This window comes from Paenibacillus sp. FSL H7-0737 (assembly GCF_000758545.1).
Taxonomy (GTDB): Bacteria; Bacillota; Bacilli; order Paenibacillales; family Paenibacillaceae; genus Paenibacillus_AQ.
In genome coordinates, this window is record NZ_CP009279.1 from 4959749 (window position 1) to 5190434 (window position 230686).

Below are 230686 nucleotides of genomic sequence, written 5' to 3' on the forward strand. Positions count from 1 at the left end.
AGCAGGGTGTTCACGGCGAATGAGGGGATTTCTCCGCGGGCGTATCGCAAGTTGTCTCGGATTCTCTAGATACGGAAACCCCAGAACATCTCAATCCAAGTAAGAAGAACTCGCCAAAAACATTGCGGTTGATGGATTCATGCTTATGATTAAAAAGCAAAAGCCCCCTTCCCTGAAAAATCGAAGAAGGGGGCGGCTCTAAAACTAATTAGGGAAAAACTCCCTGAAAATAATCAAAATTCGCTCTAAACGAACGCAATCAGGGAATTCCTCCCTAATAATAAGGGGGATTCCTTTAATTGCTATCGAATCAGCAAAACTTTAGGGAGGTTTTCCCTGATTATTAATCTAATGACCAAAAATCCCGGAATTTCAGGGAGAAATTCCCCAATTACTCTATCGAAGCGGTACAATTCAGGAAAGTTTGAGACAACAGCGGCCGCAAGTCCAAATGTTCTCCGTAGTTACGACTGACTCCTTAAATGTATGTCTTAAAGTGAAGTTACATATTCATATCCAGCCACACACTTTCCATTCCGTTCAATTCCAGCTCTATTCTCAAATCGTTCTCCATCAGGATTGTCGTCTTTTGGGTCTCCGCTGTGTTATTTACAGCACAATAGCGGCCAGTCTCAGGGTAAGCATGACACTCTACATTCGGATTCAATGAGAACCAAGAATACAATTGTTCCTCTTGATGTGCAGCCCAAAAGATCGCCCGGCTCAGTAATCTAGTATTCTGGATACTATACGGCAGCCCTGCAATATAAACGCCTCGACCCTGCCCAAATGAATTCACGGCAAGATTGCAGCTATTGTCGTGCACATCCAAGACTTGTGCTCCAATCTCCGCTTGATAAATCATGGTCATCCCTTCACCATAATCAATGTCGCCTTCCAGATCTTCCGTAATGAAATGCTCCTTTACTGGCGTTACCTTAGGCTTATTAACGCTTGCTGTAAAACCCATTTCCTTTTGAACACCTAAAATATCTGCTAGTTGAAAGAGAACCCCTTGATGCTCATATGCCGTTGGATCACCAATTCCAATAAAGCCGCCGCCTTGATGCACCCATTCACGAATGCTAGATACCACTTTCGGATCGCTCCAATGATCTCCGCCACTCCAAGAAGTATGGACATCACCCGCGTTAATGATCACACCGATACTAGGATCAATCCCGTGTTGTCCAATATCATCAAAGCTTATAAATTCAATGTCGAAAGGCAAGCCTGCGAGTGACTCCAGTGCCCCTATGTAGGAATAACATCTTTGATTCCATAAAGAGTGAGCCACTTGGTGCGTCTGCCAGCTGCGAATGTAGCCCCAAGTATTAAGAATCGCCACTTTAAACGATGCTTTATACGGCTGAGTCCCTTCAGCATTTGCATGAATTCCTTTAAACTGAGTCGCAATCTCCGTCACATGATCAATAAAATTAGGGAATTGGTACGCCAGACTTAGATATCCGCCATACCCCATTCTTCCAACCGATTTACGCATAAGTGCCCGGCGACATTTTATCCAGATCGGCATGGACTCTCCAACAGGATCTCCACCTTCAAAGAATACATCTGGGAAGAAGTAAGGGTAGAACCGGGCTTCGGTATCCTTAATAGGAATATCCGCGATCATACGGGTCGTAACCCCATCTCCGGCAGCCCCGACCACTGCATCTAGCCCAATCTCGGAAAAATATTTACCATAAGGCTCTGTCCCTGCCCAGTGATCCCCAAAGAACATAATGGCTTTCTTACCGAAATCATGCACCATATCAACACATTGTTTGGCATAACCTGCAATGAATTTCTGATTAAATTCCATCCAGTCCAAATACCTTGGCGTCGGATTCATAAACGGTGTATTATATCGTCCTTGATCCACAAAATCTTCCGCAGTCAGACGATATCCATAAGCTTGTTCAAACTGATCTAATGCTAATGGACTTACGCAGCTTAGATAGCCAAACCAATTAACTTGCTTCTCCTTACCTTCCTTATTAAAAATCAAGTCGAAATTATAAAAGAAGGTAGTAAAACGAACGATATCAGTCTTCGGATGCTTTGCTAGCCAATCTTTCAGCACCTTCAATACATGCTCTTGCGCCTCGGGATAACGAACATCCAGTGGTAAGCGATGCTCTTCCGTCCAGTTATTCGTGATGTGATTGTACATAGAGACCGGTTCCCAAATCTGATAGGCCAAGAAACTGACGGTATATTTGTGAAACTGTTCCGCCTGCTCAAGCGTGACGATCCCCTCTGCATAACTCCAATGTGCCGAAGGTACTATTTCTCCTGTGGTCCGGTTTACAACCTGCCAATACTTTTTAATATCCACATCTGTATTAGGAACAAATTGATCTGCAAAAAAATCTGCCATAATATCAATGGTCTTCACCTTCGATGTCGCAATCAATGGTGCAGACATCAGATAAATCTGCTGTCTATACTGTGGATGCTGCTTTGCCCACTCGTTGTCCTCACGTACCAGACAAAGCGTTGAATAGATTTGCAGACCCATATCAAGAATGTCCTGCGATAGACTCGTGCCATCACTGTCACGTACAGCATCTACGCCCCATCTCTCTACAAGATCGGCTATGACCTCTTCCATTCCTGTTTCACCAGGTAGTGTAAATCTTCCTTTGTCCACACAAATTCCCTCCATGACTTTGTAGTTCAGCCCTTAATTCCACCAGCGCTTATTCCTTGGAGCAATTGTTTTTGTCCTACCACATATAGGAGAATCGTTGGAATGAGTACCAAGATCAATGCGGCAAATAGTGCGCTCCAATCTGTAGCATACCTTTGAACCTCAAACAGATTGGCTAAACCCACCGGTAATGTTTTTTTGCTATCCGTTTGAATTAGAACTAATGCCAGTGGATACTCATTCCAAAAGCCCATCGCTGCCAGCATACAGACCGTTACAATTCCCGGCTTAGCTAGTGGCGCAATGATTCTGACGAGTACCCCTGTATTCCCGCAACCGTCAATCTTGGCGGCCTCTTCATAATCTCTAGGGACAGATCGCAGAAATCCGCTTAACACAAAGATCGCAAAAGGAAACTGAAGGACAGCATAGATCAAACCGAGCATCCCGCGATTGTCCAGCATCCCGAAAGAATTCACCTGAATAAATAAAGGAACCATGATATAAGAAGCTTGGAGAAAGATACAGGCCATATAAATATTAAGAATCATTTTGGAACCCCAAAACTTAAATCTCGTTAATACATAAGCTATAGGGACCACAAAAATAACTAGAATCGCAGTGGAAAGTACCACTAGAAAGATAGAATTCAGGAAATAACTTCCCATCTTAGATTTCTGAAAAGCACGTACATAGTTATCCAAGTGTAAGGCTTGTGGAAAGGAGAAAGGATCGGTTAGAAATTCCGTGTTGCTCTTAAATGAGGCTAAAAGATTCCATACAAACGGATATAACAAAACAATAGTAGCCACAATCAGAAACAGCCGAGTGATCCAATTGATAATGTTTATTTTTATAAGACTCTGTTGATTACTATTCACCCTTCTCCCCTACCCTTCTGCTCGATTTGTAAGTAGTCTAGACAGAAAAGAAAGGACAAAGGCAAACGCAAGCGTAAAAATCGCGATAGCCATGGCATAACCAAAGTTCGCATTTTGGAACCCTTGAGTGTACATGTAATGGAGTAATACAGTAGTACCACCTGCCGGTCCACCGCCGGTCATGATTGTTACGACGATAAAGCTTAAATTGATCGTACCCGCCAGGGACAGCACGAAGGTTATTCCAATGATTTCTTTTAACAGTGGGATCGTAATGCTGACAAGCTTCCGGAAATACCCTGCACCATCAATGGTCGCCGACTCGAACACATCCGCAGAAATCCCATCTATTGCAGCGATATACATCACCATATAGTAACCAACCGCCTGCCAGATCAGAGTGACCGCAACGCACCATAATGCAGTTCGGCTATCCCCAAGCCAAGTCATAGTCAGTTGATCCAGCCCAATACTTGAGAGAATATTGTTCAAGATCCCCATGTTCGGATGAAACACAAAGGACCATATGATCCCGACTACCGTCAAAGAGATAATGCTTGGGAAAAAGAATACCGTCCGGTAAAAGCCTCTCTCTTTCAGCTTCGTCTGCGTCAATAGAAAAGCAAGCACTAAGCCAAAGGCTAAGGTAACCACCGGCACGACCAGCATCAGCTTGAACGTATTACTAAGCGCTTTGAGGAACATCTCATCTTGGAACATATATTTATAGTTATCCAGAAAGATAAACTTGTTCTCATCACTCATCCCGGTTGCATCCGTAAAAGACATAACGAATGCCCGAAAGGTTGGAATGATCATAAATACGAGAGTCAACAGGAGCGCAGGAATGGTACATACGGCTATGAATAGCTTCGGATTTTTAGTTTTCGTTGACTTAGTCTTTAATTTTCTGTTTCTAGGAGCTACTTCCGTTAGTTGCATCTCAGACATCTTTCTCACTCCTCTTCATGCAAAATGCATCCTGTTCATAGATGTCTGTATCCATTCTTAACAGGATGCATTGGCATGAGATGCTATAAATTATTTACTAGCTGCTTTCTCTTTACGAATCTGTGCAAAAGCTTTTTCAACATTATCCATCCATTGGTCAGTGGTCATTTGACCTGTCATGACTGGCGTCATCGTATTCTTGAACATTTCAGTGACTACACTAACTTTGGAGCCCTTCGGTAAGGATTGCCAGCCTTGCAGAATTGAAATGGAACCATTGTAAGCCTCAAACATGTCATATACACCTTTGGTCAAGTATGGCTTCGACAGCTCCTTCGCACCATTAAGTGCGTACGCACCATTAGCTTTTTCCGCGAATAATTTAACGGACTCATCCGTATACAGGAACTTTAAGAATTCTTTAGCCAGCTCTGGATTTTTAGCTTTTGCAGGAATGGAGAATTGCTCATAGCTGGAAAGTACGTACTTCTGATCTCCTTTATTAAATACAGGGACGGTTGTCATCCCAAATTCAAAGCCATTCTCCCTTGGTGAATCCTTCATTTCATTTTCCATCCAGTTGCCGTTTACAATAAACAACGCTTTCCCCATCATCATATCAGTCTGCGATTGGGTATGGTTCAAGGCAACTGTGCCATCCATCAGATATCCGTCTTTAGATATTTTGTAGAATATATCCAATACTTTTTTGATCGTATCGTTCTTAAATGAACCTTCCTCATAAGCAAAGACTTTATCTAACGTTTCTTTACCGCCCGCACTAGCAATCGCAGGATACAGAATTTCTTCCAAATAGTCCGGATAGATACCTTGGTAAGTGAACAACGCTCTTTTCGTTTTCGTTCCATCTGCATTGACCAAGAAGTTCTCTTCTTTTTTCAGCTCATCGCCTAATGCAAAGAACTCGTCCCAAGTCTCAGGAACACTCCAGCCTTTTTCCGCGAACAAAGTTTTGTTGTAAATCAAGCCCATCGGTCCAGCGTTAAAAGGTGCCAGATAGATCTTCCCGTCTTGATACGGCTGAAATCTTGTGCTGTCCAGCATTCCTGGAAGAATCATATCCTTTAGCGTCTCATCTTTATCTAAGGCCTTGCTTTCGAATACATCAGTGATGTCTAGAAGTCCTTTTTCTTTAATCAGGGAAAGCATAATCCCACTTTGCTCTGTATCCGTAACAGATAGGAAGTCAGGAGGATTACCGGCAACAATCTGTGGTCTGATCACTTCACCAACCTTAGGGTTGATCGTCATATTCACTTTTACCCCTGGATAAGTACTCTCGAATTTACTGACAATTTCATTCCAATAATCGGCGCCATATCCACCTTGGAATACAGCAATACTCAGTTCCTTGTTATCAAAATCCTTCTTAGCATCCTCTTTAGAAGTATTCTCGGCGTTCGTTGTACTTGTCGCTTCCGCTGTACTCGTAGCTTTTGTAGAATTCGAATCCTTTGAGGCAGCTGGTGTATTCGTGCTATTCCCACAACCAATCAACCCCACACCCAGCAGCGTAACTGCTAATAACGTACTCATTGTCTTTCTCATAAACGCCCTCCTTAAGATGTTCTTGCTAATGACCCAACCACAGATTAAATATTGAAAACGCTTTATCTGATAAATTAAGTATAGAAGTGTTTACGTTTTATTTACATTTACAATACAAACTTACCTATGTATTATTTTATCCATCTATCATTCAGGTTTCAGATATGCTTATTCATCAGGATCACATGTCTTGTAAACTTAGCGGTTAAAGGAATGGATAATACTAACGATTCCATAGATTATTCTTGCTTTTCGCCCATGCATATATATTCCATTCTTCTTTTTATGTTAACTTGTAAGTAAAGGATATCGAATGGGAGGTCATCCACCTGAGTCATAACAAAGGGAAGCGGTATTTTCCTAGTCCCCCACAAATCATAAGAAAAATTAAAATTCAAAATCGCTTAACCGTTATCTTCTTAATCGTTTCCGTGATTCCAATCATCTTTATAGGTTTCTATTCCTATACTATCTACTCCAAATCCATTAACAATAAATTAAGCAAATCTACCTTTCAGGCTTTGACACTGCTCAATCGAACGATGTTAAGCGAGCTTAATAACTATCAATATCTTGCCGGATCTGTTTCTACCAATCCTATTATTCAGGAGCGTTTAACGGCAGCACCTAATGAACCCGCTCCTAGCAATGCTACCATTAACCACGCTATGGATAATGTGTACAGAACCATTTATCCGGGATATGTTCAGAACGTTCGGATCATAGATTCCAAGAACGAACCTATTTATGAATTAGGCTATGATGGCATTCCCAATCCAAAGTATGGGGAAATCATGAAACAGGTAGATCTGAATGCCCCTTATGACAGTCTTAATTATGTAAAAAGCTATCGTGCTTCCCATACGATTGTCCTGGGGCGTAAAATTTTTGATCAAGAAGACATTGGCGTTCCATTAGGTTATGTGTTTGTTTTTATCGGCGGGGAGTTATTCTCAAAAGTCATTCTTTCCAGTGTGGACTTAGGAACAGGTTCTAATCTGCTTATCATGAATAGAGAAGGAATAGTGATGTCCTCCAACCTAAAGGGTACAACACTTGGAGAAGCGTATGATAAAGGTCAACTGTTTAAGCAAATCAAGGAACAAGAGGCACAGAAGAACCATTCCTTTCAAGGCTTAGTCAATGGCAAAATGCATCAGATCTCCTATATCAATAATAATCAATTAGGCTGGTACATGATTTCTACGGTTCCTTTCTCTTATATTAATTCTGAGACAAGTAAAATCACCACTGGACTCCTTATCGTCGTCAGCATCATTGTAATCCTTTGTATCCTAATTATCATCGTTTTGTATAAAAGCATCCTAAAGCCTATCAAACAAATTATTGTCTTCTGTAATCAAATTTTTTATGGCAATTTATCCAATCGTATAGAAGATCACAGCAACGATGAGATGGGTGTTCTTGCTAATAGGATTAATAGCATGGTCAGCCGGATTGAGCAACTGATAGAGGATCAGCAGAAAGATCAAAAGAGGCAGCGTTCGCTTGAATTACAAATGCTACAATCACAGATTAACCCTCATTTTTTATTCAACACTCTAAATTCCTTGCGATGGCTCGCAATGATTAACCAGGTTCCGGTGTTAAGTGATGGTATCTCCTCTCTCGCAGAATTACTGCGCAGTACCATCATCGATCAAGATGAGGAAATAACCATCAAACAAGAGCTTAATAATCTGGACAATTACTTTGCTATTCAAAAAATACGTTATGCTGATCGATTTGACGTTGAATATGATCTAGATGAATCGGTATTACATAGTCTGATCCCTAAACTTATTCTGCAGCCGATCGCTGAGAACGCTATCATCCATGGGGTTACGGATATTGGAGGAAAAGTTCTTATCCGCATTAAGGCTTACGCAAAAAATGAATACACACTTGTTATAGAAATCATTGATAACGGAAAAGGCTTTGATACGAAAAAATCGGAAAAGGCTGATACGCTGTCCGGTATCGGAATTTCTAATGTAGCCGATCGCATTAAGCTTCAATATGGTGAGAGCTACGGACTATTCATCACAAGCTTGGTGGGTCAAGGAACCTGTTGCCGCCTGATTATCCCCAAACAAACCTACGAAGAAGATAAGGGGTGATACTAGTGTATCCAATGTATAATGTAATGCTGGTGGATGATGAACCCATTGTAAAAGTCGCGCTCAGAACCATGATTCCATGGGAAGAGCTTGGATATATGATCTGTGCTACAGCCTCTGACGGAGTTGAAGCTTTAACCCTTGTTGAGAAGTTTAATCCCCATATCATCATTACAGATCTCAAAATGCCTAATATGGATGGTTTGCAGCTGATAAAAGAACTCAATAACAGAGGGTTTGCCGGGAAAATCCTGGTGGCAAGTAACCACGGGGAGTATGAATTGGTTCGTGAAGCATTAGTACTTGGCGCTGTAGATTATATGCTTAAGATTAGTATGAAGACTGCGGACCTCATCCAGTTGCTGGAGAAATCCACGCAGCTAATCCAAGAACAGCTTCATTCCAAGCAGCAGCTAGAGACACAATCTCAGCTATTGCAACACAATTTAAAGAGTGTGAAGAATGCGATTTTAAAAGATTATTTTACCGACCCATATTATGATATGAATCAGCTTGAGCAGCAAAATTCTATAACACTCGCTTTTAGTGACAATAGCTGCTACTTGTTCTACATCACCTTTGAGCAAAATAGCGCCAGCCCTAGCGCACGTAAAAACCAGCTATCGGTATCCTTCATTGAAAACATCATCTTAGATATCCTGGAAACCGTAGATCAATTCGAAATTATTCAGCTTGAATCGAATGCATTGTTGCTGCTAATCTCCACTGATACCTTGGACAATCAGCAAATTATCCGTACCGACTTTATCCATAGAGTCATTCAGTTGATCAAAATGTATATTTCCATTACCCCTACCATTGTTTATTCCCAGCCCATTAGAGGATACGCTGAGGCGAAAGTAATGCTAGAGCGATGTAAAGAATCCTTGGAAATCCAATTTTACAACGAAATAACGATTATTGATCCCGAGATTGTCCATTTAAATGATACGCTCGATTTCGAAAACGTTCATGAGTTCTCTACGAATTTAATACAGGCCTGGAAACGTTCGGGCGTTGAAGCCGTTAATCAAGCCACTCAAAATTTCCTTGAAACCTGCAGATCGAAACAAATAAAGCCGGCTGAAGCCAAAACATTCATCGTCAATTGTCTGCACTATCTTCCATTATGCGATGCTCACATTATCGTTGAAGATCCAAAGCTTTTGAAAACAACTATTGAGAATATTGCAAACAGTAAACGAAGTGCTGAGATTCTAACGCAGATGGAGCTTTTATTTCAATTATTCTCACATCAAAAACAACAGATTGTGACTACCCATAATAGGGATGTTAAACAAACGATTGATTATATCAATGCAAATTATCAGAAAAAGCTGACCTTATCTCTGATTGCCAAGCAGGTCAACTTAAGTGAGAACTATCTATCCAGAATCTTTAAAGAAGAAGTCGGCCAAAGTATCATTCATTACATTAACACCGTAAAAATGGAGAAAGCCGCAGAGTTAATTCTAAAGGGCAACCCTTATGTCAAAGAGATTTCTACGCAAATCGGTATACATGATCAATTTTATTTCACCAGACTTTTCAAGAAGCATTTTGGAGTTAATCCGAGTGAATATAAAGATTATGTTCAAGCAACGCTTAGCTCAGGAAATTAAGATCCTTTCTTTTACGACGAAAGGCCGTTGCTGTAGATCAGCAACGGTCTCTTTTTTTGGTATTACATCACTTTCCGAAACAATTCTTTGTTTAATCGCTCCAGCTGCAGAAGATGATGACGATAGTGCATCTCAATAAGCAGGAACCATTCCTCCGCGGATAGTCCACCAAATCGCGGGTGAGATACGGTATTTTGTTTGGACGCTTTTTCAAGAGACGGTTCGATCTCTCTCATTCTTTGGATGACTGAATGTAACCCTTGACTTAATTGTTCCTTGCTCTCCGGCTGCTCCGGCGTATATTGGGCGGAAGGCGGAACCTGAATACGAATGGGCGGAAAACTGCCTTGTGCAAATATAGCCGCACCATCCTCGGTTTTCCCCACATGAGATACCGAGGGATCTTGGTTGAGCACCAGACATTGATCAATATTACGAAGCTGCATATACAGTGCCGAGTTAATGAGATGTTGAACCATCTGTCCGATGGACCACTCGTTTTCACTCGGCTTTTGCATCAGCTGCTCCAGATTGAATCGCTCTACTTCTTGAATATAGTATGTCGTAGTTTCTTCAAAACGTTGTAAGGCTTCTTTTGTTGTAATCATTATATATCAGCTCCTGTAGTCATTGATTATCCAAGTATATAAAAACGCTACTGACAGCGTTATGTCAGTAGCGTTTTAACATTATTTCTAGTTCGTTTCTAACTTGCTGGCGAAAAGATTCCGGCTCTAGCACAACCATGCCACCTCCCCAGCCCAGCACCCATTGCAGCAATTCCGCTGGCTCTCGAACCCGAAAAGTAACCCGTAAGCCTTCCGCATGATCCTCTATAGTTTCCATATAAAAATTGTTCGATTCCCTTACCTTATCAGCTATGTCAGAATGGACTAAGATAACCACATGAACGTTGCGATCATCAGGAGGTTGGTATACCTCCAATTGAAAATCCGCTGGCCGTATAAATTTATCTTCCAGTCCAATAAGCTCCCTCATTCGGGATAACCGGAAATGACGGATGTCTTGACGCAATTCACACCAGGCGACGAGTACCCATGATCCTTGATGAAGCACAAGTCCGTAAGGAGCAACCGTACGAATACTTTGACGGTTCCCATCGGCTTCGGCGATTCTTTTGGAATAACGAAATCTTATTTTCCTTTCCTCCAATATCGCTCGACGAATGGCTTCCAGACATGCCTTTTCTTGTATTGGTGCTATATCTGCTGCGGATGCAAATAAACGAAAACTTTTGCGGATCTGTGATGCTTCACTGCGGATGGCTTCTGGCAGGATAGCTTCTATTTTTGCTTTAGAACTTCTAGCCTTATTGCCATAATGGGCATCAAACCACTGCTCGATAAAGTCAGTCCCGATAAGCAATGTCACTGCTTCGTCCAGCGTGAAACTAACGGGTGGCAGGAAATACCCCTCAATCAAGGAGTAGCCCTGCCCTGGCGCTCCTATTATGGATACGCCTGCTTCACTCAGTGCCTGAATATCCCGATAGATAGTTCTCACGCTCGTTTCAAACGTAGCCGCCAAATCTTCCGCCCGTAACATTTTGTTACGCTGCAGTTCAAGCACTATAGCTAACAAACGGTCCATTTTGTTCATACGGCTCTCCCTCCCCGATAAATTGTTTTAATATCTCAAACGGCAATGTAAAAAACCTCTAAAAACTTCTATATCTATAAACCATTTTTATATTAGATATTATAAACATTAATTTTACTTATATCGCTCTAAAAGGGTATAGTAATATAGGGATTATAACCATTACTTATATAGAGAGTATACCCTTATAAGAGGAGAGATCATATTGGAAAGAGTAGTTGGAACAGTGATACGTGGACTCCGCGGGCCCATCATTAACAATGGGGATAACATTGAAGAAATCGTAGTTCAGACGGTATTGAATGCAGCAACAGTCGAAGGTTTCTCGATCGAGGATCGTGATATTGTAACCGTAACGGAATCCATTGTGGCTCGGGCACAAGGAAACTATGCGACAATTGATAATATTGCTGCTGATATAAAGGCAAAATTCGGTGAAGAAACTGTGGGTGTTATTTTCCCTATCCTTAGCCGTAACCGATTTGCTAACTGCTTGCGTGGAATTGCCAAAGGAGCAAAAAAAGTAGTCTTAATGCTAAGCTATCCATCTGATGAAGTGGGCAACCATCTTGTAGACATCGACGAATTAGATGCTAAGGGCGTTAATCCATGGACGGATGTGTTAACAGAGGCTCAATTCCGTGAGTTTTTCGGCTATATTAAGCACCCATTCACAGGTGTTGACTATATCGAATATTATAAAGGTTTAATTGAAGCTGAAGGTGTGGCTTGTGAAGTCATCTTCTCCAACAACCCAAAAACCATTTTAAACTATACAAAAAATGTATTAACTTGCGATATTCACACTCGCTTCAGAACCAAGCGTATTCTCACAAACAACGGTGCTGAAAAAGTATTTGGCTTGGATGATATTCTTACACAATCAATCGATGGCAGCGGCTTTAACGAAGCCTATGGTCTGCTAGGATCAAACAAAGCTACAGAAGAAAGTGTAAAGCTATTTCCAAACAACTGCCAACCTATCGTAGATGGTATCCAAGCAAAAATCAAAGAAATTACAGGTAAAACTGTAGAAGTTATGGTTTATGGCGATGGAGCATTCAAAGATCCAGTCGGTAAAATATGGGAACTGGCAGATCCAGTTGTATCCCCTGCTTACACTGCCGGACTTGATGGAACACCAAATGAAGTGAAATTGAAATATTTGGCCGATAACAACTTCTCTCATCTTCGTGGTGAAGAGCTGAAACAAGCCATTTCTAAATACATCCAGAATAAAAATGATGACCTGGTTGGTGCGATGGAAGCACAAGGGACTACTCCTCGTAGATTAACGGACTTGATTGGTTCATTATCTGATTTGACTTCTGGTAGTGGCGATAAAGGAACACCGATGATTTATATTCAAGGTTACTTCGATAACTATACAAAATAAGATGAGTACAAAAAGGGAGTCTCCTCTACGAGACTTCCCTTTTTTTACTTTGCGGTGCCCTCTTTCATATCAAGGCATTGATAGATTAGGGAATTCCTCCCTGAAATTCGACTGATTTGACGGTAAATCTTGATTTCACTCTGTTTTTTAGGGAGGAATTCCCTGATTGCATTCATTTAAAGCAATTATCGGCTTTTATTAGGGAGCTTTTCCCTAATTACTCACAATCCACTGGTATAGTGACAGCACGCCAAGTAAATCCATGTACCCACTCTATATCAAAATACACCTTTAACCGTACGGATGAACATCCGAATGGTTAAAGGTGTATTGTCTCTGTCTACTTTTTAATTAGAGTTAATTCCAGATCTCTTCAGCAATCTCTTTAATATAAGCAAGCTTGCGCCATTGCTGCTCTTCTGTAAGGTGGTTACCTTCTTCAGTGGAAGCAAAGCCACATTGCGGGCTCAGGCAAATCCGGTTTAGATCGACATATTGCTTCGCTTCCTCAATACGCTTCAGAATATCTTCCTTGCTTTCAAGCTCACCAAATTTGGAAGAGAACAGGCCAAGCACGACCTGCTGATTGTCTTTTAGGAAGCGTAATGGTTTGAAGTCACCAGCACGTTCAGTATCAAACTCCAGATAGTAACCTGAGTAGTTATTGATGTTCAGAAGTGTTTGCGCGATAGGTTCATAACCTCCGCCTACTCCAGCATAAGTAGAAACATAATTGCCTCGGCATACATGTGTCGTTACAACGAGATCTTCCGGCAGTCCGGATACCACTTCTTCGTTCAACTTCGCAAGCTCGTTCGCATATTCAGCTACATTCACACCAACCTGATTCATAAATGCTATAAACTGTTCGTCGCACAGCGCTCCCCACGTGCAATCGTCGATTTGAATGCTGCGGCAGCCCGCTGCATAAAAGGCAAGAATTGACGCTTTGTATGCTTTGGCAATATCCGAAATTAGCTCTTCACGATTCGGGTATAATTCATTCGTGCTTTCCTTATTTTCTACCCGATCCAGCTCAAACAGGAATTGCGCTGCTGCAGGAATCGATTGGCGCGCAACAACATCCTCACCAGCAGCGCCTTTTAAGAATTCATAATGCGCTACAAAAGGGTGGCTGCTGTAGCTTATTTTTCCGGTCAGTCGTGCGGTTTCTGGTCTGGATTCTGCACCATTAAATTGGTAGCCTTGATCAATAATGGTCCGCTCTACACCATCAAAACCCCAGAAGAAGTCGAGATGCCACCAAGAGCGGCGGAATTCGCCGTCGGTTACAGCTTGAAGACCAACCTCTTTTTGTTTTTGCACGAGCTTCACAATCTCGTCGTTCTCTACTTCCTTCAACTGCTCGGCAGTAATTTCGCTGTTTTTGAATTTCAATCTAGCCTCTTTCAACGCCTGAGGGCGCAGGAAGCTGCCAACAATATCATATCGAAATGGAGTAACGGTTCGCTTTTTAGGTTCGGTTTGAGTGCTCATATATTAATCTCCTCGTGAACAAATTATTAAAATTAATATAGCATATCCGATTGCCTATACCGTTACACCAATGAGTTATGGCAGGTTATAAGTATTAGTTATACCTAATAAATAAACGATTGTGTACGCTAGTATTGCCCCAGAAGACCTTTCTTCATGGCTATTTTCTCACAGCGATCAAACACAACGAGCCCTAGAATCAAATAAACCAGCGAATTTAATATTAATACGCCATAGTCAGATAAAGATAGATCCGTTAACGTTAGATTCTCAAGCATCACCGTTCTTACCATATTCACGCCTTTAACGAATGGGGCAAAAGCTAAAAACGGAGCTACAGTGATCGGAACAAATACAAGTCCCATCAAGACAAATTGAAAAATCTGTAGAAATGCTTGAATTTGTTTCACAATAATAGCCAAACCAGCAATCATAAAACTAACGCCTACCATACTTATCATAGTAACTATAATGATTGGGATCGTTGTCATGGGATTAAGACTCAACCATTGTCCCGAGGTTAGCATCGCTCCAAACAGCAAGAGAATCATAATGACGGACTGTAAGCCCAATTGACTGACGATCCGCGTGAGCATAATTTTCCACACACCCATGGGAGACATATATAACTGCTCTAACGTTCCACGCGTCGCTTCTGTGATTACCGAATAACCAATAAAGTTCATCGTCATCATCGTTAAGCTCCAAAAGACCACACTTACAATTGAATATTGAACATTCGTATTAAAACTGGCTGGATCTCCTATGAACATAATTCCAAAAAATGCAGCCAGAAATATAATATAAAAAGTGACTACTAATGCAATCGTGTTCGGTAAATATCGTTTCAACTCAATATATTCCTTACGAAAATTAGCATTAAATAAATGGAGCCATTTCATGAGTCTTACCTCCCTTCACAATCTGAATAAACACTTGTTCAAAATCAATGGTTATTCGATCAATACTTTCCACCATCGTTCCTTCCTCTTTCAGAAGATCGAACAACTCGTAGATATCCTGACCATGCTCTAAATTCACTTCCACGATCGTTTCATGAGAGCTTGCTTTATAAGTACTTAAAGGGAATATACTCAACAGTTTATTCTCCTGTTCAGGGCTTAATTGCTCACCTAATTTAATGGAATATGCCCTTGTTTCAAATAACTTAAGTAAATTCTCCACCCTGTCGTCAATCACAACTTCACCTTTGTTAATGATAATGGCACGGTCACACAGCTCCTGAACGACGGGCATATCATGTGAGCTAATAATGATCGTACGTTTCTCTTCCCTCACTATCGTTTTTAGAATATTTCGTAATTCATAACTAACCTCAACATCCAAACCGAGCGTTGGCTCATCCAGCAAGATGACATCCGTATTAGCTAATAACGCCACAGCGATTGCCAGCTTTTGCTGCATCCCACGAGATAATCCATTAACCAGCTCATTCTCCTTTTCTTTAAGGTTGAATTGCTCTAATAATTTATCTGTCTGATCGGCAATTTGCTTCCGAGAGTACCCCCGGTTACCTGCAAAATATTCTAAATTTTCCCGAACCGTAAGACGCCAATATAAATTCCGGTTCCCTTCTAATACAGCACTAATATGCTCTAGCGCTTTGAGTCTCTTCTTACAAATATCTAAGCCATTAATGGATATAGAACCCCCATCCGATTCTAACAAACCACAGAGCATCTTTATTGTTGATGTTTTCCCAGCACCGTTGGGGCCTAGTAAACCGAGAACCTCTCCACGATTTACATGAAAAGAAACATCACGAACGGCATGGATCTTCTCTTTCGTCTTTCTTTTCTCGTATACCTTGCTAATCCCTCGTACTTCTATAATTTTCTCCACCTTATAACCATCCTCTCCCGTACGATTTAAAAGAGTGATTCCATTGTTAAATTTATTTTATTTGAGTATCTAAATTTAGATAACTGGCTCCAGATGGATACTTTCTCCGTCTGAGGAATGAGATTTGTATAGACGACAACTATGATATGTCTATAGGAAATATCGCATTTTTTAAGAATGATTGGGTGAATGTCCGGCATGGAGCAAATGTAGGTTATTTCATCATAGAGAAAACGAGGAGGACATCATGAATCAAAAAAAAATCCATTTTGCGTGGTGGGTATTAGTAGTACTTGTTTAAATGGTTGGCGTTGCAAAAAGTGGCGTTATGACCGCAGGCGGGCTATTTTTGGCACTAACAATGATCTTATCGTTATTGCCGCAGACATTAATGAGATAGCGCTAGAGAAAGTAAGCCAGAAACAGAATGTTTATGGAATGAAATTTAATCTTGTCTCAGATGAGGATTGGCAGAAAATTAATTCCATCGATGGAGGATACTCAGCTCAATAACGATAATGACAGCCCTCAAGTTAAATGAGGGCTGTCATTTTTTCATTACAAGGCCATTAGAAGATCCATATGAGTAAGAAAATAACTGCAATTATTGCCACCACGATGAACAGATTGGTTACCTCGCTCCAAAATCCAGGAACACCTTGTGTATGATATTTTTGCGCATTGACATCATGGTTTGCTTTATGACCGCCAGGGTCCGTCACATTTGGATTAGGTCCTGGATCAAAAAAGTCAGACATAGAAATCAACACCTTTCTCGATTATAAACCATATTATACCAGTTAATTCCCTTTTTAAAAATAATCTCCTTTGCTCAATTCATTTGAGAATGAAAATAAGGTAAGTGTTTCTTTGATAGAGCTTTTTCGATTAGTTCATGATCGTAGCCATATTTTTGCAATGCAGTAATAATCGCTTGTGTCCTGTCTGATCGTTGTCTTCTTAAATTTGATTCTAGCTGTATTTCTAGAGGAACCGTAGGAATAGTGTACCGTCCGATTGTCACATTCCTAAAATGATTCCAAATGAATTGTCCACCTTCCCATACCCCATCGCCATCCATAGAATCAGGAATTCCCGCTGAGTTGGAGATATGAACGACTTCCACTTTAAACCCATCGATGATCCAACTCCCTTTTGTCCATGAAAAGCCTGAAGAAAAGGTCTGAGTGTATGTAGGTTCTTCTAAAGAGGATAACCAGTTCTCTCCATGAGGGAATTCACATTTACCCAGCAAGGAATATTCCTTCAGAAGTTCTGCAAATTGTGCAATCCCTTCTTTATTTTTTGTATAAATATCAACGTCTCCCGGAGTCATTTCACAGCCCTGTAAAACCGAACCCACCGAACCAAGCAAGATCCATTCTAATTTCGAATTCACTTCCGATGAACAATAAAGCTCACATACCTTTGACAAAGCTATTTCCCAGCTATTCATAATTCCACCCCAAATTGACTAGTAAGTTCGAGTACATGAAACCTTAATAACCTCAGATGCGTTAAAGAACTATACAAATTCACAGGAGGTTTTTAAAATGAGATACAGTGCTGCAGGCGCGCGAATAACCTGTCCTTGTTGTCAAAACGATACCTTTCATCTGGATTATAAACTGCTTAACACAAGCGGAGCATCCTTTCTAGGATTTGACTGGGCGAATAAAAACGCTGCTATACTTATTTGTAAGAGATGCACCCATATCTCATGGTTTATGGAAGAACCAACATCAGATAACTAAACACTACCAGATTTTTCTACATCCTCATTATAAAATATTTCTATAGACTATGCGTCCTTGAGCTGGATGCAATTGTTCTTTTGCATCCAGTTAAATACCTCTAGATAACCATCCCCGATTGTCTTAAGCCTCTTTGGATAACGATCCGAAATATTCTACAACTACCTTACGAAATTCCAGAGCAGCTCGCGAAATATACCGACTCTTGTGCCATATTAAAGCAATTTCCCGTACCAATTCGTGATTCTTTATTTGGAGATATTTGATGTCTTCCCGTGAATTTCTTGCTGTACTTGGTATGAAGGCAAGACCAATCTCAGCTTCCACAAGAGTGATTAACCTTGCAGGTTCATCCCCCTCATACACATATTTAGGCGTAAATCCAACCGATTGGCACACAGAGTCTATTAAATCCCGAGTTCCATAACCACTCTTAACCCCGACGAACCATTCATCTCTCAGCTCTATCAAAGATACGCTGCTTCGATCTGCCAACCGATGCCCCTTAGGAACGGCTACAAGGATTGGGTCGATAAATACGACTTGGCATTCGATGTCGTCCCCTTCTAAAGGGGGTGAGGACAAGCAGAAATCCACCTCTCCTCTATCCAAAAGTGTAACCATTTCCTTCGTAGTCAGCATCTGCACATGAAATTGAATATCAGGTCGCTTTTTTCGAAACTCGCGAAGGATATTGGGTAATGTACTGGCGGTGGTCACTGCTAATTCAAGCGTGTTATGTTCCGGGTGAGATAAATCGCTAAGCTCCTGCTTCCCCTGCTCCAATTCAAACAAAGCTCTTTCTGCACGGCGAAGGAATCTGCTTCCGAACTCATTCAGACGAAGGTTTCGCCCTACTCGATCGAATAAAGGGACCCCTAGATCCTCCTCCAAGCGCTGTATTGTTTTGCTAAGTGATGATTGAGTAACGTGCAGATTTCGCGCAGCTTCGGTCACATGTTCCAACCGAGCTACCGCGAGAAAATATTGCAGCTGTAGAAGTTCCATTTCGCACCCCATTCATTCCTTTAAGTCAATGAGAATATAACATAAAATGCGTTGGAATGAATAATTAAAATCAAGTAGGATGACATTAATACGCTTTAGGGGGACACAAAATGAGTGCTCGGAATTGGTGGTTAATGATTTCAGTGGGGCTAGGGATACTATTGAACCCATTAAACTCTTCAATGGTTTCTGTTGCTATTCCAAGATTGCAAAATGTATTCCAACTTGACTATACAGGTGTTTCCTGGATTATTTTTTCTTTCTACATCGCTAGTAGCATCGCTCAACCCGTCATGGGAAAGGCCAGCGATTTATTTGGTAGGAGGAAGATATTTCTTACCGGGCTTGTAGTAGCCTTCATTGCCTCATTATTAGCTCCATTCGCACCAAGCTTCGCATGGCTCCTCGTGTTCCGCATTGTGCAAGCCATTGGAACAAGCATGATGGTTGCCGTCGGTATGGCTATAGTGCGAATTCATGTAACGGAAAAACAAGCGACAGCGCTGTCTGTTTTATCCATCTTCCTATCTGGTGCGGCAGCCATTGGACCCTTTATTGGAGGGGTTATAATACACTGGTGGGGCTGGCCCGCTATCTTTTTCGTCAATATTCCATTTGTGGTAGTGAGCTTTCTATTGTCTTGGAGAAATATCCCTAAGGAAAACTCGTCATTAACCGTTGCACCGGGCATGTCTCTTCGCAAATGGTTCGTTTGGATAGATGGATCAGGGATTCTGCTCTTCACAATGGGTCTGGTTGCCCTGCTCATTGGATTGCTCTCAGCAAAATCATCCGGGCACATCGCTGTAGGAAATGTCATTGTTTCACTGATAGGACTCGCTCTGCTAGGGGTGTTCGTACGACATGAGTTAAAAGCGACTTCGCCTTTTATCCCTTTACGCACATTTGCTAAATATCCTGCAATGACATGGGTTAATGTGGAATTCATGCTCGTCAATGTACTCTTTTACTCACTCTTTTTCGGAGTTCCGTCCTACTTGCAAATGGTTCGCCATGTCAGCGAGTATCAAACAGGGATACTTATGCTAACCTTAGGCCTGTGCTCTCTAGTTACTTCTCCAATAGCAGGACGATGGATCGATAAATCCGGACCAGGACCGGCACTACTAGTGTCTGCAATATTGATGACTGCGGGATCGGTATGGCTCGTGACATTGAATCAATCTTCACCGGTTATTAGCGTGTGCCTGGCTTTGGCTGCATTCGGGATTAGCAATGGGTTGAATAATGTAGGTATGCAAGCAGCTTTGTTCCAAAGTTCACCCAAGGAAATGATCGGCGTAGCATCCGGTTTATTTAATACTTCAAGATATTTGGGAACCATTCTCTCTTCCTTGTTGATAGGCATCGTAATGAGAGGCAAGTTCAGCTTTGAGGGATTTCAAGTACTTGGGATTATTCTCACGATCATTGCATTGTCTTTGGTATTCATGAGTCGGCGGCGCCGGAAGTCAGGGGAGTTGCAGGAGAGGATAAATTGATGTGAAAAAAACTTTAATAAAGAAAGTCCCTATGACTAATCACATCATAGAGACTTTATAATTGCAGTATTTTTAGTTGTTCCACACTAACTTAATTACGATGTTCGTGTTCATGATCCTCTTTCAATTGCTGCACTTGTTTACCCGTCAAGTCAATAGACTCTGTTGTAGTGGTATTAAATGCGGAGAGTTGAACATCCAAACTAGCAGCCAACGTATGGGAGGTTCCTTGCGCATCCTTACCCACAAACGTAAGATCTAACTGCTGGTGCTGAAGCTCATTCGCTGGAGTGATATCAGCATTCAAACGGATGCTTTGAATCTGTACACCGTTCGTCAGAGCAATTGCTTGGAAATCAAACAGGTTACGCTGAATTAGATCTTCTGGATCGTTCGAATCTACAGTGGTTTCCTTACTGGACTCATGATCCTTCTCTTCAGAAAGACTCTTGAACAAAACCGGGGCTAACGCCTGCACCACTGCCGGGATTTGCGCATTGTCAAGCTGCAGCGAGATATGCTTGGCACCGTCTTTATCGGTGGTAGATGTGATTTCGTTCTTCAAATTCCCAATCAGCGCATCCATTATTTTCTCTTCTTGGCTGCTTAGCCAAGCTGTTTCCGTTGACTCTTTCTCGGCTTCCTGATCCTTCTTATCCTGTAAATCCTGCTTTACGTAATAAGTATCGGAAGCATCACTCTTCCAGACTTGTCCGTCAGACTGACTGTAGAGGCTAAGTACCTGAGAACCTTGTGACCCGGTAATCTTCACATCGCCGCTGACCGCTTCATTTTGTAGGTTTGCTTTTATGCTTCCTTGTGCCTGACTCAGAATACTTCCGTTATCTTTAAACAACGCATTGGCTTGTACGGTAACACTCTGCGTATTCCCTGCCGTATTCTTAAGCGCAGCTTTGTAATCCTCATACCCAGAGGTTCCCGCAAACGCCGTCAACCCGCTAACTAACATAATAGCCCCGCTAATTCCTGCTGCACCTCCGGTGATTAGCCATTTCTTCTTCATCCTTTTCCCTTCCCTTCATAACTTTTTTGGTCTTTCATATTAAGTTTAGGCGCAATTCCTAAATTCATCGTGAAGAGTCTATTAAATAAATCTTAACTACGATACATTTTGGAGTTCCTCGGTCACATTTTTTCTGTGAATAAATAATCGGGCAGGTGAGAGCAAGTAAACTACACTAATCAATCCAAATAAACCGGCACTAACTTGAAAAGGTAGCAATTCATCTCCTGAGCTTCCCAACCATCCCCCTATCAAGGGGCCAATAACCACACCTAAGCCTTCTATAGAGAACAGTAATCCCCAGCTTATACCCACAGAATCTTCAGGAATATAACTGGCCATTAAGGCATTCCAAGAGGGTAGCAAAGCAGCATAAGCACACCCCAGCAGAAGTGAGAGGCCAATGGCGGCGGAAAAGGAGCTAATAGAAGTTAAGCCGAACAAGGCAACTGCAAACACGCCGAACCCAACAACGAGGAACCATTTACCCCCGACATGATCAAACCATTTTCCCATAGGCACGAGAAATAGAACTACCCCAGCTCCTCCCATAAATAGCACGATGGACAGCTGAGAATGCGACAGGCCTAAATGCGAAATGGCAAAGCTTGTTAGAAACGGAACCAGTATCCCGCCCGCTGTAGTTTGCAGTAGCATACCAGGAACCAGAAAACCGCCCTTCTTCACTTTGTTCCACAAAGAAACAAATTGTTGCCCTACAGATATATTCACGTTCCGCACCGATACCTTATTCATCTTCACAAGACCTACCATGATCCAACCAGCTACAAAAAATAATCCAATCACACCAAGGGACAACGACATCCCACCGCCAATTAACAGATTCATAGTCACGGGTCCCAGACCTAAACCAGCCATCCAGTATACATATAAGGTTCCCATCTGCTCTGCTCGTTTCTCCTCTGATACCTGGCTCATACAAATGATCCAGATCGGTGAGAATCCAGCTCCCAAGCAAGCAGAAGCTACAATAAGTATCCACGGACTATGCGTTGTAACCATCAACAATAGTCCAATAAACCCGAGGAAGAACCCTCCATGTAGTACGGTTCGCCCATGAAATCTGTCTAAGAGATAGCCGATGAAGCTTTTGATCAAACTGTCCGTCAAATAGTGAGCGGAGACCGCAATGCCAACTACTGAGGTTGTAAGTCCCCAGCTAGTCAATACATAGGTTGGTAAGAAAGTAATCAGAACAGCTCCTCTTATCCACTCTATAAAGAAAAGGAGCATTGCAAGACGGGTGAACGTCTGCTGTCGTTTTTCTACCTTGCTAATAGTATCCATGAATCGTCTTCGCCTGCCCTTCAACTATCATAGATTTCGCTGATGGAACTGACGGCTGTCTTAGCTTAATTGCATCTAAAGCTTCGGAGACGATACAATCTGAAGTGTATTTTCGTGAAAAAGCCTTCATACGCTGCTCCCTTTCTTCTCTGTACGCCATATGCTCCAATCGCTGAAGCTGCTCTACTAACTGCTCCTCATTTCGTGCGATCTCTATCAGATGGTGCCCAGATAACCATTCTGCATTGCCTGCTTCCTGGCCGGGGAGTGGTCGATAGACGATAACCGGAAGTGTTTGAGCCATCGCCTCAGTCAAGGTAATCGCGCCCGCTTTGGTCAATAGACAGGAAGATATACACATCAGCTCCTGCATTTCTTCCGTATATCCCAAAATGTGAACTCGAGGATTCTCTTGAAACAGCTCTTTCGTAGCTGATCGAAGCTTATGATTATTTCCGCATAATACGATGACATCGAAGTTTGATTTAAGCAGTACTCTTTTTATTAAACTGCTAATGTCACCTAATACGCCGTAAGCTCCTGCCGCAAGTAATAGATGACGACGATTTCTGTCTAACTTATGCTTGCGCAAAAGTCCTTCTCGATCCAGCGTTTGCTCAAAAGCCTCTCGTATTGGAATCCCGCTAACCACAAGCTTCTCTTCAGCAATCCCTGCCGATATCAGCGTTGCCTTCATGCTTTCCGTAGCGATAAAATATTTCGTAGTTTGAGGATGGAGCCACCTGCCATGAACCACATAATCCGTCATCACCGTGAACATGGGAATTCGACTTCCTGTTGTTGATGCAAGCTCAGCAGCGGCCAAATAAGGGAAGGTGTGAATAATAATATCCGGCTGTATATCGTCGATGATTCTTTGCACTTTTCGCTTGCCCATAGAATGGATGAGTCTACCCATGAACTGCTCTGGTCTCATCTTGCTAGTCACTGTGTACAGTAATCCATAAAGTTCTTGTGTAAAGCCCGTACTGTTCAAATAGAATCTTCGGGACAGTTCATTCAGGTAAGGATGGACTACAGCGAATAGATCCATGGTGGTAATCCGACTGATACCTCTTCGTCTAAATGAATGTTCGATGGCCTCAGCCACTTTCATATGCCCGTCTCCAAATGCCGAAGTAACAATAAGTACTTTAGGATCTGTGTTCATGACAAAGCTCCTTTTTCTCATGGCCTCCTCTAACTCTAACTCTGAATCGTAAAGGGATAGTAAAGGGATTCTTAACTGAATATTAACTTCAATATTTTCTAAAGAGAGACCTCGTCTGTCTTTGTCTTGGTTAAATAGATAACTAACCCTAGAATAATAACAATAAAAATAATACTTGTTCCCGTTGTGCCCAGTTCTAGCCCACCTTCACTTCGGTCCTGTGAAAGATAGTCACCTAGTGATGCTCCTAATGGGCGAGTCAGAATATAAGCAAACCAGAAGGCAGTTACTGCATTTAGCTTAAAGCGATAAGCGAGTGTTATCGCGCCAATCAGAGCGGCAAAAATAATAGCTGAAAGTAGGTATCCCCAGTTCAGACTTTCTGCAACTAAATCACCTGCGGCTGTCCCTAAGGCAAAGGTAAATAGAATCGTTAGCCAATAGAACATCTCGCGCTTTTTGGTAGTAATCGAATGGATGGATAACGTCTTCTGACTGGCATACCAGACTCCAAAGGTCAGGATTAAGAGTACAGAAAAAACAATAGTGGTCGTCTCCAGCGATACGCCCAGATTGTCCACCAGATTGTCAGTGATGAGCGTACCGACCACACTGATTAATACAACTGCAAGCCAATATAGAGCAGGTACGTATTTTGTAGCAGTCATCTGGAAGTATAGTGCTGCAATCAGTAGTCCACCCATCACCAAGGTTGTGTTGGTCAAGCCCCAGTAGAGGTTAAAATTGAGAAAATCCGCTGCCGTCTCCCCCACGGTGGTAGCCATAATCTTTATGATCCAGAAAAAAATCGTAACCTGTGGCACCTTGTTCCATAATTTCTGATCTTCTTTTAATAATGAACTGGTTTCCTTCACCAATCATCTCCCCTTCCTTTAGCGAAACAAATGTTACAAGAATCAAGAATAGCTCTAAGGCTAAACTTCCTTCCGATCAAAGAAGATGTAACCCATCGATAGAAATAACATTAATCCTGAGAGTAAGAACAAGGAAGTTGTGGCAAGTCTGCCTGCGGAAATCGTATGACTTAACCATAGAGAGTACCAATCTGTATAAGAAACTATAGAAAAGGATGAGAATCCACTTATAAAGTAAGGCACAGCTTTGGCTCCGCTGAAGACAAAGATTGAGAACACTAGAAACCCACCTGCGCTGCGAAAAAATTGAGCGATGAACACAAACAAGGCAGCCAGTGACCACATGGAGAGAAACGCCGCTGTATAAGCTTTTATCAAGCCAATAATGCCTACGCTCCCTATATTCAAAGTTCCAAACAAGAAGCTACATAAAGTGCTCACTATCCCTAATAGAAGAAGCAGTCCTCCGATCGCTATCCCAAGCGTGAGGAACTTAGCGGCGTACGCTCCCAATCGCGTAATCGGTTTGAGTAACGTCAGCTTCAAGGTACGAGAGGAAACCTCTTGTGGAAAAAGCTCAGAGATCTCTACGAACATAAACAATGGAATTAGGAATGTTGTGTAAATCCCCAGCATCTGGACTGGATAGGAGGAGCCAACAGCGACAAGGCCCAAAATAGGGTGAAGCGCTTGAAATAAAAACACTAGCAATAGTGGAATAAAGGCAGAAATAATGAAGAACATTAGGGTCTTTTTGCGGTAAAACATCAGTAGCAGCTCATTTTTAATACCCGCTCTTAAGCCGTCCATTCTCAAGCACCTCCTTTCCTCTTTTCAGCTCTGTAATGTAAAACTCCTCAAGCGATAGGCTGTCGGTAAGCAGCTCCTGCACTTCACCCTCACGAATCAGAACGCCTTGATTCAGAATCCCTACTCTATTACATAGCTGTTCCAATTCATGAATCATATGGCTGGAGATGAGAAAGGTGATACCCTGATTAACAGAAAGCTCTTTAACTAATGCACGGAAATGAACAACCCCCTCGATGTCCAGTCCGTTCGTCGGCTCATCCCAAATCACCAGCGCTGGGCTATGGATGATGGAAGCAGACATGGCGAGCTTTTGCTTCATTCCTGTAGAGAAATGTCTGATTTTTTCTTTGGCGAACGAGGCAAGACCCACCGTTTCCAATACCTCGGCGATCCGTTCTGGACGAATATTCGGATAAAAGCTGGCTGTCAGTTTCAAATATTGTACAGGTGTAAGATAGTCGTAGAAATCAGCCGATTCGATCATGCAGCCTACTTTCCTCATACTAGAGGAATAGGATAACTCCAGATCGTGCCCGAATAATGAGATACTGCCGAAGCTTGGTGAAATCAGACCCGTTATTACTTTTAAGAGTGTTGTTTTCCCTGCACCGTTAGGTCCAAGCAATCCATAGACATCACCCTTTTGAAGCTCCAAGGAAATCCCGCTAATCCCACTGCCATTACGAAATTCTTTGGTCACACCTGTTAGCTTGACTACGCTCTCCATCTTAGTTCCCCCTTTTCTTCAATTCTTGTCCTCCAATTTAGCAACTCCATTTTCCTGCAATATTAGACTAAATCGTAAATCTAAAGTGCCCGTGAACAGACCCTTAAATAATTCTTAACTCCTTGTATTTTTTAAAAAAAGAGGTGCCTCAGAAGCCATGAAAAATGGCTAACTGAGACACCTCTTGTGGTTGGGTCAGGATTAATGTGATCGCTTGGAGTAACTCTAAACATGAAAGCGATAGCCGGCACCCCATAGGGTTTCGATATAAAGTGGATTTGCAGAGTCCTCCTCAATTTTCTCGCGGAGCTTACGGATATGGACTGTCACCGTCTGGGTATCACCCAAAGAATCAATTCCCCACAATCGCTCAAAGAGCTGATCTTTACTGAATACCCGATTGGGATGCAGCGCCAAGAAATACAGCAGATCAAATTCCTTGGTCGTTAAGGTGACCTCCTCATCCCTTACAAAGGCACGTCTAGAATCAGGGTTTAACCGCACCCCCTTAATTTCCAGTTCATTCGTTGAGGAACCTCGTCCCTTCAGCCGATCATAACGCGAAAGATGTGCTTTCACTCTGGCAACAAGCTCGGCTGGCTTAAATGGTTTTGTGATATAATCATCTGCACCAAGGCCCAGCCCACGAATAATATCTATATCCTCTAGTCTGGCGGTGACCATAAGAACCGGAATATCCAGCTCAACACGAATTTTCTTGCAGACCTCAAATCCATTCAGCTTGGGTAACATCACATCCAGTACGATCAGATCATATTTCCCCGTTAAGCCCATCTCCAAGCCTTTTTCTCCATCCTTGGCAATTTCCGTCTGATACCCGCTCATCTCCAAATAATCACGCTGTAGCTCAGCAATAACAGACTCGTCTTCAACAATCAATATGGTTCGGTTCATCTCCGATGTCTCCTTTCACGATCGGTAAGGCAATATAAATAATAGTCCCTATTCCTTCCGTGCTATTCGCATAAATCATTCCCCCATGCCCAGCGATGATCTGTTTAGCAATAGCCAGACCTAATCCACTTCCACCAGTATGCGTGTTTCTGGACTGCTCCCCACGGTAAAAACGTTCAAAAATATGCTCCGTTGCTTCTGGAGGAATTCCAGGCCCATTGTCTTCAATAGCGAGAATAAACTGCGCTGCTTCCTGCCAGCTGTGAACTGTAATTTTCTTTTCAAGCTTATCCATGTATTTGAGACTGTTCTGAATTATGTTGCCAAGTACGCGCTTAAAGGAATCACGATCTACAGTGACCCATACTTCCTCGCCACCTGTCATTTCGATGTTTAGGGCGACCTCTTGCTTCTCCAGCTCTACCTTTAGTTCCTCTGCCCAATCATTTAAGAAGGGTATAATTCTTACGGATTCAAAAGAAAACGGCAGTTTTTGCATATCCAGCTTGGAGTATAGAAACAATTCATTAATTAGATGATCCATTTCTCCAGCTTTGGCCGCAATCGTACGCATGTATTTTTCATTTTTTTCTGGAGAATCCGCTATACCTTCCAAAATTCCATCCACATACCCTTTAATAGCAGTGATGGGTGTCTTTAAATCATGTGAAATGTTGGTGATTAGCTCTTTCCGGTTCGTCTCATATTGCTGCTGTATAAGAATAGACTGTTGAAGCCTATGTCTCATTTCTTCAAAAGCCATCCCTAGCTGTCCTAGCTCATCTTTACCATTAATCTCCACCTGAAAATCCAAATCCCCCTCGGTGACTCGTTTTGTCGCTTTACGAAGTTCCAGCAAGGGACGGATAATCCGTCTGGACATATATTTAGTCAACAATGTATGTGTCAGTACCAGAATGACCAATGTAATCAAAAATAGTGTCGGAAAGAACGTTCGCACAAACTGGACAAGAGGATCGATCGGAGTCAGAAAAAATATACTTACTGGCTTGGCGTCCTTGGATAACAGATCAAACTGGCCTACTTGATACCATTCATTATTAAATTGCTGTCTAATAGGTTCTATATGCGATCTGTCTCCTTTGTATCCAGGCAAATGATCGATTAATCCTTGCTTAAGCTTCAGATCCTCTGAAGCAAACAATGTCTGGTCCTCAGAACGGATATAGACAGACGTATTTTTTTTGAGCATGTCTGCCGATAATTCATTCAGGAAAGCAGTATCTGTCAGTAAATCTGTATTTTGCAAAAAAGTATGTTTAATAAGATTGCGGGTATCGTTCTCTTCCATTCCTTCAAATTTACTTTCATACGTGCTCTTTAAGCTCTGCACATCACCGTGATAGACAATGCTCATTAACATAGCCGTAATGATAAGGAGAAGAAGAGGAACTACAAGCATTGCCGCATAGGATAGCAGAAATTTCCAACGTATAGACATAATGGAATACTCACCCTACCTCTTCTTGTTTCTTGATGAGCTTATCATACGATATCTCCGTACTAACCACCATAAGAGCAGGAGGAGCACAATCCCGCAAACGGTATAACTAATCGGACGTATATATTGTTCCACAATACTCCAATTATCTCCTAATCGGTAACCTAGATAGACTAACGCTAGATTCCATGGGATACAGCCCAGCGCTGTAAATACAATGAATTTCCATGCCTTCATTCCAGCAATCCCTGCGGGTAGTGAAATAAATGTTCGGATAAAGGGTAACATACGTGTAAAAAACACAGTACTCTCACCATAACGCTTGAACCATCGCTCGGATTGCTCCAGATGATGCTCATTCATGAGGATATATTTACCGTATTTCTCTAATAACCGTCTACCTCCGGCTTTCCCAATATAGTAAGCAATGACGGAACCTAATAGATTCCCAAATATCCCAGCGATAGCAACTTCCAAAAAAGTAAGTGAGCCTTGCGCAACCAGCCAGCCGCCGCTGAGCATTATAACTTCACTGGGAATGGGGATACAGGCACTCTCCAGGATCATCCCTAACCATATGCCCCAAATTCCCATCGTATTGACAAGTTGGAGCGCAGTTTCAGATATCCAAGTTAATAATTGATGCATGAGTGTTCACTCCGCTTCATAAATTTTACTGTTCCTTAAGAATATAACGCTATAATTAAACAAAAAGCCGGGGGAAGTACCATAATGAAAAAATTACAAGCACCTAAGTTTTTATATGGTCTATTCGTAATAGCTATTATTCTGCTGATGATTCCCAAATTCTCTTATAACGATCCTGATACCTTCTGGCATATTGAGCTGGGACAATATATGATCGATCATGGACAAATCCTGCATCATGCCATACATACTTTTTACGGAGATGAGCTTCCCTATGTCCCTCATGAATTTGGATTTCAGCTGCTCGTCGCTCCGCTTTATGCTGCATTTGGATGGCCAGGGGTGTATATTTTGACCGCTGTGTGTTTGTTCTTTTTAGTACTCGGTTTGCTTCGGCTAGGTAAGGTTTCCCGCAAAGAGCTGGGACTTCAACAAGACCATGTGCTGATGCTCCCTTTTGTACTGCTAATCACCTGCTGGATTTACTACAATTATTTCAAGGGTCGTCCGCAGATGATCTCCTCGTTTATGATTGTCTGGTTCTTCGTTTATTTACGGGAATACCAGATGGTAGCTCATAAGAAATACGCCGCTGCAATGGTTGCTCTTTCTATAGCTATTGCCAACTTTCATGCAGGTGTATGGCTTGTAATTGCTGTATTTACAGGGATGGCTCTGCTAGAATCCTTGATTAACAAAACGCTCAATTGGCGTAAAATCACAGTCTTTGTTCTAGTTTGGTTAGCTGGCCTTTTAAATCCCGGTGGTGCAACAAGCCTCTTATTTATTTTGACGGTTACGAAAAAGAACTTTAACCTGCTGATCAACGAATGGCAGCCTATTCAGTTCAATAGTTTGGAGAATTTACCCATTCTACTCTTGCTTCTGTTCTTTGCCTGTACGCTTCCTTTCGCACTTCAACGTAAACCATTCCGCTTCTTTCTTATGCTTGGGATTCTGTATCTTGGTGTATCGAACTTCAAGCAGAACCTATTTATGTGGCTGTTTATTCCTTATTTTGCAGCCGTATTCTTTGACGCCATTCCATACTTCCGTAAACCCGGTGTTCTAGTTCGGCAAAGCACTTTACGACTGTGGCTTACAATTGGGCTACTCCTAAATATTGCGTATATATTCACTGTACCGCCAGTTATTGATGCTAAGAATTATCCCGTTGATGAAATGAATTATATTATGCAGCATACACCTGAAGGCACTCGTCCCAAAGTGCTCGCCCGATACGGTTCATCCGGTTATGTCATGTTCCGAGGTGGAGATATACTGTGTGACGGCAGACAGGATCCCTTCGTTACGAAGGATTCACTTGGAGTGCTCGGCTGGACTGCTTTTGAGCGTTCCATGTACGGATTCTCAGAATATCTCCCTGAAATTGTAGAATATGACCATCCCGATTATGTAATTACCGGCAATGGCGTCTCACATAAGCTATTCAATGAATGGGCACAAAAATTCGGACAACCCGTTTATTCAGGAACCTATGGCAGTGTCTTCTCACTCCTCAAAGCGACGGAGTAACTTATTTTCGAATCACATATCCTAGGCCGCGCATCGTCTGTACAATACTTGGCTGTCCCACCTCATCAATTTTACTCCTAAGGTAGCTGATATACACGTCAACTACCTTAACATCCACCTCGGAATCATATCCCCATATGGTTTCTAGCAGCATCTCCCGAGTCATTACTCTGCCTCTATTCTCCAATAGCACTAATAGTATTTCGAATTCCCGTTTCGTTAAATTAACAAATATCTTCTTCTTTCTAAGCGCCCGTCCGTCAATGTCCATCTCTAAATCGCGAAATATTAGCATCCGTCCTGTGTTAAAAGTGCCTGCCCTTCTTAACAGAGATCTCATTCGTGCCAGCAGCTCTTCCATAGCAAATGGCTTTAGAATGTAATCATCCGCACCGCTATCCAGACCTCTAATTTTATCCGCGAGCCCCGCTTCCTCCGCAATGATTATGATTGGCGTTTGTTTAGTCTCACGTATTCTGCTACACAACTCCGTTCCACTTAGCCCAGGGATCATTAAATCCAGCAATATGAGGTCCCATTCCTCTTCTAGTGCTAACTGTAATCCCTTAAATCCTTCGTGAGTAACGGTAATAGAATACGATTCATGACGCAATTCCAATTCCATAACCCTAGCTAGACGCTTCTCTTCTACTATTAATAATATTTTATTCATAGGCTTCCTCTCCATGTTCGACCTATATTAAAACTTAATTTTCGAGGCTGTATTGCCAGTCTACTCGCTATCTATTAAATATTTATTAACTCCTTCTAAAGGAGAATGGTTTAAAGCGCACAAGCACAAACGCCTTCGGCGTCCCTTTAAGGACGGTAAGCTTTTAAGCGAGAAATATAAGGATGATTTATTACGTAGAACATATAAATTCTTATATTTTAAAAAAGCGATGACCCCTGGCGAAATAGCCAGTAGTCACCGCTTCTATAAACTTAAAATTAAATACTACCTCTCGTGCACAATAATCCCTTTAGAAACACGCAGTTTCGGATATTCGCCCATGATTTCCGGTATATCTTTTAGCGAAAACTGATGGCTAATCAACGACTCAATCTGAACGATCCCCTTCTCAATTAACGCAATCGATTCCTCATGTGTATATGGATTAATGAAAGAGCCCATGATGTTCAACTCTTTTGTAAAAATTTCGAATGGTGAGACTTGAATCAACGTGTCCGGGGAAGCAACTCCAAACATTAAGACTTGTCCACCCTTACGCGATGCCTTAACCGCCAGCTCCATGGAATCCGCCCGGCCTACACATTCGATCACAATATCAAATTGATGATGGAGAGCTTCCATCACACCTTCTGCTGCAGGAGATACGGCTTCATCCGCACCTAATTCGACTAATCGGTCATGCTTGAACACTTCAGGCTCACTGACAATGATCCCTTTAACACCCGCAGCCTTGACGAGCTGCAAGAACAATTGACCAATAAAACCACCGCCGATAATCAAGACTTGGTGTGTCGGACGGATATCCAGCTTCTTGTAACCATGCAGCACACAACCTAGAGGTTCAATCATTGCCCCTTCGATCCAGCTCATTTCATCAGGTAGCAAGTAACAGTTCGCTACAGGAACAACACAATACTCACCCATGCCACCGTCACGAGTCACCCCAACAGCCTGCAAGTTATCGCACAAATGCACTTTTCCATTCCGGCAAAAATAACAGTTTCCACAATAGATGTTCGGATCAACCGATACACGGTCCCCCACTTGTAAGGTCGTAACCTCATCACCCACAGCCACTATTTCGCCCGCAAGCTCATGTCCTAACACAATCGGAGCTTTCACCTCCGCAGATCCAGGGTATCCATGATAAATATGCTGATCCGTACCGCAGATCCCGCAGCATTTCACACGAAGTTTAACTTCTTTGGAGCCAATATCCGGAGCTTCCCAATCCATAAATTCAATGTGCTTAGTTCCTTTAAATACAGCCGCCTTCATCTTAGCTCATCTCCTTAATTCCTAGTTTTTGTAAACCCGCATCATTCATTGCCGTTACACGCAAGGTTTCCCAAGGCAGTGCCCCGGCATCCACATGATGCACACGAACCATCTTCTCCTCACCCGGAATCAGATCAAAGAAATTATCGTCCATGATCACCCAGGGTGCATCTAGTTCGATCATCACCATCCGCGCCACACGATCCGAGATCAAGCGGATATGTCCTTTCGCTTCATCCACAGAGATCTGAATATGGGCAGGTTGAAAATTCATGTCCTTATAGTCTCTTAAATAGAGTACGTAATCTTCTGTCGCCATCTTCTTCGAACGAAGTACAGCCACAACCTCGCGCGGGCTATGCTGTTGCAGTACCTCAGCTTCAGTTAACTTGGCAAAATTAACTTTACTATTCGCTTCAACGGTCACATCGAATGCACGCTGATATACAATTGTACCATCCATCCGATAAATCGTTAATTCCGCCTCATCCTGATAAACTTCGCGGCGATCATTGATAGCCCATAGCTGCAGCGGTCCATTCGGATCATGATCCACACATAAGAGTACTGGTGCAAAGAATTTACGCGCATAGTGGTAGCTCGCCTTTGGTAAACCATAGTAGTCGATGACAGACCAGCTCGTTCCCGGCCAGCAATCATTGAACTGCCAGAATAAAGCCCCGCTTGTATCCGGCTTATTACGGCGGTAATGCTCAATGCCATACCTCAATCCCTCTGCCTGGGTCAGCATCGAGAATTGAATATATTCATAGATATCCTTCGGAATTCCTGTATAACCTTCCATGAGCATAATGCCCTTTGGATAATGGACATCTTTATTACGGTACTTCATTTCATCGCTATCCCAATAGAACTGATTGTCCGGCATATTCTTCGCTAGGGTGTAACGATTGGAAGCGGCATGCAGCCCGAATTCACTGGCGAATTTCGTGAAATCTGACTTGAATCGTTTGAACGATATCCCTTCAACACTATAATCCTGTGTCTGCGGTTCACCAAACTGACGTGGCTCATTATTCCCATGCCAGACTTGCCAGTTATGGGTATCGCCCACCTCACGTGAATTGTGATCATTGCCGCCAAAAGGCGAGCTAGGCCAAAACGTTCGTGTGGGATCGAGTTGCTCTAGTACTGCAGGCATGAGCTCATGATAAATTTTTTCTCCATAAAAGGGATGTGTGATCTCGCCGTTAGAGGACAGTGCCTCATACAACCAATCATTCTCGTTATTCCCACACCATAGAGCAAGGCTCGTACGACTGCGAAGACGTTTTACGACCTGCTCAATTTCGCGGTGAACATTATTCATGAAATTACGATTGTAATCTGGATACAGTGCACAAGCGAACATGAAGTCCTGCCAGATTAAAATTCCTAACCGATCACATTCGTCAAAGAAAATATCCCGCTCATAAATGCCTCCACCCCAAGCACGAATCATATTCATATTGGCATCCTTGGCCATCTGAAGCAGATGTGCATAGCGGCTATCTGGCACGGTCGCAATAAAGCTATCAATAGGGATCCAATTAGCACCTTTAGCAAAAACTTTTACGCCGTTCAATACAAAAGTGAAAGCATGGCGCCCTTCTTCATCCAGCTGCATCAATTCGATCTTTCGAATCCCAAATGACTGCTCATAGGTATCTATTAGCTCCCCATCAGCAAATAACGTAACGCGTAGATGATATAAGAAAGGCGTTCCTAGATCATGGGTCCACCATAACTTTGGATCCATCACCTGCAAGGTAACTGAATGATGAAGCGTACGCGCTGTAATTGCCCCGTCAACTGCAATCCCTGAAGCTCTGTCCAAAGCGACATTCGCTTCCGCAACGCGCTCCGTCCCGTCTAATAGTTCCACACGCGCCGTATACGAACATCCGCGATCAAAGGCATGTGCGCATAAATCCACATCAACAACACCTACTTGACCCTCTATCGAAGTTGTACGGGCAAACACATGATCTAAATGTGCATGACGCCGTTTGATCAACTGTACCTCTTTCCAAATCCCTGCACAGACCAGACGTGGACCCCAGTCCCAGCCAAAATGACTCTGCGCTTTACGTGTCCAGATCCGCTTCTTGCTAAAGCCTGACCAATAATATTGGACCTTATCTCCTGCGTTCACATGAATAGGATCAAATTTTACGGCAAGCGTATTCTTCCCTTGATTTAATTCACGGGTTACATCAAATGAATGGCTAATGAACATATTATCTGTTGATCCAAGCTCCACGCCGTTGAGATATACGGTTGCATAGGTATCTAACCCTTCGAATAATAGCTCCATCTTCTCACCAGGTTTAAGATCAGAATCGTATGAAAAGACCGTACGATACCACCATACCTTTTCTTCAATCCAACGGCATTTCTGATCTTGGTGGCCAAAGAAAGGATCATCAATAATGCCTTTCTCCCGAAGCGTCGTATGGATGTCACCGGGCACTGAGGTGGTCATCCAGAAATAATCAATAAACTCTGGCGATGCAACTTCAAGATCCCGGGCTTCCCCCACATGAAAATCACGAAGTTTCCAGTTTTCAGTTAATTTAATGTTCATTTTCTTCATCCTCTCTCCCAAATTAAAACGCCAAAACCACTTCGGTTTTGACGTTTTATTGTTATACGTATATCAAGCTATCTAAAATTTCTTGTACACTAAGTTCTGCGCAAGCCATTGATGTATCCGCGACTCCGTAATACATTTTAACAACATCGCCTTCCACGAGTGCACCGCAAGAGAATACAACATCGCCGAAGAATCCGTTCTTCTCATAATCCGCTTCCGGCTCCATGATAGGAGCATTGGAGCGCGCAATCACCTTCGAGGGGTCATTTAGATCTAACAAAACTGCTCCCATGCAATAACGATGTTCCAGCGTGGCTCCATGATACAGCTCCAGCCAGCCTTTCTCGGTCTTGAATGGAACCGCACCGCCGCCAATCCGGCCGCTATCCCACATCCCCTCACGCAAACCGATCAGATGCTTATGGTTACCCCAATATAATAAGTTGTCCGATTCTGCGATCCATATTTCCGGATCTCCCGTACTTTTCGTTGTTGGACGGTGCAATGCATAATATTTGCCGTTAATTTTCTCTGGGAAAATCAATACGTCTTTATTATCCGGCCCAAAGATCATGCCGTGGTGAGTTACATTCACGAAATCTTTAGTTGATACCAGCGATTCTCCAACGCCCACAGGGGAGACTGCCGAGAAATAAATATAGTAGGTATCCCCAATTTGGGTTACCCGAGGATCTTCTACCCCGAAGGTCTCCAGTGAATTGGAAGGGTACACAAATGGCTTCTCATCCACCGTAAAATGATGTCCATCCTTACTTCGAGCGATTCGGATATAAGATAATGAAGTCAAGTACTGAAATGTAGCACTAGCGGATTTATTCTTAATCACACGCGGATCAGAGAAGTCGAAGCGCTCATCATCTGTATTCAGATCCAAAATATCCAATTCATTGGTCTCCGGATTATAAATCGGAGCTTTCACAATTTTTGGATCCTTGCTAATTGGGCGTTCTGCTACACGGAGAAACATTAATATTTCACCATTATAGCTAGCAATACCGGCATTAAATGCACCAATCACTTCAAAGTCATCGTGATACGGCTTAACGTCCGCCGGTGTAATAAGTGGATTTTGTTCATAACGATAGATTTTCATGTTGTAATAACTCCCTTAACCAAATGGATTTCATACTTATAAAATTTCAAATTGAGCAAAAGGATCAGGGATTGTTGCTCGTTGTGCTTCCGCATCGCTGATTCCTGCATATATATTAGCTGTACCGTCCTCATGACGTACGAGCCCGCCGCTGAACACAACATCCTCCAAATCAGGACGTTTGGCAACGCCTGGCAAGAACTGATTGCGTACAGCGATTAATTGAATATCCGAGTACTCACCTGTTGCCGGATCGATAGCGAATACCATCGGGTAATAGTGACGATCGCCCGAATCATCAAAAGATGCGATATGCCCAAGAACACCGAGCAGTCCGTTCTTTAGCAAGTGTGCTTCATTCGCACCGCCCCACTCTTCATCAACAAACTGTCCATCCAATAACGGTGTTTCTTCGATCAATGGAATGGATAACGCTTCTAACGATGCAATGCGGGTAAAGCCGATTTTACCGCGTCCTCCTTTATCTCCTTGAGGGCGGGTCAGTACTCCGATGCTATCTTTCAGATCCACTAGGCGCAGATCTTTCATGCCATCCGGTCCTTTAAAGAAGGGTTCTAAGCTCGCGATGTTCTTCCCGCGGTAGAATACTGTACGCCACATTAAGGCATCAGCCTTTACCGGATGCGGATAAATTTGAACGCCTCCAACTATCAATTCGCCATTAATTTTCGTGAAAAAAGGATCTTGAAGTTCAAGGGTAGGCGCTCCTTCACGGGGTACCCATTGTCCATCACGTTCGACAAAAAAAACGACATCGGAATGCTCGCTGTCACGGGATTCAACCCGACCCGCAATCACCCACTCACCCTCATCTTGGAATGGAGCTGTAATATTGTAGACATCTTTATGATCTACACCTGTGAATGTTAATTTCTGTATATTGGTTACGGATACGTCTTTCATCGCGTATTCCATGAGCAGTTGTTCACATGTCTTCACAGCATTCTTGAGCAGTTTCATAATAATAAAATTCCTCTCTAGTCAAATAATAGCGGCGCACGCATCCATATTGCGGCTTCATTCGGCAACAGAGTTACCAAGTCTGTACCGCTCACTATGTCTCGGCGGCTTGATAATATATTAGTTGCTTGCCCATCCAGCAGCTCACTAGGATCAATCTGTATGCTCTGATTATCGTAATTCAAGGCTACGAGCGCTCTGGTATTGGTTTCTTTCAATGTTCTTACATATAAAATAAGATTGCCTCTGCGTTCCAGCACGTCATAATCCCCGAATTGAAATACATCCTGTGTATTGCGCAAGTGGAGAAGCTTTTTATAATAATGTAATAATGAATTCGGTTGATTGCATTCGGACTCCACGTTTAATTGCTGATAATTTGGGCCCATGCCAATCCATGGTGTTCCTGACGTAAACCCGCCATGTGGACTTGCGTTCCATTGCATTGGTGAGCGAGACGCATCTCTTCCCTTTGCATTCGCAATTTTCAGGGCTTCCGCCCGGGTTATCCCCCGCTGTAGTGCGATTTCATATGCCTTCAATCCTTGGATGTCCCGCATATCTTCCAGCTTATGGGCTACGAAATTCCGCATCCCAATCTCCTCACCGAAATATAGGAAAGGTACCCCTTTTGCGGTCAAGGCCAGCGTTGCCATAAGGCGGGCCCGTTCTTCCTCAATCTCCGCGTCCCCTTCGCCAAAACGCGAAATCACGCGATCCATATCATGACTGCCGAAGAATAACGTTGGAATCTGATCCTCACGGTGTACCTGCTCCATCATCTTAAGCTCGGCGAACAAATTCTCTGGACTAAATTCCTTCTGGCTTCCCAGATTAAAGTTAAAGACCACATCAAACTTACCCGTTCCGCTGTAACGCTTCAGCATATCCATATCTTCAGAGCCGACTTCACCTACCATGAACATTCCGCTATGCGCATGAACAAACCTGCTAATCTCCTCGATGGCATCCATAATTCCATCTTGATTCTGATCATGTACATGCTTCTGCTCACCCGTTACTTCATCCATCGGGTTATCCGGGAATTGATCGGACACCGATAAGAAGTTGATAACATCTAACCGGAAGCCACTTACGCCTTTGCCCAGCCAATAAGCCATAACATCCTTCATCGCTTCTTTAACTTCGGGATTCGCCCAGTTCAAATCGACCTGTTCTTTCGCAAACCCATGATAGTAATACTGTTCTGTTGCAGCATCCCATTCCCACGCGGTTCCACCAAAAAACGATTCCCAGTTATTAGGTACGCCGCCGTTCACCGCGTCCTTCCAAATGTACCAATCCCGCTTCGGGTTCGTCCTTGAGGATCGGGATTCCTTGAACCATGCATGCTCTGAAGACGTATGATTCAGGACAAGATCGGCAATCACTCTGATCCCTCGAGCCCTCGCTTCCTGAATAAACCGTTCAAAATCTTCCATCGTTCCAAAGTCTGGATCAATCTGACAATAATCTGCAATGTCATACCCGTTATCTACTTTTGGAGACTTATAGAACGGCGTTAGCCAAATCCCTCCGATGCCAAGTTCCCGCAAATAATCCAGCTTGGAAGTAAGACCGCCGAAATCACCAATCCCATCCCCGTTACTATCACAGAAGCTTGGCATATACACTTCATAGAAAACCGTCCCTTTCCACCACGGCTGTTCCAACCGATAACCCCTCCTGTGCAGACCTATTTCAAGTTAAATTGCATGCCTTCCTGGAACTTCTTGCCGAAAATAATGAACAAAATAATGATTGGCAAGGTAAGCATCACTGCACCGGCATACATCGGACCCGGATACGATTGATACGGACCGAACATCTGAGATAATAAAACGTTCAATGTTAACATGCCGTCACTTCGGACGACGATCATATCCCATAGGAGCTCTGTCCAGCGTTCCATTAGCAGGAATAGGAATACAACGGTCGTAATGGACTTCGACATCGGCATCATAATCTTATACAGGATTTTGAAATCGGAGGCCCCATCCAGCTTGGCGGCTTCTATGAAAGCGTCGGGTACCGCCTTAAAGAAGTTGGTGTACATGAAGATCCCCCATAAACTCATCGCCTTGGGAATAATGAGCGCCCAATACGTATCGAACAGTCCTACTTTTTGAATAATCAAAAAGTTAGGGATGATCAGAATGATTGCCGGAAAGAACATATGAAACAACACAAAGTTGTTGATAGAGTCTCTTCCGCGGAATTTCAGCTTCGCCAACGCATAAGCGACCATAATCGCGAACATCATCATTAAGGCTGTAGATACCAGGGAAACGAACACACTGTTAAAGAAGGCATGAATCCATGGTCTTGTAATCCCGGTCTCACCACCTGTAAAGAGCCATTGATACGAGCGCAGCGTAAATTGCGTCGGTATCAGCTTCCGGTCTACCTGTGACCAATCTGCAAGTGAGTTCAATACCATATATAAATAGGGGAATACCATAATCACGAGCAGTACGATCGCAATCAGATAGCGGATCGACAGCCGGAGCTTGATGTTTGAATTAGACCCAACCATTGCGCTTACCCCACATTTCCAGAATTTTTCGGATTACGAATATAGATATAAATGTCGCAACCGCAGCCATAATCGCGATAGCTGATGCGTAACCTGCCTGCAGGTTCTTAAATGCTTGACTGTATATTTCCATTTGCCATGTATTCGTTGCATAGTTCGGTCCGCCGCCTGTTAATTGGTAGACCTCAGTAAAGATACCGAATGTTGCACCAAAGGATAAAATTAAGGTTGTATAAATCGCAGGGTAAAGCAAAGGCAACGTAATTCTCCAGAACCTTTGGCTGTCCTTCACGCCATCAATTGCCGCTGCTTCATATACTTCCTGATCAATGCTCTCTAAACCTGAAGTAAGAATTAACGCATAGTAACCTGTAAATTTCCAAGCCATAATCATCGCAACGACGAACAATGCCGAGAAAGATCCGCCGAGCCAGTCAATATCAAGACCTAACCGATCCCTTAGAAACGTCTGAACAGGACTTGTATGTGACAAAAAACCTTTAACAATAAGGGATGCAACAACCCCTGAGGATAGGTAAGGCAAGAAGAATCCAATAAGAAATACGGTTTTTAATTTAGGTAAGCCTTTTACAATTACCGCTACAAAAAGCGACATGGCTGTGACAATCGGTACAAATACGATCATAAATTTGTACGTTACCCAAAATGCCGATCTTACCCCTGGTGTGCCTAATGCTTTGGTAAAATTCTTGAATCCTACAAAATCATAAGTCGGTGAAATCAAGTCCCAGTTAGTAAAAGACAAATATAGAGACCAAATAAGCGGGCCCAAGAAAAACACAGTCGAAAAAATAAGGTAAGGGCTGGCAAAAAGCCAGCCTAACCGATTATTATTTTTTTCAATCATTATTGAAGTTCCCCTTCAATCGCCTTCTTCATATTGTCCCAACCCGTTTTTGGATCAATCTCACCACGAACGATTTTGTTAAAGGCCTCTTGACCAATAAAGGTTTGCAATTCGTTGAATTTCGGATTGTCCATGGATGGAACAGCATTCGGGATTGCTTTTGCATACTCTTGCAATACAGGCGTTTTTTCAAATACTGGTTTAAACACTTCATTTGTACCTACATCATCACGTGCTGGAGGCAAGTTTGTTTCTTGGAAAAAGGCAACATCGTTTTTGTCATCCGAATATACCCACTTGATGAATTCTATTGCAGCAGCTTGTTGCTCTGGACTTGCCGATGCATAGATAACAATTCCTTTAGCATCCGCAAATGTTTTTGCATTCGCTGGATCCATACCGTCAGGAACAGGAGGCAATGTTACTTCAAAGTTCTCCTTGTACTGTAGCTCTGGATATTTCTCAGCCCATGTGCTGAATGTCCAAGGTCCTACATCCGTAAATACGCCCACTCCATTTTCAAAAGGTTCTGTTACATTCTGAGACAACAGCCCTTTCTCCTTACGAAGATTGTCCACGAAAGTAAGAACGTCTACACCAGCTTTTTCATCGCCAACAAATTGGCTGCCTTCAATGAATTTGTTGCCATCTGAAGCTGCATTGTACAGCATAAAGAAGTCGAACCATCTTTTCCAAGAGGTAGGGTCTGCTAAGTCAGGTTTCGCCCAAAGATATTTATCCGGGTATTTTGCTTTTAATTTTTTCGTTGCCTCAATCACTTCACTGTATGTTCTTGGAACTTCGTTCACACCAGCTTCTCTCAAAATATCCGTTCTCCATCCGAACAACATTGCATTGGAGTAGATTGGAAGAACATATTGATGGCCATCGGCAAATTCCCAAGGCTCAATCGTTTTGGTCATATTACGTTTTGTCACAATATCATTGAAGCCAGCAATCGTATCCAATGGAACTAACGCTTTACTGTTTGCAAGTTGTGCTGCAAAACCACGGCTAATGTTCTCAGTCATCGTCGGAGCGCTTCCACCCGCGATTGCGGCTTGAATACTTGCCTCAGAAGTAGGGGACTCCTTGATCGCACTTACGTTAATTTTCACCTTAGGGTTAACAGTCTCATATTCTTTGGCGATTTTCTGCCAATATGCTTGTTGAGTCGGGTTAGGTGCAGCCCAGAACTCAATAGTTGTTACTCCATCTGCTGAAGTGCCTGAATTACTGCTCTTTGATCCACAACCGGCAATAATCGTGAATACAAGCGTAAGTGCAAGCATTACTGAAAGCTTCTTCTTCATAAAATAAACCCTCCCTGAGTATCGATGCACATCAGTGCAGCATTTTGTAATTCCTAGATATAATTTTGTAACGTTACAAAATTATATAAATATATACCTGTAAGCGGCTTTGTAAGCGTTACAATTGCTATTATTATAGTTTTTAGCGAAAATGTCAACCTGTTATTCGAGTATTAATGAAAAAGACACAATTAATCACATTACAAATTAACTTTACTTAAATGCTTTGTAATGTTAAAATAATTTATAGTTGTAATGTAGTTTTACAGCATAATCTTTAGTATTATGAGAGACAGTATGGAAGAATATTCATTACACTTCTAATTAGAAAGGACGTATCTTCGCATGAAGGTGAAGGTAACAATGCAAGATATCGCCGATCGATTGAATATATCGAAGAACTCTGTTTCTCAGGCTCTGTCCGGTAAAGACGGTGTGAGTGAGGAAACGAGACAGTTAATTATCGATACTGCGAATGAAATGGGTTACACCTATTCGCGAGGGCGCAAAAGCACAGAAGAAGAAGCTGGAACCTTTGTCATTTTGGCATCAGAATTTGCATTTTCCAAACGTAACTTTTTTGGAGAAATTTATTTGAGTATTGAGAAGGAAGCAGCGAAGCGAAATAAGCGTATGGTTATTCAATCTATTGATCATCACGCTTCCGAACAATTGATTCTGCCTCCTATATTATTTGATCCTTCCGTAGAAGGAATCTTGATTCTGTCCCATATTACGACCCCATATATTCAAGCAGTGACGGGCACAGGGATTCCCACCGTATTAATTGATCACCATCACCCTGATCTTAAGGCCGATAGTATTCTCACCAATAATCGTTATGCCGCTTATACAGCGGTGCAGTATTTAATTGAATTGGGACATACCCGTATTGGCTTTATCGGCAATATTCAATTCTCACCAAGCTATTACGAGCGTTTAGAAGGTTATCGCCTGGCTCTATACCAATCTGCCATTGAATACAACCCAAAATGGGTGTTCGATCGTGCCATTGAAGAAATGGATGATGTGTTCAACGCTGTACAAAAGTTGGATAAGCAGCCTACGGCTTGGTTCTGTGTCAATGACGGCTTTGGGTTCTTGATCAATTCCGTGATGTACAAGCTTGGGTATCAGATCCCCCAAGATGTATCTATTGTGAGCTTTGATAATGGACAGTTATCGCGGATAACAACTCCTTTGACTACAACGATGGATGTAGATTTGTCTTACTTTGGACGAAAAGCTATAGAACAACTCTTCTGGCGCATTGATCATCCCGAGGAGCCTTTTATAGAAGTTCTCCTTCCTACCCATCTGATCATTCGGGAATCCACACAACATCCAAATACATAATCAGTTCATATAGACAGGAATGTTGTATGGAGAATAAATACACGCGCATCACAAAAAGGGAGGGTCCCACGAGCCATGAAATGGCTGTGGAACTCTCCCTTTACTTTCAGATTAGGATGTATGTTGACGCTCGTTGTGGTCACTACGTGAATGGACCGTTGTTCCATTCACCCTACTACCAATATCCTCGGATTCCGGTCTGCATGCGGATCAGCGCTTCCAAATAATAATAGTCTCCCCAAATCATATGGCCATCAGGCACACGTCCACCTCTGACATGATAGGAACCATGCTTTAGAAGCCCCTCCGCCTCCGGATTTCCGGATGTCGCATAATGTTCCGCTAAGGATTTCATGCTGCGGAGTAAGGCTGCTTCATAAATAGCACGATCCGGGTCATCTGCGTCCAGAAGATCCAGCAGCTCCAAAAGACCGGAAGCCGCAATGGCTGAAGCCGAGCTGTCGCGAGGGGTACTCGCTTCCACCGGCACATCAAAATCCCAATACGCCACATTATCCTCTGGAAGATGGCTGATAAAGTAATGAGCCAGACTTTTAGAAGTATTAAGAAAGTCTTCCTCTCGTGTATAACGATAAGCCAGGGCAAATCCGTATATTCCCCACGCTTGACCACGTGTCCAGGTCGATCCATCCTCATAGCCTTGATGTGTTCCTCCACGAATTGCACTTCCTGTAGCTGGATCAAAGTAAAAAGTATGATAAGAGGAAGCATCCCCACGCACAAGAAATTTCCGGCTCTTTAACGCATGTTCGAGTGCTATATCATAATAGCGATTGTCCCCCGTTTCCTCCGCAGCCCAGAACAGCAGAGGCAAATTCATCAAACAGTCAATAATGATACGTCCCGCATTCTCGGGGTCACTCTCTAAACCCCAGGCCTGGAGGATTCCAGCGTTTTCACGCCAGCGCTTGCATAGTGTATCCGCAGCCTGTAGACCGACAGCTCGGGCTTCTTCGCTGCCTGTTATTTTCCACTCTGCTACTGCAGTCAGTGAGTACAAAAAGCCAATATCATGATGGTCCAGGGCGATGTGATGATCCAGACGATGCTTAAAGTCTCCTAACCAAGAAGCTGCCGCCTCCTTATAGAATGAATCTTTGCTATATTCATAAGCAAGCCACATCATGCCAACATAGAACCCCTCTATCCAATCATCATTGTCTCCCCATTCGTATTGTTGCCCCTCAGCGATATGAGGCAGTTTGCCCGGATGGCCCGCGATATTACTCTCGATCTTGCGAATAGCATCCTCAATTGCCGTTGTCCACATCTTTGTCTCTCCTTTCCGATAAATCAACCGTATGAAGTACTGCTTGGTTACGAGGATCGTAGATAACAATCCTTCCTTCCGACTGCCGCTGAATAATCGGCGGTGATGACAGACTCTCCTGGTTCTCTGGGATATTCGTAGCTCCGAAGACTGCAGATATTAATACATGATCTCCCGGCTCCAATCTGGAGATCAAGCTCGGAAGAAACGTCCGAGGCTTCAGCAGATTAGTATTCGGTTCGGGTAGCACGCATTCTCCCCGGTCAAAACCGCTTAGCATATGTATGGCACTGATTCCCCAAGGCAATTGCACCGAGACAGCAGTGTTAGATACATGAATGGTTTCCCGATCACTGCGTGAGAAGCCAGCAGACTGGCCAATGGCAAATCCACCCTCCGCTACGTCTAGACACCGGGCGCTGTGAATGCTGTGAATGCGGACATGCCACAGACCCGCTGGAATAATCCATGTCTTCACATGTACATCGCTCCAGGGATGCCAGCGTGAATATACATAATTCTCTCCAATTTCCCACATCTCGCAGAATCTGCGTACCCGGTAATGTTCATCGCATTCACACAATGCTAATGTAGAGTCGTAAGCGCCTTGAACTAAGCCATAACCCGCCTTCGGCACACTGAATCCGAACAGCGTGGAGTAAGCAAACTTGGAATATTTAGCTGCGCTATGGGCCATATCAAAGTTAGCCATCTGACCAGAGGTATAGGCAATAACATGCTTATTTCCTTCTGGACGACTCACCAGCATACGCGCCTCTTGAAGCGGCAGTTGATCTTTCAATACAGGCAGTGGTTCTTCTTCCGCTTGCCAAAAAGGATGATCGTCCGGCAAGGCAAGAATAAGCATAGCTTTAAAGGCCCAATACGGTGATCCAGGGGCATTGTAGTTCTCCGTCATTACCAGATTCGGGTACGCATATCCGATACTTAGTAATCCGTCTATTCCCATAATAGGCTTCTCAAACCACCAACGAAAATGACGCATTATAATTCCTTTGAGAACGCCATATGAAAAAGGAAGGACCTCGGCATACACCAGCGCACTCCAGAAAGAGACCTGCGCAAAACGATAGGTCAGACTACGTCCGAAAGGAATCGCACTTCCGTCCTCAGCAAACCAATACATAAAATCTTTGGCAAATTGTGCGGATCTTTCCCGGTAAACTGCAGCCCTCTGAGGATCATCATCCGCCATCAATTTAGCATATATCAGCGTATAATAATGCATAGCAAAAGCAATATAATAGTCTCTCTGATCGGTCAGCCCATCGGAATACCAGCCATCACTCAAGTAGTAGGTATCTATCTTCTCCAAATAATGATTCATTATCTCTTGATCGTAGGGCAATCCGACTTTCTTAAAGCCCACATTCACAAGAACCGTGAACATCAGCCAGTTATTCGGGTTCGAACGATCCACATGATTGATCTGGTTCAACCAGTTATATACCTGCATTTTCTGAACATCACTCAGCGGCTCCCACAGCTTATGCGGCGCAAGAGCAAGCCCCAGTCCCAGCACAGCCTGTTCCACCATACGCTGGTCTTTGGTTGAGAATTCACCCCAGTATTCTTCATGTTCAGGGTCAGTCCCATTGACGATCCCCTCGAGGAACTTCGGCCAAAGCGCACTCTCCCCTCCCCCGCTGGCATGGGGAACAAGCCCCCATAACGGACGAGCGAAGGCTTCCATAAGCGCGGTAGCTTCATTGTATATTGATCCTGTAGCTCCCATATCGATTCCTGCACATCCAGAAGTAAATCGACTCTCCAGCGGAGCATATAGGTCATTTAAGAACATTTGTAATTCATTTTTAGTACCCTTCAGTTCCACAGTAATGGTTCCTCCAATCCAAACTTAATGCCAAGCCGCATATTCACTGGGCCTCATGCCCATTTCCCGTTTAAACAGCTTGATAAAATAACTTTTGTTGGCATATCCCAGATACTCGGAGATCTCTTCCACAGTCTTTCCAGACTGATTAAGCAGCTCTTTTGCCTTCTGGAGCTTTAGCATGTTTACGTATTCGATGAAATTCTGGTTTGTTTCCCGTTTGAACAAGCGGCTGAAATAGCTGGCATTCAAGTTCAGGCGTCCAGCCATGTCCTCCAGCGTTATTTTCTCCGTTACATGACTGATCACGAACTGCTGGGCTTTAATAACCTCGCTCCGTTTGGACTTAATAGAGAATATACTTATTTTCCGCGCTAATTCTTCCAAGTACTGAACTAACCACTCTTCCAAATGCTCGAGGGTATCAATGTCACTCACCACGCTAAACAGCTTTTCTTCCGCCATAGGCAATGGAGACTGCAGCAGCTGTTTCGTCTTCAATTGCAAGTCCATCAGCAACCGGAGAACACATTCCTTAACTTCATTTGGATGAAACTTTTGCGTTGCCACCCATTCTCGCCATTCCTTTACATGAACACGAAGCTCTGTTTCCCTATTCAGGGCAATATCATCATTAATAACAGCGTACAGACTTCCATATTCGGCATAAATATCATCCCGCGAAAAGCTAATCTCTTCAAAACGATGGATGCCCGCTGCTGGAAAATAAAACCGCTGGATCTTCTCCTTTAACATCCGCTGCAGTGTTCCGCGAATTTCCTCAGGACTGCGTGCCTCAGCACCAAATATGCAGGAGACAGACAGCTTGAGATATTTCTGTACCGCAGAGGCTGCATTTTGAATGGAATGATAGATCGCTTGGTGGTCTCTGGAAGACTGGTCGCTGCAGAAAAGAATAACAATCTCCTTATGGCTGTATCTCGAAATAAATAAACTGTGATCAGCCTCAAGCACTTCCTGCATAATATTCTCGACGGCAAAAGAAATCGTATATTCACTCATACGGCGCACCCGTGAGGCTTCCTCTGGACGGTCAATCACTATAAGCATTGGAATGTAGGTCTTGGCATGGATCATAATTCCGTTTGACCGGGCTTGCTCGATCCAAGCTACCTTGTCCCAAGATTGGTATAACGTATCTTTTAGAAACTTTTCTTTTAGCGCAGCACGGTTTTGTGATTGCTTTTGCTTATATACCTGCATCTCGGTATGCTGCTGCCTGTTCAGACCCACTTCCTTCACAAGTGTTCTGAGTGCATGTTCCAGCTGCTCGATATTCAGTGATTCTTTTAAAATATATTCTCCTACGTTTAATTTCAGCGCCTGCTGAGCGTATTTGAACTCGTTGTGGCAGGACAGAATAATCGCACGAATTCCGGGCTTCATCGCTCTGAATTTCTCAAGCATCTCCAGTCCGTTCATCTTAGGCATGCCAATATCGGTGATAATCAGATCCGGTGGATTCTGCCGTGCTTTTTCCCAAGCCTCAAGACCGCTATAATAACATCCGGTGAGTTCAATCCCGAGCTCACTCCATGACACGGCCTGCGACAAATAACGGATAACCGGATAGTCATCATCCACCAAAATTGCCGTCAGCATTCTCTATACCCACCTTTCCGTAGTTCAGTGGAAACTCCAAACAAATCTCCGTACCCACATCAGGTTCGCTTGATATATTCAACTTAAATGAAGCACCATAAATCATACTGAGGCGTTGGGCCACATTACGTAAGCCTATGCCGGAGAATCCTTTTCTGTCCTCTTCTGCAATTTGCTCACTACTGTATGCGGTTTCACGAAGTCTTTTTAAATTCTCCTGTGACATTCCGATACCATTATCCTTAATGGTGATAACCAAGGTTCCTGTAGTTGCAATAATACGAGCTTCAATAAAGATCTCACCACCAAACTGCTCAAAACCATGGATGATGGCATTTTCGATCATAGGCTGAATCATAAACCGAGGCACCAGTGCTTCAGCAGTTCCGTCTGCTAAATTCATTTCCAGCCTGACCTGATTGGCATGACGAAAATTCATCAAAGTCACATAATGAGATATCGTATCTGTCTCCTCACGAAGCGGGATAAACTCATTGTCTCTGTTAAAGGTCATACGGAGCAAAGACGACAACGAACCAATCAACTCGGCGTTCTCCTTGTCTCCTTGCATCAGAATATTTAACCGGATCGAATTCAACAGATTAAACATAAAGTGCGGATTGATCTGTGCCTGCAGCATTTCCAGTTCAGCTTTTCTCTTTCCTGTTTGCTCATAGGTGATTTGTTCAATCATGGACTCGATTCGATCTAGCATTTGGTCGATGGTACGGGCCAGTTGAGCCGCCTCATTATTCCCACGGATTAACGAACGTTCATCCAGTTGACCACGACCTATTCGCTTTACAAAAGCACTTAATTTCACGATGGGCTGAGTCAGCTTAGAGATTAGAACGGTTAAGAGAACGGAAAAGAAGGTAAAGAATAGAATTTGCACGGCTAAGCTGATAAATAAAATCTGTTTATTCTTTGACAATGCCGCCTTCATAGGGATAATGCTCACCATCTGCCATCTGTTGCTGCTCAGCTCCTGGTCAACATACAAAAATTTCTCCCCACTGATCTCGACAGTATCAAGCCGACCTTCCTTTTTCCACCACGTCATTGTTTCACCAATTCGGGCTGGATCAGAATGTGAGACTACAGTTCCCTTGTCATCCAAAAGCATCATCTCTTTGCCATTGTCATTGTTCAGATAAGGGCGGAGTTTACGCTCATTGATGTTGATAATCATATATCCGATCGTGCTGCTGGAGGTCGATTGTATAGGTCTCGCAATAGTTACCCAATTGGCTGAGCCCTTATCAGAATAGTTGTAGTAGGTGTCGTGCTCCGCTCTCCAGAAAGTCGAAATCGGCTGAGTTTGTTTCAATAGTGACATCCAACGCTCGCTATAAAAGGTTTTCGGATTAAAGTCGCTATAAGGATAACTCGTATAAATAAATCCATTCTTACCGATCAGCGTCACTTTCAAATACTCTGAAAGAACGAACATATCATCCAGCATCCGCGACATACGGTTATACTGGATGATCTCTTTCGCTGAATGGAGCGACTCTGGAACAGCAGACATCATCTGCCTGATTTCGCTGTTCTGAAGCACAAAATTGGACTGCTCGAGCGTTTGTTCAAAAATGGCATTCATATTGGCACTGGACGCATTGAGAGATTCTCTTGCGCTGCCAACGGCCTTCTCCAGAATCAGATCCCGGGTTAAATAATCTGTAACCATGTAAATGCAGACTAGCGGGATAAGTACGCAAATCATTGAAGACCAGACAAGTTTCATTCGAAGTGATTGATGCTTTCTAAACACGGATGACAGGCCCCATATCTGTTTTAAATTTGGAGCAGGAGGCAGAAATGCTTTCCTGCCCCCACATTATAAGCCCCCTTGGGGAAGCGTACAATCAGTCTCCGCCTACTTTCCGCTGTTGTTCTGAACGACTTCCGAAATTTTCTTATCGATATTGGCAACTGTGACATCCAGATCCTGTTGGCCAAGGAGATACATTTCCGCTTCTGGAATAACGTTGTTCTTAGCTTCATCCGCATATTTAGCCGGAACTTGCGTCGCACCAGGTGCCGAATTCTCCATCGTATATTTCAGGGAATCAACATCAATCATAGATGGATCCTTAGAACCACTCACAATCGTATCCACCAATTTGTTCGTATCCGATTTCGCCCAGCCAGAGAAGACACGTCCGCCAATTTCCAGTCCTTCTGAGGTATACCAGCGTACAAAGGTGTAAGCAGCTTCCTTATGCTTGGATTTAGCAGCGATCCCCATATAGGTTGGCTGAACAGGTGAGTAATGTTTGCTCTCACTATCCAGTCGAGGGATCGGCGCAAACGCGGTAACGAAGGTTGCTGGAATGGCATCCGTACCACCCGATTCCGCAACCATCCAGTCACCCATCGGAAGCATCGCTGCTAAACCATTAAAATACTGATTCCGGTAGGCAAGCTTCTGCGAAATAATATCCTCGTAAGGAGTAGCACTCTTATCTTCGTACATCATTTTCTTCATCATCTGCAGATTAGCCTTAAATTGCGGGTCCAGAGCATTGGAGGTTCCGTCAGATTTTAGAAAAGTATTATCCTTAGGTTTACTCATCAGCTGGAGTTGGAAATAATCTGGCCAATTGTGCAGATATGCGCCAAAACGCTTCGTTGCGCCCTCACCCTTGGTCAATTTCTTGGCATACTCTTCGAAATCCGCCCAAGTCCAGTCGGTCGGTACCGGCAGACCAGCCTCATCTAGCATTTCTTTGTTAAGAAGCACGAACCAGCGCTGCATAGATGACGGTAACGCATAGACTTTGCCATTGACCGTAGTGTCCACTAGATATTCATCGGAGAGCTTATACCCTTCTTTCTGAATATATTCGTCCATCGGTGCTAACACACCGATATCTGCTCGCTGCGAATAGTTGGTATACGGCAGTTCGACAATATCCAGCGGGTCACTTGCAGCGGCCATCAAATCCAGTTTCTGCATAGAGGCTACTGAATCGCCTTTTTCATTCAGTAGATCCACTTCTACATGAATGTCGGGATGCGCCTTCTCAAACTCTGCGATAATCGTACTCCACTTCGCTTTGGCTTCCGTCTGCCAGGTACTCAGCTTCAACGTAACCTTCTCTGCTGCAGGCTCCTTATTTCCACCAGCATCAGGCGCATCTGTTGCTCCTGCATTATTTGTTTTCGCATTTCCACCGCAAGCGGCCAATGACAACGCCATAGATGTGATCATAAGCACGGATAATAATTTCTTTTTCATATAGACCCTCCTATAAATGTGTTGGGTATACCTCGCTTTACAGCCAAAGCTATGTAACTGCTTACAAGAACATCCTAACATGCAGGATAGACGAGGAAAGTTCTCATATTCTACCGAAGAGAAACTATTTTGACTTTTATTATCCTTTCACGCCTCCGAGGGCAATTCCCTCAATAACCTGCTTCTGACCGAGAGCAAAAATAATCAGCAGTGGCAGAATTGCAGATACCGCACCAGCCATCATGAGGGAATAAACATCCCCGTATTGGTCCCCAAACAACCGAATACCTAACTGAATAGTAAACAGCTCTTTAGATTTCAAAAAAATGAGTGGATACTGATAGTCGTTCCAGGTCCAGATAAAACGCAGAATAGCATAAGTAGCTACAGCGGGACGGATCAGCGGAAATGCAATTTGTAGAAAAGAACGAAAATGACCTGCTCCATCCATCCGCGCCGATTCAAGATACTCGTTGTTTACCCCCATAAAAAATTGCTTGAGCATAAACGCACCGATAATACTAAAGCTGTTAATTAAGATCAATCCTAAATGCGTATCAATCAGATTCAGCCAGTTAAATAGTAGAAACTGTGGAACCAGCGAAGCCTGCGGAGGAACCATGTAAAGGGCCAATACAACTACAAACATCGCATCTCTACCCGGAAAACGCAGCTTGGAGAACCCATAAGCAGCCAGTGCGCATATCAGCACATTAATTATAGTCGTTGCCAGCGTAATATAAATGGAATTTCCGTAATAACGAGCGAAATCACCTGACCAAACCTGTTTATAATTCTCAATGAGGTTCCACTGCTGCGGCAGCCATTGTATCGGAAAATCAAACACATCTTTCTCCAGTTTAAAGGAAGTGGATAACATCCATAGAAACGGTAAAAGAAATGCGATACCTAGCAGTCCCATTGCGATTGTCCAGAAGGTTCTGGATAGAAGCTCTTTTCTCACTGTAATTTCTCCTTTCTGCCTTTAATAATTGACCCATTTTTTTTGCGCTAACATCTGCAGGGCTGTAATGATCAGGCAGATGAGGAACAGGACAAGTGCCATGCTAGAGGCATAACCAGTCTTCAATTGATTGAAGGCGGTGTCATATAGCTCATAGACGATGACGGTCGTGGAGTTGGCCGGTCCACCCTGTGTCAGCACTTGGATCAGATCGAAGATTTTAAATGAACCAATGACCCCTGTAACCAACAGGAAAAAGGTAGTTGGCGAAATGCAGGGAACCGTGATATTGCGGAATTTCCGCCAGCTATTGGCCCCATCAATATCAGCCGCTTCATAAAGGTCCTTCGGAATACTCTGTAACCCAGCGATAAAAATAATAATGTTGTACCCGAGCTGAATCCAAATCTGGATCAACATAAGCGACGGCAAAGCATAATGGATATCAGCTAACCATTTTGGCGGATTACTCCACCCCAGTGACATCAGGAATTGATTGACAGGTCCTAGTGAGGGATGAAACATTACCTGCCAAACCATAGCGATGGCAACTACACTGGAGATGTAGGGAAGGAAGTAAATCACTTTAAACAAGTCCTTCAGGAACACCTGTTTATCAATCAGGATCGCTAACAGCAGAGCAACGATGATCGTAACCGGTACTGTGATAATAAAGAGCAGATTGTTCAGCAAGCTTTTCATAAAAGCATCATCATGAAACAGCCTTATGAAATTATCCACGCCCGCGAACTTAATCCCCCCTAACCCAGCTACAAAGTTCCAGTTCGTGAAGCTTAACAGCAGTGAGCCCAGCACTGGGATCAAGGTCAAGATGATCAGCCCCAACATCAGTGGAGCGACGAATAAATACCCAGCGATTGCTTCGCGCGTATCCATTTTAAGATGAAATTTTCGTATCATAGTTCTCCTCCTTTACTTATCCATAATTGTAGAAAAAGTAAGCCGTAATCATAAGAACTAGAATTGTTCATTTTGGAACTAATTTTACCGATCCTTTAGTTGCGAAGTTTTCTAGACAACCAAGTATAAACGCCTTTGGCGTCCTTATAAGGACGCCAAAGGCGTTTATGCGAGAAATATAAGACATAAAGTATATTGTAAAACTTATACTTTCTTATATTTGCAAAAAAAGCGCGAGCCAAGCTCCCGCCATCCACTACATTTCTATTTTTCCACGTAAAGTAAAGATCGTTTTACACGGACGCAACCTCTACAACACCTTTTCCATCCCCACCCGTGCTTTTCAGCTTCTTACTAAAAATCATAAACAAGATGACGCCCATTAAGCTCGTTATAACTTCTGTTATGGTCATTGACCAGATCACGCCATGAAGTCCAAAAACAGAGTGTAACACGATAATCATAGGGATAAACAATACGCCTTGTGTGATGGCCATAATGTTAGTTGGTATCCCCTGTCCGGTCGCTTGAAAAATACTCATAAACAAACCTGTAAATCCATTAAATAAAGCGGAAATCAGCATGGCTACCAAAATATAAGTTCCCATACTTAACACTGAAGGGTCATTCGAGAAGAAGTGCAGGATCGTTCCTCTAAACAGAAACACTAGACCTACAAAGACAAAAGCAATACCTCCGATATAGGCAAAAGCATGTTTAATCGTTGATTTAAGTCTCGCCATATTTTGACTAGCAAAGTTAAACGCAAATAGCGGAATCAAACCTAAGAATAAGCCCATTGATAAGAACTCCGGAACTTGCACAATTCTTAAGGCCACACCAAATCCGGCAACCACATTTTCTCCATATTGAATCGCGAAGTTATTTAACAAAAGCGTGCTCACAATCACAAAACTGAATTGTAATAACTCCGATACACCTATTTTGTATACTTCTAATTGATCTCGAACAGATATCTTGAAATGCTTCAAAAATCCCCTTAAATGCTCACTTTTCGTTTCTAAAAAATAGACATAATAAATCGCGGAACCCACATTCGCTAAAACCATCGCCAACGCAGCACCTGCCACATGCCATTTCAGCACAAGAATAAAGAGTGGATCAAAAATTAAACTTAAAGCCGTACTAATAAAGATACCGTACATCGATTCTTTGGAGGCACCTTCGGAACGGACTAGCTGTTCCAAGGCAAAATTAAGCACAATGGCAAATCCACCGACAAAAAGGGTCAAAGCATAAGCCTTAGTAAAGTCTAGAGTAGCAGCATCTGCGCCTAGTAATCGCGTAATTGGATCAATCGCTAACATCGCTATTAGAGCAATAAGAATACCCACTATAATGCTTCCATAAAAAGTGTATCCGGCAACCTTCTTTCCCTTCTCCGTATCCTTTTGCCCCGCGAGCCTTGTAATAAATGTTCCGCCACCTACGCCAAGCATATTCCCAAAGGCCATAAGGACTGTGAAGATGGGTAGACCCAGCGTAATGGCAGTCAGCATACTAGTATTGTGGAGTAAGCCAATGAAATAAGCATTGATTACATTATAGATGGTACCAACAGACATCCCGATCATCATAGGAATGGATAAATGAGCAATTGCCTTCTTGATCGGCGCCGATTCTAAATAATATTGATTGGAGACTTCTGTTTCCATGATTAACCCTCCGAACGTTTATAGACTTGAATTAACTTTTTGCAGTAAAGACTTTAAGTTTGCTGTTTCTTCCGGACTGAGTGCTTTTGTAATGCTTGCTTCTACCCCTGAGAAAATCTCATTGAACTCCTCGACCAAAAGAGCGCCCTTTTCCAAAACAAAAATGCTCTTCTGCCGTTCATCATTTTCAGGTGTGACACGCTTGATATAGCCTTTCTTTTCTAACCCTTGAAGCATGCTGGTGATACTCGCCCCTTTTCTATTAAAGACTTCCGCCAAATCCTTTTGAATTACACCTTTTTCTTGATGCTCAAAAATATAACCGATCATGCGTCCTTGCTGTGAATTCAGCCCTAGCTCATTCAGCCTGGCGTCAGCTGTACTTTTTAGTTTCATCCCGATCTCTCGAATCAAATTAGAAAATGGTGTATTTTCAACGGGTTTGCTCATTATTATTTCCTCCGCATTCGTATTAGTTAGAACTCTAAGTAACATCATTATCATAATAGTTAGAACTCTAACTGTCAATATTCTAACTAAATAAACTGGTTTTATTCTTCCTTTAAGGTAAGTACATGACGGCGGTGAATGTTTGGACTTCCGGTCACTGTTCCCTTGTAGAATGTTTTTTTAGTTCACCTTATTAAAAAACGCCCCTCTCCAGCACATGCCCGTAGACATGTACTGTAAAGGAGCGATTAGAGAAACTTACTTCACAAGTTCTTCCAGCTTCCCGAATAAAGCGGTTTTCGATTTCAGCTTTGAAGCATTGCCGACCACCGTGAAATAATTTTGTTCCGTCACAGCCTTAAGTAAATCAGTGTACTGTCTGATATCTTCCGGTGTTGTCGACAAGATTTCATCCCGCTCTCGCTGCAGCTCGGCCTCCGTCACCTGTTCAAAATAATGCCGGTCCGCCCGCCGTCCCTGTGCGCTGGGACTAAGAGGCTGATCCAGCATAGATAAGGTGCCAATGATCGCTTTGGTCATCTCATCGGGATCTGCTTCATACCCCTCAACAAATCGATAAGCCTGATCATAAACCTCCAGCGTCTCCTGCAAATTTGGATCACGGTAGGAGGTGAACATCATCATCCCATCTCTGCGCAGAACCAGGTTCCCGCCATACGCACCGCCCTTCACACGTACAGCATTCCACAGATAGGTAAGGCTCATGATTTTCTTGAGCACCTGCATTTTGCCTGAATATGTGAATCCTAGCTTAGTGAAGTCGTATCCCTTAACCACATATTGCACCTGGCTGGAAGACATGAATCCTTCATTGTCCGCATGTCCCTGTGCCGTAATCTTAGGCCTATTTACTACTGGCCGATCCTGGATACCCAGCTTCGCTGCATTAGCTATGAATTCTTCATACAAATCAGGCGTACCAGTCACGCTGATGATCAAATTGTTTTTATTGAACAAATCCCCACAGATGCCCTTTAGTGTGTCTGCCACCTGAGCTCCCTGTTGGTCGAACGTCTCCGCAAGCTGGCGGATAAAGCGGTAATAAGTAACACCGCCCTGTTGTTCCTGATAAGCTCCCATATCCGAGAAATAGGACATCAGGCGGCTGGCCGCAATCTCATTCCCTCTTTGATTCAGAATCGATTCCATCTGCGAGGCTTCCCGGCGGACGATTTCCTGCAGTTTAGTCAGATTGTCGAGCGTACTTGTGTAGAGTATCTCTCGCAGTAGGTCCAGTGATTCACCAATATGCCCCGCCATCACCTTCACCAGCGCAGAGAATTTAGGCTGATAACTCGCCCCCGTAGCTTTTGCAGCGCCATAGAGCTCATTCCTGAAATATATGCCCCCGGTTTTGATCCCGATTTCACTGGTGAGCTCTTTAATAGCGTAAGAGGCAGTCTCCATTTGGCCCAATACCTCTGCCAATAGCACCAAATAAGGAATTCGTTCAGGAGCTATAACACCCGTATCCCAATAAAGCTTGCAGTAGGCAATCTTATGGGTAGCTACCTCATGGTGGATCACCTTTATGCCCTCATGGATTTGTTCATGGGTCGGCACCTGAGGTTCTACGCTGCGGTTAATATCCTGTAAAGACAAGCTCGGTAGCTTCTGTAAATCTTCGGCTGCATCCGCACGACTCTGCCGCGCCAGAAGATGCTGTGTACTCTGAACAAGCTGCTCCAACTGATCTGGTTGCAGTGACGCTTTGTATTCACTCAATTGATGCTGAGTGGATGCTTCCTTTTCCGCTGCGATCGTCTTGGACGGGTTCAGTACCACTACACTGCAATGATCACTGTTCAGCAAATAGTCCTCAATCAGCTTCTCAAAATAACGGTCCGCAAGCTTTTCCCGAATGGCCGTGAGCACCTCTTCATAGCGCATGTGAGTAGTCGGCTGACCGTCATAGAGCCAGGACTTCATCACTTCGATATTGTAAGTAAGACCCTTCGGATACTGATTAAAGTCCGCTTCCCGCAGTTCAAATTCCTTACTGTTGACCGCTGCCAGCACCAGCTTCTCATCTAGTCCGTCCTGGACCAAACGCTTTAATGTAGTCTTCACCAGCTCCACAAAGGCATCTTTAGAGGAGGCATTGGAATGCGTCAGCGTAATACCAAGCAGCGGTTGAACCATACTGTCGGAATAAAAAGCAAACGCGTCTTTGCCAAGTCCGCTTTCGAGCAAGGCTTGCTTGAGCGGAGCTGCGTTGCTGTCCATCAGCATGCTTTTTAAAATATCAAAAGCGAGGTTCAGTTCCCGATCAGTAGAAGTTCCAATCACATAATTCAGACTCAAATAAGTCTTATCAGTGGCTGTTTCTGCTTCCAGAATCGGATAATCCCCTACCAGCTCCGTCATTCCAATGGGCTGTTGTAGGGCAATGGAAGTATCGAAGCTATTTCGTTCATAAGACCCAAGATATTCCTGGTCTATGAATTGCAGCTTCTCTTCAATATTAACGTCTCCGTAGAGATAAAAATAACTATTGGACGGATGATAATAGTTGCTGTGCGCCTTGAGAAACTGCTCATAGGTTAGCGCAGGAATTTCCTGTGGATCTCCACCTGAAGAATGACGGTAAATCGTGTCCGGATACAATGACTTTTTGATTCTATCCATCAATACCGTAGTCGGCGAGGAATATGAACCTTTCATCTCGTTGTAAACCACGCCTTTATAGATTAACTCATCTTCGGGATGCTGAAGCTCGTAATGCCAGCCCTCTTGCTCAAAAATTTCTTGTTGCTTATAAATATTCGGTTGAAAAACACTATCCAGATAAACCTCCACCAAATTAGAGAAGTCCTGATCGTTCCGGCTCGCTACTGGATACATCGTCTTATCCCCAAACGTAAATGCGTTCAGGAACGTCTGCATCGAGCCTTTCAGTAATTCTACAAAAGGTTCCTTGACCGGATATTTCTCTGAACCACATAATACGGAATGCTCCAAAATATGAAAGACCCCCGTACTATCTTCAGGCGGGGTCCTGAAGCTTACACTAAATACCTTGTTGTCATCCTGATTCTGCACGAACAGCAGCCTGGCGCCGCTCTTCAGATGTTCCAGCGTGAATACGTTGGATTCGTTCTCCGGGATAAATTCCTCATTAACAACCTGAAATCCATAATAAGTGTTCCCTGTGATCAAACGGCTCATAGATTTCCCTCCTCTGTTTAGGGATATGATAACTCTACATGAGCTTATCATATCCCTGGGCGATTATTCCATCAGTAGAAGGTCTCCGGGATTAATTTCTGGTTCACATAAAACAAGACCACGCCAGTATAATTACTGACAAAGCCTTGTTTTATTTCAAATGATCTTTTAATATTGCTCCGAGTTCAGCTGTGTATTTAGTCAACCTTAAGCTTATCTCTGTACGCATAACATCTCGAGTTAAACCAAAGCGTTCCTGATATCCTCGGCAAAAGATTTTGTAATACACCAAGAATTCCTCCTGTTCATCTGCCAGCACCCTGATATTCCGCTGTTTCAGCTCTTTTTGCAGCCGATAAGTATCCTGCATGATCCGGCGTTGAATGGCTTGACCAGCCATCAAATAGGCACGTTTAAGAATATTGCTGGAGGGCTCGATCTCCTTCAGACTCTTGCTAACCATAGTATCTATATAAGGAAGCAAAATGAGGTCTCGAACCATCGTACGTTCCTCCATAGTTATCATTTTATCTGGGTTCTCACGCTGCTGTTCCTCATACTGCTCAACATGCTCGGTCATGATCATTTTCGTTTTCCAGCGTTCATTACCCTCAAGTTTACTCATTTATAGTGACCTCCAATCTGTTCAGCTCTTTCTAAGGCAACACCGGATTCAAGCATAGATGAAGCTCTGATTAGAGCTTTACTGCCATAACGAGCTTTTATTTGATCGATTGCACGTTCTTTGTTGTAAGCCCGAACCCTGTCATCAAAGAGTGTAAGTTGGATGACGCTATCATCTGATAGGTTAGTCAAGGAAATCGCTAATCGACCTATGGGAAGGCCCGACCAGTTGTCTGCAAATAATTTTTGCGCAGCAGCAGCTACTTCGTGTGTTAGTGATGTAGGTTCGGGCATTGTCATCTGACGCTCGTAAGCATTTGAACGCTCTCCGTCCGTCTCTAAAACTGAAATAGATACTACCGATCCCATATAACCATACCGCCGCGCTCGCTGGCATACTTCAATGACGAGCTCAAGCAGCACAACCTCAATATCCGTATGCCTGGTGTATAAATTCCAGCGCAAAGCCTTACCATGTCCCACTGATTTGATTTGATGACGCATTCCTGTGACCACTGGACTAGGATCTAGCCCGCGCGCAGTTTGCCAATAATATTCCGCTTGAATATCACTTTGCTTACCCATGGTAGTTCGCATTCGTCGCTTAAATTCTGACAGTTCCATTCGTGCAATATCTCCAATTGTGGATATACCCATACGCCAAAAATTCTTGGTCATTCTAGCCGCTACCATAAACATATCCTGCACGGGAAGTTTCCAAAGGGTCGTCTCTAATTGATCAAAAGTCAGTTCGTAAATTCCATCCTTCATCTTTTTGGCGTAGTTATCTGTCGCCATCTTTGCCATAACCTTAGTAGATCCAATACCTACCCGAGTCCAGACTCCCGTCGAAAGTAAAACATGGTGCTGAATTTTATGAATCATATCCTGCAGCGATCCTCCGAAATATGCAAGAGATCCTGTGACATCCAGAAACTGCTCATCGATACTGTAGGGTTCTACCAGGTCGGTGTATGTTCGATAAATCTCTGATATCAAGAGAGATACTTTAATGTAAGTCCCCATACGGGGACGTATTACGATTAGTTCTGGGCATTTTGCTAAAGCTTCACCTACACGCGAAGCCGTTGTTACACCCTTTGCTTTTGCAAGCGGGCAGGCCGCCAACACAATACCGTTCATTCTTGTTGGATCCCCCACTGCAACAGGTTTATCTCGATATTCAGGGTGGGCAGCTTTCTCGACAGAGGCGTAAAATGCCTGGCAATCAGACAGTAGAATGACGCGATTCTTAGGCATGACGTTGTTCCTGCACGGGCTGCCATGAAAGAATATTTGCTGCCAAGAACATGCGAGGCGTTCCTGTAGTCAGACAACTTGCTCGTATGCGTCCGTCACGGATACTGTGTATTTCAATTTTCCGCTGGCTGATATTTCTCGCCTTATCCTGATATATAATTTCAATTATTTGGCCGATGCTGATTTGCATGCGATCGCCTCCATAAAAATAAGAACATTTGTTTGTATTATATGCGTAATCGGGAATTTTAAGCAACAAAAAAGGTGAGGTAATTTCCCCCACCATACTGGATCTGATTTTTTTAAAGCTGAGAATAATCTAATCCAGACCGAACGAGATCACAGTTCATTAGAGTGCATCCATGTGCTATAAAAAATGAGTATCTAAACCTGCATATTCAACAGAGATTGAACAGACAACGAAAAAAGTTTACACTTTGATAGAGTAAACAACAGTAGTAAATTATTGATCTGTACTCAAAAGCTTTTTCTAGAAAGGAATTTTGCTAATGTTCCGTTCCTCCTACACCTTTCGCTCGGAAGAAGAAGCTTCCATGCTTCTGTTTGATTCTATCGGTTGGGAACAACTCGATTCACCTGCCTACTCCTTCAACGGCCAGAACCGGACGGAGAGAAGTTGTGTTATTTTTCAGTACACATTATCGGGAGAGGGTAGAATTGAAATAGATGGGGTTGTTCATCGGTTAACGAAGGGCAAAGCTTTTCTAGTGACTGTCCCCAGCATACACAGGTATTATTATCCGGAAGAAGGCACCGAGCCTTGGGAAGTTTTATGGCTCAATCTACGGGGGCCTTTAGCGATTTCACTTTGGAACCAACTCGCTGCTCATTGCGGTCCAATTGTAGAACTCCCCCAAGAATCGGTTTCGATAGATTTATTGTGGAGTACATTCAAGGACATTCAGGTTCATGAAGAAAGAGATTTGCATCTTTTAACGGGAAAAGTCTTTCAGTGGATCTTGTCCATGGAGAAATACCTCAAGAAACCAAATTTGTTAACCACCTATATAAAAAATGACAAGCTTCACGCCGCTATTCAATTCATGAAGGATGATCTGCATAATAATAATCTAAGCTTAGACGATGTTGCCGCTCATGTTGGTGTTTCCAAACATCATCTTTGCAGACTGTTTCAAAAAAACATCAATCTTTCACCCTTTGAGTATTTAAAAAGACGGCGGATCGAGTTGGCAGCTTCCAAGCTTAAAACAACAGATTTGAGTATCAACCAGATTGCGACGGAAAGCGGATTTGATAATGCCAGCTACTTCGGAAAGGTTTTCCGGTCCTATTTTGGGGTCAATCCTTCGACTTACCGCGAACAGGATCTAGCGTTCCAAACCAAACATGTATTTTTCGAAAATTGATCCATATAACAAAGGAGCAAGCCAGTGGCTTACTCCTTTTCTTATTAAACCTCTTTGAGTACAAATAATAAGCTTTTGAAATCGCCCTCAAGCTGTGGAAGTGAGAGTCCGAAGTGCATCAGCTCATCCCCTCTGTACACTTCACCGTTAAGCTCAAGTTTGTAGTTCTTAGCTGGGTCGAGTCCTTTCAACCGCAATCTACGGAGAGGTGCATTAGGCTCGGCCAGAACTCTGAAGTACGTGGCAAAAGCTTCTTTTTTATCATCCGAAACAAACATCCACGCAGTCTGATTCCCCTCAAATGGACTAAGCAGTCGATAGAAATCACCGAACTGAATCAGCATTCTCAGTTCCTTGTACTCAGAAACCTGTTTCCGGATATCCTCCCGCTCATCATCAGTTAGCTTGGTCATATCTAGTTCGTAGCCAAAGTTACCAGACATCGCAACATGACCGCGTGTTTCGAGTGGTGTGATACGGTGCACCTGATGGTTAGGAACAGCCGATACGTGAGCACACATAGAGCTTGCAGGATACACCATGCTTGTTCCGTATTGGATCTTCAATCTTTCAATCGCGTCCGAATCATCACTGGTCCAGGTCTGTGGCATATAGTACAGCATTCCCGGATCATATCGTCCGCCGCCGCCGGAGCAGCTTTCGAATAAAATATGAGGGAAACGGGTGACGATACGCTCCAGCACATCATAAAGTCCAAGAATATAGCGGTGAGCCGTTTCGCGTTGACGTTCCGCTGGCAGAAGAGCAGATCCAATCTCCGTCATATTCCGGTTCATATCCCATTTCACATAAGTAATCGGAGCCGATGACAGCACGGAGCTAACCGAATCTACGATATAATCACATACATCCTTACGGGATAAATCCAGAACAAGCTGCTGGCGAGCTAACGTTCTTTTGTGACCTGGTACATGAAGACACCAATCCGGATGCTCGCGATAAAGATCGCTTTCTGGCGACACCATTTCCGGTTCGAACCATAATCCGAACTCCATGCCCATTGCCGTAATGTCTTCCCCGAGTTTTCCGAGACCCTCTGGAAGCTTGCGGCGATCCTCTACCCAATCTCCGAGGGAGCTATCATCATTGTCTCGTTTCCCAAACCAGCCGTCATCTAAGACAAACAGTTCAAGGCCAAGATCTTTACCTGCTTGAGCAATTTCTTTGATTTTATCTGCGTTGAAATTAAAATAGGTCGCTTCCCAGTTGTTGATGAGAATAGGGCGCTTCCGATCACGGAATTCACCTCTGCATAACCGGGTCCGGTACAGACGGTGATATGTTCTTGATAATCCGCCAAGGCCTTGGCTGGATCTTACCAGCACTGCTTCAGGAGCCTGGAAGGATTCTCCCGGTTCAAGCAACCATTGAAAATTAAACGGTTGAATGCCGATGCCCACTCTGGAAATACCGTATGGATCCACTTCTGCTTGCGCAAGAAAGCTTCCGCTGTACACAAGGCTGAACCCGTATACTTCACCGTGGTCCTCTGTTGCATCTTTTGCAAGCAAAGCCATAAAAGGATTCTGCGTGGAGCTACTAGCGCCGCGCTTACTGTCAATTCGTTGGATACCAGGCACGAGTGGTCTTTTGTGGATATGACGTTCTCTTGTCCAAGTACCAGATAATTGCAGCATGTCATAATCAGAATCATGGAAGTCAACATTTGCGCTTAACACACGCTTCAGCACCACATTGTCCTTACCTTGATTCTCAATCCGTACAGAACGTGTGATCACATCCTGATTATTAAACACGGTGTAGCTCAATACAGCAATCAGCCCGCTTTTGTCATCTTGAAGAAAAAGTTCCAGTGTCTCTGCTTCTTCTTCACTTTCAACATAAGTGGAAGGCAATCCCTTTAACTCAGGCTTCCCTTTATTGATCTTATAGCTCTTATAAAGGAAATCCGTAACGGTCGTACCATCTACCAAATGAACCTCAAGCGCTGGTTCCCGGAAATCACCATTCCCATAAGACGGAAATTCACTCGGAATAGTGTCGAGGGAGATTCTCTTGTCCTCCATTGTGTAGGTCGGGCTAAAAGAGCAACGTTCCACCAAATTCAGCGGTTGCACTATTCCTTCTAATTTAGGACCCCAATAGACATGCGCTGGAAGCTCACCTCTAACGACTTCAATAACGTAGCTGGACTGCTCAGACTGTAAATGAAACACCTTGCGGCTGTCATCATAATAAATGCTCATAATATCCTCCTACTCTTCTTATCAGATCTTGTTGTAATATAACTGACTTAATTTATCTTGTTGTTTGAAGTCTATTTTAAAGATAATTGGAAGGGGATACAATCTTAATATCTATACCTTAAGTAGTAAAATATTGATCTATAAAAAATTCAATTTCATGTTATTAAGCTTTGCAGAACAATAAATGATTATTAGCGGCTATAGTAAAAAAAATACATAAAAAAAGAGGCCCCAAGATAAGGGCCTACTTCCTGTGAATCTTCCTAATTAAATATCAAATACGGAACGTACAGTAAGCTGTGCACGAAGTTCTTCCACCGTAGCCGGCTTGTCGAGATCTTTTTTAGCGATGGTAATGGTCCTAGTTGTACCACCCGACATATCAAAATAGTTGTCGCTGAAGATGGCATCTCTCTCCTTGAAGTCTAGGCCGACAAAACGAGCATACGTCTTAGCCTTCACGGTAATGACAAATTTTTCTTCTTCCTCGGTAAGCATAGCTTCAAGCTCAGGGTCAACGAAGCTAAAATGCTTCGGCTTCACAAACAGGACCGTGCCGCCACTCTTTGTCTCGCTCTCTACCTCAAAAGAATATTCCAGATAAGTCTCACGTTTCTTCCCTTTCGTATCCAGTATGTGGCCGAAATCAAGCTGTTCGAACTCAGCAGTACTTAACGCGGCAATCTCCACTGGCTTTGTGCCTTCCAGCAAGACCTCCGATGTCGTAGTAAGCAGTCTCCAACTCAGTTCACCAATAACTTGTTCTCTGCTTTCGTTAGAGACATGAAGGAAGACCTTCGTTCCTTCGTCATGGGCAGAAACAAGAATCGGCGCGAAGAAATGTTTAGCCGCATAATGCATAGCCTTCCACCGGCCATAATAATCGATACTGGACCAAGAAGCTACCGGCCAGCAGTCATTCAACTGCCAGTACAATGCACCCATGCAGCGACCTCTATGTCTACGCCAGTGCTCAACGCCGCAACGCATCCCTTCTGCTTGGATCAGCTGTGAGGCATACAATACAGAATCAAAATCTTTCGGATATTTGTAGGTCTCCCCAATATAATAGAGAATTTTCTCATTCCCGGTATTGTTCTTCTGATGGGACTCCATGACATAAGAGAAGATATTGCGATCCTCCGGCAGCGTGAACGACTCGATGGTCTTCAGGCCCGGAAACGACTGTAACCCGAATTCAGACATATAGCGCGGATATAGCTTCCGGTAATCGGTAAACGGTTCTTTCCCATGCCAGACCCCCCAGTAATGCATATCTCCGTAATTCTCGTCATTCGGCTTGTCAAAGCTCCCCTTGGAGGATGGTGAAGCACGCCAATAGAAGGTATTCGGATCAATTTCTTTAGCGATTGCCGGTAGAAGCACCTCATATTGCTTAATATAATCTGCCTTAAGCTGCAGTGAGTAATGCTTCTCCCAGTCCCATTCGTCCCAAGCCAGCTCCTGCTCGTTGTTGCCGCACCACAAGCCTAGCGAAGCATGATGGCGAAGACGTTTCATGTTATCGATGGTCTCGTGAGTGATATTCTCCTCGAAGGCTTCCGTCAGAGCATAAATGCCGCAGGCATACAGATGATCCTGCCAGACAATGAGGCCATATTCATCGCACAGATCATAGAAATAGTCATCCGGATAATACCCGCCACCCCATACGCGAATCGTATTGAAATTGGCAGCGACACAGCTTTGGAGCAAGCGATCCGTGCGCTCCCTAGTTACGCGAGGTAGAAGATTATCTTCCAGAATATAGTCGGCACCTGTAGAGAAAATAAGCACACCGTTGACTTCAAAAGCAAACGACTCTCCCCACTGATCTTCTTCCTGCTTCACAGTAATGGTTCTAAGTCCAATCCGCAATTCTCTACGATCTAACTCCTGCGCCTTTTCCTCAATTACAACCTCTACGTTATACAGTGGCTGAGCACCGAGATTATTCGGCCACCACAGCTCTGGCTCCATAATTTCCAGTGCAATATGATGATCCGTTCCAATCATTTCAGACACACGATGCTCAATGCACAGACCCGCTGGTGTGTGAACTTTAACCACAATTTCTCGATCAGCCGCTTGCCAGCTCTCTGTTCTAACTCGAACATCCAGCATGACCTTATCCTTCTCATGGAATTGAGTAATATAAACATCATCAAGGCGAGCACTGTTGTAACCCTGAATAGAGAGACTACGCCAGATTCCTAGATCGGGTAACTTTGGACCCCAGTCCCAGCCGAACATGGAGTGCGCTTTGCGCAGATGAGATATCCCCTCTACCGCATCCGCACATCCACTAAGCGGCAACTCCGCTTGCTTTCTTAGGGTAAATTCTACCGGGGAGCGAAAAATAGCATGAATGATATTTTCTCCGGGTATCAATACAGACTTAATATCCACTTCATAGGTCCGGTGCATATTGTCACTGTTCAGAATATTAGTTCCATTCAGAGAAAGCTCACAAAGCGTATCGAGCCCTTCACACAGCAGAAATACTCGGTCATGCTCTAGTACGCCTGCTTCCAGCTGAAAACTACGCTTATATTCGTAATCGTAATTGGACAGTTCCAGAACCTCATACTCCTGCTCGCGGTAGAACGGATCTGGCATTTCACCTGCATTCAACAAATCATGGTAGACAGAGCCTGGCACGTTGGCTTCCAGCCATTTCGGTTCATGAAGCCGTTTCATTTCCCATTTTCCGTTTAGATTGACAAGTTGCATATTTTCGCCTCCACAAATGTGCTATTTTGACTTCTTGTATAAAAATTTTAACAATAATATGTATACATTTCTTCTATTGTGTTCGCAAAAATAGTGTGCTATTTTAACATAACTAACACTGGAGGAAAAACATGATCAAATACACTGAGGCAAGCCATATAAACCCCGAATTGCTAGCTGATCCCTTCTGGGTAGAATCTCTGAGTCAGGTATCCCCAGAACATACGCATGATTTTTATGAATTTTTCATACTCACTGAAGGCCGGTGCCGACATATCGTCAACGGGGCTGCCCAGCTTCTTCAATCTGGCTGCCTTGTCTTCATCCGGCCCGATGATACCCATCGCTATGAAGCTGACGGGGATAACGATTGCCGCTTTCTGAACATTCCCTGCCGAAAAAGCCTCATTAATGATGCCTTTAGTTACCTGAATGAAGAAGGATTCCTGCACGGGCTATTACATACTCCGCTCCCTAGAATCGCCATGTTATCTCAAATGGAGATGGATGATTTCATTCGTTCTTTCGAACGCATCCGAATGCTTTCTACCTTAGACAAAGTAAAGTCCAGGATTTATCTGAAAGGAATACTCGTAGATACACTTACCCAGCATTTTTTCTCTCCAGAAACCATCGAGCAGCCAGAATTCCCACTGTGGCTCGAACATGCCGTTTCCAAGATGCATCTAAAAGAAAACTTAAACAAAGGCCTTCATGCCCTGTACGAGTTATCGGGCAGAAGCGCCGGTCATGTCAACCGGGCCTTTCGCCAGTACTTGAACCAGACACCAACAGAATATATCAACCAACTTAAGCTCAACGTGGCACGTAATCTGCTACTTACTACTGAACTACGTGTGGTCGAAATTGCTCTGGAGTCCGGCTTTGACAATGTCAGCCATTTCTATCATCAATTCAAAAAGTACTATCACCAGGCTCCGCTGGATTTCCGCAAGAATGCGCATGCTAATAGACTAGTTTAATTAACATTTGAAAACATAGAAAAAGGCTCCCCCTCTGCCTGAATGCAGAGAGGAAGCCCTTACAATAATTATTTTGAATTCCACAGCTCCATACGCTCTGCGTACTTTTGGTTAATGATTTCTTCTACTTTCTCATCCCCAGCCTTTTTCATTTCCGCAAGCATCTTATCGAATGTCGCGTTGGCTTCGGCTTCAGTAGGAGCAATGATTACTCTCGTAATGCTTTGATCCATAATATCTTTTACCTTCTGTGCAGTCAGTGCTTCAGGTGTTCCGCCATCAGGGCTCAAGTTGTCATATGCCGCTGTATCCCATACGGAATCCCCAAGACTCTTGATTGCCATCTGATCTACTTCACTGCGTTGATATTTAACGGCCATATCGTAAGGCTGTTCATTTGCATCCAGACCATTCTTGATAAACCACAACCATTTGCGGACACCGCTCTTCTTGACTGTGTCGTCCCAGTTTTCCTTGAAGCTATCCAAGAATGCAGGGTCCGGTTGTCTCTTGCCATCCACCATGGTGTATTGAACGCCTTCTTGGCCCCACAGCAGTAAATGCTGTCCTTCATCACTTGCCAAGAAATTGAACAGCTTCATTGTTTCTTCAGGGTGCTTGTTGTTCTTCGTAATAGCGATAGCATCCCATCCAAGTGAGCTTCTTGGTCCAAATGTCGTTTGGGCAGGGTCTACTCCAGGGGCAACAACCTTGTATGGGAAGAGCTGATTATCTTCTCCGCCATCCTTCTTCAAAGTTCCGTTCCCGTTACCTGGATCCCAGTAAGCGCCTGGTGTGGAGAATACTGCGCCAGTAGCCAGCTTTTGAACCCAAGTTTGCGTTTTGCTAATCGCAAATTCCTTCTCAATCAGACCTTCTCTGTATAATTTATTTACGTAGAGCAACATTTCACGATACTTTGGATCCTTAACATCATATTGCAATGTTCCATTGTTATCATAGTAAGTTTTCAGACCCCACATGCCTTTGAATGTTCCAAGGTTGGCGCCCATATTCTCGCCGTTCATGGTCATTGGAATGGATTCTTTTCCATCAATCGTCTTGTTTTTTGCTTTAAAATCCTTCAAAATCGCTTCTAATTCATCTGTTGTAAGCGGTGCTCTGCCATCTGCTTTGTCCGGAGCCAGATCTGCAAGCAGATTTTTTCTCATCAGCATCCCGAAGACTGGATCACTATCTAGTCCATACCAGTTAGCCAAGTAATAGTTCTTTCCGTCTTTATAACGAGTCTTGGTCAATGTGTCGCCATACATTTCCTTGATATCAGGGCCATTCTTCTCAATCAGCTCATCGAGTGGAATAAAGGCACCGCTTGTAATGTATTTATCAAGTGAAGCATCCCCACGGCTCATCACGACCACATCCGGATAGTCACCGCTGGCAAGCATCAAGCTTAGCTTCTCTGTCGGATTTCCTGTTGGCTGCTGAATAGAGATCTCAATGCCAGTCTTTTTAGTGATTTCTTGGGCGACAGCATCAGTAAAAGGCTCTCCCTTAGTATTTGAATCAAACCATGTAAGTGTAATCGGCTCTTGTTTTGTATTGTCTCCAGCCGCTTTGTTTGTATTGTCTGTTCCATCATTAGAGCCACAGCCCGCTAATAGTGAAGCAGATAATGCAGCAGTTATACTTACGCTCAACAATTTGTTTTTCTTTATCATAGACACCCTAATTCCTCCCATTAATTAAGTTACGTCACAAGTCTATCAAGCAACCAAGCAAGTCTGTCCGCTCACCCCCCTTCAGGGCCGCCAGCTGGACAACTCCTCTCCGGCTGGCGTTCGGTTATTTAATCATATTAACTCTTAACAGCTCCCAAAGTCATACCCTTAACAAAATACTTTTGCAGGAACGGATATACTAGAACGATAGGCAATGTTGCAACCATCGTCGCTGCCATCCGGATCGTATCGCTTGAAACAGCATTTCGCTTGGCGGAGTTTGCCAGCATTTGCGATTGCGATACCATACCTCCGGTCTGGAACTGACTCAGTATTTTGACGAGGACCGCTTGCAAGGTCTTCAGGTCTGAGCTGTAAGTAAATGCATAGGAGTCAAACCACGAGTTCCAATGCGATATTGCCTGAAAGAGGCCCACTGTCGCAAGTACTGGTGTTGTTAACGGCAGCACAATCCGGAAGAAAATCATTAAGTCGTTCGCTCCATCTACTTTCGCTGACTCCTCAATCTCACCAGGTAATCCCTCCATAAAGGTACGGACAATAATCATATAGAAGACATTCATCAAGCCTGGCAGAATAAAAACGGAGAAAGTGTCGATCATATTCAGGGCTTTAAGCACCATGTAATAAGGAATCAGCCCGCCTCCGAAATACATCGTAAAGACGAAGTAAAGGTTCCAACCCTTGCGTCCCATCAAATTCCGCCGGCTTAGCGGATAAGCAAGCATCGTAATCACAAGAACCGATAGTGGTGCACCAATTACGGTCCGTTTAACTGTTACCCATATCCCATTCATAATTTCGGTATCTTTCAAAATTTGTTTGTAGCTATCAAAGGTGATATCTCTTGGCCAAAAGTAGACGCCGCCCCGAACAGTATCCTCAGCAGCATTTAATGAAAGAACGAGAATATTCCAAAAAGGTAAGAAGGTAACTAGCAATACAAGGATAAGAATCAAATATACAAAACACTTAAAGATATGATCTCCGTATCTGTTCAAAAACATCTCAAGCGCTCCTCTCCATTTTGTTATTTAGAACAACGCTTGGTCGTTCACTTTTCTAGAAATTCGATTCACGATTACAACAAGAATGAAGGCAATAACGGATTTGAATACCCCCACGGCAGCCCCGTATGAGAACATGCTGTTTTGTAACCCGTATTTGTATGCATAAATATCGATAACTTCCGAGTACTCAAGTACAGTGTTATTTTGCAACAGATATTGTTGTTCAAAGCCGGCATTCAAAATACCTCCGACTGCAAGAATGGCCAATATCACGATAGTTGGACGTAAAGCAGGGAGCGTAATATTCCACATTTGCTTGAATCGGCTAGCTCCATCTACTCTTGCGGCTTCGTAAAGCTCTGGATTAATAGCGGATATTGCAGCTAGGTACATAATGGCGCTAAAACCCATTTCTTTCCACATATTAGATAAGGCGATAATCCACCAGAATAAAGGTCCGTTTTGTAGAAAAGCTACCGGTTCGTTAACAATCCCGAGCGTTACTAAAAGATTGTTGAACATCCCATCGGAAGCTAGCAGCGTAATTACAATGTTAGCGGCGATAACCCATGAGATAAAATGCGGTAGATAAGAAACCGTCTGCGTAAAGCGTTTGAAAAATCCCTGTTTGGCTTCATTCAGCACAAGCGCGAGTATGATCGGCGCAGGAAACCCGAATAACAAGGTCAAGAGGCTTGTCGCAAGCGTATTACGCATTACACGGTAGAAGTCTCCTGTGGTAAAGAAATATTCAAACCACTTAAAGCCAACAAAGTCAGCATGGAAAAATTGTTGAAAAAATGTTCCTCCACCCGGTTGATAGTTTGTAAATGCCATATACATACCAAACATAGGTCCATAGGAAAATAGCAATGTCGCAATTATGGCAGGGAGCATTAGCAAAAATAACCATTTCTGCTCTTTTAATCTGTACCAAAAATTATTGCCCCTGACTGTTTTGATAGCGCTTGCTTTATGCATCAAATACCCTCCCTTTTTATTTAGTGCAGCATGCCCTGCTACATCTCGATTCAGCTTCTCTCCTATTTATCTTAAGTCCGTATAGAGCTCCTTTCTATACTTCAATCCTCCGAATGATAGCGCTTTTTAAAGGAGTTTCTTAACATTCGAGCATTGGATTTCGATATTCAGTCTGATATGATAAACTTGGCTTTCCTTGAATTCACAGTAAAGAAGGGACTTCTACGATGCGTCATTTTTACAAAAAGTATATTTATATGCCTTTTATCGACCTTAGCTTTCGCTCCAAGCTATTCCTCGTGTTCGTTCTGGTCACCATTCTTCCAATGATGCTTTTTGTCTATTTTTCATTCGAACTTACAAAATCAAAGCTGACCGATCAAATCTACATCAATATGATGAATTCAACGGCCCAGATCAACAAGAACCTGGAGAACAAACTGGACAGCTATGAGCATATTTCCGCTTCTATTTACTTGGATAATAGGCTAGCCACTTACCTCACGAGCGAATATCAAGATGATCCATCTTATCTAGACGTCTATCAATATATTGGCAATCGTATAGACACGGTAATGGCTGCCTATCCCGATTTTGGTAGCGTTTTCATTTATTCCGATAATCCATCACTGCCCAAGGATAATTACTATATCAAGCCGGTTACACCCGAAGTGAAAGAGACAGAGCTGTACAAGCAGCTGATGCAGTCTCATGGGAATATTATTCATCTGTCCTCACCACAGTCACAAGATAATCCCGCAATGTTTACACTGGCTAGGTTACTGAACAATAATCGCAACCAATATCCCTACGGTATTCTGGTCTTCGAAATATCCGAATCGGTGATCTATTCTTTAATGGAGAAAGAAGCAGGCGGCAAAGATATTTTTATCGTTAATGACAAGGGCCTTATTTTATCAGCCGCCGACAAACAATTATTAAATACAAGTCTGCCGGAAATGCTTGACCAGAACTTTGATGAATTGCCTTCTGGCAGATTTGATACTACCTATAAAGGGGAAAAGGCTTTCGCCGTCTATAACACGCTCACAAATGGATGGAAAACCGTCTCTATATTCCCTTATGACAGTATCATTCAGGATGCGAAATCACTGTCAGAGCTCATCATCAAAATCTCTTTAGGCTTTATAGTCGTCGCATTATTGCTGATTTATATTACTGCATCGATGTTTAGCAAGCGTATTCGAATGTTAATCCGAATGATCCGGCGGCTAGAACGTGGTGACTTCAACCCTACGAATGATGATTATTTAGGTAATGATGAAATTGGCCAGCTTCATTTTGCCTTCAAGCAAATGACTACACGCTTAAAGAGTCTAATCACCGAAGTGTATCAGAAGGAGCTACAGAACAAGGAGGCAGAGCTTGACCTGCTTCAGGCCCAGATCAACCCCCATTTTCTGTACAATACACTGGGCTCCATTTCGTCTCTTGCCCTAAAACATCAAGATACTCGCATTCAGGATTTGGTGCTTCATCTCGCCAAGTTTTATCGCATCTCCCTGAATAAAGGAAAGAGCATCTTAACTATTAATGAAGAATTGAAGCTGACGCAAAGCTACAATGCCATTCAACTGATCCGATTCAAAGGACAACTGAACATCACTTACAATATTGATGAAGCGATCTTACCTTACTCTACAGTCAAGCTAGCCTTGCAGCCTTTTGTAGAAAATGCGGTGCTTCATGCGGTGTGGAATCAGGAAAGCCCGCTAAATATTCATATCAAAGGCATAGTCGAAAATAGTGATATTATTCTATCTGTAATTGATGATGGCATGGGGATGAGCCGTGAGACACTTCACACTTTACTTGACGATAAACCCGGGCGAGGTTATGGGATTTCAAACGTAGATCGACGGATAAAACTGAGGTTTGGTGAGCATTACGGCGTTACAGTGTTTAGTAGGCTCGGAATAGGAACCACTGTGCAAATTCGCTTACCGCAAAAGGAAATGTAGGGAACGACGCATCTGAATAACCGCAAAGCTTATTGAAAAATCAGAAATATTGATTAACAATTAGGGAAATCCTCCCTGAAATTTGGCGATTTTTGCTTATTATACTGATAATCAGGGAAATCCTCCCTGATTATTTGCTGATTTGGAGGTAAATTCAGAATTCGCCCGATTATTAGGGAGGATTTCCCTAATTACATCGCATCCAAGAATTTTTTGGCTATTTTTAGGGAGATTTTCCCTAATCGCTCTCACCTAGCCTAGTTACCACGAGCTTGCCACGAGCCCCTCGATATAACCATTATCATTTTAATAAAGCTTCAGTGAACACCAAAAACGAAGGAGCTAAGCATCTAGAGATTGCTTAACTCCTTCGTTCATTTGTATATTTGCAATGTTTTACTTCATAATCAAGTTATAAATCACTTGGGTCGCTTCTGCTCGGGAAGCGACCCCTTTTGGTGCAAATAGACCTTCATTTTGACCTTGAACCAGTCCTAGGCTGGCTGCTCCCTTTACAGAAGCGGCTGCCCAAAAGGAGACCTGCTTCATATCTTTGAATGTCACATCAGTTGAAGCAACAGTTACTTTGCCATTCTTCAGCTCATAGGCTTTCATTAACATGACCGTGATTTCTTCACGGGTAATCTGTGCAGCCGGCTCGAACTTGGTCGTACTTCTGCCGCTCACGATGCCCGCCTTGTAAGCGATAGAAATGGACTCCGCGTACCAAGCAGACGGTGCAACATCAGCAAAGCTAACATCTCCCCTTGTGGTCAACCCAAGGGAATGAACGAGCATAGAGGTGAACTCGGCACGCGTAATCGCACGGTTTGGTTCAAACTTGTCTTTGCTAGTCCCTTGAACATACAGCTTCGCCGCCAGCTCTTGGATTGCAGGACTAGCCCAGTGATTGGCTGGCACATCGACAAAGGTCCGTTTGAGCTCCAGCACAGCATATTTACTGAAGTGGTTAACTTGTGCTGTCAATACACCATCAGCATAATTCGCAGAGATATATTCCAGCTTACCGTTATCCGCAATATAGTAAATGCCTCCACGCTTGGAATCAAAGCCTTCTCCTACTGTCATGCTTAGCGTAATGGGTTGATCGAACGCAGAAAGCGTTTCTGTTGTGCCAGCTTTCGTGGTCACCGACAGACTGAACTCATAGATATCACCCATGAGCCTAACCTGTGCTTGAGTAGTTCCCTCCGCTGCAGCAATGATCTCATTCGCCTTGCTGCTGAGTGGTGCTAATTTCAGGGTTATCGTGCTATCATCCCGCTGACCTTCCGGTAGCTTGCTCTGCAACTGGCGGAGCAGATCCGCAGGCACCTTCATGGAGAACTTACCGGACTTCAGAACCAGCGTGTGATTCGCCAACTGGCGAACTACATCAGAGGAAAATTGTATCTGCTGTGTATCTCCCTTAATCTCCACGATGACATTACCAGATGCACTATCCACTTTCAGCATCTCTGGTGTAAGGATTAGAGTGCCCGCGCCATTCTCTTGATCTACAATGCTACCAGGAGTACCGTTGTTGTTACCCGGATTCGCAGGGACTTCAGGATTTCCCGGTTCTATAGTGGAGGCTGCTTTGACTGTAACTTCTGCCGTAGCTTTGAAGCCGCCGTCTACTGTTTCCACAGTAATTGTGGTTCTCCCAGCATTTACAGCCGTTACCGTTCCATACACTACGGTAGCTACAGACGTATCGCTCGAAGTCCAGTGCACTGCTTTATTCGCCGCCTCTTCCGGAGATAGCGTAGCCGTCAACTTTCCGGTTTCACCAGCGGTTAATGTTAGCTCTGTCTTATCTAGCGATACACCTGTTACTTTCTTAGGTGCAGCTGTCAATTTTACCAGTTTCGATTCAGTCGGCTGCAAGGACAATGCGAGTGTTCCTGAAATAGTCGAAACCTCTCCCGTCCATAGGTCTTGCATAGTGTACGAATCCGCTGCGTCCAGTCCGGCTCTACCAAGATTCACCGTTTTGTCTGCAGAAGCATTGGCGCTGTAGTTGAATACAGCCAGATAATAATCGTTGCCGTCTTTCATCACAAAAGTATCCGCTGCATTTGCATTCGTATTTCCTTCCAGCGGCTTGAATACTTTTCCTTTTAATGCTAATTCGAGAACCTCCTTGTTGTTAAACAAGGCAGTCATGTACTCCTGTGCCTTTGGATCGTTAACATCATCAGAGCCGAGAAGTACGGTACCGGCGATGACGCCAGAGTTCATTCGACTGCGAGCTTCAGTTAAGCTGAAAGCGCGGGCCAACGCTAAATGATCGGGATCCGTATAGGTGTAAATTGTGCCATTTTGCCAGAATCCATAAGTTAACGAATTCAGCATGTATTCCGTTTCATTGATCTTGCCGTAGGTGTCGCAGGAAATACGTCTGCTGTGTGCATATTGGCTTGGAAAGATTGGCGCAATAGATGCGCTAATGAACATTTTTCCATCCAAACGATCTTTCACATAACGCATTCCTTCATTGTATGCTTGAATCCCTGTCGTTACGGTTGGATCGAAATGTTGTCCCTCAAGCGAACCGTGCGTCAAGAAATCCAATTTGATGAAGGTAAAGCCCAGATCCTTAAATTTGTCCAAAAAATAATTCATGCGCAGTTTAGCACCTGGATGTGTCACATCCAGAGGAAAAGCCCCATCCAGCGTCGGCAGCGGTTTACCCTCGGCATCTTTGAGGACAATATCGCCATACGTATACTTATTGTCGGTACCCTCTACCGGCTGGCTCATATTGTTGCCCCAATATACAAATGGTGCCCAATAGATACCTGCATGCTGACCATTACCCTTAATTACTGATACAGCGTCAGCAAGCTGCTTATCATTCAAATTGTCCCAATAGGAATCCATATTAATAAATACATTACCGTTATTATTGAAATCATTTAGGTGCTCCTTATAATAATTGGAGACATCCACAACGTCTTGGTATGAAAGTGTACCTTCGTAAGCTCCCCAGCTGTTAAAACCAACAGGTACGCCTTGCGGCAACTCAGGATTCAGCAACAGTGGAGGTGTGATGATCGCATTAGCTTTTCCGTATTCCTCGAGTCCTGTGCGGTAATCACTGAATGCCCCCACCATAATCATCGGCGAAGACAACTCTGCACCTGTAAGCATGCCATGAGGCTGGGTATCCCGTGTAACGTCGCTGGCTGCCCCGCCATAAACCGTTAGCTCATTCAGCCGATTAGAAGATCCTTTCCAGTCGATCCCGGTCTTCCACGTATCATGAGTGACCGACCCAAGCACAAGACCGCTGCGTGTCGAGTTATTAAAGATAGTCGTCATTTCATAGCTGGTATCCGCACGGTTCATAGATTGAGATTTATAACGAATCCAAGCATCATTGTCAAAAGGAACGGTTAGTACTCGGTTATCTGCACTGGCACCGATATCCACTCCACCTGAACGTTTTACGGTAATAGGTGACATATAATTAGTCTGTAGCACCGTATCGCTAATGGCATCCAGACGAGTTAAGAAATACTTCTGATCGTCATAAAACTTGTAAGCCTGTTTGAGCGTTGGCTGTCCAGCTGAGGTGTGAACAAAAGTAAGCTCCACTCCTTTGCCAAAGCCATCCTGAATTTCTACTGGAGCACCAGCACTTGTATGATTCTCATAGCTTGTAGTCTCAACGAGAGTATCACCGAGTTTGATGCTGCTATAGATTCCTTGCAGCTTCTGACCATCCGTCCACTTGTAGCTTGCGTATCCAGACTTAGTATTAAAGGAAACCTCATATTGTCCATTCGATACGAGCGTTCCATAAGTATATTCGGTAACGGTGATGGCCCCGTAGTTATTCGAAGCCCCTGGTGTCCCCAGATCACCTTCCTCTTCAACTGGAGGATTAGGATCTGTACCCAATGCCGGTTCTACAATAATTCGATCCAGATCTGGCGCGTACCAGTTGCCGTCTGAGAATTTGATTGTATTCTCGCCTTCGTTCAGAGGCAGTGTAAGCTCATATGTGAGCGCCGTATCCCAGTCTGGTGTCTTTGGCAGTTCATAATACTGCTCTGCCCCACCATTAGCGCTGACGTATAAGCTGCGCGGGTCACCTGAGAAATAAGCTACCGTGATCCGATAATCCCCTGTCATCGGAGCCGTAATCTTATTGAAAGTTAAGGAACTGCCGCCATTCAGATACCCTACCTTCTGTCCACCGGAAGCATTCGGGCTATCGCCAACTCGCGCTTCTCCAGTTAAATCATTGACCGGAGACTCAGCTTCATAACTGATCGTATACGGAATGACTTCAATCCGGTCGAAATCTGGAGAGTACCAGTTATGATCCGAGAAAGTGATCGTGTTCAGCCCTTCCTGCAAGGAGGCTTCTACATCATAAGTTCCTACCGTATCCCAGCTTGCTGTCTTTGGCAGATCAACCAATTCATCCAGTCCATCATTCACCTGCATATAGACAGGCCGCTGGTCACCGGAAATATAGGAAATACGGATCAAATACGTTCCCGCTGCCGGCACAGTGACATTTGTGAACTGTAAAGTACTGTTTTTATTCATATCCTTTACAATTTTTCCACCGGAACCAACGCTGCTGTCTGCTATTTTGGCGTTGCCTGTAATTATATTTTCAGGCGCTTCAGCTTCTATGATTGCACCATGCAGCTTCTCCTTCCAGTCGCCTCCAGATCCTTCACCTGGGTCGCTGTCGTCCAGTCCATGAATTACGATCTTGTCGATGTCTGGAGAATACCAGTTGTTGTCATCAATCAGGATGCTGTTCTCTCCAGCATTCAGCGGAAGTGTTACATCATAAGTTCCCACCGTATCCCAATCCACTGTCTTGGGTGGTTCTTCAAACTGCTTATCGCCGCCATTGGCACTGATATTGAATGGCCGCGAATCGCCAGAGATATAGTACACTGTAATTTTATAATTCCCACTCTCACTTACAGTCACATGATTAAACTGCAAAGTGCTTCCTTGATACATGCCTCCGACTTTCTGCCCCCCGGAAGCCGCTGGGTGTTCAGAAATAGAAGCATTGCCAGTCATAGCATTTCCATCAGCTTCAGCTTCATAGGTAGTATTCTCTGTATCATCGGCATAAACCGTACTGACAAACTGACCGCCACTGCCTATTACCAAGCAGATGATGACAAAGAACAAAAATCCTCTTTTCATTGCTTTCCCAAACATTTAATCCCTCCGTTTGTAGGTCTCCTTGCACTTTTGTGATATTCGGGCTATATCTGTCCATCAAGTCATCAAAGGAGTTGATTAAGAAGCATCTTGAAAGCGCTACCGATTTTCGATGAACTAAAACGCCTTTGATTGCCTTGATGAATGAAGCCCCTCACATGTGCTAGTTATAATACATGCTTAATTGTAAAAAGCAGAGGGATTAATATCCATATCGCAAGTTTACTATTCGTAAGGGAAAGTAACTTTATTTCCTATTTGCCGAACCGAAGCGCTGGCACAATCATAGACTCTTCCTATACTCGTTAGGTGTAACTCCTTGGTTCTTCAGAAATAGGGAGATAAAATAAGACGTGCTTTCGTAACCGACTCTTTGAGCGATATCCTGAATCTTGAGCGAGCCGTCAGCCAGCAACTCTGTAGCCTTATCGAGCCGGATACGTGTTAAATAATCGTGAATCGTGATACCAGTCTTGTCTTTAAAAATGGAGCGTAAATAGTTCGGCGATAAATAAACCTGATCAGATAAGCTATTGATCGTAATCGGCTGATCAAAATTCTGGTCGATCATACTGCGAACCTTGTGAACTAGCTTCGTGTTTTTGTCCATAAGCCGCTCACCCAGCAAGCTCATAGCATTGCCTGCAGTGCCCAGGATCAAATCCTCAATCTCATTTAAAGTCAGTGCATTATAGATGGAATGATATAACTCCGCCCGTTTAACCCCCTCAGGAACAGGTTGATGCAGTTGCTCCAGCAGCTCGTCGACAAGATCAATCGCCCAATCGCAGATATTTTTTTTCTTGATTCTTAGTGTGGCTAGCCCCTCGAAATACTGATGCAGCTTCTGTGCGGCTTGCTCGAAATCTAGCTGATTGATAGCTTCAAACCACTCTTTCCTATTAAAAGGTGGCACATGCTCACTATCAAACTGGTTTGAAATCGCCAAGGCATGAATAATTGAACCCGTACCTTTATAGAAACGCTCGTTTAGGATTTCACGCGTCTGCTTATACAGACAATGTAACTCCGTTAATTCGGTTTCCTGCGCACCGACTGCTGCCGTCACTGTGAAATCCAGTCCACTTCGGATAGCCGCGGCCAAATCCTCCCACGCATAATACCCAGGCTGTTGGCGTGCTTCCATAAACACACCTACCTCCCCATCTTTGTAGGGCACAAATACCGTCTCTATATTCTTTGACTTGAAGAAATGATCCAGAAAAGCTACCAACCGGTTCTTACAATCCTCCAGACTCTGCTGTTCCCCCTCTGCCTCAATCGGATCGATACTGAACAGCGCCATTGCGTAGCGATTCCTCTCAGACTCACGGGTAAGCTTGCAATAGCTGGTCGCCAGATCAGCGGCATGTTCCGCATTTTTTTCATAGGAAAGCTCCTTAAGAAGGTTCGTTTTAGCCGCCTCCATGGAACGTTTCTTCATTTGAACTTCCTCACAGCGCTGCTTCACCTTTGCGATAACGCTTCCAATTTCATTCAAGTCGAGGGGCTTCAGTAAATATCCAACAGCACCTACATTTAGAGCCGATTTTACATAGTTGAATTCGTCATGCCCAGTCAGGAACATTAACTGCATCCAGTCATAGCTCTCATGTATTTTTTTAGCCATTTCAATACCGTTCATAATCGGCATCTGGACATCTGTAAGAATAATATCAGGTCTAATGGCCTCTATCTTCTCTAGAGCCTCTCTACCATTACTCGCAGTTCCGACGACATAAATGCCCATTTCTTCCCAGCGGATATAATCTCTCATCATCTCAAGGCCTATTTCTTCATCATCAACTAGAAAAATACTATACACTGATGTCCCCTCCTCTTTGTTGTCTGCATCTGTTTCTTCTATTATATTCTTTTCCCCTTAGGCTACTATGATCCAAATAAATGAAAGTTATTTTCAGGCATGAATCGTTAATTTGCAGACATCGGCAAAAGGGCTATCCGGTCCATAACAGACCGGATAGCCCTTTAATCATGCGCTAATAACCCAGCATAATTAAAGCGGGGGTTCATATCACCCCCGCTGAATCATTATACCAACTCTAACTGACTGTTAAAATAGTAGCTTCCTCCTATTTCTCCTTGAACAGTAGCTCTTCTATCTCCCAACCGAAGTGTCACGGTTCCTGGCGAGTAGGTACGGATCGTAGCTTCCACCAATTGACCATTGTCCCAAGCTACATCAACCTCAGCATTTCCTTTGGCCCGCAGTCCAGATACCGATCCTGTCCCCCATGCTTTTGGAAGTGCAGGCAGCAGATGAATCTCACCCTCATGGCTTTGCAGCAGCATCTCGGCAATAACAGCCGTACCCCCGAAATTCCCATCGATCACAAAAATATTGCACTCCGCTCCTCCAATGCCCGATTTGGAAAAGCTAAATAAATTATCGAAACTGAGTCCACCAATCAAATGAGAAATATGATTAAAGGCCTTTTCCCCATCATACAATCTGGCAAAGCCGAGACCGAACAATGCTGCGGTAAATTCCACATCCTCCAGTTCTTCCTGAACCATCCGGTTCTCAAGTGTTACTCTCACCGCAGCGCTAAGTTCAGGTGTCTTACCTGGTGTGATCTGATTACTTGGATATACCGCGAACAAATGGGCCAAATGCCGATGCTCCGGCTGCGCTTCCTCGTAGTCCTCGAGCCATTCTTGCAGCTGTCCTCTCTTGCCGATCTGAAATGGTGGCAGCTTGGATATCGCTTGCTCCAGCTGCTCCTGTAGTTCCTCATCCGTATTCAGTAGTTTCGCAGACTTCAAACAGAACTCAAAAAGGTCTTTCACCAGCATCTGATCCATAGTGGTACCCATAGACAGCTGCTGTGCGCCCTCGCTGCTATCCGCAGGATAGAAATGATTCTCTGGCGAATTAGAAGGTCCGGTCACCAGCCAGCCGTATTTTGGATGAATGGTCATATAATCTAGGAAGAATGCTGCGGCTTCTTTTAGCACTGGATATGCCTGTTGCTCCAGAAACACACGGTCCTGACTGTATTCATAATGCTCCATCAGATGCGTCGCAATCCATAGTCCACCTGTAACGTTTAGCCCCCAAGATGTCTCCCAGCCCGGAGCCGTGAATCCCCAGACATTCGAGAATACATGTGCTACCCAGCCTTTGCTGCCATAGAAATCGCGAGCGCTTGACTTTCCAGCATGAGACAAACCCTCAATATAGCGCATTAATGGTAAATGACTATCCCCAAGATTTACGACTTCCGTCGGAAAGTAATTCATTTGCGTATTGATGTCCAAATGATAGTCACAGCTCCACCCCATACGGCAAGCCTCACCATCATTCCATATTCCCTGTAAATTCAACGGTAACGGGGAGTCTGCCCGTGCTCCAGCGATAGTCAGGTAACGTCCGTACTGCAGGAACAACGCGAACAACTGCGAATCCTCCTCCTGGCCCTGTGCCAGTAATCGAATACGTTGGTCAGTCGGCAGATTCACCTTCCCAGTGGTACCTAATTGGATATCCACCTTACCATATTCTTGCTCATAATCTTCGATATGATCTTCTTTTAACTGCGCATATCCTTTAATCAAAGCCTGCTGTAATGTGCTGCTGCTCTCCATTTCCCACTCCGAGTTACTACGGTTGTAATCGGTGCTGACGGCAAAATAAATTCGCGCCTCATTGGCTCCGGCAATTCTCAATTGACCGTCCCCTCTGTACATCGTACCACCGGAAATGCTTACCTTAATTTGTCCCTTTGCCCATACCCCGCAAGTGCCGTCACTATGCACATTCTCTGTGGCTTGTCCTCTGAATTCAATAGTGTCGTCATTCACGACTTGAGTCGTAAACGACTCTGAACCACCCTCCAGACCGATCGTAAAGGATACACCTCCCGGTTCATCGCTCCAAATTCTTGAGACCACCAGATCATCAGCATGGGAGGCAAAAATCTCACGATGCAGCGTTGTTCCACTACTTTGAACCACTGTCTGGGCTACCGCACAGGTCAAATCCAGCTCTCGCTCGATAGCCGCTGCTGACCCGGAATCCGTGTCCTGTTCTGCAAAGTCAATGACAACCTCGCATAAACCAAGGTTCGTACCGAAATTTCGTTTCTTCGGCTGCAGATGTTGTTTGGCTAGACGGTCACCTTCGTTATAATCGCCAGCAAAGAAGTACTTCCGCATCTCTTCCAGCGCAGCTCTGCCTCCGAAAGGAGCAGGCTCTGACTCAGCTTGACCCGACCAGTAGGTAACCTCGGTCATGTTCCATACCTCACGATACGGAGCAGCTATCACTACTGCACCTATTCTTCCGTTGCCCAGTGGCAATCCTTGTGACCAATCTGTTGCAGGGGTAGAATACCATAATCTAAAATCGCTCATTTTATTTTCTCCTGTCCATAGTAGAATCTGTGCAAGCGCGATAACCCTCTAAAAATGTTGTTAATTAATCCGCTATATAGTGTAAAACCATTCCTAATCCCATCTCTTTCAAGATGAATCATACTTTCTTAAACCTATCCAATATGTTGCGGATTTATTGTATTTATCGTATCATTTGGATGAATCACTGTCTTTGTTGACCTGTTCGATCATTTGACGATTTGTACGGTAAGATAAGAAAAGAGGAGCCGCATGAATAAACTATCTGAAATGACTCCATATGTCGGCGCAATTATGCCTTATGTGTACGACGGCAGCAGCAATGAGCATCTGAGAGTCGGTAATGCATACGCGTTCCACTTGTTTACTGATGGCCCCGGTGAGATGGAAATCGACGGAATACGTTATCCGATTGAACGAAGGACGCTTGTCTTTCTCCGTCCCGGTCAACCCCATGCTTTTCATATCGTGCCTTCTCATCCACTGTCGTCCTACAACATCTATTTTGATTTATGGGACAACCGCTCTCCAGTATCCAATAACCTTTCATTTATCCATGCCCCTGAAGTCTTACAATTTGAAAAAAAAGCCACCGAAGCACCCTGTGCCGAGCTGAACGAGTTGCCTTGCGTATTTCCACTAGCTAAATATCCCCTGCTATACGATAGTCTTGTGATGATTGCCAAGTCTTACAATGACGCGCTGTTCTATCGTAATGAGACGGCCAATAGCTATCTGTACGGCTGGATCTTGAGCTGGTATAATGCCCTCCATCAGCATCAGCCAAGTGATTATCGTATTGTCCGCCTGCTGGAATATTTGAACACCCACCCCGAGCGTGGTAAGTCTATCGAAGATTGGGCACAGTTCTGCGGGCTCAAGCGGACATATTTCCATGAGCTGTTTCTACGGGAGACCGGAATGACGCCGCGCGTCTATCATCATAATTTAGTCATGAGGCGGGCGGCAGGACTGCTTCTGGAGAGTGAGCTTAGTGTGACTGCGATCGCTGAGAAGCTGGGTTATCCTTCCATCCATCCTTTCTCCAGACATTTCAGTACCTGCTACGGCATTAATCCAACACAATACCGCCTTAATCCGCAAAGCCGAATACGAATGTAAGACTCCAACAAAAAAGAATACGCGCTATCCGCGAGAAGCGGTTACGCGTATTCTTTTTTCAATGTGTATAATCAGTTGGCTTTTGCCGTTAATTTGAAGATTTTGGACTCTGCCGGTTCGAGCGTAACTACAAGCTCTCCCGCTGTTTCCCCTTGTATGCCTTCCCATAGATCAAGCAGTTGGTAAGCTGTTTGACCCTTCAGCCCTGCACGCTCCAAGGAGATAGATTTATGAGCAGAATTCGCAGCATCATAGTTGAAGACAGCAAGATAGAATACATCATCTTCTGCATCTTCAAGTACGAAAGTATCGGAAGCTTGCTTGCCAAGATCCCCTTCGACAGGGTGGAAAGTCTTCCCTAGGCGGGCGACATCCATAATCTCTTTATTGCCCAGCCACGCTTTGGCCCGTGCGGCTGCTTCTTCTTTTCGGAAATCATCGCCTAGCAGAAGTACCGTTCCAGCAATGACCGAAGCAGTCAGTCGGCTCCGTCCTTCATGCCAGCCAGTGGCATCTTGGTTGTGGCTCTTGTAGAGCACGGAATGATCCGGGTCATTGTAATGGTACAAGGTATGACTCATCCACCAGCCATGTGTCAACGAATTCAGCAGATATTCTGTATCGTGTAGCGTGCCGAAGACATCACAGGATACCCGGCGGCTATGCGCAAATGCATAAGGGAACAATGGCGCGATGGATAGATTGATAAAGAACGGCCGGCCGATCACCTCTGGTGAGAGCTTGTTCTGCAAGTAAGTCATCCCATAGTGATATGCCGCAATTCCCGTCGTAATCTCCGGATTGTAATGTTGCCCTTCCAGTGCACCATGCGCCAAGAAATCTAGCTTGACATACTCGAAGCCTTCCGAGATGAATTTATTCGTATACCAATCTATTCTTTGCAGGTTGCCTGGATGTGTCGGGTCAATGGCCAGCCCTCCATCAACATCCGGCAAAATTTCTCCTTCGCTGTCTCGCAGCAAGATATCACCATAAGTGTATTTGCCGTTTGTACCTTCCACGAGATCTCCAAACTGAGCCGGACTTCCCCAGAAGGCAAAAGGCGTCCAGTAAGTTCCCGGTCTATGACCGTTCTCCCGAACCAGGTCCAGTGCATTCTTCATTTCTTCTGGTGTGAAATTGTCCCAGAAAGCATCAAAGTTGATGTAAAGTGTGTCCTCATTCTGGAATCCTAGCGGCTGCACTTCATTTTTCAGAAAATTACTGGTGGATGTATACAGATCATAATCAAGCTCAGCCATTGCCGCAGACCAGCTATTCCAGCCGATAGGAATGCCGCCATCCCATGACAGAGGAGCCTCTATCCAGGTATTAGCCTGACCGTACGCTTCAAGCCCTTTTCTATAATCATCATAGAACCCTACGAAAACGAGCGGTGACTCTACTCTTGTTCCTTTCACATAACCATGTGGCTGGAAATCGCGGGTCATTTCACTTACAGCGCCGCCGTAAAGATCCAGCTCCTCGATCCCTCCGCTCCGTTCGCTTTTGATACGAATCCCTGTCTTCCACACCTTGTGCGTAATGGAACCCATAATAATTCCCTGCCGGCTTTCCGGCGCGAACAATGCAGTTACTTCATAGCTTTCCGTATCCATCGGCGGCTTCACTACTGTATATCTGACCCACTTGTCGTTGTCGTACGGCACACGCAGAATGCTTGGTTCTTCGGGTTGCCCTGACTCCCCGCCAAGTGACACCGATTTGGTCTGAAGGACAGCCATCCTGTTTGCCTTGATCTCTTCATCGCTTGCGATTACGATTTGCATCAATACAAATGATGAAGATTCATAAATATAGAAATGCTGCTCCAGCTGTGGCAGCAGGGACGTTTCGTGCAAAATGACTACGTGAACACCTTTTCCAAAGCCCTCACGAACTACCACTTCCTGAGACTTCAGTGTGTGGCTCTGATAATGTTCAGTGTTATATTCCCGGCCCTGCCAGCGGAATGCACTGCGAATCCCTTTTACATGAGAAGTGTTTCCGCGGGCAACGGATGCTTCACCCGTCCCGAGATCAATCTCTAGATTCACCTCATCATTGGTTACACGGATAAGAGATGCTGTGTCCGTATTCACTTTTACCGTTGTAGCACTATCAGTTAGCATGATTTGCCTCCTTGTTACTGCGTTTTGGACCTTGAAGGCGGCAGGCTCTGTACCTGTGTCCCCCAAGTATGCCCTCATTATAAAGATCAGATAAAGCGTTTTCTATACAACGATCTTCCGATCCATACCGCGATCTAACACATCTAGCACAAACCTAAATACCCCTAGTATTCATGTCGATGACAAGAAGAAGAGGCTGTACATAAAATATTGCTCATGCTCAACAATTTCGTATCCACACTCCGTTTTCACCTTCGGGCAGCTAGAAGAGATAGATTAGGGAAAACCTCCCTAAAAAAAGCCAGAAAACACTATATTTCAATGTAATGAGGGAAAACCTCCCTAAAAAACAGAGTGAATTCCAAATTCACCACCAGATCGGATGAATTTCAGGGAGAAATTCCCTGATTGTTAGTCTTGCGAGCAAAAATCTCCGAATTTTAGGGAGTTTTTTCCTAATTGTTGATCAGCATTATATTCGTACAAAAAAACAGCAGCAGGATCCTGTAATTTAGGTCTCTGCTGCTGTCCATATTCGTATGAAACTAACTATTATTGCTTACAACTATAAGCTTGTAGGTCTGGCCTGCGGTCGTAGGAAAGCTCAACATTCCATCTGCAGAACGTTCATACTTCATCTCGCTGCCGCCATTACTCACCATGAGCGAAGCATCTGTGCGGATCACACATTCATTGCCTAGAAGGGAGGTAATCTGTGCTTCCACGAGATGGCCTCTATCCCACTGAATGCTAACTTCAAAACCACCGCGGGCACGTAGCCCCGCCACGCTTCCCTCCTGCCATTCATCTGGCAGTGCAGGCAGCAGATCGAGATACTCCAGGTGAGATTGCAGTAGCATCTCAGCAATTCCGGCAGAAGCGGCGAAGTTACCATCAATTTGGAACGGTGGATGTGCGCCAAGCAGATTGGCATAAACCCCGCCGTGACTATACTGTTCGGACTCCCCGTCCTTCACCAGCCGCAGCATGTTTGAGAGCAGTCGTAGTGAGCGGTTGCCATCCCGGAAGCGGCTCCAGAGCGCAACTCTCCAGCCCAGACTCCAGCCCGTGCTCTCGTCCCCACGCCGTTCAAGCGAAGTTTTGGCGGCAGCGAACAGCTCAGGGGTCTCTTCTTCTGACAACTGCCGGCCCGGATAGATACCGACCAAATGTGAGGTATGTCTGTGATACATATCTTCATCCTCAAAGTCTAAGGACCATTCCTGCAACTGTCCGTACTTACCAACCTGCAGTGGCAATAAACGTTCACGAGCACTTACCAATTCTGCACGCAAATCCTCATCCGTTCCAAGCGTTTCCGAAGCCTCGATACAATTCGTAAACAGCTCCCAGATGAGCGAAATATCCATAGTAGCACCTGCGCTGACTGCAGCCAAGCCCTCCGCTGTCTGGAATTTATGCTCTGGTGAAGTGGATGGGGAGGTCACAAGCCTTCCGTTACCATCGTCAATAAGCCAATCCAGTGCAAACAGAGCCGCCTCCTTCATCACAGGATAAGCGGAAGTCCGTAAATATTCCTCGTCCCCGCCAAAAGCATAATGCTCCCAGAGATGTTGTGTCAGCCAAACGCCACTCATCGTCCAGTAAGCCCAGCTTGGATCTCCGTCACCATAATCCCCGACCGGTGCTGTCTGTGCCCAAAGATCCGTATTATGATGAGCCACCCAGCCTCGGGCACCATAGTTGACTTGAGCAGTCTCCGCACCCATCTTCGCCAAATTTCCGATCATATCCAACAACGGCTCATGACATTCCGCCAGATTACAAATTTCAGCTGGCCAATAATTCATCTCTGTATTGATGTTCAGTGTATAATTGCTACTCCACGGCGGACGGGTAACCGCATTCCATATTCCCTGCAGATTAGTAGCCTGTGTTCCGGGGCGCGAGCTTGCGATCATCAAATAGCGCCCATAATGAAACAGCAACTCGACAAGACCAGGGTCTTGTGCCGCGTATGTCGTAATCCGTTGCTCCGTGGACATCGACTCCGGGGCTTGTGTCTTACCTAATTGGAGCTTCACTCTGTCAAAAAGTGATCGGTAGTCCTCGACATGCGCTTGAAGCAAGCTGTCGTAAGACTTTCCATTCACATCTGCCAAGTAAGAAGCTGCAATAGCAGAAGCATCCTTCCCCTCAGCTCCCGGGATTTTGTCAAAGCCATTAAAGCCTGTAGCCGCGCTGAAATAGAAGGTTGCAGCCGTTCCTCCCAACAGATGAATTCCACTACCGTCAACGGTAACTTCCCCATCCTCTGCTACTACGGAGAGTTGTCCTTCAAAGGCCATGCCCTTGCTCTTGCCAGCTTCTCCGTATTGGATCGGATTGTCACTCCAAAAATAGCTTGGATCAACATGCTCCGGTGCAGTTCCCGAGAGTACAAAGTTATCACCCTGAGCGTGAAGGCTATGCCGAAGCGAACTATCTAGTGTAGCATGTACATTCAGCGCTCCCGGTGCACTTGCAGTCAGACGCAGCACGAGCAACTGATCAGGATGTGAAGCGAACATCTCACGGGTATAAGTAACATTACCAATCTTGTATTCAACGCGGTGAACCGCATGTTCAATATCTAATGTCCGCCGATAGGATTGATAAACACCACCATGCTCAAAACGAAGTAGTAAATCTCCAAAAGGCAGATACGATTGGGTGTACGGACCTAGCATCTCTCTAGTCAGGGTGTCCGCTTCTGTATACCGGCCCTCCTGAATCAGCTTTCGAACCTTTGGCAAAGCTTCCTTAGCACCTGGATTATTCCCATCCTTCGGGAATCCCGACCATAATGTATCCTCGTTTAGACTGACTTTCTCCTGCTCCACACCGCCGAAGATCATACCACCCAGACGGCCATTCCCAATCGGAAGCCCTTCGGTCCATACATTTGCTGGCTTGTCATATTGAAGTTTCATTGGTTCTCTCCCTCACGATCTGTCATGAATTAAATAATGTATTCCCCCAAGTCTGCCCTCATTATAAAGATCAGATAAAGCGTTTTCTATACATCGATCTACCGATCCATATCGCGATCTAACACAACCTGCCCTAACTCATTGAATTAATTATCCTGAATATCGACCTCGCTACAGGCGGTTAAACGTATCGCATCCGCAACACTGGAAAGACAGTTCGTACCTTCCCCACCCATGACAATTTCGTTAGCACTGAAGACCAGTCCGCGGGTACTCTTGGCACTAAGGACTAACGTTTCACCAGTCTCGAACCTGTTGTTCTTAATAACTATACCCTGATGAACAGGAGTGCTCTCGTCAACCTCTGTGTTCTCTGGCGAAATGAAAATAACCGGATGCTCGATACCCCCGCATTCAATAAAATGATTCTCAGCGATGGTTACCTCCTCCACCTTGCCAGACTCATACCAAGACTCCGCATCCAGGGCAACAAGAATCGCACTCATTTGCATCCGATCAAAAACATTCCCCTTAATCTCTACTTTACGCCGGGTTGTCACAAGAATACCGCGGGTCGGTACCCGCGCGAGGTGATTATTTACGACTTCAACCTCCGGTGTCCAGGTTACATTCTCGATCACATCATGGCTGCCAAGCCCCTTAGGAATAGGCTGTGCTAAAGTCAGTATTAGCTCGCATGGGTTGAGACGCGTAACCTCTATCACTTCATTAGCAGCATAGGTAGTCAGAGAGCCAGAACGAACAAATTCAATTTCGTCTCCCGGATAGAAGACCGTAAAACCGTAAGTCTGCGGATGCATGAACCGAACCTTCACCCTATTCGTAGACAGCTGCTCCACGATCCGTAGATAGGTACCATGGACATTGACGACGTCATCATGAGAACCGGCAAAACGGCTGTCTGCAACAGTTATTTTACCTCGGCAGCTGGACATATGGATGAAATCCGCAAAGCCAGTAACCGTTCGGCCTGTCTCCAGGCGCGGCGAAATATCCATGCGTTGAAAGGTGAGATTGTCGCTGAACTGCCCTACAACCCCAAGTCCGTGTAAAAAATGCAGCCCCACATCGCTGAAGGTGATGTTAGCGCTCTCCACAATGAAGACACCTACCTGATCGCGAATACCATCACGGCTTTGCAGGACCTGCCCGGGGACAACCTCAGGCCCATGATCAAAATGCAAGCGGAGCTTCATCGGCTCCAGCTCTTCAACCGAATCAGCCAGCTCCGACCAGTTGTCCACCCGCCAAGTCGTATTGCTAAGTGGATCATAGGTCTGCATTGGTCCTTCCGAGAAGCTCCAGCCCTCACCGATCCAGACCAGCTTGCCATCCCTGATCTCATACCGTGAATCGGAGTGAACCTGGACATCGAAATAATGAGTACCGCTTTCAGTAATCGTCATCTCTGTCACAGTCGGCCGAGCATAGTCGGTATGTAAATTACGAATCTCTATATTTTTGCAACCATCCAGCAAGAACATAGTCTGCTTGCCATGGAAGATAAATAGAGAGCCATTGCCCTCAAATGTTAAATTGTGCAGCCCCTTTAAGAGAATTCCTATAGTCTTGGTGACATCCGGATTCTCTTCTTCACTGGTAGTGTTGGAAATGTAGTAGGGTGCTCGGATGGCCTCTTCCGGATAGAAATGATAGCAGCCTTTTGGACAATCCAGCAGGACCGGCCCAGTTATTTCGGCGGCTGCCTCAATAGCTCGGGTCATGGCTGGCTGAGCATCCAAGCCGGAATCCGGCAGAACACCAAAATCAGTCAGGCGGATTACGATAGGAGAAGAATCGACGCTGTGTTCTGTAAAAGAAATGATCAACACCCACTTTCTTAGAATTGTAAACGCTTAATAAGAGGCAGTATAATCTTCTAGGTTAGAATAATCAATTGTACATTAGCTGCAAAATGCGCAGACTGGTGCCTTTACTCTGTTCATCCTTTTCCCCTGTAATTCGCACGGTTACTTGCAATTCCTGACGTTGTTCCTCGATTCCGAACATAGCAATAATAGGCCGAAACGCAAGCGGACACCATTCATCGAATAAGTTAACCGCATGAAAGGGACCGCCATTGAGCGAATATTCGAATATCCCACTGTCCGGGCCGTAGAGCAGCAGCAGACCCACACTCTGTCCGGTTACTGTGTAAGAAAAAAATGCCTCTTTGCTGTCTGTATATAAATGCTCCGTTCCAAATCGCCAGTTCATCAGTGGATCATCAGGGGTAAGCTCGCGTAGCTCGAACCCATCTGCATGATCAGCGCCTCTGAAATCCAGTAAATTACCGTATTCATAATTTCGCTCCTCCAAAGGAGCAATACTTAACGCGCTTCCGGTATTTGAATGTGTGTTGTCAGGAACAAGAGCTGCATCCAAATATTCCTGTAAAAAAGAAGCATACAGCGCATGTCCGTCATCATTGGGATGATATCCATCCGGAGCCAGCTCAGTCCATTCCATTTGTCCGGCCTGGGTCTGTGCATAAACTCTAGCTGCAAAATTAACAGATGGAAGATCGTAATGCTCAGCTACTTCTTCGTGGACGGCAATGTTAAAGGGATTGCTCCCTGACAGATTCTTCTCTGCTGCCGTATACAAGAAGCAAATGTCAGTGCCGGGCGACAACCGTCTGCACTGGCGCACAATTCCTTCCAGACCTCTAATGGATTCTTCCCGGTCGTTGCCGTCATTGACGCTAAATTCAACGAATAGTAGATCAATCTTGCCGTATTGCAGGACATGCGACTGTAATCGGTGAGCGCCCAGCGTGGAATTCGTTCCACCCACTCCCGCATTGATGAAGCGGAATTCATGATTCGCAAATCGCACCTGCAGATACTTACCAGTCAGCGCTCTCCAGCTAAATGTGTCCGCGTCGGAAGCACCTGCCCCCTCTGTAATGGAACCACCCAAAAAGGCGACAGTCACCGGCTCCTTTCCCGCAAGTCTTACGCTTGTATTCGGTAGTCCCCGTCTTGGAACTACAAATTGATGATTGCAATGTTTCTCTTCTGTCATAACTAATCCTCCGTAAATAAAAATGTATATTTTTCCTTGAAATCAAGAAATCAGGTGCTGGGGTATATCTTACAGCACCTGATTCTGATTTCAATATTTTATTTTTTAGAAGTTTCGTAAGCCTTTTGCAAGATTTCGAGATAACGATCTAGCTTCAAGTCTTTCAGACCTTTTATATATGCATCCCAATCTTTATTAAGATCCTTGTTGCCCGTGATGAATTGAAGCTGATTTTGCTCAATGTAATTCTTGATGTTGGTTTGCAGCAAGCTCGCTTCATCGATTTCGCTTGGATCAATCCAAATCGACCAGATCGGGAATAATTCTTTAGGCTCATGTCCTTCATACAGCAGAGTCGCATCATACAATCTGCGTTCATAACCGCTGGAAGCGTAGATGTCAGTAGCTTGAACGAAGGTATCACGGTACTCTTTCGGCATATAGAAGTGACCCATGCCGCTCCAGCCCGCATTGCGCGGCGCTTCGCCCTCCGCCATAGGAATGGTCTTGATCACTGGTTTAACATCTTTGTCCAGCGCTACATCGCCTTCTTCTGGATCAGTCCAATCAATGCCCTTCATACCGCTGCCACCATTCGTTTGTCCTTCAGAAGTAAACATGTAGTCTACCATTTTAATTAAAGCGATCTGTGCTTCCTCGCTAGCTTTGTTGGTGATGACAAATTTCGCTCCTGGAGATACGCCACCTGCATCATGGGTCGCATAGGAGATACCTTCCGGTCCGCTAATCGGTGGTACAGGATTGTAGTGTGCCGAGCTTCTATTGCCCGGATCAATATTGACGAAAATCGCAGGGTGCATGCCCGCACCAGCGCCCAGAATTTCCGCATCGGCATTTTCACCGATTTTCTTAAAGGCTTCCGCATTCTGTGTGAATGCCCCTGGATCAATCAAACCTGCATCAAACAGAGATTTGATATAGGTCAGGCCTTCCTTCCACTCCGGTGTGACAGCCGCCGATTGAACTTTTCCATCCATCATGTTCAGATAATTGCGGTCATCATCGTATACAAAGGCATTCATGAGGAATGGTACAATGCGTACACCAAACTCCTCAATGGAGCCACTCAGCGGCACTTCATCTGCTTTTCCATTCCCGTTCGGATCTTGTGTTTTGAAAGCTTCCAGCACTTTTTTGAATTCTTCGGTTGTCTTCGGCATTTCCAGATTCAGCTTCTTCAGCCACTCGGTATTGAGCCACATTTTGCTCGGATAGGAGCAGTGAAAGCACTCTGTGTAAGCGACAAGCCCGTAGATATTACCATCAGGCGCTGTGTTAAGCGTTCTCAAATTATCGTTCTTTTCCATAGCCGCTTTAATATTCGGAGCATATTTATCAATTAGATCGTTCAGAGGAATCAGTACGCCCTGTTTGCCATACTTCAGAAGATCTGCCTGTGAGAACTGATCGATATAGTGAGTGAGCAGGTAAGCATCAGGGTAATCACCACTAGCAAGTGAGATTTGGCGCTTTTCCTTGGCTCCGTCTGAAGGGTTGATTTCCCATTTGAATTTAATATTGAATTTGTCTTCCACAAATTTCGAAAATTTATTGGTAGGAACATCGATCCCGGATTCCTGAACCGAGAACACGCTGATTTCCACCGGTTTGCTTGCTGATTCCGAGTTACCTGAGTCAGCAGGTGCGGAGGATGTGTTATCTGTATTTTTATTAGCACATCCGCTTAACACCACCGTAAGAATTAATACCAGCACCAATGACAAGGTCATCATACTTTTCTTCAAATCCGATCACTCCCTTTTATAATTTAGGCAGGTACGATATCTTTCTGTCATTTTACTGCGTGCCTCTCCCCCTCTCCAGATTCTGAAAGCTGTGAATTAACCTTTAACTGAACCGACCAGCATTCCTTGGACAAAATAACGCTGAACAAACGGATAGATAACAAGTACAGGCAGAGTAGCGATAACTATAAGTGCATATTTGAGTAGCTCAGCAAGCTGCTGCCGCTCCACCATTTTCATCGCATCCATTGTACCTGCACTGTTGTTCTGGATGATGATGCTTCGTAAGACAAGCTGAAGCGGGAACAAATTCGCTGATTTCAAATAAATCAAAGCGTCAAAGTATGCATTCCACTGTCCTACCGCATACATAAGGACTAACACCGCGATAATGGGCTTCGATAACGGAATGACAACGCTCCAGACAAACCGCATATCACTGCAACCGTCGATTTCGCTGGCTTCCAGCAGCTCCTCCGGAATGGAGGATTGAAAGAATGACCGGGCAATAATGACCTGCCATACCCAAATCGCGTTTGGTATCAGCAGTGCCCAGCGGGTATCAATCAAATGGAGTTCCTTCACGACCATATAGGTCGGAATCAGCCCGCCGCTGAAAATCATCGTAAAGGTGATGATCATCATCAAAGTGTTGCGTCCGAAGAAACCTCTGCGTGATAAAGGGTACGCGATCATGATCGTAAGCACAACACTAATGAACGTCCCTGCGGCTGTATAAAAAATGGAGTTGCCGTAGCCTGTAATGATCTCGGGTGTATTTAGCAGAACCTTGAAACCTTTGAAGGAAATATCTACAGGCCATAACCAGACTCGACCGGAGGTAACGGCTGCTGGACTGCTAATCGAGCTGCTGATGATAAAAATTAGCGGATAAATCACCGCGATGACCACGAGGCTGAGTAGAATATAAATAGTGGTCAGAAATAGCTTATCGCCAGTTGATTCTTTAATTTTTTGTTGAACTGCTGCCATGTGGTTGCTCCTTTCCTACCAGATGCTGTTGTTTGTGATGCGTTTAGCCAAGCCATTCACCGTAAGCAACAAAATAAGGTTGATTACCGAGTTGAATAGACCAACCGCAGTTGCAAAGCTATAATTGGCGTTCAGCAAACCGACCCGGTAGACATAAGTGGCAATGATCTCGGAATTCGCCAGATTGAGCGGGTTCTGCAGAAGATAGACCTTCTCAAAGCCAATAGCCATGACATTCCCAACATTCAAAATCAGGATGATGACGATGGTAGGCACAATACCTGGCAGATCAATATAACGAATTTTTTGAAAGCGTGAAGCGCCATCGACTTTGGCTGCCTCATAAAGCGTAGGATCTATACCGGCAAGCGCTGCTAAATAGATAACGGCACTGTAGCCCGCAGTCTGCCAAATATCAGACCAGACATAAATAGAACGAAACATTCCCGGTTCTCCAAGGAAATTGATCGACTCCAAACCGAAGAAGTTGAGAGCGATGTTCGCAAATCCAAGACGAGGTGCCATAAATAGCATAATAATGGACACCATGACAACCGTCGAGATGAAATAAGGCGCAAAAGAGACCAGCTGGACGAACTTTTTGAACCTTCCCCCGCGCAATTCATTAATCATGAGCGCAAGGATAATCGGAATTGGAAATCCCGCCAGCAGCAGGTAACCACTAAGCATGATGGTGTTCTTGAGCAGGGTCCAAAACTGCGGATTATCAAAAAATAATCGAAAATTATGAAATCCAACCCATGGACTTCCCCATATTCCTTTAATCACGTTGTAGTCCTTGAAGGCTAGAACCGCGTTCAGCATTGGATAATACTTAAAAATGAGGAAAAATAACAGAGGTGGAATCACGAGCAAATGTAGCTGCCAGTGCTTTTTCATACTTCTACGAGCATTTTGTAAAAATACAGAGCCCTTACGCTTCGGTAACGACTTGTGGTGTAATACTATTTCTTTCTCCAGAACAATCCCCCCCTAAGCAACCGCCAGTAGTTTATGATAGCGCTTTCTACGAGTTGATCATAATTGACTTTTATCCCCAAAGAAAAGGTACACTTGGGCATTTCAGCGTACAAATAACCCTATTCAGGGAGAACAAAATAGCTGTAGAACGGCCATTTTTCCGGAATCAGGCCCCACTCTGGAGATTTTCAATCTGGACAATTCTACCGGCAGTTGAATAAAGCGCATGAGACAATTCAACCAACGCTTGATAGGATTGCGTTTGCAGAAATGCTATGCTGTTTTTGACAGTGCGCACTGTACATTTTGTTTTATTGGAGGTATACAATGCTCGACTTGCGTAAAATTGGAGCTTATATTTCGAAGCTTCGCAAAGACCAGGATTTGACCCAATTGGAACTTGCCGATCAACTGAATGTAAGTCATCAAGCGGTATCGAAATGGGAACGGGGCGACTCGCTACCGGATATCGGAACGCTTCCGAAGTTTGCGAGGTTATTCGGCAAAACGGTAGACGACATTTTAAATGCAGGAGACAATACAGAAATTCGGGAGCACCCGCACCTAGGAACGATCGTTGAGGAGATCGCAGAGAACAGGCCGGAACAAGTTGCAGAGATGGTCAATACCGGAGAGGCGGAGCTGGAGGAGCTTGTAGAAGTAGCGCCGTTTGTAAAAACAAGCGCTCTGCATAAGGTTACAGAACGATTAGACAGCAGCGTCCTTAATTTAGACGTGATCATGCGGCTGGCTCCGTTCCTCGGAACAGATACATTGGATGAACTGGTTCGTCAGGCAGAAGAGGGCGAAATTGTGTGGAATACCATTACTGGACTCGCTCCGTTCGTCAGCAGCGACACATTATGTCGACTGGTAGATAAATCGATTGACGGTTCCTTAGAAGTGCACAATCTTGTTGGGATTGCCCCATTTCTTGATAGAGAACATGTAGATCGCTTGGTACAACAAGCAGAAGAGAGCAGCTTGAGCTGGCATTCCGTTCAAGGGCTGGCACCCTTTATTAGCAGAGAAACATTAAACCGCTTGGTAGACCGGGTTGCAGACGGCACTATCGATGCGGACCAGATCATAAGCCTCGCACCTTTTCTGGACAGGGAAAATCTCGAGAAGTTGATTGGTGGAGTCGAAGCTGAACATCTTAGCCCAGATCTGCTGGCAAGTCTTGCTCCTTTCGTCGATCAAGGGACATTGAGCAGAATGGTGACAAGCTTATTAAATAAAGTAAAGTAGACACGGATATCGGAGATCAGAGATTGGTGATGCATAGACCGTCGGCGATCAACAAAGCTAACGGGAAACGTTAGTTGAACGACAACAGCGGCAGTCTAAGACTTTATTTATCAAGTCTTGGTCCGCCGCTGCTTCTTTTAATGGATCAGTCTAATACTTAATTTTCACCAAACAACTATTTATTCATCAATAGACTGTCTATAAGCGCTCGGTGAAACGCCGATTAACCGCTTGAAGGCCCGTCTGAAAGAATGTGAACTGTTATAGCCCACCCGCATGGCAATCTCATCGACCGTATACCGACTATCTTTGAGCAAAATCACAGCCTGATCCATTCTCACTTTTATCAGATGATCGGAGAAATTGACACCGGTAACCTCTTTAAACAATTGAGAAATGTATTTTTCAGGCCGTTCCACCTGTTCAGCTACCCGGTACAGACTCAGCTCTGTATCCGAATAATTCTCTATGGTATATTCCTTGATCTGCTTAATAAGCTGAATATGAACATCCTTCTTTTTATTTGCAATAAGTCCGCACAGTTCTTCCATAATGACAAAAAATTCGGTCTGAATCATTTCGAGTCGTTCCGATGAACCAATGTCTATGACCCTCCGCTTCACACTCTCGATGTCCGGGTATTCTGTAAAAGCCTTTTGATCCAGAAGCTTAAGAAACGTCCCTTTTATTTCACCAACAAGCTGTTGCTTCATTTCCATGGATAATTCACGCTGTTCCATGTTCTGGGCAACAATCGCACGGACAATCCGTTTAGCCTCTTCTAGCTCTCCAGCCCGAATGGTACTGATCAGACGTTGCTCTGTATCCAGTGGATAATAGTAGGTCGTATTCTCATTTTGGGCTTCGCTACTCCATACAATTCCTTTTTTATTCATGTAGACGGCATATTCCAGAGCTTGTTTGGCTTGGTCAAAGGAAAGGCTAACCTCCGTTATTTCTGTGAAAAGATCACCGAAGCCCGCCTGAGTAGTAATACGGTACTCATTAAAAACGTACTGCGCCAAATTCTCCAGAATGTTAGTGATATTTTCTGCCTCATACGCTTTGTCGGTCTCTTCTTCCTTGGAGAAAAACAGAGTTACCACTTTGTCGGAGCCCATATCCGTCATTAGTACATCCACTCCGAGATCCGATAGGGACTGCTTCAGCAGCAAACGGGAAGCATTCAGCTCATTGAGGATTTCAACGCTGTCCATACCGGCATAGCCGTTAATCTGAACAATTCCTACATATCCAGTGTTCTGTTTCAAGTTAATCCCCACCTGCTCAGCGGCAGTGAGAATCTCATCATGCGTTTTGAATTCACCTGCTAATAACCGCTTCAGAAATGCATCCCTGACCAACGGCAGCTGACGATTAAGTTCGGTTTCCAGCAACTTGTTCTTGGTGATCATATTGGCAATATTTCCGCTTAAAAAGTCAAATTCATTCTTGGCGGAGGCCTCTTCCTTGCCAAATTGCTCCTTCATAACGCTAAGCATATGGTTGATTGGAGCGCTGTTACGGTAAGCAAGTATTAGTCCGACTATCAAGCCGATGAGTAATGTCCCTCCAGTAATTTGTATGGACATTTGCTTGATCTTGTTAGCATTCTCCATCAAAATATGCCGGGGAATCCCTGTCTGGTATACCCAGCCGTTCGAATCAGAACGAGTCGTGATCACTAGATCGTCTTCATAGAACTGACTAACCTTGTTTTTATCAAAATCCGAATCAGCGGTCATATGGGCCATTTTCTGCTCATCACTTCCCTGCAGGACAATCGTATTTCCTTCAGCATCGCTGATATGAACCCAGCCTCCGTAACGCTCAGTTAGACCAGATAACAGACTAGAAATGATTTTCTCGTCTATGATCACTACCGCGACAGCTGGTGAGGAATCGTTGAAACTATCCAGAGGGAGTGACTGCATATAGGTAATAACGGAGGTTTGCATGCCCCTGCTAACATAGTCACTGAGTGGCTTGATTTCACTGCGGTGGGTTTTCTCAAGCACTTCTTTGGTCCAATCCTGTAGTGAAAGATCCTTATAGTTGAAATTAGAGTAGTAATGTTCCGGTCGGTAAGAAGAACCTGGGGTTAGAATAAGATTATAATTGGCGAGGTAAATATAATAGTTTTGCAAAAAATCATTCGTCTGACCGAAAGTCAGGACATTCCGCATCGTTCTCCAAATGCCATACACGTTCGTCTCATTGTCTCTTTCATTCATCAGAACGTTTAGCTCCTGGTTGACTGCCAATTGCCTGGTAAACCCTTCTACTTCCGCCATGCGGCGCTCCAATATTTCCTGACTTTTCTGGAGCTGGGTGACCCCGTTCTCAATAGAGATAGACTCTGTCACAGAAATCGAAGTCAGATAGGACATATACCCGCCAATGCTGGGAATGACCAAAATGACTACATAGGAGATTAAGAATTTACGAAAGATATTGGAATATTTAAGCGTAGTGACCCCTCCCCTAATATCATTTCGATAGCGCTATCATTACCATAGATTAAAACATTTTACTTAATAGTCAAGTGTGCAAACCCAATTTTACAGGTGTTAAAACTTTCAGAACTGGATAAAAAGCAGCGATATACGCCGTTATCACTGCTTTTTATTCACCATCCGAATTTTTTATCTTTCCAGTATGTTAACCCTTCTAAGTTGTACCCATCGTATGGCGGGTAGAACGTGAAGGCACAAAACCGAATTCCTCCTTGAAACGATCCATAGCATACAAGGGCTTATATTCTTGACCGGAAAAATGATAATAATCCAAATTATAATCATTCCCCACCAACGGGGTAAGGAGCTCAGCCACTGGCAAATTGCTGCTAGCATCCGGCCCAACCAGATTGAGAGTTCTTACCCCCGGGTTAAGTGGAGATTCCAGTGCCGCAGTAATTCCCTCCACCACATCCTCAGCATGGACATGCCCCAGTGTGATGAACGGGAGCGTTGGCTTGGATCCTGTCTTCAAGACAGGAGGAATCCAGCCTGGGGAGGCTACAGCTCCAAAGCGAAGATTGATAAAGTCGGTATCTTTATGATTGCGATGAAAATACCGGGTCAACTCCTCGACCATAGCCTTGCTTAGCCCATAGGCATCCGCTGCCAAACAGGGATGATCATCTGGGATAGGCAGCTCAAGCGGAATAAAATCCTCAGTGAGTCCACCCACCACGGCAATGGAGCTCGCTGTGATGAACTTTTGGCAACCGTGGTCAAGCAGATATCGGTACAATCTCCTTGTTCCTAGCACATTAACAGCAAGGCTTTCCTCCTCAGTAGAGCCGCCAGCAACTGCGGCAAGATGAATCACCGCCTGAATATCATACGAGTCCAGCCTGCTCAAATCCTCCGCCGAATCAAAAGAACCCTGAACATACGCAAAAGCCCCTTCCGGAGCTTGGCGTGACAGACAAATCACTGTATGTTTATCTGCCAAATACTTGGCTAGAGCCGTTCCGATAAATCCACTTGCTCCGGTAATTAGAATATTCATGCTCATCCCCCCTTCTTTTTCTCATCTCATATCATTCAGAAAAAAGGGGCCAAAGAAGGCCCCTCCGTTCATTCATCGCTCAACTTATTCTGTCCACTGTTCTCCGCCTTGTGTACTAGGCTTCGAGATATGGTCGGTCGAAGCCTCCTCAATATCACCGAATGCCCAGTGGGAGACTGGAACATCGTTCCACCCTGGCTGCGAGACACCCATAAGCGGGCCCCTGCCCAAAACTCTGTTGATAGCTGTAACGGCTTCCGCACGAGTAAGCTTGGAATTCGGACGGAAAGTTCCGTCACTGTAGCCATTCATTATGCCTATATCTTGGGCTTTCTTTATCGCTGCCTGTGCCCAGTGACCGGTGATGTCAGAGAAGCCGCGGCCCGATGTTGTAGAATTCGGGCTCAGCATGGCTGTTAAACTAGCCATTTCTGCACGCGTCAATGGTTGATTAGGCTTAAAAGTACCATCAGTATAACCGTTCATTAGTCCCATCTTAGCTACTTTGGCAATAGCATCTGCCCCCCAATAGCTGGAGGGAACATCACTGAATGTTACGCCTGATCCAGTGGCCTCTTTCTCAGCAACCTTCGCTAGGATGGTTGCCATCTCAGCACGGGTAATGGGAGCATCGGGTTTAAAGAAGCCTCCCGGATATCCGTTGATATACGCCGAATGTCGCATCGTCTCGGCATCATCCTTCCCATCAGTTCCAGATGCCGGAGTTGGCGTCGGAGTCAGGGTAGGTGTGAATGAAGGCTGAGCTGGTATAGACGGACCCCCTGCATCAGTCGGTGTAGGTGTTGCCGTCGGCGTCGGCGTTGGTGTTGGAGGTTCTGTAGGGTTCGTTGTTCCGCCATCACTGGTTGGGACTGTGAATTTCAATCGATCTGTCAGCATGAGATTACCTGATTTCTTCACAGCTTTAAGTGTGTGTAAGCCGCTTGCCAATCCAGAAATACTATAAATCTCCTGTTGTGTCAGTCGACTCTGACTATAAGCATTCACGGTCTGAATCCATTGTCCGTCCACATAAATATCTACTTCACCTTGATCTGGACCCGTAGGTGTGATCAATCGGATTCCAGTGCCCTTGAAGGTATATTCAAAGGAATCGCCGTCCACTGTCGTTGAATGCACATCATTAAGATAATCGCCACCAATAGTAAAGCTGAGGTTCAGCTTTCCCACTGGTTGTGCTGCGAGATAAGATTTGTTCAGTGTAACACGGTCACCAGCTACCGTATAATCGGTCCCAGGAACCAGATGATATGATCCATTCGTAATGCCTATGAAGCTTTCCGGCTGTTGTAGAAGTGTAATCTCAATGTCCTGCTGAGCAGAAGGCGATTTATCAAAGCTCGCTGCGATCGGATTAATCATATTCGGAATCTCTACCTTGAGCATGTCAAGCAGCATGAATCTGCCTGATTTTTTCACAGCCTTGAGTGTGTGCTGTCCATCTGTAAGCCCAGAGATACTGTACAGAATCTGCTGTGACAATCGCCCGTTTCGATAAGCGCTTACCGTGCCCTTGAATTGATCGTCTACATAGATATCCATATCCCCTTGTGATTCGTCTACCTCAGTGAACAGTTGAATCCCTGTTCCTCTGAAGGTATATTCAAAAGAATCACCATTCTGCTCCGCATACTGCACATCGTCATTGTAGTCGCCCATTCCTCTTCCACTACTGCGGGACCAATTACCGTTATATTTGATTCCCGGATCGTCGTTATTAACCATCACATAACGGATGCCTGTAGAATCGCTAATGTGTACCGCTAGTGTCTGTGGATCACCGGCGTTAAAGATGATGTTAAGACTTGTTATGCCAGCAGATTGCTGTGCAAGATATTCCTTCTTAATGGTCAATTTGTCATTAGTCACCGTATAATCTTCTTCGCGGAGTGCCACTCCATTATTCTCAATACCACTCAGCGTATTACCATGCAGATTAAGCGTGACTGTGACATCCTTCTGTTGTTCCGTTGCTTTATCAAACCCAGCGGAAGTTGGAGTGATAGAACTGTTCTGACCCCCAGCCGGACTTTCTGTTGTCACTCTCAGCGCGTCGAGCAGCATATAATTTCCCGATCCCTTGCTCACCTTAAGCGTGTGAGGGCCGTTAGAAAGTCCTGATACACTATAAAGAGATTGTTGTACCTCTCTCGGTCCACTTGTATACGCATTTACAGTCTGTGCAACCCCATCGTCTAATGTAACAATCATTTCTCCTTGCGATTCATGCTTTTCCGTCAGCAGCTCAATGCCCGTTCCCGTAAAGGTGTACTCAAAAGAATCACCATCTTTCTCGGTATAATGCACATCGCCATTATAATCTCCATGTTCTCGAGCTGAGCTTACCTGCCATATGCCGTTGTATTTAATGCCGCTGTCATTATCATTAATGTAAACCACATCCGTAACGCTGGTATTGCTTGCCGAAGCTGAATCCGCAGCAGGGTCAGCCCCAGAGCTAAGAGCATCCTGTTGAGGAGTGTTCATAGCAGCAGCACTGGAATCCTTGATTGTAATGCTCAGATCCTGCTTCCCCTCTAATAGCTCCTTGCCTCCATTTCGCTTCCAATCTCCGCTGTAGCGCATCCCTGTATCATCGTTATTGACAGCTGATGTGCCGCTTAGCGCGGTTACTTTAAGCATGCGAGAGGCATGGGGTTCAAGGATGCCACCGCTGAATTCCTTCTGAAAGGTTCCCAGCTCGGAATGGCTCCATAGGTCGCGCACTGAAGCCGGACCATCAAGGCCAAGATCACTCCATTTGACTTTAACCTCCGCACCCCGACTACCCAGATTGAACAAAGCAACGCTGTAAGTCCCATCTCCATTATTGGCGTACCAGACCTGCTGCTGGGTATCCATCGATACCGGATGACCAGGACGTCCGGCCTGATTTACGGCAATTACCTCATCATTGGTAAGCAGTTCTAGTCCATAACTATCCAGCCGTGTCATGTCATTCCCTGTATAGAGCGGTACGGAAGAAATGGACCAAAACGTCATCGCAGTCTTCCGCTCATCCTTGGTCAGACCATCCATGGAGCCGTTACCAACATTCAGGGAATCGAAGTCATTCCAGCCGCCAGGGCCTGCATCCCGCCACCAAAGTGCTGCTTTGGGGAATAATCGGGAAATACTCGGCCATGCTGTCAACCCACTGCCGTCATAAGATTCAACATCCCAATCAATTCGCCAACCGTTAGCATATTTTTTCCAGAATTCTACGTAATTGTGGTCGAGCGCCCAGGATAGCTCAAACCAGATGTTATTTCTATCCAAAGCCTTGGACCATGCTTCTACATCGCCGCGTGCATCCCGGCTCAAGTTGTCAATCCCCGACCCAGGGGTTACGCTGTCGAATTTGACGAAATCGATCCCCCACTCACCAAGCATATCTGCAATGGAATCCACATACTTCTGGGCACAGGGATTCGTGAAATCAATTTTATAGGTGTAGGAATTCCAATAATCCATAATGGTAAGCGGCTTGGCCGTAATATCCTGAATACGACATTCGCCGCCTGTCCCATACACCTCAAGATTTCGGTTATATGCATCGATAGATACCCCCGGGATCAGATAGATCCCAATCTTTTGTCCATTATTATGAACATAGTCAATGACCTCCTGAAATCCGTTCGGATAAAGGACTTCACTAGGAATAGGTCTCCCGTATTCATCCATATCGCCATTCCAGCCCGCATCAATATTAATATATTCATATCCATGGGCTTGCAGCTTCTCATGCATCGCATCCGATTGCTTCTTAACGCTCTCCGCCGATGTCCAGTTTCCTGCCCCATCATACACTTGCATACTGTAACTGCTCCAGCCCATATACGGCTTTTGAGCCATACTCTTTTCCGCCGCTTGCGCAACATTGCCTTTCATTCCTGTAAAACCGAACTGTACTGCTGCAATAATGAATACTAGCAGACTCATACCCAATCTTTTTCCCATTCGCTTCAAATCATCCTTACCCCCTCATGAAATGTGGTCAAAATTACTTTGATAGCGCTTTCTTTCGGGAAGATCATAATTGAATATGGATTCCCAAGATAGGTACATTTCGGTATTTTACGTACAAATAACCCCTAAATAGAGGGGCAAATAAACAGCCTAACAGACATAATTCCCTCGATTCGAAGAACTTAGTAAAAACACTGTACCCTAGTTATATTGGGACAATCACAAAACAAACTCTTGTTTCCTCGTTCCAGTGATGAAAATCACTTACTTTATTGGTAAAATAAAGAATAGTCTAGAGATACAACCGACATAGCTATAACAGATGAATGATATATAGAAGAAAGGAAGATCGCATTGAAGTTGAATTTGGATGGATTAAATGCTGATTTCTTAACTAGTATGCTTAAGGCATCTTTTTCATTGGAAAATTGGGGTGCTATGATTGAAATTGCAGATAGATTGATTACCCAGATTGCATTCATATATGAGACAAGCAGTGACACATTGAGAGAACAAAACCTGAAGCGAAGTATTCCCTATTATTTTGGATTTAGCTTATGTTCAAAAGGAATCGCACTGCAAAAGCTCGGTAAGTATCCTGAGGCTAGAATGTGTATTCAAAAATATGCTGAATTGGGCTGGATCAAAGGACTAGATGATGAAGGAATTAATGAAGTCAAATACTACTGTAATATTGCAAAAGCCAATACCTACGTGCTCGACCTTTTGGAAGGCCAGACAGGAGTCCTAAAGGAGTATGTTGAATTTATTAGAAACAGTGCTGAGGAAGAGTTACTGCCAGGACTAATTACCATCTTGGAATCCTCGATAAAATATAACTATTCCGTAGATTGGATTCTGAGTGATCTTAAAAACAACGTAAATGACATAGAAAAGTATGTGACTAATGTGGAAATAAGATATTACGAGGAATACATTTATTTGCTGGTGATGTATTACTACGAACAAGAGAATATGAACGAAGCAATCAACACTATTCTAGAAACTCTGATTTTTAGTATCAAAATTGAAAACGATACAAACCTCAAGAAATCAGTAGCACTCTTTGAGCTCCTAAGAGAACATGCTCATCAATCACAACTTCAAATGTATCACAACATAATGGAAAAAATAATAGTCAAAGAGTTTACTAATGAAAAAGAAAATGTTCTTGCTTACAGTCGTAGTCTTGATTAGTTCCAGCTTAATGATCGCCTCTGCAAGTGCTTCCGCTGTCAATTTGGGTTCCACAATTTACACCGTTAACAATCACGGAAGGTCATTGATTGAAATTTCAGAAGTGGATTATACAAAGGAGCGATCATCCGGTCATAGCCCCGTCAAGTAGACAGTAAAAAAGAAGCCTTTTAAGCGGCGATCTGGTTCCGGTACTCTTCCGGAGACAGGTCGCTGAGTTTTTTCTGGAAGCGTTCCTTGTTGTAGTAAAGGATGTACTCCTTAACCAAATGTTCAGCATCTTCAAGATTCTTGGGTTTCTCCAAATACAATTTTTCGGTCTTAAGGTGAGAGAAGAATGACTCTATACAAGCATTGTCGTAGCAATTCCCCCGCCGGGAGTGGCTACCGACCAAACCCTTGTCCTCTAAAACCTGGGCATACGTCCGAGTAGTGTACTGAAAGCCCTGGTCAGAGTGCAGGAGAGCCTTTGAGTCTTGGAGAGATTTCACAGTATCTACCACTAGCTTCAAGTCATTACGGACAGAGATTCTCCAAGCCACAACCTCGTTGTTGTACAGATCCATCACTACAGATAAGTAGACAAATTCGTGGCCTGTACGGATATAGGTAATATCCGTGACTAACTTTTGCTGAAGAGCGTGGGCTGTGAATTCCTGGTTGAGTACGTTTGGAAATAAGACAGAAGGCTTACGCCCGGCAAACGGGCGTTTCTTGCGAATCACTGATTGGATGCCTAGCTCTCTCATCAACCTGCGAACTTTCTTATGGTTTACGGGAAATCCCTCTTTGCGAAGCGCTGTACGCATTCGCTTATAGCCATAGGCAGGACGTAGCCGATGAATGGCTAAGATATGTTCCTTAAGGTTCGTCTCCTTCTCTTGGCGTGCTTCCCGCAGGTCAGAGGTCTTTTTCCATTTGTAGTATGCAGCCCGGGACAATTCAGCCAGTTTGCACAGCCAAACAATCGGGTATCGCTCGCTCATTTCTTGAATGGATTGGCACCGGGTATTTGTATCCAACTTCCCTCCCCATGTAGATTGGGATTGAGCTTTTTTAAGTATTCAACCTGTGCCTTCAAATACGCGATTTCTTCGTCTTTACTGTCAAAATGTTTCCTTCCACCTTTTCCACGTCGGTCCTCAAAGGTCTCCCCACTTTTAAATTTACGTATCCACCTCACCAACTGAGCATCGCTCTTGATGTCGAGTTTTTCTAGAATTTGTGAATAGCTCATATGCTCCTCTAAGTGAAGTCGAACCGCCTCGTTCTTCAATTCTTCTGAATACTTCTTAAACGTCTGCCCCTTTTTAGCCATGAAAAATCCCCTCCGGTCGACTGTGTTAAACACATGATACCATGTGCTCTTTTTTCACTGTCAACCATGAGGGGATAATACCAATCCGGCTATTGGATAATCGCTTCTTTGTATGTAAATGCAAAAGATAGCTTAGCTAAAGACAACAAAAAGTAATAGTTTCATATTATACATAATCCTATGTACTCTATCATTTTTTATATACAATAATAAGAGACAACTGATACCTGTGCTACGAAGGTGTTTACATACAAATCAACCATTAGAGGTGTATTTTAAAGATGAACAGACCAATTCGTTTTGGAATAATCGGAAGCGGCTGGCGGGCGGAAATGTATCTTAAGTTGGCTCACCTGCTTCCGCAGCAATTTCAGGTAACCGGTGTATTGATCCGCAACCCTGCCAAATACCAGCAACTGATCGACAAATGGAACCTGACCGTGAACAGCTCGATGGAACGTCTTGCGGCCGAGAGCGATTTTGTGGTTCTGGCGGTGTCCAAAACTTCTGCCGTCTCACTGCTGTTGGAGCTTGCAGCGCTGCAAGTACCTGTGTTGGCCGAAACACCCACCGCCTCCACGCCGGCTGAATATGAACTGCTTCGATCCAGTGCCATTGATTTCCCTCTGATTCAAATAGCCGAGCAATATCCGCTGTTGCCTCATCATCAGGCAAGAACCGCCTATATTCAAACCGGACATTTGGGCGAGGTAGGTCATGTTCAAGTCTCTGTTGCGCATGGTTATCATGGAATCAGCCTGATCCGTAAATGGCTCTCGATCACTGGCACAGCATGTGAAATCACAGCTCGCCGGCTAGAGGTTCCAATCATGGACTTCTCTTATAGGGGGAGGGAGGCCGAAGATGACCTGAAGACAGAGCAGCAGGATATCGCAATTATGGTGTTTCCCTCCGGCAAAAGCGCTGTGCTTGACTTCACTCGCTCCCAATATTTCTCGCCCCTCCGTACCAACCGGGTACTCATCCGCGGATCACATGGAGAAATTCGCGATAATGAGATTATCCGTCGCCTGGGAACCGAAGAGACCGAGTATATGAACATTAGCCGGATTCAAGGCGGACAGGAAGGCAGTCTGGAAAGTCTCTCCTTGCATGAATTGCGTGCAGGACAGCTTATTCTATTTCAGAACCCGTTTCATCCCTCTCCCCTTTCTGATGAAGAGATTGGGATAGGACAAGCCTTATTGAATATGTCCAGCTTCCTGCACACGGGAATTTCAGCATACTCATTAGCGGATGCCTTAATAGATATCAGACTGTCATTCGCGGTCGATGAAGCCATCGCCCTTGGAAGCACTATAACTTTGCAAGATGAGATCAGGTCTGCCAAATAAAAACAAACACATGAGAAAGTTAAGAGCCTTCTCATGTGCCTGAACAATTGTATACGATTCAATGACTCGAACAAGTGTAGCATGCAAAACAGAAATCAATGACCGCCCGATTTCAATGCCATGCCCTCATGCTCCATATGAAATTTAATTAAACGAACAAATATCCGATTACAGGACCCATAAAAATAACCAAATATATAAGTGTAATCCATGGCTGATAATGAATATAGAATTCTTTGAAAGAAAGACTCCAAGGATGCTTAATGATCACCCAGCCCAAAACATCAATTATAATGCAAACTCCGGCCCATATTGCCCCTGTAATAAGAGCTTCTTCAAGGTTGGGTACAGATAACCCCCGCATATATAGCCAACCAAAGATAGAAAACAGAATGACATTATAAAGAGGATGCCAAGGCTTTGTTTTTCATATCCCTCCCCCATACCTTTTTCGTCCATTGGACTCATTTTTAACACATAAATATTAAATACGGTATGTAAAACTCCAACAATAGTCACTATAAAATAGCAAATCCATAACCATAACATCGACATTGCAAAATCCTGCATAACTGCCTCCTTTTATTACCCCAGCGCATGCAACTGCTGCTTTTCCGGCTATGGAAATGAGACCATTCAAAACAGAGTTGTTGTTTGAATTGAAAACATCATATCTAATTCCGCTCAAGTTTGCGCTTGATAATACGATGGTTATTATGTTTCCATCCGGACTGTATCTAACCTGGTAACCCTTATAAATATGCGCTTTCATTGGATCTGATGAATTCAAATCTTTGTACACGCCCTTTTGCGGAAACCGAAAGAAACGAGTACGAAAAGGGAACATTGCATATTGTTGGCATCCGGCTCCTTTGACGGAAATTCAGTAAAGGAGGCTTCCGTTATAAAACCAGAATGAACCGGCGTTAGCAAAATGCCAGTAAACCCGCTTAAAATCAAACAAGGGTTCCAGCTCAAATGAGCTGAAACCCTTGTTTTTAGTGATGCCGAGGACGGGGGTCGAACCCGTACGGTTCTCACGTACCACAGGATTTTAGTCCTGTGCGTCTGCCTATTCCCGCAAAGCGTTGATAACACTGGAGTTTTCAGTGCTTAAAGTTCAACACCTAGCCCTTTAATAGTAAGAATTATGTGCGTTTCTGGCTTCCTTAATTACTTGCTCTTAGGAAATACCCAACGATAATAATACTCCCACTCTGGTTTTCTTTCCTCGGGAATATTATCAATTAATTAATGCTTCTTCCATTGTTGCTGGTGCCGCATTTTCAACTTTCACTATGATGCAGAGGATAAGGAACGCACCGCAAATTTCGAGAAATTGTTTCAAACATCAGCGACCATCGTCCGGTTTCTTCCCCTGCTCTTAGCCAGGTATAACGCTTGATCCGCCTTCTCCAGCAGCCCCTCCCGCTCCAATGCATGAATAGGATAATGGGCGATACCTAGAGAGATCGTAACCTGTGTCGGGATTGGCCCCCTGCTTTGTTCCATTGCCCGCCGGACTCTTTCAGCTATGATGAAAGCTTCCTCAGGAATTGTGTGGGCTAGCAAGATGATGAACTCTTCACCGCCGTAGCGGTAGCAAACATCGTCTGGACGAAACGAGGTAACTATAACTTTGGCTACATGTTTCAGCACTTCGTCGCCGATGAGATGGCCGTAAGTGTCGTTCACGAGTTTGAATTTGTCTACATCCAGTACAATGAGCGAAAACGGCTGCCCAGAGGTAATCCACTGACTCATCGTATACTCTAACGATCTCCGGTTCATTAAACCAGTCAGAGCATCCGTCGTAGCCTCTTGGGTCAGTTGATCCGTCTGCTTCTGAATATCCGTCACGGCAAGCAACACAGCCTTGGTCAGCAGATCTGCCTCTCGGCTCCATTGCGGCTTCGCTTCTGGCAATTCAATCTTCTCCTTGCCCATTCTGCTCACCAGATTTGCCAGGTACACAAAAGGCCGGGCCAGCTTGCGTGCTACGAGAATGACGCCCATCAGGAGTATAATGAACGGAAACAACGAATACCCGAGAATTGTCCGAAGGTGGCCCATCAGTTGATGATGAATGACACTAATCGGCGAAACGACCACGATTCCCCAGCCATTGGCCGGTACGCTGGAGTATCCGGCAAGCATTTCAACGCTACGGGTGTTGCGCACTTGCTGTTCCCCGCTTTCCCCTTTCATAAGTTTCTGTACAACCTTGTTACTGCTGACATCCTCCCCAATGAGCTGCTTATCCGGGTGGTACAACAGATGCCCGCTTGAATCCACAATATAATAATAAGAGCCAGAATTGTCCACGTTGTTGTCGCCAAAAATCATAGACAAAATATTGCTCTCTTGCAGATAAAACGTGCCGCTCAAAATACCGCGATATATACCATTGTTGCTGAAAATCGGCTGACTCATAAACACAATTAGTCTCTTGGTGGTTTGGGTCATATAGGGGGAGGATATGTAAGGTTTTTTGAACGCCAGAGCTTCCAAACCGACTTTAGAAGTAATATGGTCGCCTGTTGTCCCCAAACTAGTCGGTACTACGTTGCGGACCAGCCCGTCGGCATCGACCACGGCGATAGAATTGAAGTAATTGCTACTATTGCGCATCAGTTCTAAATTATCATCTACTTGCTTCGGCGTTGAGCCATCGTCATCGGAGAGTGTGGCAGCGCTATATTCCAAACTGCTGCGCATGGACTGAAATAAGGAATCCATTGTCTTGGTCATTCGGTCAGCGTTGTAGTAATTCAAATGGAGCGTAGTCTCCATCAATGATTGTTTTTTGGACTCGTAAGAACCGATCAGAAGAATGCTTGAGGTTAGTAGAACCACCAGCGTAACCAAGCCCGTAAGCAGCGATGTGAGACTGAGCTTTTTACTTTGACGCGGCTCGGCTCTTCTCAGTGTAAGCAAACTACAACCCTCCTTGAATCTTGAAACTAGCTTTATCAATAATACAACAAATTAAGATGTTATTCGACAATAATCAATGAACTCCAACCTCTCACACACTGTACGTAACGTTCGATATACGGTGGTTCATGAAATATTTCATATTAAAAACTCCTCTCCAGAGCTTGTGATTAGACAAGTACTGAAAAAGAGTATTTCCAACTTAATTTCTGTGAGCTCGGATGTGATTCCTAAGTAAAGGACCTTTAGTTTTTGACGGAAGTTTTAATCAAGAAAAACAAAAAAACCTTGATTTCTCAAGGTTTTCACTGTGATGCCGAGGACGGGGGTCGAACCCGTACGGTACTCACGTACCGCAGGATTTTAAGTCCTGTGCGTCTGCCTGTTCCGCCACCCCGGCATATTATGTGTTGTTGCTTCATACGATGTTTACGTATAACGCGACAAGAAATATAATATCATGAATATCGATAACGCGCAATCCCTTTTTCAAAAAAAGTTTTATCACATTAAAAATAACCCGTCCCAGCATATGCCGACACGGGTTATTAGGCATGTCGATTATCTGCGTTCGTCACTTCTGCTTCTCATTCCGACAAGGCCCAAGAGTCCAAACAATCCGAGCCAGCCCCAGTTTGATCCTCTGCTGGTAGTCCCAGTATTGGTAGTTGTGCTGGTTGCCCGATATCTACCATCCGTTGTAGTGTTGGATAGTGGAGTTACCGTATTTCTGTTGTAGTTATCCCGGGTGTAATTTTCATTGTAGTTATTGGTGTTAGGTCTATAATTTTCCCCTGTGCGAATCTTATCTTTCATAATGCTCTCATGCTGATTCATCGTTCCCGTGGTGCCGTTCATTAGATTGCCTTCCGTATTCATCATCCGAGTGTTATTCACGGTACCATCCATGCCCGTATTCGCGTTCGGGATACCGCCTAAAGCGGCTGACCCGATTGGATTAGCGTAACTAGCTCCCATTATACTCATTGACAGTACAGTACCGCATGCAAGGCTTGTTATTAGCTTGTTCACAGTGTTATGCCTCCCTTTATGGTTAGTTATCACTGATAATTTCCCCTTGGGTGGCACTGTCTATACATGAATAGCTTTACTCTTTTACTACATTCACTGTCTTGCTTGCTGCGTCATACGTAACCTTTGCTCCAAGCGCCTCAGCCAGAGCACGCACGGGTACATACGTTACGCCGGTATCAAGAACACCATCCGTAAGTTTAGTGCCGTTTAAGGTTATCGTTACTTTAACGTCTTTGTTCACCTGGTCATCCTCCCCAGTAATTCTTTTTAAAGCTTCATTGACCTGATCCGTCGTAGGACGTTTACCTGCCCGAAGTTGAGTCGTAGTTAAGCCGAAGGCCATTTGCAGATGTGAATAATCTTTAAAAGACGTCCAGTCTCCTCCCCACTCAAGCCCTAGCTGTTTTCCCACCTGTACAACCTCTTGCCAGTCCGCTATTTTATCTTTATCACCATCACGATTCATGTCCCAGGAAATACTATTTCCATCCGGCAGCAAAAGCGCAAAATCAAACGCAAGGCCATAATTGTGATAGCTGGTTCCACCCTTGGCGTTGGTAACTATAGGTCCAGGCTTACTTCTCCCCTGCGCATACAAGGCATTTTGTTCAGCAATCGACCGCAATCCCTGAGTAATAACGATGGGCACTCCTCTGGCATAGCTTTGCTGTATCAAAGCCTTCGCCCCTGCTGCCAAAACAGGATGAAGCCCAACAAGCCTCGCCGCCGATTTGTCCCTCACTTGATCTAAAGTCAGCATAGTATCACCCCTTGGTATAATCAATGATCCCGCTTCCCCATTCGCTTGTACTAATACCCCTGCTTGCCTTAGCATACAAGCATAAATGTCTTCGGCGTCCATATAAGGAAGGACGATAAGCGTTTAAGCGAGAAATATAAGACATAAAGGATAGGTGCATAACTTATACTTTCTTATATTTTAAAAAAAGACCCCGGTATCCCCGAGATCTCCCCTGAAAAGCACCTATTCATAGCTTCTTCACCTTGGATCATTTCTACAAAAAAGGGCAAAATATTAGCGAAAGGTGGGAACACATATGGACATTCATAGTGATAGCTATAAAGTTGCTGCCCTGAGCGAGCAGGAAGAAGCACTCGAAATTATTCGAAATGCTGAAGCTTCCATTGCACATCTGACCGGCAACCCAACGTTGACCCTAATTGCTTATGAAAAAAGTGAAGTCAGCAGTTCTCAGCATTAGACGATGTAAACCTCCACTAGATCATCTACATTGATCCACTTCCATTCCTCCGCCCACTGCAGCTTAAACTCACGCGAGTGGGTGTGAATGGAAGTCACAAAACCACTAATTGTCGTATTCTCAAAAGGATCAAACAGCACAACAGTGACGCGCACATGACTCCGTAACGATAAGGCCAGTGTACATTCGATCTCCTCCAGCTTCTGCTCATCCAGAATAGGCTTAATGCGGCGCAGGGTCTCCCGTTCATCCCTAATAATTCTTACCTTATGCTCCGGCAGCATCATGCGACTACTTTCCCACAGTCCGTTTTTCTCCAGCTTTTTGCCCATGGTAACCCCTCCCTAATTTCTATACTTATTCCGCTACACACGAACGTATGTTTGTATTATATCCACACCTTCGCTGAATAATCAATAATCAGGAAAAAGATCCCACTTTAAAATCCTCCTCTTTTATCTAAAAGTTGTATAATATTGAATATCTAATTGAGAGGAGCTTTCCACTTGAAAAAAAACAATGCCCTGCTCATCCTAATTCCCGTATTATTCCTGTGTCTATACCCCCTCGTATATCGAAGCAGTACCCTCTCAGGCCTAACAAAAGGAATCGTAGCCGGCTTATTTATAGGATTGGCAGTGTTACCTCTACTCAAGCTCAAAATCGCATCAAAAAGACGCTGACAGTTGAACTGTTCAGCGTCTAAATTTCGATCTATTCTTGAACTTTCTCTGATTCAGCGGTGGACTGACCATCAGCATCGATGAGTCCTGTTGCTTCTCTTGCTTCATTAAGCTTGGAAATGCCGTATAGCATCGCGACGTCAGCGTTCTGATTCAATTCCTCGAACTTCTCAGCAGTGACCTCTGCGGAATCAGCACCTTGAGAGGCCTGTTCTTTTAGAGAATAAGCACTTTGAAAAGCAATTTTGGACTCATCAAGCAGTTTACGAATGTCTTCGGGCAAGCTAGAGGAAATTTTCACTTTTTCAGCCTGATTGGATAGTTCTGTTGCGGTCTTCTGGAATTCGTTAATCTTCTTCTCCAACTGCCTGTCCGAAAGTTCTCCTGCTGAATAAGCAGCAATAGCTTCGTTGAACTCCGCTAAAGATGATTTTCCTAATTCATCAAGTTTAGACATTTCATTGTAGAAGTTTTGCACGGTTTCCTGCACTTCTTCTTCCGAGGCAGGTGCCGATGAAGTTGAATTATTATTGCTGCAGGCGCTAAGGATGACAGTCAGCATTAGCGTTCCTATTAGTAACACTTTTTTCATTATTTATCCCTCCACTTAACAGAATAATGTCGGTTTGTGTAAAGCGCAAATGAAATTTATGTAAAATGACTATTATGTTATAATTATTTCAATTGTAATCAGGGAAGGAGAGTATTTATGCCTTATTGCACAACCTGCGGATCAGAATATAAGCAGGGCGCTAAATTTTGTGGAGAATGCGGATCTAGCATTGACGGCACTGCTCCAGTGACCGCCCGCCGTCCATCAGCAAATCAAAATGCTACTCAAGAAGTCGTGCTCTGGAAAGGCAAACCAGCCAGTATCTCTGATCGCCTCAAAGGAATCGTACGCCTAAACACGACTACGTACACCATTACAAGCCAGCGCATTATGGTAAAGACCGGACTTATCGGTAAAAATGTCGAAGAAATCGAATTACTGCGTGTACGCGATTTATCCGTAGCACAATCTATCATGGACCGGATGCTCGGCATCGGTACATTAACTGTATTTTCTGATGATGCCTCAGCGCCGCAGCTTCTTTTCCGAAAAATCCATGATGCCCAAACCGTCAAGGATGTTCTGCGCAAAGCTGTTCGTGACGAGAAGATCGCCAACAACATTAGCTACCGTGAACAAATCTAAGATTCTTTCACATTAAAAAAAGCCCCGAAATCCGGGGCTTTTTCGCTAATATTCCAATGCTCGAATCAGTTCGGATATCGTCTTATGGAAGATAAAACGCTCCTGCTGGAATAATCCCTTTGGGTTGGCTAGGACTTTCCCACTGCAATACAATTCGCGCGTCCCCCTCATTCTCATAGTACTCCACTTTTATTTCATGTAGCTTGCCAGCTATCAGATTCACACTGCCTTTTCGCTCCTGTCCACTCTGATTCACCCAGCTATCAATGATCAGCCCTCCATCAATCCACACCCGTACCCCGTCATCAGAGGAGGAGTAAATGGTATAGGTTTCACTATAGGCTGCAGTCAGTTTTCCACTCCACCGTACAGAGAAAGCGTCGACACGAATGGCTGGATCAGGCGAACCCTGTTTCCACGAAAATTGGATGTTAGCATCGGTTCGCGTCAGCGCAGGTGCGCCGCTAAGAGTCATGTTATTGTAATATTGCCCCCATAGTCCACTCTGCAGCACACTGTCTCCCTCAGCGGCTACAATTGCCGCCTCAGCAGCATACTCTTCCCGCGTGAATACAAAGTTGTCATTCATAAAGGCTCTAATTACCGCATCGGTATTCTTCTCATAAAGAAGCTTGCCCCAGGTCATCTGATAAGACCATTTGGGCTGTGATTTAGATAGTAGTGCAGGGGACGGTAGCTCTCCATTTTCTCCAATCGCTATCACTTTTCCACGACCCAGATCCCATAGACTATCATAGTGACTCCCCTTAAAATCCCCATCATAGATATCTAGTGCCAGCACATCTACTTTGTCACCGCTTGGGTAGTATTCGGCAGGGTCATCACTCCACTGATTTTTGGCGTTTGGGCTCCAGACCCACAATAAATTATGCAGCTTATGATAGCTGGTGAAACGGTCAAACATAAGGTTCCACAGTCCCACGTAGTTGATCTTCTTCCCCCACCAGAACCATCCGCCATTCATTTCATGATACGGCCGCCAGAGCACAGGAACACCTGCATCATTTAGTTTTTTTAAAGAAAGGGCTATCTTATCCAGATCAGCGATCAGTGCGTTGTACTGAGAGGTACCCGGGGTTATATATTTGTCAAAATCAGCGTTGCTTATGCTCGTAGATACGTTATCCCAAGCTGGCGCAGTCCCTGGCAACTGTGCGTGATAGCTAATCGTTACGATTCCACCGGCTTTATACCAGCGAATAGCGCTGCTAACGACCCAATCCCGCTGATTGTCTATTAGTGCCGCCGTCTGATTATTGATTGCCCCCAGCTCATAGCCGTGAAGGGCGGCGAATTGCCCGCTAGTATTTTTCAGCTTACCATTGAACTCATCCGCGCTCTCCAAATAATCATGTTGTCCACTAATCCATCCTTTTCCTTGCAGAAAATAAAGGGTATTCAACAATTTCTGAGCAGAAGGTACCGTTTCCGAATCCGCCGGAGCCATTTGCAATTTACGATACGCGATTTGCCACTGAACATCGCTCACAAACCTCGATGCCGAATCAACCATATTTCGAAGATTGCGCTGTTCCATCCACTCTCACATCCTTTTAACTTTTTTAAGTTATAGTATGGGGACAATAGTGACATGAACTCAGCGAATGGACATGAAGTTGTAATTTAATTTAGGACAGTGTAAGGAACTGCTGAATAAATTCACGGCTCAATAAAAAAAAGGAGCCCGGCGGCTCCTGACTATATCTCCAATTTACCTCGTATATCTCAGCGGTAGTAATTCAGAAATATCATATTTAGCTAACCGGCCGTCCTCGGATACAATAACTTTGCAATCCTTCCCGTAATCAGCAATTAACTCACGGCACATCCCGCAGGGAGAAACTACTTTAATTTCTCTTTCCTCGCTGTCCGGATCAGAATGCCTTACCGCAACAATCGTATCAAATTCCTTGTAGCCTTCGGATATCGCTTTTCCAATCACCATCGCTTCTGCACAGACTGTAATTCGTCCCATGCTAGCTTCTACATGTACCGCTGTAAAGATTTCCCCCGTCTTAGTACGGAGCGCCGCCCCTACATGGTGTCTTCCCCATTCATAGCGTCTAGTAATAATATCTTCAGCAGAGGCAATAAGCGTCTGATCTTCAATCGTAATCAAATACTCCATATCCAATTCCGTCCTCCTCTTATTTTTCCTAAGTATATTAAATCGCACTGCATTATGATATAAGATATACTATTTTAAGTTCCAAAAAAGGAGGAGCAGATTTGAAAATACAGAAATTACTCACCAGTCTCATCATTGTTGTGTTACTTGCTTTGGGCGGTTACTGGTATGAACAGAACGGAGATCCGGCAGCCCCATCGTCCACATCCGATTCAGAAGTTGTTCAGCTGATCTTCCCATCAGATCGTTATCCTGAGACCGCTAAGCACATTCAGGACGCAATTGCTAAAGGGGAGTCCGCGACGTGCACGATTAACCGTGAGCAGGCTGAAGACAACCGCAAAGAATCCTTAAAAGGGATCCCCACCAAAAAAGGCTACGACCGCGATGAATGGCCCATGGCCATGTGTAATGAAGGCGGCAAAGGGGCCGACATTGAATACATAACCCCAAAAGATAACCGCGGTGCAGGAAGCTGGGTTGGCAATCAGTTAGAAGATTATGCGGATGGAACCCGCGTAGAATTTATGTTCAAATAATAAGCTAACGTGAACAGTGCTTCAAAAGAATAGCCCCATCCGGAATACCGGATGGGGCTACAATGTGCATCAGCTAGCTTAGAATAAGCAAGCTTTAGTGATGATAACCAGCAAGATGAAGAGTACCAGAATAGCTCCTGTTGAAGTAAAAGGACTACACACCGGACCTACATTTACTGGGCTTACTACAGGACCTACGTTACAACCACAATGTTCCATTCCCATAATTAATTCCTCCTAATGATTAATGACTACAGCACAAGATATGTAAAAAGGAGATAAGCCGTTTGGGCGAACTGGCAAACAAATGCTATTCACCTAATGAATTAGGTAGGCACTGTCGATAAACAGGATATACACGAAGGAGGTGCAATATGGATATAGCCGCATTATCAATGGCAATGAGCCAGGCATCCTTAGCTCAAAATGTAGGAATACAAGTCATGAATATTGCCAAAAATCAGGCTGAAACCCAGAGTCAAACGATGGTGGAAATGCTGGGCAAAAGCGTTGCTCCGAATTTAGGAAAAACACTTGATATTAGTGTTTAATTGCTTTATGCTAAGGACACACAAGAACACTCGTTCTTATGTGTCCTTATGTTTTTTACTTTACATAGCCTTCGGGCTTTTCTTTTGCTCATTTATGCGAACATACGATCCTATAACTGATTCTGAATGAGGTGAATGATATGAATAACATGAAATCCTATTATCAAATGACTGCGCTGGAGAAGTGGACAGAAGATTTATACAAGCGTCTGAACCTTACTCAGCCTTCGCAAATTTCGATTGCTTATATTGCAGAACGGCTTAATATTTGGGTTCATTATTTGGATGTAAGAAGCAAGAGCATCGAAGCATCAGCGGGGATGTACACCATGTTTATAGACAACCGGCTTCCAGCCAGTCTGCAGCGGCTAGAGTTTCTCCATGAGCTCTGTCATCTGCTCCGCCATGGTACTGATCAAATATTGATGCCAGAACATTTTACGCGGGCACAGGAGGATGAATCTGAGCGATTTATTCTTTATGCAGCTATGCCCTACTCCATGATCTCCCGCATGACATTGCCTGAGCAACGTGAAGATGCAATCAGCTATCTTGCAGCAGAATTTCAAGTGCCAAGCGAGCTGGCTTTACAGCGGATTGATCAAATTCAAAGACGTGTTTTTCAGGGGCAATTATTGGCCGTGATGGGAAGAAACGAAGAACGATTAACACATATTCAATAATGACTGCGGAGATAATAAGGGTAGTCGCAATGAAGGACCATTAATTATGGTGGAATTTCTCGCAAGGGGGATCGATATGGAAGCCATTAAAGTAATTGAATTATTGATGACTCATCCAGATTATAACGTAGATGCAGTACACCCCGAAATTCCGGATTTTGTTGGGATCGAGTCGATTGAAGTGGATCATGAAACGGGGACCTTCTCCATTTTATTGCAAGAACCCAAAGAAGACTGAAGATGATTTGTGTAAGTTCATAATAAAAAGGCAGCAAGTATAGTATACCCAGGCAATTCTTTACCTACGCGGGTTACCTATCGGTAGTTAAATTGCTGCCTTATTTGTAATAGTAAGCTCTCTATTATGCGGATACAAACTGAATCACACCAATAAGAGTTAGAATGAGGAATATGCCCACGAACCCCCAAATAATAAACCATAAGATTCTCAGACCTGGTAGCTTCGGATTAGTATGATTCTCTAATATCTTAATTCGCCGCTCCAGCTCCTGTATTTTTTCTTCTTGTTGCATCATGTTCTTCCTCCCTTCTAATGTGTAAATTACAAGATACAATAGATATGACATACCAGTCACAATATATTATCTTATAATATATACATTTTAGCTAAATGGAGGGAATTAATGAAGAAAAGAACAAAAATAATCCTTATTACCTTCGTTATTGTATATGGAGTCGCTTCTTTAGCGCTTCAGGCCTTCCGAAATCATATGGATAATGAAGTGATTCATTATTTGGTAGCTACGAGAGATTATAAGAATGAAGATCTTTATAAAGTCTATACCCAGATTGGTAAGGCTCCCGTCGTAAGTACAACAGTGATTTTTGCAGATGAACCTAACGCAAGATACTTTTATCGAAAAGAGAAGGATCGGATTTATCAATATAGCATGGCTCTTGTAAAAAGGTTTGATCCAAACTATACATATAAACATAGTGAGGAGACCCTCCCCTAAAGGGGGAACTTCTATTATAAAGGTGCGATTGTCTCAACAGTCATGATATGGCTGCTGGGGCAATCGCACCTTTTTTAGATTCTAACCCTTGATCTAGACGCTAGCAAATTTTCTCAGGAACATAATGTGACCAAATGCCGTCCTAAATGGTGTTATAGGTAAAGGGGGCATAGAATCATGCAACGATCCATGACCCGGCCGGGAAATCATGTGATAAAGAGTTACGAAATCTACGCAGATATGCTGTTCCGGATTGCTTTGGTCCATTTAGGCAGCCGCCAAGATGCCGAAGAGGCCACTCAGGATACCTTCATCAAACTGATAGAAAAAGCACCAAAGTTCAAAGACGCTGAACATCAAAAAGCATGGCTGATCCGAGTAATCACCAATCATTGTAAAACATTACTGGGCAGAGGCTGGCGCAAGCGCGAGGTTAAGCTGGAAAATGCTGAGCCGATTGCGGTAGACACCCCCGAGGATTTGGCTCTACTGCAGTTAGTTATGGCGATGCCTATGAAGTATAAAACCGTAATCCATCTTTATTATTACGAGGACTATCCCATCCAGGAAATCAGCAAGATTCTGCAGATTAGTCAGTCTGCCGTGAAGATGAGACTTCAGCGGGGACGGCAACTGTTAAAACTGGAGCTGGAAGGAGTGGAATCACAATGAAAGAAGATCAGTTTCGAACATTATACAAGAAAGCGGTGGATTCTATGAAACCAGGTGAAGAGATGAAAAAAGAATTGATCGACAAACTGGAGCAACAGCGGGAGCGGAAACGTCCACGCAAGACGGTTTATATCGCGGCAAGTATCGTCCTCGCCGCCGGGATCGGCTTAGCTGCACCTAATATATGGCAGCAGTTAAATGGCCAGAGTACTCAAGGGCAAATCGCTCAGGTAACTCCAGGTCCAAACCAACCAGACAATTCTGGCATAAATGCGTCCGGAAGCATTGTTATCCCCAAGTTGGAACTGCCGGATACCAAATCTGGCGTTATGGCAGATATGATCGCTCTAGTCGTATATAAAGATAACATTTATACACAGTCTGCGACTCGAATCAACGCAGCCGATGCTGCCGCTCTGCGTGGTGACAAGCTGGGACGTACTACAGGTGGCATCGATGAATGGAGCGGTAAAGACAAATATATTGAGTTGGCTTCTAACATTGGCGAAACGGATATCTATTCCGTGAAGGGATATGATTCCAATTTCCTGATTATGTCCTATTCGCAAATCAACGGCGAGGTATTCGCCGAACTGTATGAGCATACAAACGGGATCACCGTAAACAGCGGCGCTGATCTATTTGGCAAGCTAAATCTTGAAGGTCGAATTACTTCCGCACAGTGGGAAAGCTTCGACAGCTGGAACAACGGACAGCAGCAGTACACACCGCTCGCTGACGACGAGGCCCTTAATGGCTTCGTGAAGGCGCTCCAAGCGGCCAAACCTCTGGCAGCAGAGCCTCTTACCGCGCAAGGCATCTACGACAGCGAAGACCGCAAGGTTCTCTATCTCCAGCTGGAAGACAACGCCAGGGTAGAGCTGACGCTGTTTGGTCAAGGGCTAGTACATTACGGTCAGGCACCTGTATTCTTCGAGGTCGAGTCCGGGGCATTCCAGCAGCTATGGGATAGTATGAAACCATAAGAATGATGGTCGAAAACCGAGAGTACAGCGATTGGAACAACGATTGGGACAACTTTTCGGGCACCATCCCTATCAGAAAAGTCTAACTGGATACAAAAAAAGGCGCTGCTTCAAAACCATTTCATGGCTTTGCGACAGCGCCCTTTTTGTGTTGGCTGCATGGTTTGCATTGCGTCATGTCAGAATATCAGATTCTAAGTATAAAAGAGCCGTTGTAGATTAATACTATGATGGCTCTTTTACATGTTCAATACTACTATGATAACGGGACTCAAAAAAAGAACGCCCACCATGGACGTTCCTGAGATTCTTATTCGTATACAACGTTCCAGCTAGTTACGCATTTACACTTTCTGTTTTACGATCCTGTCTTGTGTGTAATGTTTTCATCGCAAATCTTGCTATCGGCTGAGCAACCAACAGTTCAATCCAAAATGCTATACCAAAGTTTCTTGGCCAGATATGAAGGAAGTTTTTAAGTGGCTCTAGACTTATTTGTTTCGTCCCAACCCATGTGCCGATAATCGATAGTAAAATAGATAACACTGTAACATTCAATAAAGTATTCAACAGCACCCTAGCATTAAATCCATCGGTTTGTCCCATGAATTTCGGCATCACTTTCCCAACAATCGGCCCAGCAACTAATCTTACGAAAAAAACTACGATCATCCACATAAACGGAATAACCTTTAGTGTATCTATATACACTTCCTTACTGAAGCCACGTTCCAACCCCACAATAATAGGGGCAATAGTGTTTACTGAAATGATTGAAATAATGAGTAAAAATAATATACCTTCTTTTCCGTTTCTGGGCAGTCTTGTGTCTCCATGCATGTTTGTCATCTCCGTGAATCATATTTCAGATGGCAGACGTATCATGAGACATATATTTTTGGCCCAATAAAAAGACCAATATCTCTACACACTGATTTGATAATTATAGCACTTTTTTCAAATGAATGTCAGACCTCTATTTAAGATTTAATAAAATCCCTCTGCTCTTTAGTGCATTCAAAAGATTTAAACTATCCCTGCGGTAAGCGCATGGCGATAAATCTGGTATCAGTGCATCCGTTAGCAAGCTCAAAATTCCAGCCTTCCTAATTCTCTTCCTTTTGAATTTATGTGCCTATAGACAGCAAAAAACCTTACAAAGTAAAGGTTTTTGATAAGTGGGCCCTGAGGGACTCGAACCCCCGACCAATCGGTTATGAGCATATGATAGCCGTTTCAGTGGCATATCCACTTCAATCTTCCGCTGAGTAATTTCACCTGTTTTATCGAGATATATCATTTCAATTATTTGGGCGATACTCATTCCCATATGTAAAAAATCCGTCAGTTGTGCTGACGGATTAAACGATTGAGAGTTCGGCTAACATTTTATAACAAGATAGTCTTAGAAATAATTACAAGGAGGATAAACAGTACCAAGATTGCACCTGTTCTATCCATTTAAAGCCCCGACTGTGGGCAAAGGTTAGAATGAGGATCTGGACCAAATCAGTCATGCTACGTAGTCCAGTATTTACAGAGTTTATCGTATAAACATAAACTACCCCCAACGACTTAATGTTGATGGGGGAAACTTTCATTATCTTCATTACAAATCCGCAAGTATCTACTGGCAGATATCCACTATGGGTGCTGGTCATAGTGGGAGGTTTGAAACTTAAATCAAGAAAGTTTTAGATATGATTACCAACAATATAAACAGAACCAGAATTGCAGTCGTAGAAGTAAAACCTCCGCCAAACCCTCCAGCAAATTCACCCATCATAATTCCTCCTTTGTAAATTAATTCTACTTAAAATATACAGGCTTTTGTAATGATGACCAGCAGGATAAAGAGCACCAAGATTGCACCTGTGGATGTAAAAGCTCCACCAACAAAACGTTCAGGTTCACGTTCACGTTCACGTTCTCCAATACCGCATCCACCAACAAATTCGCCCATTCGTGAATTCCTCCTTTGTAATTGAATACAAATGTAGGATATGCCAGTTTTCTGATCGTGCTTGGGTATATGAGAGATGAAATTAACCCCGCTAACCAATTAAGGTAGACGGGGTATTTGATAGACACATTTATGCTAAAACTAAATTCAAATTCATTTCTGATGTAATAAACATCAGCAACCTTAACCTCCCATTCCTGGACTGGACCCTCACAATTAATTACGCAGTTGGCCAGAAACACCTTTTCTGTTTTTCAAATAGTTATATCCGCCAATAGATATGAGGGCTCCACACAACATTACAACCATCAAAGATGGTCGTTCCTCATTCGCAACATCATAAAAAATAATGAAAAGCCTGGTTTCATTTTCTCTGCTTTATGTATTTCTTAATCAAATAAAACAATACAAATCCTAACAACACCAAGCCAAGTATGGTGATCCATAGAATCGTTGGATTCCCTACGAAAAAGTATGTATTTCTGTATTGAAAATCTTCATTGCTCATCAGTATAAAGCTCCTTGTTCTACGAACTATCTATTTCTTCGCAGCCCATCGTTTTTCAACTTTGAAGCCCTTCTTAATTACTTTATTATCCCATGAATCCAGTATAATCCTGGGCTCTGACTCAAGGATATCCTTTGCTTTATCAATCTGCCCTGACTTGAAAAAGTTTATAATTTCTATAAGGTCACTTCTACTATGTAATCTTACGGCGTTATAACTAGCAAGTTCTTCACACGCTGAGGTATATTGGTTTGAGGATATTACCATGGACTTTTTTGCCCTGTAATATCTCATGGAACTATAGATCTCTTGAACAGCTCCTAACCCTACTGGATAAGAATAACGCTTTGCCTGAACGACATTTCGAACCCCCTCCCCGTCTGTAAACACTAAGTCAGATCCAAAATCTCTGCCTCCTCTCGTTTTATATGCATCACTATAACCCATGGCCAAAAATAAACGATACAGATATTCTACAAAGCCAGTTCCGTCTTCCATTCGGTCTATGTCCTGGATCGTAATCTTAAGTGGATCAATTACTATACTTTGGGGAGGGTAACTCTTCTTTCTAGATAAAACTTTGAATACAAAAATAGCAGTAATAATAGCAAGAATAACCAACAAAATTATCATTTTTGTCAACCAGCAACCCCCATTAATATAAGAACCTCGCATTAACTAATGAATACTTGTGTTCTTCTTCCTACTTCAATTCGTTCAGTAAATTTTCCTCCTGTATATTCTTCTATTGCCTTTTTCCAAAAGAGTTGAGCGGGCTTGTTGTTATCTATTTGGTAAACTTCCCATTTTCCCTGGTGCATATCAAATATATCTTTAGCAACCAATCTCCCTAATCCCAGCCTACGATACTTCTTCGCAATAAAAAATTCAGCAATAGAAAAATATGCGTCATCTTCTTCCCGATTTTTTAATTTGACTAAGACAAATCCAACAATTTTCCCATTGAGACTGATTAAATATGGATAATTGGGGTCTTTAGACCAATATTCATCAATTGGATAATTACCATATTTACCGTTTGCCTCAAACTGCAACTCCATAAATTCTGAGAAATCATAAATATAGAATTGTAACAGGTTGCTGAGTATTTCTTTATGTTCCAAGGTTGCTATTTTGATTTCATAGTCCATGTTTGATACCATCCCTCTGTAGATTCAACTATCGTTTCCCGTTAGTTAAGTCCCAAACAAACCATGTTGCGATAAATTACTTTATAGTGTCGTGTTCATAGATTTTGGTGGGTCGTCCCCATTCAAAATTATCCAAACCGATTTCTCTGAATCCATATTTCTCATAGTAACGAATATGGTCAGTCGTTATATAAACCTTCGTATATCCCAATTGCCCCACCATTTTTCTGGCATGCTCCAACAATACTGAACCTAAACCTTGCCCTCGCTCATTCTCGTCAATGAACAAAGGAGCAATCCATGGCGATAAATCTTTTCGAATTATATATTCCTGCTCAATCAATTGATAAAATCCAATTATTTTGTCGTTTTTTAATAGCAGAAATGTTAATGGCAAACCATCTTCAGCCGATAAACTTTCGTCAATTTTAGGGAGTACCACCTTCTGAACGTTTGGCCATTTTTCTTTAACATATTCAGCAAACTCTATATGACGCTCTGGACACTCTATTATAGATTTAATAGCTTGCATTAAGTCACTCCTTCATAAATACGGTTCTTGATGAGTATCACCTTCAAAAAAAGGTGCTTTCAGATTACACCTTAAGTTAACTGCGGGAAACGGAAAGTTTATTTTAAGTTAAACTATACTGCCTGTTAGCTTGATGAGGCAGGCGCCCGCCAGTCTATTGTGTTTTCATTGGCAATTTATACTGGAATGAGACGTGGTGAGATCCTTGGACTTCGCTGGGGTGATATCGACTTCGCAAAGAAAGAACTCAAGGTGATTCAGACGGCCAACTGGACACGGGATGGTTTAGTCATTCAACGCCCGAAGACGAATGATTCCATACGACGGGTAAAACTTTTTCAGAATATTATTGATGACCTTAAGAGCGCTACAAACAAATCGAGGATTATAAAAAAAGAATATGGAGACTCATATGAGGATAATGACTTAGTATGTTGCTAGCTGGTGGAGGCTATATAGATCCAAGGTAGCTGAACGACTGGGTATGACTCTAGCGATGTTCAACGAACGATAATCACCTACTCCCAATCAAACTGGAAGAGGCCGTTGACAAAATTGAAGCAGAACTGAATAAATACGCTGAAAAACAGTTCGAAACTGCAGAAAAATAATTCACGTTAGCAAATCCGTTAGCAAACTTAAAATCCCGGCCTTTCCCCCATCCTATTTTCTTTATATCACTAACCCTATAGACAGCAAAAAACCCTTACAAAGTAAGGGTTTTTGATAAGTGGGCCCTGAGGGACTCGAACCCCCGACCAATCGGTTATGAGCCGACCGCTCTAACCAACTGAGCTAAGGGCCCGGATCTAAAAATATCCGAATGTACAATTGCTGTTGTAAATAAATTGGTTGCGGGGGCAGGATTTGAACCTGCGGCCTTCGGGTTATGAGCCCGACGAGCTACCGGGCTGCTCCACCCCGCGTCAGAAAAAATATTCAAACAGCGACAATAAATAATATACATTACAAATTGGGTCTACGTCAAGGAAGAATTTATAAAAGTTCTCAAGGCAGAAATCTAACCCCGTATCTTCCCTTACGGGATCGATAAATTTCTACAAAACGTGGGTCATGATAACCGTAAATCCAGCCATCTTGCTCCAATCTTTTAGCCAAACAACCTGCTTGAAATCTGGTCCTGAACAGTTTCGCGAAGTATATCCAATTCATGATGCCCTCTTCTCCTTTTCGCAAATTTATGATACACCGCTCTGAACTTATCATGCCCAAGTTCCACAAAATAAGCCACCAGAAAACTGGTGGCTTAGGGCATATTCCAGAGTCATTCACCGATCGAGTCAAAATAGACCGTGGGATCTTTTTCAAGTGTATCCAGCATGGTATTCCCTTGCTTCTCCCAAGCTTTGAGTGCATTCTCGACGGTTTTCTTCCCCTGATAAACATCAATGAATAGTTGACGTCCAACATCGCTAATCCGGCTAATCCCAGGCTTCTGCATCTGTAAACTGATCAATAAAGGATCCGTTGCAGGTAAAGGCTTAAGTGTATAAAAAGCTTCCAAATTTACAGAAGGGGTCTGAGCGGTAATATAATCCTTACGGGAAGTCAGTTCACTCTTGTTATGAGCTTTAATTTTCGCAACCTCATTACTGTTGACGAACTTAATCAAATCCCAGGCATCTTCCTTATTAGTAGCCGTAGAACTAATTGCCATCATATTACCAAGCCATGTTCCAATGGCAACATCCGGTTTTTCCTGAAAGGTAGGTACAGTAACCACACCCCATTTGATGGGACTGTAATTTTTGATCTTAGCAGCATTACGGGCCACTCCCGCCAGTTCATTGAGATAACCATATTCTCCAACGACCATTGCTGCTTTTCCTGTGAGGAACAGATCGCCTTGGATTGGACTGTAGGCATTCCCTTCTGTTCCTGCAAAATCCAACCCATTTAGCTCAGGTACAATTTGTTTCTTAACCAACTGGCTGTAAGTAGTCCAAGCCTGATTCCACTGTGTGGTATTTACAGTCATGTGCTGACCCTTATTATCGTACATCGTAAGTTCTAGCGGTGCGACATAGCTCTGCATATCCCAGAATGGATCACTTAAGTAACGGTTCATCGAGAACCCGTATATCCGAGTTTCTTTATTAGATGACTTCTTCGTCACCTTATCTGCCAGTGTAAACAGTTCATTCCAAGTCATCTTGTCCGTTGGATAGCTCACACCAGCAGCATCAAAGATTCCCTTGTTATAAAAAAGCGCACTAGACGAGAAGATCGGCGCCAACGCAAAAAGACTTCCTCTACCCAGCTCACGAACTCCATTCAGCATTGTAGGCGCCATATTGCTTAAATCATACTGATCACGCGCTATAAGCGGCTCCAGCGATTGGACAAGATTATGATCTACCAAACTCTTCACTAATGCGCTATCACCGACGATCACATCAACAGGCTTATCCCCGCCCATAATTGCTCGGATATTTTCCAAATTGTCAGAGCTTGCGTCTGAGGAGGTGTTATTGTACCGAAGGTCATTCGTATCTATAGCCGGAATAATCTCCAATTTGATTTCTGGATGCTGCAATTCATACATATCTGTAAACTGCTGACGAAAAAACGAATCGTCCTCCCCAGACCATAGACTCCCAATACGCAATACACGTTGCTTCACTGAAGCCTTAGAAGGCTCAGCCCAAGCCGTATTCCACCCATCAGAGATTAGTGGTAGTATCAGCGCAGCGCATACCCCAAGGCTTAACCAGCGGCGCCACAGCCGTTTATTGTTGTTTATATGATTCATTATTATATCCTCCCATAAATACTTGATTCTTCTACATCTTATGGATAAATAATCCATAATCCTAGTAACAGTATAAAGCTTTAATCAAGAAGGGAAGTTACAGGACGTTTAAAGTTATACTACGATTTCTTCATATTATTCTCATAAAAATGTTACTAGGAGCTTTTGCAGATACACGATCTCCACTTTCCCACTCACACTTGCTCACTTACTACATTCCCGCTGACCGACACAATCCTACCCTCTACGACTGGATAATTGCACTTTCTGCAACTATTAGAGCCGAGTTTATTTTGGTTCTCCTTTTAATTGCACTCTGTACAATTAAAAACCGTTACTAGAAGGTTTCGACAGATACTAGGCTGATAATAATTGCGCAAAGTGCAACTATAGTTCCAATTCCTCTAAGAAAAGTTAGTTTAAGTGTACAAAATACAACTATTCGTGTCTTGGATGACAGTTGAGAATGTTGTGTCCCTCTTTTTATTCGCACTCCTCACAATAATAAAAGCCCCTCACTGAAAAGTGAGAGGCTCGCCTAAACTATACTCATTTATTTAAGCTTAAACACCAAATGATGAAGGATCTTTTCTCCAAGACTTCAGTACTTCTACGTCCGTCGATTCAATTTTACCTTGTGCAAGAGCCACATCAATCAATGTGCTGTAGTTGGACAAGCTTTGTAATGGCATTTCAGCTGCAGCAAAAGCATCCACTGCACGGTCCAGCTCATAGCTGAAGATTGCGAGTACAGCCAGCACTTCTGCGCCAGCTTCTTGCACGGCCTGAGCCGCTTTGATGGAGCTTCCACCTGTGGAGATCAGATCTTCAATAACAACAACCTTTTGTCCCGGCTTAATCAGACCTTCGATCTGATTCTGCTTGCCGTGGCCTTTAGCTTTATCACGGATATAAGCCATAGGCAGATTGAGCTTATCTGCTACCCAAGCTGCGTGTGGAATACCCGCGGTTGCTGTACCTGCGATCACTTCAGCGTCCGGATACTCGCTCTTAATAAGCTGGGCGAAGGCATCTGCAATATAGTTACGAACTTCTGGGTAAGCCATAGTCAGACGATTGTCGCAATAGATCGGCGATTTGATACCAGAGGTCCATGTAAAAGGCTCCTGTGGACGCAGCGCTACTGCTCCAATCTCCAGCAAATAACTTGCTACTTGTTCACTTCTATTTAATGAGCTCATGCTAGGGTCATCTCCTCAATAATGTTTAGTGCTGCGTGACGTGGATCTGGTGAAGCTGTAATCGGCCGTCCTACAACAAGGTAGTGACTACCCTGACGAATGGCTTTTCCAGGCGTCATAACCCGGGACTGATCGTCCAAGGAAGCACCTGCTGGCCGGATACCCGGTGTAACCGTGCAAAATGCTGGGCCGCAAGCTTCTGCGATAGCTGCGGACTCTTGTGGCGATGCTACTACGCCATCTAGACCCGCATCGGCAGCCAGCTTGGCGTATCTTACCACAGTATCCGCTACCTCTCCAGCGATCCCAATTTCGTTATTCATCACTTCTTGACTCGTACTGGTTAGCTGGGTAACTGCAATAATCAAAGGCATCTTAAGGGCAGCATTAGCACTAACTGCTGAAGCCGCTCCTTCGCGTGCTGCAGCCATCATGGCTGAGCCTCCTGCCGCGTGTACGTTAAACATATCAGCGCCAAGATTCGTAAGACTTTGAGCGCCACCTTTTACCGTGTTAGGGATATCATGCATTTTCACGTCAACGAACACAGAATAGCCACGAGATTTCAGCTCTTGAATAAATTCTGGTCCTGCCGCATAGAACAGCTGCATGCCTACCTTCATATAGCAAGGAATTCCTTCCAGCTTATCGATCAAGGCTCTTGCTCCAGTCACATCAGGATAATCCAAAGCGATCATCAGACGGTTCGCCATCGCTTTCCACTCTACTTCTCCTACTCCCATAACCATGCTCCTATCCAGTGCAGACTACATCCACACCCTTTATTTATTAGACCCTAGGCATAGCGGAACGGTCTGCGTAAACGCAAACCGCCCTATGCATCTTTATGAGATTAGTTCAATTGTCCGACAAAAGCAGGCATGGACTGTGACGAGAAGTTAATCGTCTGCAGCATTCTGAGAAGTGCCGTCACTGTATCCAGTGAAGTCATACATACGACGCCATTCTCAACCGCTTCACGGCGGATTCGGAATCCGTCACGTTCTGGCGTTTTACCTTTAGTCAGTGTATTAAAGACGAAGTTAGCTTGCCCACCACGAATCAAGTCGAGAATGTTTGGCGCACCTTCATCCAGCTTATTTACATTCATTACGTTGAGGCCTGCTTCTTCAAGCGCTTGTGCCGTGCCTCCAGTAGCAATGATTTTGTAACCCATGGAGTGGAAGCCTTTCATAAGTTCTACAGCTTCTGCTTTATCTTTATCTGCCACCGTAACGATGATAGCGCCAGTAGCTGGAATTTTCATCCCTGCTCCGATCAGACCTTTGTATAAAGCTTTTGCATACAACTTATCACGGCCCATAACTTCACCGGTCGATTTCATTTCAGGTCCGAGTGTAGGTTCTACTCTGCGTAGTTTCGCAAAAGAGAACACTGGTACTTTAACCGATACATAATCGCTTTCCGGCCACAAACCTTCTGTATAACCGTCATCCTTCAGCTTGCTGCCGAGAATGATTTTGGTTGCCAAATGCGCCATTGGAATTCCTGTCACCTTACTCAGGAAAGGAACCGTACGCGAGGAGCGTGGATTTACTTCGATTACGTATACTTCGTTCTGATAGATAACAAACTGGATGTTGACCAGTCCAATCGTCTTCAGTTCCTTAGCGATTTTAATTGTGATCTCAGCGATTTTCTCTTTTAGACCTTCATCCAGATATTGCGGAGGATATACGGCGATAGAGTCACCGGAGTGAACACCTGCGCGTTCGACATGTTCCATGATGCCCGGAATAACTACTGTCTCACCATCACAAATCGCGTCTACCTCAACCTCTTTACCTAACATGTAACGGTCAATCAATACCGGATGCTCCGGATTCACTTTCACCGCTTCTACCATGTAGCTAAGCAGTTCAGTATCGTTATATACGATTTCCATTGCACGTCCGCCTAGTACGTAGGAAGGACGTACCAGCACCGGATACCCAAGGGATTGTGCAGTTTCTACAGCTTGATCCACGTCGGTAACCGTCTTACCTTTCGGTTGAGCGATATCAAGGCGTGCCAGCAAAGCTTCGAATTTCTTACGGTTCTCAGCTTCATCAATGCTATCAAGGCTAGTTCCAAGAATCTTCACACCAGCAGCACTTAGAGGTGCCGCAAGGTTAATCGCTGTTTGACCTCCGAATTGAACAATAACTCCAATCGGATTCTCTTGCGCAATTACGTTCATGACATCTTCGAAGAATAATGGTTCAAAGTACAACCGGTCCGAAGTATTAAAGTCTGTAGATACAGTCTCAGGGTTATTATTGATGATAACCGCTTCATATCCAGCCTTTTGAATGGCCCATACCGCATGAACTGTGGAGTAATCGAACTCAATCCCTTGACCGATCCGGATTGGACCAGATCCCAGCACGATAACCTTTTGCTTATCAGAATGAATGACCTCGTTCTCAGTCTCATAAGTCGAGTAGTAATAAGGTGTAGAAGCTTCGAACTCAGCCGCACAAGTATCTACCATTTTGAACACAGGTGTTAAACCTTGCTCCAAACGTAGCGCGCGCACATCAGCTTCTTTGGTGAATTTCCCATTCGCTTGTCCTTCTGCACGAATCTCAGCAATCGCACGGTCTGTAAAGCCTTTACGTTTCGCTTGGTATAGAGTTTCCGCAGACAAAGTTTCTTCGCCGCGAATAACCTCTTCAAAGTTAATCAAACCTTCAATTTTGGAGAGGAACCACCAGTCCACGTTCGTAATATCCTGGATTTCTTGCAAACCGTAACCACGGCGGAAAGCTTCAGCAATCAGGAACAGACGCTCATCGTCAGGCTTCGCAAGACGTTCACGCAGCACGCTCTCTTCCAGTGACTCTGCACCTGGCAGACGGAACCGGTGAACACCAATTTCCAAGGAACGGATCGCTTTATGAATCGATTCTTCAAAAGTACGGCCGATCGCCATTACTTCGCCTGTCGCTTTCATTTGCGTACCCAGCTTACGGTTCGCATGAATGAACTTGTCGAACGGCCAGCGTGGAATTTTACTTACGATATAGTCAAGTGTAGGCTCGAAGCATGCATAAGTCTGTCCGGTAACCGGATTGACGATTTCATCCAGCGTGTAACCCATCGCGATTTTGGCAGCCATTTTGGCAATCGGATATCCAGTTGCTTTGGACGCCAAAGCCGAGGAACGGCTGACACGCGGGTTTACTTCGATTACATAATATTGATAACTTTGCGGATCAAGTGCGAATTGTACGTTACATCCACCCTCAATATTCAGGGCGCGGATGATTTTGAGCGAAGCTGTGCGCAGCATTTGGTATTCACGATCCGATAACGTCTGGCTAGGTGCCACAACGATACTGTCACCTGTATGTACGCCTACAGGATCAAAGTTCTCCATGTTGCAGACAACGATACAGTTGTCATTAGCATCACGCATAACCTCGTATTCAACTTCCTTCATGCCGGCAATACTCTTCTCAACCAGACATTGTCCGATCGGGCTGTAACGAATTCCTGCTTTGACAGTTTCACGCAGCTCTTCTTCGTTATCGCAGATCCCGCCGCCTGTGCCGCCAAGCGTATAAGCTGGACGTACAATCAGAGGGAATCCAATTTCCTCAGCGAATTTCATTGCTTCATCTACAGTAGTGATAATGGTGCTGTCCGGTACAGGTTGATCCAATTCACGCATTAGATCACGGAACAAATCGCGATCTTCTGCTTTCTCAATGGAATCAAGCTGTGTACCAAGAAGCTTAACATTCTCTTGCTCAAGCACACCTGCACGAGCCAATTCTACAGCCATATTTAGGCCAGTTTGACCGCCCAGCGTTGGAAGCAATCCATCTGGACGCTCTTGGCGAATAATTGCAGTTACGAATTCAAGCGTAATAGGCTCGATGTACACTTTATCTGCAATATTTGTATCTGTCATAATCGTTGCTGGATTGCTGTTAATCAGTACGACTTCCACGCCTTCTTCTTTAAGGGCTTGGCAAGCCTGAGTTCCTGCGTAGTCAAACTCCGCTGCTTGGCCGATGACGATCGGTCCGGAACCGATCACTAGTATTTTTTTAAGTTTATCGTTCTTTGGCATGTTATAGAGCTCCTTTCACGGCTTCAAGCTGTAAGTTAGTTTTTGGCGCCGTGATTCTGGCGTTTGCCGCAAGTTGTGCCTGACGTGAAACAACAGGTGTCTTTGCTTTATGATCGGCAATCAATTGAAGGAAGCGATCGAACAAGTAGCTGCTGTCATGTGGTCCTGGCGCCGCTTCTGGATGATATTGCACCGAAAATGCTGGGTAACGAGTATGTTTAATACCTTCAACAGTCTTATCATTATTATTAATGTGAGTAACTTCTAGTTCAGTGTTCTTCACAGATTCCTCATTCACGGTATAACCATGGTTCTGGGAAGTGATGAAGCAGCGTCCGCTTTCCAATTCCTTCACAGGGTGATTCCCACCGCGGTGACCGAACTTCAGCTTCTCTGTATCCGCTCCACAAGCAAGTGCAAACAACTGATGACCAAGGCAGATGCCGAAGATCGGATATTCACCAAGCAATTCAGAAATCGTCTTGACAGCGTGAGGCACATCTTTAGGGTCCCCAGGGCCGTTGGACAGTAGGATACCATCTGGGTTCAGACGGCGAACTTCTTCCGCTTTTACATCATGTGGCACTACAACAACATCACAACCACGTTCGTTAAGCTCACGTAGGATACCAGCCTTCGCACCGTAATCCACAAGTACAATTCTTTCTTTGTTGCCTGGGCTGCTGTACGAACTTGCAGTTGATGTACGAGCTACCTGATTGCGCAATTCCTCAATCGTAGTATTTCCCATCATTTCCATCAGTTCCTCTACACGTTTGTTAGAGGTGGTCAAGATCGCTTTCATTGTTCCGTAGTGGCGAATAATCCGAGTCAACATCCGAGTATCAATCTCGCTGATCCCTGGAATATCGTATTCTTTCAACAAGTCGTCCACACTATATTCAGCACGCCAGTTACTAGGTACTTCTTCATGACGGCGCACTACAAAGCCGTGTACAAAAGGTCGAACAGATTCAAAGTCATCCCGAGTAATTCCGTAGTTCCCGATCAATGGGTAAGTCATAGTAACGATTTGTCCGCAATATGAAGGGTCAGACAGCACCTCTTGATATCCTGTAATTCCTGTATTAAAAACAACCTCGCCTGTCTTTTCGCCCTCAGCGCCAAATGCGGTACCTGTAAATAAAGTTCCGTCTTGCAGCAGCAATCTCGCCTGCATTCCATTCCACTCCTTCTTGTTTCTGTAGTCTAATGCTTATGCCTTACAAGCCTTCCGGAGTGAACGTGTACACAATCGCTGCATCCGTAAAGATCAGCAACTCCGCCCCACCAGTCCGCTAGTTTTTCTCAGTCCATACGGCTTTGCCGTCTACCCATGTCATTACTGGCCAGCCCTTAAGCTTCCAGCCACCGAAAGGGGTATTCCGTCCTTTACTTGCGAAAGATCCTGGGTCTACTTCTTTCTCCTGCTCCAAATCAATCAGTGTCAAATCTGCAGGAGCTCCGATATCCATCACACCGGTGTTCAGTCTAAATACCCGTGCAGGATCAGCAGTCATTCTTTGTACTAGTAAGGATAAATCCCATTTCCCTGTTGCTACAAACGCTGTGTATAGTAGTGGGAAAGCTGTTTCGAATCCAACGATACCAAAAGGTGCAAGTTGCATGCCTTTAGCCTTCTCTTCCTCACTATGCGGCGCATGATCCGTAACAATCATATCTAGTGTGCCGTCAAGCAAACCTTCGATACATGCTTCAACATCGCGGCGGGAGCGAAGCGGCGGGTTCATTTTCCAATTGGCATCAAGGCCTGGAATATCTTCTTCAGAGAGCAGCAAGTGATGCGGACACACTTCAGCAGTTACTTTAATACCGATTTCTTTCGCTTGGCGAATCAGTCGCACCGATTGTTCAGTACTTACATGGCACACATGGTAATGAACGCCTGTCGCTTCAGCCAGCAAAATATCGCGTCCAACATGGATGGCTTCTGACTCATTTGGAATTCCTTTCAGGCCATGCTTTCTTGCGAACTCACCTTCGGCTACACAGCAGCCTTCAACCAGTGAATTATCCTCGCAGTGAGCAATGACTGGCATATCCAGTGCTGCGGCGATGTTCATAGCATCTTTCATCATTTGAGCACTTTGCACGCCCACGCCGTCATCGGTATAACCAATAGCTCCAGCTTCTTTAAGCGCTGCAAAATCAGTCAGCTCACGTCCGAGCTCATTTTTCGTAATGGCTGCATAAGGAAGGACTTTAACGAGTCCTGCTTCACGCGCTTTGTCTTTGACAAATTGTACGATTTCCGGGGTATCTGTTACTGGACGGGTATTAGGCATACAAGCGATGGTTGTAAATCCGCCTTTGGCAGCCGAACGACTTCCGGTTTCCACTGTTTCCTTGTGTTCAAATCCCGGTTCGCGTAAGTGCACATGCATATCAATGAGTCCTGGAATGAGCAGCTTACCTTCAGCATCAATGATCTCTCCAGCTTCTGGAGCAGCTTCATTTCCATCGATTAAGGCCGAGATAACACCTTCTTCAAGTACAATATGTTTCCGCTCTAACAAGCCTTCCTTAGTCAATACGCTGGCGTTTCTAATAATCACTGTCATGATTCTACCTTTACCCACAGATCCCGGCTGCGGGCCCTCTCGTTATTATATAATAAAAATTCATGTTTGTGTATATTTATTAGTCCTTATTCATCATCATTCTTTAAACTTTATAATAAAGCTCTTTCGAGAACTGCCATCCGAACCGGAACCCCATTAGACATTTGCGGGAAAATCCTAGATTGACTGCTCTCTACAACTGCATCATCAATCTCGACATTCCGGTTAACCGGAGCTGGGTGCATAATGATTGTATCTTTTGCGAGCTTAGCTGCGCGTTCTTCCGTTAAACCATAATGTCTGCGGTAATCTTCCGCGGAAAGTACGATGCCAGAAGAATGACGTTCCAGCTGTACACGAAGCATCATTACAACATCTGCTTTAAGAGCTTCCTCTATGGTTACATAAGGTGCGTATTCCATAAGCTCAGGAGCCTTCATATTCTCCGGTGCACAGAATTGCACTTTAGCCCCTAGCTTTGTAAGTCCCCAGAGATTGGAGCGTGCTACCCGGCTATGCATGATGTCCCCGATAATAGAAACCGTGAGACCCTTTAAATCTCCAAACGTTTTGGTCATGGTGTAAAGATCAAGCAGCGCTTGTGTTGGATGTTCATTGTTGCCGTCACCCGCATTAATAAGCGGTATGGACACCTTCTCAGCTAACTGCTGCAGCACACCTGCAGGCTTCAAACGCACAACTCCGGCATCGATCCCCATCGATTCCAGTGTGCGTACTGTATCGTAGATCGACTCCCCTTTTTCTACACTAGAAGCTGCAGCCGTAAAATTCAGTACTTGTGCACCCAGTCGTTTCTCTGCCATTTCAAAGGAGAAACGAGTGCGTGTGCTGTTCTCAAAGAACATGTTAGAAATAAAATGCGAGTTCAAAATGGGAGTTAGCTTCTCGCTCTGATTGTCCCAGTATGCCGTTCTGTCCAGCAGCCCAGTGATTTCCGACCGGTCAAGCTCTTTTATTCCCAGCAGACTACGTTCCTTTACCTTGGTAAGTGTCATGATGTTATCGTTCCTCCCGGTTTGAAATAATGTAGACCTCATCTTTGCCGTCGTATTCCTTCAGCGCCACTTCAATCTGCTCATGCTTTGAGGTAGGTACATTCTTACCGATGTAGTCTGGTCGGATCGGCAGTTCGCGGTGTCCACGGTCAGCCAGTACTGCCAGTTGAATCATTCGTGGGCGTCCGCAATCCATCAAAGCGTCCATCGCCGCGCGGATGGTGCGTCCGGTGTAAAGCACATCGTCGAACAAAATGACCTTCTTATCATGGATGCCATCATTGCCGGAAGTAATAATGACGTCACTCTTCACTACTGCTTCACTGCCTCCTACTTCACGGTCATCCCGATAATGCGTGATGTCGAGTTCGCCGTAAGGAATCTCGACGCCTTCAATTTCCTTGATCCGCTCAGCGATGCGCTGTGCTAGGTACACGCCTCGTGTTCGGATACCGACCAGCAGACAATTTTCAATCCCTTTGTTCTTCTCCAAAATCTCATGAGCAATACGCGATAATGCCCGGCGGATCGCCGTTTCGTCCATAATTACATTTTTCTCAGTAACCATAATCTTGTCACCCTCCACTTGTTTCGCCTGTTCAAGTTCCTGGAAATCAAAAAACTCCTTGCCTATTAACAGGCAAGGAGTGAAATCCGCAGATGAAGAAGATGATGGCCGCGCGCATAAAAAGACAGTCCGGTGTATACACTCGGATACCTTTCTAAGAGTCGCGAACCTCGATTCACGTTACCTTGCCAGCCTCACAGGACTGAATTAAAGGCGCTATTCATTTAATGAGAATTATGACAGAACAAACCCTGCATGTCAACATTATCTGCCTAAACTACAACACTTTCCAAGACTGCTTCTATTAACAACAAAAGGAAGGCGGTATTATGGGGAAAACCGGAAAACCTCCCTATAATTAGGCCACAATAGTCATTATGATCAGGTTATGCGGAATTCCTCCCTATAAATTGAAGGATTTCCTTGAATACAATTAAATATGCTGATATAGAGGGGGGAATTCCCTATATTCTAGCGGATTGAAGCTAAAATACAAAATTAGAGGGAAGAATTCCCTATCTTACAGTAGCTCTATTCTACACTAGTCTAATCCACAGTAGACTAGCCATCACATAAAGAAAAACCACCCAAGGTTTCCCCTAGGCGGCTTCAATGTCTAACTAATGTTTAAAATTCAAACTCCACATCGCTTAAGCGTCTTTGGATTTCAGAGATGACACGTCTTTCTTCCTCTTCCCCTTTAGCAATAAAGGTAACAGAGAAACGTACAAACGGACCTGCATCATCCCAAGGCACGGTGGAGATTAGCTTCTCACGGATCAGGAATTGCGAGAAATCCTCACCGGATTCGAAACGGCGACCACCTTTGACACCCTTAGGTGCTGCAACATAAAGGAAGAAGGAGCCCTTTGGTTTCTCAGCTTGGAAGCCCAGGCTGTTCAGTGCATCTACCAACAGGTTGTGACGACGAGAATACTTGGCAGCAATCGCTTCAGTAATCTCTGGATGAGCAAGACCGTAAGCCGCAGCTTTTTGAATCGCGATAAATTGACCGGAATCATTATTATCCTTCACATCACTGAAGGCTTTAACTACTAGCGGATTACCGGCCACAAAACCGATTCTCCAGCCTGTCATATTGTAGGACTTGGACAAGGAATGCAGCTCTACGCCAACATCCTTAGCACCCGGAACTGACAAGAAGCTAAGCGGCTTCAAACCGTCATAGGTCAAGGCAGCATATGGTGCATCGTGGATAACGACTACATCATATTTTTTAGCCCATGCAACTACCTCAGCAAAAAACTCAGGAGTCGCACTAGCGCCCGTCGGATTGTTTGGATAGTTCAAGTAAAGAAGCTTGGCTTTATGAGCAACTTCTTCTGGAATTTCGTTCAGATCTGGAAGGAAGTTATTCTCCTTCTTCAGCTCTACTGTAAACACTTGTCCACCCAAGTATTTAGTGTGTGTACCCAGCACTGGATAACCCGGCACCGTCATGATCGTAATATCACCTGGGTTAATGAAGCAAGAAGGCAACATCGCCAGTGCAGGCTTAGAACCGATCGAGTGAACTACCTCCGTAACGGGATCAATGCCTTCAACACGGAATACGTCCCGCAAATAATCAGCAGCAGCTGTCTTAAACTCAACAATTCCATTGTCCGCATAACCACGGTTCTCTTCCTTAGCTGCTTCTTCAGCAAGCTTAGCCACAATACCTGCATCAGCCATCTCATCTGGCTCGCCTACACCCATATCGATCAATTCAATATCAGGAAAATCCTGTTTCGCGGATGCTTTGGCACGTTTGATTTTCTCGAATTTATAAATCGAAGTGTCCTTGCCGTAGTTCGCACCGCCGATACGGTCTGCAAAATTAGTCTGAATGAAGCTGTCTTGGTATTGTTCAATACTCATACTTTCATCTCATCTCCTGGCTATCTATTCTAATTTTAGAAGAAACGGCTTCGCCGTCCCTTGGATGGCTTATGTTTCTAGAGATCCGTTTCTGTGATAAAAAATAAGGATAAAGAATAAGGCATAACCTTCTCTTTATCCTTATGTTATTAAATATGATGGAAAGCAGAGTTCAATACCATAGACTAATTATCACTTCATTTGTACTTATCTGCTGCGCAATGTGAACAGAACATCTTCCATGTCTTCCGGAATAGGTCTGCTGAATTCTTTATATTCACCTGTCGTAGGATGAATAAATCCAAGCACCGCCGCATGTAACGCCTGTCCATTCATAGCTGTTCCTTTACTGCGTCCATAAATCGGATCCCCCACAAGCGGATGACCAATGAATTTCATATGCACTCTGATCTGATGCGTACGGCCAGTCTCCAGCTGCAGCTCCAGTAGTGTACAGTCACCGAAACGTTCCATCACTGTAAAATGGGTCACAGATTTCTTGCTGTTCTTTTCCGTCACAGTGTATAGCTTGCGATCATGTGGATCTCTACCGATCGGAGCGTCAACCGTTCCTTTGTCATGCGACAAATTGCCGTGTACAACTGCTATATAGCGGCGTGTTACACTGTGCTCTTTAAGCTGTGCTGCGAGCGACGCGTGACTGGCATCATTTTTAGCCACCATAATAAGACCAGAGGTATCCTTATCAATACGATGTACAATACCTGGACGAATCTCACCATTAATACCGGACAGATCCTTGCAGTGATACATCAGTGCATTTACCAAGGTGCCTGACGGGTGCCCGGCAGCCGGATGTACAACCATACCACGCGGCTTATTTATAACAATGACATCGCTGTCTTCGTATACAACTTCAAGTGGAATATTCTCTGGGATCAAGTCTGTAACTTCCGCTTCTGGTACGACAATGGAAACTTTATCGCCTTCTGAGAGCTTATAGTTAGCTTTAACCGGTGCCCCATTAACCGTAACATGGCCACCACTGATCCACAGCTGCACCTGAGAACGAGAAATATCCTCTTCCCAAGATTCCGTTATATATTTATCGATTCGCTCCCGCGCGTTCTCTGCTGAAACGGTCCACTCCGTGACGTCCCTCTCTTCTTCGCTCGTAGATGCCGCTTGGTGATTGACGTCTTTACTCAAATCATTCATTCCCTTCTTTTACTTCCTTTGCTTCTTTTACTTCTTTGATTTCCGTGATTTCTTCACCATTCTTAAGATCGCGGAAGGAGTCCAAAAGAATCAACCCAACCCCAATGACGATACATGAATCCGCAACGTTAAAAATCGGGAAGCTATAGCTTCCAAAATTAAATAGAAGGAAATCGACAACCTCACCACTGATCATCCGGTCTAGGAAGTTACCTATCGCTCCACCCAGAACAAGTCCAAGGGCGACCGATAGCATTTTCCGCGAATGTCTAGTTTTGTTCAAGTACCAAACGATACCTGCAACCACTACAACCGTAACTAAAAAGAAGAACCATTGCTGACCTTGTAGAATCCCAAAAGCAGCCCCGCGATTACGATGTGAGGTAATTAGGAAGAAATTCCCGATCACCGGAATCTGTTCCCCAAGCTCCAGACGTGTGGCAATGAGATACTTCGTTCCCTGATCCACCAAAAATACAATAAGAGCAATCAAATAGTACACCACAGAAGTTGTCACTCCGTTCTTATTTTTCCCGCCAAATGCGGTACGAATACTGTTATAAGACTTGTATATTGTAGCACAGCCCTTAGAAGATCGTCTATTGCGTGACACCTCTCGGGCGCTTAATCTTGGGGACTATTTTCCATCGCTAAAATAACGCCTCTCAGGTCAACCTAACAAAGAACCATCCGGTGCAAATCGGTTTGTCGGAAGGATTCTTAAAAAAGTACAGAAAGGAGCTTACTCATCATGACGCACCTGACAGTACAGCAGCTCTCAGAGCTACGCGCCCGATTAGAAAAAGACCGTGATACTATTCAGCACAGGCTTCAGAATAATGAAAATTACGGCTTACAGGAATCCATGCGGGATGGCACCGGAGAACTTTCCGAGAATGACAACCATCCAGGCGATGCAGCCACCGATTTGTATAATCGCTCCATGGATATTTCACTGCTAGAGCGGGACGAGCATGAGCTGGATGATATTGAAGCTGCTCTCAACGCTATGGATGAAGGGACCTATGGGATATGTAAGGCTAGCGGTAAACCGATCCCTTTTGAGCGTCTATCCGCTATTCCCTCCACGCTTTATTGTAAAGAGCACGCCCCACGTCAAAATGCACCTTTTACTCGGCCCATTGAAGAAGAATTTTTGTCTCCTCCATTTGGGCGTACGAGTCTCGATGAACGAGAGGATCAAAACGGCTTTGACGGTGAGGATGCCTGGCAGATTGTAGAAAGCTATGGAAACTCCGATTCCCCCGCCATGGCGGAAGGCAGCAACATTGACTCCTATAATGACATGGAGATTGAAGCCGATGAGCTTGAAGGCTGCGTAGAGCCTTGGGAGAACTTTATCGCCACCGATATTACAGGCAACAATGTAGTTGTAGTACCGGGACGTAGCTACGAGCGTTATAAGGATAGTGGCGAGGGAAGTTACATGCTTGATCCGCTCGAAGGCGAGGAGTAAAAGCATTGTCCCCCGCAAGAAAAATGAACAGCGTGCGGTTCCAGTTTCATTGGGAATGGCCCGCTGTTTTTTTATTTTTTCTGCGCTATGTCATTTTGTTAAGAAAATGTTCAGATTCAGCTGATAAACTGATCTAACGCATGCTGAAATCGACATACAAGGAGTGTAACGTAAGTGAATCACGACTATTTTAAAAATGTACAACAACTCAGTCATGAAGATGACCGACGATATTTATTATTAATGAGAGGCTTACGCATCATACACGAGGAAAAAAAGCAGCGCAGCCCTCTCCAAAGATTAAAAAAGGAAAGGTACGGACTGGGGAGAAACATAGAAGCCCAAGGCTGGATAAATCCACCAAAGAAGATTGACCGAACCCTAATCCCTTCAACAAACCAAATAAAGACGGCTTCGCCTTAACAAGCTATTTGAATTCCAGCTGACGTTGAACAATTCGTACAATATCCGCAATATAATCTCCGATGATCGGTAGATTCAATGCTCCAAGTACCTGAAGAACATAGATGATCGTTGCCGCAAAAAAAGTAAAGCCTAGCGCAATCCCTACTCCACGAGCCGCTCCATATAAAATATTTTTCCAAATTAGAGTCCAAGGTGAATATAACAGCTCCGTATACTGATAAATTCGTGATTTCTCTAAGATATGGGCCCATTCAAAGGTTAATCGATACATTGTATTCATTTTTTCTTCCAGTGGAATGTCTTCTGGATTGCGATGATCTGCTGTTAAACGCTCAGGGTTTTCCTCAGGAATAACCTTTTTCTCCGCTCCCTTATCTGGGCTGTTCTTGTTGCCGGATGTCTTGACGGAGATTCTGTTCTTCTGATCCTCCACAGCCACAGCTCCTCTCATACGTCTATATTCGCCACAAAGTAAACGAGCCCGGTCAAAGAGAATACATCTCCTTGAGCACGAGGCTCGTTATTTTCGCGGGCGAAATATAAAGACTATATTTCCCGCATAAACAGAAGTTCTCTGTTTACACTTGTGCCGCTAGTATATGCTGTTTTGGGACAGGTAATGCAGATTTACACTTCTATATGGATACCGATGGATTTACCACCGACATCTACCGTTTCAAAAGCGTGTTCTCCGCCAAAATCAACCGTAGTCACAAGTACATTGTCTCGCAATACATTCTCAAAGGCTGTAACTGCTGCTTTAAGCTCATCGTCTACACTCAGCGTGAGTGCGATCCGTTTCTCGATCGGCAGATCCAAACGTTTACGGTAATCTTGAACCGCACGAATGATCTCACGAACCCAGCCTTCTTGTTCAAGCTCAGGTGTGATTTCGGTATTGAGCGCAACCGTAATTCCATATCCGGAAGCTGCGGCGAAACCTGCTTTAGCTTCTTTTTCAACGAGTAGCTCTTCAGAAGTGATCACCAGTTCTTCTCCCTCTGGCGTCGCAATCGCGATTGAGCCATCTTGCACTGCTTTGCGGGTAGAGTCACTGTCCAAAGCTTTTAGGAAGCCTTGCAGGAAGCCGACGTTTTTACCGTATTTTTTACCGGCAACTTTAAGATTCAGCTTGAGTGTGAAGTCAACAAATCCACTATCGCTAGTCTCTAGCACGATGTTTTTGATGTTGATCTCGTCTTTGATGATCTCTTCATACTCAGCCAAATGGAAGTCACGGTTCATCGAAACGATCAGCTCAGACAGCGGTTGACGATTCTTAATGCCTGTTTCGTTACGCACATTACGCGCCAGCTCAACGATTTGTCTCGCACTTTCCATATCCTCTTCCAGCTCTTTATCGATCAAGCTCTCATCAGCAACCGGATAATCTGCTAAATGCACACTTTCTCCACCGCCAAGATTCGTGAAGATATCTTCAGACAACATCGGTGTAAATGGAGCCATCAAAGACGCTGTCTTCAAAAGCACATGGGTCAGTGTACGGTAAGCATCCAGCTTATCTTCACCTAGACCACTACCCCAGAAACGGTCACGGGAACGACGGATATACCAGTTGCTCAGCTCATCTATAAAGTTCTCAATACCTTTGGATGTATTCACGAAGTCATTTACTGCAAGTCCTTTGTCTACCAAAAGAATCAAGCTGTTCAGACGGGACAAAATCCAGCGGTCCAGCTTATGTTCTGATACTTTAAAAGGATGATCAGCAGGATCATAACCATCGATGCCTGCATAAAGCGTCAAGAACGCATGCGTATTCACCAGTGTATCTACAACTTTCGATTTGGTTTCCCCTACAAGACCACGAGAGAAACGTTTGTTATTCCACGGTGCACTATCGGATAGAATCGCCCAACGGAAAGCATCCGTGCCGTAATCGTTCATGATATCCCAAGGATCAATAACATTGCCTTTTGATTTTGACATTTTCTGACCATTCTCATCAAGGATATGACCGTGAGCAATAACAGCTTTATATGGAGCTTTACCTTTAAACAAGGTAGATACAGCTAGTAAGCTGTAGAACCATCCACGTGTCTGGTCGATCCCTTCACAGATCATATCCGCTGGATATTGATCATTCAGCTTATCCTCGTTCTCAAATGGATAATGACTTTGCGCAAATGGCATCGAACCACTATCGAACCAAACATCGATAACTTCTGGTGTGCGAACCATCTCTGCCCCTTCGCTGAAAGGACTGCGTAGCTTGATCTTATCTACAAAAGGCTTATGCAGCTCGATATCCTCAGGTACATCGCCAATCGCCATCGCTCTCAGTTCTTCAATGCTGTGTGGAGCGAACTCTTTGCCCGTTTCTTGACATACCCAAACATTAAGCGGTGTGCCCCAGTAACGATTACGGCTGATATTCCAGTCCACCAGTTCATCCAGGAACTTCCCGAAACGGCCTTCACGTACATGATCAGGATACCAATCTACACTGTTGTTGTTAGCAATCAGCTGATCTTTGATCGCTGTAGTGTTGATGAACCAGCTGTCTGTTGCGTAGTACAAGAGTGGTGTATCACAACGCCAGCAGAACGGATAGCTGTGCTCGTATTTTTCTTTACCGTAAAGCAGTCCTTTTTCAGACAAAGCTTTAACGATATCCAAATCGCAATCTTTCACGAAGCGTCCAGCAAAATCGGATACTACATCCGTATACTTACCGGAATTATCAACCACGTTCACGAAGCTGATGCCGTTCTCGCGGCAAGTCTTGTAGTCATCTTCACCATGCGCTGGTGCCATGTGTACGATCCCTGTACCACTGGAATCTGTAACGAAGGAAGCACCTACGATGACATTGCTTTTCTCTGCCTTGATGTATCCGAATGGAGGAGCGTAAGTTTTACCGATAAAATCGGAACCTTTATGTGTAGAAAGGACTGTGTGCTCGCCTTTCATTACTTCCTCCACCAAATTTTTGGCAACAATGTAGATACCGTCTTCTTGTTGTACACGTACATAATCCATGTCAGGGTTCATGGCTAGCGCCATATGTGCTGGCAGCGTCCAAGGTGTAGTCGTCCAAGCTAGTACGTAGTCTCCACTGTCATCCAGTTTAAACTTTGCAGTCGCACTGAGATCCTTGACAGTCTTGTAGCCTTGGGCTACTTCATGGGAGCTTAGGGTAGTCTGACAGCTTGGGCAGTAAGGACTAACGCGGTGTCCGCGGTAGAGCAACCCTTTCTCATGCACAGTAGCCAAGATGTTCCACACGCTCTCGATATACGTGTTATTCAAAGTTACGTAAGGATTATCTAGATCCGTCCAGTATCCGATACCCTCTGTAAACTCGCGCCATTGCTTCTCATAACCGAAGACGCTGTCTTTACATTCCTGAATGAATTTTTCTACGCCATATTCCTCGATCTCTTGTTTGCCGGAGATGCCAAGCTTCTTTTGTACGCCTAGTTCTACTGGCAAACCGTGTGTATCCCAGCCCGCTTTACGTACCACGCGGTAACCTTTCATCGTTTGGTAACGACCGATGAAATCCTTGATTACACGGCCCAGCACGTGCCCGATATGCGGTGCACCGTTCGCTGTTGGAGGACCTTCGTAAAATACATAGTTCGGACGTCCTTCACGATTCTCCATCGATTTACGGAACGTATTTTCGTCGCTCCATTTCTTGAGTATGCGGACATCTCTTGCCCGCGCTTTTTCTTTGACATCTACTTTTTGCATGTGATGGTCAATCCTTTCATGGTTTAGTCTTTAAAGCTCTTTTCGATCCTTGGGCAGTCTGATTCAGCTCTTGCCTTCGGTACCCGAGCCGCGATCCCAGGGCAGCACTGGCTCGGGGCACCACTGGGACCGGCGAGTGAAACGCCGGTCTGCTCTAGCAGTGAAGGCCCCGCAGGCTAACCCGCCAGGGGAGCCTAAGAAGGGCCGCTCCTTCAGCCACCTGAGTCCGTTCGCTTCCACCATCGTACCCGTTTGCACGAGGCTTTACATTGCGGGTGTCCAGAGGGCGGCAGCCCTTGGGGTCCCCCTTAGAAAGGGGGATTTAGGGGGATGGCCCGCCCCGGAACAACAAAATAAGCGTCATCCCACCCCCAAAGGGGCGAGACAACGCTCGCGATACCACCCTAATTCTGCGCATGAGCACATCCTTAAGGGGAGTGTATTCAGCACAATCTCAGTCCTGCGCGTAAATCTCATGCACAGGTCCGGTGTAACGTCCGGCGGACGGCTAAGCTTACGCACGATCAACGCTTCAGCTTAACTTCTAGGGGAAGATCTTCCGGCAGGGTTCGAACAATCGGCTCTCAGCAATCACCGACTCTCTGGAGAACGTTACCTTGTCGTACTTGTCCCGTCATCGAATACATATAAACATTATACAGATATGTTCTATTTATAGACTTTTTAAGTCTAAATGTCAACAACCGCTAGCGAAATCCGCATTAGGAGTATACCTGTGCAGGCGGAATACTTTATTATGATCGATTTTAGCTGAAAATAAAAATAGAGGGAATAACTCCCTCTATTTAGCCGATTATAGCATGAAATTATAAATTAGAGGAAATTCCCCCTATAAATTCAATCAGCATTCATTCATCATAATGCATTAGATACGATGTAGAACATCATCCTTAAAGGTTACGTTCTCGCTTGCCTCACGACTCTCCAAGGCATTCCAGTCATCCTGTGACAACAGCTCGAGCTGTGCTTCCACCAATGTGCGGAAACGAGTGCGATAGATCGAAGCTTGCTTACGCAATTCTTCAGTCTCAATAGCAACCTTACGGGATTTGGATAACGCTTCGTTAATAATCCGATCCGCGTTCTTTTCCGCTTCCTTGATAATGAGCTGCGATTCCTTCTTGGAGTTGTTCTTCACATCATCCGCCGCTTCCTGAGCGACTAAGATCGTTTTCGATAAACTCTCTTCAATATTCACAAAATGATCTAAACGCTCTTGAATGGACAAAAGCTGATTCTGCAGCTCTTTGTTCTCACGGATGACACTTTCGTAATCCTTAATTACTTGATCCAGAAATTCGTTGACCTCGTCCTCATCATAACCGCGAAGTCTCCGAGAGAACTCCTTGTTATGTATATCGAGCGGTGTTAATGGCATGCTGTGCACCTCCTAGAAATTTCGGACCTTCTAAGTCTCTGAACCATACCTGCGCAGCAGACAAAGAAGAAAGACTGTACTTCAAGTAAAGGCAGAGGATGTATCGACGTTCCAACTGCCATTCATGGTTCGCCTCTTTTATAAAATATCGGCGTCCTGCTTTAAAAATGTTTGATTCCCTCGAAATAATCAATTTCGACAAGTAAAGCCGGATTCCTGCAAGGGATTCACACAAATTTACCAACCTGAACACGGTATCGGCCCTTTTTCGTCAAACTACCAACCTCTAGAACCTTGAATCGACCAAATCCTTGAATAGATACCATGTCACCATCTTTAAGTCCGCAGGAAGGGTCTTCTTCCACTTTCCAATTTACCCGAACGCGCCCAGCCTTGATGGGAGCAAGAATTTTGCTTCGGCTAAGCCGTGTTACATCTGCGGCTATGCCATCCAATCGTAGGGACGCTACAGTCAAATCCATCATTTCCAGCTTCACCTCACTATTACGCAAGGCAGAAAGTGGCAATACCTCCGTGCTCACCTGTATTCGGTGTACTCCAGTTAAATTCATGTCTAAATAATCTGCAATATCTGCAGCTACTACCACATGACAACCATCGTCCAGAACATGAATATCACCGATTTTTCCACGTTTTACTCCAAGACCCAGAATAGAGCCCATGTAGTCCCCATGCTCTAACGCCAGAAACTTTTGCTCACCAGAGGTTATCGCAAGAACGCTCAGCTCCATGTCCTCATGATCCAGATCACGGTAATCAGGCGCAATGAGTGCTCGCTTCCGCTCTGCCTCAGGGTGGCCGCCTTCCCATCTAACGATAACATCTGGATGTCGATTGACGAGACTTTGCAGAATAAATCCTTGGCGCGGATCTAGAAATTCGGTCAGTTTCGTCTCATGATATTCTCCAGCATGGGTAACCCATTCCCAAGCCTTGTCCACAAATTGTCTTTCATCGGGATGAAAATGCCCGTAAACTTCTGTCTTCATCACTTCTGCCTAAAAAATTAAGTGCAAAATGGATTTGAGTCCACCTGCCGCAAATTCCAAGACGAATAGTGCAATGATCGGGGAAATATCAAGCGTACCAAAGAGTGGCGGAATAAACCGACGAAATGGTGTCAAATACGGCTCAACAAGCTTGCTCAGCAGTTCTCCGATAAAGTTCTCACGAACGTTTGGTAACCACGACATCAGTACGTAGAAAATAATCATGTAAAAATAAATATTAAACAGCATATCAATAATGTAATCAATTTGGGGCAAAGCTCATTCACCTCATTCTGTTATAGTCTGGATCGTCACCTAGGATTTCCGTAATGGCACCTTGAATTTCAACGGTATCTGGCGTGCACATAAATATATTGCCCCCAATTTTAGAGATTCCTCCCCCAAGGGCATAAACGGTTCCACTTAAAAAATCAATAATTCTCATTGCCTGATCATTACGGACACGCTGAAGATTGATCACTACCGTCCGGTGAGAACGGAGATGGTCCGCAATTTCCTGAGCCTCATCGTACGAACGTGGCTCATAAAGTACAACTTTTACATTCTTCTGCGAATGGATACTGACAACGTTGCCCCTTTGATTTTTGCGGGTTTCGACAGGGGCTGGCTCATACTCATCCTCTTCGTGGATTTGCTCCCGCTCCACAACTTCTTCTTCCTCCTGCAAGCCCAAAAAACTCATAAATCGGTTCATAACGCTCATCACGATCCCTCCTAATGGCCTACTAACACCGTACCTAGGCGTACCCAGGTGGCTCCTTCCTGTATCGCCACTTCAAAATCATTCGACATTCCCATTGATAACTCCGTAATCGGTTCAGGTGTCAAAGCAAGTTGATTGAGCTCATCGCGCAGCTCACGAAGTCCGCGAAATACAGGGCGGGTAAGCTCCGGATCACCTTCTAAAGGTGCCATCGTCATTAGTCCAATTACTTTTACACGGTCTAGACTAGCAATTTCACGCAAAAATCCAGGTACCGCCTCAGGCGACAGACCAAATTTCGTATCTTCTCCAGAGATGTTTACTTGAAGAAAGACATTCACTTCTTGATCTGCGGCAATCGCCTTTTTGTGTAATTCTTGCGCCAGAGATATCCGGTCCAAAGAGTGTATATATTGAAACTTGCCAATAACGTCTTTAACCTTATTGGTCTGCAAATGCCCGATAAAATGCCATGTCCCTTGGTCCCCTAAAACCTTCCATTTGTGCTCAGCATCCTGCCAGCGACTCTCGGCAATATGCTCCAGGCCTGCCTCCAATACGGAGGACACCATTTCCAGAGAAACATATTTCGTCACTGCAATTACCTTGACGTCATTTCGATCCCGGCCGCTTGCCGCGCAGGCACGTGCTACACGTTCCTCTACCTCAGCAATTCTCTCCTGCAGTGTTAAAGCCAACTTTCAACTCTCCTTTATTCCGATCCAGCTCGTCATCCTGCCTGTAACCCCATCTTCTTTACGATAAGAAAAGAACAAATCTTGATTACAGCTTGTACACCAAGATGTACATTCGATATGAGTCGGCAATATTCCTGCTTTAATCATAATGCGTCGATTCATTTCTTTCAAGTTTAGCATGTATTTGTTCTCATCTGTGTCAGATGTTCTGTACAGCTCCACAGTACTGGCTGTTTCTGTTGGTTTACTCAGATCACCTTCCAGTCGATGAACATGCTCCATCACATAATCGTCCACCTCATAACAGCAGTCACCAATGGATGGTCCGATCGCTGCAATAATGTCCTGCGCATGGCTTCCGTAAATGGTCTCCATTTTACTCACCATAGCGGCTGCAATCTGGGCCACAGTTCCCTTCCAGCCAGCATGGGCAAGACCGACGACTTGGTGCACAGGATCATAAAAATAAAGGGGTACACAATCCGCATAAAAAGAAGTCAGCAAAACTCCCGGTACATCTGTAAGCAAACCATCGGTTGCCAGAAATGCCGAGGTTCTATCCTTTTGACCCCGCCCACGATCGGCTTCCCTTACCACTGCTATTTCTGCTCCATGGGTTTGTTCTCCACAGGTCCAAGCTTCCGGTTTGAAATCAAGAGCTTTCGTAAGCGCCCTACGATTCGTTAAGACATCTTCCGGAGCATCCCCAACATGAAATGCACAATTCAGGCTGTCATAAGGCTTTTTGCTAGCCCCTCCCTGTCTACCCGTAAAACCTGCTGTAATTTCTTTATGCTTCACACGCCAAGGCTCCAGATGGAGCAGCATAAGTGTTTCCTTCCCCTGCACAAACGGTTCCATATCCTCACCTCCGCCTTAGTGTACCACATGTAAATACCCCTACAAAATGCCGCTTAAGCTAGAACATCAAATTTACTAACTTTTAAGCCACGCCATTTCGAATCATTTTATAAAAAACAAAAAACGCACCTAATTAATAAGTGCGCCGTTCGCCTCGGTCCCCTCGTTCCAAATACATCGTTTCTCGTTCGTCCTGCCCATGAGGCATTCTTGATTCTTCAATCTTCACAAGCACTACATCAGACCCGATTTTGACAATATTTCGCCATGGAATAATCAGATCGGTTCCGCCTCCGAACAACCCCATAAACCGAGTGTATCCGGGAATTACGATTGCATCAATGACACCTCGGCGTAAATCAAGCTCTAAGTCACTGATTTGGCCCAGCCGCTTGCCGTCCACAATGTTAATAACGTCCTTAGTCTGAAAATCAGAGATTTTCATTTTTTTGGCTGATCCTAAATAATCCTCGTTCATCTCACCACCCCTGTACAATCAGACCTATAGTCCAATATATGTTATGAAAGCTTGGCCACATGCATGAAATATCCCAACAAAGTGAGGCTATGCTTAGATGCTTACCAAGGTACTTTGCGGGGGCTCAATATAATTCCTGAAACAGTAAAAAGAGGAGATCACCCAAAATCCTTATCACGGATTCTGGATATCTCCTCATTTCAGACGATTTAAGACTTCACATGCTTTTGCATTTGCTGAATCGCAGATTTCTCTAGACGTGAGACTTGTGCCTGTGAGATACCAATCTCATCTGCGACCTCCATCTGTGTTTTCCCTTCGAAAAACCGCATGGATAAAATTCGTTTCTCCCTTTGACCTAACTTACGCATCGCTTCACGTAAGGCGATTTCTTCGATCCACGACACATCCTTATTCTTATCATCGCTAATCTGGTCCATTACATAAATAGGATCGCCACCGTCATGATAGATCGGTTCGAATAAGGACACTGGATCCTGAATAGCATCAAGGGCAAAGACTACATCTTCCTTCGGTACGCCAAGTGCTTCAGAGATTTCGAATATCGTCGGTTCCCGCGAATTCTGATTGGTCAGACTATCGCGTACCTGCAGCGCCTTATAAGCAATGTCTCTGAGTGAACGCGATACTCGAATCGGATTGTTATCACGCAAGTAACGGCGGATCTCACCAATAATCATCGGAACCGCATATGTGGAGAACTTAACGTTTTGTGATAAATCGAAATTATCGATGGCTTTCATCAGACCGATGCAGCCCACCTGGAACAAATCGTCAACAAATTCTCCCCTATTATTGAACCTCTGGATAACACTTAGAACGAGCCTAAGATTACCATTTACCAATTTCTCTCTGGCGGATCGCTCGCCCTGCTGCTGCAGCGAAGTGAACAGTTGCCGCATTTCCACATTCGTTAGAACAGGCAGCTTAGCAGTATCCACACCGCAAATCTCGACTTTATTTCGGGTCATGATGATTTACCTCCCAAGGAGAAACATTACTGTACATTATCTCCCGGGTTGGCCATTTTATTCCTTGCTAATTTCACCTTACACCATCTTGTTAAACTCCTTACGCAGCCGCTTAATAATTCGTTTCTCCAGACGAGAAATGTAGGATTGGGAAATTCCGAGCAGATCCGCCACATCTTTTTGCGTCTTTTCTTCGCCCCCACGCAGTCCGAAACGCAGCTCCATAATGAGTCTTTCCCGTTCGCTCAGCTTTTCCAGCGCCTTTTGCAGCAGCTTACGATCGACCTGTTCTTCAATGTTCCGATAGATGGTATCATTTTCCGTCCCTAAAACATCTGAGAGCAGCAACTCATTACCATCCCAATCGATATTAAGAGGCTCATCAAAAGAAACCTCACTCCGTGTCTTGCTATTACGCCGCAAATACATCAAAATTTCATTCTCTATGCAACGTGATGCATATGTTGCTAGTTTTATTTTTTTCTCGGGATCAAAAGTGTTAACCGCCTTAATTAATCCGATAGCCCCTATCGAAACCAGGTCTTCAATATTGATTCCGGTATTCTCAAATTTACGAGCGATATACACTACGAGGCGCAGGTTACGCTCAATCAGCATCGCACGAACAGCAGCATCGCCGCTAGATAGCCGCTGAAGCAGATACTCTTCTTCTTCCCGTGTCAGCGGTGGAGGTAGAGCCTCGCTCCCGCCGATATAATAGATTTCCTGACTCTTCAGCCCCAGTAGAAACAGCATGCGGTAATATTGCAGCTGCAGAGCAATTTTCCATTTGACCATTATTGTTCCTCCTCCAAGAAGTACACGGTTAGCGTATGAAGCTTTTAATTCCCGCTTTCAGCCATCAGAAGTTTGGTTCAGCTAGCTTTAAAGATTAGGAAGGTAGTGCTGCATCAGTGGCGCTCTCTTTTTGAGTTAAATCCGGATGTATGACCGCCCGATAGGCTCCATCTCCTGAGAGTGTCCCGCCATCCAGCCCAATTAAGACTCTTTTACTATAAAAGATATCTTCACCGAGCTTTATCGTCACAAGGTCTGGCTTCAGTGCGAGCATAAATGATGCCCCTCGGTTAATCCCCCTGTAAGGTACTAGTCGCATCCTATCCTGCCAAGCAAACGACTGCCCGTCCGTTTCTAGCAAAAGTCTGTCCGCACCATCCTGAGTGAGTCTCCCTTTCCATGCAGCAGGCAGATGCCCCTCCCAGAGCGTCGATTCCATCACCATCACCGGTATGCGGGTCAAAGGATCACAGAGACGATTACCTGTGTCTAGCAGGCCAGGACAGGAAACACTTACACCATCAATTTCAACAACCACCTCACCGATATAGGTTTCAAGCTGCTCCCTTCTGATTCGTGAAGAATGCACTGCCTTGAAGCAGATTAACACCAGGGGGAATACTGCAATGACAAACCAAAAGCCGATCTTTAAGCCGTAGGCATGCCCTCCTGAAGCAGTGAACATAATACCATTCCAAATGTCGCTGGAGCTCTGCAGCAAATAGTGAATACCAACAATTCCACCTGCGGCTGCAAAATTGATAATATAGAAAGCTCCCATAGTGCGAAGGTAGCTTTGCAGACTCCCAAAACCAAAGGCAATCCATAACATAACCACCGACAATCCAAACTTGATAAGGAAGGTATACATGAAAGACAGCTCCGGTACAAACATCATCACTACATACAGTGCGCCAACGAGAGCTGAGAGGATTAAACGCCACCATGAGATTCTCAGCTTAACCATCCAGCCTGTCAGCCACAAAAGAATTCCGTCGATCACTAGATTGGCGGCGAATATCAAGTCAATATAAACAACCAGTGCATTCACCTGCTTAATGGCGGAATCTATCCTCTAGCCAAATTGGATCAGGCTCTGTTTTTGGACGATATGATTAGTATAGAAAGTCTCGCATTCAAAGTCTGTCTAAACTTGGGGGGCATTCTTGCGGTTTTTTTGTCGAGTTATAGCGCGTGAGGATTTATTCCTTCTTTATGGAATTTCTTATATCTTTTATTCACTGCGTCAATCGCTCCATCATTCGCTGGATCATTCAATGGAATAGAGGAATCCTGCAAATATACAACTTTTTGTGCAAAACTCCGCTTCATGAAGTCCAAAAACTGCAAATATACAGGATATCCTCACTTTTGGCTAGAAATCTTTATTTGGCGCAGGAATTACTGCAGATTCGCAGGAATCAACGCTTTAACCATCTGCTTATTATTAAACACTGTATTTTTGCAGGATTATCCGATGGTTAGTGGTTGCCGCTTACCGCTCTCCGACTACCAGTTACCACCTACTGTAACTACTTAATCAACCATTACCCCCTTGGAGCTACACAGTGCCGTTCATAGTCTTGCTTGATCCTTACTTACATTTACCGCAAAAAAACACCGTACCGCTATAGCTAATCAGCTAAGCGATACGGTGTTCTCGTATAATCTTGATTCTATTTAATTAGTCGTTGTTGCCCCGAGTACGATTACGCAGGAACGTCGGAATATCGAGCTGGTCAGAAGAACTCTGATTGCCGAAAGGACGTAAATTAGCTGAACTCTTATCCGGTGCTGCCGCAGGCTCGTTATTCGTCGAGACCGGACGACGTCCCGGAGTTTCAGGCGATGGTTTATGTTCAAAGCCAGTAGCAATTACTGTTACTTTGATATCATCCTTCAGGCCTTCATCAATAATCGCACCAAAGATCATATTCACTTCAGGATCAGAGGCGGATGTAACGATCTCAGCCGCTTCATTAACTTCATATAGAGAGAGGTTGGATCCTCCCGTAATGTTCATGATTACGCCGCGGGCGCCTTCAATAGACGTTTCCAAGAGTGGGCTCATGATGGCTTTACGTGCTGCTTCAGACGCACGGTTCTCACCATTTGCAATACCAATACCCATAAGCGCTGAACCGCGCTCTGTCATGATCGTCTTTACATCCGCAAAGTCAAGGTTAATCAGACCAGGAACCTTAATTAGGTCAGAGATACCTTGAACAGCCTGCCGGAGAACATTATCTGCTTCACGGAAAGCTTCCAACATCGGTGTTTTCTTATCTACGATCTCAAGCAAACGGTCATTTGGAATGACGATTAGCGTGTCGACTTTTTCTTTCAAAGCTTCGATTCCAAGCATTGCCTGGTTATAACGTTTTCTTCCTTCAAAAGTGAACGGGCGAGTAACTACACCCACAGTCAAGGCTCCACACTCTCTAGCAATCTCAGCAATAACTGGTGCTGCACCTGTTCCTGTACCGCCACCCATCCCTGCAGTAACAAACACCATATCTGCGCCCTTAAGGGTATTAGAGATCAAGTCACGGGATTCTTCCGCTGCTTTCTTACCGACTTCAGGATTAGCTCCTGCACCCAACCCGCGGGTCAGCTTGTCCCCGATTTGCAGCTTGTGCTCCGATTTGGCCATATGCAACGCTTGGGCGTCTGTATTAACCGTAATAAATTCTACACCCTGAACGCCATTTTCAATCATCCGGTTGACAGCATTACTACCTCCGCCGCCTACGCCGATGACTTTTATTTGCGCCAAGCTCTCCATTTCAAAATCAAATTCTAACATATTGTTCCATCTCCCCCTCAATGTGCTTGGATGGCCGGTCCAAGTATATCTGGACTTACACTTATATAAACTCGCTGAACATGTTCTTTAGACGCTCGACAAACCCGGTCTTCTGAACCGTTTCCTGGTTTGGAGTGGCGTTCTGCTTACTCCGGTTGACCGTCTTTTTGTTGCTGCTTCCACCACTGCTTCTTCCACGGAAGCTACGGACAACATTATGCAGGATACCAACACCTCCGGTAAACCCAGGGTCCCGTACACCGATATAATCCGGTACAGCGATGCGTACAGATGCAGCCAGTTCAGTCTGAGCCGCCTTTAATACGCCAGGCATCGAAACAGTTCCACCCGTTAATATATAACCTCCAGGTAGTTCACTGTAACCAAGCCGTTTCACTTCCTGTTTAATCAGATGGAAGATTTCTTGCACCCGTGGTTCGATAATTGCCGCTAAATCCTCTTGGTTAAATTCCTTCTCTACATTACTGCCAATGCGCAGCACCTTGAAGACAACGTCAGAGGCTGCATCGTCAATCCATGCGCAACCATACTTTAGCTTTACTTTCTCCGCTTGATCAGTAAGTGTACGTAGTCCGTATGCAATGTCATTAGTTACAAATTCTCCGCCGATCGGAATCGTAGAGGTTGCACAAAGGGAACTTTCTTCGTATATGGCTATCGTTGTCGACCCGGCCCCGATATCAACCAGAACAGATCCCATCGATTTCTCGTCTTTGGACAGCGCCAATCCACCAGCACCAAGAGACATCAGCACAAGATCCTTCACTTTCAGCCCTGATTTCTCAACACATCGTAGTAGATTATGTATTGGCGTCTTAGCACCCGTAATGATGGTTGCGTCCACTTCTAGACGAACACCAATCATCCCGCGCGGGTCCTGAATACCTTCGAGACCATCGACGATAAATTGTTTAGGAACAACATCAATCACTTCTCGCTCCGGAGGCATAGCGATGACTTCCGCAGCTTTAATAACGCGATCGATATCATCCTCACCGATTTCACGATCCTCATTCTGAACGGCCACGACACCGTGGCTGGATTGCAGGCCAATATGATTACCGGAAATGCCTACATAAACTTCTGATATTTGAATACCCACCATTTGCTCTGCATGATCTATAGCACTTTTGATCGATTGCACAGTTTGGTCGATATCTACAATCGCGCCTTTACGTATTCCTTCCGAATCAGCAGATCCAACGCCAATAATATTAAAGGTTCCATTGGTAACTTCCCCAATTATTGCCCGAACTTTGGATGTACCGATGTCCAAACTAACAATGATGTCATTGTTGCTCAAGTCCTATGGCACCTCCTGTTATAATCGAAATAATTTGCATAATCTTATCCCGGTCCCGGGAAACTTCTCTGTACATATTCAACATACCTAACCCTTTCCCTCTTTTTTCTACAAATTTTTTGAACGGAATAATATTCCAACATCCCTAAATGTGATTAGTTACTCATAATTTTTTATAAGAATGATAATTATCACAAGAAATATATACCTATTTGGTTATTACTAACCATATAAAAGATTATATTTCAAAAAAATCGAAGAAAAAAGAGGGATATAGCTTCTTGCCCGTAACTCCGATTGTAGCATTTTTTGAACTCTATTAGTAGGGACTATTTACCTCTACTCTACTCTTGCACATCTTTTTGCTCATCGCCCTTTTGCTCCTCACTTTCGACCTGAAAAGGAACATACGAGTCGGCTTCAAGCATCGTGATAAGTCCAGGCTCCTTTGTCTCTATTACCTGATTTAAGTATGACACTTTGCTCTTCAATAAAGAGATGGAAGTGATCACCTCGAAACGGGATCTAGTATAGAGCTTGATACGATCCGGAAATGATAAGGTTGGCGAGGGAACAATCTCAGAGATATCACTTGTCAATTCATTAGAAATGCTTCCAAGCGTTTGGCATAGGATAGCCTTATTAGGATCAGCTGGATCCCAATTGGTTAATATAGGTTTCTCTACAGCAATACCAGTCTCATTAACAGTCACCGCTGCTCCACTCGACAGAATCGCCTTCAAGATGCCGCCCTGTTCCAGTTCATAGGCCACCGCAGGGAATTCTTCAATCTTCACTGTGATTACCCCGGGGAAATCCTTCTTTACGGCCACTGCCTTAACCGTCTTAAGCTCCAGCAAAGATTGTTCCACAGACTTCGTAGAAACGGCAAAGAATTGTCCACCTATATGAATTCCACTTTGCGAGAGTAATTCCTCACTAGTAGAATACTTGCTTCCCTGAAAATCTATCACTGTAATGTGACTAATAGACGATCTGAAAAAAATCACAGCAAGAAGCGCAGTGAACAGTAGCAGCAGGATCGCCGTAATCTTACGGCTCATTTTTTTCTTAGGCTTGTCCTCTTTAAGAAGAGGTAATCGGGTTGTTGTCATTCTCATATCTCCGTAATAAGGCCCTGTCTCCTTCCTTGGTAGAACTGAAGGAGACAGGGAGCTTTAATTGGCCAAATCAAGTGGATCCGGTACGGGTACCTTGCGGCTTATACGCGCGCCAAGCTTCTGAAACAGCTTCTCTATTCCATCATACCCGCGGTCAATATGGTGTGCTTGCTCAACGACTGTAGTCCCTTGTGCAGCAAGCCCAGCAATGACCAGAGCCGCACCTGCACGCAAGTCAGTAGCTTCCACAGTAGCACCATACAATCTCTGAACGCCGCGAATAAACGCACGATTCAAATCAATAGAAATATCAGCGCCCATCCGCGCCATTTCTTCAACATGCTTGAATCGTCCCTCAAACACCGTCTCCTTGATTACACTGAAGCCATCAGCGAGAGACAACAGCACCATGACCTGAGATTGCAGATCGGTTGGGAAAGAAGGATAAGGAGAAGTCACAATTCTCTCAACAGCACGTGGGCGCCCCATACAACTGATATTAATTATATCATTGCACACTGTGATTTGAACACCAGCCCGCTTGAGCACATGAATAAGTGAAGTCAGATGCCCCGCATTGGCATGTGTCAAAGTCACATTTCCTCGTGTAGCTGCCGCAGCAATCATTACGGTTCCAGCCACAATCCGATCAGGTATCACCTCGTACGTACAGGGATATAGGTTTTTCACCCCTTGAATTGTGATGGTGTCCGTACCTGCACCGATAATCTGAGCACCCATGCTATTTAAAAATTGCTGTAGGTCCTGTATCTCCGGCTCTCTCGCTGCCCCCGATATTGTTGTTGTTCCCTCTGCCTTTGCCGCAGCCATCATAATATTCTCCGTTGCTCCTACACTTGGATAGTCGAGATGAATATCACTCCCTATAAGCTTAGAGCCCCGACAGAATATTCTTCCGTTGCTCTCCTCGATCTCCGCCCCTAACGCCTTAAGTCCCTGTAGATGAAGATCGATTTTACGCTCTCCGATCGCACAGCCCCCAGGCTGATAGATCGTTACCTCTCCAAATCTGGATAACAGCGGTCCCATTAGAAAAATGGAAGATCTCATCTGCCGCATTAAATCCTCAGGGATATGAGATGTCCCGACGGCAGACGTATCTATCGTCACCGTATCCTCTTGATGCACGCACCTGCAGCCCAGCCGATCTAGGATGTCTAGCATAGTCTCGATGTCCAGCAGCTTCGGCACATTATGCAGTGAGTGAACTCCTTCGGCCAGCAGGCTTGCCGCTAGAATCGGCAGCGCCGCATTTTTTGCTCCATGGATACGAATGGTGCCTGACAGGGGACTTCCACCCTCAATCACCAATTTGTCCAATGTATCACCTCCGAGATTACCGCTCACCCACCACAAACACTTCCGTTACAAGCTCATATGAAATGTACAAGTATAAACGTCTTCGGCGTCCTTTATAAGGACGATAGGCGTTTAAGCGAGAAATATAAGGATAATGTATAACGTGAAACTTATACTTTCTTATATTTCAAGAATATCCTGCACTACATCTCAGGTTTGGAAGTGTCCTGGGTGATTGTCACGATTATAGGATTATCCTATGTTCGTTCCTCCAAGTGTGTGACAGAGAGCTGCCAATAAGGAAAACCCGTATGGAAAACGATGATATCTTAAGACTTCTTACCCGCAAGTCTTCGGAGCTCGCTTGTGATTACTGCCGCAGAATCTCTTTTGCCGAGTCGTTTGGAGGCCACGGACATCTGCTCACGCACGGCTTCAGTTCCGATGATTTTTTGAACCGCCTCATATAGTGCCGTGCCGTTTAAATCTTTCTCAAGCAGCACCACAGCAGCACCTTCACGTTCCAACTGTCTTGCATTCGCCTCCTGATGGTTATTCGTCACATTAGGAGATGGAATGAGTACAGAGGGAATACCCAGCGCTGTAATCTCAGCGAGAAAAGAGGCTCCCGCCCGATTAACGATCAAGGAGGTACAAGCCAACACCTCTGGCATATTATGAACGTAAGGAAGGACATGCAACCAGTTTGGTATGCTACCCAGCTTTTGACGCAATTCCGCCCGAGTCTCTTCGAAATAAGGTTCACCTGTAACATACACATAATGAACACCATTACCCTTACCCACTTTTGGGGCCATTTCAATCATGGCTCTATTAATAGCCTTAGCTCCCTGACTGCCACCAACCACCAAAACAACAGTACTGCCATCCGAAATCCCCAGCGATGCGAATCCTCGTTGCGGACTTGCTGTAGTAACTGTTGTGGCACGTGGATTGCCAGTATAGATCACATTTTTGCTGCCCGGAAAAGAGGACTCTGTTCCTTCAAAGCTTACGGCAACTGTACTCGCATACCGACTCAGAAAGCGATTGGTTAGACCTGGTATGGCATTTTGTTCATGGATCAATGTAGGGATGCCCAACCGGGATGCAGCATAAACGACTGGACCACACACATAACCGCCTGTTCCAATCACAACATCTGGTTTGAATTCTCTTAACATCTCTTTGGAAGCCTTGACACCCTTCAAGAAACGCATCACGGTCTTGACATTGTCTATGGATAGCTTGCGCCGAAAACCAGTGATGTCAATAGATTTGAAAGGGATATTCTCTTGAGGGACAAGCTTGCTCTCTAAGCCACGCGTTCCACCAATATACAGGAAGGTAGATTTGCTATCTTCCAACTCCATTTGCCTAGCAACAGCGACCGCAGGATAGATATGTCCACCCGTGCCTCCGCCGCTTAATACGATACGCATCTCTTTCACCTCGCAAAACGGGATAAGTTCAATAGAATGCCAAGGGATGTTAGCATCAGTGTAAGTGAAGATCCGCCATAGCTAATCAGAGGAAGCGTGATGCCCGTTACAGGCATTAGACCAATAACAACACCAATATTAATAATGACTTGCACAGCCACCATACAGACGATGCCAACGGCCAGATAGCTTCCAAAACGGTCAGGTAGACTCATCGCCACCTTCATCCCGCGCCAGATTAAAATAAGAAATAGGATCAACACAGCCAAACCACCGATAAAACCCAGCTCCTCGGCCAATATAGAAAAAATAAAATCTGTTTGTGGCTCAGGTACATAGCTGTACTTCTGCCGACTCATTCCTAATCCAAGGCCACCGAGCCCACCAGGACCAATCGCATATAACGACTGAATGATCTGGTAGCCTGCACCAAGGGGGTCGGACCAAGGATCAAGAAAAGCGGTAATCCGCTGCAACCGGTAAGGCGCTGCTGCAATCAAAGCAACAAACCCTGCCGCACCAGCTACTCCAAGTGAAAGTAAATGCTTCATTCTAGCCCCTGCTGTGAAGACCATCATCAAGGCTGCACCAAACATGACGGTACCTGTACCCAAATCCGGCTGGAGCATGATCAGCGCGAAGGCTGACCCAATGAGCGCAAGTGGTGGGAGCAAGCCGCGTGTGAAGGAAGTGATGTCGTATTCCTCTTTTCCTAGCCAATTGGCTAAGAATAGAATCATCCCCATCTTCATGAATTCGGAAGGCTGGATCCCGAAGGAGCTAATTCCTAGCCAGCTGCGCGCTCCCCCGCGTACTACACCAATACCAGGGATAAGCACAATAACAAGTAAGAAAAAGCAGATCAGAAGTGCCGGCTTAGCCAGCTTTTTCAGCACCCTGTAATCGGTATTCGCCGTAACGAACATTGCGACTAGTCCTAGTCCTGCAAACAAAAGCTGTCTTTTTACAAAGTAAAACGAATCTCCATAATTGCGGAAGCCCAGAACGGACCCGGCGCTGTATACCATCACCATGCCGATCACCAGCAAAGATAGAATAGGAATCAGCAACCAAATATCGGGAGCATGACGAGTTTTGTTCATCAGGAGCACACCTCTTGCATCCGTAGTAGGGATGGGGCTTATCCACCCCCCTACTTAAAGGTTATGCACCGCCTCTTTAAAAATACGCCCGCGCTCTTCATAGGATGTAAACATATCCCAACTTGCACAGGCAGGAGACAAAAGAACGATATCTCCTTCTTCCGCCAGAGCGGAAGCTTCCTGCACAGCTTGCTCAAGCACGGCAGCGGCACTCTCCCCATTATCGACGGAGATAATCTGCTTTAATCCTGCCAGCTGCGCTACATTCGTTAGCTTGTCCTTAGTTTCCCCTAACGCCACTAGCGCTTTAACACGACCGCTCAGGACAGGCAGCAGCTCCAAATAATCGGAACCACGGTCTAATCCACCAGCGATCAGCACTACAGGGCGCTCAAAGGACGTTAATGCCATAATCGTCGCTTTGGAGTTTGTTGCTTTGGAGTTATTATAATAAGTGGCTCCAGCCTTATCAGCCACATACTCCAGCCGGTGCTCCACACCGCGAAATGAAGCAAGCACTTCACCCAATAAAGAGGGGTCAGCTCCAGCAGCAATGGCAATTCCACATGCAGCCAGTGCATTTCCCACGTTGAAACGTCCCGGAATACTAATGGAATCTACATCAGCAATGATTGTTTCTTGGTCTGCAGATTCGCGATAGATGATGCGGCGCTTCAGATCGTCATCTTGACCCGTAATATAGGATGGGCTAACAAACACACCATGAGTGAGCTCCTCGGACATAGAGAACGGAAGAATAGTAGCTTTCATATACGGCACAAGTTCCCGGCAAAAAGGATCGTCCCAGTTCAGCACAGCCGTATCCGTATCTACTTGATTGGCGAACAGCTTTGCTTTGGAATCGACATAATCCTTCATGCTCCCATGATAATCCAGGTGGGTCTCCGCAATATTCAACAAACAACCTATTTTGGGGCGGAAAGTCTCCGTACCTTTGAGCTGGAAGCTGCTGAGTTCGACCACCATCCAGTTATCCTCTGTAGCTTCTTGCGCAGCCTCACAGAGAGGCGTGCCAATGTTACCTGCAACAATCGGATTCATACCTGCAGCTTCCAGCATTTGACCTACCCAGGTCGTCGTTGTCGTCTTGCCATTGGATCCCGTGATGCCAATCATCGGCGCTGCACAAAGACGGTAAGCAACCTCCACCTCTGTAACTACTTCAATGCCAAGCTCAAGAGCCTTTTGCACAGGAGGCGCAGAATAAGGAATGCCTGGATTCTTAATGACCAGACTTACACCTTCATGAATCAGTCCATCCGGATGCCCACCGCTTATAACACAAATTCCCAAAGATTCCAATTCGGAAGCTTCGGGACTTTGATCTCTTTCCTTTTTATCGTTCACCGTAACTAAAGCGCCTCGATCATGCAGCACTTTAGCAACCTGGACACCGCTTTTTGCGAGCCCAAGAACCACAACTTCTTCACCACGATACATATCTGGATGTTTCATTCGCTACAACCCCTTGCTAATAAATAGTCCAACAGCGGCTAATATCAAGCTTACCGCCCAGAACGAAATTACCACACGCCATTCCGACCAGCCACCAAGTTCAAAATGATGGTGAATCGGGCTCATTCTGAATACACGTTTGCCACGGGTTTTGAAAGAAACCACCTGTATCACGACAGATAACATTTCCACCACAAACACACCGCCAATAATTAAAAACAGCAGTTCGCTCTTTGTGACAATAGCAATCGCACCTATCGCGCCGCCAATACCAAATGAACCGGTATCTCCCATGAACACCTTAGCTGGATGGGCATTAAAGACCAGAAATCCAAGAACGGCCCCGATCATTGCCGCTGCACACACGCCAGCTGCAATTGACGTAGCCTGCATCGCTACAACAGCATAAGCTGCCAAAGCAATAGCACTTACACCAGACAGCAAACCATCTACTCCATCGGTAAAGTTAACAGCATTCGTTACTGCCATCATCATAATAATAATGAATGGATAGTAGAAAAAGCCGCCCCAGTCAAAGCTGAAATCAGTACCCGGAACGCTGATACTTGTGCTATGTCCTGCAGAAATCAGCAGACCGCACATCACAGCACCTACCAACAGCTGCCCGAACAATTTTTGACGCGCCGTAAGGCCCAAAGAACGCTTGAATACGATTTTGATATAATCATCCAAAAATCCGATCAGTCCAAAACCAAGCGTAGCCACTAGTAGTACGTAGAAATCGTTATTCACCACGGAAAATTTCAGATAAGCCAATGTAAAAGCCACGATGATTACGATACCGCCCATCGTCGGCGTTCCCGCTTTCTTTAAATGGGATTGCGGTCCGTCATCTCGCACCTGCTGTCCGAATTTCATCCTGCGCAGTAGCGGAATGAAGAGCGGAGCGGCAATGACCGCAAGGATAAAGGAAACAGCAATAGTCAATAACAATAGTTGATAATCCATGGGTGCACCCCCTCCATTTTTTTAGGTCTCTTTAATCTCTTTATTAAGGCTCTGAAGCACTTCCTCAAGCCTCATCCCTCTAGATCCTTTGAATAGTACAATATCCTTGGAGCTGCTTTTCTCGATAAGGACGGCTGTTAATTCTGACTTATCCGTAAAAGCCAGCACACGCTCGTTTCCGAATCTTTCCTTTGCAGCTTCTGCAATATGGACTGACAATGGACCATAGGTATATACAAAATCAGTCACTGCGGGATCTAGGTAGTAGCCAATTTCTTTATGAAACTGTATTTCATCCGGCCCAAGTTCCAGCATGTCCCCCAGTACTGCGATTTTTTTGCCACTGCATTTCATAGTTTGAAGCACATCAATGGCCGCCTTCATAGAAGTCGGACTGGCATTATAAGCATCATTCAAAAGTGTAAGCCCGGAAGAAGTCCGAATCACTTCAATCCGCATGCCCGTCAACTTAAGATTACTTAACCCATTCTCTACATTTTGTTCTGTAATTCCAAAATGGCGAGCAACCGCTAGTGCAGCCAACGCGTTAACAACGTTATGCTGGCCTGGCAGCGGTAATGTAAAAGCATGTTCCTTGTGAAGGCTTGACGTAAACGTCATACCACCACTATGGGACATCATCCCAGTCGGATAATCATCATTATCTCCGTTCAGGCCGAAACGGAAGGACACCATCTCCTCCGGAGCCTCAAAAGTGGACTCTTGCATTACCTCAGTCAGCAGCGGTTCATCACCGTTATAAATTAGCAGTCCACCTGGCTTTAGCCCTTCGACTATTTCCAGCTTGGCACGGGCGATTTCTTTGCGGGATCCCAGTTGCAGCAGATGTGACTCACCTACATTAGTAATGACTGCAACATCTGGTGCAGCCAAAGAAGCCAGCAGAGCAATTTCTCCCCGCGAGCTCATACCCATTTCAAGCACTGCAATCTCTGTATCCTCAGCCATGGATAGAATCGTGAGCGGAAGACCAATATGATTATTGAAGTTTCCTTCTGTCTTGTGCACCTTGTACTGCGTTTCGAGCAAGGCCATAATGATATCTTTTGTCGTTGTTTTGCCATTACTGCCCGTAACTGCGACAACCTTCGGAGCGACCTCATTTAAATACGCAGCGGACAGCTTCTGAAGCGCCTCTAGCGTATCTTCAACAATTATGACTCCGCCACCCTCAGGCGCAGGACCTTTATCACGCTGCCATAAGGTCCCTGCAGCACCAGCAGCAAGAGCTGTAGCTGCATAATGATGACCGTCGAATTTGTCTCCCGTTAAAGGGACAAACAGGCAGCCTGTAGTAATCTTACGGGAGTCAGTAACGACGCCCGTAAGAGGTATATTCATAGCTTCGGCAGCAGGAAGTTCCCCTGCGCACATCACAGCAATTTGTCCCAAGTTTCTTGTAATCAATAGCTTCGACCCCTTATAACTTCTTTCGCGACGATGCGGTCATCGAAATCGTGAACCACTCCGCCAATCAGTTGATAGGTCTCATGACCTTTCCCCGCAATCAATACTACATCGCCAGAGCTTGCCATTTCAATAGCCTTCCCAATTGCTTCTCGGCGATCAACAATCATATGATACCGGTCAGAGGTGACTCCATCCTCTACTAGTCCTGCTTCTATATCCTTCAGAATTAGCTCAGGGTCCTCCGTCCGAGGGTTGTCAGAGGTTACGAATATCATGTCGCTATATTTTGCAGCTATCTTACCCATTAAAGGACGTTTCGTGCGGTCTCTGTCTCCTCCGCAGCCAAACACAGTAAGCACTTTACCTGTAGCAAATTCGCAGACCGTTCTTAATACATTTTCCAGCCCGTCTGGTGTATGTGCATAGTCAACGATAACGGCATATTCTTGCCCCTCATCTACTGACTCCACCCGTCCAGCTACCCCATCAATCGCCTCAAGACTAGTCTTGATATCTGACAGTGACACATCTTCCAACAACGCTGCCGTAATCGCTGCAAGTGCATTATAGACATTGAACTTACCAACCATACGAAGCGAAATGTCCGTCTCACCCTTAAACGTATCTACATGGAAAAAAGTTCCTTTTGCAGTGATCGAGATTTGCGAAGCTCGGACATTAGCGTTGTTATCAATGCCATATGTAATCACTTCCGCTGCAGTTTGGGTTGCAAAATAGTGGCTCGCCTCATCATCAGCATTCAGCACCGCATATTTGCGTTCTTCTTTCCAAGGAGAGATCACATTTCCTAGTCTAGAGAAGAATAGACCTTTAACCGCCCGATACTCCTCCATTGTATGATGATAATCCAGATGATCCTGGGTTAAGTTCGTAAATATTGCTGTACGGAAGTCCGCACCCTTCACACGTCCTTGCTGAAGCGCATGGGAGGAGACTTCCATTACGCAACATTCCACACCTTTGGAGGCCATATCATGAAGCGAGCGCTGCAGATCTAGCGATTCTGGAGTGGTCCCTGACATAGGGTAGCTTTTGCCGTCATAGCGCATTTGAATGGTCCCAATCAGACCCGTCTTCATATTCTGGTCTTGCATAATTCGCTCAATAAGATAAGTCGTAGTTGTCTTCCCGTTTGTACCCGTAACCCCGATCATTCTCATTCGGCTGCTAGGGGAGCCAAAGAATGCATTCGACATGACAGACATCGCAAAACGGCAGTCATCCACAACGATCTGTGGGATATCAAGCTCTAGCTTATGCTCACATACGATAGCAGATGCTCCAGAGGCTACGGCTTGCGGCGCAAATTTATGTCCGTCTACGGTGTGACCCGGTAAACAGATAAACAGATCACCCGGACTTACACGGCGGGAATCCGTCTGAAGATCAGTAATCTCCACCTCCCCGTCCCCATATAGACGCGAAGTAGCAAGACAAGCAGATAATTCATTAACTTTCATAGTAATCCCTCACTCTACATTTTCGGATACAAACTGAACCCTTATACCTTTATCATTATTCACTAGAAGCTCCCATATAAATCCTGATGGTTGAGCCCTGTTCTACTCTTGCCCCAGCTTTCGGAGCCTGATTGATGACCGTATTGCCAGAGCCTGAACGCGCCAGATTAAAATTCATATTTAAATCCTCATAGATATCTTGTACGGTTGCACCTGTAAGGTCAGGCACGGTCACAATCGGAGTTTCACCATACTTATAAGTTTTTGGAAGCTGATCACTGCGCTCAGGAACCTTCATATAGTGCAGCGAGTCTTCCAAAATATTTTGCACGATTGGAGCTGCAACTACACCCCCAAATTGAATCCCTTTCGGATTATCCACTGCAGTGTAGACAACGATCTGCGGATCATCCGCCGGCGCAAAGCCAATAAAAGAAACAATGTGCTCTGTCGGAGAATAACGTCCATTTATAACCTTCTGTGCAGTACCCGTCTTGCCACCTACACGATAGCCGTCGATAAAAGCCGGCCGTCCCGTGCCTTTGGCAACCACGCTCTCAAGTGCTGCCCGCACCTTCTTGGATGTCTCCTCCGAAATGACCTGCCGCACAAGCTCAGGCTTCACCTCTGATACAGTCTCTCCCGTTTCCGGATTAACCCATGATTTTGTTACATGTGGTTTATAGAGATTGCCACCATTGATAGCCGCGGATACCGCAGCAATCTGCTGAATAGGTGTAACCGAGACCCCTTGGCCGAAGGCCGTAGTCGAAAGCTCCACCGGACCTACTTGACTAAGCTTGAACAGAATCCCATTAGATTCTCCGTTTAGATCAATTCCTGTTTTGCTGCCGAAACCAAAATCACGAATATATTTGAAGAGGGTTTCTTTGCCCAGCCGTTGCCCAAGAGCAACAAAACCAGGGTTACAGGAGTTCTCAACCACCTGAAGGAAGGTTTGGCTGCCATGGCCGCCTTTTTTCCAACAGCGCAGCTTCGCACCCGCCACTTCGATAAACCCAGGATCATAGAAATGATCATTTTGCAGGTCTACCTTACCTTCTTGCAGTGCTGCAGCAAGTGTGATGATTTTGAACGTCGAACCAGGCTCGTAAGTCATCCAAATGGGCAAATTCCGATTATAGATCTGCGGATCATATTCCTTATATAAACCCGGTTCATAACCCGGTCTACTAGCCATGGCCAGAATTTCACCATTCTTCGGATTCATCGCTATAGCCCAAGCACCCTGCGCCTGATATTTTACCATAGCTTGATCCAGCTCACGTTCCATAATGGATTGAATCTGTTTATCAATCGTCAATTGCAGATTAAGTCCATCCTGAGGGGCAGAATACTTCTCCGATGATCCAGGCATGAGTCTTCCACCTGCGTCAGACAAATACGAAATATTACCTGCTATTCCTTTAAGTAAATTATCGTATATATTCTCGACCCCGGTAATCCCTTGGTTATCAATACCTGTAAAGCCTAGTATATGCGCAGCAAGATCGCCGTACGGATAATATCTTTTGCTATCCTCAGCGACAACGATGCCCGGCAACTGCAAATCACGGATGCTCGCGGCAAGTTCCATCGTAATTTTGCGGCCGCCGGGCTGTAGTTTCACCGACATTGATTTTTTAGTCAGCAAGCTCATCAGCTTCTCCTCGGTCATCCCAAGCAGAGGCGCCAATTGCTGCGCTGTCTTTTGCTTTTCCTTCACCTGCACAGGCACCGCATAAACCGTAGGCGTACTGATATTATAGGCCAGCGGTATACCTTCACGATCCAAAATTTCACCACGCTTGGCTGTAAAAGGAATATTGCGGCGCAAGGAATCTTCTACCTTGTCACTTAATTTCTCGCCTTGGGATAATTGCACATAAGCAAGACGCACGACCAGCGAACCGAATAACACTGCCAGTCCCAGCAGCGTCCACAACATTCTCCGCCGTGTTACGACCTTCGAAACCTTCATTCCGTTCTCCCCCGCTTTCACCTATAGACATGAGCTCTTATCTTCATGACTATTCGGGACAAACAGGGGTTAGAACAAGCCTATGGCCCACTCTCCGATTCCGTACCCTCATCAGCAGTCGAAGTTGCAGGATCCTCTTCACTCTTATCATTTAATGGTTTCAGCTTCAAAGTAACCAATGTTTTGCCGTTCTTTGTTCCTTCAATCTGTTCCGAGACATATCCTTCGCCTTCTACCGCAATCTCCACTTTTAGAAGTGTTAGAATCTCAAGCGCATCACGCAGCGACTCTCCTTTTAAATTTGGAATGGTAGGCTTGTCCCCTTGCTTGCTTAATAGGTATATACGCTGTCCTTGAGTAAGCTTCGTTCCAGCCTCTGGATATTGGGTTTCCACAGATGCTTCTGCACCGACCACTTCAAAATCAAATCCTTGATCCAGAAGCGTCTCCCTTGCTTCCTTCATCGTTTTGCCCATCAGATCAGGTGTGGTCCGGAGCACAGGCGCTTCAGATTCAACTGTTTTTTTACTATCCTTATCGCTAGTTTCAGTCGCTAACTTTGGAACTCCCATGTATTGCAGAGACTGAGATACGATTTCTTTAAATACAGGAGCTGCAGCTTTACCGCCGCCAACCTCAACGTTCGGTTCATCAATAATAACAATAACAGCGATCTTTGGATCATTCACAGGCGCATAACCAATAAAGGAGACCAGTACTTTGGACTTCACGTAGTCCTTACCTTCAACCTTGATAGCCGTTCCTGTCTTACCTGCGACACGGTAACCTTCTATGTGAGCGTTGCGTCCTGTACCTTTGACTTGGTCGGCAACTACCTGCTCCAAGTATTCACCGGTTTTCTTGGCGCTTGCCTCATCAATCACCTGACGCACTACACTAGGCTGAGTAACCTTAGTGTCTCCGGTGTTTGGGTCCGTAACCTCTTTTACCACATATGGAGTCATCAGTTTCCCACCATTGGCGATAGCAGATACAGCAACCAATTGTTGAAGCGGGGTAACTAGCACTTTACCATGCCCATATGCAAGTGTAGCAATTTCGATAGGACGTCCAAGGTTAGGGTTAACGACCCCACTGGCTTCCCCTGGCAGATCGATTCCTGTCTTCCCATTAAAGCCAAAATCATCAATATACTGTAAAAGTCTATCTTGTCCGAGCATTTCATAAAGTTTTACAAAAAGAACGTTACTAGACCGCTTCACACCTTCCAGGAAACTGATTTGCCCCCAGCCGGCACGATTAATATCATGTAATGCCTTACTGTATCCCTTAATTCTGATAGATCCTGACAGAAATGTAGCTACGGGATCAAAAAGCTTCTCTTCTACAGCTGCAGCAAGTGTTACAATTTTGAAGGTCGAACCGGGCTCATAAGTTGATTTGATAGCATGATTGTAGAAACCCGCTGCATCAGCACCCGTATCCATATATTTATTAGGATCAAAGGTAGGCATATTCGCCATCCCCAAAATCTCCATCGTATTCGGATCAGCAGCAATGACACTCATACTTTTCGGCTTATATTGCGCATATGCCTTTTCCATGGCCGCTTGTATATATTGCTGGATTGTACTGTCGATTGTAAGCTTGAAATTACTTCCATTCACTACAGGTTTATAAGTATCTTTTGAATCCGGCAGCTTAACCCCTTGACCGTCACTTTGATAAAGCAGCTTGCCATCGGCACCCTTAAGCTGTTCATCTAGGGATTTTTCCAGACCCATAATCGCCTTGCCATCTCGATCTGTATAGCCTAATATATGCGCAGCAAGCGAACCCTTAGGGTAATATCGTTTCTGCTCTCTAACAAGACCAATCCCAGTCTCTTGAATTTTATGCTCTTTACCTAGGGCTACATAAAATTCTTTCACCTTATCAGCAAGTTCCTGATCGATCTTCCAGCCTTCGTTACGAACCTCACGATTCTTGAGGTATTTACCGTTCTCGTCTTTCGCTTCAACCAGCTTCCGCAGCTCATCTTCTGGCTTGCCGAGTAACTCATGCAATCCCTTAACGACCTCATCACCAATTCCCTTTTCAGCAATGACTGCCGGGTTTACAACCACAGTATAAGCAGGAACATCACTTGCGAGCACACTCCCATTACGGTCAGAAATCGTTCCTCGCTCTGCTTTGATAGTCGAAGTGTGCGCCCAAAGTGTAGCAGCCTTTTCTTGCCATTCTGAACCCTCCATAACTTGAATCCAGAACACTCTAGCTATCAAAACAAGAAAAAAGAGGGTAATACACCCTCCTATAAACAGCGTGCGAAGTTTTATTCTCTTTACCATAAGCGAACCTCACAATTTTTTTATTGCGATCTTGCCAATCGCTCACTAATTATCGCCTTCTGTCGATATCGGATTCACCGGAATAAAGATTGTAGCATTTTCATCCGGTGCTACGTATCCAAGATCCTTTGCCTTTTGGGCAACCTTCTGCTCCAAGTTCTGCTTCTCCATCTCAAACGTGGAAATTTGCTTCTTAGCAGTCGCTATATCCTTATCTAATTTCTGGGCCTGCAAGTTCAAATCATAAATATGAACGTAACGTGAAATCAGGGTGATAGCCACCAAAACGCATACTCCTAGCGTCAGCATATACAAAAGTTTCTCTTGCAGCGGAAGTACTCTTCGTTTGGTAACTACTTTTGTCTTCTCGCGGTAAAGGGGGTTTACCTCTTCTTTTCTTTTGGGCTGAACTGCTAAATTGCCGCGGGTATAGGCCATCTCTGACTCTCCTTTATCGTCAATTACAATTTTTCTGCAATGCGCAGCTTAGCTGAACGGGCTCGAGTATTAAGCTCAAGCTCTTCTTCAGAAGGCACAAGCGGTTTGCGGTTGATTAACTTAAGCGTGCCTTTCGCGCCACATACACAAAACGGAAAGTCAGGCGGGCATGTACATCTGCTTAAATAGCTGCTTAGTATTTGCTTGCAAATTCGGTCCTCGAGTGAATGAAAAGTGATAACGGATACTCTACCTTCTGGTGCAAGGCAACGTACTGCGCTATGTAATCCTTCTTCAAAAGCACCCAACTCGTCGTTTACAGCAATCCGTAAACCTTGGAAGCTACGTTTAGCGGGGTGTCCTCCCGTTCTTCGTGCAGCCGCCGGAATACCTTCCTTGATAAGCTCAGCTAATTCTCCTGTGGTCTCCACAGGACTTTCTTCTCTTCTGTCTACAATTTTCTTAGCGATTCTCCGCGAGAACTTCTCTTCTCCATATTGGAAAAGCACACGGGCAATCTCCTGCTCAGACCACGTATTCACAATATCAGCAGCCGTTAATAGCGCTGTCTGATCCATCCGCATGTCCAGCGGAGCATCATGATTGTAACTAAATCCGCGTTCTCCCTCATCAAACTGGGGAGAGGATACGCCAAGATCAAAGAGGACTCCATCTACTTGGGGAATGCCATCTTTTTGTGGTACAAAGGGCACATCCTTAAGTACACTCTCCAGATCACGGAAATTGGTCTTAATGAGTACAACCTTGTCTCCGTATTCAGCTAGTCTTTCTTTTGCGTTCTCCAGAGCCCAATCATCTTGATCCAAACAGATTAATCGGCCTTCGCCGCTAAGTTTGGAAGCAATTAGTGCGCTGTGGCCTGCTCCACCGAGAGTGCAATCTACATAGATTCCGTCTTTTTTGATGTGCAGCCCTTCTGTCGCTTCTTCTTTAAGCACCGTGATGTGGTGAAACAAGCTGCATCCCTCCAGGACAGTATTCGATATTGTGTTTTATAGATCAAAATTGAAATCCACCAATTTTTCGGCAATTTCGTTGAACGATTCCTCGGACTGTTCGAAGTACTGCTCCCATAGCTCTTTGTTCCAGATTTCCACCCGGTTCGAAACGCCCAGAATAACACAGTCTTTGTCCAGTTTGGCATACTGCCTTAAATTGGCCGGCAGATTTACCCTTCCCTGCTTATCCCATACACATTCTGTTGCGCCTGAGAAAAAAAAGCGACTGAATGCACGGGCATCTGATTTCATCAGTGAAAGGCTTTTTAGCTTTTGTTCCATGATTGCCCATTCTTCCATGGGATAAACAAATAGACACGAGTCTAGACCACGGGTCGCCACAAAGGAGGTTCCAAGCAATTCACGGAGTTTAGCCGGAATAATAATTCGGCCTTTGTCGTCAATGCTGTGTTGATACTCTCCCATGAACATCCTTTTTCCCACCCCTAATCCCCGAATCCCCACTTTACCCCACTTTTCACCACTTAAGCATAATAGATTCGCCATTAAAAATCAAAAACCTTTTTCTGGTGAAAGGAATTTTTTGCTAAATCAGATGGATCGTTGCCCAAAAAACATTTCGCCACAGAAAAAAGCCATACAATCGGAATCTTGTCCGCTGCATGGCTTTTCAAGCATAAACGCCTTCGGCGTCCTTAAAAGGACGCCGAAGCGTTTAAGCGAGAAATATAAGGATAATGTATAGCGTAAAACTTATACTCTCTTATATTTTACAAAAGTTGCTTCAGTTCAAGGTACACTTGGTTAATATACTTTATTGTTGTGCGTTCCGTAATTAATCGTTCAGATTCCAGCTGTCCAAATAATCCACTTGTGCTGGAGTCAGACTATCAATGTTAATGCCCAGACTTTGCAGCTTGTAGCGTGCTACCTGCTCATCCAGCTCATAAGGAACATTCTCAACTTTTACGCCGATGCTCTTATAATTATCATTTACATATTTCAACGACAGCGCTTGTAGCGCAAAGGTCGTATCCATAATTTCGGCAGGGTGTCCATCCGCAGCACCCAGATTTACAAGTCTGCCTTCTGCAAGCAGATATAGTTTACGTCCGTCGCGAAGCTGGTACTCTTCGATATTTTTGCGAACCGTACGCTGAGATACGGATCTTTCAGACAATTCAGGCTTATTCACTTCAACGTCGAAATGGCCTGCATTGCACATGATTGCTCCATCCTTCATCACATCATAATGTTCACCGCGAATGACATAACGATTACCAGTTACTGTAACGAAGAAATCACCAACCTTAGCAGCTTCCAGCATAGGCATAACTTCGAAACCGTCCATATGTGCTTCAACAGCTTTAATAGCATCCACTTCTGTGACAACCACTTTTGCGCCCAAACCTTTGGCACGCATAGCAACACCTTTACCGCACCAGCCGTATCCGACAACAACTACGGTTTTGCCCGCAACAATCAGGTTGGTTGTTCGAATAATTCCATCCCATGCGGATTGGCCTGTGCCATAGCGGTTATCAAACAAATATTTGCAATAAGCATCATTTACTGCGACCATTGGGAACTTCAACACACCTTGCTTTTGAAGAGCTTTTAGACGAATGATGCCGGTTGTTGTTTCTTCAGCACCCCCACGAATATTCTCCATTAGATCAGGACGCTCCGAATGCAGCAATGTAGCAAAATCCCCACCATCATCAATAATCAAATCCGGTTTACTTTCCAGCGCCTTGATATTAAGGGCTTTGAACTCTTCAGGTGACGGATTGTATTTAGCAAATACGGTAATTCCGTCCTCTACAAGCGCCGCACATACATCATCCTGTGTAGACAGTGGATTCGATCCAGTAATAGTTACTTCTGCACCGCCTGCTTTGACTACCTTCGCCAGATAAGCGGTTTTAGCTTCCAAATGAAGCGTAATAGATACTTTTAGTCCTTTGAATGGCTGCTCAGCTTCGAACTGCTCACGGATACGGTTCAATACCGGCATATGTTGACGAACCCAGTCGATTTTCAAATGACCTTCGGGTGCGAGTGACATATCAGCCACGATACTATTTTGTTTTGATGAACTCATAATGAAACCTCCTAAAAGTTTTATGGAGCGATACTTCTATGTTTTACTTCGCAGTAAAACTCGCTTCGTAAGCATAATCCAAGTTTTGTGAGCGTTACTTCTTTGTTTTATGGAGCAATACTTCTCTACATATAAATGATACGATGCGTCCCACTATAATCCGGTTCAATAGCCATCAGCTCATCTAACCATGGAAGTCCGTAGCGGTTCAAGTAATACATGATATTGTACACTCTTTCTTGCAGTTTACCCAGTGGCATTAACGACAGCTCGATTCGCTCCCATTGACGGATTGCAGCTTCATTCTGTTTTGCCATTGCATCTTGGGCTTTCGCTTGTAAAAAAGTGATCTGATCTAAAATCTTATCTTTATTGTTATTCCCTAGTTTTAGCAGACCTGCCTGAATGGTTCCAAGCTGCTCAATCAGTGGTTCGTACATGGCAGAGAAAGTAGCTTTAGTTTCTTCGAAACGTTGTTCAATCCCCAGCTCATCCTGTGCAGCCAACCACTCATGTCTTTTACGATCTAGTCCCTGTCTTACGTCCTCAAAGCTTAGTTGATATTTATCCATATGCTTATGAAGCGTACCTTCCACCACTGTGAAAGACATTCTCGGGATGATCAGGGGCATTTGTCCCCCAATGATCTCAAACGCACGATGCGGAATGGCCCAATAAGCAATCTCACCTTGACCTAGCACCGTTGCTAGAACCGGCAACACATAATCCTGCATAAGCGGACGTGTCAGCACGTTGTTACTGAATAGTTCCGGATGAACCTTCACTTCCTCCAGTAGTTCATCCCGGGTGAACGATACCTGGCCCTTGCGATCGGCAAAAACGCCATCTTTCTTATGAAGCAATAATCGTACACCTTCATGTATATAAAAGAGGTTGGCATTGCCTGCCGTAACGTCAGCTTGAAGCTCATACCCAGCGTTCACGATATCAGAAGCAGAATTCATGTACGCTGTTTCCAGTGCATCATTCTGCATAATTAGCGAAGTAAAGAAAGGCTCTTCTAACTTACGAAGGTTAGGATCAGCAGAATCGAGCAGGATCAGACCAAATTTACCAAATAAAGAACCCATCAGCTTGGCAAAAGCATCCGTCATACTATCTGCTCTAAACGAAGAAGATCGAATAAATTCCATAATTTGCGGTTTAAAGTCACTATCTTGAAGTAGCGCATCCAGCTGTTCCACTACTTGCTGCCAGCTTTCATCTTCTACACGAATATTACTCACCGAGGAGCGTTTCTCCTCTGATTTCTCTATCTTAATCTTTGTAATCTCTTGTGTACGATTTAATACATACGTATGATTCACTTCATCCCAGTCATGATCCTCTCCTGCAATCCAGAATAATGGGATTACAGGTCGACCGAGCTGTTCTGCTGCTTCTTTTGCCGCCATAATGGTTGTCATTGCTTTATATACTACAAGTAGTGGTCCTGTGAATAATCCGCTTTGCTGTCCGCCAGTAACCACTAACGTTCCCGGCTGTTCTAAAAGTGCCAGGGAAGACATCACCGCATCATGTGAATTATGCTTTTCATTATATTGCCGTAGACATGCAGCAACTTGTGTCCGGTCTGCACGGAGACCCTCACTACGATCCAGCCATTCTGCCCGAATGCTTCTACTCTCTTTGCTTCGGAAATCCCCACCATACAAATGACTAACTTTTTCAAAATTTTCTATATAGTCGCGCGCGAGTGCAGATCCACCCGAGAGCGGTTCCTTAACAATATTCATTTGCTAGTGCCTCCAGTTCTACTGAGCAGTTATATGTAAATCCAAGTTCGTAAACTCTATATGATTGTATCCAAAGTCAGGGGCCGCGTCAAAAGAATTACATACCTGAAAAAAAGCAATGCAAGAGCAGCCGTTTTATTTTCTTATCCATTAAAATGATTATTAAATATCCCCACTACATACAAGAGGCGAGAGCATAACGCTCCCGCCTGTCTAATACTCGCTATAGATTTAAGCAAATTTTTTGCTTACCCAGTGTCCTTTGGATACTTCTACTAATTCAAAGTCACTATCATTGCTCTTTTCGTTAGCAGAATAAATAGGACTACCAAGCTCATCATGCAAGTGAATACGTTTCTTGTTCACTTCAATTTCCGGATCCGGAATTGGAATAGCTGACAAGAGAGATTTGGTATAAGGGTGGATAGGATTTGCATAAAGCTCTTCACTTTCCGCCAATTCTACCATTTTACCCAAGTACATAACTGCTACGCGATCACTGATATGTTTAACCATGGACAGATCATGCGCGATGAAAAGATAAGTCAATCCCAGACGATCTTGCAATTCTTTAAGCAAGTTTACGACCTGAGCCTGAATGGATACGTCAAGCGCGGAAATCGGCTCATCACAAACGATGAACTTAGGATTTACCGCTAACGAACGGGCAATCCCAATACGTTGGCGTTGTCCACCAGAGAATTCATGCGGATAACGAGTAGCGTGATCATGGTTAAGACCAACCATATCGAGCAGCTCTTCGATCCGTTTTTTACGTTCTGCACGACTGCCAGCCATTCCGTGAATGTCCAGTGCCTCGCCGATGATATCAGAAACCGTAAAACGCGGGTTAAGTGATGCGTACGGATCTTGGAAAATCATCTGCATGTCACGGCGCATTGCTTTCATTTTGTTAGAAGGCAATTTATAAATGTCTGTACCATTATATTTCACACTTCCGGCAGTTGGCTCATACAAGCGAAGAATTGTACGTCCAGCAGTAGTCTTACCACAACCGGATTCCCCTACCATTCCAAGCGTCTCGCCCTCACGGATGGAGAAGTTAATATTATCAACAGCCTTAAGAACCTTGCCTTGACCTACATTAAAATATTTCTTAAGACCTTCTACTTCTATTAGGTTCTTACTCAAGAGTACTGCACCTCCTTGGCCATCGAATGCAGATTCCAGCAACGCGCCATATGCGTTTCGCTGAATTCTGTGGCGCCGGGATCGATTTGTTCGCAAACATGCATTGCTTCATTGCAACGCGCGGTGAACGGACAGCCGATCGGCGGCTTGATCAGATCTGGCGGTGTGCCGATGATCGGAATGAGCGGCTCGCCCTTCTTTTGGTCCAGACGCGGCATCGAGCGCAGCAGACCTTTGGTATATGGATGCTGTGGATTCTTAAAGATTTCCCATCTTGTTCCAGTCTCCACAACTTCACCTGCATACATTACAATTACCCGATCACACATACCGGCAACGACGCCAAGATCATGGGTAATCAAAATGATGGAGGTACCTAGTTTTTGCTGCATCTCTCTCATAACTTCCATGATCTGCGCCTGAATGGTTACGTCAAGAGCCGTTGTAGGCTCGTCCGCTATGAGTAAAGCCGGACGGCAGGCTAGCGCGATTGCAATCATTACACGCTGGCGCATACCGCCTGAAAACTCGTGGGGATATTGGTTAAAGCGAGCCTCAGCATTTGTGATGCCAACTAATTTGAGCATCTCAATACCTTGCTTTTTCGCTTCGGCCGCTGACATTTTCTGATGTTTAATCAAAACTTCAGTGATCTGTTTGCCCACTTTGATGGTTGGGTTCAAAGAAGTCATCGGGTCTTGAAAAATCATGCCAATATCTTTACCGCGAATGGATTCCATTTCTTTCATGCTTTTGTCTAGCAAATTTTGTCCTTGGAAAATAATTTCTCCCTTTTTCACTTTAGAGGGTGGGGAAGGGATCAACCGCATAATCGATTGTGCAGTTACACTCTTACCGCTGCCGGACTCGCCGACGATGGCAACCGTTTCACCTTTGCCAATTTCAAAATTCATACCACGGACAGCTTGCACTTCTCCGCCTTTAACAAAAAACGAAACATGCAAATCTTTGACTTGTAAAATAGGTTCCATCCATACCCCTCCTATTTTTTCAGCTTAGGATCAAGCGCGTCACGAAGACCATCACCGAAAATGTTGAAAGAAAGCATGGTTAAACTGATCAGAATGGCAGGGAACAGGAAGCGCCATGGATAGTACAACCAACCGGTGAGTGAATCGTTAATCATAGATCCAAGTGAAGCGATAGGAGCTTGTACACCAAGACCCAAGAAGCTTAGGAAAGCCTCTGCAAAAATTGCATTTGGTACAGAAAGTGTAATCGTTACAATAATCGGACCCACTGCGTTCGGCAGAAGGTGTTTGAACAACAGTCTCGCAGAACCTGCACCCATGGAACGGGAAGCCAATACGAACTCGCGATTCTTGAGCTGCATAATTTCACCGCGTACAATCCACGACATCGTAATCCAACCCGTAATGGTTAAGGCCAGGATGATGGTACCAAGACTTGGTTCAAGCACAACCAAAAGCAAAATTACAACAAGCAGATAAGGAATGGAGTACAAAATTTCAGAGAATTTGTTCATGATATTATCTACACGGCCGCCGAAGAAGCCCATAATACCTCCATAGATAACACCGATAAACAAGTCGATGGCTGCCGCAGCTAGACCAACGATCAAGGAGATCCGTGCTCCGTACCAAGTACGAACGAAAATATCACGTCCAAGATCATCCGTTCCAAACCAGTGATCGGAGGAAGGGGGCTTATTGGTATTCATCAAGTCATTGGAGTAATAGTTATATTTCGAGAATAAGGGAGCGATAATCGCTGCAAGCACGATCAAGCCTAGAATCCCAAGCGCTGTCATCGCCATTTTGTTTTGACGCAACCGTTGCCAAGAATCTTTCCAGGCAGAGAGACTCTCCCGCTGAATAACCTCGGCTTCTTTTTCATCTACACCGACTTTTTGAAAATCTTCCGGTTTTAGATTCATGTTCTTTAACAAGTTATTATCAGATGCCACTCTTTAGCCCTCCTTTCCTCCACTTAATTTCATACGTGGGTCAATCAATACATAAGCAATATCAGTAATGAAACGGGCCACCATAAGTAGTACACCATAGAAAATGGTTATCCCCATAATAACGGTATAGTCACGGACACCAATCGCTTCCACGAACTGTTTACCAATACCCCCAACACCAAAGATCTGCTCGATAACAACCGAACCAGTTACGATGTTAGCTGTCATAGGTCCCATGTAAGTAACAACCGGCAGGATACCATTACGAAGTACGTGACGGCTTAGAATAGCCATCCAGCTTAATCCCTTAGCCTTAGCCGTTTTGATATAATCCGCATTCAAAACTTCAAGCATACTTGAACGTGTCAAGCGCGCTATAAATGCTATTGGCTGTGCCGAGAGCGCTGCTACAGGAAGGAAATAATAGATTGGTCCTTTAAAACCTGAAACCGGTACCCAACCCAATTTGAAAGCGAACACATACTGTAATAATGACGCGACTACAAAGCTCGGAACCGCAATCCCCAGAACTGCCAACACCATCGCGGCGCTGTCAAGAAACTTTCTGTGATAGAGTGCCGCTAACATGCCGAGAAGAACCCCAACAATAACCGCCACAACAATTGCGACGAGTCCCAGCTTCAGCGACGCTGAAAAGGTTTGACCGATCAAATGTGATACATCTTGATTCAGGCGTTTCATGGATACACCCAGATCACCTTGGATAATATCACCTAAATACTTAAAATACTGATGAGAGAGCGGCTTGTCCAGACCATATTGCTCCATCAAACGCGCTTTAATTTCTGGCGGTACTTTTTTCTCAGAAGTAAACGGATCCCCTGGAATAGCTTTCATCAAGAAAAAAGTTGCTGAAATCAGTACAAATAATGAAACCAACATATAGAAGAATTTATTTGCGACATAACGAACCATCCCCATCACACCTCCTCCGACAAATTTTTTGAGAGCATTATATTGATTTTATGAAAAAAACGGATTTTTGTCCATTTTCTAAATATGTTATAAATAACAATAAATAACAAATAGACGGAAATACAAAAAAAAGGGATATATATGGAGTTCCACATATATATCCCGAAGTATTGTGTTACTTCAGTCAACTAACTATTCTGTTTAAATTACATGAGCTAAATCTTAGTGCTCAAGCAAGTATCCACGAGTCAAGTCAATTGCACCACTGAAGTCAAGAGTAACACCTTTGAGGTACTCTTTAGTCAGGGAGTTGTTAGTGTAGTAGTACAAAGGAATCAATACTTGATCTTGCTCGATGAGCAATTTCTCAGCTGCTGCAAACTTGTCTTGACGTACTTTCAAGTCAGTACTTGCTTTAGCTTCGCTGATCAATTTGTCATACTCAGGGTTAGCGTAACCAGTATCATTGTTACCGCCACCTGTTACCCACATATCAAGGAAAGTCATTGGATCATTGTAATCCGCAGTCCAACCAGCACGTGCAACTTGGTAGTTCAGGTTTTGACGGTTTTCAATAAATACAGCCCACTCTTGGTTAACGGTTTGTACGTCGATACCAAGATTGTTTTTCCACATATCAGCAATCGCCAAAGCGATTTTCTTGTGACCTTCACTTGTGTTGTAAGTCAAAGAGAATGTAGGCAGTTTATCCATACCTTCTTCTTTCAGACCTTCAGCAAGCAAAGTTTTAGCTTGTTCTAGATCTTCAGTGAAGTAGCTATCTTTAACTGCTGTACGGTACTCACCATCAGCACCAGCGATACCCGGAGGTACATAACCGAATGCTGGGAATTGTCCACCTTGTACTACATTGTCAATCAAAGCTTGACGGTTAATCGACATTGCAAGAGCTTTACGGATTTTAGCGTTTGTGAAAGGTTTTTCAGTGATATTGAATTCGTAGTAGTATACGGAAGCAATACCTTTACGGCTGAATTCTTTAGGAAGTTCTTTTTGCACGATTGGAATTTGTTCTGATGGAATTTCACCAGTTGGTCCACCGGCACGATCGTATTCACCGTTCTTGTAGCTGAGCAGTTCAGTTGCACCGCTGTTTACAAGGGAGAAGTCGATTTTGTTAAGTTTAATGGAATCTTTATCCCAGTATTTATCGTTTTTAGTTACAACAAGTGTTTGACCTGTAGTCCACTCAGTAAGAGTGAAAGCACCGTTAACGATCATAGTATCTTTGCTTGTTGCCCATTTTGGATTACTCTCAATGGATTTGTGTACAGGGTAATAAGTGTAGAAGGAAAGCAATCCAAGGAAGTAAGGAGTTGGGGCTTCAAGAGTAACTTCGAGAGTTTTCTCATCAACCGCTTTGACACCTACTTGACTGAAATCGGTAATTTCCTTGTTGTAGAACTTTTGAGCATTTTTGATGTAGTACAATTGATAAGCGTAAGGTGCAGCGGATGCAGCAGCAGGATCGAGCACGCGTTTCCAAGCGCGAACGAAGTCTTCTGTTGTTACAGGATCGCCATTACTCCATTGTGAATCACGGAGTTTGAAAGTATATACCAGACCGTCAGCGGAAACATCCCAGCTTTCAGCAACACCTGGTTCAGCTTGACCAGATTCAGCATTCATGCGAGTCAGACCTTCGTACATTGTTGTCAGGACAGTGTGAGCTTGGCTATCTTGAGCCAATCCTGGGTCAAATGTTGGAGGCTCAGAGCTTAGGTTGATTCTCAGTGTTTGGTCCGCAGCCAATTTCTCTTCTGTAGCCGCATTACCAGTTCCCGTGTTACCAGTGTTACCAGCATTACCTTTATTGCCGCTGTTCGCGTTGTTTCCGCCGCAGCCAGCAAGCACTGTGCCGATAACAAGTACTAATGCAAGCATTAGCAATAGACTTTTACTCTTCTTCATCTAGCAGTTCCCCCTAAATAGAATGTGGTATATGGTTTATGATTATACAACCAGTGGTCAAAAAAATCTAGTGGTATGTTTTCAGAAAATTCTTTTTTTATTAAAACTTTAAACTTTTGTGACGTTGCCGCTTCACCGGAGCAGTGGAACATTACATCGCTTGTGATATGTACTTAATTAGCCCTACAAACATAAATAATAAATATCCGACGCTCATAAAAAAGAAGGAAAGTCTCCAAACTGCCCGAAATAACCGCTTCCCATCTACTTTTCCTTTCAGTCGATTCTGAGCGCCTCCAATCAATCCAGTGGATATTAATACAATAAGTAGTATAAGATAAAACCCAAAACCGTTATTAAACAAGTTGTTAAATAATGCGGAGACCGATAATAATAAAAAAAATGTAGTCACGTCCATAGCGAGCATAAAAGTTTTCTTTTTATCTTTTTTTAACCCTCTTCCAATGAAATAAACAATTAAAAACGGTATTATTGGAATCAAACTTAAAGTACCGACCGAATTCATCAGCAATCCCATAGCTTCACCTCTCCTCCGAGATCATACCTATATTCCCTCAACTAATTGGCAGATCAAGCGATGTAAAGGAACCAATGTTCCAGTGCGTTCTGCCATTTCTACAAGACTTCCATTGATCCAATGAATTTCTGTGCTTCTTGAAGCTAGAACATCTGCCAGCATGGACGAAGTATTGCCAGCCGTTGTCCTGCACACTTTAAGAATGTTATCCCACGCATCATGATCATAAGTAATTCCGAAGGCATCATATACCATAGTAGCTTCTCTAAAAAGTTCTTTCATTAACTGCAGGCGCTCTTCTGAAGCAAGCAGTTCACCATTTGGAATACGCCAAATCGCTGTGAGCGGATTAATAACGGCATTGATTAGGAGCTTCCGGTAAATCATGGTATCCACTTCATTCGACAAAAAGGCTGAGAATCCTGCCATAATGAGAACTTCTATTAAATAATTCACTTGTAAATCAGTATGTATACTATGGGCTTGTCCATCCTTTAAGCTCCATTTCCCTATCCATACCTCCCCCGCACCTGCATGAATGACCTCAGTTAAAGACTTTCGCTTCGCAGCTTCTGTTGTTACGGCAGCATATAAATTAGCTTTCGGCAGCAAGTTACTGAGCATCTCCATATGTCCAATGCCATTTTGAAAACAAATGATGTGTACCTGTTGCTCCCTAAGAGGGGCTAGAAATTCAGGTAAAACATTATGTAGTATGTCCTGTTTAACCGTTACTATGATCCAATCACTAGGCTCACGGAGATAGGCATCTGCAAATCCCTCTATTGGTGCGGACACAAATCGATCCCCCGAAATCGAAATTGGATCGCGCCCATCCTCATAGCTCACAGTTAAGCCCTCATCTTTTAATTTCCGGCACTGCTCTACCCCTCGACACCACAATCTCACTTCATTCCCGGACTGGGCCAGCCTCCCTGCCAAAAGCAGCCCAAGTGAACCCGCACCAATTATATCGATTTTCATCTGATCCTCCTGTTGATCTCAAGCGCAATTTTTCTAAGTATAGCCTTAATATACCAAGAAGAACCGCCGTTGTCGTCCTCCATAAATGACAATACAAAACCAAAACGCCCGCAAATGGCGCTAATAAAGCGAACCACTTACGGGTGTTTTAGTTTGCCTATCTTTTATTCAATACGTTCTAAATTTCCGTTCCCATCCATTTTGAAACGAGTCTTCATTTCTTCTTCTTCTTCGTTTAAGAAAGCTAGCCTACGCGCACGATCCATAATCTGAATTAAAGCTTTGTAATCATCATTGACTACCCGGTAGTCACTTTGAGCAAGATTAACCTCTTTTGACAACCGCTCATTCTCAGATCTTAATTCTGTTAATTCATCTTCCTTCTCGCGCAAATCTCTCTCCAGCATTTTCAGCTGGCGTCCTGCCTCCTGGATCGTACCTTTCCATTGTCTCAGGAAACGTATAACCGCATCAATGGATAATGTGTTTTCACTTAATCCTTCGCCTCGTCCGAATTCCTCATCGGTATCCCCGAGAATCAGACCCGCTACCTGCGCTCCTCTTACCGACGGTTGCTTTTTCAGGTAACTTCTCTTTTGACGTTGGCCTTTAGCGATTCCAATTGCACCTTCATAGCTTTTTCGAACACAGCTGTTCCAGCGGAATCCGCAAGCAGCCGACGTTCTGCCGATTTTCTCACCCACCTCTTCAAAAGCAGCAAGTTGTGTACTGCCCTCCCGAATGTGGCGCAAGGTTACTTCTGCCAGTATTAGATCATCTTCTGCACTCCAAGCATCCTGTCTAACGGCTGTCATCCAACCAAACCTCCTAACAACATCTTGAAATAACCATCTCCATAACCGACAGCTCTGCCGGGTAGTGAATAGGGATAAAAGCTGCTTACTCCATTTCTATGCTTCTCATAGAGTTCATAGAATCTATTTGATACTAAATTGTATTTCCATTATCTGCCCACATCATACGCTTTAAGTAATAAATTCTCTTTTTTCAAGCACTAATTACTTCAGTCAATTATAAAAATCACATTTTTTCAAGATTAGTGTATTTTTTTCAATGAATTCGTTTACACATTTTTACTGAACGGGTATAATAAGTCGAAGGAATATTCGTGAGATACATACTGGAAGGGGGACTCTCTCTTGGACCGCATGTTTCGGGTATTAGGTTTTTTTACATTGGCTATTGGATTGATGGCTTTCGCCGGAGGTCTGACAGAAATGGCCTTGCTTTTCTTTTTGCAAACCGCTTTTTTCGTAATTCTCGGTTATTTGAAGTTTACTGAAAAAACTTATGTCCTACTTTTCTGGGCATACATGATTTTGACTTTCACCGGTTTCAGCTATTGGACGATCTTTCAAATGGGTCTTCCACTATAAATTGCAGTACTCTCTTGAAGCGGATGAGGTCCTTATCTAATAAGGATCACTTCCGTTTTTTTGTTTATCAGTTAATATATTATATATGAGGTCCCCCAAATACCTGTGTACGCATTGAAGGATAGCCTCACTTTGTGGGGATTTTTTGTATGTATGCTATTTTAGAAGGGTTAAACATATTATTAGTACATACATATATCCATTCAGGAAGAACCGGTTTTGCCGTCTTTTACAGACAGTTTCCGTTTCTACGAGAAATAGAAGGATGATTTATGGAGTGAAACAGATAAATTCTTATCTTAAATTTCAAAAAAAGGTGGTGGTGTGGTGCGCTCCCGCAATGCCCAAAGCCGCATGATGGCAACCATACTAATTCTCTTCTGCTGTACATTGTTTCCGTTACAATCTACGATGTACCTGTCTGCCGATCCTAGCGGTTCTTTTTTCAATTCCTCTATACCAGATAATGAAGAAACCCGTAAACTTCTGGAGCAGACCTTATCTTCCGCAGAAATCGAACGGGAGATCATCAAGATTACAGCTGAACAAAAAGCGCTTGAAGAAAAGGTAGATTACCTAGAAGAGCAAGCTATCCAGAAAAAATCTGCCATCGCAAACCAACAAGAGCGTGCAGGCGCGGTCCTTCGTTCTTATTATATGGGGGATAGAGACGGTCTCTTGGCCGCATTTCTATCCGCGAAGAGCATTAGCAGATTTCTGGCACTATTTGATTATTATGAAATTATTATCGGAAATGACCGCAGCATTCTCACACAATACGAGGACCAATATAAGGATCTAAAGAAGACCCTCCAGACTGCACAGCGCAGCTCGAAGGATCTTGCACAGCTGCGAACCGCTCTGGAGGAACAGAAAATTAGGGTAGCCGCGCTCAATAAAGAAATTGAAGGCGGGATTAAAGACAGTAGTGATCCTGATAATATGAGCGCTCTACTTCAAGAATTCACATTATATTGGGAGAATATTGGTTTGCGCGAGGTAAAGACCTACTTCAAAGCATTGTCTTCCGCAATGAATAAATTACCGCAGTTTGTCCAGAATCGAGAGGGAGTTCTTACTCGTAAGGGGATGACTTATGTTCTGAATCTGAAGGAAGAGGATTTAAACGAATTCCTTCAGTCCCAGAATAAGCTATTTAACGATTTCGCATTTCATTTTAATGACGGAACGATTACTGCCACAGGAAAAAGTGGAGCTTTAGCCCTTTCATTAACCGGTCACTACATCATACAGGAAGAACCCATCAACGGACTTATATTCCAAGTAGATCATGTTGTATTTAATGGTCTCGAATTACCTGACACCACTAGAAGAACACTTGAGGAGGAATTTGATTTAGGCTTTTACCCTGGAAAAATCGTTTCTTTCCTCCGCGCCACAGAAGTAGATAGTAAAGAAGGCGTCCTCCAAGTTAAACTTTCTATCTCATTCTAAGCCTTCCTTGATGAAATCTTTGTACCCGGCCGCATCCATTTTTCCTGTAAGCAGTAACGATACTGCTTCAACAATCTTACTCCAGCCGCCTTGGAATTCGACCTCCGGGGCGGTTTCTTCTGTCAGTAATAATTCGACTCCAAAAGGAAGCCTATATTTGAAATCATGCTCTGAACGATATAGGACATCCAGCGCAGGCAAGCTTCCCGTGTTCTCCAGCCAATCCATTTGAGAATCCTCAGAAGTGATAAACGTCAGCCAATTCACGGCTTCCTTTGGATTTGGGGATTGAGCTGGAAGTGCAAAGGAACGGCTGTAATAAGATTCAAGTCCTCTCCCGTTACTTGCGGTCAGTGGTGCTTCAGCAACTAAAGACGAATTCCCATGTTTTTTCCACTCAGATAGCGGTAGAGCAGCAACAGCAACGCTTCCGCTCTGAATCATATCCCAAACATCTTTGTTATATCGACTGGTAAGGTAAAAATAACTGCGAGCATTCTGAGTCCAATTTATCACTTCTTGGTTATCCGATAGCAAGCTGCTGTTCATACTCTCCATAACAGCGGACAATCCATATGGATTACGTGTATCCATTGCGAGCAAATATTTTCCTTGCTCTTTAAGCACATTCTGAAGCAACGTGTTCCACTGTTCCAGACTTCTTGGTAAGGTAGTGAATCCCAGTTCCGCAAGACGCTGTGGTGAATAAACAAGTACATAAGGGTCAATATCCAGCGGCACTCCCCAATTATATCCGTTCCATTGCATCCATGGGATTAACTGAGTTAACGGTGCAGTTCCCGGAATGCTCTGATACACATCCACCGGCAATAAATATCCACGTGTAGCCCAGTCGAGAATACTTCGTCCATCCGCCATAACGATATCCGGGCTATCCCCGATGGTTAGATCATGCTTCAAAACTTCGTCTGCATCCTCGCTATCAATATTTCTTAATATTACCTTTACTCCACTTTCTAAAGTATAACGATTGCTTAAAAGCTCCAGTTCATTGAATTCCTCACTATTTAACGATACTGTTATGCGCAGGCTATCTATAGTTCCCTCTTCCCCTGAAGAGGGGTTTGTCGACTGACTTTGTGGTTTTTTCATAGGATGTGGGTCGTTATTGGTACTCAATTCCATACTGGGTGACAAGCTTGTCAGCGATAGTAGTAAAATTGCAAAAAGCAGCCAATAATTTTTGCGTTTCAGCACAATTCCCCACCTTCCCCATGATTCGTCACCCCTATTTTACCAAACCAGCCGCTGCTTGTCTTTAGAATGTGAAAACGTTCTCTTTCTATTATATAGGGGAAACGACGAAGGAGTTTATTCGTGCATAATTCTTTGGTGAGCGAAGGGCGCTCCGTGTGCGGATTATTCTTCCGATCGCTGTTGTCCCCAGATTTATTGATTATATATCTTATCGGTATAAATCTGAAGACAAAGGCGAGCGCTGTCGCTTCTCCAGAACAATTCCTCCCCCTCCGCTAACCGCTCTCCATTTATGTATCATAACCTACTAAATTCCTCCGCCGTTTCTGGGCGGGCAGGAAAAAGCCGGGAGTTATGCTTCTCCCGGCTGAGATTGAAGATAGGAATAGGTTAGAGAAGATCCGCTGCCAATTGGGCCAAGCGGGAACGCTCGCCTTTTTCCAAAGTAATATGTCCGCTAATCCCTTGCTGCTTAAACTTCTCAACAATATAACTAAGTCCGTTACTCGCAGCATCCAAATATGGATGATCGATTTGCTCCGGATCCCCCATAAGAATCACTTTGCTTCCTTCACCCGCTCTGGAGACGATTGTCTTCACCTCATGACGGGAAAGGTTCTGAGCTTCATCAATAATAATGAACTGCGCAGGGATTGAACGGCCACGAATATAAGTTAAGGCTTCTACCTGTATGCTGCCTAAGCCCATTAAGATTTTATCGATATCGCCAGCTTTTTTGGTGTCGAACAGAAACTCCAGATTATCATAAATAGGCTGCATCCAGGGTCTGAGCTTCTCATCCTTCTCTCCGGGTAAATAACCAATGTCTTTACCCATAGGAACTACTGGACGAGCAATAAGCAGTTTTTTGTATTTATGCTCATCCTCAACTTTGAATAGTCCGGCAGCAAGCGCCAATAATGTCTTCCCTGTACCAGCCTTACCCGTAATGGTTACAAGCGGGATTTCATCATTGAGAAGCAGCTCCAATGCCATTCGTTGCTGAGCATTTCGGGCGCTGATCCCCCAAACTGAATCATTGCCCAGATAAAGCGGCTCCAGACGGGTCGCATCACTATTCACTTTGAGAAGAGCTGATTTGCCCGTGCCTATCTCATCCTTGAGGATCACAAATTCATGTGGGTACAAGGGATATGACAACCCGAGCTGTTTAACCGTTAAAGAGCGGTGACTGTAATATTCATCAATCAATGCCGGATGTACCTGCAGAGATTGGTAACCAGTGTAAAGTTCATTTAAATCTCCAGTGCGATCTGACAAGTAATCCTCTGGCGTAATTCCTAGCACATCCGCTTTAATACGAACCAGCACATCCTTACTCACAAGCACTACGGGACGCGGATCAGGCTTCTCTTTCTCTTCGATTAAATAGTTGAGAGCTACAGCCAAAATCCGATTGTCGTTAGATACCTCACCAAACATTTCCTGTACCTTCACAAAACTGCGATGGTTAAGTTCTACCTTCAGCTTGCCTCCATGCTCCAGCTCCACACCACTATGCAAATGACCTAGCTCACGAAGTCCATCGAGCAATCGGGAAACCGTGCGGGCATTTCGACCGATTTCGTCAGCGTTGCGCTTTTTGGAGTCGATTTCTTCCAGCACAACCGCCGGAATAACCACCTCATGCTCCTTGAAAGAGAAAATCGAATTGGGGTCGTGCAAAAGCACGTTGGTATCTAGCACAAATATCTTGTTCATATTATCCCCTCCACAGCGCCTGGTTTGATTGATCATACATAACTCTTTCCGCCAAGGGAAAAGATAAGGTACAGAAACGATCTTGGCTGAAAGGAGTAATCACATATGAGAAAATCAATGTGTCTGTTGCTGGTACTGCTGCTATTGACAAGCTGCGGTATCGCTAATAAAAAGACATCACCCTCTCCTCAGAATAAACAATCTGCGAATGCTGTAAAGGGTACGGGAAACCATGAGGTTCGGCAATTGGCCAACGATGGTGCAACTAATCCTAAGGCCACCTCAAAAGCTGGTCACACCGTCAGTGTTAAGGGCGAAAGTGAAATTGCACTTAAGGACCATTTTGAACAGTTGGCCAAAAGAGTTCCTGGTGTGAATGGTGCACACTGTGTAGTCATGAACAAGGTAGCCATTGTAGGTCTTGACGTAGAAGGTTCTCTAGACCGATCACGTGTTGGAAGCATTAAATATTCTGTAGCGGAAGCTATCCGCAAAGACCCTAGAAGCGTACGTGCACTTGTCACTGCCGATATGGATCTCTCCAGCCGCTTAGCGGACATGAGCCGTCACATCTCTCAAGGACATCCAATTTCCGGATTCTCATCCGAACTGGCTGATATCATCGGTCGAATCATGCCGCAGCTGCCAGAGGATACTAAGCCGATTAAAAATGCACAGTAGAGGACAAAAAAAGCCCAGTGATATTCTCACTAGGCTTTTTTCATGGCAGCAAATACTTGTCCGTCCAGCTTCTCAGCGGCACGTCCATCATAAACCTTTGCATATCTTGGGGCGGATTCAAGCTGCGCTCCATAAAAAAGCGCGTTACGCACCGCCATAATTTCAACATCAAAGCAGCACATCTTGAAAGGTACATCCTGAAGTGGATCCTGCTTTACAACGGCATTGCCGTTAATAGCATAGACAGTGCCCTCACCGAACACAGTGACGGTTACTAACGGGTTGACCTTCATGTTGTTCACGAGTCTGGAACGATGATCTACAGCCAGACGCACAGTACTAGGACTAACTGCATAAATCCACGAAATGGCCGTGGACGTTGGACCTCCTGATTCCGCATCAACTGTGTTGAGAAGAACAAAAGTTTCCGATTGCAGCATCGATAACAAGGTTTCGTTCAGCTGAGCAACGGCTTCGGACATAAGTACTGGCCCCCTATGCGGCGTAAATTCATTCAATTTATTATATTATAGCACAGGCTGAAACTTGCATTCAATTTTAGGGCGAAGTGTTATTAAGGATTTTAAGGCGCCTCAGTGGATTCTGAAGTGGAATTAGCAGAAACTCCTGCTAATCGATCCTGCAAGCTTTTCTTGGCAGCCTCAAGCTCCTCATCATTAATATATACATACGGACTTCGCCACGTTCCAGTCACGGGCTTGAATTCGATATCATCTTTGGAAATCTTCCAATAAGTCGCAATCATATCTTTAATCTGCGAATTTTCGATATCAGTCTTCATATTACTATCCACTGCGTCAAGTACCTTGCCTATTTTTAATACTCCACCAAGCGATTGCATCTGATCCACCAGTGAATGAAGGACCTCATTCTGACGTTTGTTCCGATCAAAATCGTCTGAACCCTTAGTCTTAGGCTTGCAATTAGATTTACGGTATCGCACATAATCTAGCGCTTTATCTCCATCAAGCTCCGCCGGACCTTTTTTCAAATTGATATTCGTACCGTCGACGCTGTCTGTATAACACATATTATCGCTAATGTTGACTTTGACTCCACCAAGCTCGTCCACCACATCGCGGAAGCCTTGAAAATCCAGAATCGTTGTATAATCTACGTCAATATCTAGATATTTCCCCATCATTGTCTTCATCTCATCTTCTGCCAAAATACCAGAAGAATCTTCTTTCCCCTTAAAGCGAGCATAGAATTCGTTAATCTTCGTTTGCTTGTATCCATTGAGCTCAACTAAGGTATCGCGCGGAAGAGAGACAATGGTTGCTGATTTTGTCTTAGGATTAAGCGCTGCAACCATAATAACATCTGTCAATCTAGATTGATGTTTTGGTCTATTATCCGTACCCAGGATAAGCATCGTCAGTGGTTTTTCTGTAGCCGAATGTCCTGGTGCAACCGTTCCTTTACTACCTGCATTAAAGACCCCATTTTCAAGCTTCCAATACAGATAGCCCCCGTAGCCCAATACGCCAAGAATCGCAATAATGAGTAAGGTTAACAGGATTCTAACTAATCTGCCAAAAAAGCCTCTCTTTTGCGGTTTCTTCTTTTTTTTCTTAGGAGCACCCTTCACAGGCTGTTTTCTATTATTCGGTTGTTGACCACTTGCTCGTGGAGGTAAACTGCTGTTTCGTGTACTCATAGTAGAATAAAGTCCTCTTCATTTCATTTGGAATTAAAATTGCTACACTTAAATAGACGTTGCATAAGCAGTAAAAGTTTCGATTACTGTCTTTTTGCTGCAGCTGCAGCCTTTCTCTTCTGTCGAGCTTCTACGATATAACGTATCCGTACCATCAGCATTAATCCGACGGCGACCAGCAGACACTGAATGATCGGTAGCTTATCATGTTGAAAAATGAGGAGCATGCCGGAGCCGATTGCCATCATTATGTACAGCATAATCTCTTTGCCAATCGATAACTTTTGATTCACACGAAATACCTGATTATACACAAATGTAAGCAATATAAAAATAACAATATAAGCGACGATTGGATGCTCAGCAAACCAGACTTGCATAGATACCGCACTCCTCCCAAATTTAAGATACGTTTACATTATATCATCAGTAAGGGAAGTTTTTGTTATAAAAAAACCGCCGAAAGTTAAACCTCCGACGGCTCTTTACTATAATAAGCTGATCTTACGCGTTTGCTTGTGCCATTTTACGTTGCTTCTCTACACGTTCGCGTTCGCCTTTGTTCAGAATCTTTTTGCGCAAGCGAATGGATTTAGGTGTGATTTCACAATATTCATCATCATTCAAATATTCAAGTGCGCCTTCCAAAGAGAAGGTACGTGGTGTCTTCATTTTTACAGTATCGTCCTTACCTGAGGTACGCATGTTGGTAAGTGCTTTTTCTCTACAGATGTTAACGATAATATCGTTATCACGGGTATGCTCGCCTACGATCATACCTTCATAAATTTCTGTACCTGCATCCAAGAAGAGAATACCACGATCCTCAACGCCCACTATTCCATATTGTGTTGTTGATCCAGTCTCACTGGCTACAAGCACACCTTGATGACGTCCGCCAACTTGACCAGCAACCAGTGGAGCGTAGCTGTCAAAAGCATGGTTCATAACGCCGTAACCACGTGTCAAAGTCAAGAAGTAAGTGTTGTAACCAATCAAACCACGTGCAGGAATCAGGAACTCCAAACGTACTTGACCCGTACCGTTGTTAATCATGTTGACCATTTCGGCTTTGCGAGTGCCCAGACTTTCCATAACAGAGCCCATGCTTTCTTCAGGAATGTCAATCATAAGACGCTCAAGTGGCTCCGATTTAACACCATCGATTTCTTTAATGATTACTTGTGGTTTAGAAACTTGCATTTCATAACCTTCACGACGCATATTCTCGATCAGAATACCAAGGTGAAGCTCACCGCGTCCAGAAACGATAAATGCATCAGGACTATCCGTTTCATCCACACGCAAACTCACATCTGTCTCAAGTTCTTTAAAGAGACGCTCACGCAGTTTACGAGAAGTTACCCATTTACCTTCTTTACCAGCAAAAGGACTGTTATTCACAAGGAAAGTCATTTGCATCGTAGGCTCGTCGATCTTAAGAACAGGCAGTGCTTCTGGATTCGCTGGATCAGCAATGGTCTCACCAATGTTAATGTCCTTGATCCCTGCGATAGCAACGATATCCCCTGCGCCCGCTTCTTCTGTTTCAATACGTTTTAAACCTTGGAACCCGAACAATTTCTCAATACGTGCGGTTTTACTCTTACCGTCACGCATAATTACAGTTACAGATTGACCTTGTTTGATCACACCGCGGTTTACACGGCCAATAGCAATACGACCCAAGTATTCGTTATAATCCATCAACGTTACGAGGAATTGAAGCGGGTCTTCTACACTTTCAGTTGGAGCTGGGATATGCTCAACGATTGTTTCGTAAAGTGAAAGCATTGTCTCATCTTGCTTCTCAGGAACCATGCTTGATGTACCATTAAGAGCAGATGCATAGACAACCGGGAATTCCAATTGTTCGTCATTTGCTTCAAGTTCGATGAACAAATCGAGCACTTCATCAATAACTTCCTTAGGACGAGCAGCTGGACGGTCAATCTTGTTCACGACAACGATCGGTGTAAGTTTTTGTTCCAATGCTTTACGCAGAACGAATTTCGTTTGCGGCATGCAGCCTTCATAAGCATCAACAACCAGCAATACACCGTCAACCATTTTCATAATCCGTTCTACTTCGCCACCGAAGTCAGCGTGTCCAGGTGTATCCACAATATTGATCAAAAACTCTTTATAAGTAATTGCTGTATTTTTAGCTAGGATTGTAATTCCGCGTTCCCGCTCGATATCGTTAGAGTCCATAGCGCGTTCTTGTACGTGTTCGTGTGCGCTGAAGATCCCCGATTGCTGAAGAAGCTGATCGACGAGTGTTGTTTTGCCATGGTCAACGTGGGCAATGATCGCAATGTTGCGAATATCTTTTCTTGAATGCATGATTTGTATCCAAATCCTCTCATTTATCAAATTAAAACTGTTAAAATTCTTAGCATGTCACGGCAGTCTCACAAAAGAAGCGCCAGGCAGAAAGCCGACGCTTCAACATAACATTAATATTATAGTGAAAGCACTATGAAAAGCAAGTCTTTTTATGAAAAAAACAGTTGGCAAATTCCGTTTTTTTTCACAAGATCCAACATTAATTAACTTCGATACCATCTATTTCGGCCACGAGTTCTACCCCGACCTGTAATCAGCCAAATTCCTGCCACGATGAATACAATACCAATTAGATAGATCACACCCGTACCCATAAGACTGAAAATACAAAGCGCTATGCTTAGAACGCCTAATATTACAGCAATTGCAGATAGTCCCCCTGACCGTCTTGGAGAATTTATGGAATATTCATACAGACCTACGGCAATGCCGAGCAGAAGCACAGGCCATAAATATTTCATAAGCCCCCATCCCCATATATTGCAAAGACCAAACAATAAACCATATACCGTTAATATTCCCGCGGGAATCAATACTGTTGCCGAAGCGCGGCGGCTAAAAAATAACATATGTAGAACCAATCCTGGAAGTAAAATCACTAGCGGCCAAAGGGCTCGTCCCAAAAATCCGAAGACCCCCAGCTTACCGAATAAAATCAAGACGCCCGCAGCTACAATGAATATACCTAGTCTCATGTCATTCTTGGAAGACATCCTTCACCCATCCCTTCAAATTCACGTCTACCTCATTACCTTGCCGTCTCATACCCAGAAAACGACAGGATTCTTATTCATATATTATCTGAAACATACACAAAATGCCATCACTGACCATGCAAAATATCCCCACAAAGTGGCGCTTTGCTTCGATGCGTACTCAGGTACTTTGCGGGGCCCCAAATATATACTTTCTGATACGCAAAAAAAGGACGATTCCAATTTATGGAGATGTCCTTGTAGTATTGCCTTTTATTGCAATTTATTAACCTACTGATGTTGTTCTTCGTTTAATTGCTCCAGTAACAACTACTAATATTCCTAAAGCGATCGGCAGTATGGAATGCGTGGATGGGAGCAAAAAGGAGAGCATTGTCCCTAATTTTGCATCCTGAAGCATCATATCACCTGCTGTAAAGGCTAAAATATAAGCGCCTATAAATACGAGTATCGGAAATCTATGCAGCCACCCCACAATGAGGCCACTTCCCCATACTACAATCGGAATGCTGAGCGCAATCCCGATGACAATTAAAGCCAAATCCCCTTTGGCTAGACCGGCAATTGCCAGGACATTATCAAGACTCATAATAAAATCAGCCACGAGAATCGTTCGGATGGATTTCCATACGGAGGATGTTTCCGCGACTCTAAGGTCCTCCTCTTCTTCCAGCAGCAGCTTGAACGCAATCCATAGCAGCAGAATTCCTCCTCCAGCCTGGATATAAGGGATTTTCAACAGTAATACTGCGACAAAAGTAAGCAAGCAGCGCAGAATAACAGCTCCCGCAGCTCCCCACCATACCGCAATCTTCCGGTGCTTCTCCGGAAGGTCCTTACTGGCCATCGCGATGACCATAGCATTATCTCCACTCAGCACAAGATTGATCATCAATATTTCACCAAGGAGCAATAATGATTCCATTCGCTTTTACCTCCCCGAATCACATGTAACTACATGTATGTTCGGAAGTGACAAGCTATGCTTCCTGTCCAACTTTTTTTTGAGGATGAAAGCATGTATGCCCCTTTTTTTGCGTATACAAAACTAAGCATATCTTCGTGCTCATCTTAACTAACTTTAGGGGTGACTATGCCTTGAATACATCCATATGGGAGTTTGTATTATCACTGCTCAATATTATTTTTCTAGATCTCATTCTGGCGGGAGACAATGCCATAGTCATCGGACTTGCTGCGCGTAATTTGCCGAACAGCACTCAAAAAAAAGCAATTGTGCTTGGAACAGCAGGTGCCGTCGTATTACGGATTTTCGCAACGGTTCTGGTCGTATGGTTATTAAAAATCCCTTGGTTACTGCTGGCAGGCGGGATTTTACTTATTCTAATTGCCTATAAGCTGTTAACAGATGAGAACAATTCAACGAATATCAAGGCTGGTCAAAGCTTAGGGGCCGCTGTGGGTACAATCATTCTAGCCGATGCTGCGATGGGACTGGATAATGTCATCGCCATTGCGGGAGTCGCTAAGCACAATATCTCTCTAGTTGTTATAGGACTGTTAATCAGCGTTCCAATTGTGGTCTGGGGAAGCACTCTCTTTATTAAATTAATCAACAAATATCCATGGATTATTTATATTGGCTCAGCAGTCCTAGGGTTTACAGCCTCAAGCATGATTACAGATGAGCAGCAGCTATCCCCATTTTTTGAGCAGCATCCACTATTGAGAGCTCTATTTATATTTGTGATCATTGTTGGCATCTTAATTGGAGGACACTGGAGACGCCAATCAAGCCATAATAATTCAAAAAAGCTGCCTCAACCGTAGATGTTGCTACGAATGAGACAGCCTTTTGTTCATAATATTAGAACCATTCTTCCTGTAATCCAGCTTGAGCACTTACTACATCTTTAGGCTTCTCATCTCCATACGGAGTGATCAGCACAGTCTCCGTGGCTTCAATCGCTGCGTCCAGCAATGCAGAATATCCAGGTAGCGTAGCTTCAATCTTATCTACAATCCGTAAATTCGGATTCGTTGTAGGTGATTTAGGTACAAATAATGTACAGCAATCCTCATAAGGAAGAATTGACAGGTCATAGGTGCCGATATTCTTAGACAGCTCTACAATATCACTTTTGTCCATCATTACCAGCGGACGTAAAAGAGGAAGTTCTGTCGCACGACCGATCACATTCATACTTGGTAACGTCTGGCTAGCAACCTGTCCAAGACTTTCACCGGTTACAATCGCGAGGGCACCCTCACGTTCAGCAAGCTGTGTAGTAATTCTCAGCATAGCTCGTCGCATCAACGTAATAATCAGATTATCCTGACCTATTCCGGTAAAAGATGTCTGCACCTCTGTAAAAGGTACTAAGTGTAGCTTGATGACTCCCGCATATCGTGACAATACCCGCGTAAGATCAACCACCTTTTGCCGGGCAAGCTCACTCGTATAAGGATAACTATAGAAATGTACGCACTCCACTTCGAGTCCACGACGCATGGATGACCAACCGGCTACAGGACTATCAATGCCTCCGGACAGCAATAACATCGCTTTTCCATTCGTACCAAGCGGAAATCCACCAACACCAGCAATATTTTCACAAAATATAAAAGTATGACCTTGACGAATTTCGACTTTCAGCTCCAATTGAGGTGACTTTACATCCACAGTAAGTCCGGAATAGCCTTGCAGCAGTGGTGTCGAGACTAGCTTATTCATCTCCATGGAGCCATATGGGAACTCTTTCCACACCCGGCGTGCATTAACTTTAAATGTAGTTCCCGGTGCAGGAGCGATGATCTCCAAAAAATGACGACTGACAGCCACAATATCCTCGAGATCTGACTTGGCCACCTTTACCGGACTGACAGAAGCGATTCCGAATACATTCTTCAATGCTTCTACCAATGGGGCAGCAGTTTCTCCATTCAGTTCCACGTAAATTCTTCCAAATTCTTTGGTTAGAACCACCTTTGGATATGGCTTAATCATTTCTTTCACATGACGTAGTACCGTTTTCTCAAATCTGGCACGGTTTTTGCCCTTTAATGTAAACTCCCCGAAACGCAAAAGCAGCATATCGGCATAATCAATACTATTGGCACTGCCTTTAGCAGATTCTTGATTCATCACACTCATTAGTTACTTCATACCTCCTTCAGCAATCTTTAAAGCTCGTACCGCAGTAATTAGTGCATTCTCAAGCGCCGCGACATCATCTTCAGTGTGACTATCACCGAAACTGATGCGAATGCCACCTGAAGCTACAGAGATATCTTTCCCCATAGACAATAGAACACGACTAGGTTCTGCCAGCCGGGAGGAGCAAGCTGATCGAGTAGAAACAGCCATCCCTAGTTCCTCCAGCTTACGGGCGAACACTTCCCCTTTCATGCCAGGGTATGAGAAATGCACAATATGAGGGGCTCCATCCTCTCTGCTGTTTATAACAAATTCAGGAACGCTGTGCAAGAAGCGTAACAGCCGATCCCGAAGTGGGAGCAATCGGGCATAGAAGGTTTCGCGCTGCTCAACACCCATCCGCACGGCTTTGGAAGAAGCAACAATTGCAGGTACATTCTCAGTTCCAGCACGTAGTCCCTCTTCATGAGAACCACCTGAAAGTAAAGGGAACAGTTGAATTCCTTCTTTAATATAGAGAAGCCCCGCTCCGCGAGGACCTCGAATTTTGTGAGGAGACAAGCTGTAAAGATCCGCTTTCCATCCTTTGAGGTCAACAGCAAGCTTACCATATCCCTGAACGCCATCCACATGAAATAAGGTTCGTGGATTTACGGATTTAATCAGCCTGCCAATCTCCATCAGCGGCTGTACTGTTCCAATTTCATTATTTACATGCATCACACTTACGAGTACGGTATCACGCCGTACTGCAGCAGCCACTCGCTCTGGATCAATCATTCCAGTGCTGTCAGGCGCTACAAAAGTAATCTCCCAGCCATTTTGCTGCAGCTGCAGACAACTTTCATACACAGAGGGATGCTCTATTTCTGTAGTTATCAGATGACGTCCTCTTGATTGATATTGCAAAGCAGCACCTTTAATGGCTAAATTGTTACTCTCCGTAGCCCCAGATGTAAATAGGATCTCCTTTGGTTGTACAGATAACGCAGCTGCACATACTTCTCGTGAACGCCTGATCAGCTTTGCCGCTTCACTACCGGCACGGTGTAAGGAGGACGGGTTAGCATAATGCAGCTTCATAATTTGTTCCATCGTCTTCACCACGTCTTCATAGGGTGGTGTGGCGGCGGCATAATCCCAGTAAAGCATATATCGATTATCTCCTTTACTTCTTTAAAGTACAGAATCATTCTTTTTTAAATTTCGAAAAAGGATCAAACGGTGATCCCAAATACCAACATGTGGTTTAAGGGAAATACCTGTTTGATCCTTTTTATTATACAGCGTATTCCGCGCGAGCGCGTTCTATTTTAGTGAGATAAGACTGCGTCTCTTTAGGGAGCAGTTTAAGTTTCTCCAATAATTCTTGATCATTGCTTACTCCAAGGTTAATTACCCTTGCAGGCCCTGCATTGTAAGCCGCTAATGCCATCTTTTCCTGTCCGTCAAAGCGTTTCAATTGATAAGACAGATAGCGTACACCACCATCAATATTTTGAGCAGGATTGAATGAATCAGAAACCCCTAAACCACGCGCTGTTCCATCCATTAATTGCATTAATCCTTTAGCACCAGCCGAAGAGACAACGTTTGGATTAAAGGAAGATTCTGTATCAATCACAGCTTTTATCAAATCGACTGGCACCCCGTACTTAGCACTCGCCGTTTGAATCAGATCATCATAGCTTGTTGGTTTAGTATCCGTTATTTCCCCGGAAATTACACTATCGATGCTTTCAGCTGTTCCGATCTGTTGCCATAACAAGCTACTAACTGATGAAGCATCCGGAAGTGACGTCAAGAAGCTTGTATCCCCGCCATTAGACGAGTTAGAAGATAAAGCTTGAAGCATTGCTGCAAATTGAGAGGCTGACGCGCCCGATCTTTTAGTTTCATTTGCTGAGCTACTCTTGTCGGTTGCACTCTTTAAGCTTACCCATTTAAGCTGCCCTAACCCATTGGTTACAGCGGGATTAATCTCCATACCGGCGCACTCCTTTGATCCTGTTGAATCATATCTATTGGTCTAACCTTAGATTTCGATGAATTACGGCTTAATATTACATTTTATCCGAGATTATTGCTATATGCTGGAATGAAAAACAGACTTCAGACCCTGATATTTAGGTCTAAAGCCTGTTATAATTCAAACTTACCAGTTCATTTTTAGCGAGCAAAGGGTATCATCACAAAGTAACTAAGTGTGGATACAATCCCTAACCCCATCGCCCATGCCCCAAGCGTTTTTTGCTCCTTGGCATATGCATAATAACCAATCACAACTGAAATGGGCCCAAGTATGATGGACCAGAGAAACAAGGAGGCAATACCCATAGCTAGCCCAGTATAACCTATCGCTTTGCTTCCACTATATTCCTCTTCATGCTCCTTAGCTTCACTCGCCACGCGTGGTGTTGTATCCCGGATCGGCATCGAAACCGGATTCACCTCTGCGGCATATTCCTCTTGATGTTCTCTGTCCCGGCGTGGATAGTCTACTCTGCGCGGACGCAAAATAACTTTTCTCGGACCGGATTGTTCATTTGATGAACCTGATTCATGTTCCTTTTCTCTGTCCATTAGGGCGGCCTCCTAGGAGTTCGGCTTAAATGTTAAACAGCATGTTGCAGACGATGTTGCGACTTGATCGTGGTGACCTTCATTCGTCATTTCTTCAGCATATTCTTCTTTAAATCCACTGCCAGCGTGCTTGTCGATCTCAATAATAATTTCTTCTGCCCGGCATAAATTATGCTCGCCCCAATAATGACAATTGCTTACACTGCATTTGACTAATGGCTTTACACTCGACATATTTATCACCTCGGCTTCATTATGTCCGCACGATTTACCCCCTATTCGACAGGATGGTTTCCAGTTGATGTAACGATGCCCACGCAAAATATCCCCACAAAGTGGGGGGGTGCTTCGATACGTACTCAGGTACTTTGTGCGGGCTCCAAATATATAAATTCTAATACGTCAAAAAAGGATCAGCCCTCGTCATTATGACGAAGTGCTGATCCTTTACACGAACTAGTGAACTGTTAAACCTGATTTTGCATACGTTTCTCAGTCAAATAGTCGTTCTCATAATAAGTAAGGTCATCGCGTAGCTCTTCATAGGTCTTGGTAATTTCTAGAATGATATCACGCGCCGGACGAACTGGCTTTTTACGGAAACGGATAGCATCCTGTCCAGTATAAGCATAACGTCCATCTTCAGAATAGCTTTCATTCTTTGGATAGAAGAAGTTATTCACGCCATAGTGATATACATTATAAAGCGCTTTCTGCGCAAAAGATTCATCGAATGTAGCACGACGCAGCGCAACTCCCAGCTTCTCATAAGACATTTCCGAGAACACTAACAGATGACGGACATCGGACAGAAATCCTTGATAAAATTGTACAGTTTCTTCATCATCTTCTGTTACAAGCTGAGGCAATGCATGCTCGTTCAGAAAAATTTCCATCTTATCAATCACATCTTTAAGTTTGTCTCTCGTCGATTCACATAATTTCTGCACATTGGCTGCTGACATGGCGGTTGCTCCCCCTTATTATTCCCTGCTCTTGTAGTCAATAAAGTTAATCTTATGAAGAAATAGTCTTTAGACATATCTCTTTATTCTTGCAATATCAGGATGCAAACACAGAGAAGTCTAACCTTCTGAAAATTAAAAGAACATCTATCGACGTATCTCCTGCAATATCAGGATGCGAACTCAAGATGCTTATTCTCTCTGATATTATCATAAAAAACGTTAGGAAGGTATCCTTTTCTAAGATGCATAAAACATACGCTCTCTTCTAAACCTATAGGCATTACAATGCGTAGAGGAGCGGAAATCATGTCACGTAAAAATCTAACGGTTGCAGGTTTGGTAACAGCTGCGTTCACAGTTGTATTACTTACCTTTGCGCTACGTCCTGCCACTAATGGGACGACGACCAGAGAAGTCGCTAATGTTGCTGTACCAAATCCTGCTCCAACTTCAGCCCTACATTCAGCACCAAACCCTTCACAGGAAAAATCATTGAAGAAAAGCTCCTTATCTCAAGATGTTGATGCGACGGATCATCTGAATAGAGTGGATGTCAGCAGACATTTGACTAAGCTCCTCTCTGAAACGGATGGAATGACTTCGCTTCATGATAAATCAGTGTATGCAAAACGTTTGCAGCAGAACCACGGATTTATCACTATGCTTATGTGGATTGATTTTCGCAAGCAAAAAACGGAAACCTTTAAGTCCTCTTCATTTCCTCAAGGAACCGAACAGGAGAATCAGCAGCTGCAAAAATATCTTAAGACGGCGAAATCAGCGATCCATGGTCATCAATCCTATGAATCTCCAACGTTTACAATCGGTAAGGAGAAATATTACTTTATCGCTCAGCGGAACAAAGAAAAAAATGTAGGCATCATTGCACTTATTAACCAAAAGGTGCTTGGTCGTGTGGCAGACCATCAGCTGAAGAACCTGCGTCTCATTCCTTATCCGAAGGAAGGTAAGTACCGTGTAGAATCCGTTCATACCGATAATTTAAAAGATATCACCGTTAAGACCGGTCATGATAACGAAAACGCCAGCCATTTTTATGAGAATGAAATTGTCGTACGTTTCCGCAACAACTCACCTACTCCGGGGCAGCTTCAAACGATAACCGCTGATATCAACGGCAAGAAGCCACGTAAGCTTGGGTATGCCTATATTTTCCGTTCGGAGAAGATGACTTATTATGAGCTCAAAGACTATTTCACCAATAAATGGCACCCCGAATATACGGAGCCTCACTATATGTATTTAACCAATGATACGATATCTAAAAACGCAGAGGGAACAGTTACTCCAAATGACATGTTATTCTCCACCTATCAATGGAATCTGCCAGCGATCGAAACGGAGCTGGGCTGGAATCTTTCTAAGGGAAGTAAAGAAGTGATCGTAGCCGTAGTGGATACGGGAGTCCAGATCAATCATCCGGATTTGAAGGGTAAGCTTTTGACAGGGTATAACGCGATCACCAATGGCTCCACTCCAGAAGATGATGTAGGACATGGCACACATGTATCTGGAATTATAGGCGCCCTGGTCAATAATGGAGAGGGAGTAGCTGGTATCAGCTGGTACAACAAGATCCTTCCGGTAAAAGCACTCGATAATTCAGGAGCAGGTACCACTTATTCTGTTGCAGAAGGAATCATTTGGGCAGCGGACAACGGTGCGAAAGTCATAAACTTGAGTTTAGGTAACTATGCGGATTCCCAGTTTCTTCATGACGCGATCAAATATGCCTACGACCGAGATATCGTCCTCGTATCTGCTGCAGGCAACGATAATACAGAACGACCAGGTTTTCCTGCTGCGTATCCCGAAGTGATTGCAGTAGCTGCAACAAATGCTTCAGGGGAAAAAGCTTCCTTCTCCAACTACGGCGATTATATTGATGTCGCAGCACCCGGAGAAAGCATAGCAAGCACTTACCCAGACAGCCAGTATGCCGCGTTATCCGGTACATCGATGGCCAGTCCTCATGTCGCTGCGCTGGCGGGTCTGGTGCGTTCACTAAATCCGAATCTAACGAATACGGAAGTTATGGATCTTATGACCAAAAATGCTGTTGATTTAGGCACTCCCGGGCATGACAAATATTTTGGCTGGGGTCAGGTCGATATCTATAAAACATTGCAAGCCGCTAGCGGCAATCAGGTTCCACTACAGCTATGGCCACAGCATGTACAAAAACAAATGAATCAATTGAAACAAAGATTAAGTAACTCTAAGTAACAACCTTAACCACCCATCTGCAAAAATCTACCAAGTAAACGGAGAAATAATCGTAAGCCTTCCTCCATATCCGTTTCATTCATTTGTGAATAACACAAACGGATATGCCGGGAAGGGGTCTCCGCAGAGTAACAAACATCACCCGGTAAAAAAGAAATGCTCTCCTGTTCGGCCAGCTCATGTAGCCTTCCGATATCAGGTGAAGCCGGCAACTCCAGCCAGAGATTAAGACCACCCTCTGGGAGAATATATTTTACTCCAGGCGGCGCGTAAAGCTTCAGAAGCTTCGCCGCCTTTTCCATGCGACCACGGAGTGTAACTCGTAACTGAGCAGCATAGGTTTCATACTTGCCCGCTATGAATGGCAGTACCGCCCTTTGTGTAAGCAGCGGACTCCCTAAATCACTTGCGGACTTGGCAGCGATAAGTCGTGACAGAATATTCCCACTAGCGGCTACACAGGCAATTCTGCAGCCGGGTGCAATAACTTTACTGAAACTCTTCATATATACTACATGCCCTTCGGAATCCATCGATTTGATCGTAGGCGGCGGAGGCGCATGGAAATATAAATCACTAAATGGATCATCCTCAACAATAAGGCAACGGTAACTGCGGGCTAATTCCAGCAGACGTTGTCTTCTTGCTATGCTCATGGTTACTCCACTTGGATTCTGAAAAGTAGGGATTGTATAAATTAGCTTAGGCGGTCTTTGATCACACATTCTTGTGAGAATATCCACCCGCATCCCTTCACCGTCCGTAGGTACAAAAATCATCTCTGCACCTCGTCCTGCAAAAACATCTATAGCTCCTGTATAACTAGGAGCCTCAAGATACACTGTGTCCCCAGGTCCGACAAACGTACGAGCAACCAGATCAATGCCTTGCTGAGTTCCGCTTGTGATCATTACATCAGAGGAAGTAAGTGCAATTCCACGTGTTTTTAAATGATCTCTCATAATTCCTCGCAGCTCCAGATCACCTTGGAAGTTCCCATAGGTTGCCATAAGCTCCGGCTGCTGCGTAACTAATGATGCGAAGGAGTCCCCAATATTTTTTAGAGGAAGTAACTCACTATGAATTGCAGCTATATGAAAGGGATACTTAACTTCAGAGTAATCAAAATTGCGCCAAAGCTGAGCTCGCGGCAAATAATCATCATATACATCCTGCCAGCGACCATCTTCCTGACATCTGGTGTGTTCAGGGTCGGCTACAAAGCAGCCTTTTCCTTGTCTGCAATAAATAAGTCCCCGCTTCTCAAGCACATCGTATGCCTTGCTTACTGTAACCTGGCTTACTCTCAAAGCTGTAGCCAAACTTCTTACGGAGGGCAGCCGGACACCTTGCTGGAGCAATCCTGATGAGATCCGCTGACTTAGGGTTTCACTGATTTGATGAGGCAGAGATTTACTGCTGGTTCGAATCAAATCGATATGCATGAACCCCTCACCTCCACTGTTATATTCAACGCTTTACTGTTATACAGTACTCCTATTATGATAGCACCAAATCGAAAGGTGGAGAACTCATTTATGGATATCAAATACTCGGCCGCAGCCAATCATCTAGGATCGTCAGCCGTTCGTGAGATTCTAAAGGTTACACAGGGCAATGACATTATTTCACTTGCAGGCGGGCTGCCTGGGGAGGATTTGTTTCCCTTGGAGGCAGTACGAGACGCTTATAACCGTGTACTCTCCAGCGATACCTCAGCGCTTCAATACGGACTAACCGAGGGCTTTACTCCACTACGTGACAAAATCGCTGAAAGACTTACTCGGCAAGGAATCCCTGTAACAGCGTCTGAGATGATTCTGACCACAGGTTCCCAGCAAGCCATAGATCTACTATGTAAAATACTACTTGATCCCGGTGATGCTGTACTTGTTGAAGCCCCCACTTATCTAGCAGCTTTACAGGTACTCGGCTCTTACCGAGCTGATATTCATACGATAAATAATGACGAGCAAGGCATTCTGCCAGATCACCTGGAAGATCAAATACAAAAATTACGGCCCAAACTCCTATATGCAGTTCCGACCTTCAACAATCCTTCAGGAGCAACCTGGAGTAAGGAACGCCGTGAAAAAGTGGTGGAAATTTGCCGCCGCTACAATGTTCTTATCTTGGAGGATAATCCCTACGGTGAAATAACCTTTGAGGAGAATAAAGATCTTTATCCACCCTCACTAGCGTCCATCGACAGAAGTTATGGTGGCGATTATTGTGTCGCTTACACTGGAACTTTTTCCAAAATCGTAGCCCCTGCCCTGCGTACCGGCTGGATTATCGGCAATTCCAATCTAATCAAGACCATCGCCAAAGCAAAGCAAGCAGCTGATCTGCATTCTAGCACCATTGACCAGCGCGCTTTAGATGAACTGCTGCTGCATTTCGATATTGAGCAGCATATCCGTGTCATCTCACGAGAATATTATTCTCGAATGAAGCTCTTATCGGCGGAACTCCGATCACAGAACTGGGAAAGAGCTCATTTTCTGGAGCCACGAGGCGGTATGTTCCTATGGCTAACGCTTTCCCAAGAGATCAACACGAAGGAATTACTTCCTCTAGCAGTAGAGAACGGTGTTGCTTTTGTTCCAGGTGAAGTGTTCTATTCATCACAGCCCCTTAAGAATAAGATGCGTCTGAATTTTACACATACGCCACCTGAGCTTGTACCCGTTGCTGTTCAGCGTCTGGAGAAGGCATTGGTACAATGGCGGGAGAGTCAACCCTCCGTTCAATCGTAATCATGCTAAAAAACCCGGCTTCTTCATCCTTTATGGGATGAGTAAGCCGGGTTTTTTTTATTTCTCAGCCATGCTTAGAGTAATTTATTTCTTAGATACTTCTATGCTATCTTTATTGAGCCTAAAATATCCATTTTCAACGAAAGACATGATTCGACTGACACTTACCCCTGTTTGAAGGGATATATTTAATACCATCGTGTCGGGTGAAGTCTCTACGATACGCCTGATTCTCTGATACATCTCATCACAACTATTGCACATCCTCTTATTGTTTCGTTCATATAAATGTCCGCAGAACCCGCAAATCTGATAATTACCCATGCTACACGTTTCCCACTTTCTACATATCTTCTTGCCACGAGCATAAACACCTTCGGCGTCTTTATAAGGATGGTAAGCGTTGCGAGAAATATAAGGATAATGTATAAAGTGAAACTTATACTTTCTTATATTTTAAAAAAGCGACGTGATCCGGTTTCCCGAGATACGCCGCCGCTTGTATAGTTGTTGTTGTTATCATAACGTTGCAGTTAGGAAAGTTTGCCGTAAGCCGGGTTCTGTGCTCGTCGTGGTTCAATCGGGAACTACCCTCCCACCATAAGCGACAATCATCTATCTAGGCCGTACATTACTGCACAGCTCCAGCGACCAACCTAGACGCGCCTCAGGCTAAGGCTGCCTATTCCAATAAAGGAATCTGCTGCGTCTCATTAGGTCTTGCTCCAGATGGGGTTTACCAGGAACGAAGTCACCAGCGTTCCTCGGGGTCTCTTACACCTCGGTTCCATCCTTGCCTGTGCCGCCCTAAGGCGGCCATCGGCGGTCCATTTCTGTGGCACTATCCTTCGACTCGCGCCGACTGGACGTTATCCAGCATCCTGCCTTATGGAGCCCGGACTTTCCTCCCGTGACGTCTTCACGTCACCGGCGATTGTCTGTCAAACTTTCCGAACAACATTATATATTATACAGACATCACATGTCTGGCACAAGCATTATTAAATGGCAATTTTATAGGAACTTAAATGGCTCCGTATTCACCTGCGAAGCATGTACAGCTGTATCGTACTTATGCTCCACCAGTTTCCCAGTCATCCATTCTGCTACTTTCTCTTTCATGATCTTCTCTGCATTATGTCCTGGATCAATCAGAGTGATCCCAGCGAGCACGGCATCCTGTGCTGTATGGTAATCAAGATCTCCCGTAACCAACACATCCGCACCGCGGAAAATAGCACTGTTATAATACTTTCCACCCGAACCGCCGAGAACAGCCGCTTTACGAATTGGACGATCCAAATCACCCACAACACGTACATGGTCAACTTTCAGACCTTTTTTTACCGTCTCAACGAATTGCCCAAGTGTGGTAGGCTCTTTGAGCTTTCCAACCCGCCCAAGCCCTAAACTGCGGCCTTTAAGATCCATCGTGTACAAATCATAGGCAACCTCTTCATAAGGATGAGCCTTGAGCATAGCCTGTACCACTTTATTGCGGATACTGTGTGGCACGATTGTCTCAATACGGATCTCCTCAGCACGCTCCAGCTTCCCTTTTTCCCCGATATAAGGATCTGTGCCTTCTCCCGGAATAAAAGTCCCGTATCCCTCGATATTGAAGCTACAATGACTATAGTTGCCGATTGCCCCTGCTCCTGCATTCAAAATGGCATCTAGTACCTTCTGATGATGATCCTTCGGCACAAACACAACCAGCTTTGACAATTGCTCTGAATGAATGTCTTTGATAGGCACTCCGTTTTCTATGCCAAGTGCTTCCGCCATCCAATCGTTCATTCCACCTTCGGTAACATCCAAATTAGTGTGACTGATGTAAACCGCGATGTCATTTTTAATCAATTTTTCATACATCCGGCCCATTGGAGTGTCTGTTTGAATCCCTTGCAGCGGACGAAAAATAATCGCATGGTGGGCAATGATTAGATTACAGCCGAGACGAATTGCCTCTTCGACGACTTCATCATTAACATCCAGTGCAACCAGCACATTGGTTATTTCTTTCTGTAAGGAACCTAGTTGCAGACCGACTTTGTCCCAATCTTCAGCTAAATGCTTTGGAGCCAGCTGCTCCATATATTGAATTACTGTTTGTCCTTTGGCAAGCATTGCAGCACCTCCGTTATCTCCTTGATCTGTTCTCGAATTAATTTCCGTTTATTCTCCGCAGATTCGAGTTCTGAACGTGACAATGATGTCAGGATGCCTTCCAATTTCTGAATCTCTCCCTGCCACTTGGCAAAAAACACTTCATTCGGTGCTTGGATCAGAAAAGGCCCCATCTGCAGCAAGGTATCCTGACCACGAACCATAGCAGAATTACCTAGCGTTACCTCACGATATACATTGGCATTCGTAATTCCAGCATTAGTATCCTCTGGAACAGCTGTTAATACTTCATATAACTTGCCGTCTTCTTCCAGAATACTTTCAGCGGTAAGAACCCATTCATTATTTAACAGCCAGCGGCGCAAAATATCCTCGCCCACATTCGGTTGAAGTACCAGTGTTGTAACATCCTTTAGCTTGCCTTGACTCTGACCACGGTCTAAAATCGAAGCAATTAAAGCCCCTCCCATGCCAGCGATCGTGATACAATTAACTTCACCAGGTTCCAGTACCTCAAGGCCATCTCCTCGACGCACCGAGATTACCTTCCCTAGTCCGGCCTCTGCAACGCCCTTACAAGCAGCATCAAAGGGACCCGGGTTTACCTCACCTGCTACTGCGAATACAGCCTTACCGCTTTCTACAGCAGCCACAGGAAGCAGAGCATGATCAGAGCCGATGTCTGCCAACCTGCTTCCTTGCGGAATTTGTTCCAGCAATTGCTGAAGTCGATCTGATAATTTCACATTGTTCATGTTGCCACCCACGTTATCCATTTTTTTCGAAACAAGAACAGCAGGGCCAAGCCTACCGCAATTTTTAAAATTAGCATAAACGAAATCCACTGTGGATAATCCTGCCTCAATAAAAGAGCATCGAGTTCCGGCATCATCCATAGTGATACTCCCACTGCAAAAAAAACACTGGCAACGCCTTTAACTTTGTGATGTAATAGCCAGCTCAGCCACACCATCATTACACAGAGTGGAAGCCATAAGAGCTCAAGCTCTAGCATCGAAGCCTCAGGGCGTTTTCCACCGAAGAATCCCGCATATAATAAGGCCCAAAAAGCATAACCGCAATACTGCAGCAAGCCTATACGGAGCACAAATCCCAGAATACACCATAACAAGCCGCAAGCCCCAATCAGAATCGGTCTCCAGAGCTGAGGATCAAGATCATGCAAAGCAATCAGCCATAGCCCAAAACCAAGCGATAACACACTGCCCAGCCCCGCCAGGATAAGACTAATAACATGATTTCGGGTCCTGTAAACCGCTGAGTATCCATAACAAATAATTAATACGGATAGTGCTGTTGCAAGTTGCAAAGGCCAGGGAAAAACGCTAAAATAAAGACTAATCAAGAAAATCAAGGAAATAATTCCAAAACCAAACAGCCAAATTTTGATGTTTCCCTGCTGTAGATTCTTCAGCGAAATCGGATTTCTATCCTTCGCCGCAGCTTCATCATCATACAGGTTGGTTAAGAAGTCGCAATATTGCTCTGGTAGCAATCTGTTGTTTCTCCAATATTGAATCTCTTTTATAATAATTTCGCGTTTTTCCAAATTCACTGGCTCATCCTTCTTTCCAGATACACAGGGTCAGCACTTTTAGGGTCGTAATTCAAATAAAAGAACCTCCTGCTACTGAGCAGCAGAAGGTCCAGTTCATGAAATACTATTCAAGGAAATCCTTAAGCCGTTTACTGCGGCTAGGGTGACGAAGCTTACGCAATGCTTTAGCTTCAATCTGGCGAATCCGTTCGCGGGTAACACCGAACACTTTGCCCACTTCTTCAAGTGTTCTCGTCCGGCCATCATCTAGGCCAAAACGCAGACGAAGTACATTCTCTTCACGCTCCGTGAGCGTGTCCAGTACATCCTCCAGCTGTTCCTTCAGCAGTTCATAAGCTGCTGCATCCGCAGGAGCCAAGGCTTCCTGATCCTCAATGAAATCTCCCAGATGAGAATCGTCTTCTTCACCGATCGGTGTTTCGAGCGATACTGGCTCTTGGGCAATCTTCATGATTTCTCTAACTTTCTCAACCGTCAGCTCCATCTCAGCCGCAATTTCCTCTGGCGAAGGTTCACGTCCCAGTTCTTGCAGTAATTGACGAGAGACACGAATCAGCTTGTTGATCGTCTCGACCATGTGTACAGGAATACGAATCGTACGTGCCTGATCCGCAATCGCGCGGGTAATAGCCTGACGAATCCACCAAGTTGCATACGTACTAAATTTGAACCCTTTGTTATGGTCAAATTTCTCTACCGCTTTGATCAGACCCATGTTACCTTCCTGAATCAGATCAAGGAACAGCATACCGCGTCCAACATAACGTTTAGCAATACTTACTACAAGACGTAGGTTCGCTTCAGCGAGACGACGTTTGGCTTCCTCGTCACCATTCTTAATCCGCATAGCAAGCTCTACTTCATCGTCAGCCGACAACAGCGGAACACGTCCAATTTCTTTTAGATACATACGGACAGGGTCATTAATCTTAATCCCTGGCGGCAGTGACAAATCATCATCAAAGCTGAACTCATCGCCCTCTTTGTCTTCATTGTCCTCATTTGGCCGGAGGCTGTTAACCTCCTCATCGTTCTCGTTTACAACTTCAATCCCCAAATCACTGAGTTGTTCATAGAACTCCTCCATTTGCTCGGGGTCTTGATCAAACGGCGATAATTTCTCCATAATATCTTTGTATAGCAATGATGATCTTTTCTTGCCTTGCTCAATAAGCTGATCCTTAACCTGATCCAAAGTAAATTCTGCTTCCAATTCAGTATGCTGATCGTTCGCCATAATTCGACTCCCTCCTCCCTAGGTACATCCTGTCAACATTTCATTGTCTCTCTAGGGCTATAATCTCACTTGCTATTTGTGCCGCACGCAAAAAGTCACCTGACTTTTCCGCCTGAATCATCTCTTCACGCTTCTGATCCATCTTGCGCTGCAGTGGGTATTTCCGTACTTCACGGATACAATCATCCAGCACCTGCATATTCCAGTCTGGAGGTGTATCCATCATGGAAATTGATGTAGCAGTTTTCTCTAGACGATCATCCTGAAGCGATGATAGAAACCGACTAATGCCGGGTGGTTTGCCTTGCGCGTAATAGGCATATAGATAAGCGGCAATTGCCGCATGATCATCGATGTTGAAATCTTCTCCGAGGCGTTCGCCCACATACGTGGCGGCTTCCGGGTCCTGAATCATAAAGGACAGTAGACGCCGTTCCGCAACATGATAAGCGGGCAGCAAAGTTGGTGTCTGCACTTGCCCTTTTTTATGCCTACCATTATTCCACCTTTTGTCGTTATTATCCCCTTCAGGGATGTTTTTTTGCATCGATGCCCTAAGTAAATTACAATCCTGCTTCAAACTATCATATGAAAGTTCCAGCTCAGAAGCGATTTCCCTTAGGTAAACCTCTCTCTCAGTCGAGGAATGTAACGAAGCAATGACCTCCAAAGCTTCTTTGACGTAGGCAATTTTGCCATCTTCCTCTAGGAGTATATGGTTTTTTTTCAGATATATAAGCTTAAATTTTATGGATGAAACCGCTGAATCAATAACCTGATCCATAAACCTTTCTCCACCATGCATTGAGATGAATTCATCTGGATCGAGTCCGCTTGGCAGTAAGGCGATCTTTACACGCAAGCCACTGCCTTCAAGCATTGGAATGGACTTCATAGCAGCTGCTTGTCCTGCCCGGTCACCGTCATAAGACAGTACAATTTCATCGGCCAGACTCTTCATCAGTGCTACATGACTTTCAGTTAAAGATGTTCCCATTGTTGCTACACCGTTATGCACACCTGCTTCCCAGGCCGAAATGACATCTCCGTATCCTTCAAAGAGGACGATTTGCCGCGTTTTGCGGATGGATGCTTTGGACTGGTGCAAATTGTATAAAATCCGGCTTTTGTTAAACAATCTACTCTCTGGAGAATTAAGATACTTGGGTTGTCCTTCACCAAAAATTCTTCCGGCAAACGCAATCACCTTGCCTGTGCGGTTCGCAATCGGAAAAATAATCCGACCACGGAAACGGTCTATATAGCCTTTACCCTCACCTCGGGCAGACAAGAGTCCACCTTTCTCCATCTCAGCAAGGTCAAAATTCCGTTTCTCCAAAAATTGTAGCAAAGTATCCCAGCGGTCCGGAGCATATCCGATCTGAAACTGGTCAATCATTTTATCGCTGAAGTTCCGGGCTCTTAAATACTCCATTGCGGCTTTGCCGTGTTCCGTATTCTTCAGCAAGTAATGATAAAACTTTGCAGACCATTCATAAGCTTGAATCAACCGATCGCGTTCCGGATCAGGAGGAGACATTAGGCCTCCCTTACCTTCAGGAACGGGAATATCACTTTCTTCAGCCATTATTTTGACGGCTTCGGGGAAGGTTAATCCTTCGATTTCCATCCTAAATTTGATGGCATTTCCACCCATGCCGCAGCCAAAGCAATGAAATACTCCCCGGTCGGGGGTAACTGTAAAGGAAGGGGTTTTCTCCGAATGGAACGGGCAGAGGCCCCATAAATATTTCCCCTGCTTGGACAAATGGACTACCTTACCGACTGTATCGACAATATCATGACGTGCAAGCACGCTTTCGATAACTTCTTCCGGAATATTCCCGTGTCCGCTAGCCACTTCAACCACCTTCAATTCTTAACAAATAAATATAATTCGCTATTGCTCCACATTCTCCTGCAAAAGTATTAAAAGTTTTGTCATTTTATGTTGAAAATATATTTTTTCTTCTGCCGTTATAGGTTTTGGACCCTTAGAATAATGTCCCCGTCTTCGTTCCACGGCCCTGGCATGCCTGCCTTCCAACATAAAATCCATTTTGGAATCGTCATATTCCTGGCCACGAAAAGAAAGAACACTGCAACGTTTCCCTAGTGCAAGTGCTGCGAGACCATAGTCCCCAGTCAATACCACATCTCCAGCAGAAATATGATTGGCAATATATAGATCGGCGCTCTGATCTCCCCGGTCCACCTGCACAACCGTTACACCCTCTTCAGCTTTCAGTGCATGGTCATAAGAAGATACCATCAGTACCGGCACACCAAAGGCGCGGCCAACTTCAGCAATCTCTTTTTTGACCGGACAAGCATCCCCATCCACGACTATAGTTCTAGACCGGGACTTCTTCTCCATGATCATCACCAATTTCCCGTGTAATATATATACGCCCTTACCGCAAGAAATCCTTCTTTCTATGCATAAATACGGAACGGATGTCAAATGACGCATTGGCACCGTTCCGTATATTTATACCCCAAACCAACATTCTATACCATAAGACACAAACTTTTCTTATAGATGTTGTTCAAAAAGCTGTCCTTTGATCAAATGTCGAATCTTGAATTCAGCCGGGAACTCCGGTGCTCAGTCGTTTACCAAACGAGCTTGCCAAAATCAGCAAACGCCTTGGAGTCAGCATCAATACCAGCTAGCAAAGCTAAACGGTTAGCACGTACCTGCTCATCCTCTGCCATAACCATAACGGAATCGAAAAATGCTGTAACAGCATCTTTTAGACCCGAGAGAATACGGAGTGCTTCTTCGGCATTATTCGCGGACATCGCTTCAAGATACGGTGTGTGTAATTCCTGCCATGTCTTGTACAGCTTCAGCTCAGCATCTTCTTTAAGTAAAGAAGGATCAATCACTTCGCTGGTTGCTTTAGCTGCCAAATTACTGACACGAGTGAGTGAATCTACAGTAATTTTAAAGTCTGCTTGGTCTAACACAGCACCCATAAGCGCACGGCTTCTGCCCACAACATCTACCACGTTGTCAAAGCCAGCTGCTGTAACAGCGTCCACAACATCATAGCGTACATTGTCGGATAAAAGTCGTTTAACACGCAGACCGAAGAACTCGTACAGGTTTATACGTAGTTCATCGTCAGAATGTTTCGAATTCCCTGAATTTTTATGAATTTCAATCGCTGCTTCAAAAATCTCGCGCAGCGTAATCGGCAATTTATGCTCCAGCACGATTTGAACAATCCCTGCAGCCTGGCGACGCAGTGCGTAAGGATCCTGAGAGCCTGTTGGGATAATACCGATAGAGAAGCAACCTACAATCGTATCGATCTTGTCCGCAATGCTGACAACTGAACCGGCATCCGTCGATGGTACTGCATCACCCGCGAACCTTGGCTGATAATGCTCAAAGATTGCTTTTGCCACAGTTTCAGGTTCTCCTGCTTTGCGTGCATAATCTTCACCCATGGTGCCTTGAAGTTCTGGGAATTCATAAACCATTTGAGTCACAAGGTCGAATTTGCAAATATCAGCAGTCCGACTTACTTCAGAAAGGGTTATATCAGACAATCCCAACTTTACAGCAAGACGATCGGAGATTTGGCGAATACGACGCACTTTATCTCCAACACTGCCAAGCTCTTCATGGTAGACGATATTCTCCAATTTGGCTAGTGCATCATCAATCTTCATCTTTTGATCTTCTTGATAGAAGAATTTGGCATCTGATAGACGAGCACGGAGTACCTTCTCATTACCTTTAGCAATAACATCCAAAGATACTGCATTCCCGTTACGCACCGTTACGAAGAAAGGTAGCAGTTTGCCCGCTGCATCAAATACCGGGAAATACCGCTGATGCTCACGCATCGAAGTAATCAGCACATCCTGTGGAATGTTCAAGAAAGATGGGTCGAAGGTTCCGAACAACACGGTTGGTGTTTCAACTAGGAACAGTACTTCCTCCAAAAGATCCTCTTTGATCGCAATCGTCCAGCTTTTTTCTTCAGCCAATTGATTGATTTGTTTCAGGATCAATTCTTCCCGTTCCTTCACGTCTACAAGGACATGCTGCGCACGCATGCTCTCAACATATTGTGCAGGCTCCGAAATTACAGTCTCTGTGCCCAGAAAACGATGTCCACGGCTCACATTATCCGCTTTTACATCCGTAATTTCCAAATCAATAATATCTTTCCCGAAAAGAGCAACTAACCAGCGGATCGGACGCACGAATTTAAAATCGTAAGCTCCCCAACGCATGTTTTTCGGAAAAGTCATCGCATTTACAATCCCTAAAAGCCCTTCTGAAAGAAGCGAAGCTGTCTCTACCCCAGCACTATTTCTAGTAGCATATATATACTCTACTCCAGCTAACTCTTTGAACGTAAATTGCTCCGGAGATACACCCTGACTACGGGCAAATCCTAAAGCAGCTTTGCTCCAGTCTCCGTTTGCATCCAGTGCGATTTTGCGTGATGGTCCTTTGACTTCTTCGCTGATATCCTCTTGCTTCTCAGCCGCATCCTTAACAAAAACAGCGAGACGACGTGGCGTTGCATAAGCAGTAACTCCAGCATGGGTAATCCGTGCAGAATCCAACCACTTGGATGTTCTATCTTGCAGCTGTTCCATCGCAGCGCGGATAAAACGTGCAGGAATTTCCTCCAGACCGATCTCAAACAGGATATCTTTAGACACGGTCAGCACCTTCTTTCTTCAGCAGCGGGAAGCCAAGCTTCTCGCGTTCCTCAAGATATGTTGCCGCTACAGAGCGGGCAAGATTACGCACTCGGGTAATAAATCCAGTCCGTTCAGTAACGCTGATGGCTCCACGTGCATCCAGCAGATTAAAGCTATGTGAGCATTTCAACACGTAATCATAGGCAGGGAACACAAGATGCTGCTCCATCGCTCTACGCGCTTCTTCTTCGTACATGTTGAACAGTGAAAATAGCATTTTTACATCAGATACTTCAAAGGTGTAAGTAGAATGTTCAAACTCCGGTTGATGAAAAACATCACCATAAGTCATGCCGCTAACCCATTCAAGATCAAATACATTTTCTTTATCTTGAATGTAGGATGCTAGCCGCTCCATTCCGTAAGTAATTTCTACGGCAACTGGATTGGCCTCAATTCCACCGACCTGTTGGAAGTACGTAAACTGAGTGATTTCCATACCATCTAGCCATACTTCCCATCCTAGACCTGCACAACCCAGTGAAGGGTTCTCCCAGTTATCCTCAACAAAACGGATATCATGCAAGAGCGGATCAATGCCGAGTGCTTTCAAACTATCCAAGTAAATCTCTTGAATGTTATCAGGCGATGGTTTGATAATGACTTGAAATTGATGATGCTGATACAAACGGTTCGGATTCTCCCCATAACGTCCATCGGATGGGCGACGTGAAGGCTCTACGTACGCAACTCTCCATGGTTCAGGACCTAGTGAGCGTAAAAATGTCATAGGGTTCATCGTACCGGCGCCTTTTTCAGTGTCATAAGGCTGTACGATAATACAGTTCTGTTCAGCCCAGAACTGCTGCAGCGTCAAAATCATCTGCTGAAAGTTCATAATACCGTCTCCTTCGCTTTACAAGTTTTTTAGTTCATCTTGCTTAAAACTTCTTACCATGGAGGCGGCATTTTTCGCTCCTGACAGCAACAAAAAACCCCCGCCCCCATGCCTGATTAACAGACATAGGGACGAGAGCTTAACTTATTCTCCCGCGGTTCCACCCTACTTGATTCCATTCCTTGATTCAGCAATATCACTTGCTAAAGACAAGAACGAAATCCACTTTCATTCGCCATATCCGTACTCCCGGGTGCCATGTTCATGAACATTGTCCCGCCAGGCTCTCACTACCCCCAGCTCGCTGAATCGCAACAATATCGCTCATTACTTTCCCGATCAATGCACGTTCTCCCGAAGTGGAGCAAAACGGCGATAATCTTATAATTAAACTGTTCCTATAGTAACGGAAAAATCGGATTTCGTCAAATCTTGTACTTGTCGAGCTGATCCAGGAAATTCTGTGATTTTAGCTTTAATCCAAGCTGCACATCCATAAAGGCACGCATAATTTTTTTTAGCTCATCACGGCTGCTTTCTTTGACATCCACATTCCCTAATCTAGTTAGATCAAGTCTGGCGAATAAGCGTAGTAATTTCAACGCACGAGCAGAGACCTCCATTGCTGGCGGATCATTATGTTTACAGCTGCGGCAGAGTGCTCCACCAAGGCGAGGGCTTATCAGCAGTTGTTCATCAGGCTTTTCTGCTCCACATATCACACAGGTGTCGAACTCTGGACCATAACCGGCTGCTTGCAAAATCTTCATTTCATAAACATTTATGATAACTCCAGGTTCCTTATCTTCTTCAAGTGCGTTCAAGCAGGCCGTAAGCTGGCGAAACCAGAAGCTCCCCGTCTCCTCATCATGCAGGACTTTATCAAGCAGTTCACAAGCGTATGATGCATATGCTGCTTTAATCAAATCCTCACGCAGAGGGTGGTGAGACTTCGTGATCTCGCCGGAATTCAGCGTTCCAAGACCTCCGTTATTTCTAAAAAAAACAAATTCCCCGACGGTGAACAGCTGGATCAGGGCAGCATGGCGGCTCTTAACCTTCTTAGCACCTCGTACCAGAACTCCTACTTTCCCGGCGTTCTCGGTGCAAAGCGTAATAATTGCGTTCCCCTCGCCGTAGTCCATGCTGCGGATGACGATCCCTTCCACCCTGTGTAGCATGCCTCTTCCCCCAACCATTCGGCAAGCAACCAGTCCTTATTGCGCTTCTTCATCACAGACCTTCTCTTCTTCCACTAGCTGTAATCCACTGTCTTCAAGTGGATAGCCAGCTTCCTTGTATAGCAGGTAAGCATCGACGTCTCCTGTCATTGCAAAATACTTCCACGAAAAGTTTCGCATTCGTATTCATCCTTTCTTGGGAAAGACGATGTCTCTTCAAGAATTAGGATGTGCGATGAGCCAGGTTCTATCCTTGCAATTCCTGCCAAACGAGGAATGACGGATAAAGATCTTAAAGGTCTTTATGGAAGCCCAAATCCCGCAGAACGCGGTCCTGATTACGCCAGTCTTTTTTCACTTTTACCCATAGCTCCAGAAAAATCTTCGAACCCAAAAGGTTCTCAATGTCAGTTCGAGCACGTCTGCCAACCTCTTTCAGCAGCGCACCTTGCTTACCGATAATGATCCCCTTCTGAGAATCACGTTCAACAAAAATAACGGCAGACACATGCACAACACCATTCGGCTCAACCCTCATATCTTCGATAGCCACAGCAATGGAATGCGGTACTTCTTCGCGCGTCAAATGCAGAATCTTCTCACGAATTAGTTCTGCGCACACAAATTGCTCAGGGTGATCCGTAATTTGATCTTCTGGGTAGTATTGCGGACCTTCTGGTAAATACTTAGCGACTTGCTCTAATAGCGTGTTAACATTGCTACCCATCTTGGCAGAAATTGGAATGATTTCAGCAAAGTTATGCAGCTTGTTATATTGAGCCATAAGTGGGAGCAATGCTTCCGGCTCTATTTTATCGATCTTGTTCAGTACAAGAATAACTGGCGTCTTAAGTCCGTTTAATTGCTCAGCAATGTATCGGTCTCCACCACCCAAACCATCTGCAGCATCCACAAGGAACAGCACAGCCTCAACTTCACCCAGCGTGCTCATTGCAGTTTGGTTCATGTAGTCGCCTAGCTTGGACTGTCTTTTATGAATACCTGGTGTGTCCAGGAACACGATTTGCGAATTATTCGTTGTATAGACCCCATGGATTTTGTTTCTAGTGGTCTGTGGCTTATCCGACATGATTGCAATCTTCTGTCCAATAACCTGGTTCATGAGTGTCGATTTGCCTACGTTCGGTCTGCCGATAATTGCGACAAAGCCTGATTTGAATTTCATATTATCTTCCTTCCATACTTTCCTTCTAGTTCAATCTTTTTCAATCATTCAATCTTTTTTAAAGCTTTTTCGATCCCCCTAAATCCCCCTTAGCCAAGGGGGACCCCAAGGGCCCCGGCCCTCTGGACACCCGGAAATAGGCGTACCTGCAACGTTCGGCGGAATTAGAAACGGTCGTGCATGAGCGCTTTCGTCCCCTATCGGGGACACGCTTCACTGTCGCTTATTCACACGGTTCGCAATAAGCTCACCATGGATAAAGATTACTGAGATGCAGCTTACAGGCAGGGTTTCAAGTTACGATGTGCAAAGAATCGCTAGCGGCTTCGCCGCGGCGCTCACCTCGTAATGTTACTCTAACAACACATAATTTGCATCATTCTAGCTTAATTGATGATGACTGCACAATTTTAATTGTACTTTGTACAACTAATTTGAGTTTGAATTTATGTTTTGGTGTTTTAGTTGTATTCTGCGCAATTAAATCCTGTCTTAAGAGCCAAATATAGACTATATCATAAATTTAATTGCACTATCTGCAACTAAATTCATTTTTGTGCGAAAGAGTAGCATTTAACTGTACATTGTGCAATTAAAGTAGCAACCTTCGTCTAACTATACCTGATTCGCCTTTAAACAGGCATTAAATCAAACCCTCATTTTATTCTGGAGCTTGTCCTTGCTTCAGATCTACGGGACCAAAAGCTCCGGGAAGTAATTCTCCCACCGTGGTCTCAACAATATCGCCCTTCATGTTTCCAAGGATAACCTTCATGTCGGGTGAACACAACTCAATCAGAACTTGGCGGCATACACCACAAGGAGATACGGGGCCATCGGAATCGGCAACAACGGCAATTGCCTTGAAAGAACCGATAGCATGACCGTCGGCAACGGCACGGAATAACGCAGTCCGCTCTGCACAATTGGTTGGGCCAAAAGCAGCATTTTCTACATTACATCCGTGATGAATATGACCATCCTGATCAAGGAGGGCGGCTCCAACTCCGAATCGGGAGTAAGGAATATATGCCTTAGCACGTGCTTTAATCGCTTCTTGCATAAGAAGAGCGGAATCCATATTTGGGTCCTCCTAAAGTTTTGTTAGTATTACTTCACTGATTTGCTTCGTACAAAACTTGCTTCGAAAGCATCCACTTAGTTTTATTAGCATTACTTCATTGAATTTTCTTCGTACAAAACTCGCACCCTAAACATCTAGTAGCCAAAGAGGCGGAATCGCAAAACGCGGGTCCGCCTCTCCCCTGAATTGAATTGTAACCTGATTATGACATAAGTCCGGTAATCCAGTCCATCACCGGGTGGTAAAAAACATAGACCCCGACTAAGACAGCAAACACCGCCGTAAGAAGCACAGCTCCTGCGGCGGTATCTTTTGCCCTCTTAGCCAGTGGGTGAATCTCCGGCGAGATCAGGTCTACCGTCGCTTCAATTGCTGTATTGAGCAACTCGGCGGTTAAGACAAGCGTGATGGAGAAGAGCAGCAACATCCAACTGGCCAGCGGAAGTCTGAACACGGCAGCGGCAACAAGTACAACCACAGCCAAACAGCAATGCACCTTCATGTTAAGCTCGGATTTGAATGCCGACACGATGCCTTGCGATGCAAACCGAAAAGAGTGCCAGAACTTCTTATGTCCTACCGCCGTGTTCTTCACCATTAGCGAGTCAACCCAACCTGAGCTAGTACTGTCTCTTGCTTAGACATCATTTCAGCCTCTGAAGCTTCATCCTGATGATCATATCCTAACAAATGCAGAAATCCGTGCACAAAGAGGAAACCAAGCTCACGCTCCAGCGAATGACCATATTCCTGCGCTTGCTCCTGAGCACGAGTTACGGAAATGATGATATCTCCCAGTACATCCGGAACATCTTCCAGCGCTTCGCCTTCTTCTACTTCGTATATAATGTCCAGCTCGTCCTCTCCGCTTTCATTCATCGCAAAAGAAAGTACGTCCGTCGGACGGTCAATTCCCCGATATTCCAAATTCAACTCATGTATACGAACATTATCGACAAAAGTAAGAGCTACCTCGCCCCGATCGATCCCTTCCGCTTCACCTGCTTTTTGCAAAATATTCTCCAGCAGCGTAATGAGATCGTCCTTTATCTCGTATTCTTCCTGCTCGTTATCCCAAACGATCTCCAAACTCATGGGTTAGGTGCCCCTTCCTCTTTTTTCGGCTTACGCACATCTTCTGGATATTCGATCCGTGAATGGAAAATCCCCATGACCGTTTCTTTCAGCGTCCGTGCAATAATGTCCAATTCTTTAATCGTTAAATCACATTCGTCAAACTGATGATCATCCAGTCGACTTTTAATAATCTTCTCAATCATCGTTTCCACCTGCAGAACAGTTGGCTTACGCAAGGATCGCACCGCAGCTTCAACACTGTCGGCAATTCCTACAACAGCCGATTCCTTCGACTGGGCTTTCGGGCCAGGATAACGGAAATCTTCCTCGGTAAAATCAGGCTCGACACCTTTTTCTTCCGCCAGCTTCAGGGCTTTATGGTAAAAATAATGCAGGAACGTCGTCCCATGATGCTGCTCAGCAATATCACGAATCGGTTTGGGCAGCTTATATTCTCGTTGCATTTCCACCCCATCGCGGGCGTGAGCTACAATGATAGATTTACTAAGCTTCGGTTCAATAGAGTCATGTGGGTTTTCCATATTATTCTGATTTTCAATAAAATAAAACGGACGTTTTGTTTTACCAATATCATGATAATACGATCCTACCCGGCACAATAAGCCATCTGCTCCAATCGCTTCTGCGGCCGCTTCTGACAGGTTACCTACCATTACGCTATGGTGGTAGGTTCCTGGTGTTTCCGTAAGAAGCTTGCGCAATAAGGGATGGTTCGGATTAGACAACTCTACCAGCTTCAGGGCAGATAGAATACCAAAGGTAGCTTCAAAGAAAGGCATCAGACCAATCACAAGCACTGCAGTCAAAAGTCCACTCGCAAAAGCAAAACCAACGGCATACAGCGTGCTTACATCTTTCCATTCACCACCAGCTAAGAGGGTCAGCATAAAGACGGTCACACAGCCAAAAAGGGATACCATAATCCCGCCTTTTAATAATGTGGAACGCTGGCCTGCACGATGAGTGGCAAAAATAGCTACATAACAAACAACAATTGAAAAGAAGCCAAAGGTAAAATCAAACACCGAATTCTGCTGAACATTCAAAATGATACTGGCGAGTATACTGATCAGAATAGAACAGAAATACGCTAATGTCATATCCAGAAGCATGGTAATCAGCATAGCACCAATGGCTACTGGAGCCAGATACCCGAGATAGGAATGGACATCCGTCTGCAAAATTGCGGTCAACCGCATGGAGATGATCGTAATAACAAACACAAGCACCAGCATTAATAACTGGGAATTATTATACTTGAAGCCCGCAGTTCCGCCAGAGTAACGGATAAACACCATCAGACCCGCAGATAGCATGGTAGCAAGTAATAGCAATCCAACCTGAGGCCAATAGTTGACCTCATTGCTTAGCAGGCCATTCTCATCCAATAGGGCGTACAGCTCAGGGGTGATTTTTTGCCCTTTAGCGACAAGAACCTCCCCTTGCTCAATAAACACATCAGGTGTGTTCTCACGAGCCTGTACCTTCGCTTCCTTCGTTGCATCTTCGTCATAGAACTTATTGCTTGTAATAACGAGCCGGACTAACTCTTGCACAACCTCACGCGCCGTACGCTGACTCAGAGAGCTGATACTGACCTGCTCCGCCACTTTGGCGCGCGCAGTCTGGGCGTCCGTGATTTGATCGTTCATCAGCCTAGTCACAATATCACGAGCGACAGGCTTCATTTCGATAATGTCCTGAGAGGTCAGTCGCGGAATCTTAATGTAAGTTTCATCTGGAATGACATAGGTCTGCTCTTTTATGACAGATTGCATTTCTTCCAAAAGATGATCGGAATAAGTGCCTCCGCCCCGATTTGAGGCTATGAAATTCAAAATAAAATCACTGGCTCTCTGCGGGATTTCATCACGATAAATTTCAGTTTTATCACTTTGCGAAATCAGGTCATCCTGATTCAGGCGATCAATCCGGTCCAGCAGTGATGTCACAAGATTATCGGCCCGCATCGGGATAATTTTATACTTAGGAGATACACCTTCGGCTGCTTCTTCCGCTGCCTTTAGTGTTGCCTTCTTGTCCAAAATTTGCTTGGGCGCTGTTATCTCCTTCGCGCTGAGCGTATTCTCTTTAATATCGTACCGCTTAGGCAGTAGATCGGGCGACAGACTGAAGTAGAACACAAGTCCGAGTAACAGGAAAAGAGCATAGCGTGTCGCCGCGCTATACTTCCATCCGTTGTTCGTATATACAAATCCGCTTAATTTAGATGGTTGCTTTGAAGCCATGAAGACAATCCCCTTTATTGGAGGTTTTCGGCAGAGCGGTCATAGGCAACGATAATTTTCTGCACCAGGGAATGCCGTACTACATCCTGCTCCGCAAAATAAACAAAACCGAGTTCTTCTATGCCGGATAAAATCGCTTTAGCCTCAATCAAACCGGATTTTTTGCCGCGAGGCAGGTCAATCTGGGTAACGTCACCCGTAATCACCATTTTGGACCCGAAGCCGAGTCGAGTCAAAAACATTTTCATTTGCTCAGGCGTTGTATTCTGGGCTTCATCCAAAATAATAAATGAATCATCCAGCGTACGACCACGCATATAAGCGAGCGGAGCAATTTCAATCAATCCCCGTTCAAGTGCCTTAGCCACCTGATCGGGCCCCATAACGTCGTATAAGGCATCATATAACGGACGAAGGTATGGATCTACCTTTTCTTGCAAATCCCCTGGGAGGAACCCTAGACTCTCTCCTGCTTCTACTGCTGGGCGCGTAAGAATGATACGCTTAACAGAACCTTCTTTAAGTGCCGTAACTGCAAGCACTACCGCCAAGTAGGTCTTACCCGTTCCTGCAGGACCGATTCCGAATACAATATCACGCTTCTTGATCGTTGTCACATAATGCTTCTGGCCAATCGTTTTGACACGGATAGGCTTTCCACGAAAAGTTGTTGTAATTTCTCCCTTGAACAAATCGAGCAATTGATCGACTCGAAAGTCTTTCGCCAGCTCCACAGCGTACTGCACATCACGTTCAGTAAGTATGTAACCGCTCCGAATGAGGGACAGCAACACATTAAACAATTGTCCCAGCATGTCTACTTCCCGCTCCGCACCACGTATCGTTAACTCTGCTTCACGGGAATCAATAATAGCAGGAATTTCACTCTCGATGATTTTTAGGAATCCATCTTGCGGGCCGAACAGCGATTGCGCTTCTCCCGCATTTTGCAAAGTAATACGAATGCTTGCAGTCTGTTCTGACAAGTAGCCTCATTCTCCTCAATTGTTTACTATTGGCAGTTCTTCGGAAATTTTTTCTTCTACTTCAAAGATCACTTTCATATAAACTTTACCATTCTCTTTCTTCTCATGCAAAACTTTTTGACTTTTGATGACGCTATCAACGCCATAACGTGCCAAAATATCATTCTTCGCTCGCTCTATTCCCTTTTCAAATCCAGCCTCTGGAGTTAATGTCTCACTTGTTTCACTAATCTCCATTTCTTTCTCAGTCATTAGGCCCAGCGGCAGCTTAATGGACCGCCAGGACAGCGGATCATGCTCAGTAAGTGTTCGTGATTTCTCAAAAGGAGAATCGCCATAACCCCATAGCTGGATAGCCCATTTACCAAGCACCAGATAGGTTCGGTCCTTACGCTCCCCTGTATATGAGCTATTTGTTGTTGTAAGAGGCACCTCTATATTGTATTCATGCCACACTAGACCCTTAACTTCACCTTTAGCCACCACGTACTGTACATTCTCTTCGTCGCCTAAAGCACCCGAGATCAGGATATCCCCTTTTTTAACCCGTGAGTTACGCGCTACAACCGGTCTGCCCTGCTCCGCATATATTTCAGTTACCACCGCATCTGTTCTGCTAATCAAATGCCGCTGACTAAGCAGAGGTTTGATATCCGGCTGTTTAGATTCTACCACCTGAATTTTAATGCTCGTCCCCGTCCGCTGCACCCCTATCCATGAAACGCCGGGTAATTGGGCCAGGAGCCCCTTAGAGAGCTTGTCCGGCTCATCCAGACGCCATATCCATTGAAAAGGATACACCCCCTCCTGGCGAGCAGCTGCCAATATATCCTCGGAGGCAATTTTTTCATTCCCCTCGACTCTAATGCTCCATACCATCGTAGATAACATAAAGAGCATAATCCCGAATATCAATATTCCCATGCCAAAAAATTTACGTTTCCAAAGCCGCGCCATCAAAAAAGGCAGTCCGCTTCTTCCTGTAACATGCATCCGACAGCCTGTCTTCTTTAAAATCGGACGGAGGACATAAAAATCATTCAGAAGCAGCTTAAGGGAAGCGCCGCCCTCAGCGGGCCTCACATCCCAAATCACTATACCTGCTTCAGAAATGACATTAATGAATCTCTCCACCTGAGGCCCCGTCACATGCAGTGTAACGAATCCCCGCAGTGATGAAAGAGGTGGTTCCTTCATGATTTCCCCTCGCTTTCTTTATATCTGATCTCTCCGATAATGCCTTCTACTGCCAGCTCCTGACCAAGAATATTGCGAATGACAAGATCCTCGCCTGTGATTTCAAGCGATCCTTTAGCTAACGCGAGCTTAAGATGGCCCGAGGAAAAATGCAGCACGCCGCGATGATTCTCGATATACAGTTCCTTATTGCCGATCAGGGTGATCCGGGGCATTTCCTGTAGTAAGTCCTGTGGTAAATCCAACACCCCGTTTGTCCATCCCCGCAGCCTGCGGCCAATACGGGTCATAAGTAGACGCTCCCCCTTCCTGCCTTCTGTACACCTTATGCGGCAACGCTTTTGTTTATGAGAAGAACTCATAAAGGAGCACCTTTCAGGTATAAAAAACATAAAAAAAGCCTCAGCTTTCCTATCGTTAAGATAAGAAAGCTAAGGCTTAATTGTTACTTGCCGAAAGTTACGATCTTCGGGAGGAATGCGGCTGGCGAGCACGCGGAGGTCCTAGAATCTCCGCCCAAACCACACCATTACGCAGCTCATCCCTATTCCCTGTTCTATTTGACCGAACATCTGTCTCAGGGGATGAACTCTTCGTCTTCTTCGACCTGGGATCTGCTCCCGCTATTCCATCAAAAGCAGATTGAAGACGCCGCACCTCTTCCTGCATTCTTTGTGTGCGTAACTCAACTCCGTCATCAGCATGCTCCAAAGACATACCTTCTCCAGTAGAATAATCTGGTGTCGGGATGTACGCAGGCTCTGGAAAGGCTGGTGATGCGTCATACTCACGGGAGGATGTAGTAACAGGAGCAGGAAACCCGCTACCAGACTGTTCTGGCTGATCTCTGTTCCCGTCTACATCCTTATTACGGTGGAGAGGATTCCCGTCTCCTCCACCGAAGGTCGGCATCCCTCCGCGTGTAGTACCTTTGGGTTTGTTCTTCGTAGCTTTGTTCACATTGGATACAATCGCGAAGATAATAACCGCAACAATATAGATCCAGCTCATGGAGATTCACATCCCCTTTTATTTATTATTGTTAGGACGGTTATTGTCGTCCTGATCATTCATTTTGCCGAGGGAACCGCGCATTTGGGTATCCGCCTCGATATTTTTGATGTTCATGTAGTCCATCACACCGATTTGACCATTTCTGAGTGCCTCAGCCATCGCCATAGGCACCTGAGATTCAGCTTCCACAACAAGCGCCTTCATCTCAACTACACGCGCTTTCATCTCTTGCTCATGAGCGACAGCCATTGCTCTGCGTTCTTCTGCCTTAGCTTGTGCAATACGTTTATCCGCTTCTGCTTGTTCGGTTTGAAGATACGCACCGATGTTCTTGCCTACATCGATATCCGCAATATCAATAGAGAGGATCTCAAAAGCAGTACCTGAATCCAGACCTTTCGACAATACCGTCCGAGAAATCAAATCCGGGTTTTCCAAGACATCTTTATGTGAATCACTTGAACCTACTGTCGTTACAATCCCTTCACCAACACGGGCAATGATTGTTTCTTCACCCGCACCACCCACGAGACGGTCGATATTGGCACGTACAGTTACACGTGCTTTTACCTTGACTTCAATCCCGTTTTTAGCGACAGCCGCAACAACTGGTGTTTCAATTACACGAGGGTTAACGCTCATTTGTACCGCCTGAAGCACATCGCGTCCTGCAAGATCAATAGCCGCTGCGCGTGTAAATTCCAAAGGAATATCTGCACGTTGTGCTGCAATAAGCGCATTAACCACCCGGTCTACGTTACCACCTGCGAGATAGTGGCTCTCCAGTTGATTAATATTCAGTCCAAGACCTGCCTTAGTCGCTTTAATCATTGGATTAACGATTCGACTTGGCGTTACACGACGCAGTCTCATCGCTACTAGGGTAATAATACTAATCCTAACCCCTGACGCCAATGCAGAAATCCAGAGCATGACAGGGAAGAAGCTTAAAAAGACACTCAACAAAATGACTACGACTACCGCAATCAACAAAAAAGTAATTAAAGATGCTTCCATAACTTTACAACCTCCAGTAAATTATTGTGGAGCTACTATTCGCCATACCTTTTATCTTTTACCTTATTCCTTAATTTCCTTCACTACAATCCGTCCGCCCTCAACTTTTACAACAGAGATCGGTGCATT

195 protein-coding genes, 3 tRNA genes, 1 other RNA gene, 1 pseudogene and 1 other annotated feature (2 of these 201 cut by a window edge) are annotated in these 230686 nt (G+C 44.4%); of the genes and pseudogenes, 31 read left to right on the forward strand and 169 right to left on the reverse strand.

Translation table 11 applies throughout. The annotated features are described in order from the left end of the window. A protein-coding gene (locus H70737_RS21795) for an AraC family transcriptional regulator (protein ID WP_042190635.1) crosses the window boundary here: on the forward strand, positions 1-69 show its 3' portion. It extends 837 nt beyond the left edge of the window; the window shows 69 of its 906 coding nt (coding positions 838-906); its start codon lies beyond the left edge, outside the window; the stop codon is at positions 67-69. A 433-nt stretch (positions 70-502) separates the two neighbouring features. Here the strand turns inward: H70737_RS21795 and gnpA are convergent, their stop codons facing one another. The 4 genes from gnpA to H70737_RS21815 form a co-directional block, all read right to left on the reverse strand. Continuing rightward, complete coding sequence (gene gnpA / locus H70737_RS21800) at positions 503-2656, reverse strand: 1,3-beta-galactosyl-N-acetylhexosamine phosphorylase (RefSeq protein ID WP_197071240.1); 2154 nt, start codon at positions 2654-2656, stop codon at positions 503-505. A 26-nt stretch (positions 2657-2682) separates the two neighbouring features. Next, entirely contained in the window at positions 2683-3537 is an 855-nt protein-coding gene (locus H70737_RS21805) for a carbohydrate ABC transporter permease (RefSeq protein ID WP_231573328.1), read from the reverse strand. Between the two features lie 9 nt (positions 3538-3546). Beyond that, on the reverse strand, positions 3547-4488 hold the full coding sequence (locus tag H70737_RS21810) for a carbohydrate ABC transporter permease (protein WP_231573329.1): 942 nt from the start codon (positions 4486-4488) through the stop codon (positions 3547-3549). A 90-nt stretch (positions 4489-4578) separates the two neighbouring features. Next, positions 4579-6057 (reverse strand): carbohydrate ABC transporter substrate-binding protein, encoded by a 1479-nt coding sequence (locus tag H70737_RS21815; protein ID WP_042190639.1) that lies wholly within the window; start codon positions 6055-6057, stop codon positions 4579-4581. Positions 6058-6488: 431 nt separating this feature from the next. On the opposite strand from H70737_RS21815, the gene H70737_RS21820 reads away from it, so the two are divergent. Continuing rightward, on the forward strand, positions 6489-8177 hold the full coding sequence (locus H70737_RS21820) for a sensor histidine kinase (protein ID WP_042190641.1): 1689 nt from the start codon (positions 6489-6491) through the stop codon (positions 8175-8177). A 14-nt stretch (positions 8178-8191) separates the two neighbouring features. After that, the gene (locus tag H70737_RS21825; RefSeq protein WP_231573504.1) at positions 8192-9799 is read left to right on the forward strand and encodes a response regulator transcription factor; all 1608 of its coding nucleotides are present in this window, start codon (positions 8192-8194) and stop codon (positions 9797-9799) included. A 62-nt stretch (positions 9800-9861) separates the two neighbouring features. On the opposite strand, the gene H70737_RS21830 is transcribed toward H70737_RS21825, so the two are convergent. Further along, complete coding sequence (locus H70737_RS21830) at positions 9862-10404, reverse strand: DinB family protein (RefSeq protein WP_042194322.1); 543 nt, start codon at positions 10402-10404, stop codon at positions 9862-9864. Positions 10405-10471: 67 nt separating this feature from the next. Beyond that, positions 10472-11419: a helix-turn-helix transcriptional regulator gene (locus H70737_RS21835; protein WP_042190646.1), complete on the reverse strand. Its 948-nt coding sequence runs from the start codon at positions 11417-11419 to the stop codon at positions 10472-10474. A 205-nt stretch (positions 11420-11624) separates the two neighbouring features. Between H70737_RS21835 and H70737_RS21840 the strand changes: the two genes are divergently transcribed. Then, positions 11625-12815: a coenzyme F420-0:L-glutamate ligase gene (locus H70737_RS21840; RefSeq protein ID WP_042190647.1), complete on the forward strand. Its 1191-nt coding sequence runs from the start codon at positions 11625-11627 to the stop codon at positions 12813-12815. Positions 12816-13172: 357 nt separating this feature from the next. On the opposite strand, the gene H70737_RS21845 is transcribed toward H70737_RS21840, so the two are convergent. The 6 genes from H70737_RS21845 to H70737_RS21880 all read right to left on the reverse strand — a co-directional run bounded on the left by H70737_RS21845 (position 13173) and on the right by H70737_RS21880 (position 18937). Then, a complete protein-coding gene (locus tag H70737_RS21845) occupies positions 13173-14312 on the reverse strand; it encodes a 5-methyltetrahydropteroyltriglutamate--homocysteine S-methyltransferase (RefSeq protein WP_042190650.1) in 1140 nt (379 codons plus the stop codon). Positions 14313-14440: 128 nt separating this feature from the next. After that, positions 14441-15214: an ABC transporter permease gene (locus H70737_RS21850; protein ID WP_042190652.1), complete on the reverse strand. Its 774-nt coding sequence runs from the start codon at positions 15212-15214 to the stop codon at positions 14441-14443. Further along, positions 15192-16175 carry an ABC transporter ATP-binding protein gene (locus tag H70737_RS21855; protein ID WP_042190654.1) on the reverse strand — a complete coding sequence of 328 codons (984 nt, stop codon included), beginning with the start codon at positions 16173-16175 and terminating at the stop codon, positions 15192-15194. Before H70737_RS21855 ends, H70737_RS21850 begins: the two co-directional genes overlap by 23 nt. Positions 16176-16744: 569 nt before the next feature. Further along, entirely contained in the window at positions 16745-16933 is a 189-nt protein-coding gene (locus H70737_RS21865) for a hypothetical protein (RefSeq protein WP_042190658.1), read from the reverse strand. A gap of 74 nt (positions 16934-17007) precedes the next feature. Next, positions 17008-17631: a nucleotidyltransferase family protein gene (locus H70737_RS21870; RefSeq protein WP_042190660.1), complete on the reverse strand. Its 624-nt coding sequence runs from the start codon at positions 17629-17631 to the stop codon at positions 17008-17010. Positions 17632-18052: 421 nt separating this feature from the next. After that, positions 18053-18937, reverse strand: a complete 885-nt coding sequence (locus H70737_RS21880; protein ID WP_042190664.1) for a LysR family transcriptional regulator — start codon at positions 18935-18937, stop codon at positions 18053-18055. 110 nt (positions 18938-19047) lie between these two features. Here H70737_RS21880 and H70737_RS21885 point away from each other — a divergent pair, with 110 nt between their 5' ends. After that, positions 19048-20439 (forward strand): MFS transporter, encoded by a 1392-nt coding sequence (locus H70737_RS21885; RefSeq protein WP_042190667.1) that lies wholly within the window; start codon positions 19048-19050, stop codon positions 20437-20439. Between the two features lie 91 nt (positions 20440-20530). Here the strand turns inward: H70737_RS21885 and H70737_RS21890 are convergent, their stop codons facing one another. From H70737_RS21890 to H70737_RS21930, 9 genes are all read right to left on the reverse strand, one after another. After that, a complete protein-coding gene (locus H70737_RS21890) occupies positions 20531-21463 on the reverse strand; it encodes a hypothetical protein (protein WP_042190668.1) in 933 nt (310 codons plus the stop codon). 96 nt (positions 21464-21559) lie between these two features. Next, on the reverse strand, positions 21560-22771 hold the full coding sequence (locus H70737_RS21895) for an MFS transporter (RefSeq protein ID WP_042190672.1): 1212 nt from the start codon (positions 22769-22771) through the stop codon (positions 21560-21562). Then, positions 22758-23942 (reverse strand): MGDG synthase family glycosyltransferase, encoded by a 1185-nt coding sequence (locus H70737_RS21900; RefSeq protein WP_042190674.1) that lies wholly within the window; start codon positions 23940-23942, stop codon positions 22758-22760. Before H70737_RS21900 ends, H70737_RS21895 begins: the two co-directional genes overlap by 14 nt. Positions 23943-24040: 98 nt before the next feature. Further along, positions 24041-24820 (reverse strand): COG4705 family protein, encoded by a 780-nt coding sequence (locus H70737_RS21905; protein ID WP_156113166.1) that lies wholly within the window; start codon positions 24818-24820, stop codon positions 24041-24043. A 57-nt stretch (positions 24821-24877) separates the two neighbouring features. After that, positions 24878-25627, reverse strand: coding sequence for an ABC transporter permease (locus H70737_RS21910; protein ID WP_042190678.1), 750 nt, complete (start codon positions 25625-25627; stop codon positions 24878-24880). Then, entirely contained in the window at positions 25602-26357 is a 756-nt protein-coding gene (locus H70737_RS21915) for an ABC transporter ATP-binding protein (RefSeq protein ID WP_042190680.1), read from the reverse strand. The genes H70737_RS21910 and H70737_RS21915 overlap by 26 nt, the downstream gene beginning before the upstream one ends. Before the next feature lie 225 nt (positions 26358-26582). Continuing rightward, positions 26583-27272: a response regulator transcription factor gene (locus H70737_RS21920; RefSeq protein ID WP_042190682.1), complete on the reverse strand. Its 690-nt coding sequence runs from the start codon at positions 27270-27272 to the stop codon at positions 26583-26585. Further along, positions 27247-28734 (reverse strand): sensor histidine kinase, encoded by a 1488-nt coding sequence (locus tag H70737_RS21925; protein WP_042190685.1) that lies wholly within the window; start codon positions 28732-28734, stop codon positions 27247-27249. The genes H70737_RS21920 and H70737_RS21925 overlap by 26 nt, the downstream gene beginning before the upstream one ends. A 15-nt stretch (positions 28735-28749) precedes the next feature. After that, on the reverse strand, positions 28750-29382 hold the full coding sequence (locus H70737_RS21930; protein ID WP_042190687.1) for a DedA family protein: 633 nt from the start codon (positions 29380-29382) through the stop codon (positions 28750-28752). A gap of 84 nt (positions 29383-29466) precedes the next feature. Between H70737_RS21930 and H70737_RS21935 the strand changes: the two genes are divergently transcribed. Continuing rightward, positions 29467-30918 carry a hypothetical protein gene (locus H70737_RS21935; protein WP_042190689.1) on the forward strand — a complete coding sequence of 484 codons (1452 nt, stop codon included), beginning with the start codon at positions 29467-29469 and terminating at the stop codon, positions 30916-30918. A 1-nt stretch (position 30919) separates the two neighbouring features. On the opposite strand, the gene H70737_RS21940 is transcribed toward H70737_RS21935, so the two are convergent. The 9 genes from H70737_RS21940 to H70737_RS21980 form a co-directional block, all read right to left on the reverse strand. Then, positions 30920-31591, reverse strand: a complete 672-nt coding sequence (locus tag H70737_RS21940) for a response regulator transcription factor (RefSeq protein WP_042190691.1) — start codon at positions 31589-31591, stop codon at positions 30920-30922. 285 nt (positions 31592-31876) lie between these two features. Then, positions 31877-32890, reverse strand: coding sequence for a zinc-dependent alcohol dehydrogenase family protein (locus H70737_RS21945; protein ID WP_042190693.1), 1014 nt, complete (start codon positions 32888-32890; stop codon positions 31877-31879). 1 nt (position 32891) lies between these two features. Then, positions 32892-35471 (reverse strand): beta-mannosidase, encoded by a 2580-nt coding sequence (locus tag H70737_RS21950; RefSeq protein ID WP_042194324.1) that lies wholly within the window; start codon positions 35469-35471, stop codon positions 32892-32894. A gap of 67 nt (positions 35472-35538) precedes the next feature. Next, the gene (locus H70737_RS21955; RefSeq protein ID WP_042190695.1) at positions 35539-36600 is read right to left on the reverse strand and encodes a BtaManbiosPhlase; all 1062 of its coding nucleotides are present in this window, start codon (positions 36598-36600) and stop codon (positions 35539-35541) included. A 36-nt stretch (positions 36601-36636) separates the two neighbouring features. After that, positions 36637-37581, reverse strand: coding sequence for an MTP-1 family protein (locus tag H70737_RS21960; protein ID WP_042190696.1), 945 nt, complete (start codon positions 37579-37581; stop codon positions 36637-36639). Between the two features lie 17 nt (positions 37582-37598). Further along, positions 37599-39254 carry an alpha-glucosidase gene (locus H70737_RS21965; protein WP_042190698.1) on the reverse strand — a complete coding sequence of 552 codons (1656 nt, stop codon included), beginning with the start codon at positions 39252-39254 and terminating at the stop codon, positions 37599-37601. 23 nt (positions 39255-39277) lie between these two features. Continuing rightward, positions 39278-40117, reverse strand: a complete 840-nt coding sequence (locus H70737_RS21970) for a carbohydrate ABC transporter permease (protein WP_042190700.1) — start codon at positions 40115-40117, stop codon at positions 39278-39280. After that, positions 40104-40982, reverse strand: coding sequence for a carbohydrate ABC transporter permease (locus H70737_RS21975; RefSeq protein ID WP_179085781.1), 879 nt, complete (start codon positions 40980-40982; stop codon positions 40104-40106). The genes H70737_RS21970 and H70737_RS21975 overlap by 14 nt, the downstream gene beginning before the upstream one ends. 2 nt (positions 40983-40984) lie before the next feature. Next, entirely contained in the window at positions 40985-42298 is a 1314-nt protein-coding gene (locus H70737_RS21980) for an ABC transporter substrate-binding protein (protein WP_042190704.1), read from the reverse strand. A gap of 345 nt (positions 42299-42643) precedes the next feature. Here H70737_RS21980 and H70737_RS21985 point away from each other — a divergent pair, with 345 nt between their 5' ends. After that, on the forward strand, positions 42644-43654 hold the full coding sequence (locus tag H70737_RS21985) for a LacI family DNA-binding transcriptional regulator (protein WP_042190706.1): 1011 nt from the start codon (positions 42644-42646) through the stop codon (positions 43652-43654). A gap of 175 nt (positions 43655-43829) precedes the next feature. Here the strand turns inward: H70737_RS21985 and H70737_RS21990 are convergent, their stop codons facing one another. The 13 genes from H70737_RS21990 to H70737_RS22050 all read right to left on the reverse strand — a co-directional run bounded on the left by H70737_RS21990 (position 43830) and on the right by H70737_RS22050 (position 60941). Next, positions 43830-44945 (reverse strand): glycoside hydrolase family 88 protein, encoded by a 1116-nt coding sequence (locus H70737_RS21990; RefSeq protein ID WP_042190708.1) that lies wholly within the window; start codon positions 44943-44945, stop codon positions 43830-43832. After that, entirely contained in the window at positions 44926-46800 is a 1875-nt protein-coding gene (locus H70737_RS21995; protein ID WP_231573330.1) for a DUF2264 domain-containing protein, read from the reverse strand. Before H70737_RS21995 ends, H70737_RS21990 begins: the two co-directional genes overlap by 20 nt. A 24-nt stretch (positions 46801-46824) precedes the next feature. After that, positions 46825-48423 (reverse strand): response regulator transcription factor, encoded by a 1599-nt coding sequence (locus tag H70737_RS22000; RefSeq protein WP_042190710.1) that lies wholly within the window; start codon positions 48421-48423, stop codon positions 46825-46827. Next, complete coding sequence (locus H70737_RS22005; RefSeq protein WP_231573331.1) at positions 48398-50197, reverse strand: cache domain-containing sensor histidine kinase; 1800 nt, start codon at positions 50195-50197, stop codon at positions 48398-48400. The genes H70737_RS22000 and H70737_RS22005 overlap by 26 nt, the downstream gene beginning before the upstream one ends. A 105-nt stretch (positions 50198-50302) precedes the next feature. Beyond that, entirely contained in the window at positions 50303-51667 is a 1365-nt protein-coding gene (locus H70737_RS22010) for an ABC transporter substrate-binding protein (RefSeq protein ID WP_042190712.1), read from the reverse strand. 139 nt (positions 51668-51806) lie between these two features. Beyond that, positions 51807-52589 carry a carbohydrate ABC transporter permease gene (locus H70737_RS22015; RefSeq protein WP_042194330.1) on the reverse strand — a complete coding sequence of 261 codons (783 nt, stop codon included), beginning with the start codon at positions 52587-52589 and terminating at the stop codon, positions 51807-51809. 63 nt (positions 52590-52652) lie between these two features. Next, positions 52653-53552, reverse strand: a complete 900-nt coding sequence (locus H70737_RS22020; protein WP_042190714.1) for a carbohydrate ABC transporter permease — start codon at positions 53550-53552, stop codon at positions 52653-52655. 293 nt (positions 53553-53845) lie between these two features. Next, positions 53846-55228, reverse strand: a complete 1383-nt coding sequence (locus H70737_RS22025) for an MATE family efflux transporter (RefSeq protein WP_042190716.1) — start codon at positions 55226-55228, stop codon at positions 53846-53848. 18 nt (positions 55229-55246) lie between these two features. Next, a complete protein-coding gene (locus H70737_RS22030; protein WP_042190718.1) occupies positions 55247-55678 on the reverse strand; it encodes a MarR family winged helix-turn-helix transcriptional regulator in 432 nt (143 codons plus the stop codon). A gap of 258 nt (positions 55679-55936) precedes the next feature. Next, positions 55937-58867: an insulinase family protein gene (locus H70737_RS22035; RefSeq protein ID WP_042190720.1), complete on the reverse strand. Its 2931-nt coding sequence runs from the start codon at positions 58865-58867 to the stop codon at positions 55937-55939. A 151-nt stretch (positions 58868-59018) separates the two neighbouring features. After that, entirely contained in the window at positions 59019-59492 is a 474-nt protein-coding gene (locus H70737_RS22040; protein WP_042190722.1) for a YhjD family protein, read from the reverse strand. Next, on the reverse strand, positions 59489-60751 hold the full coding sequence (locus tag H70737_RS22045) for a DNA polymerase IV (RefSeq protein WP_042190724.1): 1263 nt from the start codon (positions 60749-60751) through the stop codon (positions 59489-59491). The genes H70737_RS22040 and H70737_RS22045 overlap by 4 nt, the downstream gene beginning before the upstream one ends. Then, positions 60744-60941, reverse strand: a complete 198-nt coding sequence (locus H70737_RS22050) for a hypothetical protein (protein ID WP_042190727.1) — start codon at positions 60939-60941, stop codon at positions 60744-60746. The genes H70737_RS22045 and H70737_RS22050 overlap by 8 nt, the downstream gene beginning before the upstream one ends. A 319-nt stretch (positions 60942-61260) precedes the next feature. Between H70737_RS22050 and H70737_RS22055 the strand changes: the two genes are divergently transcribed. Then, positions 61261-62139, forward strand: a complete 879-nt coding sequence (locus H70737_RS22055) for a helix-turn-helix transcriptional regulator (protein WP_042190729.1) — start codon at positions 61261-61263, stop codon at positions 62137-62139. 44 nt (positions 62140-62183) lie between these two features. Here H70737_RS22055 and H70737_RS22060 read toward each other — a convergent pair whose 3' ends face one another. Together H70737_RS22060 and H70737_RS22065 are read right to left on the reverse strand one after the other, a co-directional pair. Next, positions 62184-64367 carry an alpha-galactosidase gene (locus tag H70737_RS22060; protein WP_042190732.1) on the reverse strand — a complete coding sequence of 728 codons (2184 nt, stop codon included), beginning with the start codon at positions 64365-64367 and terminating at the stop codon, positions 62184-62186. Between the two features lie 267 nt (positions 64368-64634). Next, entirely contained in the window at positions 64635-67100 is a 2466-nt protein-coding gene (locus H70737_RS22065) for a beta-mannosidase (RefSeq protein WP_042190734.1), read from the reverse strand. Between the two features lie 131 nt (positions 67101-67231). On the opposite strand from H70737_RS22065, the gene H70737_RS22070 reads away from it, so the two are divergent. Further along, positions 67232-68083 carry a helix-turn-helix domain-containing protein gene (locus tag H70737_RS22070; RefSeq protein WP_042190736.1) on the forward strand — a complete coding sequence of 284 codons (852 nt, stop codon included), beginning with the start codon at positions 67232-67234 and terminating at the stop codon, positions 68081-68083. A gap of 68 nt (positions 68084-68151) precedes the next feature. Here H70737_RS22070 and H70737_RS22075 read toward each other — a convergent pair whose 3' ends face one another. The 3 genes from H70737_RS22075 to H70737_RS22085 form a co-directional block, all read right to left on the reverse strand. Next, positions 68152-69765 (reverse strand): extracellular solute-binding protein, encoded by a 1614-nt coding sequence (locus H70737_RS22075; protein ID WP_197071323.1) that lies wholly within the window; start codon positions 69763-69765, stop codon positions 68152-68154. A gap of 137 nt (positions 69766-69902) precedes the next feature. After that, positions 69903-70793, reverse strand: a complete 891-nt coding sequence (locus H70737_RS22080; RefSeq protein WP_042190738.1) for a carbohydrate ABC transporter permease — start codon at positions 70791-70793, stop codon at positions 69903-69905. A gap of 27 nt (positions 70794-70820) precedes the next feature. Beyond that, the gene (locus H70737_RS22085; RefSeq protein ID WP_042190740.1) at positions 70821-71777 is read right to left on the reverse strand and encodes an ABC transporter permease; all 957 of its coding nucleotides are present in this window, start codon (positions 71775-71777) and stop codon (positions 70821-70823) included. Between the two features lie 227 nt (positions 71778-72004). Here H70737_RS22085 and H70737_RS22090 point away from each other — a divergent pair, with 227 nt between their 5' ends. After that, positions 72005-73759, forward strand: coding sequence for a cache domain-containing sensor histidine kinase (locus H70737_RS22090; RefSeq protein WP_042190742.1), 1755 nt, complete (start codon positions 72005-72007; stop codon positions 73757-73759). Between the two features lie 396 nt (positions 73760-74155). On the opposite strand, the gene H70737_RS29925 is transcribed toward H70737_RS22090, so the two are convergent. The 3 genes from H70737_RS29925 to H70737_RS22110 form a co-directional block, all read right to left on the reverse strand. After that, complete coding sequence (locus H70737_RS29925) at positions 74156-78964, reverse strand: S-layer homology domain-containing protein (RefSeq protein WP_052404386.1); 4809 nt, start codon at positions 78962-78964, stop codon at positions 74156-74158. A gap of 286 nt (positions 78965-79250) precedes the next feature. After that, entirely contained in the window at positions 79251-80792 is a 1542-nt protein-coding gene (locus H70737_RS22105) for a response regulator (RefSeq protein ID WP_042190744.1), read from the reverse strand. Between the two features lie 227 nt (positions 80793-81019). Next, positions 81020-83344 carry a glycoside hydrolase family 95 protein gene (locus H70737_RS22110; protein WP_042190746.1) on the reverse strand — a complete coding sequence of 775 codons (2325 nt, stop codon included), beginning with the start codon at positions 83342-83344 and terminating at the stop codon, positions 81020-81022. A gap of 252 nt (positions 83345-83596) precedes the next feature. Between H70737_RS22110 and H70737_RS22115 the strand changes: the two genes are divergently transcribed. Beyond that, the gene (locus H70737_RS22115; protein ID WP_042190749.1) at positions 83597-84466 is read left to right on the forward strand and encodes a helix-turn-helix domain-containing protein; all 870 of its coding nucleotides are present in this window, start codon (positions 83597-83599) and stop codon (positions 84464-84466) included. A gap of 71 nt (positions 84467-84537) precedes the next feature. On the opposite strand, the gene H70737_RS22120 is transcribed toward H70737_RS22115, so the two are convergent. From H70737_RS22120 to H70737_RS22150, 7 genes are all read right to left on the reverse strand, one after another. Continuing rightward, on the reverse strand, positions 84538-86598 hold the full coding sequence (locus tag H70737_RS22120; protein WP_042190751.1) for an alpha-galactosidase: 2061 nt from the start codon (positions 86596-86598) through the stop codon (positions 84538-84540). A gap of 545 nt (positions 86599-87143) precedes the next feature. Further along, complete coding sequence (locus H70737_RS22125) at positions 87144-89531, reverse strand: glycoside hydrolase family 95 protein (RefSeq protein ID WP_042190753.1); 2388 nt, start codon at positions 89529-89531, stop codon at positions 87144-87146. 146 nt (positions 89532-89677) lie between these two features. Then, complete coding sequence (locus tag H70737_RS22130; RefSeq protein WP_197071241.1) at positions 89678-91381, reverse strand: alpha-1,3-galactosidase-related protein; 1704 nt, start codon at positions 91379-91381, stop codon at positions 89678-89680. 64 nt (positions 91382-91445) lie between these two features. Then, a complete protein-coding gene (locus H70737_RS22135) occupies positions 91446-92579 on the reverse strand; it encodes an SGNH/GDSL hydrolase family protein (protein ID WP_042190757.1) in 1134 nt (377 codons plus the stop codon). Positions 92580-92677: 98 nt separating this feature from the next. Beyond that, the gene (locus tag H70737_RS22140) at positions 92678-94333 is read right to left on the reverse strand and encodes an extracellular solute-binding protein (RefSeq protein ID WP_042194338.1); all 1656 of its coding nucleotides are present in this window, start codon (positions 94331-94333) and stop codon (positions 92678-92680) included. Between the two features lie 108 nt (positions 94334-94441). Then, a complete protein-coding gene (locus H70737_RS22145) occupies positions 94442-95338 on the reverse strand; it encodes a carbohydrate ABC transporter permease (RefSeq protein WP_042190759.1) in 897 nt (298 codons plus the stop codon). A gap of 15 nt (positions 95339-95353) precedes the next feature. Continuing rightward, complete coding sequence (locus tag H70737_RS22150) at positions 95354-96238, reverse strand: ABC transporter permease (RefSeq protein ID WP_143759569.1); 885 nt, start codon at positions 96236-96238, stop codon at positions 95354-95356. A gap of 408 nt (positions 96239-96646) precedes the next feature. Between H70737_RS22150 and H70737_RS29930 the strand changes: the two genes are divergently transcribed. Then, a complete protein-coding gene (locus tag H70737_RS29930) occupies positions 96647-97570 on the forward strand; it encodes a helix-turn-helix transcriptional regulator (RefSeq protein ID WP_052404387.1) in 924 nt (307 codons plus the stop codon). Positions 97571-97749: 179 nt separating this feature from the next. Here the strand turns inward: H70737_RS29930 and H70737_RS22160 are convergent, their stop codons facing one another. From H70737_RS22160 to H70737_RS29935, 3 genes are all read right to left on the reverse strand, one after another. Next, complete coding sequence (locus H70737_RS22160; RefSeq protein ID WP_156113167.1) at positions 97750-99960, reverse strand: helix-turn-helix domain-containing protein; 2211 nt, start codon at positions 99958-99960, stop codon at positions 97750-97752. A gap of 280 nt (positions 99961-100240) precedes the next feature. After that, positions 100241-101086: an NAD-dependent epimerase/dehydratase family protein gene (locus H70737_RS22165; RefSeq protein ID WP_042190764.1), complete on the reverse strand. Its 846-nt coding sequence runs from the start codon at positions 101084-101086 to the stop codon at positions 100241-100243. 84 nt (positions 101087-101170) lie between these two features. Further along, a complete protein-coding gene (locus H70737_RS29935) occupies positions 101171-105067 on the reverse strand; it encodes a X2-like carbohydrate binding domain-containing protein (RefSeq protein ID WP_197071243.1) in 3897 nt (1298 codons plus the stop codon). A gap of 363 nt (positions 105068-105430) precedes the next feature. On the opposite strand from H70737_RS29935, the gene H70737_RS22175 reads away from it, so the two are divergent. Continuing rightward, complete coding sequence (locus tag H70737_RS22175; RefSeq protein WP_052404389.1) at positions 105431-106273, forward strand: hypothetical protein; 843 nt, start codon at positions 105431-105433, stop codon at positions 106271-106273. A gap of 170 nt (positions 106274-106443) precedes the next feature. On the opposite strand, the gene H70737_RS22180 is transcribed toward H70737_RS22175, so the two are convergent. Then, positions 106444-107591, reverse strand: a protein-coding gene (locus H70737_RS22180; protein ID WP_156113169.1) for an IS3 family transposase whose coding sequence is annotated in 2 segments (ribosomal slippage) — positions 106444-107333 and positions 107333-107591 — 1149 coding nt in all. Because the reading frame shifts where the segments join, the coding sequence is not laid out codon by codon here. 281 nt (positions 107592-107872) lie between these two features. Here H70737_RS22180 and H70737_RS22190 point away from each other — a divergent pair. Continuing rightward, positions 107873-108946: a Gfo/Idh/MocA family protein gene (locus tag H70737_RS22190; RefSeq protein ID WP_042190769.1), complete on the forward strand. Its 1074-nt coding sequence runs from the start codon at positions 107873-107875 to the stop codon at positions 108944-108946. Between the two features lie 288 nt (positions 108947-109234). Here H70737_RS22190 and H70737_RS22195 read toward each other — a convergent pair whose 3' ends face one another. The 5 genes from H70737_RS22195 to H70737_RS22215 form a co-directional block, all read right to left on the reverse strand. Further along, the gene (locus H70737_RS22195) at positions 109235-109516 is read right to left on the reverse strand and encodes a hypothetical protein (protein WP_197071244.1); all 282 of its coding nucleotides are present in this window, start codon (positions 109514-109516) and stop codon (positions 109235-109237) included. A gap of 774 nt (positions 109517-110290) precedes the next feature. Beyond that, positions 110291-111883 (reverse strand): sensor domain-containing diguanylate cyclase, encoded by a 1593-nt coding sequence (locus H70737_RS22200; RefSeq protein WP_042190771.1) that lies wholly within the window; start codon positions 111881-111883, stop codon positions 110291-110293. A gap of 314 nt (positions 111884-112197) precedes the next feature. Then, positions 112198-112283, reverse strand: a tRNA-Leu gene (locus H70737_RS22205). A gap of 161 nt (positions 112284-112444) precedes the next feature. Then, entirely contained in the window at positions 112445-112915 is a 471-nt protein-coding gene (locus H70737_RS31100; RefSeq protein WP_042190773.1) for a hypothetical protein, read from the reverse strand. A gap of 76 nt (positions 112916-112991) precedes the next feature. After that, positions 112992-113678, reverse strand: coding sequence for a M15 family metallopeptidase (locus H70737_RS22215; RefSeq protein WP_042190775.1), 687 nt, complete (start codon positions 113676-113678; stop codon positions 112992-112994). A gap of 298 nt (positions 113679-113976) precedes the next feature. On the opposite strand from H70737_RS22215, the gene H70737_RS31105 reads away from it, so the two are divergent. Next, complete coding sequence (locus H70737_RS31105) at positions 113977-114141, forward strand: hypothetical protein (RefSeq protein ID WP_197071245.1); 165 nt, start codon at positions 113977-113979, stop codon at positions 114139-114141. Here the strand turns inward: H70737_RS31105 and H70737_RS22220 are convergent. After that, positions 114138-114473, reverse strand: coding sequence for a YolD-like family protein (locus H70737_RS22220; protein ID WP_042130171.1), 336 nt, complete (start codon positions 114471-114473; stop codon positions 114138-114140). The two genes, H70737_RS31105 and H70737_RS22220, sit on opposite strands and share 4 nt — an antisense overlap. A gap of 382 nt (positions 114474-114855) precedes the next feature. Continuing rightward, a complete protein-coding gene (locus H70737_RS22225; RefSeq protein ID WP_042190778.1) occupies positions 114856-115416 on the reverse strand; it encodes a hypothetical protein in 561 nt (186 codons plus the stop codon). A 117-nt stretch (positions 115417-115533) separates the two neighbouring features. On the opposite strand from H70737_RS22225, the gene H70737_RS22230 reads away from it, so the two are divergent. Further along, the gene (locus tag H70737_RS22230; RefSeq protein ID WP_042190780.1) at positions 115534-116022 is read left to right on the forward strand and encodes a PH domain-containing protein; all 489 of its coding nucleotides are present in this window, start codon (positions 115534-115536) and stop codon (positions 116020-116022) included. A gap of 82 nt (positions 116023-116104) precedes the next feature. On the opposite strand, the gene H70737_RS22235 is transcribed toward H70737_RS22230, so the two are convergent. Continuing rightward, positions 116105-117580, reverse strand: coding sequence for a glycosyl hydrolase (locus tag H70737_RS22235; RefSeq protein ID WP_042190782.1), 1476 nt, complete (start codon positions 117578-117580; stop codon positions 116105-116107). A gap of 174 nt (positions 117581-117754) precedes the next feature. Beyond that, complete coding sequence (locus H70737_RS22240; RefSeq protein WP_042194350.1) at positions 117755-118171, reverse strand: cytidine deaminase; 417 nt, start codon at positions 118169-118171, stop codon at positions 117755-117757. Between the two features lie 107 nt (positions 118172-118278). Here H70737_RS22240 and H70737_RS22245 point away from each other — a divergent pair, with 107 nt between their 5' ends. Further along, positions 118279-118710 carry a NucA/NucB deoxyribonuclease domain-containing protein gene (locus tag H70737_RS22245; protein WP_042194351.1) on the forward strand — a complete coding sequence of 144 codons (432 nt, stop codon included), beginning with the start codon at positions 118279-118281 and terminating at the stop codon, positions 118708-118710. Between the two features lie 78 nt (positions 118711-118788). Here H70737_RS22245 and H70737_RS30845 read toward each other — a convergent pair whose 3' ends face one another. After that, positions 118789-118935, reverse strand: a complete 147-nt coding sequence (locus tag H70737_RS30845; RefSeq protein WP_156113170.1) for a hypothetical protein — start codon at positions 118933-118935, stop codon at positions 118789-118791. A gap of 149 nt (positions 118936-119084) precedes the next feature. Between H70737_RS30845 and H70737_RS30455 the strand changes: the two genes are divergently transcribed. From H70737_RS30455 to H70737_RS30850, 3 genes are all read left to right on the forward strand, one after another. Next, the gene (locus H70737_RS30455) at positions 119085-119261 is read left to right on the forward strand and encodes a YjfB family protein (protein WP_076098563.1); all 177 of its coding nucleotides are present in this window, start codon (positions 119085-119087) and stop codon (positions 119259-119261) included. A gap of 140 nt (positions 119262-119401) precedes the next feature. Further along, entirely contained in the window at positions 119402-119944 is a 543-nt protein-coding gene (locus H70737_RS22250) for an ImmA/IrrE family metallo-endopeptidase (protein WP_231573332.1), read from the forward strand. A gap of 76 nt (positions 119945-120020) precedes the next feature. After that, positions 120021-120182: a hypothetical protein gene (locus H70737_RS30850; RefSeq protein WP_179085777.1), complete on the forward strand. Its 162-nt coding sequence runs from the start codon at positions 120021-120023 to the stop codon at positions 120180-120182. Positions 120183-120306: 124 nt separating this feature from the next. Here the strand turns inward: H70737_RS30850 and H70737_RS30855 are convergent, their stop codons facing one another. Beyond that, positions 120307-120480: a hypothetical protein gene (locus tag H70737_RS30855; RefSeq protein ID WP_156113172.1), complete on the reverse strand. Its 174-nt coding sequence runs from the start codon at positions 120478-120480 to the stop codon at positions 120307-120309. 108 nt (positions 120481-120588) lie between these two features. Between H70737_RS30855 and H70737_RS22255 the strand changes: the two genes are divergently transcribed. From H70737_RS22255 to H70737_RS22265, 3 genes are all read left to right on the forward strand, one after another. Continuing rightward, the gene (locus H70737_RS22255; RefSeq protein WP_042190784.1) at positions 120589-120921 is read left to right on the forward strand and encodes a hypothetical protein; all 333 of its coding nucleotides are present in this window, start codon (positions 120589-120591) and stop codon (positions 120919-120921) included. A 177-nt stretch (positions 120922-121098) separates the two neighbouring features. Further along, entirely contained in the window at positions 121099-121593 is a 495-nt protein-coding gene (locus tag H70737_RS22260) for an RNA polymerase sigma factor (protein WP_042190786.1), read from the forward strand. Then, the gene (locus H70737_RS22265; protein ID WP_042190788.1) at positions 121590-122579 is read left to right on the forward strand and encodes a hypothetical protein; all 990 of its coding nucleotides are present in this window, start codon (positions 121590-121592) and stop codon (positions 122577-122579) included. The genes H70737_RS22260 and H70737_RS22265 overlap by 4 nt, the downstream gene beginning before the upstream one ends. Before the next feature lie 336 nt (positions 122580-122915). On the opposite strand, the gene H70737_RS22270 is transcribed toward H70737_RS22265, so the two are convergent. The 7 genes and pseudogenes from H70737_RS22270 to H70737_RS22285 all read right to left on the reverse strand — a co-directional run bounded on the left by H70737_RS22270 (position 122916) and on the right by H70737_RS22285 (position 126733). Next, a complete protein-coding gene (locus tag H70737_RS22270; protein ID WP_042190791.1) occupies positions 122916-123419 on the reverse strand; it encodes a DUF2798 domain-containing protein in 504 nt (167 codons plus the stop codon). 549 nt (positions 123420-123968) lie between these two features. Continuing rightward, positions 123969-124031: pseudogene (locus tag H70737_RS31335) on the reverse strand (YjcZ family sporulation protein); the annotation flags it as partial. 226 nt (positions 124032-124257) lie between these two features. Beyond that, positions 124258-124362 carry a YjcZ family sporulation protein gene (locus H70737_RS31340; protein ID WP_231573505.1) on the reverse strand — a complete coding sequence of 35 codons (105 nt, stop codon included), beginning with the start codon at positions 124360-124362 and terminating at the stop codon, positions 124258-124260. A gap of 30 nt (positions 124363-124392) precedes the next feature. Next, complete coding sequence (locus H70737_RS31110; RefSeq protein WP_197071333.1) at positions 124393-124542, reverse strand: dihydroorotate dehydrogenase; 150 nt, start codon at positions 124540-124542, stop codon at positions 124393-124395. Positions 124543-125080: 538 nt separating this feature from the next. Beyond that, positions 125081-125692 (reverse strand): restriction endonuclease, encoded by a 612-nt coding sequence (locus H70737_RS22275; RefSeq protein ID WP_442950244.1) that lies wholly within the window; start codon positions 125690-125692, stop codon positions 125081-125083. A gap of 32 nt (positions 125693-125724) precedes the next feature. Next, a complete protein-coding gene (locus H70737_RS22280) occupies positions 125725-126201 on the reverse strand; it encodes a GNAT family N-acetyltransferase (protein WP_042190793.1) in 477 nt (158 codons plus the stop codon). A gap of 76 nt (positions 126202-126277) precedes the next feature. Continuing rightward, a complete protein-coding gene (locus tag H70737_RS22285; protein WP_042190795.1) occupies positions 126278-126733 on the reverse strand; it encodes a GNAT family N-acetyltransferase in 456 nt (151 codons plus the stop codon). Positions 126734-126919: 186 nt separating this feature from the next. On the opposite strand from H70737_RS22285, the gene H70737_RS22290 reads away from it, so the two are divergent. Beyond that, a complete protein-coding gene (locus H70737_RS22290; protein WP_231573506.1) occupies positions 126920-127174 on the forward strand; it encodes a site-specific integrase in 255 nt (84 codons plus the stop codon). Between the two features lie 290 nt (positions 127175-127464). Here H70737_RS22290 and H70737_RS22295 read toward each other — a convergent pair. From H70737_RS22295 to lspA, 14 genes are all read right to left on the reverse strand, one after another. After that, a tRNA-Ile gene (locus H70737_RS22295) sits at positions 127465-127538 on the reverse strand. A 44-nt stretch (positions 127539-127582) separates the two neighbouring features. Then, a tRNA-Met gene (locus H70737_RS22300) sits at positions 127583-127659 on the reverse strand. A gap of 82 nt (positions 127660-127741) precedes the next feature. Further along, entirely contained in the window at positions 127742-127906 is a 165-nt protein-coding gene (locus tag H70737_RS31115; protein ID WP_019909365.1) for a hypothetical protein, read from the reverse strand. Positions 127907-128018: 112 nt separating this feature from the next. Continuing rightward, a complete protein-coding gene (locus tag H70737_RS22305; protein WP_042190799.1) occupies positions 128019-129506 on the reverse strand; it encodes an ABC transporter substrate-binding protein in 1488 nt (495 codons plus the stop codon). Between the two features lie 563 nt (positions 129507-130069). Beyond that, complete coding sequence (gene pyrE, locus H70737_RS22310; RefSeq protein ID WP_042190802.1) at positions 130070-130708, reverse strand: orotate phosphoribosyltransferase; 639 nt, start codon at positions 130706-130708, stop codon at positions 130070-130072. Next, positions 130705-131451, reverse strand: a complete 747-nt coding sequence (pyrF, locus tag H70737_RS22315) for an orotidine-5'-phosphate decarboxylase (RefSeq protein WP_042190804.1) — start codon at positions 131449-131451, stop codon at positions 130705-130707. The genes pyrE and pyrF overlap by 4 nt, the downstream gene beginning before the upstream one ends. A 110-nt stretch (positions 131452-131561) precedes the next feature. Continuing rightward, entirely contained in the window at positions 131562-134789 is a 3228-nt protein-coding gene (gene carB / locus H70737_RS22320; RefSeq protein WP_042190806.1) for a carbamoyl-phosphate synthase large subunit, read from the reverse strand. 1 nt (position 134790) lies between these two features. Further along, positions 134791-135969 (reverse strand): glutamine-hydrolyzing carbamoyl-phosphate synthase small subunit, encoded by a 1179-nt coding sequence (gene carA, locus H70737_RS22325; protein WP_042190808.1) that lies wholly within the window; start codon positions 135967-135969, stop codon positions 134791-134793. 118 nt (positions 135970-136087) lie between these two features. After that, a complete protein-coding gene (locus H70737_RS22330; RefSeq protein WP_042190810.1) occupies positions 136088-137371 on the reverse strand; it encodes a dihydroorotase in 1284 nt (427 codons plus the stop codon). Between the two features lie 110 nt (positions 137372-137481). Further along, on the reverse strand, positions 137482-138387 hold the full coding sequence (locus H70737_RS22335) for an aspartate carbamoyltransferase catalytic subunit (RefSeq protein WP_042190812.1): 906 nt from the start codon (positions 138385-138387) through the stop codon (positions 137482-137484). Between the two features lie 4 nt (positions 138388-138391). Next, complete coding sequence (pyrR, locus tag H70737_RS22340; RefSeq protein ID WP_042190814.1) at positions 138392-138955, reverse strand: bifunctional pyr operon transcriptional regulator/uracil phosphoribosyltransferase PyrR; 564 nt, start codon at positions 138953-138955, stop codon at positions 138392-138394. Between the two features lie 627 nt (positions 138956-139582). Then, entirely contained in the window at positions 139583-140836 is a 1254-nt protein-coding gene (locus tag H70737_RS22345) for an LL-diaminopimelate aminotransferase (protein WP_042190817.1), read from the reverse strand. 207 nt (positions 140837-141043) lie between these two features. Next, the gene (locus H70737_RS22350; protein WP_042190820.1) at positions 141044-142015 is read right to left on the reverse strand and encodes an RluA family pseudouridine synthase; all 972 of its coding nucleotides are present in this window, start codon (positions 142013-142015) and stop codon (positions 141044-141046) included. Then, the gene (gene lspA, locus H70737_RS22355; protein WP_042190823.1) at positions 142008-142520 is read right to left on the reverse strand and encodes a signal peptidase II; all 513 of its coding nucleotides are present in this window, start codon (positions 142518-142520) and stop codon (positions 142008-142010) included. Before lspA ends, H70737_RS22350 begins: the two co-directional genes overlap by 8 nt. Before the next feature lie 246 nt (positions 142521-142766). Here lspA and H70737_RS22360 point away from each other — a divergent pair, with 246 nt between their 5' ends. Then, positions 142767-143492, forward strand: a complete 726-nt coding sequence (locus H70737_RS22360) for a TraR/DksA C4-type zinc finger protein (RefSeq protein ID WP_042190825.1) — start codon at positions 142767-142769, stop codon at positions 143490-143492. A gap of 427 nt (positions 143493-143919) precedes the next feature. On the opposite strand, the gene H70737_RS22370 is transcribed toward H70737_RS22360, so the two are convergent. The 38 genes from H70737_RS22370 to H70737_RS22550 all read right to left on the reverse strand — a co-directional run bounded on the left by H70737_RS22370 (position 143920) and on the right by H70737_RS22550 (position 186948). Further along, entirely contained in the window at positions 143920-144210 is a 291-nt protein-coding gene (locus tag H70737_RS22370; protein WP_371915735.1) for a DUF5665 domain-containing protein, read from the reverse strand. Positions 144211-144545: 335 nt separating this feature from the next. Beyond that, on the reverse strand, positions 144546-147638 hold the full coding sequence (gene ileS / locus H70737_RS22375) for an isoleucine--tRNA ligase (protein ID WP_042190829.1): 3093 nt from the start codon (positions 147636-147638) through the stop codon (positions 144546-144548). 372 nt (positions 147639-148010) lie between these two features. Continuing rightward, positions 148011-148285 (reverse strand) — a binding site (T-box leader). Between the two features lie 239 nt (positions 148286-148524). Continuing rightward, complete coding sequence (locus tag H70737_RS22380; RefSeq protein ID WP_042130215.1) at positions 148525-149037, reverse strand: DivIVA domain-containing protein; 513 nt, start codon at positions 149035-149037, stop codon at positions 148525-148527. 227 nt (positions 149038-149264) lie between these two features. Continuing rightward, positions 149265-150047: a YlmH family RNA-binding protein gene (locus H70737_RS22385; protein WP_042190831.1), complete on the reverse strand. Its 783-nt coding sequence runs from the start codon at positions 150045-150047 to the stop codon at positions 149265-149267. A 9-nt stretch (positions 150048-150056) separates the two neighbouring features. Beyond that, on the reverse strand, positions 150057-150296 hold the full coding sequence (locus tag H70737_RS22390; protein ID WP_042194359.1) for a YggT family protein: 240 nt from the start codon (positions 150294-150296) through the stop codon (positions 150057-150059). Between the two features lie 34 nt (positions 150297-150330). Then, entirely contained in the window at positions 150331-150771 is a 441-nt protein-coding gene (locus H70737_RS22395) for a cell division protein SepF (protein WP_042190833.1), read from the reverse strand. Positions 150772-150782: 11 nt separating this feature from the next. Further along, positions 150783-151469, reverse strand: a complete 687-nt coding sequence (locus H70737_RS22400; protein WP_042190837.1) for a YggS family pyridoxal phosphate-dependent enzyme — start codon at positions 151467-151469, stop codon at positions 150783-150785. A 3-nt stretch (positions 151470-151472) separates the two neighbouring features. Further along, positions 151473-152330, reverse strand: coding sequence for a peptidoglycan editing factor PgeF (gene pgeF / locus H70737_RS22405; protein ID WP_042190839.1), 858 nt, complete (start codon positions 152328-152330; stop codon positions 151473-151475). Between the two features lie 133 nt (positions 152331-152463). Beyond that, on the reverse strand, positions 152464-152808 hold the full coding sequence (locus H70737_RS22410) for a YlmC/YmxH family sporulation protein (RefSeq protein ID WP_042190842.1): 345 nt from the start codon (positions 152806-152808) through the stop codon (positions 152464-152466). 209 nt (positions 152809-153017) lie between these two features. Continuing rightward, positions 153018-153800 carry an RNA polymerase sporulation sigma factor SigG gene (gene sigG, locus H70737_RS22415; RefSeq protein ID WP_036683631.1) on the reverse strand — a complete coding sequence of 261 codons (783 nt, stop codon included), beginning with the start codon at positions 153798-153800 and terminating at the stop codon, positions 153018-153020. Positions 153801-153878: 78 nt separating this feature from the next. Further along, entirely contained in the window at positions 153879-154601 is a 723-nt protein-coding gene (gene sigE, locus H70737_RS22420) for an RNA polymerase sporulation sigma factor SigE (protein ID WP_028530613.1), read from the reverse strand. Positions 154602-154692: 91 nt separating this feature from the next. Next, entirely contained in the window at positions 154693-155640 is a 948-nt protein-coding gene (spoIIGA, locus tag H70737_RS22425; protein WP_042194361.1) for a sigma-E processing peptidase SpoIIGA, read from the reverse strand. A gap of 143 nt (positions 155641-155783) precedes the next feature. After that, positions 155784-155948: a hypothetical protein gene (locus H70737_RS30860; RefSeq protein WP_197071246.1), complete on the reverse strand. Its 165-nt coding sequence runs from the start codon at positions 155946-155948 to the stop codon at positions 155784-155786. A 334-nt stretch (positions 155949-156282) separates the two neighbouring features. Continuing rightward, a complete protein-coding gene (gene ftsZ / locus H70737_RS22430; RefSeq protein ID WP_042130228.1) occupies positions 156283-157404 on the reverse strand; it encodes a cell division protein FtsZ in 1122 nt (373 codons plus the stop codon). Positions 157405-157465: 61 nt separating this feature from the next. After that, positions 157466-158728: a cell division protein FtsA gene (gene ftsA, locus H70737_RS22435; RefSeq protein WP_042190844.1), complete on the reverse strand. Its 1263-nt coding sequence runs from the start codon at positions 158726-158728 to the stop codon at positions 157466-157468. A gap of 344 nt (positions 158729-159072) precedes the next feature. After that, positions 159073-159843: a cell division protein FtsQ/DivIB gene (locus H70737_RS22440; protein ID WP_042190846.1), complete on the reverse strand. Its 771-nt coding sequence runs from the start codon at positions 159841-159843 to the stop codon at positions 159073-159075. A 63-nt stretch (positions 159844-159906) separates the two neighbouring features. After that, positions 159907-161190 carry a UDP-N-acetylglucosamine 1-carboxyvinyltransferase gene (gene murA / locus H70737_RS22445; protein WP_042190848.1) on the reverse strand — a complete coding sequence of 428 codons (1284 nt, stop codon included), beginning with the start codon at positions 161188-161190 and terminating at the stop codon, positions 159907-159909. A 308-nt stretch (positions 161191-161498) separates the two neighbouring features. Beyond that, positions 161499-162611, reverse strand: a complete 1113-nt coding sequence (gene murG / locus H70737_RS22450; RefSeq protein ID WP_042190850.1) for an undecaprenyldiphospho-muramoylpentapeptide beta-N-acetylglucosaminyltransferase — start codon at positions 162609-162611, stop codon at positions 161499-161501. 5 nt (positions 162612-162616) lie between these two features. After that, positions 162617-163714 (reverse strand): stage V sporulation protein E, encoded by a 1098-nt coding sequence (gene spoVE, locus H70737_RS22455; protein ID WP_042130238.1) that lies wholly within the window; start codon positions 163712-163714, stop codon positions 162617-162619. 54 nt (positions 163715-163768) lie between these two features. Continuing rightward, on the reverse strand, positions 163769-165190 hold the full coding sequence (murD, locus tag H70737_RS22460; protein WP_042190852.1) for a UDP-N-acetylmuramoyl-L-alanine--D-glutamate ligase: 1422 nt from the start codon (positions 165188-165190) through the stop codon (positions 163769-163771). Positions 165191-165193: 3 nt separating this feature from the next. After that, positions 165194-166159 carry a phospho-N-acetylmuramoyl-pentapeptide-transferase gene (mraY, locus tag H70737_RS22465; RefSeq protein WP_042190854.1) on the reverse strand — a complete coding sequence of 322 codons (966 nt, stop codon included), beginning with the start codon at positions 166157-166159 and terminating at the stop codon, positions 165194-165196. Between the two features lie 21 nt (positions 166160-166180). Then, the gene (locus H70737_RS22470) at positions 166181-167587 is read right to left on the reverse strand and encodes a UDP-N-acetylmuramoyl-tripeptide--D-alanyl-D-alanine ligase (protein WP_042190856.1); all 1407 of its coding nucleotides are present in this window, start codon (positions 167585-167587) and stop codon (positions 166181-166183) included. Further along, positions 167584-169071: a UDP-N-acetylmuramoyl-L-alanyl-D-glutamate--2,6-diaminopimelate ligase gene (locus H70737_RS22475; RefSeq protein WP_042190858.1), complete on the reverse strand. Its 1488-nt coding sequence runs from the start codon at positions 169069-169071 to the stop codon at positions 167584-167586. The genes H70737_RS22470 and H70737_RS22475 overlap by 4 nt, the downstream gene beginning before the upstream one ends. Positions 169072-169126: 55 nt before the next feature. After that, entirely contained in the window at positions 169127-171052 is a 1926-nt protein-coding gene (locus H70737_RS22480; protein ID WP_042190860.1) for a stage V sporulation protein D, read from the reverse strand. A gap of 80 nt (positions 171053-171132) precedes the next feature. After that, positions 171133-173364 carry a penicillin-binding transpeptidase domain-containing protein gene (locus tag H70737_RS22485; RefSeq protein ID WP_042190862.1) on the reverse strand — a complete coding sequence of 744 codons (2232 nt, stop codon included), beginning with the start codon at positions 173362-173364 and terminating at the stop codon, positions 171133-171135. Between the two features lie 45 nt (positions 173365-173409). Beyond that, positions 173410-173802: a septum formation initiator family protein gene (locus H70737_RS22490; protein WP_042190864.1), complete on the reverse strand. Its 393-nt coding sequence runs from the start codon at positions 173800-173802 to the stop codon at positions 173410-173412. A gap of 23 nt (positions 173803-173825) precedes the next feature. Next, positions 173826-174779 (reverse strand): 16S rRNA (cytosine(1402)-N(4))-methyltransferase RsmH, encoded by a 954-nt coding sequence (gene rsmH / locus H70737_RS22495; protein ID WP_042190866.1) that lies wholly within the window; start codon positions 174777-174779, stop codon positions 173826-173828. Positions 174780-174815: 36 nt separating this feature from the next. After that, positions 174816-175253 carry a division/cell wall cluster transcriptional repressor MraZ gene (gene mraZ / locus H70737_RS22500; protein WP_042130255.1) on the reverse strand — a complete coding sequence of 146 codons (438 nt, stop codon included), beginning with the start codon at positions 175251-175253 and terminating at the stop codon, positions 174816-174818. Between the two features lie 364 nt (positions 175254-175617). Beyond that, positions 175618-176889: an adenosylhomocysteinase gene (locus tag H70737_RS22505; protein ID WP_188114736.1), complete on the reverse strand. Its 1272-nt coding sequence runs from the start codon at positions 176887-176889 to the stop codon at positions 175618-175620. Positions 176890-177011: 122 nt separating this feature from the next. Beyond that, a complete protein-coding gene (bshC, locus tag H70737_RS22510; RefSeq protein WP_042190871.1) occupies positions 177012-178643 on the reverse strand; it encodes a bacillithiol biosynthesis cysteine-adding enzyme BshC in 1632 nt (543 codons plus the stop codon). Positions 178644-178874: 231 nt separating this feature from the next. After that, positions 178875-179795: an ABC transporter ATP-binding protein gene (locus H70737_RS22515; protein WP_042190873.1), complete on the reverse strand. Its 921-nt coding sequence runs from the start codon at positions 179793-179795 to the stop codon at positions 178875-178877. Then, positions 179792-180787, reverse strand: a complete 996-nt coding sequence (locus H70737_RS22520) for an ABC transporter ATP-binding protein (protein WP_042190876.1) — start codon at positions 180785-180787, stop codon at positions 179792-179794. Before H70737_RS22520 ends, H70737_RS22515 begins: the two co-directional genes overlap by 4 nt. Before the next feature lie 11 nt (positions 180788-180798). Beyond that, positions 180799-181713 carry an ABC transporter permease gene (locus H70737_RS22525; RefSeq protein ID WP_042194363.1) on the reverse strand — a complete coding sequence of 305 codons (915 nt, stop codon included), beginning with the start codon at positions 181711-181713 and terminating at the stop codon, positions 180799-180801. A 33-nt stretch (positions 181714-181746) separates the two neighbouring features. Continuing rightward, positions 181747-182679 carry an ABC transporter permease gene (locus tag H70737_RS22530; RefSeq protein ID WP_042190878.1) on the reverse strand — a complete coding sequence of 311 codons (933 nt, stop codon included), beginning with the start codon at positions 182677-182679 and terminating at the stop codon, positions 181747-181749. Positions 182680-182901: 222 nt separating this feature from the next. Then, a complete protein-coding gene (locus tag H70737_RS22535) occupies positions 182902-184611 on the reverse strand; it encodes a peptide ABC transporter substrate-binding protein (protein WP_042190881.1) in 1710 nt (569 codons plus the stop codon). A gap of 151 nt (positions 184612-184762) precedes the next feature. Beyond that, a complete protein-coding gene (locus H70737_RS22540) occupies positions 184763-185149 on the reverse strand; it encodes a DUF3397 domain-containing protein (protein ID WP_042190883.1) in 387 nt (128 codons plus the stop codon). A 27-nt stretch (positions 185150-185176) separates the two neighbouring features. Next, complete coding sequence (locus H70737_RS22545; RefSeq protein ID WP_042190885.1) at positions 185177-186133, reverse strand: ketopantoate reductase family protein; 957 nt, start codon at positions 186131-186133, stop codon at positions 185177-185179. A gap of 164 nt (positions 186134-186297) precedes the next feature. After that, entirely contained in the window at positions 186298-186948 is a 651-nt protein-coding gene (locus H70737_RS22550) for an RsfA family transcriptional regulator (RefSeq protein ID WP_042130271.1), read from the reverse strand. Between the two features lie 345 nt (positions 186949-187293). Here H70737_RS22550 and H70737_RS22555 point away from each other — a divergent pair, with 345 nt between their 5' ends. Both H70737_RS22555 and H70737_RS22560 read left to right on the forward strand, forming a co-directional pair. Then, the gene (locus H70737_RS22555) at positions 187294-187530 is read left to right on the forward strand and encodes a DUF2626 family protein (RefSeq protein WP_042130273.1); all 237 of its coding nucleotides are present in this window, start codon (positions 187294-187296) and stop codon (positions 187528-187530) included. Positions 187531-187857: 327 nt separating this feature from the next. After that, positions 187858-188985, forward strand: a complete 1128-nt coding sequence (locus H70737_RS22560; protein WP_231573333.1) for a coiled-coil domain-containing protein — start codon at positions 187858-187860, stop codon at positions 188983-188985. On the opposite strand, the gene H70737_RS22565 is transcribed toward H70737_RS22560, so the two are convergent. Together H70737_RS22565 and H70737_RS22570 are read right to left on the reverse strand one after the other, a co-directional pair. Continuing rightward, entirely contained in the window at positions 188977-190203 is a 1227-nt protein-coding gene (locus tag H70737_RS22565; protein ID WP_042190887.1) for an extracellular solute-binding protein, read from the reverse strand. The two genes, H70737_RS22560 and H70737_RS22565, sit on opposite strands and share 9 nt — an antisense overlap. 390 nt (positions 190204-190593) lie before the next feature. Then, a complete protein-coding gene (locus H70737_RS22570; protein WP_042190890.1) occupies positions 190594-191925 on the reverse strand; it encodes a PhoH family protein in 1332 nt (443 codons plus the stop codon). Positions 191926-192030: 105 nt separating this feature from the next. On the opposite strand from H70737_RS22570, the gene H70737_RS22575 reads away from it, so the two are divergent. After that, positions 192031-192606, forward strand: a complete 576-nt coding sequence (locus H70737_RS22575; RefSeq protein WP_042190892.1) for a YhcN/YlaJ family sporulation lipoprotein — start codon at positions 192031-192033, stop codon at positions 192604-192606. Between the two features lie 29 nt (positions 192607-192635). On the opposite strand, the gene H70737_RS22580 is transcribed toward H70737_RS22575, so the two are convergent. The 6 genes from H70737_RS22580 to H70737_RS22605 all read right to left on the reverse strand — a co-directional run bounded on the left by H70737_RS22580 (position 192636) and on the right by H70737_RS22605 (position 198277). Beyond that, positions 192636-193088: a pyridoxamine 5'-phosphate oxidase family protein gene (locus H70737_RS22580; RefSeq protein ID WP_042190894.1), complete on the reverse strand. Its 453-nt coding sequence runs from the start codon at positions 193086-193088 to the stop codon at positions 192636-192638. A gap of 101 nt (positions 193089-193189) precedes the next feature. Beyond that, positions 193190-194287 (reverse strand): LCP family protein, encoded by a 1098-nt coding sequence (locus tag H70737_RS22585; RefSeq protein WP_042190896.1) that lies wholly within the window; start codon positions 194285-194287, stop codon positions 193190-193192. An 83-nt stretch (positions 194288-194370) separates the two neighbouring features. Continuing rightward, positions 194371-194667 (reverse strand): YlaH-like family protein, encoded by a 297-nt coding sequence (locus H70737_RS22590; protein ID WP_042190898.1) that lies wholly within the window; start codon positions 194665-194667, stop codon positions 194371-194373. A 124-nt stretch (positions 194668-194791) separates the two neighbouring features. Then, complete coding sequence (typA, locus tag H70737_RS22595; RefSeq protein WP_042190900.1) at positions 194792-196633, reverse strand: translational GTPase TypA; 1842 nt, start codon at positions 196631-196633, stop codon at positions 194792-194794. Between the two features lie 206 nt (positions 196634-196839). Further along, the gene (locus H70737_RS22600; protein WP_042190902.1) at positions 196840-197349 is read right to left on the reverse strand and encodes a hypothetical protein; all 510 of its coding nucleotides are present in this window, start codon (positions 197347-197349) and stop codon (positions 196840-196842) included. A 268-nt stretch (positions 197350-197617) separates the two neighbouring features. Then, positions 197618-198277, reverse strand: a complete 660-nt coding sequence (locus H70737_RS22605; RefSeq protein ID WP_042190904.1) for a TerC family protein — start codon at positions 198275-198277, stop codon at positions 197618-197620. 173 nt (positions 198278-198450) lie between these two features. On the opposite strand from H70737_RS22605, the gene H70737_RS22610 reads away from it, so the two are divergent. Then, on the forward strand, positions 198451-199143 hold the full coding sequence (locus tag H70737_RS22610) for a TerC family protein (protein WP_042190906.1): 693 nt from the start codon (positions 198451-198453) through the stop codon (positions 199141-199143). A 37-nt stretch (positions 199144-199180) separates the two neighbouring features. On the opposite strand, the gene thiI is transcribed toward H70737_RS22610, so the two are convergent. The 6 genes from thiI to H70737_RS22640 form a co-directional block, all read right to left on the reverse strand. Beyond that, positions 199181-200467, reverse strand: a complete 1287-nt coding sequence (gene thiI, locus H70737_RS22615; protein ID WP_231573334.1) for a tRNA uracil 4-sulfurtransferase ThiI — start codon at positions 200465-200467, stop codon at positions 199181-199183. 3 nt (positions 200468-200470) lie between these two features. Continuing rightward, positions 200471-201622, reverse strand: a complete 1152-nt coding sequence (locus tag H70737_RS22620; RefSeq protein ID WP_042190908.1) for a cysteine desulfurase family protein — start codon at positions 201620-201622, stop codon at positions 200471-200473. Between the two features lie 127 nt (positions 201623-201749). Then, positions 201750-202457: a lytic transglycosylase domain-containing protein gene (locus H70737_RS22625; protein ID WP_042190910.1), complete on the reverse strand. Its 708-nt coding sequence runs from the start codon at positions 202455-202457 to the stop codon at positions 201750-201752. A gap of 182 nt (positions 202458-202639) precedes the next feature. Further along, positions 202640-203053, reverse strand: a complete 414-nt coding sequence (locus H70737_RS22630; protein WP_231573335.1) for a DUF5353 domain-containing protein — start codon at positions 203051-203053, stop codon at positions 202640-202642. A 12-nt stretch (positions 203054-203065) separates the two neighbouring features. After that, on the reverse strand, positions 203066-203287 hold the full coding sequence (locus tag H70737_RS22635; protein ID WP_042190912.1) for a DUF1540 domain-containing protein: 222 nt from the start codon (positions 203285-203287) through the stop codon (positions 203066-203068). A 233-nt stretch (positions 203288-203520) separates the two neighbouring features. After that, a complete protein-coding gene (locus H70737_RS22640; protein ID WP_042190914.1) occupies positions 203521-204018 on the reverse strand; it encodes a YpuI family protein in 498 nt (165 codons plus the stop codon). 309 nt (positions 204019-204327) lie between these two features. Between H70737_RS22640 and H70737_RS22645 the strand changes: the two genes are divergently transcribed. Further along, the gene (locus tag H70737_RS22645; RefSeq protein WP_042190916.1) at positions 204328-206268 is read left to right on the forward strand and encodes a S8 family peptidase; all 1941 of its coding nucleotides are present in this window, start codon (positions 204328-204330) and stop codon (positions 206266-206268) included. Between the two features lie 5 nt (positions 206269-206273). On the opposite strand, the gene pdxR is transcribed toward H70737_RS22645, so the two are convergent. After that, positions 206274-207713 carry a MocR-like pyridoxine biosynthesis transcription factor PdxR gene (gene pdxR, locus H70737_RS22650; protein WP_042190918.1) on the reverse strand — a complete coding sequence of 480 codons (1440 nt, stop codon included), beginning with the start codon at positions 207711-207713 and terminating at the stop codon, positions 206274-206276. Positions 207714-207806: 93 nt separating this feature from the next. On the opposite strand from pdxR, the gene H70737_RS22655 reads away from it, so the two are divergent. Then, entirely contained in the window at positions 207807-209027 is a 1221-nt protein-coding gene (locus H70737_RS22655; protein WP_042190920.1) for an aminotransferase-like domain-containing protein, read from the forward strand. A 534-nt stretch (positions 209028-209561) separates the two neighbouring features. On the opposite strand, the gene rnpB is transcribed toward H70737_RS22655, so the two are convergent. From rnpB to H70737_RS22755, 22 genes are all read right to left on the reverse strand, one after another. Then, positions 209562-209977: RNase P RNA component class A (rnpB, locus tag H70737_RS30075), an RNA gene on the reverse strand. A gap of 64 nt (positions 209978-210041) precedes the next feature. Next, a complete protein-coding gene (locus H70737_RS22660) occupies positions 210042-211157 on the reverse strand; it encodes a Nif3-like dinuclear metal center hexameric protein (RefSeq protein WP_042190922.1) in 1116 nt (371 codons plus the stop codon). Continuing rightward, positions 211133-211903, reverse strand: coding sequence for a tRNA (adenine(22)-N(1))-methyltransferase (locus tag H70737_RS22665; RefSeq protein ID WP_042194371.1), 771 nt, complete (start codon positions 211901-211903; stop codon positions 211133-211135). The genes H70737_RS22660 and H70737_RS22665 overlap by 25 nt, the downstream gene beginning before the upstream one ends. 5 nt (positions 211904-211908) lie before the next feature. Next, a complete protein-coding gene (locus H70737_RS22670; protein ID WP_042190924.1) occupies positions 211909-212733 on the reverse strand; it encodes a hypothetical protein in 825 nt (274 codons plus the stop codon). Positions 212734-212839: 106 nt separating this feature from the next. Beyond that, positions 212840-213973 (reverse strand): RNA polymerase sigma factor RpoD, encoded by a 1134-nt coding sequence (rpoD, locus tag H70737_RS22675; RefSeq protein ID WP_042130309.1) that lies wholly within the window; start codon positions 213971-213973, stop codon positions 212840-212842. 40 nt (positions 213974-214013) lie between these two features. Next, positions 214014-215834, reverse strand: coding sequence for a DNA primase (gene dnaG / locus H70737_RS22680; protein WP_042190927.1), 1821 nt, complete (start codon positions 215832-215834; stop codon positions 214014-214016). A 39-nt stretch (positions 215835-215873) separates the two neighbouring features. Next, positions 215874-216350, reverse strand: coding sequence for a YaiI/YqxD family protein (locus tag H70737_RS22685; RefSeq protein WP_042194373.1), 477 nt, complete (start codon positions 216348-216350; stop codon positions 215874-215876). A 239-nt stretch (positions 216351-216589) separates the two neighbouring features. Next, positions 216590-218665, reverse strand: coding sequence for a glycine--tRNA ligase subunit beta (glyS, locus tag H70737_RS22690; RefSeq protein WP_042190929.1), 2076 nt, complete (start codon positions 218663-218665; stop codon positions 216590-216592). Further along, a complete protein-coding gene (gene glyQ, locus H70737_RS22695) occupies positions 218658-219545 on the reverse strand; it encodes a glycine--tRNA ligase subunit alpha (RefSeq protein ID WP_042130314.1) in 888 nt (295 codons plus the stop codon). Before glyQ ends, glyS begins: the two co-directional genes overlap by 8 nt. Positions 219546-219970: 425 nt before the next feature. Further along, the gene (recO, locus tag H70737_RS22700; protein ID WP_042190931.1) at positions 219971-220726 is read right to left on the reverse strand and encodes a DNA repair protein RecO; all 756 of its coding nucleotides are present in this window, start codon (positions 220724-220726) and stop codon (positions 219971-219973) included. Between the two features lie 36 nt (positions 220727-220762). Continuing rightward, positions 220763-220906 carry a YqzL family protein gene (locus H70737_RS30460; RefSeq protein ID WP_076117313.1) on the reverse strand — a complete coding sequence of 48 codons (144 nt, stop codon included), beginning with the start codon at positions 220904-220906 and terminating at the stop codon, positions 220763-220765. A gap of 112 nt (positions 220907-221018) precedes the next feature. After that, positions 221019-221912: a GTPase Era gene (gene era, locus H70737_RS22705; RefSeq protein ID WP_042190933.1), complete on the reverse strand. Its 894-nt coding sequence runs from the start codon at positions 221910-221912 to the stop codon at positions 221019-221021. 661 nt (positions 221913-222573) lie between these two features. Next, on the reverse strand, positions 222574-222993 hold the full coding sequence (locus H70737_RS22710; RefSeq protein WP_042190934.1) for a cytidine deaminase: 420 nt from the start codon (positions 222991-222993) through the stop codon (positions 222574-222576). Positions 222994-223198: 205 nt separating this feature from the next. Next, entirely contained in the window at positions 223199-223594 is a 396-nt protein-coding gene (locus tag H70737_RS22715) for a diacylglycerol kinase family protein (RefSeq protein WP_042190936.1), read from the reverse strand. Continuing rightward, entirely contained in the window at positions 223594-224091 is a 498-nt protein-coding gene (gene ybeY / locus H70737_RS22720) for an rRNA maturation RNase YbeY (protein ID WP_042190939.1), read from the reverse strand. Before ybeY ends, H70737_RS22715 begins: the two co-directional genes overlap by 1 nt. Further along, on the reverse strand, positions 224088-226343 hold the full coding sequence (locus H70737_RS22725) for an HD family phosphohydrolase (RefSeq protein ID WP_042190942.1): 2256 nt from the start codon (positions 226341-226343) through the stop codon (positions 224088-224090). The genes ybeY and H70737_RS22725 overlap by 4 nt, the downstream gene beginning before the upstream one ends. Positions 226344-226357: 14 nt before the next feature. Next, the gene (locus H70737_RS22730) at positions 226358-227329 is read right to left on the reverse strand and encodes a PhoH family protein (RefSeq protein WP_042190944.1); all 972 of its coding nucleotides are present in this window, start codon (positions 227327-227329) and stop codon (positions 226358-226360) included. Between the two features lie 15 nt (positions 227330-227344). Then, positions 227345-228526 (reverse strand): sporulation protein YqfD, encoded by a 1182-nt coding sequence (gene yqfD, locus H70737_RS22735; RefSeq protein ID WP_042190946.1) that lies wholly within the window; start codon positions 228524-228526, stop codon positions 227345-227347. Beyond that, complete coding sequence (gene yqfC, locus H70737_RS22740; RefSeq protein WP_042190948.1) at positions 228523-228816, reverse strand: sporulation protein YqfC; 294 nt, start codon at positions 228814-228816, stop codon at positions 228523-228525. Before yqfC ends, yqfD begins: the two co-directional genes overlap by 4 nt. A gap of 169 nt (positions 228817-228985) precedes the next feature. After that, positions 228986-229537, reverse strand: coding sequence for a YqfB family membrane protein (locus tag H70737_RS22745; RefSeq protein ID WP_042190949.1), 552 nt, complete (start codon positions 229535-229537; stop codon positions 228986-228988). 18 nt (positions 229538-229555) lie between these two features. Beyond that, on the reverse strand, positions 229556-230557 hold the full coding sequence (gene floA, locus H70737_RS22750; RefSeq protein WP_042190951.1) for a flotillin-like protein FloA: 1002 nt from the start codon (positions 230555-230557) through the stop codon (positions 229556-229558). 63 nt (positions 230558-230620) lie between these two features. Further along, positions 230621-230686, reverse strand: the final stretch of a protein-coding gene (locus tag H70737_RS22755) for an NfeD family protein (protein ID WP_042194375.1). It continues 1299 nt past the right edge of the window; only the last 66 of its 1365 coding nucleotides appear in the window; the start codon falls outside the window, past its right edge; it ends in the stop codon at positions 230621-230623.

What these genes read in the sequence shown, in the direction of transcription:
- H70737_RS21810 (WP_231573329.1), bottom strand. Translation starts at nt 4,488, where the DNA reads ATGTCTGAGATGCAACTAACGGAAGTAGCTCCTAGAAACAGAAAATTA.
- H70737_RS21815 (WP_042190639.1), bottom strand. Translation starts at nt 6,057, where the DNA reads ATGAGAAAGACAATGAGTACGTTATTAGCAGTTACGCTGCTGGGTGTG.
- H70737_RS21825 (WP_231573504.1), top strand. Translation starts at nt 8,192, where the DNA reads ATGTATAATGTAATGCTGGTGGATGATGAACCCATTGTAAAAGTCGCG.
- H70737_RS21835 (WP_042190646.1), bottom strand. Translation starts at nt 11,419, where the DNA reads ATGAACAAAATGGACCGTTTGTTAGCTATAGTGCTTGAACTGCAGCGT.
- H70737_RS21845 (WP_042190650.1), bottom strand. Translation starts at nt 14,312, where the DNA reads ATGAGCACTCAAACCGAACCTAAAAAGCGAACCGTTACTCCATTTCGA.
- H70737_RS21850 (WP_042190652.1), bottom strand. Translation starts at nt 15,214, where the DNA reads ATGAAATGGCTCCATTTATTTAATGCTAATTTTCGTAAGGAATATATT.
- H70737_RS21865 (WP_042190658.1), bottom strand. Translation starts at nt 16,933, where the DNA reads ATGTCTGACTTTTTTGATCCAGGACCTAATCCAAATGTGACGGACCCT.
- H70737_RS21870 (WP_042190660.1), bottom strand. Translation starts at nt 17,631, where the DNA reads ATGAATAGCTGGGAAATAGCTTTGTCAAAGGTATGTGAGCTTTATTGT.
- H70737_RS21880 (WP_042190664.1), bottom strand. Translation starts at nt 18,937, where the DNA reads ATGGAACTTCTACAGCTGCAATATTTTCTCGCGGTAGCTCGGTTGGAA.
- H70737_RS21885 (WP_042190667.1), top strand. Translation starts at nt 19,048, where the DNA reads ATGAGTGCTCGGAATTGGTGGTTAATGATTTCAGTGGGGCTAGGGATA.
- H70737_RS21890 (WP_042190668.1), bottom strand. Translation starts at nt 21,463, where the DNA reads ATGAAGAAGAAATGGCTAATCACCGGAGGTGCAGCAGGAATTAGCGGG.
- H70737_RS21895 (WP_042190672.1), bottom strand. Translation starts at nt 22,771, where the DNA reads ATGGATACTATTAGCAAGGTAGAAAAACGACAGCAGACGTTCACCCGT.
- H70737_RS21900 (WP_042190674.1), bottom strand. Translation starts at nt 23,942, where the DNA reads ATGAACACAGATCCTAAAGTACTTATTGTTACTTCGGCATTTGGAGAC.
- H70737_RS21910 (WP_042190678.1), bottom strand. Translation starts at nt 25,627, where the DNA reads ATGGACGGCTTAAGAGCGGGTATTAAAAATGAGCTGCTACTGATGTTT.
- H70737_RS21915 (WP_042190680.1), bottom strand. Translation starts at nt 26,357, where the DNA reads ATGGAGAGCGTAGTCAAGCTAACAGGTGTGACCAAAGAATTTCGTAAT.
- H70737_RS21920 (WP_042190682.1), bottom strand. Translation starts at nt 27,272, where the DNA reads ATGAACCGAACCATATTGATTGTTGAAGACGAGTCTGTTATTGCTGAG.
- H70737_RS21925 (WP_042190685.1), bottom strand. Translation starts at nt 28,734, where the DNA reads ATGTCTATACGTTGGAAATTTCTGCTATCCTATGCGGCAATGCTTGTA.
- H70737_RS21930 (WP_042190687.1), bottom strand. Translation starts at nt 29,382, where the DNA reads ATGCATCAATTATTAACTTGGATATCTGAAACTGCGCTCCAACTTGTC.
- H70737_RS21935 (WP_042190689.1), top strand. Translation starts at nt 29,467, where the DNA reads ATGAAAAAATTACAAGCACCTAAGTTTTTATATGGTCTATTCGTAATA.
- H70737_RS21940 (WP_042190691.1), bottom strand. Translation starts at nt 31,591, where the DNA reads ATGAATAAAATATTATTAATAGTAGAAGAGAAGCGTCTAGCTAGGGTT.
- H70737_RS21945 (WP_042190693.1), bottom strand. Translation starts at nt 32,890, where the DNA reads ATGAAGGCGGCTGTATTTAAAGGAACTAAGCACATTGAATTTATGGAT.
- H70737_RS21955 (WP_042190695.1), bottom strand. Translation starts at nt 36,600, where the DNA reads ATGAAAATCTATCGTTATGAACAAAATCCACTTATTACACCGGCGGAC.
- H70737_RS21960 (WP_042190696.1), bottom strand. Translation starts at nt 37,581, where the DNA reads ATGAAACTGCTCAAGAATGCTGTGAAGACATGTGAACAACTGCTCATG.
- H70737_RS21970 (WP_042190700.1), bottom strand. Translation starts at nt 40,117, where the DNA reads ATGGTTGGGTCTAATTCAAACATCAAGCTCCGGCTGTCGATCCGCTAT.
- H70737_RS21980 (WP_042190704.1), bottom strand. Translation starts at nt 42,298, where the DNA reads ATGAAGAAGAAGCTTTCAGTAATGCTTGCACTTACGCTTGTATTCACG.
- H70737_RS21985 (WP_042190706.1), top strand. Translation starts at nt 42,644, where the DNA reads ATGAAGGTGAAGGTAACAATGCAAGATATCGCCGATCGATTGAATATA.
- H70737_RS21990 (WP_042190708.1), bottom strand. Translation starts at nt 44,945, where the DNA reads ATGTGGACAACGGCAATTGAGGATGCTATTCGCAAGATCGAGAGTAAT.
- H70737_RS22000 (WP_042190710.1), bottom strand. Translation starts at nt 48,423, where the DNA reads ATGCTGACGGCAATTTTGGTGGATGATGACTATCCGGTTATCCGTTAT.
- H70737_RS22010 (WP_042190712.1), bottom strand. Translation starts at nt 51,667, where the DNA reads ATGAAAAAGAAATTATTATCCGTGCTTATGATCACATCTATGGCGTTG.
- H70737_RS22015 (WP_042194330.1), bottom strand. Translation starts at nt 52,589, where the DNA reads ATGGGACTGCTAGGTATCGCATTTCTTTTACCGTTTCTATGGATGTTA.
- H70737_RS22020 (WP_042190714.1), bottom strand. Translation starts at nt 53,552, where the DNA reads ATGATACGAAAATTTCATCTTAAAATGGATACGCGCGAAGCAATCGCT.
- H70737_RS22025 (WP_042190716.1), bottom strand. Translation starts at nt 55,228, where the DNA reads ATGGAAACAGAAGTCTCCAATCAATATTATTTAGAATCGGCGCCGATC.
- H70737_RS22030 (WP_042190718.1), bottom strand. Translation starts at nt 55,678, where the DNA reads ATGAGCAAACCCGTTGAAAATACACCATTTTCTAATTTGATTCGAGAG.
- H70737_RS22035 (WP_042190720.1), bottom strand. Translation starts at nt 58,867, where the DNA reads ATGAGCCGTTTGATCACAGGGAACACTTATTATGGATTTCAGGTTGTT.
- H70737_RS22040 (WP_042190722.1), bottom strand. Translation starts at nt 59,492, where the DNA reads ATGAGTAAACTTGAGGGTAATGAACGCTGGAAAACGAAAATGATCATG.
- H70737_RS22045 (WP_042190724.1), bottom strand. Translation starts at nt 60,751, where the DNA reads ATGCCTAAGAATCGCGTCATTCTACTGTCTGATTGCCAGGCATTTTAC.
- H70737_RS22050 (WP_042190727.1), bottom strand. Translation starts at nt 60,941, where the DNA reads ATGCAAATCAGCATCGGCCAAATAATTGAAATTATATATCAGGATAAG.
- H70737_RS22055 (WP_042190729.1), top strand. Translation starts at nt 61,261, where the DNA reads ATGTTCCGTTCCTCCTACACCTTTCGCTCGGAAGAAGAAGCTTCCATG.
- H70737_RS22060 (WP_042190732.1), bottom strand. Translation starts at nt 64,367, where the DNA reads ATGAGCATTTATTATGATGACAGCCGCAAGGTGTTTCATTTACAGTCT.
- H70737_RS22065 (WP_042190734.1), bottom strand. Translation starts at nt 67,100, where the DNA reads ATGCAACTTGTCAATCTAAACGGAAAATGGGAAATGAAACGGCTTCAT.
- H70737_RS22070 (WP_042190736.1), top strand. Translation starts at nt 67,232, where the DNA reads ATGATCAAATACACTGAGGCAAGCCATATAAACCCCGAATTGCTAGCT.
- H70737_RS22075 (WP_197071323.1), bottom strand. Translation starts at nt 69,765, where the DNA reads ATGATAAAGAAAAACAAATTGTTGAGCGTAAGTATAACTGCTGCATTA.
- H70737_RS22080 (WP_042190738.1), bottom strand. Translation starts at nt 70,793, where the DNA reads ATGTTTTTGAACAGATACGGAGATCATATCTTTAAGTGTTTTGTATAT.
- H70737_RS22085 (WP_042190740.1), bottom strand. Translation starts at nt 71,777, where the DNA reads ATGCATAAAGCAAGCGCTATCAAAACAGTCAGGGGCAATAATTTTTGG.
- H70737_RS22090 (WP_042190742.1), top strand. Translation starts at nt 72,005, where the DNA reads ATGCGTCATTTTTACAAAAAGTATATTTATATGCCTTTTATCGACCTT.
- H70737_RS29925 (WP_052404386.1), bottom strand. Translation starts at nt 78,964, where the DNA reads ATGTTTGGGAAAGCAATGAAAAGAGGATTTTTGTTCTTTGTCATCATC.
- H70737_RS22110 (WP_042190746.1), bottom strand. Translation starts at nt 83,344, where the DNA reads ATGAGCGATTTTAGATTATGGTATTCTACCCCTGCAACAGATTGGTCA.
- H70737_RS22115 (WP_042190749.1), top strand. Translation starts at nt 83,597, where the DNA reads ATGAATAAACTATCTGAAATGACTCCATATGTCGGCGCAATTATGCCT.
- H70737_RS22120 (WP_042190751.1), bottom strand. Translation starts at nt 86,598, where the DNA reads ATGCTAACTGATAGTGCTACAACGGTAAAAGTGAATACGGACACAGCA.
- H70737_RS22125 (WP_042190753.1), bottom strand. Translation starts at nt 89,531, where the DNA reads ATGAAACTTCAATATGACAAGCCAGCAAATGTATGGACCGAAGGGCTT.
- H70737_RS22135 (WP_042190757.1), bottom strand. Translation starts at nt 92,579, where the DNA reads ATGACAGAAGAGAAACATTGCAATCATCAATTTGTAGTTCCAAGACGG.
- H70737_RS22140 (WP_042194338.1), bottom strand. Translation starts at nt 94,333, where the DNA reads ATGATGACCTTGTCATTGGTGCTGGTATTAATTCTTACGGTGGTGTTA.
- H70737_RS22145 (WP_042190759.1), bottom strand. Translation starts at nt 95,338, where the DNA reads ATGGCAGCAGTTCAACAAAAAATTAAAGAATCAACTGGCGATAAGCTA.
- H70737_RS22150 (WP_143759569.1), bottom strand. Translation starts at nt 96,238, where the DNA reads ATGAAAAAGCACTGGCAGCTACATTTGCTCGTGATTCCACCTCTGTTA.
- H70737_RS29930 (WP_052404387.1), top strand. Translation starts at nt 96,647, where the DNA reads ATGCTCGACTTGCGTAAAATTGGAGCTTATATTTCGAAGCTTCGCAAA.
- H70737_RS22160 (WP_156113167.1), bottom strand. Translation starts at nt 99,960, where the DNA reads ATGTCCTATCTGACTTCGATTTCTGTGACAGAGTCTATCTCTATTGAG.
- H70737_RS22165 (WP_042190764.1), bottom strand. Translation starts at nt 101,086, where the DNA reads ATGAATATTCTAATTACCGGAGCAAGTGGATTTATCGGAACGGCTCTA.
- H70737_RS29935 (WP_197071243.1), bottom strand. Translation starts at nt 105,067, where the DNA reads ATGGGAAAAAGATTGGGTATGAGTCTGCTAGTATTCATTATTGCAGCA.
- H70737_RS22190 (WP_042190769.1), top strand. Translation starts at nt 107,873, where the DNA reads ATGAACAGACCAATTCGTTTTGGAATAATCGGAAGCGGCTGGCGGGCG.
- H70737_RS22195 (WP_197071244.1), bottom strand. Translation starts at nt 109,516, where the DNA reads ATGCAGGATTTTGCAATGTCGATGTTATGGTTATGGATTTGCTATTTT.
- H70737_RS22215 (WP_042190775.1), bottom strand. Translation starts at nt 113,678, where the DNA reads ATGCTGACTTTAGATCAAGTGAGGGACAAATCGGCGGCGAGGCTTGTT.
- H70737_RS31105 (WP_197071245.1), top strand. Translation starts at nt 113,977, where the DNA reads ATGGACATTCATAGTGATAGCTATAAAGTTGCTGCCCTGAGCGAGCAG.
- H70737_RS22220 (WP_042130171.1), bottom strand. Translation starts at nt 114,473, where the DNA reads ATGGGCAAAAAGCTGGAGAAAAACGGACTGTGGGAAAGTAGTCGCATG.
- H70737_RS22225 (WP_042190778.1), bottom strand. Translation starts at nt 115,416, where the DNA reads ATGAAAAAAGTGTTACTAATAGGAACGCTAATGCTGACTGTCATCCTT.
- H70737_RS22230 (WP_042190780.1), top strand. Translation starts at nt 115,534, where the DNA reads ATGCCTTATTGCACAACCTGCGGATCAGAATATAAGCAGGGCGCTAAA.
- H70737_RS22235 (WP_042190782.1), bottom strand. Translation starts at nt 117,580, where the DNA reads ATGGAACAGCGCAATCTTCGAAATATGGTTGATTCGGCATCGAGGTTT.
- H70737_RS22240 (WP_042194350.1), bottom strand. Translation starts at nt 118,171, where the DNA reads ATGGAGTATTTGATTACGATTGAAGATCAGACGCTTATTGCCTCTGCT.
- H70737_RS30845 (WP_156113170.1), bottom strand. Translation starts at nt 118,935, where the DNA reads ATGGGAATGGAACATTGTGGTTGTAACGTAGGTCCTGTAGTAAGCCCA.
- H70737_RS30455 (WP_076098563.1), top strand. Translation starts at nt 119,085, where the DNA reads ATGGATATAGCCGCATTATCAATGGCAATGAGCCAGGCATCCTTAGCT.
- H70737_RS22250 (WP_231573332.1), top strand. Translation starts at nt 119,402, where the DNA reads ATGAATAACATGAAATCCTATTATCAAATGACTGCGCTGGAGAAGTGG.
- H70737_RS30850 (WP_179085777.1), top strand. Translation starts at nt 120,021, where the DNA reads ATGGAAGCCATTAAAGTAATTGAATTATTGATGACTCATCCAGATTAT.
- H70737_RS30855 (WP_156113172.1), bottom strand. Translation starts at nt 120,480, where the DNA reads ATGATGCAACAAGAAGAAAAAATACAGGAGCTGGAGCGGCGAATTAAG.
- H70737_RS22255 (WP_042190784.1), top strand. Translation starts at nt 120,589, where the DNA reads ATGAAGAAAAGAACAAAAATAATCCTTATTACCTTCGTTATTGTATAT.
- H70737_RS22260 (WP_042190786.1), top strand. Translation starts at nt 121,099, where the DNA reads ATGCAACGATCCATGACCCGGCCGGGAAATCATGTGATAAAGAGTTAC.
- H70737_RS22265 (WP_042190788.1), top strand. Translation starts at nt 121,590, where the DNA reads ATGAAAGAAGATCAGTTTCGAACATTATACAAGAAAGCGGTGGATTCT.
- H70737_RS22270 (WP_042190791.1), bottom strand. Translation starts at nt 123,419, where the DNA reads ATGCATGGAGACACAAGACTGCCCAGAAACGGAAAAGAAGGTATATTA.
- H70737_RS31340 (WP_231573505.1), bottom strand. Translation starts at nt 124,362, where the DNA reads ATGGGTGAATTTGCTGGAGGGTTTGGCGGAGGTTTTACTTCTACGACT.
- H70737_RS31110 (WP_197071333.1), bottom strand. Translation starts at nt 124,542, where the DNA reads ATGGGCGAATTTGTTGGTGGATGCGGTATTGGAGAACGTGAACGTGAA.
- H70737_RS22280 (WP_042190793.1), bottom strand. Translation starts at nt 126,201, where the DNA reads ATGGACTATGAAATCAAAATAGCAACCTTGGAACATAAAGAAATACTC.
- H70737_RS22285 (WP_042190795.1), bottom strand. Translation starts at nt 126,733, where the DNA reads ATGCAAGCTATTAAATCTATAATAGAGTGTCCAGAGCGTCATATAGAG.
- H70737_RS22290 (WP_231573506.1), top strand. Translation starts at nt 126,920, where the DNA reads ATGAGACGTGGTGAGATCCTTGGACTTCGCTGGGGTGATATCGACTTC.
- H70737_RS31115 (WP_019909365.1), bottom strand. Translation starts at nt 127,906, where the DNA reads ATGAATTGGATATACTTCGCGAAACTGTTCAGGACCAGATTTCAAGCA.
- H70737_RS22305 (WP_042190799.1), bottom strand. Translation starts at nt 129,506, where the DNA reads ATGAATCATATAAACAACAATAAACGGCTGTGGCGCCGCTGGTTAAGC.
- pyrE (WP_042190802.1), bottom strand. Translation starts at nt 130,708, where the DNA reads ATGAGCTCATTAAATAGAAGTGAACAAGTAGCAAGTTATTTGCTGGAG.
- pyrF (WP_042190804.1), bottom strand. Translation starts at nt 131,451, where the DNA reads ATGGGAGTAGGAGAAGTAGAGTGGAAAGCGATGGCGAACCGTCTGATG.
- carB (WP_042190806.1), bottom strand. Translation starts at nt 134,789, where the DNA reads ATGCCAAAGAACGATAAACTTAAAAAAATACTAGTGATCGGTTCCGGA.
- carA (WP_042190808.1), bottom strand. Translation starts at nt 135,969, where the DNA reads ATGCAGGCGAGATTGCTGCTGCAAGACGGAACTTTATTTACAGGTACC.
- H70737_RS22330 (WP_042190810.1), bottom strand. Translation starts at nt 137,371, where the DNA reads ATGACAGTGATTATTAGAAACGCCAGCGTATTGACTAAGGAAGGCTTG.
- H70737_RS22335 (WP_042190812.1), bottom strand. Translation starts at nt 138,387, where the DNA reads ATGACACTTACCAAGGTAAAGGAACGTAGTCTGCTGGGAATAAAAGAG.
- pyrR (WP_042190814.1), bottom strand. Translation starts at nt 138,955, where the DNA reads ATGGTTACTGAGAAAAATGTAATTATGGACGAAACGGCGATCCGCCGG.
- H70737_RS22345 (WP_042190817.1), bottom strand. Translation starts at nt 140,836, where the DNA reads ATGAGTATTGAACAATACCAAGACAGCTTCATTCAGACTAATTTTGCA.
- H70737_RS22350 (WP_042190820.1), bottom strand. Translation starts at nt 142,015, where the DNA reads ATGAATGATTTGAGTAAAGACGTCAATCACCAAGCGGCATCTACGAGC.
- H70737_RS22360 (WP_042190825.1), top strand. Translation starts at nt 142,767, where the DNA reads ATGACGCACCTGACAGTACAGCAGCTCTCAGAGCTACGCGCCCGATTA.
- ileS (WP_042190829.1), bottom strand. Translation starts at nt 147,638, where the DNA reads ATGCAAAAAGTAGATGTCAAAGAAAAAGCGCGGGCAAGAGATGTCCGC.
- H70737_RS22380 (WP_042130215.1), bottom strand. Translation starts at nt 149,037, where the DNA reads ATGCCATTAACACCGCTCGATATACATAACAAGGAGTTCTCTCGGAGA.
- H70737_RS22385 (WP_042190831.1), bottom strand. Translation starts at nt 150,047, where the DNA reads ATGAAGACAGAAGTTTACGGGCATTTTCATCCCGATGAAAGACAATTT.
- H70737_RS22390 (WP_042194359.1), bottom strand. Translation starts at nt 150,296, where the DNA reads ATGCTGTTTAATATTTATTTTTACATGATTATTTTCTACGTACTGATG.
- H70737_RS22395 (WP_042190833.1), bottom strand. Translation starts at nt 150,771, where the DNA reads ATGAGCGTTATGAACCGATTTATGAGTTTTTTGGGCTTGCAGGAGGAA.
- pgeF (WP_042190839.1), bottom strand. Translation starts at nt 152,330, where the DNA reads ATGGAACCGTTTGTGCAGGGGAAGGAAACACTTATGCTGCTCCATCTG.
- H70737_RS22410 (WP_042190842.1), bottom strand. Translation starts at nt 152,808, where the DNA reads ATGAACGAGGATTATTTAGGATCAGCCAAAAAAATGAAAATCTCTGAT.
- sigG (WP_036683631.1), bottom strand. Translation starts at nt 153,800, where the DNA reads ATGACCCGAAATAAAGTCGAGATTTGCGGTGTGGATACTGCTAAGCTG.
- ftsZ (WP_042130228.1), bottom strand. Translation starts at nt 157,404, where the DNA reads ATGTTAGAATTTGATTTTGAAATGGAGAGCTTGGCGCAAATAAAAGTC.
- H70737_RS22440 (WP_042190846.1), bottom strand. Translation starts at nt 159,843, where the DNA reads ATGACAACAACCCGATTACCTCTTCTTAAAGAGGACAAGCCTAAGAAA.
- murG (WP_042190850.1), bottom strand. Translation starts at nt 162,611, where the DNA reads ATGCGTATCGTATTAAGCGGCGGAGGCACGGGTGGACATATCTATCCT.
- spoVE (WP_042130238.1), bottom strand. Translation starts at nt 163,714, where the DNA reads ATGAACAAAACTCGTCATGCTCCCGATATTTGGTTGCTGATTCCTATT.
- murD (WP_042190852.1), bottom strand. Translation starts at nt 165,190, where the DNA reads ATGAAACATCCAGATATGTATCGTGGTGAAGAAGTTGTGGTTCTTGGG.
- mraY (WP_042190854.1), bottom strand. Translation starts at nt 166,159, where the DNA reads ATGGATTATCAACTATTGTTATTGACTATTGCTGTTTCCTTTATCCTT.
- H70737_RS22475 (WP_042190858.1), bottom strand. Translation starts at nt 169,071, where the DNA reads ATGAAAGTTAATGAATTATCTGCTTGTCTTGCTACTTCGCGTCTATAT.
- H70737_RS22480 (WP_042190860.1), bottom strand. Translation starts at nt 171,052, where the DNA reads ATGAAGGTTTCGAAGGTCGTAACACGGCGGAGAATGTTGTGGACGCTG.
- H70737_RS22485 (WP_042190862.1), bottom strand. Translation starts at nt 173,364, where the DNA reads ATGGTAAAGAGAATAAAACTTCGCACGCTGTTTATAGGAGGGTGTATT.
- H70737_RS22490 (WP_042190864.1), bottom strand. Translation starts at nt 173,802, where the DNA reads ATGGCCTATACCCGCGGCAATTTAGCAGTTCAGCCCAAAAGAAAAGAA.
- mraZ (WP_042130255.1), bottom strand. Translation starts at nt 175,253, where the DNA reads ATGTTCATGGGAGAGTATCAACACAGCATTGACGACAAAGGCCGAATT.
- bshC (WP_042190871.1), bottom strand. Translation starts at nt 178,643, where the DNA reads ATGAATATTGTTAAGGAACCGCTCTCGGGTGGATCTGCACTCGCGCGC.
- H70737_RS22520 (WP_042190876.1), bottom strand. Translation starts at nt 180,787, where the DNA reads ATGGAACCTATTTTACAAGTCAAAGATTTGCATGTTTCGTTTTTTGTT.
- H70737_RS22525 (WP_042194363.1), bottom strand. Translation starts at nt 181,713, where the DNA reads ATGAATCTAAAACCGGAAGATTTTCAAAAAGTCGGTGTAGATGAAAAA.
- H70737_RS22530 (WP_042190878.1), bottom strand. Translation starts at nt 182,679, where the DNA reads ATGGTTCGTTATGTCGCAAATAAATTCTTCTATATGTTGGTTTCATTA.
- H70737_RS22535 (WP_042190881.1), bottom strand. Translation starts at nt 184,611, where the DNA reads ATGAAGAAGAGTAAAAGTCTATTGCTAATGCTTGCATTAGTACTTGTT.
- H70737_RS22540 (WP_042190883.1), bottom strand. Translation starts at nt 185,149, where the DNA reads ATGGGATTGCTGATGAATTCGGTCGGTACTTTAAGTTTGATTCCAATA.
- H70737_RS22545 (WP_042190885.1), bottom strand. Translation starts at nt 186,133, where the DNA reads ATGAAAATCGATATAATTGGTGCGGGTTCACTTGGGCTGCTTTTGGCA.
- H70737_RS22550 (WP_042130271.1), bottom strand. Translation starts at nt 186,948, where the DNA reads ATGACAGCCGTTAGACAGGATGCTTGGAGTGCAGAAGATGATCTAATA.
- H70737_RS22570 (WP_042190890.1), bottom strand. Translation starts at nt 191,925, where the DNA reads ATGAACAAGATATTTGTGCTAGATACCAACGTGCTTTTGCACGACCCC.
- H70737_RS22575 (WP_042190892.1), top strand. Translation starts at nt 192,031, where the DNA reads ATGAGAAAATCAATGTGTCTGTTGCTGGTACTGCTGCTATTGACAAGC.
- H70737_RS22580 (WP_042190894.1), bottom strand. Translation starts at nt 193,088, where the DNA reads ATGTCCGAAGCCGTTGCTCAGCTGAACGAAACCTTGTTATCGATGCTG.
- H70737_RS22585 (WP_042190896.1), bottom strand. Translation starts at nt 194,287, where the DNA reads ATGAGTACACGAAACAGCAGTTTACCTCCACGAGCAAGTGGTCAACAA.
- H70737_RS22590 (WP_042190898.1), bottom strand. Translation starts at nt 194,667, where the DNA reads ATGCAAGTCTGGTTTGCTGAGCATCCAATCGTCGCTTATATTGTTATT.
- typA (WP_042190900.1), bottom strand. Translation starts at nt 196,633, where the DNA reads ATGCATTCAAGAAAAGATATTCGCAACATTGCGATCATTGCCCACGTT.
- H70737_RS22600 (WP_042190902.1), bottom strand. Translation starts at nt 197,349, where the DNA reads ATGTCTTCCAAGAATGACATGAGACTAGGTATATTCATTGTAGCTGCG.
- H70737_RS22605 (WP_042190904.1), bottom strand. Translation starts at nt 198,277, where the DNA reads ATGGAATCATTATTGCTCCTTGGTGAAATATTGATGATCAATCTTGTG.
- thiI (WP_231573334.1), bottom strand. Translation starts at nt 200,467, where the DNA reads ATGAGTGTGATGAATCAAGAATCTGCTAAAGGCAGTGCCAATAGTATT.
- H70737_RS22620 (WP_042190908.1), bottom strand. Translation starts at nt 201,622, where the DNA reads ATGCTTTACTGGGATTATGCCGCCGCCACACCACCCTATGAAGACGTG.
- H70737_RS22625 (WP_042190910.1), bottom strand. Translation starts at nt 202,457, where the DNA reads ATGGAGATTAATCCCGCTGTAACCAATGGGTTAGGGCAGCTTAAATGG.
- H70737_RS22630 (WP_231573335.1), bottom strand. Translation starts at nt 203,053, where the DNA reads ATGGACAGAGAAAAGGAACATGAATCAGGTTCATCAAATGAACAATCC.
- H70737_RS22635 (WP_042190912.1), bottom strand. Translation starts at nt 203,287, where the DNA reads ATGTCGAGTGTAAAGCCATTAGTCAAATGCAGTGTAAGCAATTGTCAT.
- H70737_RS22640 (WP_042190914.1), bottom strand. Translation starts at nt 204,018, where the DNA reads ATGTCAGCAGCCAATGTGCAGAAATTATGTGAATCGACGAGAGACAAA.
- H70737_RS22645 (WP_042190916.1), top strand. Translation starts at nt 204,328, where the DNA reads ATGTCACGTAAAAATCTAACGGTTGCAGGTTTGGTAACAGCTGCGTTC.
- pdxR (WP_042190918.1), bottom strand. Translation starts at nt 207,713, where the DNA reads ATGCATATCGATTTGATTCGAACCAGCAGTAAATCTCTGCCTCATCAA.
- H70737_RS22655 (WP_042190920.1), top strand. Translation starts at nt 207,807, where the DNA reads ATGGATATCAAATACTCGGCCGCAGCCAATCATCTAGGATCGTCAGCC.
- H70737_RS22660 (WP_042190922.1), bottom strand. Translation starts at nt 211,157, where the DNA reads ATGCTTGCCAAAGGACAAACAGTAATTCAATATATGGAGCAGCTGGCT.
- rpoD (WP_042130309.1), bottom strand. Translation starts at nt 213,973, where the DNA reads ATGGCGAACGATCAGCATACTGAATTGGAAGCAGAATTTACTTTGGAT.
- H70737_RS22685 (WP_042194373.1), bottom strand. Translation starts at nt 216,350, where the DNA reads ATGGAGAAGAAGTCCCGGTCTAGAACTATAGTCGTGGATGGGGATGCT.
- glyQ (WP_042130314.1), bottom strand. Translation starts at nt 219,545, where the DNA reads ATGAACTTTCAGCAGATGATTTTGACGCTGCAGCAGTTCTGGGCTGAA.
- recO (WP_042190931.1), bottom strand. Translation starts at nt 220,726, where the DNA reads ATGCTACACAGGGTGGAAGGGATCGTCATCCGCAGCATGGACTACGGC.
- H70737_RS30460 (WP_076117313.1), bottom strand. Translation starts at nt 220,906, where the DNA reads ATGCGAAACTTTTCGTGGAAGTATTTTGCAATGACAGGAGACGTCGAT.
- era (WP_042190933.1), bottom strand. Translation starts at nt 221,912, where the DNA reads ATGAAATTCAAATCAGGCTTTGTCGCAATTATCGGCAGACCGAACGTA.
- H70737_RS22710 (WP_042190934.1), bottom strand. Translation starts at nt 222,993, where the DNA reads ATGGATTCCGCTCTTCTTATGCAAGAAGCGATTAAAGCACGTGCTAAG.
- H70737_RS22715 (WP_042190936.1), bottom strand. Translation starts at nt 223,594, where the DNA reads ATGGTGAAGAACACGGCGGTAGGACATAAGAAGTTCTGGCACTCTTTT.
- ybeY (WP_042190939.1), bottom strand. Translation starts at nt 224,091, where the DNA reads ATGAGTTTGGAGATCGTTTGGGATAACGAGCAGGAAGAATACGAGATA.
- H70737_RS22725 (WP_042190942.1), bottom strand. Translation starts at nt 226,343, where the DNA reads ATGGCTTCAAAGCAACCATCTAAATTAAGCGGATTTGTATATACGAAC.
- yqfD (WP_042190946.1), bottom strand. Translation starts at nt 228,526, where the DNA reads ATGAAGGAACCACCTCTTTCATCACTGCGGGGATTCGTTACACTGCAT.
- yqfC (WP_042190948.1), bottom strand. Translation starts at nt 228,816, where the DNA reads ATGACCCGTATTGGCCGCAGGCTGCGGGGATGGACAAACGGGGTGTTG.
- H70737_RS22745 (WP_042190949.1), bottom strand. Translation starts at nt 229,537, where the DNA reads ATGAGCTGGATCTATATTGTTGCGGTTATTATCTTCGCGATTGTATCC.
- floA (WP_042190951.1), bottom strand. Translation starts at nt 230,557, where the DNA reads ATGGAAGCATCTTTAATTACTTTTTTGTTGATTGCGGTAGTCGTAGTC.